This window comes from Xanthomonas sp. WHRI 7065, assembly GCF_040203115.2.
In the GTDB taxonomy this organism is placed as follows: Bacteria; Pseudomonadota; Gammaproteobacteria; order Xanthomonadales; family Xanthomonadaceae; genus Xanthomonas; species Xanthomonas arboricola.
In genome coordinates, this window is the sequence record NZ_CP168194.1 from 2,972,795 (window position 1) to 3,203,480 (window position 230,686).

The 230,686-nt window shown below is 64.5% G+C and carries 180 protein-coding genes, 6 tRNA genes and 3 pseudogenes (2 of these 189 cut by a window edge); 41 read left to right on the forward strand and 148 right to left on the reverse strand.

What is annotated here, in order from left to right:
• From ABQY64_RS12500 to ABQY64_RS12510, 3 genes are all read left to right on the forward strand, one after another.
• Positions 1–117, forward strand: partial view of a response regulator gene (locus ABQY64_RS12500; RefSeq protein WP_349779317.1) — the 3' end only. 3,978 nt of this gene lie to the left of the window's left edge; the window shows 117 of its 4,095 coding nt (coding positions 3,979–4,095); the start codon falls outside the window, past its left edge; its stop codon occupies positions 115–117.
• A 31-nt stretch (positions 118–148) separates the two neighbouring features.
• Complete coding sequence (locus ABQY64_RS12505) at positions 149–1,141, forward strand: HD domain-containing phosphohydrolase (protein WP_349779316.1); 993 nt, start codon at positions 149–151, stop codon at positions 1,139–1,141.
• A gap of 285 nt (positions 1,142–1,426) precedes the next feature.
• Complete coding sequence (locus ABQY64_RS12510; protein WP_349779315.1) at positions 1,427–2,863, forward strand: DHA2 family efflux MFS transporter permease subunit; 1,437 nt, start codon at positions 1,427–1,429, stop codon at positions 2,861–2,863.
• A gap of 183 nt (positions 2,864–3,046) precedes the next feature.
• Here ABQY64_RS12510 and ABQY64_RS12515 read toward each other — a convergent pair whose 3' ends face one another.
• The 4 genes from ABQY64_RS12515 to ABQY64_RS12530 all read right to left on the reverse strand — a co-directional run bounded on the left by ABQY64_RS12515 (position 3,047) and on the right by ABQY64_RS12530 (position 5,567).
• Positions 3,047–3,469: a hypothetical protein gene (locus tag ABQY64_RS12515; RefSeq protein WP_349779314.1), complete on the reverse strand. Its 423-nt coding sequence runs from the start codon at positions 3,467–3,469 to the stop codon at positions 3,047–3,049.
• Positions 3,466–3,816 carry an alcohol dehydrogenase catalytic domain-containing protein gene (locus tag ABQY64_RS12520; protein ID WP_349779313.1) on the reverse strand — a complete coding sequence of 117 codons (351 nt, stop codon included), beginning with the start codon at positions 3,814–3,816 and terminating at the stop codon, positions 3,466–3,468. Before ABQY64_RS12520 ends, ABQY64_RS12515 begins: the two co-directional genes overlap by 4 nt.
• Positions 3,817–3,996: 180 nt before the next feature.
• On the reverse strand, positions 3,997–4,851 hold the full coding sequence (locus ABQY64_RS12525) for an oxidoreductase (protein WP_349779312.1): 855 nt from the start codon (positions 4,849–4,851) through the stop codon (positions 3,997–3,999).
• A gap of 140 nt (positions 4,852–4,991) precedes the next feature.
• On the reverse strand, positions 4,992–5,567 hold the full coding sequence (locus tag ABQY64_RS12530; RefSeq protein WP_016904436.1) for a TetR/AcrR family transcriptional regulator: 576 nt from the start codon (positions 5,565–5,567) through the stop codon (positions 4,992–4,994).
• Positions 5,568–5,698: 131 nt separating this feature from the next.
• Here ABQY64_RS12530 and ABQY64_RS12535 point away from each other — a divergent pair, with 131 nt between their 5' ends.
• The 3 genes from ABQY64_RS12535 (at position 5,699) to ABQY64_RS12545 (ending at position 8,845) form a co-directional block, all read left to right on the forward strand.
• Positions 5,699–6,781, forward strand: coding sequence for an alkene reductase (locus ABQY64_RS12535; RefSeq protein ID WP_065050180.1), 1,083 nt, complete (start codon positions 5,699–5,701; stop codon positions 6,779–6,781).
• Positions 6,782–6,829: 48 nt separating this feature from the next.
• On the forward strand, positions 6,830–7,618 hold the full coding sequence (locus tag ABQY64_RS12540) for an SDR family oxidoreductase (protein WP_039522015.1): 789 nt from the start codon (positions 6,830–6,832) through the stop codon (positions 7,616–7,618).
• A 114-nt stretch (positions 7,619–7,732) separates the two neighbouring features.
• Positions 7,733–8,845 (forward strand): NADP-dependent oxidoreductase, encoded by a 1,113-nt coding sequence (locus ABQY64_RS12545; RefSeq protein ID WP_349779311.1) that lies wholly within the window; start codon positions 7,733–7,735, stop codon positions 8,843–8,845.
• A 267-nt stretch (positions 8,846–9,112) separates the two neighbouring features.
• Here ABQY64_RS12545 and ABQY64_RS12550 read toward each other — a convergent pair whose 3' ends face one another.
• Positions 9,113–14,122, reverse strand: a complete 5,010-nt coding sequence (locus tag ABQY64_RS12550; protein ID WP_349779310.1) for an NAD-glutamate dehydrogenase domain-containing protein — start codon at positions 14,120–14,122, stop codon at positions 9,113–9,115.
• Positions 14,123–14,411: 289 nt separating this feature from the next.
• Between ABQY64_RS12550 and ABQY64_RS12555 the strand changes: the two genes are divergently transcribed.
• The 3 genes from ABQY64_RS12555 to ABQY64_RS12565 are packed head-to-tail and all read left to right on the forward strand — an operon-like array spanning position 14,412 to position 19,576.
• The gene (locus ABQY64_RS12555; protein ID WP_053051101.1) at positions 14,412–15,071 is read left to right on the forward strand and encodes a TetR/AcrR family transcriptional regulator; all 660 of its coding nucleotides are present in this window, start codon (positions 14,412–14,414) and stop codon (positions 15,069–15,071) included.
• Between the two features lie 14 nt (positions 15,072–15,085).
• Positions 15,086–16,393 (forward strand): efflux RND transporter periplasmic adaptor subunit, encoded by a 1,308-nt coding sequence (locus tag ABQY64_RS12560; RefSeq protein WP_039522021.1) that lies wholly within the window; start codon positions 15,086–15,088, stop codon positions 16,391–16,393.
• Between the two features lie 12 nt (positions 16,394–16,405).
• On the forward strand, positions 16,406–19,576 hold the full coding sequence (locus tag ABQY64_RS12565; protein WP_016904419.1) for a multidrug efflux RND transporter permease subunit: 3,171 nt from the start codon (positions 16,406–16,408) through the stop codon (positions 19,574–19,576).
• 292 nt (positions 19,577–19,868) lie between these two features.
• Here ABQY64_RS12565 and ABQY64_RS12570 read toward each other — a convergent pair whose 3' ends face one another.
• Positions 19,869–20,858 carry a LacI family DNA-binding transcriptional regulator gene (locus tag ABQY64_RS12570; protein WP_349779309.1) on the reverse strand — a complete coding sequence of 330 codons (990 nt, stop codon included), beginning with the start codon at positions 20,856–20,858 and terminating at the stop codon, positions 19,869–19,871.
• A 160-nt stretch (positions 20,859–21,018) separates the two neighbouring features.
• Between ABQY64_RS12570 and ptsP the strand changes: the two genes are divergently transcribed.
• The 4 genes from ptsP to ABQY64_RS12590 all read left to right on the forward strand — a co-directional run bounded on the left by ptsP (position 21,019) and on the right by ABQY64_RS12590 (position 27,805).
• Positions 21,019–23,538, forward strand: a complete 2,520-nt coding sequence (ptsP, locus tag ABQY64_RS12575) for a phosphoenolpyruvate--protein phosphotransferase (protein WP_349779308.1) — start codon at positions 21,019–21,021, stop codon at positions 23,536–23,538.
• Positions 23,535–24,491 carry a 1-phosphofructokinase gene (gene pfkB, locus ABQY64_RS12580; protein ID WP_349779307.1) on the forward strand — a complete coding sequence of 319 codons (957 nt, stop codon included), beginning with the start codon at positions 23,535–23,537 and terminating at the stop codon, positions 24,489–24,491. The genes ptsP and pfkB overlap by 4 nt, the downstream gene beginning before the upstream one ends.
• A gap of 113 nt (positions 24,492–24,604) precedes the next feature.
• Positions 24,605–26,341, forward strand: a complete 1,737-nt coding sequence (locus ABQY64_RS12585) for a PTS fructose transporter subunit IIC (protein WP_115042307.1) — start codon at positions 24,605–24,607, stop codon at positions 26,339–26,341.
• 186 nt (positions 26,342–26,527) lie between these two features.
• Entirely contained in the window at positions 26,528–27,805 is a 1,278-nt protein-coding gene (locus tag ABQY64_RS12590) for a carbohydrate porin (RefSeq protein ID WP_164738898.1), read from the forward strand.
• 471 nt (positions 27,806–28,276) lie between these two features.
• Here the strand turns inward: ABQY64_RS12590 and secF are convergent, their stop codons facing one another.
• From secF to ABQY64_RS12620, 6 genes are all read right to left on the reverse strand, one after another.
• Positions 28,277–29,245, reverse strand: coding sequence for a protein translocase subunit SecF (gene secF, locus ABQY64_RS12595; protein ID WP_046343154.1), 969 nt, complete (start codon positions 29,243–29,245; stop codon positions 28,277–28,279).
• Positions 29,246–29,357: 112 nt separating this feature from the next.
• Positions 29,358–31,202 (reverse strand): protein translocase subunit SecD, encoded by a 1,845-nt coding sequence (gene secD, locus ABQY64_RS12600; RefSeq protein ID WP_179465659.1) that lies wholly within the window; start codon positions 31,200–31,202, stop codon positions 29,358–29,360.
• Positions 31,203–31,370: 168 nt separating this feature from the next.
• The gene (gene yajC, locus ABQY64_RS12605) at positions 31,371–31,724 is read right to left on the reverse strand and encodes a preprotein translocase subunit YajC (protein ID WP_016903294.1); all 354 of its coding nucleotides are present in this window, start codon (positions 31,722–31,724) and stop codon (positions 31,371–31,373) included.
• A 131-nt stretch (positions 31,725–31,855) separates the two neighbouring features.
• A complete protein-coding gene (gene tgt, locus ABQY64_RS12610; protein WP_016903293.1) occupies positions 31,856–33,001 on the reverse strand; it encodes a tRNA guanosine(34) transglycosylase Tgt in 1,146 nt (381 codons plus the stop codon).
• 81 nt (positions 33,002–33,082) lie between these two features.
• Positions 33,083–34,153 (reverse strand): tRNA preQ1(34) S-adenosylmethionine ribosyltransferase-isomerase QueA, encoded by a 1,071-nt coding sequence (gene queA, locus ABQY64_RS12615; protein WP_349779306.1) that lies wholly within the window; start codon positions 34,151–34,153, stop codon positions 33,083–33,085.
• A 172-nt stretch (positions 34,154–34,325) separates the two neighbouring features.
• The gene (locus ABQY64_RS12620) at positions 34,326–34,757 is read right to left on the reverse strand and encodes an Lrp/AsnC family transcriptional regulator (RefSeq protein ID WP_016903291.1); all 432 of its coding nucleotides are present in this window, start codon (positions 34,755–34,757) and stop codon (positions 34,326–34,328) included.
• A 121-nt stretch (positions 34,758–34,878) separates the two neighbouring features.
• On the opposite strand from ABQY64_RS12620, the gene ABQY64_RS12625 reads away from it, so the two are divergent.
• Complete coding sequence (locus tag ABQY64_RS12625) at positions 34,879–36,375, forward strand: aminotransferase class III-fold pyridoxal phosphate-dependent enzyme (protein WP_349779305.1); 1,497 nt, start codon at positions 34,879–34,881, stop codon at positions 36,373–36,375.
• A gap of 253 nt (positions 36,376–36,628) precedes the next feature.
• Here ABQY64_RS12625 and ABQY64_RS12630 read toward each other — a convergent pair whose 3' ends face one another.
• The 4 genes from ABQY64_RS12630 to ABQY64_RS12645 all read right to left on the reverse strand — a co-directional run bounded on the left by ABQY64_RS12630 (position 36,629) and on the right by ABQY64_RS12645 (position 42,642).
• Positions 36,629–37,336: a glycosyltransferase family 32 protein gene (locus tag ABQY64_RS12630; RefSeq protein WP_047125170.1), complete on the reverse strand. Its 708-nt coding sequence runs from the start codon at positions 37,334–37,336 to the stop codon at positions 36,629–36,631.
• Between the two features lie 235 nt (positions 37,337–37,571).
• Positions 37,572–38,951 carry a metallophosphoesterase family protein gene (locus ABQY64_RS12635; protein ID WP_349779304.1) on the reverse strand — a complete coding sequence of 460 codons (1,380 nt, stop codon included), beginning with the start codon at positions 38,949–38,951 and terminating at the stop codon, positions 37,572–37,574.
• A complete protein-coding gene (locus ABQY64_RS12640) occupies positions 38,948–40,084 on the reverse strand; it encodes a phytase (RefSeq protein ID WP_349779303.1) in 1,137 nt (378 codons plus the stop codon). The genes ABQY64_RS12635 and ABQY64_RS12640 overlap by 4 nt, the downstream gene beginning before the upstream one ends.
• Positions 40,081–42,642 carry a TonB-dependent receptor gene (locus tag ABQY64_RS12645; RefSeq protein ID WP_349779302.1) on the reverse strand — a complete coding sequence of 854 codons (2,562 nt, stop codon included), beginning with the start codon at positions 42,640–42,642 and terminating at the stop codon, positions 40,081–40,083. Before ABQY64_RS12645 ends, ABQY64_RS12640 begins: the two co-directional genes overlap by 4 nt.
• 151 nt (positions 42,643–42,793) lie before the next feature.
• Between ABQY64_RS12645 and upp the strand changes: the two genes are divergently transcribed.
• Positions 42,794–43,426: a uracil phosphoribosyltransferase gene (gene upp, locus ABQY64_RS12650; RefSeq protein WP_024940024.1), complete on the forward strand. Its 633-nt coding sequence runs from the start codon at positions 42,794–42,796 to the stop codon at positions 43,424–43,426.
• 305 nt (positions 43,427–43,731) lie between these two features.
• On the opposite strand, the gene ABQY64_RS12655 is transcribed toward upp, so the two are convergent.
• From ABQY64_RS12655 to rsmD, 6 genes are all read right to left on the reverse strand, one after another.
• Positions 43,732–45,489 (reverse strand): glycoside hydrolase family 9 protein, encoded by a 1,758-nt coding sequence (locus tag ABQY64_RS12655; RefSeq protein ID WP_349779301.1) that lies wholly within the window; start codon positions 45,487–45,489, stop codon positions 43,732–43,734.
• Between the two features lie 248 nt (positions 45,490–45,737).
• Complete coding sequence (ggt, locus tag ABQY64_RS12660) at positions 45,738–47,516, reverse strand: gamma-glutamyltransferase (RefSeq protein WP_349779300.1); 1,779 nt, start codon at positions 47,514–47,516, stop codon at positions 45,738–45,740.
• On the reverse strand, positions 47,513–47,797 hold the full coding sequence (locus ABQY64_RS12665; RefSeq protein ID WP_003489796.1) for a YfhL family 4Fe-4S dicluster ferredoxin: 285 nt from the start codon (positions 47,795–47,797) through the stop codon (positions 47,513–47,515). Before ABQY64_RS12665 ends, ggt begins: the two co-directional genes overlap by 4 nt.
• A 231-nt stretch (positions 47,798–48,028) precedes the next feature.
• Entirely contained in the window at positions 48,029–48,526 is a 498-nt protein-coding gene (locus ABQY64_RS12670) for a hypothetical protein (protein WP_039516474.1), read from the reverse strand.
• 47 nt (positions 48,527–48,573) lie between these two features.
• Positions 48,574–49,080 carry a pantetheine-phosphate adenylyltransferase gene (gene coaD, locus ABQY64_RS12675; protein WP_016903280.1) on the reverse strand — a complete coding sequence of 169 codons (507 nt, stop codon included), beginning with the start codon at positions 49,078–49,080 and terminating at the stop codon, positions 48,574–48,576.
• On the reverse strand, positions 49,077–49,766 hold the full coding sequence (rsmD, locus tag ABQY64_RS12680; protein ID WP_349779299.1) for a 16S rRNA (guanine(966)-N(2))-methyltransferase RsmD: 690 nt from the start codon (positions 49,764–49,766) through the stop codon (positions 49,077–49,079). The genes coaD and rsmD overlap by 4 nt, the downstream gene beginning before the upstream one ends.
• A gap of 171 nt (positions 49,767–49,937) precedes the next feature.
• On the opposite strand from rsmD, the gene htpG reads away from it, so the two are divergent.
• The 4 genes and pseudogenes from htpG (at position 49,938) to ABQY64_RS12700 (ending at position 58,148) form a co-directional block, all read left to right on the forward strand.
• Positions 49,938–51,842 carry a molecular chaperone HtpG gene (gene htpG, locus ABQY64_RS12685; protein ID WP_349779298.1) on the forward strand — a complete coding sequence of 635 codons (1,905 nt, stop codon included), beginning with the start codon at positions 49,938–49,940 and terminating at the stop codon, positions 51,840–51,842.
• A 201-nt stretch (positions 51,843–52,043) separates the two neighbouring features.
• Positions 52,044–56,612, forward strand: coding sequence for an RHS repeat-associated core domain-containing protein (locus ABQY64_RS12690; protein WP_349779408.1), 4,569 nt, complete (start codon positions 52,044–52,046; stop codon positions 56,610–56,612).
• A 4-nt stretch (positions 56,613–56,616) separates the two neighbouring features.
• Positions 56,617–56,985 (forward strand): DUF6869 domain-containing protein, encoded by a 369-nt coding sequence (locus ABQY64_RS12695; protein WP_349779297.1) that lies wholly within the window; start codon positions 56,617–56,619, stop codon positions 56,983–56,985.
• Positions 56,986–57,853: 868 nt separating this feature from the next.
• Positions 57,854–58,148 (forward strand): annotated as a pseudogene (locus ABQY64_RS12700) (SymE family type I addiction module toxin).
• 209 nt (positions 58,149–58,357) lie between these two features.
• Here ABQY64_RS12700 and ABQY64_RS12705 read toward each other — a convergent pair.
• The 4 genes from ABQY64_RS12705 to ABQY64_RS12720 form a co-directional block, all read right to left on the reverse strand.
• Complete coding sequence (locus ABQY64_RS12705; RefSeq protein ID WP_349779296.1) at positions 58,358–60,733, reverse strand: beta-L-arabinofuranosidase domain-containing protein; 2,376 nt, start codon at positions 60,731–60,733, stop codon at positions 58,358–58,360.
• A 148-nt stretch (positions 60,734–60,881) separates the two neighbouring features.
• Positions 60,882–63,779, reverse strand: a complete 2,898-nt coding sequence (locus ABQY64_RS12710; protein WP_349779295.1) for a TonB-dependent receptor — start codon at positions 63,777–63,779, stop codon at positions 60,882–60,884.
• Between the two features lie 574 nt (positions 63,780–64,353).
• On the reverse strand, positions 64,354–66,723 hold the full coding sequence (locus tag ABQY64_RS12715; RefSeq protein ID WP_349779294.1) for a DPP IV N-terminal domain-containing protein: 2,370 nt from the start codon (positions 66,721–66,723) through the stop codon (positions 64,354–64,356).
• A gap of 59 nt (positions 66,724–66,782) precedes the next feature.
• On the reverse strand, positions 66,783–69,140 hold the full coding sequence (locus ABQY64_RS12720; protein WP_349779293.1) for a Tat pathway signal protein: 2,358 nt from the start codon (positions 69,138–69,140) through the stop codon (positions 66,783–66,785).
• Between the two features lie 278 nt (positions 69,141–69,418).
• On the opposite strand from ABQY64_RS12720, the gene ABQY64_RS12725 reads away from it, so the two are divergent.
• A complete protein-coding gene (locus tag ABQY64_RS12725) occupies positions 69,419–70,585 on the forward strand; it encodes a DUF5694 domain-containing protein (protein ID WP_349779292.1) in 1,167 nt (388 codons plus the stop codon).
• 636 nt (positions 70,586–71,221) lie between these two features.
• Here the strand turns inward: ABQY64_RS12725 and ABQY64_RS12730 are convergent.
• The 13 genes from ABQY64_RS12730 to ABQY64_RS12790 form a co-directional block, all read right to left on the reverse strand.
• Complete coding sequence (locus ABQY64_RS12730) at positions 71,222–71,518, reverse strand: hypothetical protein (protein ID WP_349779291.1); 297 nt, start codon at positions 71,516–71,518, stop codon at positions 71,222–71,224.
• A 229-nt stretch (positions 71,519–71,747) separates the two neighbouring features.
• Positions 71,748–73,388 (reverse strand): DUF5597 domain-containing protein, encoded by a 1,641-nt coding sequence (locus ABQY64_RS12735; RefSeq protein ID WP_349779290.1) that lies wholly within the window; start codon positions 73,386–73,388, stop codon positions 71,748–71,750.
• On the reverse strand, positions 73,385–75,733 hold the full coding sequence (locus tag ABQY64_RS12740) for a DPP IV N-terminal domain-containing protein (RefSeq protein ID WP_349779289.1): 2,349 nt from the start codon (positions 75,731–75,733) through the stop codon (positions 73,385–73,387). Before ABQY64_RS12740 ends, ABQY64_RS12735 begins: the two co-directional genes overlap by 4 nt.
• Entirely contained in the window at positions 75,723–77,309 is a 1,587-nt protein-coding gene (locus ABQY64_RS12745) for an APC family permease (protein ID WP_349779288.1), read from the reverse strand. Before ABQY64_RS12745 ends, ABQY64_RS12740 begins: the two co-directional genes overlap by 11 nt.
• Positions 77,310–77,375: 66 nt before the next feature.
• Positions 77,376–79,247 (reverse strand): DUF885 family protein, encoded by a 1,872-nt coding sequence (locus ABQY64_RS12750; RefSeq protein ID WP_349779287.1) that lies wholly within the window; start codon positions 79,245–79,247, stop codon positions 77,376–77,378.
• Entirely contained in the window at positions 79,244–81,061 is a 1,818-nt protein-coding gene (locus ABQY64_RS12755; RefSeq protein WP_349779286.1) for a DUF885 family protein, read from the reverse strand. The genes ABQY64_RS12750 and ABQY64_RS12755 overlap by 4 nt, the downstream gene beginning before the upstream one ends.
• Before the next feature lie 115 nt (positions 81,062–81,176).
• A complete protein-coding gene (locus ABQY64_RS12760) occupies positions 81,177–82,376 on the reverse strand; it encodes a Xaa-Pro peptidase family protein (protein ID WP_349779285.1) in 1,200 nt (399 codons plus the stop codon).
• Positions 82,373–83,989 carry an aldehyde dehydrogenase family protein gene (locus tag ABQY64_RS12765; protein ID WP_349779284.1) on the reverse strand — a complete coding sequence of 539 codons (1,617 nt, stop codon included), beginning with the start codon at positions 83,987–83,989 and terminating at the stop codon, positions 82,373–82,375. The genes ABQY64_RS12760 and ABQY64_RS12765 overlap by 4 nt, the downstream gene beginning before the upstream one ends.
• A gap of 186 nt (positions 83,990–84,175) precedes the next feature.
• Positions 84,176–85,084 carry a dihydrodipicolinate synthase family protein gene (locus ABQY64_RS12770; protein WP_349779283.1) on the reverse strand — a complete coding sequence of 303 codons (909 nt, stop codon included), beginning with the start codon at positions 85,082–85,084 and terminating at the stop codon, positions 84,176–84,178.
• Positions 85,081–86,394 carry an FAD/NAD(P)-binding oxidoreductase gene (locus ABQY64_RS12775; protein WP_349779282.1) on the reverse strand — a complete coding sequence of 438 codons (1,314 nt, stop codon included), beginning with the start codon at positions 86,392–86,394 and terminating at the stop codon, positions 85,081–85,083. Before ABQY64_RS12775 ends, ABQY64_RS12770 begins: the two co-directional genes overlap by 4 nt.
• On the reverse strand, positions 86,387–86,632 hold the full coding sequence (locus ABQY64_RS12780; protein ID WP_016902001.1) for a 2Fe-2S iron-sulfur cluster-binding protein: 246 nt from the start codon (positions 86,630–86,632) through the stop codon (positions 86,387–86,389). The genes ABQY64_RS12775 and ABQY64_RS12780 overlap by 8 nt, the downstream gene beginning before the upstream one ends.
• Positions 86,629–87,819, reverse strand: coding sequence for an FAD-dependent oxidoreductase (locus tag ABQY64_RS12785; RefSeq protein WP_349779281.1), 1,191 nt, complete (start codon positions 87,817–87,819; stop codon positions 86,629–86,631). Before ABQY64_RS12785 ends, ABQY64_RS12780 begins: the two co-directional genes overlap by 4 nt.
• Positions 87,819–88,757, reverse strand: a complete 939-nt coding sequence (locus tag ABQY64_RS12790; protein WP_349779280.1) for a proline racemase family protein — start codon at positions 88,755–88,757, stop codon at positions 87,819–87,821. The genes ABQY64_RS12785 and ABQY64_RS12790 overlap by 1 nt, the downstream gene beginning before the upstream one ends.
• Positions 88,758–88,917: 160 nt before the next feature.
• Between ABQY64_RS12790 and ABQY64_RS12795 the strand changes: the two genes are divergently transcribed.
• The 4 genes from ABQY64_RS12795 to ABQY64_RS12810 all read left to right on the forward strand — a co-directional run bounded on the left by ABQY64_RS12795 (position 88,918) and on the right by ABQY64_RS12810 (position 93,190).
• Entirely contained in the window at positions 88,918–89,634 is a 717-nt protein-coding gene (locus ABQY64_RS12795) for an AraC family transcriptional regulator (protein WP_024937898.1), read from the forward strand.
• A 205-nt stretch (positions 89,635–89,839) separates the two neighbouring features.
• The gene (gene ftsY / locus ABQY64_RS12800) at positions 89,840–91,477 is read left to right on the forward strand and encodes a signal recognition particle-docking protein FtsY (protein WP_349779279.1); all 1,638 of its coding nucleotides are present in this window, start codon (positions 89,840–89,842) and stop codon (positions 91,475–91,477) included.
• Positions 91,478–91,815: 338 nt separating this feature from the next.
• Positions 91,816–92,889 carry an A/G-specific adenine glycosylase gene (gene mutY, locus ABQY64_RS12805; RefSeq protein ID WP_349779278.1) on the forward strand — a complete coding sequence of 358 codons (1,074 nt, stop codon included), beginning with the start codon at positions 91,816–91,818 and terminating at the stop codon, positions 92,887–92,889.
• Between the two features lie 22 nt (positions 92,890–92,911).
• Positions 92,912–93,190, forward strand: a complete 279-nt coding sequence (locus ABQY64_RS12810) for an oxidative damage protection protein (protein WP_016902008.1) — start codon at positions 92,912–92,914, stop codon at positions 93,188–93,190.
• A gap of 262 nt (positions 93,191–93,452) precedes the next feature.
• On the opposite strand, the gene ABQY64_RS12815 is transcribed toward ABQY64_RS12810, so the two are convergent.
• Both ABQY64_RS12815 and ABQY64_RS12820 read right to left on the reverse strand, forming a co-directional pair.
• Positions 93,453–95,078 (reverse strand): hybrid sensor histidine kinase/response regulator, encoded by a 1,626-nt coding sequence (locus ABQY64_RS12815; protein WP_054592577.1) that lies wholly within the window; start codon positions 95,076–95,078, stop codon positions 93,453–93,455.
• A gap of 134 nt (positions 95,079–95,212) precedes the next feature.
• Positions 95,213–95,545, reverse strand: coding sequence for an SMR family transporter (locus ABQY64_RS12820; RefSeq protein ID WP_039523025.1), 333 nt, complete (start codon positions 95,543–95,545; stop codon positions 95,213–95,215).
• Positions 95,546–95,815: 270 nt separating this feature from the next.
• On the opposite strand from ABQY64_RS12820, the gene ABQY64_RS12825 reads away from it, so the two are divergent.
• A complete protein-coding gene (locus ABQY64_RS12825; protein WP_016902011.1) occupies positions 95,816–96,490 on the forward strand; it encodes a methyltransferase in 675 nt (224 codons plus the stop codon).
• Positions 96,491–96,503: 13 nt separating this feature from the next.
• Here the strand turns inward: ABQY64_RS12825 and ABQY64_RS12830 are convergent, their stop codons facing one another.
• From ABQY64_RS12830 to ABQY64_RS12840, 3 genes are all read right to left on the reverse strand, one after another.
• Positions 96,504–97,076, reverse strand: coding sequence for a hypothetical protein (locus tag ABQY64_RS12830; protein ID WP_024937905.1), 573 nt, complete (start codon positions 97,074–97,076; stop codon positions 96,504–96,506).
• Positions 97,077–97,644: 568 nt separating this feature from the next.
• Positions 97,645–97,902 carry a hypothetical protein gene (locus ABQY64_RS12835; RefSeq protein WP_024937906.1) on the reverse strand — a complete coding sequence of 86 codons (258 nt, stop codon included), beginning with the start codon at positions 97,900–97,902 and terminating at the stop codon, positions 97,645–97,647.
• Positions 97,903–98,303: 401 nt separating this feature from the next.
• Positions 98,304–98,379: transfer RNA gene (locus tag ABQY64_RS12840), tRNA-Phe, on the reverse strand.
• 179 nt (positions 98,380–98,558) lie between these two features.
• Between ABQY64_RS12840 and ABQY64_RS12845 the strand changes: the two genes are divergently transcribed.
• The 5 genes from ABQY64_RS12845 to dxs all read left to right on the forward strand — a co-directional run bounded on the left by ABQY64_RS12845 (position 98,559) and on the right by dxs (position 104,949).
• Complete coding sequence (locus ABQY64_RS12845; RefSeq protein WP_349779277.1) at positions 98,559–99,095, forward strand: lipocalin family protein; 537 nt, start codon at positions 98,559–98,561, stop codon at positions 99,093–99,095.
• A gap of 138 nt (positions 99,096–99,233) precedes the next feature.
• The gene (locus ABQY64_RS12850; protein ID WP_039522095.1) at positions 99,234–99,710 is read left to right on the forward strand and encodes an LEA type 2 family protein; all 477 of its coding nucleotides are present in this window, start codon (positions 99,234–99,236) and stop codon (positions 99,708–99,710) included.
• Between the two features lie 37 nt (positions 99,711–99,747).
• Positions 99,748–101,541, forward strand: coding sequence for an acyl-CoA dehydrogenase C-terminal domain-containing protein (locus ABQY64_RS12855; protein WP_349779276.1), 1,794 nt, complete (start codon positions 99,748–99,750; stop codon positions 101,539–101,541).
• Between the two features lie 464 nt (positions 101,542–102,005).
• Positions 102,006–102,662 carry an HNH endonuclease gene (locus ABQY64_RS12860; protein ID WP_349779275.1) on the forward strand — a complete coding sequence of 219 codons (657 nt, stop codon included), beginning with the start codon at positions 102,006–102,008 and terminating at the stop codon, positions 102,660–102,662.
• A 370-nt stretch (positions 102,663–103,032) separates the two neighbouring features.
• Positions 103,033–104,949 carry a 1-deoxy-D-xylulose-5-phosphate synthase gene (dxs, locus tag ABQY64_RS12865; RefSeq protein WP_054592600.1) on the forward strand — a complete coding sequence of 639 codons (1,917 nt, stop codon included), beginning with the start codon at positions 103,033–103,035 and terminating at the stop codon, positions 104,947–104,949.
• Between the two features lie 136 nt (positions 104,950–105,085).
• Here the strand turns inward: dxs and ABQY64_RS12870 are convergent, their stop codons facing one another.
• The 29 genes from ABQY64_RS12870 to thrS all read right to left on the reverse strand — a co-directional run bounded on the left by ABQY64_RS12870 (position 105,086) and on the right by thrS (position 135,047).
• On the reverse strand, positions 105,086–106,342 hold the full coding sequence (locus ABQY64_RS12870) for a glycosyltransferase (protein WP_349779274.1): 1,257 nt from the start codon (positions 106,340–106,342) through the stop codon (positions 105,086–105,088).
• Complete coding sequence (locus ABQY64_RS12875) at positions 106,332–106,943, reverse strand: hypothetical protein (RefSeq protein ID WP_349779273.1); 612 nt, start codon at positions 106,941–106,943, stop codon at positions 106,332–106,334. The genes ABQY64_RS12870 and ABQY64_RS12875 overlap by 11 nt, the downstream gene beginning before the upstream one ends.
• Complete coding sequence (locus tag ABQY64_RS12880) at positions 106,921–108,075, reverse strand: glycosyltransferase (protein WP_349779272.1); 1,155 nt, start codon at positions 108,073–108,075, stop codon at positions 106,921–106,923. The genes ABQY64_RS12875 and ABQY64_RS12880 overlap by 23 nt, the downstream gene beginning before the upstream one ends.
• Positions 108,066–109,025, reverse strand: coding sequence for an NAD(P)-dependent oxidoreductase (locus tag ABQY64_RS12885; protein ID WP_349779271.1), 960 nt, complete (start codon positions 109,023–109,025; stop codon positions 108,066–108,068). Before ABQY64_RS12885 ends, ABQY64_RS12880 begins: the two co-directional genes overlap by 10 nt.
• Positions 109,022–109,870 (reverse strand): MBL fold metallo-hydrolase, encoded by an 849-nt coding sequence (locus tag ABQY64_RS12890; protein ID WP_349779407.1) that lies wholly within the window; start codon positions 109,868–109,870, stop codon positions 109,022–109,024. Before ABQY64_RS12890 ends, ABQY64_RS12885 begins: the two co-directional genes overlap by 4 nt.
• A gap of 35 nt (positions 109,871–109,905) precedes the next feature.
• Positions 109,906–110,937, reverse strand: coding sequence for a 3-oxoacyl-[acyl-carrier-protein] synthase III C-terminal domain-containing protein (locus ABQY64_RS12895; protein WP_349779270.1), 1,032 nt, complete (start codon positions 110,935–110,937; stop codon positions 109,906–109,908).
• A gap of 135 nt (positions 110,938–111,072) precedes the next feature.
• Positions 111,073–112,092, reverse strand: coding sequence for a TraB/GumN family protein (locus ABQY64_RS12900; protein ID WP_104552660.1), 1,020 nt, complete (start codon positions 112,090–112,092; stop codon positions 111,073–111,075).
• A 92-nt stretch (positions 112,093–112,184) separates the two neighbouring features.
• Entirely contained in the window at positions 112,185–112,646 is a 462-nt protein-coding gene (locus tag ABQY64_RS12905; protein WP_349779269.1) for a cupin domain-containing protein, read from the reverse strand.
• Between the two features lie 35 nt (positions 112,647–112,681).
• Positions 112,682–113,476 (reverse strand): WecB/TagA/CpsF family glycosyltransferase, encoded by a 795-nt coding sequence (locus ABQY64_RS12910; RefSeq protein ID WP_349779268.1) that lies wholly within the window; start codon positions 113,474–113,476, stop codon positions 112,682–112,684.
• A 4-nt stretch (positions 113,477–113,480) separates the two neighbouring features.
• Entirely contained in the window at positions 113,481–114,275 is a 795-nt protein-coding gene (locus ABQY64_RS12915; protein ID WP_039522111.1) for a polysaccharide pyruvyl transferase family protein, read from the reverse strand.
• Between the two features lie 36 nt (positions 114,276–114,311).
• On the reverse strand, positions 114,312–115,511 hold the full coding sequence (locus ABQY64_RS12920; protein WP_047128907.1) for a glycosyltransferase: 1,200 nt from the start codon (positions 115,509–115,511) through the stop codon (positions 114,312–114,314).
• Between the two features lie 64 nt (positions 115,512–115,575).
• Positions 115,576–117,060 carry a lipopolysaccharide biosynthesis protein gene (locus tag ABQY64_RS12925; protein WP_104598111.1) on the reverse strand — a complete coding sequence of 495 codons (1,485 nt, stop codon included), beginning with the start codon at positions 117,058–117,060 and terminating at the stop codon, positions 115,576–115,578.
• A 17-nt stretch (positions 117,061–117,077) separates the two neighbouring features.
• Complete coding sequence (locus ABQY64_RS12930) at positions 117,078–118,127, reverse strand: glycosyltransferase (protein WP_053054116.1); 1,050 nt, start codon at positions 118,125–118,127, stop codon at positions 117,078–117,080.
• Complete coding sequence (locus ABQY64_RS12935; RefSeq protein ID WP_349779267.1) at positions 118,124–119,266, reverse strand: glycosyltransferase family 4 protein; 1,143 nt, start codon at positions 119,264–119,266, stop codon at positions 118,124–118,126. The genes ABQY64_RS12930 and ABQY64_RS12935 overlap by 4 nt, the downstream gene beginning before the upstream one ends.
• A 67-nt stretch (positions 119,267–119,333) precedes the next feature.
• Entirely contained in the window at positions 119,334–120,422 is a 1,089-nt protein-coding gene (locus ABQY64_RS12940) for an acyltransferase family protein (RefSeq protein WP_374151298.1), read from the reverse strand.
• 13 nt (positions 120,423–120,435) lie between these two features.
• Positions 120,436–121,527 (reverse strand): acyltransferase family protein, encoded by a 1,092-nt coding sequence (locus ABQY64_RS12945; RefSeq protein ID WP_039522122.1) that lies wholly within the window; start codon positions 121,525–121,527, stop codon positions 120,436–120,438.
• The gene (locus tag ABQY64_RS12950) at positions 121,524–122,810 is read right to left on the reverse strand and encodes a polysaccharide biosynthesis protein GumE (protein WP_161961477.1); all 1,287 of its coding nucleotides are present in this window, start codon (positions 122,808–122,810) and stop codon (positions 121,524–121,526) included. The genes ABQY64_RS12945 and ABQY64_RS12950 overlap by 4 nt, the downstream gene beginning before the upstream one ends.
• Positions 122,811–122,904: 94 nt before the next feature.
• Positions 122,905–124,359 carry an undecaprenyl-phosphate glucose phosphotransferase gene (locus ABQY64_RS12955; RefSeq protein ID WP_039522126.1) on the reverse strand — a complete coding sequence of 485 codons (1,455 nt, stop codon included), beginning with the start codon at positions 124,357–124,359 and terminating at the stop codon, positions 122,905–122,907.
• 243 nt (positions 124,360–124,602) lie between these two features.
• Positions 124,603–126,042, reverse strand: coding sequence for a GumC family protein (locus ABQY64_RS12960; RefSeq protein WP_026064516.1), 1,440 nt, complete (start codon positions 126,040–126,042; stop codon positions 124,603–124,605).
• On the reverse strand, positions 126,024–126,722 hold the full coding sequence (locus ABQY64_RS12965) for a polysaccharide biosynthesis/export family protein (protein WP_016903310.1): 699 nt from the start codon (positions 126,720–126,722) through the stop codon (positions 126,024–126,026). The genes ABQY64_RS12960 and ABQY64_RS12965 overlap by 19 nt, the downstream gene beginning before the upstream one ends.
• Before the next feature lie 473 nt (positions 126,723–127,195).
• Positions 127,196–127,272, reverse strand: a tRNA-Pro gene (locus ABQY64_RS12970).
• A 60-nt stretch (positions 127,273–127,332) separates the two neighbouring features.
• Positions 127,333–127,689 (reverse strand): MerR family transcriptional regulator, encoded by a 357-nt coding sequence (locus ABQY64_RS12975; protein WP_005995911.1) that lies wholly within the window; start codon positions 127,687–127,689, stop codon positions 127,333–127,335.
• Positions 127,670–127,969, reverse strand: coding sequence for an integration host factor subunit alpha (locus ABQY64_RS12980; protein WP_002811076.1), 300 nt, complete (start codon positions 127,967–127,969; stop codon positions 127,670–127,672). Before ABQY64_RS12980 ends, ABQY64_RS12975 begins: the two co-directional genes overlap by 20 nt.
• A 21-nt stretch (positions 127,970–127,990) precedes the next feature.
• A complete protein-coding gene (gene pheT, locus ABQY64_RS12985; protein ID WP_349779265.1) occupies positions 127,991–130,369 on the reverse strand; it encodes a phenylalanine--tRNA ligase subunit beta in 2,379 nt (792 codons plus the stop codon).
• Positions 130,370–130,484: 115 nt separating this feature from the next.
• Complete coding sequence (gene pheS / locus ABQY64_RS12990) at positions 130,485–131,480, reverse strand: phenylalanine--tRNA ligase subunit alpha (RefSeq protein ID WP_016903312.1); 996 nt, start codon at positions 131,478–131,480, stop codon at positions 130,485–130,487.
• Between the two features lie 263 nt (positions 131,481–131,743).
• Complete coding sequence (gene rplT, locus ABQY64_RS12995) at positions 131,744–132,103, reverse strand: 50S ribosomal protein L20 (RefSeq protein WP_016903313.1); 360 nt, start codon at positions 132,101–132,103, stop codon at positions 131,744–131,746.
• 10 nt (positions 132,104–132,113) lie between these two features.
• Positions 132,114–132,311 (reverse strand): 50S ribosomal protein L35, encoded by a 198-nt coding sequence (gene rpmI / locus ABQY64_RS13000; RefSeq protein WP_002811096.1) that lies wholly within the window; start codon positions 132,309–132,311, stop codon positions 132,114–132,116.
• Positions 132,312–132,551: 240 nt separating this feature from the next.
• Complete coding sequence (gene infC / locus ABQY64_RS13005) at positions 132,552–133,094, reverse strand: translation initiation factor IF-3 (RefSeq protein WP_080639730.1); 543 nt, start codon at positions 133,092–133,094, stop codon at positions 132,552–132,554.
• A gap of 48 nt (positions 133,095–133,142) precedes the next feature.
• Positions 133,143–135,047, reverse strand: coding sequence for a threonine--tRNA ligase (gene thrS, locus ABQY64_RS13010; protein WP_349779264.1), 1,905 nt, complete (start codon positions 135,045–135,047; stop codon positions 133,143–133,145).
• A 325-nt stretch (positions 135,048–135,372) separates the two neighbouring features.
• Here thrS and ABQY64_RS13015 point away from each other — a divergent pair, with 325 nt between their 5' ends.
• On the forward strand, positions 135,373–136,494 hold the full coding sequence (locus ABQY64_RS13015; RefSeq protein ID WP_161961054.1) for a LacI family DNA-binding transcriptional regulator: 1,122 nt from the start codon (positions 135,373–135,375) through the stop codon (positions 136,492–136,494).
• Positions 136,495–136,645: 151 nt separating this feature from the next.
• Here the strand turns inward: ABQY64_RS13015 and ABQY64_RS13020 are convergent, their stop codons facing one another.
• From ABQY64_RS13020 to ABQY64_RS13030, 3 genes are read right to left on the reverse strand one after another with little or no spacing between them, the layout of a single operon-like run.
• The gene (locus ABQY64_RS13020; protein ID WP_374151366.1) at positions 136,646–138,307 is read right to left on the reverse strand and encodes an alpha-amylase family glycosyl hydrolase; all 1,662 of its coding nucleotides are present in this window, start codon (positions 138,305–138,307) and stop codon (positions 136,646–136,648) included.
• Between the two features lie 11 nt (positions 138,308–138,318).
• On the reverse strand, positions 138,319–139,797 hold the full coding sequence (locus ABQY64_RS13025) for an MFS transporter (protein ID WP_349780123.1): 1,479 nt from the start codon (positions 139,795–139,797) through the stop codon (positions 138,319–138,321).
• Positions 139,794–141,980 carry a Six-hairpin glycosidase-like protein gene (locus tag ABQY64_RS13030; RefSeq protein ID WP_349780122.1) on the reverse strand — a complete coding sequence of 729 codons (2,187 nt, stop codon included), beginning with the start codon at positions 141,978–141,980 and terminating at the stop codon, positions 139,794–139,796. Before ABQY64_RS13030 ends, ABQY64_RS13025 begins: the two co-directional genes overlap by 4 nt.
• A 242-nt stretch (positions 141,981–142,222) precedes the next feature.
• Here ABQY64_RS13030 and ABQY64_RS13035 point away from each other — a divergent pair, with 242 nt between their 5' ends.
• Both ABQY64_RS13035 and ABQY64_RS13040 read left to right on the forward strand, forming a co-directional pair.
• Positions 142,223–144,301 carry a glycoside hydrolase family 97 protein gene (locus ABQY64_RS13035; protein WP_349780121.1) on the forward strand — a complete coding sequence of 693 codons (2,079 nt, stop codon included), beginning with the start codon at positions 142,223–142,225 and terminating at the stop codon, positions 144,299–144,301.
• Between the two features lie 311 nt (positions 144,302–144,612).
• The gene (locus ABQY64_RS13040) at positions 144,613–147,372 is read left to right on the forward strand and encodes a TonB-dependent receptor (protein WP_039522141.1); all 2,760 of its coding nucleotides are present in this window, start codon (positions 144,613–144,615) and stop codon (positions 147,370–147,372) included.
• Positions 147,373–148,304: 932 nt separating this feature from the next.
• Here ABQY64_RS13040 and ABQY64_RS13045 read toward each other — a convergent pair.
• From ABQY64_RS13045 to ABQY64_RS13125, 17 genes and pseudogenes are all read right to left on the reverse strand, one after another.
• A complete protein-coding gene (locus ABQY64_RS13045; protein WP_349780120.1) occupies positions 148,305–149,921 on the reverse strand; it encodes an alpha-glucosidase family protein in 1,617 nt (538 codons plus the stop codon).
• 274 nt (positions 149,922–150,195) lie between these two features.
• A pseudogene (locus tag ABQY64_RS13050) lies at positions 150,196–150,548 on the reverse strand (hypothetical protein); the annotation flags it as partial.
• Positions 150,549–150,587: 39 nt separating this feature from the next.
• Positions 150,588–151,262: pseudogene (locus ABQY64_RS13055) on the reverse strand (XVIPCD domain-containing protein); the annotation flags it as partial.
• 1,268 nt (positions 151,263–152,530) lie between these two features.
• Positions 152,531–153,013, reverse strand: coding sequence for a DUF4189 domain-containing protein (locus tag ABQY64_RS13060; protein ID WP_104594360.1), 483 nt, complete (start codon positions 153,011–153,013; stop codon positions 152,531–152,533).
• A 23-nt stretch (positions 153,014–153,036) separates the two neighbouring features.
• On the reverse strand, positions 153,037–154,098 hold the full coding sequence (locus ABQY64_RS13065; protein WP_104594361.1) for a type IV secretion system protein: 1,062 nt from the start codon (positions 154,096–154,098) through the stop codon (positions 153,037–153,039).
• Positions 154,099–154,198: 100 nt separating this feature from the next.
• Entirely contained in the window at positions 154,199–154,957 is a 759-nt protein-coding gene (locus tag ABQY64_RS13070) for a hypothetical protein (protein ID WP_349780119.1), read from the reverse strand.
• A 64-nt stretch (positions 154,958–155,021) separates the two neighbouring features.
• Entirely contained in the window at positions 155,022–157,475 is a 2,454-nt protein-coding gene (locus ABQY64_RS13075) for a VirB4 family type IV secretion/conjugal transfer ATPase (RefSeq protein ID WP_349780118.1), read from the reverse strand.
• A gap of 101 nt (positions 157,476–157,576) precedes the next feature.
• A complete protein-coding gene (locus ABQY64_RS13080) occupies positions 157,577–157,888 on the reverse strand; it encodes a type IV secretion system protein VirB3 (protein WP_047130693.1) in 312 nt (103 codons plus the stop codon).
• Positions 157,881–158,288, reverse strand: coding sequence for a TrbC/VirB2 family protein (locus ABQY64_RS13085; RefSeq protein WP_102584847.1), 408 nt, complete (start codon positions 158,286–158,288; stop codon positions 157,881–157,883). Before ABQY64_RS13085 ends, ABQY64_RS13080 begins: the two co-directional genes overlap by 8 nt.
• Before the next feature lie 59 nt (positions 158,289–158,347).
• Positions 158,348–159,175, reverse strand: a complete 828-nt coding sequence (locus ABQY64_RS13090; protein ID WP_181142609.1) for a lytic transglycosylase domain-containing protein — start codon at positions 159,173–159,175, stop codon at positions 158,348–158,350.
• 62 nt (positions 159,176–159,237) lie between these two features.
• The gene (gene virB11, locus ABQY64_RS13095) at positions 159,238–160,278 is read right to left on the reverse strand and encodes a P-type DNA transfer ATPase VirB11 (protein WP_016901071.1); all 1,041 of its coding nucleotides are present in this window, start codon (positions 160,276–160,278) and stop codon (positions 159,238–159,240) included.
• Positions 160,279–160,292: 14 nt separating this feature from the next.
• The gene (locus ABQY64_RS13100; protein WP_047125105.1) at positions 160,293–161,462 is read right to left on the reverse strand and encodes a TrbI/VirB10 family protein; all 1,170 of its coding nucleotides are present in this window, start codon (positions 161,460–161,462) and stop codon (positions 160,293–160,295) included.
• Entirely contained in the window at positions 161,459–162,226 is a 768-nt protein-coding gene (locus tag ABQY64_RS13105; RefSeq protein WP_104559472.1) for a TrbG/VirB9 family P-type conjugative transfer protein, read from the reverse strand. The genes ABQY64_RS13100 and ABQY64_RS13105 overlap by 4 nt, the downstream gene beginning before the upstream one ends.
• A complete protein-coding gene (locus tag ABQY64_RS13110) occupies positions 162,223–163,242 on the reverse strand; it encodes a type IV secretion system protein (RefSeq protein WP_349780117.1) in 1,020 nt (339 codons plus the stop codon). Before ABQY64_RS13110 ends, ABQY64_RS13105 begins: the two co-directional genes overlap by 4 nt.
• 127 nt (positions 163,243–163,369) lie before the next feature.
• The gene (locus ABQY64_RS13115) at positions 163,370–163,780 is read right to left on the reverse strand and encodes a TcpQ domain-containing protein (protein ID WP_016901077.1); all 411 of its coding nucleotides are present in this window, start codon (positions 163,778–163,780) and stop codon (positions 163,370–163,372) included.
• A gap of 349 nt (positions 163,781–164,129) precedes the next feature.
• On the reverse strand, positions 164,130–165,803 hold the full coding sequence (locus tag ABQY64_RS13120) for a type IV secretory system conjugative DNA transfer family protein (protein ID WP_104600351.1): 1,674 nt from the start codon (positions 165,801–165,803) through the stop codon (positions 164,130–164,132).
• Positions 165,804–165,838: 35 nt separating this feature from the next.
• Positions 165,839–166,081, reverse strand: a complete 243-nt coding sequence (locus ABQY64_RS13125; protein WP_104622871.1) for a hypothetical protein — start codon at positions 166,079–166,081, stop codon at positions 165,839–165,841.
• A gap of 261 nt (positions 166,082–166,342) precedes the next feature.
• Here ABQY64_RS13125 and ABQY64_RS13130 point away from each other — a divergent pair, with 261 nt between their 5' ends.
• A complete protein-coding gene (locus ABQY64_RS13130; protein ID WP_349780116.1) occupies positions 166,343–166,642 on the forward strand; it encodes a hypothetical protein in 300 nt (99 codons plus the stop codon).
• Here the strand turns inward: ABQY64_RS13130 and ABQY64_RS13135 are convergent.
• A tRNA-Val gene (locus tag ABQY64_RS13135) sits at positions 166,613–166,687 on the reverse strand. The genes ABQY64_RS13130 and ABQY64_RS13135 overlap by 30 nt on opposite strands.
• 104 nt (positions 166,688–166,791) lie before the next feature.
• A complete protein-coding gene (gene uvrB, locus ABQY64_RS13140; RefSeq protein ID WP_039522165.1) occupies positions 166,792–168,813 on the reverse strand; it encodes an excinuclease ABC subunit UvrB in 2,022 nt (673 codons plus the stop codon).
• A gap of 191 nt (positions 168,814–169,004) precedes the next feature.
• Here uvrB and ABQY64_RS13145 point away from each other — a divergent pair, with 191 nt between their 5' ends.
• Complete coding sequence (locus tag ABQY64_RS13145) at positions 169,005–169,496, forward strand: Tfp pilus assembly protein FimT/FimU (protein ID WP_349780115.1); 492 nt, start codon at positions 169,005–169,007, stop codon at positions 169,494–169,496.
• Between the two features lie 51 nt (positions 169,497–169,547).
• Here the strand turns inward: ABQY64_RS13145 and ABQY64_RS13150 are convergent.
• The 12 genes from ABQY64_RS13150 to grxD form a co-directional block, all read right to left on the reverse strand.
• Positions 169,548–169,624 (reverse strand) — tRNA-Asn (locus ABQY64_RS13150).
• A gap of 66 nt (positions 169,625–169,690) precedes the next feature.
• On the reverse strand, positions 169,691–170,050 hold the full coding sequence (locus ABQY64_RS13155) for a type IV pilin protein (protein ID WP_047129687.1): 360 nt from the start codon (positions 170,048–170,050) through the stop codon (positions 169,691–169,693).
• A gap of 83 nt (positions 170,051–170,133) precedes the next feature.
• The gene (locus ABQY64_RS13160; RefSeq protein WP_349780113.1) at positions 170,134–173,877 is read right to left on the reverse strand and encodes a PilC/PilY family type IV pilus protein; all 3,744 of its coding nucleotides are present in this window, start codon (positions 173,875–173,877) and stop codon (positions 170,134–170,136) included.
• 10 nt (positions 173,878–173,887) lie between these two features.
• On the reverse strand, positions 173,888–174,412 hold the full coding sequence (locus ABQY64_RS13165; RefSeq protein WP_104559467.1) for a PilX N-terminal domain-containing pilus assembly protein: 525 nt from the start codon (positions 174,410–174,412) through the stop codon (positions 173,888–173,890).
• A gap of 2 nt (positions 174,413–174,414) precedes the next feature.
• A complete protein-coding gene (locus tag ABQY64_RS13170) occupies positions 174,415–175,575 on the reverse strand; it encodes a PilW family protein (RefSeq protein ID WP_349780112.1) in 1,161 nt (386 codons plus the stop codon).
• Positions 175,576–175,579: 4 nt separating this feature from the next.
• Positions 175,580–176,059, reverse strand: coding sequence for a type IV pilus modification protein PilV (gene pilV, locus ABQY64_RS13175; protein ID WP_104600345.1), 480 nt, complete (start codon positions 176,057–176,059; stop codon positions 175,580–175,582).
• Positions 176,056–176,574, reverse strand: coding sequence for a Tfp pilus assembly protein FimT/FimU (locus ABQY64_RS13180; RefSeq protein ID WP_349780111.1), 519 nt, complete (start codon positions 176,572–176,574; stop codon positions 176,056–176,058). The genes pilV and ABQY64_RS13180 overlap by 4 nt, the downstream gene beginning before the upstream one ends.
• A gap of 130 nt (positions 176,575–176,704) precedes the next feature.
• Complete coding sequence (gene ppnN / locus ABQY64_RS13185) at positions 176,705–178,090, reverse strand: nucleotide 5'-monophosphate nucleosidase PpnN (RefSeq protein WP_016901083.1); 1,386 nt, start codon at positions 178,088–178,090, stop codon at positions 176,705–176,707.
• A 105-nt stretch (positions 178,091–178,195) separates the two neighbouring features.
• The gene (locus ABQY64_RS13190; RefSeq protein ID WP_065031754.1) at positions 178,196–181,390 is read right to left on the reverse strand and encodes a TonB-dependent receptor; all 3,195 of its coding nucleotides are present in this window, start codon (positions 181,388–181,390) and stop codon (positions 178,196–178,198) included.
• A gap of 451 nt (positions 181,391–181,841) precedes the next feature.
• Positions 181,842–182,441 (reverse strand): YhgN family NAAT transporter, encoded by a 600-nt coding sequence (locus ABQY64_RS13195; protein ID WP_006450537.1) that lies wholly within the window; start codon positions 182,439–182,441, stop codon positions 181,842–181,844.
• Positions 182,438–183,181, reverse strand: coding sequence for an SDR family NAD(P)-dependent oxidoreductase (locus ABQY64_RS13200; RefSeq protein WP_349780110.1), 744 nt, complete (start codon positions 183,179–183,181; stop codon positions 182,438–182,440). Before ABQY64_RS13200 ends, ABQY64_RS13195 begins: the two co-directional genes overlap by 4 nt.
• Positions 183,178–183,498, reverse strand: coding sequence for a Grx4 family monothiol glutaredoxin (gene grxD, locus ABQY64_RS13205; protein WP_006450539.1), 321 nt, complete (start codon positions 183,496–183,498; stop codon positions 183,178–183,180). The genes ABQY64_RS13200 and grxD overlap by 4 nt, the downstream gene beginning before the upstream one ends.
• Positions 183,499–183,619: 121 nt before the next feature.
• Between grxD and ABQY64_RS13210 the strand changes: the two genes are divergently transcribed.
• Positions 183,620–184,198, forward strand: coding sequence for a Fe-Mn family superoxide dismutase (locus ABQY64_RS13210; protein ID WP_349780109.1), 579 nt, complete (start codon positions 183,620–183,622; stop codon positions 184,196–184,198).
• Between the two features lie 136 nt (positions 184,199–184,334).
• Here ABQY64_RS13210 and ABQY64_RS13215 read toward each other — a convergent pair whose 3' ends face one another.
• Both ABQY64_RS13215 and purE read right to left on the reverse strand, forming a co-directional pair.
• Positions 184,335–185,480 carry a 5-(carboxyamino)imidazole ribonucleotide synthase gene (locus ABQY64_RS13215; RefSeq protein ID WP_349780108.1) on the reverse strand — a complete coding sequence of 382 codons (1,146 nt, stop codon included), beginning with the start codon at positions 185,478–185,480 and terminating at the stop codon, positions 184,335–184,337.
• The gene (gene purE, locus ABQY64_RS13220) at positions 185,477–185,980 is read right to left on the reverse strand and encodes a 5-(carboxyamino)imidazole ribonucleotide mutase (RefSeq protein ID WP_039510673.1); all 504 of its coding nucleotides are present in this window, start codon (positions 185,978–185,980) and stop codon (positions 185,477–185,479) included. Before purE ends, ABQY64_RS13215 begins: the two co-directional genes overlap by 4 nt.
• Positions 185,981–186,038: 58 nt before the next feature.
• Between purE and ABQY64_RS13225 the strand changes: the two genes are divergently transcribed.
• From ABQY64_RS13225 to ABQY64_RS13235, 3 genes are all read left to right on the forward strand, one after another.
• Positions 186,039–186,308 carry a Trm112 family protein gene (locus ABQY64_RS13225; protein ID WP_349780107.1) on the forward strand — a complete coding sequence of 90 codons (270 nt, stop codon included), beginning with the start codon at positions 186,039–186,041 and terminating at the stop codon, positions 186,306–186,308.
• Positions 186,305–187,189, forward strand: coding sequence for a carboxylating nicotinate-nucleotide diphosphorylase (gene nadC, locus ABQY64_RS13230; RefSeq protein WP_349780106.1), 885 nt, complete (start codon positions 186,305–186,307; stop codon positions 187,187–187,189). Before ABQY64_RS13225 ends, nadC begins: the two co-directional genes overlap by 4 nt.
• A 62-nt stretch (positions 187,190–187,251) precedes the next feature.
• Positions 187,252–188,298, forward strand: coding sequence for a DUF2272 domain-containing protein (locus ABQY64_RS13235; RefSeq protein ID WP_104569831.1), 1,047 nt, complete (start codon positions 187,252–187,254; stop codon positions 188,296–188,298).
• 224 nt (positions 188,299–188,522) lie between these two features.
• On the opposite strand, the gene pnp is transcribed toward ABQY64_RS13235, so the two are convergent.
• The 25 genes from pnp to tpiA form a co-directional block, all read right to left on the reverse strand.
• Positions 188,523–190,637: a polyribonucleotide nucleotidyltransferase gene (gene pnp, locus ABQY64_RS13240; protein WP_039526507.1), complete on the reverse strand. Its 2,115-nt coding sequence runs from the start codon at positions 190,635–190,637 to the stop codon at positions 188,523–188,525.
• A gap of 169 nt (positions 190,638–190,806) precedes the next feature.
• Complete coding sequence (rpsO, locus tag ABQY64_RS13245) at positions 190,807–191,067, reverse strand: 30S ribosomal protein S15 (RefSeq protein ID WP_003485583.1); 261 nt, start codon at positions 191,065–191,067, stop codon at positions 190,807–190,809.
• 157 nt (positions 191,068–191,224) lie between these two features.
• Positions 191,225–192,151 carry a tRNA pseudouridine(55) synthase TruB gene (gene truB / locus ABQY64_RS13250; protein WP_104601303.1) on the reverse strand — a complete coding sequence of 309 codons (927 nt, stop codon included), beginning with the start codon at positions 192,149–192,151 and terminating at the stop codon, positions 191,225–191,227.
• An 80-nt stretch (positions 192,152–192,231) separates the two neighbouring features.
• Positions 192,232–192,624 carry a 30S ribosome-binding factor RbfA gene (rbfA, locus tag ABQY64_RS13255; protein WP_181105585.1) on the reverse strand — a complete coding sequence of 131 codons (393 nt, stop codon included), beginning with the start codon at positions 192,622–192,624 and terminating at the stop codon, positions 192,232–192,234.
• 141 nt (positions 192,625–192,765) lie between these two features.
• The gene (infB, locus tag ABQY64_RS13260) at positions 192,766–195,474 is read right to left on the reverse strand and encodes a translation initiation factor IF-2 (RefSeq protein ID WP_039522179.1); all 2,709 of its coding nucleotides are present in this window, start codon (positions 195,472–195,474) and stop codon (positions 192,766–192,768) included.
• Positions 195,475–195,569: 95 nt separating this feature from the next.
• On the reverse strand, positions 195,570–197,081 hold the full coding sequence (gene nusA / locus ABQY64_RS13265; protein WP_016903006.1) for a transcription termination factor NusA: 1,512 nt from the start codon (positions 197,079–197,081) through the stop codon (positions 195,570–195,572).
• A 4-nt stretch (positions 197,082–197,085) separates the two neighbouring features.
• Positions 197,086–197,676: a ribosome maturation factor RimP gene (rimP, locus tag ABQY64_RS13270; protein ID WP_046343329.1), complete on the reverse strand. Its 591-nt coding sequence runs from the start codon at positions 197,674–197,676 to the stop codon at positions 197,086–197,088.
• A 210-nt stretch (positions 197,677–197,886) separates the two neighbouring features.
• Positions 197,887–197,963: transfer RNA gene (locus ABQY64_RS13275), tRNA-Met, on the reverse strand.
• 202 nt (positions 197,964–198,165) lie between these two features.
• A complete protein-coding gene (nuoN, locus tag ABQY64_RS13280; protein ID WP_039523046.1) occupies positions 198,166–199,626 on the reverse strand; it encodes an NADH-quinone oxidoreductase subunit NuoN in 1,461 nt (486 codons plus the stop codon).
• A 36-nt stretch (positions 199,627–199,662) separates the two neighbouring features.
• On the reverse strand, positions 199,663–201,165 hold the full coding sequence (locus tag ABQY64_RS13285; protein WP_039522180.1) for an NADH-quinone oxidoreductase subunit M: 1,503 nt from the start codon (positions 201,163–201,165) through the stop codon (positions 199,663–199,665).
• Positions 201,166–201,185: 20 nt separating this feature from the next.
• Positions 201,186–203,345 (reverse strand): NADH-quinone oxidoreductase subunit L, encoded by a 2,160-nt coding sequence (gene nuoL / locus ABQY64_RS13290; protein ID WP_349780105.1) that lies wholly within the window; start codon positions 203,343–203,345, stop codon positions 201,186–201,188.
• Positions 203,346–203,352: 7 nt separating this feature from the next.
• A complete protein-coding gene (nuoK, locus tag ABQY64_RS13295) occupies positions 203,353–203,658 on the reverse strand; it encodes an NADH-quinone oxidoreductase subunit NuoK (protein ID WP_006450557.1) in 306 nt (101 codons plus the stop codon).
• The gene (locus ABQY64_RS13300) at positions 203,655–204,317 is read right to left on the reverse strand and encodes an NADH-quinone oxidoreductase subunit J (protein WP_172837831.1); all 663 of its coding nucleotides are present in this window, start codon (positions 204,315–204,317) and stop codon (positions 203,655–203,657) included. The genes nuoK and ABQY64_RS13300 overlap by 4 nt, the downstream gene beginning before the upstream one ends.
• Before the next feature lie 4 nt (positions 204,318–204,321).
• Positions 204,322–204,810 (reverse strand): NADH-quinone oxidoreductase subunit NuoI, encoded by a 489-nt coding sequence (nuoI, locus tag ABQY64_RS13305; protein WP_002810206.1) that lies wholly within the window; start codon positions 204,808–204,810, stop codon positions 204,322–204,324.
• 3 nt (positions 204,811–204,813) lie between these two features.
• Entirely contained in the window at positions 204,814–205,905 is a 1,092-nt protein-coding gene (gene nuoH / locus ABQY64_RS13310; protein ID WP_039522183.1) for an NADH-quinone oxidoreductase subunit NuoH, read from the reverse strand.
• On the reverse strand, positions 205,902–208,136 hold the full coding sequence (nuoG, locus tag ABQY64_RS13315; protein WP_349780104.1) for an NADH-quinone oxidoreductase subunit NuoG: 2,235 nt from the start codon (positions 208,134–208,136) through the stop codon (positions 205,902–205,904). Before nuoG ends, nuoH begins: the two co-directional genes overlap by 4 nt.
• Entirely contained in the window at positions 208,133–209,467 is a 1,335-nt protein-coding gene (nuoF, locus tag ABQY64_RS13320) for an NADH-quinone oxidoreductase subunit NuoF (protein ID WP_024937978.1), read from the reverse strand. The genes nuoG and nuoF overlap by 4 nt, the downstream gene beginning before the upstream one ends.
• Positions 209,468–209,470: 3 nt before the next feature.
• Positions 209,471–209,998: an NADH-quinone oxidoreductase subunit NuoE gene (gene nuoE / locus ABQY64_RS13325; RefSeq protein WP_016902996.1), complete on the reverse strand. Its 528-nt coding sequence runs from the start codon at positions 209,996–209,998 to the stop codon at positions 209,471–209,473.
• On the reverse strand, positions 209,995–211,302 hold the full coding sequence (locus ABQY64_RS13330) for an NADH-quinone oxidoreductase subunit D (protein WP_016902995.1): 1,308 nt from the start codon (positions 211,300–211,302) through the stop codon (positions 209,995–209,997). The genes nuoE and ABQY64_RS13330 overlap by 4 nt, the downstream gene beginning before the upstream one ends.
• Positions 211,299–212,051: an NADH-quinone oxidoreductase subunit C gene (locus ABQY64_RS13335; protein WP_024937980.1), complete on the reverse strand. Its 753-nt coding sequence runs from the start codon at positions 212,049–212,051 to the stop codon at positions 211,299–211,301. Before ABQY64_RS13335 ends, ABQY64_RS13330 begins: the two co-directional genes overlap by 4 nt.
• Positions 212,052–212,087: 36 nt before the next feature.
• Positions 212,088–212,642, reverse strand: coding sequence for an NADH-quinone oxidoreductase subunit B family protein (locus tag ABQY64_RS13340; RefSeq protein ID WP_016944318.1), 555 nt, complete (start codon positions 212,640–212,642; stop codon positions 212,088–212,090).
• Complete coding sequence (locus ABQY64_RS13345) at positions 212,633–212,989, reverse strand: NADH-quinone oxidoreductase subunit A (protein WP_003485539.1); 357 nt, start codon at positions 212,987–212,989, stop codon at positions 212,633–212,635. Before ABQY64_RS13345 ends, ABQY64_RS13340 begins: the two co-directional genes overlap by 10 nt.
• Positions 212,990–213,091: 102 nt before the next feature.
• Positions 213,092–213,176 (reverse strand) — tRNA-Leu (locus ABQY64_RS13350).
• Between the two features lie 49 nt (positions 213,177–213,225).
• Positions 213,226–213,699 (reverse strand): preprotein translocase subunit SecG, encoded by a 474-nt coding sequence (gene secG, locus ABQY64_RS13355; RefSeq protein WP_024937981.1) that lies wholly within the window; start codon positions 213,697–213,699, stop codon positions 213,226–213,228.
• Between the two features lie 33 nt (positions 213,700–213,732).
• On the reverse strand, positions 213,733–214,488 hold the full coding sequence (gene tpiA / locus ABQY64_RS13360; RefSeq protein WP_349780103.1) for a triose-phosphate isomerase: 756 nt from the start codon (positions 214,486–214,488) through the stop codon (positions 213,733–213,735).
• A 112-nt stretch (positions 214,489–214,600) separates the two neighbouring features.
• On the opposite strand from tpiA, the gene ABQY64_RS13365 reads away from it, so the two are divergent.
• Positions 214,601–215,401, forward strand: a complete 801-nt coding sequence (locus tag ABQY64_RS13365; protein WP_349780102.1) for an SDR family oxidoreductase — start codon at positions 214,601–214,603, stop codon at positions 215,399–215,401.
• 282 nt (positions 215,402–215,683) lie between these two features.
• Here the strand turns inward: ABQY64_RS13365 and ABQY64_RS13370 are convergent, their stop codons facing one another.
• From ABQY64_RS13370 to trpB, 10 genes are all read right to left on the reverse strand, one after another.
• Complete coding sequence (locus ABQY64_RS13370) at positions 215,684–216,112, reverse strand: group 1 truncated hemoglobin (RefSeq protein ID WP_104645204.1); 429 nt, start codon at positions 216,110–216,112, stop codon at positions 215,684–215,686.
• Entirely contained in the window at positions 216,112–216,984 is an 873-nt protein-coding gene (locus tag ABQY64_RS13375; RefSeq protein ID WP_349780101.1) for a DUF3034 family protein, read from the reverse strand. The genes ABQY64_RS13370 and ABQY64_RS13375 overlap by 1 nt, the downstream gene beginning before the upstream one ends.
• Complete coding sequence (locus tag ABQY64_RS13380) at positions 216,981–219,347, reverse strand: bifunctional diguanylate cyclase/phosphodiesterase (RefSeq protein WP_104594381.1); 2,367 nt, start codon at positions 219,345–219,347, stop codon at positions 216,981–216,983. The genes ABQY64_RS13375 and ABQY64_RS13380 overlap by 4 nt, the downstream gene beginning before the upstream one ends.
• Positions 219,344–220,036: a methylamine utilization protein gene (locus tag ABQY64_RS13385; RefSeq protein WP_349780100.1), complete on the reverse strand. Its 693-nt coding sequence runs from the start codon at positions 220,034–220,036 to the stop codon at positions 219,344–219,346. The genes ABQY64_RS13380 and ABQY64_RS13385 overlap by 4 nt, the downstream gene beginning before the upstream one ends.
• 200 nt (positions 220,037–220,236) lie before the next feature.
• Complete coding sequence (locus ABQY64_RS13390; protein ID WP_039816401.1) at positions 220,237–221,175, reverse strand: isopenicillin N synthase family oxygenase; 939 nt, start codon at positions 221,173–221,175, stop codon at positions 220,237–220,239.
• A gap of 124 nt (positions 221,176–221,299) precedes the next feature.
• Positions 221,300–222,649, reverse strand: coding sequence for a phosphoglucosamine mutase (glmM, locus tag ABQY64_RS13395; RefSeq protein ID WP_349780099.1), 1,350 nt, complete (start codon positions 222,647–222,649; stop codon positions 221,300–221,302).
• Between the two features lie 82 nt (positions 222,650–222,731).
• The gene (gene accD / locus ABQY64_RS13400) at positions 222,732–223,616 is read right to left on the reverse strand and encodes an acetyl-CoA carboxylase, carboxyltransferase subunit beta (protein WP_016902982.1); all 885 of its coding nucleotides are present in this window, start codon (positions 223,614–223,616) and stop codon (positions 222,732–222,734) included.
• Positions 223,617–223,822: 206 nt separating this feature from the next.
• Positions 223,823–224,629: a tryptophan synthase subunit alpha gene (gene trpA / locus ABQY64_RS13405; protein ID WP_039522200.1), complete on the reverse strand. Its 807-nt coding sequence runs from the start codon at positions 224,627–224,629 to the stop codon at positions 223,823–223,825.
• 40 nt (positions 224,630–224,669) lie between these two features.
• Entirely contained in the window at positions 224,670–224,876 is a 207-nt protein-coding gene (locus ABQY64_RS13410) for a hypothetical protein (protein ID WP_184229521.1), read from the reverse strand.
• Positions 224,876–226,093: a tryptophan synthase subunit beta gene (gene trpB, locus ABQY64_RS13415; protein ID WP_039522203.1), complete on the reverse strand. Its 1,218-nt coding sequence runs from the start codon at positions 226,091–226,093 to the stop codon at positions 224,876–224,878. Before trpB ends, ABQY64_RS13410 begins: the two co-directional genes overlap by 1 nt.
• Before the next feature lie 106 nt (positions 226,094–226,199).
• Here trpB and ABQY64_RS13420 point away from each other — a divergent pair, with 106 nt between their 5' ends.
• Positions 226,200–227,120 carry a LysR family transcriptional regulator gene (locus tag ABQY64_RS13420; RefSeq protein ID WP_349780098.1) on the forward strand — a complete coding sequence of 307 codons (921 nt, stop codon included), beginning with the start codon at positions 226,200–226,202 and terminating at the stop codon, positions 227,118–227,120.
• Positions 227,121–227,253: 133 nt separating this feature from the next.
• Here the strand turns inward: ABQY64_RS13420 and ABQY64_RS13425 are convergent, their stop codons facing one another.
• The 4 genes in view from ABQY64_RS13425 to ABQY64_RS13440 are tightly spaced (at most 38 nt apart) and all read right to left on the reverse strand, a layout consistent with a single transcriptional unit that may run on beyond the window.
• Positions 227,254–227,922, reverse strand: a complete 669-nt coding sequence (locus ABQY64_RS13425) for a phosphoribosylanthranilate isomerase (protein WP_016903693.1) — start codon at positions 227,920–227,922, stop codon at positions 227,254–227,256.
• Positions 227,919–228,692: a tRNA pseudouridine(38-40) synthase TruA gene (gene truA, locus ABQY64_RS13430; RefSeq protein WP_039511003.1), complete on the reverse strand. Its 774-nt coding sequence runs from the start codon at positions 228,690–228,692 to the stop codon at positions 227,919–227,921. Before truA ends, ABQY64_RS13425 begins: the two co-directional genes overlap by 4 nt.
• A 38-nt stretch (positions 228,693–228,730) precedes the next feature.
• Entirely contained in the window at positions 228,731–229,117 is a 387-nt protein-coding gene (locus ABQY64_RS13435) for a VOC family protein (protein WP_039816390.1), read from the reverse strand.
• Positions 229,114–230,686, reverse strand: the 3' portion of a protein-coding gene (locus ABQY64_RS13440; protein WP_349780097.1) for a FimV/HubP family polar landmark protein. The gene runs 407 nt beyond the window's last position; the window shows 1,573 of its 1,980 coding nt (coding positions 408–1,980); its start codon lies beyond the right edge, outside the window — the gene reads right to left on this strand; its stop codon occupies positions 229,114–229,116. Before ABQY64_RS13440 ends, ABQY64_RS13435 begins: the two co-directional genes overlap by 4 nt.

A 230,686-nucleotide genomic window follows, 5' to 3' on the forward strand; every position in this document is an offset into this window, starting at 1 on the left:
TGCGCGCCGCGTCTGCCGCGCATCCTGCAGGAAGCACTGCAGCGTGCAGTGGAAGATTTCGATTTCCGTCGCGCCGAGGCCACCTTGCACGACTGGCAAGCCACTCACCTGCGCTGACCGCTCACCACGCCGGTGGCAAGGAGCCTCCATGCCGCATCGTCCCCTGCTGTGTGTCGACGACGAATCCAGCAACCTGGCCACCCTGCGCCAGCTGCTGCGCGACGATTTTCCGCTGGTGTTCGCCAAGTCCGGCGGCGAAGCGCTGGAGGCGGTGCTCCGCCACACGCCGGCGTTGATCCTGCTGGATGTCGAGCTGCCCGACATGGACGGCTATGCAGTGGCGCGCACGCTCAAGCAGCAGCCCGCCAGCACGGCCATCCCGATCCTGTTCGTGACCTCGCGCAGCAGCGAGCACGACGAACGCATCGGTCTGGAAGCGGGCGCAGCCGATTACGTCAGCAAGCCCTACTCGCCCGCCCTGCTCAAGGCGCGCATCGCCACCCAGTTGAAGTTGGCCGAAAGCGCGCGCCTGGCGCAGCACTATCGCGATGCGATCCATTTGCTCGGTACCGCCGGGCAAGGCCAGGATGCCGACACCGGCGCGCATATCTGGCGCATGGCCGCCTATGCGCAGGTGCTGGCCGAGCAGGTCGGCTGGTCGGCGCAACGGGCGCAGCTGCTGCTGGATGCCGCGCCCCTGCACGACGCCGGCAAGATTGCGGTGCCCGGCAACATCCTGCACAAGCCCGATGCGCTGGACGAACACGAACGCTCGGTGGTGCGCCAGCACCCGCAGGTCGGCCACGACCTGCTGCGGCACGGGCGCGGGCCGGTGTTTCAGCTGGCTGCGGAAATCGCGCTGCATCACCACGAATGCTGGGACGGCAGCGGCTACCCCAACGGCCTGGCCGGCGAGGCCATTCCCGAATCGGCGCGCATCGTGGCGGTGGCCGACGTGTTCGACGCGCTGTGCGGGCGGCGCGCCTACAAGGCGCCGTGGACGGTGGACGATGCCATGCGCAAGCTCGACAGCATGGCAGGCAAGCAACTGGAACCGCGCCTGGTGCAGCAATTTCGCGAGGCGTTGCCGCAGGTCCTGCAGATCATGGATGCCTGGGATAGCGCGGCGCCGGGGCCCTGAGGAGCCGGGAATCGGGAATCGGGATTGGGGAATCGGGACGGGCTGATCAGTTTGCGCGCCGATCGGGCGAGCATTCGCGCCCGTCTTGTGGGCTGTACGGCTCTCCCAAGCGAGTTGGCAGTGTGTTCGGCTCTGTGATGCGTACGCAGTGTTGCCTGGCGCGTGCTTGAACACCGCTTCGCGCGGGCGGACAATAGCCATGTTGCGCCGCACAACACCGTGCGACGCGGGCCGGTCCGATCGCCATCTGTGCGCCACCGATGCGGCCCCGCAACCGAGAGTCCGATGTCCTCCAGCGTGTCCGAGGCCGGCGTCACGCCGCCGCGTTATCCCGATTACCGCATCATCTCGCTGATCCTGGCCTGCGCCATCTTCATGGAGCAGATGGATGCCACCGTGCTGGCAACCGCGCTGCCGACCCTGGCGCGCGATTTCGGCGTTGCCGCGCCGGCGATGAGCATCGCCATGACCAGCTACCTGCTGGCGCTGGCGGTGCTGATCCCGGCCAGCGGTGCGATCGCCGACCGCTTCGGCCTGCGCCGGGTGTTCGGCGCATCGATCTGGGTATTCGTCGGCGGCTCGATCCTGTGTTCGCTGGCCGACAGCCTGCCCACCATGGTCGCCGCGCGCGTGCTGCAAGGCGCCGGTGGCGCGATGATGGCCCCGCTTGGACGGCTGATCCTGCTGCGCACGGTCGAGCGTCGTCATCTGGTGTCGGCCATGGCCTGGACGCTGGTGCCTGCCTTCATCGGCCCGATGCTGGGCCCGCCGCTGGGTGGATTTTTCGTCTCGTACCTGGACTGGCGCTGGATCTTCTACATCAACGTGCCGATCGGCATTGCCGGCTTTCTGCTGGTACGCCGTTTCATCCCGGAAATTCCCACCGAAACCACACCGGCACGTTTCGACCTGCGCGGTTTCGTGCTGTGCGGCACCGCGTTGGGCTGCCTGCTGTTCGGCCTGGAAATGGTCAGCCAGCAGGACGGCATCGGCACCGCGAGCTGGCTGCTGGCCATCGGCGGTAGCGCTGCGCTGGGGTATCTGTGGCATGCACGCCACCACCCCGCTCCGCTGCTGGACCTGAGCCTGCTGCGGATCGATTCGTTCCGCTTGTCGGTGATCGGCGGTGCGCTGATGCGCATCACCCAGGGCGCGCATCCGTTCCTGCTGCCGCTGCTGTTCCAGATCGGCTTCGGCCTGAGCGCCGCGCACAGCGGGCGCCTGATCCTGGCCACCGCGCTCGGCGCACTGCTGATGCGCAGCATCACCCCGCAGTTGCTGCGCCGCTTCGGCTATCGCAACAGCCTGATCGGCAACGGTGTGCTCGCCAGCCTGGGCTACATGGTGTGTGCATTGTTCCGGCCCGACTGGCCGCCGGCGCTGATGTTCGGCCTGCTGCTGTGCTGCGGCGCGTTCATGTCGTTCCAGTTCGCCGCTTACAACACCATCGCCTACGAAAACGTGCCCGCATCGCGCATGAGCCGCGCCAGCAGCCTGTACACCACCTTGCAGCAACTGATGCTCTCGGTGGGCGTATGCGCCGGCGCGATGATCCTCAAGCTGGCGATGCTGGCCGGCGATCACACCCAACCGGCGCAACGCGATTTTTCGCTGGCGTTCTGCGTGGTCAGCCTGATTTCGCTCAGCGCCACCTGGTGGCATGTACGTTTCGACAAGGATGCCGGGCAGGAAATGAGCGGGCACCGGGCTTCGAGCGGCTGACGTAGCCGGCGCAGCTACACAGCCGTGACTGGAATCGGCGTGCACCGCCCCGGCAACTGCGTTTTCCATGCGACATCCACATCCAGTTGCCAACTGCTCGCAACGCTTGGTTGGCCAGTCTTGCAGCCTGTCATGTCCGCCAACTCGCATGACGGCACCCCACAGGCGCCGCCATGCTTACCATCATCGCGCCTTGTCGTTGTGCCGCGACGCGGCCTCGGCACGCGTCACCAGCAGGAACGCCAGCGGAAAGCCAATCTCGATCGCGACTGCCGCGAAGATGCCGGCGTTGACATGCCCGGCCCCCCACTCCGCCACGCCCAGCACTGCCAGCAACAGGCACGCGGTGACGAAGCCCGCAACCACGGCACGGCGCCCTGGCGACGGTGGCGCCGTTCGCACCAGCAGCAGCATGACGCCGATGGCCGCATACAGCGGTGCGGCGCGTCGACCGAGCACGCCCAGCGCGTCACTGTCGAAGGCCACGCCCCAATTGGCCAGCATGGCCGCAGGTGCCAGCAGCCAGGCAGCGCCCAACGCGAAGAACGACAACGCCGACAGCGTGGCCAGGTAGCGAAACGCGCGCGATGCAGTCGGCGCGCTCATGCGTTCACCTCCACGACGGTGCGCCCCTGCACCTTCCGCGCGTCGCCACCAGAGTGGGGCTGATGCAACCCCCGGCCACTGGTCAGCACCCGGTCTGCAACCGCAATTCCGGCATCGCGGGACGCTTGGACCACACCGGCAAGATCGATGCCAGGAATCAGCGGAAGATGGCGAATGATCGGGCCACCTCCGCTCATCGCCACCATCATCGCGTGGTGGTCGTTGCCGGTCGAATACTCGACAGCAACCCTCACCTCGCCCGGCATCAACGCGTCTTCGTTGAACTGGGCCAGCCTGGTAACCACCGGCTCGCTGGTCTGTACGCTAAGCACTGCATTGAAGGTCATTGCCTTCTCCTGTTGGGGTCAAGGCCGCGCGCTACCGCGTCACCACCGACGCATCGGTAACGGCATGCACACTGCAGTCGCTGCGGCTCGTTTGTGCAGCGGTGCAACCCGGCGTGGCGCAGCTGAAACCTGTTGCGCTCACCGCCAGGGCCGGCACTTGCAGTGGTTTGTCGGCCGGGCTTATCCGGCATGGGATGGCGTCGTCGTCTCGGGTGGCGTCTTCGCATCGAGCTGCAGGTTCTTGCGAATCAACGACTGGAACACGCCTGCCGGCGCAAACCGCCGCAAGAACTGCAGCTGTCCGGCGATCTTGCCCGCGGTGTAGCGCACCTTGGGCTGCTGGGCGCGCGCCGCCTTCACCACCACGTCGGCCACGACGGAGGGCTCGTCTGCGCTTGCCATTGCCTGCGCCACCACCTGGCCGACCTGGGTACGCACCTGACGGTAATTTTCCAGCGGCGCATCCGGGGCGAGAGTGTTCGCCTCGAACTGGGTTTTGGTGTAGGCCGGCTCGATTACCGTGACCCGGATTCCGTAGCTGCGCAGCTCGTGGTCCACCGCTTCGGAGTAACCCTCCACCGCGTGCTTGCTGGCCGCGTACAGCGCCGCATACGGCGTGGGCACCAGCCCGATGATCGAGCCGATGTTGATGATGCGGCCACTGCCCTGGCGGCGCATGTGCGGCACCACTGCGCGCGTCATGCGCACGACACCAAGGAAGTTGGTGTCGAGGATGGCCTTGGCCTGCTCGATCGAGCTTTCCTCCGCAGCGGCAGGAGACACACCGAAACCGGCGTTATTGACCAGCAGGTCGATGCGCCCTTCCCGTCGCAGCAGCTCCTGGATCGCGGCGTCGACCGATTCGTCGCTGGTCACATCCAGCGCCAGCAGCGTGAAGGCGCGCTGCCCGGACTGCGCGCCGCGACGGCTGGTGCCGTACACCGTATAACCGGCGGCAGCCAACGCGTTGGCAGTTGCTTCGCCGATGCCGGAGGAGGCGCCGGTCACCAGCGCAACAGAGGGTTTGCTTGTCATTGGAATTCCTTGAGTGCAGTGAGTGACAGGGCGGCAGTCGAGTGACGATCACGCCGCGACTGGGATGCGATGGCTTGGCTAAAAACGCAGTTCTACCGGTGAAACCTCGGCCACGTGTGTGGCGGATGCACGCCTGTCGGTTAGTTGGATGCCTGCAACGACGACAGGATCTGGTCGCGACACACCGCGATGATTTCGTCGGCCAGCGGCGAATCGTTCGGACACGACCGCGACAACACGATGGCGCCGATGGCGTGCGCCATCATGTCCAGGTTGCTGGCGCGCTCCGCTGCTGCCTCGGCAGTGCCGGGCGCAGCGCCGCTGCGGTCGAGCGAGGCCAACAGGTTTTCGACCCCGGCGGCGAACGCCTCGCGCACTTCCTCCGGCTGGCGCGCGGCATCGGCGCCCAGCGCAGCCATCGTGCAGCCGGTGGCAAGGCTGTCGCGATGTCCGCGCGACAGATAGAAGTTCACGAAATCCGCCTTGTCCACATGCTCGGTCTGCGCGGCGATGTTGGCCAGGCCGCAGGCCGCCGATTCGGCCATCAGATCCGCCTTGGAGCGGAACTGCTTGTAGAAGCCGCCGTGGGTGAACCCTGCGGCGGCCATCAGATCGGCGATGCCGATCCCTTCGTAACCACGCTCGCGAAACAGCACCGAGGCGGTCTCGACGACGTGCGCCCGGTTTGCCTGCGCCTGTGCCTTGGTCACTTTCATCGTTGGGACACTCCGTGCTTGTGCGGGACTGGTGAGAGCGGCAGCTTACTTTGATGTCATTCGTCATCAAAGTGTTGACACTTTAGATTTTGATCGTAATCTTTGTCAACCACTGATTCCGAGCACCGCCAATGACCCACCCTTCGCTGTTCGAACCCTATGCACTGGGCGCGCTGACCCTGGCCAACCGCATCGTGATGGCCCCGCTGACCCGCAACCGTGCGGGCGCCGGCCTGGTGCCGAGCGCTCTGGCGGCCACCTATTACGCCCAGCGCGCCTCGGCCGGCCTGCTGATCACCGAGGCCACCCAGATCTCGCCCCAGGCCCAGGGCTATCAGGACACCCCTGGCCTGTACACGCCCGAGCAGATCGCCGGCTGGCGTGCGGTCACCGACGCCGTGCATGCCAAGGGCGGGCGCATCTTCGTGCAGCTGTGGCATGTGGGCCGGGTGTCGCATGTCGACCTGCAACCGGGCGGCGCCGCACCGGTCGCGCCGTCGGCGATCCGCGCGGCGACCAAGGTGTTCGTCAACAACGGCTTTGCCGATGTCTCCGAACCACGCGCGCTTGAGCTGCACGAACTGCCGGGCATCGTCGACGACTTCCGCCAGGCAGCGGCCAATGCGATTGCCGCCGGCTTCGATGGCGTCGAAATCCACGGCGCCAACGGCTACCTGCTGGAGCAGTTCATCAAGGACGGCGCCAACCAGCGTACCGATGCCTACGGCGGCTCGATCGAAAACCGCGCGCGCCTGTTGCTGGAGGTGGTCGCGGCAGTGAGCAAGCAGATCGGCGCCGATCGCACCGGCGTGCGCATTTCGCCGGTGTCGCCGGCAAGCGGCATTTCCGGCAGCGATCCGCAGCCGCAATACGACTACATCGCCGAACAACTCGATGCGCTGGGCATCGTCTACCTGCACGTGGTCGAAGGTGCGACCGGCGGCCCGCGCGATGCGGCCCCGTTCGACTACGCCGCGCTGCGCAGCAAGTTCACCCGTACCTATCTGGCCAACAACGGCTACGACCTGGAACTGGCCAACGCCCAGTTGCGCGCAGGCAGCGTCGACCTGGTGGCCTTCGGCCGCCCGTTCATCAGCAACCCCGATCTTGTCGAACGTCTGCACACCGGCGCAGCGCTGGCGCCGTTGAATCCGGCCACGCTCTACGGCGGTGGCGCCGAAGGTTATATCGACTACCCGTCCCTCGCCGGCTGAGGCTGTCTCGCCTGGCGTCTTTCATCCACTGTCATCAAGGAATTCTGCATGTCCACACTTCCCGCTGTCCTCATCACTGGCGCCTCCACCGGTATCGGCGCCGTCTACGCCGAGCGCTTTGCGCAACGCGGCCACAACCTGGTGCTGGTGGCACGCGACAAGGCCCGCCTGGATGCGCTGGCGGCGCGTCTGCACGCTGCACATGGCGTCAGCGTCGACGTGCTGCAGGCCGACCTGACCCAGCCCGCCGACCTGACCGCAGTGGAAGCCCGCCTGCGCGACGACGCGCAGATCGGCATCCTGATCAACAACGCCGGCATGGCGCAGTCCGGCGGCATCCTGCAGCAGAACGCCGAGGCAATCGACCGCCTACTCGCGCTCAATGTCACCGCGTTGACGCGCCTGTCTGCCGCGGTTGCGCCGCGCTTTGCGCAGTCCGGCAGCGGCGCGATCGTCAACCTCGGCTCGGTGGTGGGCTTCGCTCCCGAATTCGGCATGAGCGTCTATGGCGCCACCAAGGCCTTTGTGCTGTTCCTGTCGCAGGGGCTGCACCTGGAGCTGGGGGCCAAGGGTGTGTATGTGCAGGCCGTGTTGCCGGCCGGTACGCGCACCGAGATCTGGGGGCGTGCCGGTATCGACGTCAACACGCTCAGCGATCTGATGGACGTGGGCGAGCTGGTCGATGCGGCACTGGTTGGTTTCGATCGCCGCGAACTGGTCACCATCCCGCCGCTACACGTAGCCGAACGTTGGGACGCACTGGATGGCGCGCGCCAGGGGCTGCTGTCTGACATCCGCCAGGCCACCGCCGCCGAGCGCTATCAGCCGGCGGCCTGACCGGCCCGGCGGCGCAACCGCCCGCAGCGCTTGCCACGGTGAGCGCTGCGGACCTGGGGTGATGCGTCGCGCATTCGGTCTGCTACACGGATGCATCGATTCAAAACCGCCCGCATGGCGATCAGGCTGCTGGCACGCAGTTGCCAGCGCAAAGGTGAAGGCGGCCGGGGATCGCATCGCGCCCGGCCACGCATCCAGACAACGACAGCAGTGGACCCGAACCAGATGAAAGCACTCACCTTCAAACGCTATGGCAAATCTCCCGATATCGGCTTCAGCGAGCGCGCCCGCCCGACGCTGCAGCCCGACGAACTCCTGGTCGAGGTGCACGCCGCTGGCGTAAACCCGATCGACAACATGATTCCCACCGGCATCTTCAAACCCGTGGTGAAGTTCGAGCTACCCGCCACGCTGGGCAGCGACGTGGCGGGGATCGTCATCGATGTCGGCAGCCGCGTCACCCGCTTCAAGCGGGGCGATGCGATTTTTGCCAGCGTGTTCGATCTTGGCCGCGGCACCATCGCCGAGTATGTCGCGGTACCGGAAAGCGCCGCAGCGCTGAAGCCGGCCAATCTGGATTTTGTGCAGGCGGCATCGCTGCCGATGGTCGCGCTCACGTCCTGGCAGGCCCTGACGGAACGTGCCGACCTGCAGCCCGGCCAGAAGGTATTCATTCCTGCCGGTTCCGGCGGTATCGGCACCATCGCAATCCAGTTGGCAAAACACCTCGGCGCCACCGTCGGCACCACCACCAGCACCGGCAATGTCGCGCTGGTGAACAGCCTTGGCGCAGACGAGGTAGTCGACTACAAGCAACAGGACTTCGAGACCGTGCTGCGCGGCTACGACATCACGCTTGGCACGATGCGGGGCGATACGATCGAAAAATCGCTCGCCATCCTCAAGCCCGGCGGCAGGATCGTGTCGCTGGTCGGGCCGCTGGATGCCGCCTTTGCCCGCGCACGCCGGTTGAATGTCGTGCTGCAATTCGTCTTCGCCATGATGAGCCGCAAGATCATCCGTCTAGCGAACAAGCACAACGTCGCCTACTCGTTCCTGTTCGTACGCCCCAATGGCACGCAGCTGGCCAAAATCGGCGAACTGCTCGAAGCCGAACGCATCCGCCCGGTCATCGACAAGGTGTTTGCGTTCGACCAGGCAAAGCAGGCGCTGGAGTATCTGGCGCAAGGCCGCGCCAAGGGCAAGGTGGTCGTCAAGATCAAGTAAGAAGCCGGATGCAGGGCAGCCAATCTGCGGCTTGTCTGCAGGGCCCTTGGCGGCATTGTTGCCGCCAAGGAGCCTGCACGGACAAATTCACGGCGTGTCCCACGTGCGGTGAGGGCACCGCACGCTCGACTCACCAGCAAGCGTCGTTTGAGGCGCACAGCATCGAGCCCAAAGGCCGCTCTTTGATGCAAGCCAACGACGTTGCCGTTTGACCGCCGCGAGGATGATGACGAAGCACACGCTCCGCCATCACCTCGCTGCATACGCTTACATCCCGTGCGCAGCCAGCTGACCAAGTCGCTGCACTGCGACCGACACGGTCGGGTAGTCCAGCGTCTTCTGCTCGGCCACATCGGCCAGCATGGCCAGGGTGAAGCGCAGGCTTGAATCGTCGCGTGCCAGCCAGTTGGCCACCTTGTCCTCGGCACTGCTGCCGGGCAGGGTCAGCACCTGCGCCACTAGCGCGCGCTGATGTGCGGCCAGCTCGTCGCGCAGCACGCCACGTGCCACTGCATGCCAGCGGCCGTTGACCTCCAGCGCGTCGATCTGCTCGAACAACCAAGGCAGGCGCAGCGCTTCGCCCAGGCGGAAATGCACCTTGGACACGTCCACCGGCTTGAGCTTGCGGGTGCGTGCGGTTTCGATGATGTCGAAGGCCGGTTCCAGATAGCGTAGCTCGGATAACTGCTGCGCCAGCTGCGGCGGTAGGCCCTTTTCCTGCCATTCCTGCACGCTGGCTTCGTACTGCGGGCGCTGCGTATCGGAGAGCACACCGGAGGCGACACGGATGTCGTTGAACGGGCCGTGGTAACGCTCCACCGCCGCGGTGATGCCCGGCATCTGGCCCGGACGTAGCAATAGCCAACGCACGAACGAACGCTGCAGCCGCCAGATCACTTCCAGCGCGTCGATCTGCACCGACTCGGGCACCTTGCCGTCCAATGCATCGATCTGCGTCCACAGCGCACGTGCATCCAGCGTTTCGCGGCTGATGGTGTAGGCCTTGGCGACCTCGGCGATGCTGCGGCCGGTGTCTTCCTGCATGCGCATCAGGAAGGTGGCGCCCATGCGGTTGATGGTGGTGTTGGTCACCGCGGTGGCGATGATCTCGCGCTTGAGGCGGTGACGCTCCATCGCATCGGCGTACTTTTTCTGCAGCGGCTGCGGGAAGTAGCGCTGCAATTCCTTGGACAGATACGGGTCTTCCGGAATATCCGATTCCAGCAGCTGCTGGAATGCCACCAGCTTGGAGTACGACAACAGCACCGACAGCTCCGGGCGCGACAAGCCCTGCCCGCGCGCCTTGCGTGCGGACAGTTCGGCATCGGAGGGCAGGAACTCGATCTGCCGATCGAGCAGGCCCTGCAATTCCAGCGTGCGGATGAAGTGCTGCTTGGAGCCGAGACGTTTGACGCTCATCCGCTCCATCAGGCTGATCGCCTGGTTCTGGCGGTAGTTGTCCCACAACACCAGGTCGGCCACTTCGTCGGTCATCGACGCGAGCAATGTGTTGCGCGCGTCGTAGGTGAGCTTCTTGGCCTGCACCATGTCGTTGAGCAGGATCTTGATGTTCACCTCGTGATCGGAGGTGTCCACGCCGGCCGAATTATCGATGAAGTCGGTATTGAGCAGCACCCCGGCCTGCGCGGCCTCGATGCGGCCGAGCTGGGTCAGGCCCAGGTTGCCGCCCTCGCCCACTACCTTGCAGCGCAACTCGCCGCCGTTGACGCGCAGGCCGTTGTTGGCGCGGTCGCCCACATCTGCATGCGATTCGCTGGACGCCTTGACGTAGGTGCCGATGCCGCCATTCCAGAACAGGTCCACCGGGGCCTTGAGGATGGCGTTCATCAGCTCGTTGGGCGAAAGCTGCTTGACGCTGGATTCCAGGCCCAGGACCTCGCGCACCGGCGCGCTGATGTCGATGGACTTGAGCGTGCGCGGATAGATGCCACCGCCGGCGCTGATCAGCTTGGCCTCGTAGTCGGCCCAGCTGGAACGCGGCAGCTTGAACAGGCGCTCGCGCTCGGCGAACGAGGCAGAGGCATCCGGATTGGGATCCAGGAAGATATGCCGGTGATCGAACGCGGCCAGCAGGCGGATATGCCGCGACAACAGCATGCCGTTGCCGAACACGTCGCCGGACATGTCACCGATGCCGACCACGCTGAAATCCTGGCTCTGGCAGTCACGCCCCATCGCACGGAAGTGGCGCTTGACCGACTCCCACGCACCGCGCGCGGTGATGCCCATGCCCTTGTGGTCGTAACCGACCGAACCGCCGGAAGCGAACGCATCGCCCAGCCAGAAGCCGTGGTCCAGCGCCAGCCCGTTGGCGATGTCGGAGAACGTGGCGGTGCCCTTGTCGGCCGCGACCACCAGGTACGGATCATCCTGGTCGTGACGCACCACCTGCGGCGGCGGCACGATCTTGCCGCCGACGATGTTGTCGGTGATGTCGAGCAGGCTCTGGATGAACAGCTTGTAGCAGGCGATGCCTTCGGCCTGGATCGCATCGCGGTCGCCGCCGACCGGCGAGCGCTTGACGTAGAAACCGCCCTTGGCACCGACCGGCACGATGACGGTGTTCTTGACCATCTGCGCCTTGACCAGGCCCAGCACCTCGGTGCGGAAATCCTCGCGCCGGTCCGACCAGCGCAGGCCGCCACGCGCCACTGCGCCAAAGCGCAGGTGCACGCCTTCCACCCGCGGGCTGTAGACGAAGATCTCGCGGTACGGGCGCGGCTTGGGCAGGTCCGGCACGATCGAAGAATCCAGCTTGAAGCTGATGCAGTGGCCGTGCTTGCCGCTCTTGTCGGTCTGGTAATAGTTGGTGCGCAGCGTCGCGTCGATCACGCCGATGAAGCTGCGCAGGATGCGGTCCTCGTCCAGGCTGGAGACGCGATCCATCAGCTTCAGCAGCGTGGCGCGCGTGGCTTCCTGCTGCGCATCGCGGTCGCTGCCGCGCGCCTGCAACACCGGCTCCAGGGCCTTGAGCGTGGCCTCGTCGTCACCGGCCAGCACCGACAGTTCCTCGCGCAGGCGTTCCTGCCCGGCAAAGATCTGCGCCTTGGTCTCGCTGCCGGTGGCCGGATCGAAGCGCGCTTCGAACAGTTCCACCAGCAGGCGCGCCAGCAGCGGGTAACGGGTGAACGTCGCCTCGACATAGGCCTGCGAGAACGGCACCGCGGTCTGCAGCAGATACTTGCAATAGCCGCGCAGCAGCGCGACCTGCCGCCAATGCAGGCCGGCGGCCAGGATCAGGCGGTTGAAGCCGTCGTTTTCGGCATCGCCGCTCCAGATCCGCTCGAAGGCTTCGCCGAAACCGGCGTCGGCATTGGCTGCGTTGATCCTGCCGGAAGTCGATTCGACCTCGAAATCCTGGATGTAGACCGGCGTCTCGCCGACCTGCAGCCGGTACGGCCGCTCGGAGATCACCCGCAGGCCCATGTTCTCCATCATCGGCATCGCGTCGGATAACGGGATGTCGTCGAGCTGGCGATACAGCTTCAGGCGCAGGCCTTCGCCGGCGTCCAGCCGCACGCCGTCGTCGCGACGGATCTCCTGCAGGCTTAGATGCAGATCATCCGGGCCGTCCAGTGCGGCCAGATGCTCGACGTCGGACACCGCCGATTCGATCGACGAGTCCTCGATATAGCCGGCCGGCAACGCACGCCCGAAGTTGGCGGCCATGCGCAAGCCATTGACCTCGCCATGCCGCGCCACCAGCGCCTCGCGCAGGGCATCGCGCCAGTTGCGCAGCAGATGCGCCAGCCGCGATTCGAGTTCGGTGGTGTTGAATTCCAGCGCCTCGCCACTCTTGGGCCGCACGATCAGGTGCAGCTGCGCCAGCGGCGACTCGCCCAGCACCACGCTGGAATCGATGTATTCGCCGTGCAGCGCATCCTTGAGCAGGGCTTCGATGCGCAGCCGCACATCGGTGTTGAAGCGCTCGCGCGGGATGTACACCAGCGCGGAGATGAAGCGGCTGTACTTGTCGCGGCGCAGGAACATGCGGCTGCGCACGCGCTCCTGCAGGCCGAGGATGCCGATCGCGGTGCGATACAGCTCTTCCTCGTTGGACTGGAACAGCTCCTCGCGCGGCAGCGTCTCGAGAATGTGCCGCAACGCCTTGCCGCTGTGGCTGCTCGGGGTCAGCCCGGACTTGCTCATCACGTATTCGTGGCGCTGGCGCACCAGCGGGATTTCCCACGGGCGGCGGTTGTAGGCGCTGGAGGTGAACAGGCCCAGGAAGCGCTGCTCGCCGACGATGCGGCCCTTGGCATCGAATTCCAGGATGCCGATGTAATCCATGTAGCCGACCCGATGCACGCGCGAGCGCGCATTGGTCTTGGTCAGGATCAACGCGTCCTTGAGCTTGGCCGAAGTGTTCAGGCCGTGCGCCGCCAGCGTGGTCACCGGGCGCGCCGGCGAGGTGTCGCGGCCGCGCATCAGGCCCAGGCCGGTTTCTTCCACCGGCGCCAGCACGTCCTGGCCGTCCTGCTTCTCCACGCGGTACTCGCGATAGCCGAAGAAGGTGAAGTGATCGGCCGCCGCCCAACGCAGGAACTCCTGCGCCTCGTGGCGGCTGATGTCGTCCATCGGCAGGCGGCGGGTGGCCAGGTCGTCGGCCAGCATCACCATCTTTTCGCGCATCGACGCCCAGTCGTGCACGATCGCGCGCACTTCGCCCAGCACCTTGCCCACCGCCGCTTCCACCTTGGGCATGTCCTCGGCGGGCTGGCGGTCGATCTCCAGCACCATCAGCGACTCGCTCTTGCCCTCGCCCACCGCGGTCAGCTTGCCAGCCTTGTCGCGCGCGATGCGCAGCACCGGGTGGCCGAGCACGTGCACGCCGATGCCCAGGTCCGACAGCGCCATGCTCACCGAGTCCACCAGGAACGGCATGTCGTCGTTGACGATCTGCAGCAGCGTGTGCGGCGACTCGTAGCCGTGGCTCTTCAGGGTCGGGTTGAACACCCGCACGTTGACCGTGCCGGCCTTGCGCGTGCGCGCAAATTCCAGCATGTCCGCCGCCAGGGCCGCCCACTGCTCGGGCGGGTGGTTGGGAAACTCGTCCTCCTCCATGCGCCGGTAGAAGTCGGCTGCAAACAGCTGCACCTCGGACTGGCGGGCAGCCGGGTAGCGTTTGCGCAACGCGGCGAACACCGGCTCCAGGGTGACCGCCTGCGGCGCGGTGGCAAGCACGGGGACGGCATGGTCGGCGACCGGTTTGACCGACGTCGTGGACGATTTCGAAGCAGCTTTCTTGGCTGTCATGAGAGCGCTGGGATGCTCGGTGGAAAACCTGAATTGTACCGGCGCCGGATGAAGACGCCTTGCTGCATAGCGCAAAATCCTGGTCGGGCGCTCGCCCTCGGTGCGGCGCAAAAGCACTACCCGACTGTAATTCCTGCAGCGGCGCCGGATTGGCACCTGCATGGCCAGCCGCCAGACCGCCACAACCGGCAAAGTCCGGCCGGGCGCTTGGGCCACAAGGCGTTGCGCAGACAGAACTGCGACCGTCAAGCCTGTTTAAAAACTAAACTGGACGGTATAGTCTACCGCCATGACCCCCCGTTCCCACCGTGCTGCCCGGCGCTCGGACTGCGATCGCCGCATCCATGCGGCTGTGCATACGCTGCTTGCCGAGCGCGGCATGCGGCTGAGCATGGATGCGGTGGCCGAGCGCGCCGGCTGCTCCAAGCAGACGCTCTATAGTTATTACGGTTGTAAAGAAAACCTGCTGCGCGATGTCCTTCAGGACCATGTGCATCTGGCCACGGTGCCGCTGGGCACCGCCTCGGGCGAGTTGCGCGAGGATCTGCTGGCCTTCGCCATGGCCCACCTTGACCGCCTGAACAGCCCGGATGTGTTACAGACCTGCCGGTTGGTGGAAGCCGAATCGCACCGGTTCCCCGATCAGTCGCAGCAGATCTTCCAGGACGGGGTCGTCGGCATGCAGCAGCGCCTGGCGCAGCGCTTCGAGCAGGCGATGCAGGCCGGCCAGCTGCGCCATGACGATCCGCACTGTATGGCCGAACTGCTGTTGAGCATGATCGTCGGTCTGGATTTCGACCGGCAACGCTTTCAGGTTCCCCACCGCGCCGGCCTTCCCGCCAGGCAGCAGTGGGCGCAATTCGCTGTCGACACCTTCCTGCGCGCATTTGCCGCGGTCGCTGCCACGCCTTCGCTGTCCCCGCTTTCCTTTCTCACTTCAAGACCCTAACGGAGTTCCTCCTGATGATCGCCCCGCTCCGCACATTCGGCCTGGCCTGTGCCATCACCCTGGCGCTGGCTGCCTGCAGCAAGCCCGAACAACAGCAGGCGCCGCCGCCGCCGGAAGTGTCGGTGCTGGAAATGAAGCCGCAGACCCTGCCGCTGGAACGCGACCTGGTCGGCCGGCTGTCGGCGTTCCGCTCGGCCGACGTGCGCGCGCGCGTGGACGGCGTGCTGCTCAAGCGCCTGTACACCGAAGGCACCGACGTCAAGGAAGGCCAGCCGCTGTTCGAGATCGACCCGGCGCCGCTGAAGGCCACGCTGCTGCAGGCCCAAGGCCAGCTGGCCGCCGCCGAGGCGACCTATGCCAATGCCCAGGTCGCCGCCAAGCGCGCGCGCAGCCTGGCCCCGCAGCAGTACGTGTCGCGTGCCGACATCGACAACGCCGAAGCCACCGAGCGCTCCTCCAGCGCCAACGTGCAGCAGGCACGCGGCCAGGTCCAGTCCGCCCGCATCCAGCTCGGCTTTGCCAGCGTCACCTCGCCGATCACCGGCCGCGCCGGCATCCAGCGCGTGACCGAGGGTGCGTTGGTGGGCTCGGGTGAGGCGACCCTGCTGACCACGGTCGACCAGATCGACCCGCTGTACGTGAACTTTGCGATGAGCAGCGAAGAGCTCGCCGCCCTGCGCCAGGCCCAGAGCAGCGGCAACGTGCAGCTCAGCGGCGACGGCAAGTCCACCATCAACGTGGAACTGGGCAACGGCACGCAGTACCCGCACCCGGGTACGCTCGACGTGTCGGCGGTGACGGTGGACCCGAGCACCGGTGCGGTGTCGCTGCGCGCGACCCTGCCCAATCCGGAGCAGGCGCTGCTGCCGGGCGCGTTCGTGACCTTCAAGGCCAGCCTGGGCCAGCGCAACAATGCCTACCTGCTGCCGCAGCAGGCCGTGCAGCGCGATGCCACCGGCGCCTATGCGCTGGTGCTGGGCAAGGACGGCAAGGTGGCACGCAAGAATCTCACCGTCGATGGCCAGCAGAAGGGCCAGTGGATCGTCACCGCGGGCATGACCCCGGGCGACCAGGTGATCGTCGATGGCGTGCAGAAGGCGAAGGAAGGCCAGCCGGCCAAGGGCGTGCCGTGGGATCCGAACAAGCCGGCGCAGGGCGGCCAGCCGGGCGCACCGGGCGCGGCTCCGGCCGCCGCCCAGGGTGGCGGCGCACAGGCCGCACCGGCAGCCGACAAGGCCGATGCAGCGGCACCGGCCGCGCAGGAACAGTCCAAGCCGGACGCTGCGGCGCAGCCGGCCGACTCCCAGTCCAAGCAGCAGTAACGGAACCCGGACATGCCTAAGTTTTTCATCGAACACCCGATCTTTGCCTGGGTGGTGGCGATCCTGATCTCGCTTGCGGGCGTGATCTCGATCCTGAATCTGGGTATCGAGTCGTACCCGACGATCGCCCCGCCGCAGGTCACCGTTACCGCCAACTTCCCCGGCGCCAGCGCCGATACCGCCGAAAAAGCGGTGACCCAGGTCATCGAGCAGCAGCTCACCGGTATCGATCACCTGCTGTACTTCAACTCGTCCTCGGCCGCCAATGGCCGCGTGACCATCACGCTGACCTTCGAAACCGGCACCGACGCGGATATCGCGCAGGTGCAGGTGCAGAACAAGGTGTCGCTGGCCACGCCGCGCCTGCCCTCGGAAGTGACCCAGCAGGGTGTGGTGGTGGCCAAGGCCAACGCCGGCTTCCTGATGGTGGCCGCGTTGCGCTCGGACAACCCGTCGATCAACCGCGACGCGCTCAACGACATCGTCGGCTCGCGCGTGCTCGAGCAGATCTCACGCGTGCCCGGCGTGGGCAGCACCAACCAGTTCGGCGCCGAGTACGCGATGAACATCTGGTTGAACCCGGAGAAGCTGCAGGGCTACAACCTGTCGGCCACCCAGGTGCTGACCGCGGTGCGCAACCAGAACGTGCAGTTCGCGGCCGGTTCGGTGGGCGCCGACCCGACCCCGGAAGGCATCAGCTTCACCGCCACGGTCTCGGCCGAGGGCCGCTTCAGCTCGCCGGACCAGTTCGAGAACATCATCCTGCGCACCGACAACAACGGCGCCACGGTGCGGTTGAAGGATGTCGCACGGGTCACCGTGGGGCCGAGCAACTACGGCTTCGACACCCAGTACAACGGCAAGCCGACCGGTGCCTTCGGTATCCAGCTGTTGCCGGGCGCCAACGCCCTGAACGTGTCCGAGGCGGTCGGTGCCAAGCTCGACGAGCTGCAGCCGACCTTCCCGCAGGGCGTGACCTGGTTTGCGCCGTACGAATCGACCACCTTCGTGCGCATCTCGATCGAGGAAGTGATCCACACGCTGGTGGAAGCCATCGTGCTGGTGTTCCTGGTGATGCTGCTGTTCCTGCAGAACTTCCGCGCCACCGTGATCCCCACGCTGGTGATTCCGGTCGCGCTGCTGGGCACGTTCTTCGGCATGTACATGATCGGCTTCACCATCAACCAGCTGACGCTGTTTGCGATGGTGCTGGCGATCGGCATCGTGGTCGACGACGCGATCGTGGTGATCGAGAACGTCGAACGCATCATGAGCGAGGAACACCTGGAGCCGAAGGCGGCCACCCAGAAGGCGATGACCCAGATCACCGGCGCGGTGGTGGCCATCACCGTGGTGCTGGCGGCGGTGTTCATCCCCTCCTCGCTGCAACCGGGCGCTTCGGGCGCGATCTACAAGCAGTTCGCACTGACCATCGCCATGTCGATGGGGTTCTCCGCGTTCCTGGCGTTGAGCTTCACCCCGGCGCTGTGCGGCGCGTTCCTCAAGTCGACCCATTCGACCAAGAAGAACTGGGTCTACCGCACCTTCGACAAGTACTACGACAAGCTGGCGCATCGCTATGTCGGCGTGGTCGGCCACACCCTCAAGCGCTCGCCGCCGTGGATGATCGTGTTCGTGGTGCTGGTGGTGCTGTGCGGCTTCCTGTTCACCCGCATGCCGGGCAGCTTCCTGCCGGAAGAGGACCAGGGCTTTGCGGTGGCCATCGTGCAGCTGCCGCCGGGCGCGACCAAGATCCGCACCAACGAGGCCTTCGCGCAGATGCGTGCGGTGCTGGAGAAGCAGCCGGCCGTGGAAGGCATGCTGCAGATCGCCGGCTTCAGCTTCCTGGGCTCGGGCGAAAACGTCGGCATGGGCTTCATCCGGCTCAAGCCGTGGGAAGAGCGTGACGTTACTGCCGAGCAGTTGATCCAGCAGCTCAACGGTGCCTTCTACGGCATCAAGGGCGCGCAGATCTTCGTGGTCAACCTGCCCACCGTGCAGGGCCTGGGCCAGTTCGGCGGCTTCGACATGTGGCTGCAGGACCGCTCCGGCGCAGGCCAGCAAGCTTTGACCCAGGCGCGCAACATCGTGCTGGGCAAGGCGGCGGAAAAGCAGGACACCATGGTGGGCGTGCGCCCGAACGGGCTGGAAGACGCGCCGCAGCTGCAACTGCACGTGGACCGTGTGCAGGCGCAGTCGATGGGCCTGGACGTCAGCGACATCTACAGCTCGATCCAGCTGATGCTGGCGCCTGTCTACGTCAACGACTACTTCTCCGAAGGCCGCATCAAGCGCGTCAACATCCGTGCCGACGACCAGTTCCGTACCGGCCCCGAGTCGCTGCGCAGCTTCTTCAGCCCCAGCGCCACGGCCACCGGTGCCGATGGTCAGCCGGGGATGATTCCGCTGAGCAATGTGGTCAAGGCCGACTGGACCTACGCCTCGCCGGCACTGAACCGCTACAACGGCTATTCGGCGGTGAACATCGTCGGCAACCCGGCCCCGGGCGGCAGCTCCGGCCAGGCGATGACCGCGATGGAGGAGATCGTCAACAACGACCTGCCGCCGGGCTTCGGCTTCGACTGGAGCGGCATGTCGTACCAGGAAATCATCGCCGGTAATGCAGCCACGCTGTTGCTGGCGTTGTCGGTGGTGGTGGTGTTCCTGTGCCTGGCCGCGCTCTACGAGAGCTGGTCGATTCCGGTGGCGGTGCTGATGGTGGTGCCGATCGGCGTGCTGGGTGCGATCACCTTCTCGATGCTGCGCGGCCTGCCGAACGATCTGTACTTCAAGATCGGCATGATCACGGTGATCGGTCTGGCGGCCAAGAACGCAATCCTGATCGTGGAGTTCGCGGTGGAGCAGCGTGCGGCAGGCAAGACGCTGCGCGAGGCGACGCTGGAAGCGGCGCATCTGCGCTTCCGCCCGATCCTGATGACCTCGTTCGCCTTCATCCTGGGCGTGCTGCCGCTGGCCATCTCCACCGGTGCCGGCGCCAACTCGCGTCACTCCATCGGTACCGGCGTGATCGGCGGCATGGTGTTCGCCACCGTACTCGGCGTGATCTTCATCCCGCTGTTCTTCGTGGTGGTGCGCCGCATGCTGGGCGACAAGCTGGACGAGCAGTCCAAGGAATACCTGCTCGCGCAGAACGACTCTGGCCCGCATCGTCCGGATCGCTGATCCCGGACATGGCGTAGAACGAAAAGCCCCGGCAGTGCCGGGGCTTTTTTTGGCTGCGCTGCAGTCATGTCCGTAGGAGCGCACCCGGGCGCGACGGGCTGTACCGGTAACGCCCGTCGCGCCCAGGTGCGCTCCTACGGGGTGGCAGGGATTGGTGACATGGCGTGCTTGGACAAGACCCGCATAGCGCGATTCGCGACAAACGCCCCGCCGTCGTAGGAGCGCACCCGGGCGCGATGGGCTGTACCGGTAACGCCGGTCGCGCCCGGGTGCGCTCCTACGACGGCGGCGGCTAGGTGCGCGGGCGGGCGCCGGTGGAGCCGCGCACCACGCAGCGGCCGGTCATCACCATGCGGCGGATCGGCAGCTGCGGATTGCTCAAACGCTCCAGCAGCAGCGACATCGCCGCGCGGCCCATGTCCTCGACCGGTTGCTCGACCACGGTGATCCCCGGCTCGACCAAGTCGGTCCAGCGCTCGTTGTCGAAGCCGGCCAGGGCCAGATCGTCGGGGATGCACAAACCGGCGGTGCGGGCGGCCTTGAGCGCGCCCATCAACAGCAGGCTGTTACTGGTCACGATGGCGTCGGGGCGGTCAGCGCCGGCCAGCCATTGGCCGACTTCGGCGATCGCCGCTTCGGCGGTGGGCGCCACTTCGCGGTAAGCCGGCGTCAGCCCCGGCACCGCCATTGCGGCCAGATAGCCGTTGCGGCGTTCGGTCGCGGTGGTACTGGTACCGAACAGCCCGCCGATGCGCCGATACCCCTGCGCCTGCAGATGCGCGACCAGCTCGCCCATGGCCGCGGCGTTGTCCAGCACCACGCTGTCGTAGCGGCTGCCGGGGCCGGCGCGATCCACCAGCACGGTCGGGTAGTCCAGCACCAGCTCGTGCATGCGCCCGACCGTGCTGCGGGTCGGCGCGAAGATTAGCCCGGTGATGCGTTCTTCCTGCATCAATTGCAGGTACAGCGCCTCGCGCTCGGGGTCTTCGTCGGTATTGCACAGGGTCACGCGCATGCCGGCGCGGTAGGCCACCTCTTCCACCGCGCGGATTAGCGCGGTGAAGTACGGGTTGCGGATGTCGGCGACGATCACCCCCAGGATGCCGGACTGCTGGGATCGCAGGCGCCGCGCCATCAGGTTGGGCCGGTAGCCGGTCTGGCGCACTGCCGCCTCGACCTTGGCCCGCACCTCCTCGCTGACCGGGCCGGTGCCCAGCGCGCGCGAGACCGTCGATTTGGAAACCCCGGCCACCCGGGCCACGTCATTGATGCTGATACTCACTGGGACCGTTCCCGCTCCATTTGCGCACCTGGGGCCAGGCGCCGTCTCTGATTTGATGCTAACCCGAAAGCACTACAACGTTTTGTGCAGCGCACATTGACCTGGAACGTGGGAACGTTCCCACTATACTGCCCAGCCCGTTCCTACCCCGGAGTCCGTCTTGTCCTCTCCGTCGTCAGCCGCCCCCGTCACTCCCGAACTCGTGCGCCTGCGGGCGCATGCCCGCGACAAGGACGACGCCATCGCGCAGGCCGCCCAGTTGCTGGTCGCCGCCGGCTGCGTGGCGCCGGGCTACGACGCCAGCATGCGGCGCCGCGAAGGCCTGGCGAACACCTTCCTCGGCCACGGCCTGGCGATCCCGCACGGCGTTGGCGAAGACCGCCACCTGGTGCGCCGCGACGGCATCGCGGTGCTGCAGTTGCCCGAGGGCGTGGAATGGAACCCGGGCCAGACCACCCGGCTGGTGGTCGGCATCGCCGCCCAGTCCGACACCCACATCACCTTGCTGCGCCGGCTGACCCGCCTGATCCAGGACCCGGCCCAGCTGGAAGCGCTGTTCACCACCGATGACCCCGGCGTGATCGTGGCGGCCTTGACCGGCGACCGCGCACCCGACAGCAGCGCCGCGCCGGCCACCGATCTGGCCGAATCCTTCGAATGGACCATCGTCTACCCCAGCGGCCTGCACGCCCGCCCGGCCACCCGTTGGGCCGAGACGGCGCGCGGTTTTTCGGCGCGCGCCCAGGTGCGCGCCGGCGACCAGGCCGCCGATGCCAAGAGCCTGGTCGGCCTGCTGCAGCTGGGCCTGCGTGCCGGCGACAGCATCACCGTCTCGGCTGAAGGCACTGATGCGGGTGCGCTGCTCAAGCGCCTGCGCGCAGTGATGGACAGCCTGACCGCGCAGGAAAAGGCCGATGCCGAGCGTGCCGCGCAACGCCGCGCCGCCCCGGTGGCCGGCTGGACGCCGCCGCAGGCGCAGCCGGCCATCGTCGGCATCGGCGCCAGCCCGGGCGTAGCGATCGGCATCGTGCACCGGCTGCGCGCGGCGCAGACCGAGGTGGCCGATCAACCGGTCGGCCTGGGCGATGGCGGCGCGTTGCTTCACGACGCGCTGACCCGCACCCGCCAGCAGCTGGCGGCGATCCAGGACGACACCCAGCGCCGGCTCGGCGCCTCGGACGCGGCGATCTTCAAGGCCCAGGCCGAACTGCTCAACGACACCGACCTGATCACCCGCACCTGCCAGCTGATGGTCGAAGGCCACGGCGTGGCGTGGTCGTGGCACCAGGCGGTGGAACAAATCGCCTCGGGCCTGGCCGCACTCGGCAACCCGGTGCTGGCCGGCCGCGCCGCCGACCTGCGCGACGTCGGCCGCCGCGTGCTGGCCCAGCTCGACCCGGCTGCCGCCGGCGCCGGCCTGACCGACCTGCCCGAGCAGCCCTGCATCCTGCTGGCCGGCGATCTGTCGCCGTCGGACACCGCCAACCTGGACACCGCACGCGTGCTCGGCCTGGCCACCGCGCAAGGCGGGCCGACCTCGCATACCGCGATCCTGTCACGCACGCTCGGCCTGCCGGCGCTGGTCGCGGCCGGCGGCCAACTCATGGATATCGAAGACGGCGTCACCGCCATCATCGACGGCAGCAGCGGGCGGCTGTACATCAACCCGTCAGAGCTGGACCTGGATGCGGCGCGCACGCATATCGCCGAGCAGCGGGCGATCCGCGAGCGCGAGGCCGCGCAGCGCGCATTGCCTGCCGAAACCAGCGACGGCCACCACATCGACATCGGCGCCAACGTCAACCTGCCCGACCAGGTCGCGATGGCGCTGACCCAGGGCGCCGAAGGCGTCGGCCTGATGCGGACCGAATTCCTGTTCCTGGAAAGCGGCAGCACGCCCAGCGAGGACGAGCAGCACGCAACCTACCTGGCGATGGCGCAGGCGCTGGATGGCCGCCCGCTGATCGTGCGCGCACTGGACATCGGCGGCGACAAGCAGGTGGCGCATCTGGAGCTGCCGCACGAGGAAAACCCGTTCCTGGGCGTCCGCGGCGCGCGCCTGCTGCTGCGTCGCCCCGACCTGCTGGAGCCGCAGCTGCGCGCGCTGTACCGCGCCGCCAAGGACGGGGCGCGGCTGTCGATCATGTTCCCGATGATCACCTCGGTGCCGGAGCTGATCACCCTGCGCGCCATCTGCGCGCGCATCCGCGCCGAACTCGACGCGCCCGAGGTTCCGATCGGCATCATGATCGAGGTGCCGGCCGCCGCCGCGCAGGCCGACGTGCTGGCGCGCCATGCGGACTTCTTCTCGATCGGCACCAACGACCTGACCCAGTACGTGCTGGCGATCGACCGCCAGAACCCGGAGCTGGCCGCCGAAGCCGACAGCCTGCACCCGGCAGTGCTGCGCATGATCCGCAGCACGATTGAAGGTGCGCGCAAACACGACCGCTGGGTCGGCGTATGCGGCGGCCTGGCCGGCGATCCGTTCGGCGCCAGCCTGCTGGCCGGCCTGGGCGTGCAGGAACTGTCGATGACGCCCAACGACATCCCGGCGGTCAAGGCACGCCTGCGCGGCACCGCGCTGAGCACGCTGCAGCAGCTCGCCGAGCAGGCGCTGAACTGCGAAACCGCAGAGCAGGTGCGCGCACTGGAAGCGCAGCGCGAGGGCCAGGCATGAACCTGCACGCCATCACGGTGACGCTGAACCCGGCGATCGACCAGACCATCCAGCTCGACAGCCTGCAGCCGGGCGCGGTGCATCGCGCCAGCAGCGTGCGCAACGATGCCGGCGGCAAGGGCATCAACGTGGCCGCCTGTCTGGCCGACTGGGGTAGCCAGGTCGCCGCGCTCGGCGTGCTCGGGGTCGGCAATGCCGGCGTGTTCGAGGCGCTGTTCCGCGAGCGCGGCATTGCCGATCACTGCCAGCGCGTGGCCGGCGAGACCCGCACCAACCTCAAGCTGGTCGAAGCGCGCAGCAACGACACCACCGACATCAACCTGCCCGGCCTGCGCCTGGGCCAGCCGCACCTGCAGGGCGTGGCCGATCACCTCGCCCCGCTGCTGCGCCCCGGCCTGCCGGTGGTGCTGTCGGGCAGCCTGCCGGCCGGCTTGCCGGACGACAGCTGGGCGCAGCTGCAGGCCCAGGCCAGCGCCGCCGGTGCGCGCGTGCTGCTGGACACCAGCGGCGCGCCGCTGGTGGCCGCGCTCGGTGCCGCGCGCCAGGCGCTGCCGTACGCGGTCAAGCCGAACCGCCACGAGCTGGAAGCCTGGACCGGCCGCCCGCTGAACGACCGTGCCGCCCTCAGCGCCGCCGCGCACGAACTGATCGCACGCGGCATCCAGCTGGTGGTCATTTCGATGGGTACCGAGGGCGCGCTGTTCGTGCAGCGCGACCAGCGCCTGATCGCGCGCCCGCCGCGGCTGGCGCAGGGCAGCAGCGTGGGCGCCGGTGACGCGATGGTGGCCGGCCTGGCCGCGGCGCTGCTCGGCGAGTCCACCGATCTGGAAAGTTGCGCACGGCTGGCGACCGCGTTCTCGCTCAGCCGGCTGGAAAGCGGCGATGCGCGCCGGCTGAACCCGCAGCAGGTGCGCAAGCTCGCCGGCGAGATCGTCATCGACCCGCTCTCGTAGCACCACCGCCGGCGAGAACGCTGGCAGTGCCAGCGCAACGCGCCGGTGTTTTGCGCAAGACACCACGTATCCCGCCGGCGTTTGCCGGCGACCGAACAACGCAGGAGATTTGCATGTCCTCTTCCATCGTGGTCATCGCCGCTGGCGACCGCAGCACCGAAGCCGTCCTGGCGGCCGAAGCGCTGCGCCGCGCGGCCACCGCCGCCGGGCGCAGCGTGACGATCGAAATCCGCAGCGACCAGGGCGTGCTCGGCGCATTGCCGGGTGAACTGGCCAGCGCCGCCAGCCAGGTGCTGGTGATCGGCGACGCCGATGCCGACACCGCCCGCTTCGGCGACGCGCAGCTGCTGCGCCTGAGCCTGGGCGCGGTACTGGACGACCCGGCCGCCGCAGTGAACCAGCTCGCCGCACCGGCTGCCGCCAATGCATCGGCTGCCGCAGCCAGCGCGGGCACCGGCAGCAAGCGCATCGTCGCGATCACCTCCTGCCCCACCGGCATCGCGCACACCTTCATGGCCGCCGAAGGCCTGCAGCAGGCCGCCAAGAAACTCGGCTACCAGATCCGCGTGGAAACCCAGGGGTCGGTCGGCGCGCAGGACGCCCTGACCGACGCGGAAATTCGCGACGCCGACCTGGTGCTGATCGCCGCCGATCGCGAAGTCGACCTGGCCCGTTTCGGCGGCAAGCGCCTGTTCAAGAGCGGCACCAAGCCGGCCATCAACGATGGCCCGGCCTTGATCCAGAAAGCGCTGGCCGAAGCCGGCGTGCACGGCGGCGCGGCGCCGGTCGCAGGCGCCGCCAAGGCCGAAAACACCGGCAACGGCCGCACCGGCGCCTACAAGCACCTGATGACCGGCGTGTCGTTCATGCTGCCCTTCGTCACCGCCGGCGGCCTGTTGATCGCGCTGGCATTCGCACTTGGCGGCATCTATGCCGGCGACGATGCCCACCAGGGCACGCTGGCTTGGTCGCTGTTCCAGATCGGCGCCAAGGCCGGCTTTACCCTGATGGTGCCCGCGCTGGCCGGCTATATCGCCTACTCCATCGCCGACCGCCCCGGCATCGCGCCCGGCATGATCGGCGGGCTGGTCGCGGCCAACCTCAATGCCGGCTTCCTCGGCGGGATCATCGCCGGCTTCATCGCCGGCTACGGCGTGGCCGCGCTCAACCGCTACATCCGCCTGCCGCGCAATCTGGAAGGGCTCAAGCCGGTGCTGATCCTGCCGGTGCTGGGCACCCTGCTGGTCGGGCTGGCGATGATGTACGTGTTCGGCCAGCCGGTGGCGGACCTGCTGGCCTGGCTCACCGCCTGGCTGCGCGGCATGCAGGGCAGCAGCGCGCTGCTGCTGGGCCTGTTGCTCGGCGGCATGATGGCCTTCGACATGGGCGGGCCGGTCAACAAGGCCGCCTATGCGTTCTCCACCGGCCTGATCGCCAGCCAGGTCTACACCCCGATGGCCGCCGCTATGGTGGCCGGCATGACCCCGCCGCTGGGCATCGCGCTGGCCACCTGGGTGTTCCGCAACCGCTTCACCGTGGAAGAGCGCGGCTCGGCCACGGCCGCCGGCGTGCTCGGGCTGGCCTTCGTCACCGAAGGCGCCATCCCGTATGCCGCGCGCGACCCGCTGCGCACCATCCCGGCGCTGGTGATCGGCTCGGCCGTGGCCGGCGCGATCTCGATGACCGCCGGTGCCGAGTTGAAGGCACCGCATGGCGGCATCTTCGTGCTGCTGATCCCCAACGCGGTGACCCACCTGCTCAATTACGTGCTGGCCCTGGTGGTCGGCGTGCTGGTCACCGCGGTGGCACTGCGCCTGCTCAAGAAGCCGGTGGCCGACGTGGTCGCCTGACCTTCGGCCACCCCGCCACTGGCGCTTGCCGCCCGCGCATGCGCCACGCCTGATCGCCGCCCCGCTCCCCCCCCTGACTGGTTTCACCGCTGCGCTGCGCACCCTCGTGCGCGGACAGCGGCTTGCCCATCCCCTAGCTGTCGCGTTCGCCACCCGGCCACGCCTTCCTTCGTTCGGAGTCCTGCCATGACCGTCCTCGCCCCCCGCCATGCCCGTCCCCGCCTGCTGTGCCTGTCGCTGGCACTGGCGCTGACCCCGCTCGCCCACGCGCAGGATGCCGCCGATGCCTTCAAGCTCAAGCTGGGTTACACCGGCGAAGCCGCCTCGATGATCGATGGCGGCCGCAAGAACGGCGACGCCTATGCCGGCCAGCTGATGGTCGGTACCGACGTCGACATGGACCGACTGTTCGGCTGGGGCGGCGCCACCGTCAAGCTGTACGTCACCAACCGCCACGGCACCAACCTGGCCAACAGCAGCATCGGCAACAGCACCTCGGTGCAGGAGATCTACGGCGGCCAGGGCACGCGGCTGGCCAACTTCACCCTGCTGCAGAAACTGTTCGACGACCGCCTGGAACTGGAGGCCGGCCGCAGCGTGGCCAACATCCATTTCCTCGGCTCGGACCTGTGCCAGTACTTCCAGGGCAACTCGGCCTGCGGCAACCCCACCTTCGTGTTCCGCACCAGCAACTTCACCTACTGGCCGGTGTCCAGCTGGGCCGCGCATGCCACCGCCTGGGTCACGCCCAAGGTCTACGTGCATGTGGGCGCCTACGAGGTGAACCCGGTGCAGGCCCAGGACGGCCAGCACGGCCTGAAGTGGAGCACCGACGACACCACCGGCGTGGTGGTGCCTTACGCGGTCGGCTACAAGAACAAGGGCGGCGACGGCAGCATGGCCGCGATGTACGAACTGGGCGGCTGGCAGGACAACTCCGACTACACCGACCCGCTGCGCGACCGCAACGGCAACCCGGCCGTGCTCAGTGGCCTGGGCTACGAGAACAAGCAGGGCCGCTCGGGCATGTTCGCCCGCTTCGAACAACAGGTCACCAACCCGGATCCGTCCGGTAGCCGCGGCCTGACCGTGTTCGGCGCCATCCTCAAGAGCACCGGTGGTCAGGCGATCGAGGACCACTTCGTGCAACTGGGCCTGGTGCAGAAAGGCACCTTCGCCAGCCGCCCACAGGACAACATCGCCTTTGTGATCACCCAGCAGAAGTACAGCGACGAGGCGATCGAAAACCTGCGCCTGGCCCGCGCCTCGGCCGGCGGCACCGGCACCCCGGCCGACAACCAGATCATGATGGAGCTGAGCTACGGCATCCAGGTCACCAAGCGCCTGCGCATCGCGCCGAACCTGCATTACGTGATCAACCCCGACCAGTTCAACGAACCGACCCGCACCAACGATCTGAAGAACGCGCTGATCGCCGGCATGCGGATCGATTGGAATCTGTAAGTCCGCGAGGATCGGTGCGTGCGTTGCAGGACGTTGCAGCGCACTACCTAGCTCGTAGGAGCGCGCCTGAGCGCGACGAGGCATTCCCGATAAAGCCCGATCGCGCGCAAGCGCGCTCCTACGACGCATTCCATTGCATGGCTGACCTGGGTTTGGCGAATTCGCCAGGGCGCTCGCCCGACCCGGAAGGAGCACACCCGGGCGCGATGAAGCATTCCCGATAAAGCCTCATCGCGCTCAGGCGCGCTCCTACGACGCATTGCACTGCATGGCTGACCTGGTTTCGGCGGGTTTAGCCAGCGCACTCGTCCGGCCCGGTAGGAGCGCACCTGGGCGCGATGAGGCGTTACCGATAAAGCCTCGTCGCGCTCAGGCGCGCTCCTACGATACGTTGCGTTGCCCTGCTCGATGCGCCAAAACGAAAAAACCGCGCAGTGCGCGGTTTTTTCGTGATCGAAGATCGATGACGAATCAGGGACGACGCGCCAGCGCCTCCACGTCCTTGGCCTTGGGCAGCAGATCCTGCTTGGTGACGGCAAACGGCCCGATGCTCAGCATCGGCACTGCGACGATCACCGAGGAGATCACCACGATCACCGCGCCGATCATGTGCGTCTCGGCCAGGCCTTCCATCGACTCGCCGCCGTAGATGTACAGAGCCAGTGCCGACAGGAAGAACATCACCGCGGTGATCACCGTGCGCGAGAGCGTCTGGTTGATCGAGCGGTTCAGCACTTCCAGCGGCTCCACCCGCAACGCGCGGAAGTTTTCGCGCACGCGGTCGAACACCACGATGATGTCGTTGATCGCAAAGCCCATCACCGACAGCAGGCCGGCCAGCACGGTCAGGTCGAACTCGCGGCCTGTCAGCGACACGAAGGCCACGGTGACCAGCAGGTCGAACAAGGCGGTCAGGCTGGCGACCACCGCGAACTTCCACTCGAAGCGGAAGGCGATGTAGATCAGAAAGCCCACCAGCATGAACACCGTGGCGTACACGCCGTTCAAGGCCAGGTCCTTGCCGACCTGCGGGCCGACGAATTCGCCCGGCTGCACGGTGGCGGGGTTCTGCGCGGTGCTGACCGCCTTGCGCACTTCTTCGGCGACGGTGGTTGCGGCATCGTCGCGGTTGTTGTGCTGCTCGCGCGCCTGCAGGCGGATCATCACTTCGTTGCCGCCGCGCGCGTTCTGCACCTGGGCGTTCTCGAAGCCGGCCTTGGCCAGCTGCTCGCGCACCTGGTCCACGTCCACGGTCTTCTGGAACGAGGTCTGCACCAGCGTGCCGCCGGTGAATTCCAGCGCGTAGTTGAAGCCCTTGCCGACGATGATGCCGACCGAGGCCACCGCGATCACCAGCATCAGGATCAGCACCGGCTTGCGCAGGCGCATGAAGTCGATCTTGGTGTCGTTGGGAATGAGATGGAGCGGGAACAATTTCATGGAAAAGATCTTCCGTTTAGACGTTGCGCACCGTCAGGATGCGCAACGCTTGCGAAGGGATTCATCCCCCGCCCCTTGCAGCGCGCTGCAGGGGCAAGGCCGGACTCGCATCTCAGATGGCGACGGTCTTCAGCTTCTTGCGGCGGCCGTAGATCAGCACCGCCAGCGCACGCGACACGGTGATCGCGGTGAACATCGAGGCGAAGATACCGATCATCATGGTCAGCGCGAAGCCCTTCAACGGACCGGTGCCGAACGCGTACAAGGCCACCGCCACGATCAAACCGGTGAGGTTGGCGTCCAGGATGGTGCCGCCGGCCTTTTCATAACCGGCGGCAATCGCCGATTTGGCCGGCACGCCCAGTCGCAGTTCCTCGCGGATACGCTCGTTGATCAGCACGTTGGCGTCCACCGACAGGCCCACCGACAACGCCAGGCCGGCAAACCCGGGCAGCGTCATGGTGGCGCCGAACAGCGACATCACCGCCACCACGATCAGAAGGTTGAACAGCAGCGCCACCGAGGTGATCGCGCCGAACACGCGGTAGTAGACGGTGAAGAACACCAGCGTGAACAGGAACGAGTAGACCACCGCGGTGACGCCGCGCTCCACGTTCTCCGCGCCCAGGCTCGGGCCGATCACGTATTCCTCGACGAAATCCATCGGTGCGGCCAGCGAACCGGATTTCAGCAGCTTGGCCAGGTTCTCCGCTTCGGTCTTTTCCAGACCGGTGGTCTGGAAGTTCTTGCCGAACACGCCGGCGATACGGGTCGGCGACAGCGCCTCTTCCTTGACCCGCACGCTGCGCACTTCCTTGCCGTCGACCATGCTGACGGTGGGAATGCGCTCGATATAGACCACCGACATCAGCTTGCCGACGTTGGCGCTGGTGTAGTCGAGCATGCGCTGGCCGGCGACGTTGTTGAGCGTCACCGCCACCGCCGGCATGCCGTTCTGGTCGGTGCTGACGCTGGCGCTGACCATCTGGTCGCCGGTCACCAGCGCGCGCTTGTTGAGCAGCACCGGCGCGCCGGTATCGCGCACGCGGTAGACCTTGGCTTCGGGCGGGATGCTGCCGCTGCGCACGGCGTCTTCGGCATTGCCTTCCACCACCGCGCGGAACTCCAGCGAGGCGGTGGCGCCGATCAGGCGCTTGGCCTCGGCGGTGTCCTGCAGGCCGGGCAGTTCGACCACGATGCGGTCCTCGCCCTGGCGCTGGATGGTCGGTTCGGACACGCCCAGCGCGTTGACGCGATTACGCAAGGTGGTGAGGTTCTGCTCGATCGCGCCGCTGGCGATCTGCTTGAGTTCGGCCTCCGGCACCTTGACCGAGATGTTCTGGCCGCTGACGTCGTAGGTCAGGGTCGGCTGCGACTTGGCCAGCGCGGTGCGCGCGGCGTCGACGCTGGCGCCCTCGCTCAGGCTGACCTGGATGCTGTTGTCGCCGCGGCGCTCGACCGAGCGATAGGCGATACGGCCGTCACGCAGCGTGGTGCGGATGTCTTCGGCAAAGCCGTCCAGACGCTTTTCCAGCGCGGCCTTCTGGTCCACCTGCATGGCGAAGTGCACGCCGCCGACCAGGTCCAGGCCCAGCACCATCGGCCGGCCGCCCAGCTTGGCCAGCCAGTCCGGCACGGTCGAGGCCAGATTCAGCGCCACCGTGTAGTTTTCGCCCAGTTGCTGGCGCAGCACGTCGTTGGCGCGGGTCTGTGCCTGCAGGTTGGGCAGGCGCACCATCAGGCTGTCGCCTTCCCGGGTGACGGCCTTCGGCGTGATGCCGGCGGCCTTGAGGTCGGCGTCGATGCGGCTGCGCAAGGCGTCGTCGAGCTGGGCACCGCGGCTGGCGGTGATCTGCACGGACGGGTCCTTCTGGTAGATGTTGGGCAACGCGTACAACGCGCTGACCGCCAGCACCAGCAGGATCAGGAAATACTTCCAGCGAGGAAATTCGAGCATTGCGACAGTCCCGCGCGACACCATCCCGGCGGCGCGCCTAGCAGTGAGAACGACTTCAGGCGGCCAATACAACGTCGCCAGCGGTCGTCAGGTGGATGCGGCGGTCAACGCCGGTTCGCGGCACCCACTGCGCCCACCTGACAGTGGGCGCAGCGGATTGGTTGCCGCTTAGTTGGCAGACTTCAGCGTGCCCTTGGGCAGCACGTGGCCCACGGCACTCTTCTGCACGCGGATGCGCACGTTGTCGGCCACTTCCACGGTGATGAAGTTGTCGCCGATATCGGTGATCACGCCCGCCACGCCGCCGGAGGTGATGACTTCGTCGCCACGCGCCAGCTTGTCCAGCAGCGACTTGTGCTCCTTCTGCCGCTTCATCTGCGGGCGGATCATCAGGAAGTACATGACCGCGATCAGGATGATCGGCAGCGCGAAGGTGGACAGGCCTCCCATCGGGCCGGGCGCCGGCGCGCCGCCAGTGGCCTGCGCCTGGGCGACGGGGATCAGGAAATCGAGCAGATTCATTCAGTGCATCCTAGTTTGGGTGCCAGCGCGCCAACCGGCCGCTCGCTATTCAGGTACCGCCGGAGCGGAACAGCCGGGAATTATGCCATGCAGGTTCCAAACCGTCCGCGCAAGAGCGCGGACGGCCGGTCTCAGCTGGTTTCCCCCGGCAACGGCGGCGTGATGGCGCCGCGTGCCGCATAGAAGGACCGCCGGAACTCGGCAAAGGTTCCCGAGGCGATCGCCGCGCGCAGGTCGGCCATCAACTTCTCGTAGTACCAGAGGTTGTGCAGGGTGCCCAGCATCGGCGCCAGCATCTCGTTGCAGCGGTCCAGATGGCGCAGGTAGGAACGTGTGTAGCCGCTGCTGCAGGCATGGCAGCCGCAGCCCGGCTCGATGGTGTCCAGGTCGCGCTCGTACTTGGCGTTGCGGATGCGCACGGTGCCGAAGGAGGTGAAGTAATGCCCGTTGCGCGCATTGCGGGTGGGCATCACGCAGTCGAACATGTCCACGCCACGTGCCACGCCTTCGACCAGGTCCTCCGGCCGGCCCACCCCCATCAGGTAACGTGGGCGGTCGGCCGGCAGGCGCGGATGCAGGTGTTCCAGCATCGCGTTGCGCTCATGCTCCGGCTCGCCCACCGCCAGCCCGCCGATGGCGTAGCCGTCGAACCCGATACCCTGCAGCCCGTCCAGCGAGCGGCTGCGCAGGTCCGGATGCACCCCGCCCTGCACGATGCCGAACAGCGCCGCGTCGTTGCCCAGCCCGTCATGCGCCTGCCGCGAGCGCTGCGCCCAGCGCAGGCTCAGCTCCATCGAGCGCCGCGCCACCTCTTCGGTGGCCGGGTACGGCGTGCATTCGTCGAAGATCATCACGATGTCCGAATCGAGCACCTTCTGGATCTGCATGCTCTCTTCCGGACCCAGGAACACCCGCGCACCATCGGTGGGCGAGGCGAAGGTCACGCCCTGCTCGGTGATCTTGCGGCGATGCGCCAGCGAAAACACCTGGAACCCGCCCGAATCGGTGAGGATCGGCCCGTCCCAGCGCGCAAACCCGTGCAAGCCGCCGTGATCGCCGATCACATCCAGGCCCGGGCGCAGATACAGGTGGAAGGTATTGCCCAGGATGATCTCCGCCCCCAGCGCGCGGATCTGCTCGGGAAGGATGCCCTTGACCGAGCCATAGGTGCCCACCGGCATGAACGCCGGCGTCTCGACGGTGCCACGCGGAAAAGTCAGACGCCCACGCCGGGCATGGCCGTCGGTGGCTTGGAGCTGGAACTGGAGTCGGGACATTGAGGGGCCGGGAATGGGGAATCGGGATTTGGGAATCGGAAGAGCGGTTGGCAGGTGACTGATCGTTCGGCGGGTACTGCCTTACGATTCTCCATTCCCGATTCCCGATTCCCTGCTCCACAGCAACATCGCATCGCCGTAGGAAAAGAAGCGATAGCGCTGTTCGATGGCGTGTTGATAGGCGGCGAAGATGCGCTCGCGGCCGGCGAAGGCCGAGACCATCATCAGCAGCGTGCTTTCGGGCAGATGGAAGTTGGTGACCATCGCATCGACGCTGCGGATGCGGTAGCCGGGCAGGATGAAGATCTGGGTTTCGCCGGCGAATGGCAGCAGTTCGCCCTCGGGTGCGGCATCGGTGGTGCGCCAGGCGCTTTCCAGCGAGCGCACCACCGTTGTTCCCACCGCAATCACCCGGCCACCGCGTGCCCGGGTGCGGCGCACCTGCTCGACCAGCGCGGCGCCGACGTTGAGCCACTCGGTGTGCATCACGTGCTGGTCGAGCGCATCCACGCGCACCGGCTGGAAGGTGCCGGCACCCACATGCAGGGTGACATGGCCGAACTCCACCCCGCGCTCGCGCAGGCGCGCCAGCAATGCCTCGTCGAAATGCAGGCCGGCGGTGGGGGCGGCCACCGCGCCGACTTCGCGCGCGAACACGGTCTGGTAGCGCTCGCGGTCTTCCACTCCCGGCTCGCGGCGGATGTACGGCGGCAGCGGCAGGCGCCCGGCTTCCAGCAGCCAGTGCTCCAGCGGTGTGGGGATCTCGAAGCGCAGCAGATAGAACTCGCCGTCGCGGCCCAGCACCTCGGCCTGGCCGCCGGCATCCAGCGCGATCCAACTGCCGGCCTTGGGCGACTTGCTGGCGCCGATCTGCACCCGCGCCTCGCGCTCGCCGAGCAGGCGCTCGATCAGGATTTCCACCCGCCCGCCACTGGCCTTCTGCCCGAACAGCCGCGCCGGAATCACCCGGGTATCGTTGAAGATCAGCAGATCGCCCGGCTGCAGCAGCTCGGGCAGATCCCGCACCTGCCGGTCGACCAGCGCCTGCGGCGACGGCGGCACCACCAGCAAGCGGCTGGCTGCCCGCTCGGCCAACGGCGCCTGGGCGATCAGCTCGTCGGGCAGCGAATAGTTGAAATCGGACTTCTTCAAGGCCGCAGGATCGGATGGCTGAGGAGCCGAATATTGTAACTGCGGCGGGGAATGGAGAACCGGGAATCGGGAATCGTAAAAGCGGGCCGCTTTGCGCAGTAAGGGCCCCGGTCACCGGATCAAGCTCTCCCGATTCCCGATTCCCGATTCCCTACTCCCGATTCCCCGCCTCTCACCGCTCAAATTTCGTTGACAAAATGATCGACGTCGTCGTGCGCTCGACGCCGTCGATCGCGCCGATGGCGTCGGTGAGTACGTCCATCTCGTTGACGCCGCCGACCACGCCCAGGGCGATCAGGTCGTAGGCGCCGCTGACCGAGTGCAGCAGGCGCACCTGCGGGATATCGCGCAGCGCCTTGACCACGGCCGGCATCTTCTTGGGCAGCACGGTGATCAGGATATGCGCGCGGATGCGGCCCTGTTCGTAGGCGTCGTGGGTGCGCACGGTGTAGCCGCTGATCACGCCGTCGCGTTCGAGTTTTTCGATCCGGCTCTGCACGGTGGTACGCGACAGCCCGAGCCGGCGCGCAATCTGCGCGGTGGAGGCGCGCGCGTCCTCGCGCAGCAGCGACAGCAGGCGTTCGTCGGAGGGAGTGATTTTCACTTTTGCCCAATTGCTTCGTCGATTCGACGAAAATACCCGACTTCCTGCCCGGATTCACGCTGCCAAACGCCGATCTTCTGCCGATAATAGGAAGGGAACGCCACCTTGCAGGAGATGCGCCATGTCCGTCCTCGCCCCGCTCGCCCCGCTGCGTGCCCACGCCGGCCGCCGCCTGACCGATGGCCTGGACGATGCCAGCATCGCGCGTCTGGCCGCCAACCACCCGGATCTGGCACGTGCCATCGACGCCGCCGCCGCCGAGTACGCGCAGGTGCGCGCGGAGGCCGCCGACCTGCTGGACCTGGACGAAGACGCCCAGATCAGTGCGGTGCAGGACGGCTTCATCAACTTCTATGCCGACGATGCGGTGACCCCGTACGTGGCACTGGCCGCGCGCGGGCCCTGGGTGATCACGCTCAAGGGCGCGGTGCTGTACGACGCCGGCGGCTACGGCATGCTTGGCTTCGGCCACACCCCCGCGCCGGTGCTCGAGGCGATGGCGCGTCCGCAGGTGATGGCCAACGTGATGACCCCCAGCTTGGCGCAGCGCCGGCTCGACCGCGCCCTGCGCGCCGAGATCGGCCATACCCGCGGCGGCTGTCCATTCGCACGCTTCATGTGTCTCAATTCGGGCTCCGAAGCGGTCGGCCTGGCCGCGCGCATCGTCGACACCAACGCCAAGCTGCACACCGACCCGGGCGCGCGTCACGCCGGTGCCAGCATCAAGCGCGTGGTGGTCAAGGGCAGCTTCCATGGCCGTACCGACCGCCCCGGCCTGTATTCCGATTCCAGCCGCAAGACCTACACCAAGTACCTGGCCAGTTACCGCGACGAAGACTCGGTGATCGCGATCGCGCCGTACGACGTGGCGGCGCTGCAGCGCGCCTTTGACGAGGCCGCGCGCAATCACTGGTTCATCGAGGCAGTGTTCCTGGAGCCGGTGATGGGCGAAGGCGACCCGGGCCGCGCGTTGCCGGCCGCGTTCTATGGCGCGGCGCGCGAACTGACCCGCCTGCATGGCAGCCTGCTGCTGGTGGATTCGATCCAGGCCGGTCTGCGCGCGCACGGCGTGCTGTCGGTGGTGGATTACCCCGGCTTCGAGCAGCTCGACCCGCCGGATCTGGAGACCTATTCCAAGGCGCTCAACGCCGCGCAGTACCCGCTGTCGGTGCTGGCGGTGACCGAACACGCCGCGCAGGTGTACCGCAAGGGCACCTACGGCAACACCATGACCACCAATCCGCGTGCGCTGGATGTCGCCTGCGCCACGCTGGCGTTGTTCACCCCGCAGGTGCGCGAAAACATCCGCACCCGCGGCGTGCAGGCGATCGCCAAGCTGCAGGCACTGCAGTCCGAGCTGGGCGGTTTGATCACCAAGGTGCAGGGCACCGGCTTGCTGTTCTCCTGCGAACTGGCGCCGCAATTCAAGTGCTATGGCGCCGGTTCCACCGAAGAGTGGCTGCGCCATCGCGGCGTCAACGTCATCCATGGCGGCGAGAATTCGCTGCGCTTCACCCCGCACTTTGCGATGGACGAAGACGAGCTCGATCTGCTGGTCGGGTTGATCGCGCGTGCACTGAAGGAAGGTCCGCGCCAGGCCCAGGCCGAGGCGGCCTGAGAGCCACCAACCGAACGTGGCGAGCCGTCCCCAGGTTGTAGCGGACGGCGCGTAGGAACTTCGGTATCCGAGCGGTGTACGCCGATTCCGAGTACCGGCTGCGCTCACTGATCGGTGAGCGCCGTGGTTTTGTGAGCCGCTTGAAGTCAAGGCGACGCAGGCATTACTTGCGCGCCTCGGACAGTCGCGCGGCCGCCCCGAAGCTTACCGCGCGTCCCTGCCGTCGCGCGCGGCGATGTGCAGCCCGGCCGGGTCAGATCGGCACGGCGCTCAGCTTGCGGCGCAGGTAATTGGTCACGGCCCGGCGTGGCGACTTGCCGCGCCAGGACGCCCAGCACAGGTGCGAGCCCACCGCGACGGTGCCGCCACGGTGGCCGAGCCCGAACCAAGTGCGATCCGGATGGAAGGCATCGCGCGCCGGGAACACGATGCCGGCAAACTCGCCGGCGTGCGCGTTGTAGAAACGCGTCAAGCCGCGCGGGCCGGAGATCATCGGAATCTGCCGGTGGTCTTCCAGCGTCTCGGGCGCATGCGTGGTGAAGATGTGCTCGATGAAGGCGCGCCAGAACGGATGCCCTGCCTCCGAGCCGAACACGGCATTGCCGATCTTGAACTGCTCGTTGCCGGGCGCGCCCTCTTCGATCGGCAGCACGCATTGCTGTGCCAGTACGTCCGCGCCAAGCGTGCGCAGCAGCTTGTAGTCGGTGTCGAAATAGAACCCGCCGTAGCTATGCATATAGGCGCAGCGGGCGATGTCGGCCTTCATCACACCGAAGCGTATCGCCTCGTAGCGATCGGCGAATTCCGGGAACGCGCGACGCATCAGTGCGGAGTTGTCGGCGTCGTCCCAGACATGGCAGGTCCAGCCCGGCAACAGCCGCTGCAGGCGGGCCCGGATCTTGCGCTCTTCCCAGAGCAGGTGCTTGGTCGGCGCAGTGAGATGGAACACGTGGGGAATCATGGGGGGCTCTCGGGGGCTGGGGGAACCAGACCTCCACCGAAGCACCGCACCGAAGCCGGCTACCCGGATGGAGCTCCGGTCAGCCGTAACAGTAGTCCCATTATTAGTGTGACGTAATTCACAATTTTAAATGGTTACGCCTACCGCCGATTTGCAGAATCAATCCAGAACCGAAGTTCGCTCACAGCCTCCTCATCCCGCACGGCTGGCCTCGCCACGCTGCTGTCATCTCACCTCACTCCCAGCACCGGTCCGCGCGTTCCTTCAGGGTTGCGCTGCGCGGGCAATCGCGCGGTGCGATGCGCCCGGCTTCCTGCTCCACCAGCCGCTTGCCGCCATCGCTGCCGCGCTCCAGCTCGAACGCATCGTAGAGACGTCCGGTGGCGGTGCGCGACTCGTAACGCAACTTCTGGTTGTCGATGCGAAGCACCTGATAGAGCTGGGTGTCTTCGCCGACCGGACGCATGGTCTTGCGCGCCATGTCCGAGAGACGGTATTGCTTGGGCCCGGCCACCGAGACCACGAACACCGGCGTCGCCTGCCCTGCGTCATCGCCGCGCCGGCCGTAGGTGTGGTCGTGGCCCTGTAGCACCAGATCGACCTTGTGGCGGCGGATCACCGGCAGCACCTGCTCGACCAGCTTCTGGTTCTCGCGATCGGCGCGCGGGGAAAAGAACGGCTGGTGGATCAGCACGATCGACCACGGGTGCGGGTTGTCGGCCAGCACCGTGTCCAGCCACTGCGCCTGTGCCGGGCCGGTGCCCAGATCCAGCACCGAGGTGCCGTCCAGCACGGCGATGCGCACGCCCTGATAGTCGAACCAGTAGCTGGTGCGCGCTGTGGCCGACGGCCCGTTGCGCGGCAGGGCGAAGGTCACCGGCCAGTGGTTGCCGAGCGTGCGCGTGGCCTGCGGGGTATCTTCGCCCTCCTCGTGATATTCGTGATTGCCCGGCGCCGGCGCCACTGCGGTGCCTTCCAGCAACCAGCGCCCGGCTTCGAACCACTCGGCCCACTCGTTGTCATCCTGGCCGTCCTTGCCGCTGACCAGATCGCCGGCGAACAGCGCCAGCCTGGCGTCCGGTGCCGAGCGCCAGGCCTGGCGGATCACCCGCGAGACCAGGCTGAGGTTCTTGTTCTGGGTGTCGCCGAAGTACAGCAGCGTCAGCGGCGTGTCCGGGCTGGCGGCGGTGCGGAAATGATTCCACGCGCCCCAGGTGCGGTGGCCCTGCACGCGGTAGGCGTACAACGTGTCCGGCTTCAGCCCGTCGATATCGACGCGGTGGTGGTGCGAGCTGCCGTTTTCGCTGGCCAGCGTGGCGGTGCTGGCGCGGATACGGCGCGGCGTACCCACGTCGGGCGAGTCGCCGGCAACCACCAGTTCCAGCCACGGCTGATCGACGCTGGCATCGGTACGCCAGGCCACCGCGAAACCGGTCGCCGCCGCCTGCGCAGGCGTGGCGACGATGCGGTCCGGGAAGCCATCGGCAACATAGTGGGTGGAGCCCGCCGGCACCTGCGTATTCGGTTCGGCGGCGCGCTCGGCGGCGAACGATCGCGTGCCCGCCATCGCCACCAGCAACAGCGCTGCAGACAGCGCCGCACGTGCAGCGCTCATGGCGCGCACTCTTTCAGGCGCAGCGTGCGTGCGATATCGCGCCAGTCGAATGCCGCCACCGCCTGGTCGTCATGCAGTGCGTAGAACACCCCGCCCGGAAAGCGCGCATCGCCGCGTTGATCCAGCCACACGCCGTCGGTATTGGCGGTCACCCGGCCAGCGAAGGCACCGACATGCGCCAGGCTCTGGCGATCGAATACCTGGAACACGCTGCGGTCCTTGAACTGATCGGTGGCGATCCAGTAGCCGCTGCCGTCCTTGCATGCGAACAGCGTCATGCCTTCGGCCTGTGCCTTGAACAGGCCGCTGCCGACATTGCGGCCGCGGTAGCGTCCGTCCATGCCGTATTCGCGCAACTGCGTACCCACGGCGACATCTTCTTCGGCAATCATCAGGCGCGCATGCGCTTCATCGCCGAACACCGACTCGGCGATCCGGATCGCGCCCGCGTCGCTGGTATCGCCGAAGCTTTGCGTCAGCCGCGATTGCCAGCCCTGCCCCGCAGCGCTCAATTGATAGCGACGAAAGCGTTGACCGAGTTCGGCCACCGGCGGCGGCACATCCTTGTTGGCCGGCGACATGTAGTTGTCGCTGACCACCACCTCGTAGCCGTCGTCGTGCTTGCGCACCCACAGGCCGTAGGGCTCGCGCAATTCGTCCTGGCCGAAGCTGGTCAGCGGCTTGAAGTCGGGCAGCGCAAACACCTGCACGCGGCGATTGTCGCGCTCGACCACGAACACCAGATCGTCGACCACCGAAATCCCGTTGGGGCGATCCAGCTTGCCCAGCGCCTTGCCCTTGCCGCCGACCACGCGCAGGCGCTTGCCGCTATCGCCATCGAACACCACCAGCGCATGCGTGGCCTTGGCGGTGGCGATCAACCAGCGGCGGCCATCGGGCGCACTCCAGCTGGCCGGCGAATCCAGATTGTCGGCCGGGGTCAACGCGGTGATGAAGGCTTCCGGCACTACTTCATGTGCCACCTTGGCCTCGCTGAGCAAGGGGTCTTTCAGCAATGCCTCGTCGGCTTCGCGGTCGACCGGTGCGCTGGCGCAGGCGGTCAGCGCCAGCGCGCTGGCGAGCAGCGTGGTGTGGAGTAACGTTGTTTGGAGCAGCGCGCGTGTTGCAATCACAGTGCCACCTTCAGGCCGAGCGCATAGGTGCGGCCGTATTCTTCGTTCTGCAGCGTGCGCGAGGGCACGCCTTGGTACAGCTCCAGCGGTTCGTCCAGCAGATTCTGCGCTTCCAGATACAGGCTGACGTGGCTGTTGAATTGGTAATTCATGCTGAAATCCAGCTGGGTATGCGGGGCGACATAGATATCGTACGCGCGGCTTTCGCCGATGGTGTCCAGGTACTCGCTGCGGTACACCGCCGCAACCCGCGCACTGAAGCCGTATTTTTCGTAGCCCAGGTGGCCGCTGTAGATGCGCTTGGACGAGCGCGGCAAGGTGAAGTCCTCGCCGGCGCGATCGCTCAGGCCGGGATCGAAGTCGCTGTCCAGCACGGTGGCGCTGGCGCCGACCAGCAGGCCGTTCCAGCCTTCGGGCAGGAAGTCCAGCGCTTGCTGCCAGTTGAATTCGGCGCCACGCACCTTGGCAGTGTCGCCGTTGATCGAGCGCGTGACCTGCAGGTCGGGGAACTCGGCATCGTTGGTGCTGATGGTCTGCACGATGTAGTCGTCGATCGACTTGTTGAACACGCCCAGCGAGATCAGGCCGGTGCTGCCGATGTACTTTTCGAACGACAGGTCCAGGTTGGTAGAGCGATACGGATCGAGATCGGGGCTGCCGACGTTCACCTCGTTGTCGCCGCGATTGATGCTCACGCGCGGGGAGACATCGCCGAATGCAGGCCGCGACAAGGTCTTGTTGGCGGCAAACCGCAGCACCCAGTCGTTGCCGGTGTCGTAGCGCAGATGCAGGCCAGGCAGCACATTGGTGTATCTGCTGGAGGCTTCGCGTGGCGTCACCGTGGCGGTGCGGCCGTTCTCGGCCACGTCGACCTGATTGCCGGTGGCGTCAAACTGGGTGTTTTCCACGCGCACACCGGCAATCGCGCGCAGCGCGCCGATGTCCCAGGTGCCCATCACATAGGTGGCGAACACATCTTCGGTGGCCTTGTAATCGTCCTGCAGCGAGGTCTGCAGATTGCCGCCGACATCCTGCGGGCGCGCACTGTACAGATTGCCGGAGGTGTTCCAGTAACGGCGCATGCCGTCCGAGCCGATGCTTTCGCCCAGGGTACCGCCGCGGTGTTCCGGCGCGGCGGTGGTCCAGTCGCTCAGATCGATCGCCGGCCCGCGACGCAGCTCGCTTTCGTCCACATTGACATCGCGCTCGCGCCAGCGGCCGAGCACACCCATCTTCAGGCTGGAATGCTCGCCGTCGAAGCGCACGTTGATCTGCGCGCTGCGCTCGCTGTCGTCCACCCGCTTGGGCGCAAGCACGAAGCGGTCGAACACGAAATCGTCGTTGCTCTGCCAGCCGTTATCGGAAAAGCCCAGGCGCGGAATGCCGCTGTTCTGGTCGACCGTCGCCGACAGATCGTCGCCGTCATAGTTGAAGCGCGCTTCCATCTCGTCGTTCACGCGCTCGGTGGTCTTGGTGTAGCCCAGCTTGTAATCCACCGTGGCCGCGCTCAGACGGTTTTCACCGCCCACGCTCAAGGCCATGGTGTCCTCCTTCTTGGTGCGGTAGCGCACGCGCTTGGAGATGGAATCGGCCGGCAGATCGGCCACCTCGTAGGTGCCATCGCCATTGGCGCTGACCTGCCCATCGGCCAGGCCGAAGATGGTGCGCTGGCGGGTTTCGGCATCGTCGAAGCGGCTGTACAGCGTGCGCAGGTAATAGCGGTTGTCCGCGTCCGGGCGCCAGTCCAGATTGAGGTTGGCGCCCATGCGGGTGCGCTCGATGAAGTACTTGCGGCGCTGCACCTCGCCGGCGAACAGATCGTCGGCCGCACCGCCGTCGAAGCTGTCGTAGGCCACCTCGGTATTGTCGGATTCGAATTCGCGGTCCTGGTAGTTCACACCCACTGCGACGCCGAAGGTGCCGTCGAAGATATCGCTGTAATTGAACGCGCCCTTGGGGCTGGTCTTGCCCGACAGCGACTGGTGGCTGCCTTCGACCGAGCCGCGCAGCGTGCGGCCATCGCGATCGAACGCGGAGGTGGACTCGACCTGGATCGCACCGCCGATGGAATCGCCCGGCATGTCCGGGGTCGGCGACTTGACCACCTTCAGGCGTTCGGTCGAGTCGGACGGAATCACGTCCAGCGGTGCCGAGCGCGTGCCGTCTTCCGGCGTGCCCATGGTCATGCCGTCGATGGTGACGCTGTTGAGCGCCGAATCCAGGCCGCGGATCACCACGAAGCGGCCTTCGCCCTGATCGCGGGTGACGCTGACGCCGGGCAGGCGCTGCAAGGATTCTGCAACATTCTTGTCGGGGTAACGGCCCATCGCATCGGAGGCCACCGCATCCTGGATCGCATCGGAGCCACGCTTGAGATCGACTGCGCGCACCTGCGATTCCACCTGCGGGCGCACTTCCAGGCGCTCCAGATCGATGGCCGCCGCGCCGGACGCACCGGTGGCAGCTGCCGCACCCTCGGCCGCCTGCGCAAGCGGGCTCCACGCGGCCGCCGCCAACGTCAGCGTGATCGCCAGGCACAGCGGAGTCTTGTTCAACACGGGTGCTTCCCCAATCGGTTAAGAATGGGTGGGCACACTATGTCTACGACGTTTCACTGACATGACATATGCAAGCACGATCACGCGCAATGTGTGGCGACGCTGCCGCTGGCTGCGGCACACTGTGGGTCTCTCCCGCCTGTCGCTGCCCATGAAAATCGTCGAAGTGCGTCACCCCCTCGTCCAGCACAAGATCGGTCTGCTGCGCGATGCCGCCTTGAGCACCAAGGGCTTCCGCGAACTGGTCACCGAGCTGGGCACCCTGCTGGCCTACGAGGCCACCGCCAATCTGGACACCGAATCGCACGTGCAACCCGGCTGGGCCGGCCCGGTGACCGTGCAGCGGATTGCCGGCGCGAAAATCACCCTGGTGCCGATCCTGCGCGCAGGGTTGGGCATGCTGCCCGGCGTACTGGCGCTGATCCCGGCCGCTCGCGTGAGCGTGGTCGGCCTGCAGCGCGACGAAGAAACCCTGCAGCCGGTGCCCTACTTCGAACGCCTCACCGGCCGCCTGGAAGAGCGCGATGCACTGATCCTGGACCCGATGCTGGCCACCGGCGGCACGCTGATCGCCACCATCGACATGCTCAAGCGCGCCGGCGCGCGGCGGATCAAGGGCATCTTCCTGGTCGCCGCACCGGAAGGCCTCAAGGCACTGGAAGCCGTGCATCCGGATGTGGAGGTCTACACCGCAGCGATCGACGACCACCTCAACGACAAGGGCTACATCCTGCCCGGCCTGGGCGATGCAGGCGACCGGATCTTCGGAACGCGGGTGGAGTGAGCTGCGGTGTCTTCTCGCCCCTCTGCCTGCGGGGCGAGAAGACACCGCTTGCGCGCCATTGGCGCGCGTGTCTTGAAGCGCCCGCGCCGCAAGCGCGGGCCGTGGCGCGCAGTGGGGGTTGGGGTGAAGGTCCGTCGAGCGAAGCAGTCGGGGAGTCACTTCTGACGGAACGTGGCGACGCGTTTGTCATTGCCGGCATTGGTAGCTCCCCGGAGGCGCACCCTCATCCGGCGCTACGCGCCATCTTCTCCCGATGGGAGAAGGAACGGCGGCGGCATCGGGCATTGCGTTGAAAAACGCCCACCTCAGCGCGTCGACGCCTCGATCGCCGCACTCACATACACCAGCGGCGCGTTCCAGTTGATGGCCACCTCGTTGCTGGCGTAACTGCAGGTGTTGTCCAGATACGACAGCGCCGGCAATTTGGAGGGGTACGCCACCTTGCAGTCCTTGGCGTCCTGCTGGCCCGGTTGCGGACCACCGGCCAGCCAGCCCGGCACCGGGGCGTCGATGCCGTCGGCCTCGGAGGGGCGATGGTGGATATGCATCGGGCTGCGCAGCCCGACGCCGGTGACGAACGACAGGCCCAACGGATTGCGCCCCAGGATGTAATCCAGCTGCGACTGCGCGGCATCCAGATACGGCCGCTGCCGGGTCAGCCGATAGCCCTGCATCAGCATCATCGCGCGGTTGAGCACCACCGCATTGCTGCCCCACACGAAGTCGGTGTCGGTCATCGCCAGACGCCATGGCGAGGCCTGCCACTCATCGGCAAGACGCTGTGCCAGGCCGGTGATCTCACGCGTAATGCGTGCGCGATCGGCATGCGGGGTGAGCGTGTCGCGATGTTCGGCCAGCGACATCCAGGCCAGGCCGCCGACGTTGCTCCAGCCCGGCACGCTCGCCGGTACGTTGCGCGCAATCATTGCGTCGTAGAAGCCGTCCTCGCGCGTGCTCACGTACAGCTCGGCCGCGGCCCAGGCGAATTCGTCGTCCACCTGTGCGTCGTCGTAGCCGCCGGTGCGCACGTCGTCGGGCTGGCGATAGATCACATCCGGGTGCTGCTGCGCCCACGCCCAGGCACTGCGCGCGGCGTTCAACATGCGCGCCGATGCGCCCGGATACTGCTTGTCGAACGGCGCATAGACGCGGCTGGCTGCCGCCATCACTGCGGCGAAATCCAGCGTGGCGGCGGTGGCCTTCATCACCACGTAGCGTTGCTGTTTAGCCTGGTCCGGCATCACCAATCCGTCGAACTGCTTGTCGGTGAGCTTGTGGTACACGCCGCCATCGGCCGGGTCCTGCATGGCCAGCATCCATTCCAGATTCCACCAGGTCTCCTGCAGGATGCCGGGCACGCTGGGCGCGTCGTCGGGGATGGTCAGGGCCTGCGCCTTGAACAGCGCCGGGTACTGCTCATAGGCGGCCAGCAAGGTGTAGGTGCTGATGCCGGAATTGACTATGTACTTGTTGTAGTCACCGGCGTCGTACCAGCCCTTGGGCGCACTGATCACGCTGTCGGCCGGGCGCGTGGCCGAGGCCGCCGACGGATGGATGCGCACCTGCGTATCCGGATGCCCGGCCGCACGCGCATAGCGCCCGGCGAACTGCGCCGGCAACGCGGTGCTGGCGCGATTGAAATAGAACGCCTTGAGCGATGCGTCGAGTACGGGCCGATACGCGCTGGCCGCGATCGGGAACGGATCGGACGCCGGCTGCCCGTCGATCTTCAACCGGTAGGTGCCCGGCGCGCGCAGGCTGGAAAAATCCGCCACCCGCGCCTGCTGCCCGGCCGGCGTCCACAGCGCGGCGGCCTGCAGCCTGCCCTCCAGTACCTGGCGGCCCTGCGCATCCTCGACCGTGAAACGGTCCGCGGTGGGCGCCGCGCCTTGCGGCAATCCGAGCACCGCAAGCTTGGCAGAGCCGGGCAGATAGCCGAGCTGATTGACGTGGATGGCAGCGCCCGTTGCCGCTACGGTCTGGTCGCCGGTGGTATCGGCCGCGCAGGCGGCGATGGGCGATGCGATCACCATGCCGGTGAGCAGAGTCTGGAAAATGTTCATGCCGCGATGGTCGCCGCATTGGCACAGGGCGACAAGTCCAATCCAGGCATAGCCAACCGCGTGGAAATGCATCGCTGCAGCCGCGTGCCTGCATCGATGGTGGCGAGCACCTGCGGACAACCGCGTCATCGCACAGGCCATGCCCCGGCACGGCGCGGCAAATGCAACAGGCAACACCCGCTGCCTTGCGGCCATGCCTGCCCTCGCCTACGAGGACAGGCATATCTCGATCAATCAGCGATCAGCGATCAGCGCGCCGCCGCATCCAGCTGCACCTGCGCCTTGCCCACCGGGTTGCGCGGGTCGCTTCCGCCGGTGAGCACGTTGCTGCGCTTGTCCCATTGCACCGTCTGCAGGTTGCCCCAGACGTGGCTGGAACCGCGGCCGCCCTCGGCGGTGTCGCCCGGCAGCTTGAGCGCGTGGCCCATCGCCTGCAGCGCCTTGGCGGTCTGTGGCGAGAACGCGTTGCTCTCGGCCTCGATCACGTCCGGCAGCCACTGGTGGTGATAGCGCGGCAAGGCGCTGACCTGCTGCGCGTCCAGGCCGGCGTCGTAGCCCAGGATGCCGAGCAACACCATGGTGATGATGCGGCTGCCACCCGGGGTGCCGATCACCGCGACCTTGTCGGCCGATTCCATGAAGGTCGGCGTCATCGAGCTGAGCATGCGCTTGCCCGGCTTGGGCGCGTTGGCCGCGTAGCCCATCACGCCGAAGGCATTGGGCGTGCCCGGCTTGAGCGCGAAGTCGTCCATCTCGTCGTTGAGCAGGACGCCGGTGCCCTTGGGGATCAGGCCCGAGCCGTACAGCAGGTTGACGGTCTGGGTGGCGCCGACGCGGTTGCCCTCGCCGTCGATGATGGAAAAGTGCGTGGTCTCGTCGTCTTCCAGCGGGGTCGGGTTGCCCGACAACAGATCGCTGGGGGTGGCCTTGTCCGGGTTGATCGTGGCGCGCAGGCCTTGCGCGTAATCCTTGCTGGTCAGCACGCGCTGCGGCACGGCGACAAAGTCCGGGTCGCCCAGGAAGAAGGTGCGGTCGCGGTAGGCGCGGCGCATCGCTTCCACCACTAGATGGGTACGGTGCGCATCGTCGAGCGTGTCCAGCTCCCAGCCTTCCAGGATCTGCAGCATGGCGGCGAGTGCGATCCCGCCGGAGGACGGCGGCGGCGCGGTGGTGATCTTCCAGCCGCGGTAATCGAACTGGATCGGCGCGCGCTGCTTGACCCGGTACCCGGACAGCTCGGCGGCCTTCCACTGCCCGCCGGCCTGCTTGACGCCGGCCAGCAGTTTCTTGGCGGTTTCGCCCTTGTAGAAGCCATCGAAGCCCTTCTCGCCGAGCAGCTGCAGGGTATGCGCCAGCTCGGGCTGCTTGAAGATGTCGCCTTCGGCAATCGGCTTGCCGCCGCGCAGATACACCTCGCGTGTGCCGGGATAACGTTCCATCACCTCGCGCCGCGAAGCATAGCCCTTGGCCATGCGCGCATACACCGGGAAGCCTTCGCTGGCGATGCGGATCGACGGCGCCAGCGACTGCTTCAGCGGCAGCCGGCCGTGCTTGGTGGCCAGCTCCACCAGCGCTGCAGGCAGCCCGGGAATACCGGCCGACCAGGGGCCATTGACCGAGCGGTCGCGGTCCAGCGCGCCCTGCTTGTCGAGGAACTGCGCCTCGCTGGCCGACTCGGGCGCGGTCTCGCGCGCGTCCAGCATCACGTCCTTGCCGGTCTTGGCATCGTGCAGCAGGAAGAAGCCTCCGCCACCCAGCCCCGAGCTGATCGGCTCGACCACCGCCAGCGTGGACGACACCGCGATCGCCGCATCGAACGCATTGCCGCCCTCGCGCAGGATCTGCAGGCCGGCATCGGTGGCCAGCGCATGACCGCTGGCAATCGCCGCACCGGGCGGGTGCCCCGCCACCGGCGAGGTCGTGGCTGCTGCAGGCTTGGCGCCATCGGCAGCCCAGGCCGGCGGTGCCAGCACCAGGGCCAGCAGCAACAGGCCGCGCGAAGAGAAACGTCGGGAAAAGATGCTCACGGGGCGGGAGGCTCCTGTTCGTACAGTTCGGGGTGGTCGCGCTGCAGCTGCATGAGCTTGGCGAGCAGTTGATCGTGGGTTTCCGGTATCGCCGGATCCGGGTCGATGCATTCGACCGGGCACACCACCACGCATTGCGCTTCGTCGAAATGGCCCACGCACTCGGTGCAACGTGCCGGGTCGATCACGTAGATGGTTTCACCCATCGAGATGGCCTGGTTCGGGCACGCCGGCTCGCAGACATCGCAGTTAACACAGAGCTCGTTGATCTTCAGCGACATATCGGCACCACCATGCGATGTGGCGCGGCGCGATGCAACGCCAGGCGCTGGAACGCAACGTACTGCCGGAAGCGGACGCACGGGGCGTAGCGCGGTGCACGGACAACGCCATGCGCGTGGCCGGCAACCGGTCCGAGCGGACCGGCGCCGACTGCGTGCGGGATCAGCAGCATGCTGCGATCCCGCACGGCGGCCGGACGCGCCCTCCCGCGCCTCCGGCCTGGTACGGCATTACTTGGCTTCAACGAAGGTGTATTCCACGCCCTTGGGCTGGACGATGCCCTGCACCCGCGCATTCTCGGCCGCATTGCCGATGAACAGCACGCGCACGCCCTTCATCGAATCGGCCGGCACGTCCTTGAACGCGGCGTCGATCAGGTCGGCCATCTTGGTCGAGGCGGACGAACCGAAGGCCAGCATGTTGCCCGGCTGCACGCCACGCGCGAGTGCGGTCTTGACGCTTTCCAGCTGACGCTCGTAGCTGCCGGCGAACTCGGCATCGGACTCCGGCGGCAAGTAATACAGGAACGGGCTGTTGGTGGTGGTGCCCAGGTTCTGGCCGACCACTTCCTGCAGGTACTTCTTCCAGCCGGCGTTGTCGTCCTTGGCCGGCGCGGTCAGCGCAGCCGGAGCGGCGGCGGCGGTCGGTGCCGGCTCTTCCTTCTTGCAGGCGGTGACGGCCAGAGCAGCGACCGAAGCGAGCACCAGCGCGCGCATTGTGTGTTTCATGAAACTCCTCCCTTTGAAAAGCATGTGGTGATGTGACTGCTAGAGAATCAGGCCTGCGCGCGGGACTCGCGCACCTGCCGCAAGGCTTCGACGACCGAAGCCGGAACGAAACCGGACACGTCCCCGCCCAGCCGCGCGATTTCGCGCACCAGCGAGGACGAGATGAAGCTGTACTGCTCGGCCGGGGTAAGGAACAGCGTCTCCACCTCCGGGATCAGATGGCGGTTCATGCTGGCCATCTGGAATTCGTATTCGAAGTCGGATACCGCGCGCAGGCCGCGCAACAGCACCCCGGCGCCCATGTCGCGCACGAAGTGGGCCAGCAGCGTGTCGAAGCCGCGCACTTCCACATTGGCGTGCGCGGCCAGTGCTTCCTGGGCCAGCTCCACGCGGCGCTCCAGCGGCAGGGCCGGGCCCTTGGACGGGCTGTAGGCCACGCCGACCACCACGCGCTCGAACAACGGCGCGGCGCGGTTCACCAGATCGATATGCCCGTTGGTGATCGGGTCGAAGGTACCGGGATAGACGGCGGTGCGGCTATTGGCCACGCTCATACGGAAACTACCGGGGTCGGATCGCCGTTCAGTGTAGCAGCGGCCCGGCGGTACAGCGCATAGCGCACCTGCTGGGTGACGCCTTCGCGGTGCAGATGCCAGCCGGCCGGCACCTGCGGCGGGACCTCGGCCGGGCCTTCCAGGTACAGCCAGGCGTCGGCGCTCAGGTGCGCGGGCAGGCGTTCCAGCACGCTGGGCCACAGCCCGGCGGCAAACGGCGGGTCGACGAACGCGATGCTGGCCTGCGCCACCGGCGCACGCTCCAGCCAGCGCAGCGCATCCTCCTGCAGCACCTGCACCTGATCGGCCGCATCCAGCCTGGTCACGTGCTGGCGCAAGCGCTGCACCAGGCCAGGGTCGCGCTCGATCAGGGTCGCGTGCGCGGCGCCGCGCGACACCGCCTCCAGGCCCAGCGCACCCGACCCGGCAAACAGGTCCAGCACGCGCGCGCCGGGCAGGCGCGGCATCAGCCAGTTGAACACCGTCTCGCGGACGCGGTCACTGCTCGGGCGCAGGCCGGGCAGGTCCGGCACCGCCAGCTTGGTATTGCGCCAGCGCCCGCCGACGATGCGCACCTGCCCTTCCGCGGCGCGTGGCGCCGGCCGTGCGGGGCGGCTCATCGCCACGCGCCGGGTGCGAACGAACGGGTGCAGGACGGCGGCAGCGCAAATGGCGACATGGCTCAAGGCAGGACGGTTGGCCGGCCATGATACCGCCGCGATCGCCGCAACCGCCCTCCTCGATCGCCATGGACGCAGGCCATCTGGCGCACGCCCGCCTTGAAAAATCCCCACACGGCCTCATCCCCCAGGCCATCGGCCGCGTTGCGGCCTGGGCCACCATGGAGCACGACCCCAATGACCGTTGATACCGACAAGCAGACGCTTGGCTTCCAGACCGAGGTCAAGCAGCTGCTGCAGCTGATGATCCACTCGTTGTACTCGAACAAGGAAATCTTCCTGCGCGAGCTGGTCTCCAATGCCGCCGACGCCGCCGACAAGCTGCGTTTCGAGGCACTGGTGAAGCCGGAGCTGCTGGAAGGCGGCGGCGAGCTGCGCATCCGCGTGGACTACGACAAGGACGCGCGCACCGTCACTATCGACGACAACGGCATCGGCATGAGCCGCGAGGATGCGGTCTCGCATCTGGGTACCATCGCCAAGTCCGGCACCGCCGACTTCCTCAAGCACCTCAGCGGCGACCAGAAGAAGGACGCCAACCTGATCGGCCAGTTCGGCGTGGGCTTCTACAGTGCCTTCATCGTCGCCGACCAGGTGGACGTGTACTCGCGCCGCGCCGGCCTGCCTGCCAACGAGGGCGTGCACTGGTCTTCGCGTGGCGAAGGCGAGTTCGAGGTCGCCAGCGTCGACAAGCCCGAGCGCGGCACCCGCATCGTGCTGCACCTGAAGGACGGCGAAGACAGCTTTGCCGACGGCTGGACGCTGCGCGGCATCCTCAAGAAATACTCCGACCACATCGGCCTGCCGATCGAGATGCGCAAGGAGCACCATGGCGAACAGGCCGACGCGCCTACCGAGCCGGAGTGGGAAGCGGTCAACCGCGCCAGCGCGCTGTGGACGCGGCCCAAGTCCGAGATCAAGGACGAGGAATATCAGGAGTTCTACAAGCACGTCGCGCACGATGCCGGCAACCCGCTGTCGTGGAGCCACAACAAGGTCGAAGGCAAGCTGGAGTACACCTCGCTGCTGTTCGTGCCCGGCCGCGCCCCGTTCGACCTGTATCACCGCGATTCGGCCAAGGGCCTGAAGCTGTACGTGCAGCGCGTTTTCATCATGGACCAGGCCGAGCAGTTCCTGCCGCTGTACCTGCGTTTCATCAAGGGCGTGGTGGATTCGTCCGACCTGTCGCTCAATGTGTCGCGCGAGATCCTGCAGTCCGGCCCGGTGGTCGACTCGATGAAGTCGGCGCTGACCAAGCGCTCGCTGGACATGCTGGAGAAGCTGGCCAAGGACAAGCCGGACGACTATGCAACGTTCTGGCGCAACTTCGGCCAGGCGTTGAAGGAAGGCCCGGCCGAGGATTATGCAAACCGCGAAAAGATCGCCGGCCTGCTGCGCTTCTCCTCCACGCATGACACCACCGGCGCGCAGAGCGTGGGCCTGGCCGATTACGTGGGTCGTCTGGCCGAGGGCCAGGACAAGCTGTACTACCTCACCGGCGAGAGCTACGCGCAGATCAAGGACAGCCCGCACCTGGAAGTCTTCCGCAAGAAGGGCATCGAAGTACTGCTGCTCACCGACCGCATCGACGAGTGGCTGATGAGCTACCTCACCGAGTTCGACGGCAAGTCGTTTGTGGACGTGGCACGCGGCGACCTGGACCTGGGCAAGCTGGATTCGGAAGAAGACAAGAAGGCGCAGGAAGAAGTGGCCAAATCCAAGGAAGGCCTGGCCTCGCGCATCAAGGCCGCCCTGGGCGACGACGTGGCCGAAGTACGCGTCTCGCACCGCCTGACCGATTCCCCGGCAATCCTGGCCATCGGCCAGGGCGACCTGGGCCTGCAGATGCGTCAGCTACTGGAAGCCAGCGGCCAGGCCGTGCCTGAGTCCAAGCCGGTGTTCGAATTCAACCCCGCCCACCCGCTGATCGAAAAGCTGGATGCGGAAGCCGACATGGACCGCTTCGGCGATCTGAGCCGGGTGCTGTTTGACCAGGCGGCGCTGGCGGCGGGCGACAGCCTCAAGGATCCGGCCGGGTATGTGAAGCGGTTGAACAAGTTGTTGTTGGAGTTGTCGGCGTAAGCGCTGCAATGATGAGGTAATGAGCAAAGACCGGCGATTACGCCGGTCTTTGCGTTTGGGCTCAGCTACCGCGCCAGTTGGGGAGGGCGCGCTTACATCCAGGGTGCTTGGCGAACGGATACAGCAGCCCGTATGCTTCGCTCACGCAAGTTTCACTATAGCGGCGCACATAAAAATCAAACTACAAGGAAAGTAAATGCGATGAAGGAACTTGCGCAGCGAGCGGCCAGAAAAAATCTCGGCGGCACTTGGTTTGGATTGCTGCTCGTCATCGCTGTGACGTTTTTTTCTGTCATTTCCACAATGCCAAAGGCCTATGCTGGAGACTCGGCTTTGTGCAATGCGGGCACCAGCCTATGTGATCAAGGACAGGCATATCTCAATGCTTTGAGGGAAGGCAACGAAGCGACCTGCATCTCTGGAGGGATAAATATCCACAGTGGAAAAGTAAACGATCGAACATTTGATCAGCGTTACGAAGCAGTCGTCGAATGCTATCGCGCGTTTGATAACTACACCTGGATTTCGACCTTAGACAGCAGCTTCTACGCCTCAACCTGCACCGCTCGCCCATCCATCTCCCCCGCAGCCGGCAGCACCGGCAAAGTCTGCCAACAAGGCTGCGAGTACACCGTCGGCAGCAACGGCAGCCGGCCAGTCGCCACGCCCAACGGCGCAGTCTGCGCATCTCCTCCTCCGATCGATCCCGGCAAGAACAACGGCTGTTGCGACGCCACCACCGGGCCGACCACGGCCGGCAACCCCGCGAACGTGTTCACCGGGGCCAAACTCGAAACCGCAGTCGATTACCGCGCCCCGGTTGGACATCTGGAGTTCGTACGCTATTACAGCAGCGCAGCTGGCTTGCAGCCCGTTACCGCGCTCGGTTCCACATGGCGGCATAGCTACGCACGTGCGTTGACGGTGGCCGATGCAGCAACCGTGGTCCTGACCCGTCCCAGCGGCAATTTCTACACCTTCAAGAAGTCTGCCAACGGGACCTGGACGCCCGACTGGGACGTGCGCGAAGTGCTGACCGCACTCCTCGACAACGGTGTGCGGACCGGCTGGCAAGTCACCACTGCAGACGATACGCAAGAAACCTTCGGCCCCGACGGCAAACTGACCGGCATGGCCTATCCGGATGGCGAGCGACTGACGTTGACCTATGCCGGCACGCAATTGCAGTCGGTGCGAGACCTGCGCGGCCGGCAGATCGTGTTTGCCTACCAAGCCGGCAGGGTCGCCCAGGTTACGCTACCCGATGGTGCAACCCTCGGTTATGGCTATGACACCCAAGGGCGCTTGAGCTCGGTGGCCTTGCAGGCGGCAGGAGCATCGGCCTCCTCGACGGTGGCCAGTTATGGATATGCCGATTCACGCTTTCCGGATGCGCTGACGACACATCGCGATGCACAAGGCCAGGTCTATGCGTCATGGAGCTACGATGCGCAAAAACGTGTGACCCGCAGCGTGTATGGCAATCCGGCAGGAGCGATCGACCAATTCACGATCGCCTATGCAGGCGCCGCCTCTACCGTCACCACGCCATCAGGAAACACCATCACGCGTACTGGCCTGTCCAAGCTCGGCCAGGCCAAGGTGGTCGCAGTCCAGGGGCTGTGCCCGGAATGCACGAGCGCATCGTTCCAGTCCCGCAGCTATGACGGGAATGGCTATCCCGATCTGGAAGTCGATTTTGCCGGCGTCTCCACCGACTGGACTTACAACTATCGCGGTCTCCTGACCAGCAAGATTGATGCCGCCAACGATACGGCCGGCCGCAAGCGCACGGTACAAACCGATTGGCACGCCAGCTTGCGTCAACCTGTAGACCGCCGCAGCTATGACGCCGCCAGTGCGCTGGTGGCCAGGACAACCTGGACCTACAACGCCAGAGGCCAGGCACTGACCATCTCGCAACTCGACCCAGCTGGAAGTCCATCCCGGGTCGTTACGCAACGTTATTGCGAAGAAGCCGATATCGCCACCGGCGCCTGTCCGCTGGCGGGTGTACTGCTCTCCAGCGATGGTCCGCGCAGCGATATCGCCGACAGCACGCGCTACAGCTACTACCTCAGCGATGATGCGAGCTGCGCTGCAATACCAACGACCTGTGCGCATCGCAAAGGCGACCTATGGAAAGTCACCAACGCCCTCGGCCAGGTCAACGAATACCTCGCCTACGACGGCGCCGGCCGCCCGCTGTCCATCAAGGACACCAACGGCATCGTCACCGACTACACCTATCACCCGCGCGGTTGGCTGACCGCCAGCAAGGTGCGCGGAAGCGATGCGTCCAGCGAGGCCGATGACCGCATCACCCGCATCGACTACTGGCCCACCGGTCTGGTCAAGCAGGTCACCCAGCCCGATGGCGCGCTCACAGCCTTCACCTACGATGCGGCGCATCGGCTGACCGATATCACCAATAACGCGGGCAACACCGTCCACTACACGTTGGACAATGCCGGCAATCGCGTCAAGGAAGACACCCAGGACGCGGCCGGTACGTTGAAGCGCACGCTCTCGCGCGTCTATAACCAGCTTGGCCAACTCAAGACGCAGGCCACTGCGGGCAGCGACCCCACCGATTTCGAGTACGACGCCAACGGCAACGCCACCAAGGTGACCGATGCGCTGGCAACCGCGACGCAGAGCGAGTACGACCCGCTCAATCGCCTGTCGCGCACGCTGCAGGATGTGGCCGGCATCAAGGCCAACACCACCTTCGACTACGACGCGCTGGACAACCTCACCAAGGTCACCGACCCCAAGGGCCTGGATACCAAATACGAGTACAACGGCTTTGGCGATCTGGTGAAGCTCACCAGCCCGGACACCGGCGTCACCAGCTACACCTACGACAGCGCCGGCAACCGTGCCACCCAGACAGATGCGCGCGGCAACACCACCGGCTACGGCTACGACGCGCTCAATCGCTTGACCAAGGTCACCTACCCAACCACCAGCCTCAACGTGACGTACACCTACGACGTGACGCAGACGGTCTGCACGAGCGGGGAGACCTTCTCTATCGGCCGCCTGACCAAGATGCAGGACGGCGGCGCCATCACCCAGTACTGCTACAACCGCTTCGGCGATCTGGTGCGCAAGGTGCAGACCAGCAACGGCAAGGCGCTGGTGCTGCGCTACGACTACACCGTCGGCGGCCAGTTGCGCCGCATGACCTATCCCGACGGTGCAGTGGTCGATTACGTGCGCAACGCGCAGGGCCAGACCACCGAGGTCGGCGTAGCCCCGGCCGGCGGCAGCCGGCAAGTGCTGCTGGGCAATGCCAGCTACTACCCGTTCGGCCCAGCCGCTGGCTGGACCTACGGCAATGGCCGCACCCTCGCCCGCCAGTACGATCTGGACTACCGCCCGCAGGCGATCCAGGACATCCGCCCGGGCGGGCTGGAAGTGGGCTTCGGCTTCGACCCGGTTGGCAATCTCACCGCACTGACCCCCGCTGGTAATTCCACGCCGGAGATCGGACTTGGTTACGACACCCTGGGCCGTCTGACCGGCCTCAAGGACGGCCGTACCGGCACCCTGATCGATGGCTACAGCTACGACGCTACCGGCAACCGCCTCAGCGCCAAGGTCGGCACGGCCACGCAGGCCTACACCTACCCGACCGACAGCCATCGCCTCAGCGCCGTGGCTGGCGTGGCCCGCAATTACGACGCCACCGGCAACACCACCGCCATCGGCGGCACCGCGCGCCAGTACACCTACGACACCACCGGCCGCATGACCCAGGCCCGCCGCGCCGGCGCGGTGACCATGAACTACCGCTACAACGGCCGTGGCGAGCAGGCGCGCCGCTTCTTAGGCACCACCAACACCTACACGCTCTACGATGAAGCCGGCCATTGGCTGGGCGACTACGACAACAACGGCGCGCCCAAGCAGCAGGCAATCTGGCTGGACGATCTACCGGTCGGCCTGCTGGCCAGCGCCAACACGCTGCATTACATCGAACCGGACCACCTGGGCAGCCCGCGCGTGGTGATCGACCCCACCCGCGATGTGGCGGTGTGGACGTGGAGCTTGAAGGGCGAAGCCTTCGGCAACACCGCGCCGAATCAGGATCCGGATGGCGATGGTGCGGCGCTGGTGTTGGATATGCGGTTCCCGGGGCAGCGGTTTGATGCGGCGAGTGGATTGAATCAGAACTACTTCCGGGACTATGACCCCACGACCGGGCGGTATGGGCAAAGTGATCCGATTGGCCTAGAAGGTGGATTGAGTTCCTACGCCTATGTCAGCTCTAGACCTCTAAGCAGCGTAGATCATAACGGGCTGCAAGCTATTCCTCTTCCTATGCCGCTTCCCATCGGACCTCCAGGATTCGGAGAAGGAGAAAATGGCATGGATGACTTTGGCGGCCCGCGTCTACCGGAGCCGACCGCAGCAGGAATGCTTGGCGGACTTTATCAAATTTCCAAGACAACACCTGGTTTTTCCTTGCTTGATCAGTCGCTCACAATAGCCAACGCACTATGCCCTGAGAACAATGACGAGCTCTGCGAAAAAGCAAAGACAGATGCACGAAACGCCTATTTTAAACTGATCACAAAAAGAATCCCTCAATTTCAAACCGGTGGGACTAGGGGTCGCGACCCTGGCCACTTACAGGCAATAATTCAATTGCAAGCGCGCCTGCGCGACGCCCTAAGAAGGGTGCGAATGTACTGCAAGCCATTACCAGCCGAGTATGGCGAATGGGAACGCGTCGCCAACTTAAACGCACCAGGCTTTTAAAGTCATGAAACCCAATGAAATTCAACGCTGGGCTCAGACTTACATTGAGGCACAGAAGCGCCAGATCACCAATACCGAAGATCCACTTTGGTGGGCTGTAGACCTATTTTTCGAACTAATGGAATCGAAGCCAGAAGCCTGCTGGGAAGTTCTTGTGGAAATAAGCCGATGCAATCCACCGGAAGGCGTCATCAGTATTGCGGGCGCTGGCCCGCTTGAAGATTTAATTGACTCCCATGGCAATCGCTTTATCGATCAAATAGAAGTTGAAGCTGAGCGAAATTCGGTTTTCAGGAAAATGCTTGATGCAGTTTGGGAAAGTAGCGACAACGCAACCTGGTCAAGAATCATGGAGATCAGATCCCAGAAGTGACAATTGATATAAATCCATTGAATTTATTCAGCAATAATTGCCAGATCAATCACCACTTCAACCTAGATTAACAATAGCAAGAAGATTAACGAATGCAATCATTACCCAGCAGCATCCGCGTTGGCACCGGTGCAATGACGTCGACTTTAGGCATGAGCGCAAGATAAATGATTTAAAAAACAATCTCGGGAACACTAGAAAATGATTTATTTACGTTTTTCCTAAATAATGGTCGCAACTTGCTTTATTTGTACTGAAGGACTTATGTAATGGATTGAATCTCTTGCGGCGGGCAACAAGAGAACATTCAGACCAGCCTAAAATAACCTGGGCGTTATCATTCAATCTCTGAGCAAAATTAATGTTAGTTTGCCTTCTTACTTCCGACTTTTCCATTCCCAGGCATGACTGACACGGCTATCTGAATGACCCAGAGCAGGCGACATTCCACAAGACCAGTAGCAACATCTGCCTCAAGGAGCGTAGAAACTCCGTGCATAGCGGTACCCACCTCCGTCAAACCGGTGGGTTTTTTGTGCCTGCCTGCTGGTACAAACCGACGCGATGCCTACGTCGGGAGGGCGCTAATACAACACTCCTTCGGGAGGAATACGCCCGCCGACTACTAGCGGTTTCTAACCTCCCGACATCCCGTCGCCGGCCGGCGACGGTGCCTGTTCTTCGTAGGACGCGTTGTCATGGCAAATGTGTCGATAGTGCAGATGGGTGAGTATCGTCGCTACATGGTGCTGGCGAAGGTGAGACGATGAGCCGGACGCAGTCTCCAACCGCCAAGCGGTCCAAACCGAACGCCAAACGCACCGGTCCCGCCAAGCGGGCAGCTACGCCGGTAAAGGACGCGCAACCCATGCCGCTGGTGCCCTGCCCACGTTCGATGTGGACACCCCCAACTTCTACCGCCGCCCCAAGCGCCGCGTGGACGATCTGCCGCCGCGGCCACCGCGCAAGGCACGCACGCCCACACGCTGCACTATGCGTTCTACGATGCAGAACCCGGCCGGCCGCATAGCCAGCGCATCCCCAGTGTGCGCTTGCGCGGGCTGTGGCTGGAGCAGTTAGGGTTTGCGGTTGGACGCAAGCTGCAGATCACTGCGCGTAATGGCGAACTGGTGGTGACGGTGGCGGAAGATTCCATACGGTGACGCTGAAAGGCGAGTCTCCGTGCGATTGGACGCCACTAGGCTTCGCTCCGTACCCTCACCCTCTCCCCTCTCTCGAGGGGAGAGGGACTTTGTTTTTGCGCGCCGGAAAGTTTGTGCTGAATTGGTGTGCGCTTGCGCCGTCTGGTCGTAGGACTTCCCCCTCTACAAGACACGCTGCAGCAAGATCGACAGCGCGCAGACTTCGGCGCTCACGCCGACTCCAGCACCCAGCACCCGAACGCTGGTCCGGCCGAATAGCCGGTCTCCGGCTCGATGCGGATTTGCAAGGTGGCGCGGTCTGCCACTGCTGCAGGCAAGGCGTAATCCACGTCGACGAAATCCAGGCCGCGGTTGCCGTCCAGGCGTTCGTTGGCGATGAGTTCGCCGTCGGCGAGGATGCGGAAGCGGCGGCGGGTTTCGTCGCCCCAGTAGCGCAGGCGCAGGATCCTGGCCTGGGTGGTGTTGCGCAGGGTGAAGGCGATGAAACCGCCGGTGCGGGCGTCGCGGCCGGCACGGCGGCGGTAGCTCAGTGCGTAGGAGCTTTCGCTGTGCAGGCCATGAGCCTTTTCGGATGCTTCATCGCCCAGGGCAATGCGGTCCAGTGCGCGCGTGTCGAGCGCGTGTTGTTTCGCGTCTGCTGCGGCCTGCTCGGCTTGATGCTGCTGCCATGCAGCGGCGTCGCGATGCTCCAGGTAGGGCGCGCTGCGGCGATCGAACTGCGCGTAGAACGGCGAGAAGCGCCACAGCTGGTCGCCGTGGCGGTAGTCGAAAGCGGTCTGGCCCGCCACCGGCTGCAGGCGCCGCAAGACCTCATCGCCGCCGATCAACGCCAGGGTCTTGCCCGACCAGGGTTTTGCCGCATCGCCTAGGTCGGCCGCCAGCACCAGCGGCCCGCGCAGCACCGAGACCCAGGCCGGGTCGTCCGGCGTGGCTTCCAGGCGCAGCGGCATCTCGAACGACAGCGTGAGCGTGTCGCCCGCGCGCCAGACGCGGGTGAGGCGCAGGTAGCCTTCATTGACGGTAGCATCGACCAACTGGCCATTGAGCTGCAGCCTCGGCGACTGCGCCCAGCCAGGCACGCGCAGTGCGACCATGCGTTGCTCGGCCGGCGCGGCGTCGATGCGTAGCGAGGCGCTGCCCTGCTCCGGCATCGTGCTGCGCAGGGTCATGTCCAGCCCGGCGGCATCGCGCACGCTGGAGGGCACATACAGATTGACGTAAACGCCCTGCCCGTCCTGCCAGTAGATCGAATCGCCGAACTGGGCATGCGCCTCCATGCCGCTGCCGACGCAGCACCAGAAATCGTCGAACGGCGACGACCAGGCGCGCGCTTCGCCGGCCAGCATCGGTGTCATGTAGGTGAACATGCCGGTGCGCGGATGCTGCTGCGCCATCACGTGGTTGAGCAGCGTGCGCTCGTAGTAATCGAAGAACTCGGCCTGCGGGCCCCACCGGTACAGATGCCGGGTGAGCTTGAGCATGTTGTAGCTGGCGCAGTGCTCGCAGGTCTGCTCGGTGACAAACTTCGAAATGCTGTCCGGCTGCTGGAAATACTCGCGGTCGCCATTGCCGCCGATCACGTAGGTATGGTGGGCGGTGACGGTGTGCCAGAAGAAACGCGCTGCCGCGCCCGAGGCGGCATCGCCGGTGACTTCGTACTCGCGTGCCAGGCCGATCAGCTTGGGAATATTGGTATTGGAATGCTGGTGCACCAGCTCGTCGCGTTGGGCGATAAGCGGATCTAGCACGGCGTGATGGTGCAGGCGCTGCGCCAGTGCAAGCCATTGCACATCGCCGGTCCGCACATGCAGCTCGACGAAGGATTCGTTGAGACCACCGAATTCGCACGACAGCACCTTCTGCAGCTGCGCGTCGTCGAGTGCGGCGAAGATGCCTTGCAGATAGCCGGCCAGGCCCACCGCCACCTGCAACGCCTGCGCGTTGTCGCAATGCGCGTGCACGTCGAGCAGGCCGGCAAACAACTTGTGCCAGGTGTACAGCGGTGCCCAGCTACCGTTGAGGTAGAACGGCGCCGGGTCGATCTTGCCGCGCCTGAGCTCATCGAACACCGCGCGGCCGCTTTCGATCTTCCCTGCTGCATTCTTTCGGGTGAAGCCAGCCACATAACCATCGCCTGCATGCACCTGGCAGCGTGCTAGCTCTGCGACCAGATACCCGGCGCGCGTGCGGCATTGCGCATCGCCGGTCTGTGCATGCATCAGTGCCAGTGCGCTGAGATAGTGACCGAGCGTATGCCCGGCAATGGTGTCCGCCTCCCAGCCGCCGTATGCAGGCGCCTTGGGATCGAGGCCGGCGTACAGCACGAAGTTGTGCAACAGCCGGTCCGGCTCCAGCCGCATCAGGTAACGACGGTTGGTGTGCAGCGCATCCAGGAACAACGACGGTGTGAGCCGCACCTGTGCCAGCGGCACCGCACGCACGCTGCCGGGTTGTGCGGCACTGGCCTGGGCCGGAAAGCGCAGCAAACCTGCGGCAACCGCCAGGCTGCTCCAGGCCAGAAAGCGCCGCCGCGACAGGCTCGGCGCGTGGTCGTTGGGCAATTCGCTCGGATACGTCTCGGTCATGGGCTCAGCTTAGCTCCTGTCGGCGCGCACAGACCGCGCACGCCATTGCAACAACCGCCTATGCAATCGCGACAACACACGCGTGCATACGCATGACGCCCGCGACCGATGGCATCTGGCCGCAGGCCACCGCGATACACCGGCCCGATCAGAACTTCACCGTGGCACGCGCCCAGTAGAAGCGACCGAGCAGATCGTAGGTGGCCACATCGGTATTGGCGTTGCCGACGTTGTTGGAGTAATACAACGGCGGCTGCTTGTTGGCGATATTGTCCACGCCCACTTCGAAGCGCGTATGCCACGGCTCGACGTTGTAGCCGAGCTGCAGGTTGTTGTAGACGTAGGCGCCGATCTTGCGCACCACCATCGGCTCGCTGGAATCGGCCGACAGGCTCTGGTCCGGATCCGAATTGCCGATGGCGGTGTGCCCCACATAACGGATGCGCCAGGTGGCGCTCCAGTCATCCAACGCCCAGTTCACCGTGCCCAGCGCACGCCAGCGCGGGAAGTTGCCGTAGGCCTGGGTGTAGCGGCCGACGTTGTGGATGGTGACCGAGCTGGGGTCGGTGGTATCGGGCAGCACGTCGTAACGGGTGAGATAGGTGCCGTTGAGCCCGGCGCTGAGATTGCCCCACGCGGTGGGCGGTGCGCGGTAGGTCAGGTTGAAGTCCATGCCCTTGGCCCACAGCTTGCCAAGGTTGACGGTGGGTTCGGCGATGTAATTGATGGTGCCGTTGCCGTTGCGATGGATCAGCGCGCAGAAGGAGCTGGCCGGGTTGGCGAAGCATTGATTGAGCACGGTCTGCGCCGACACCGTGGTGATGGTGTCTTCCAGATCGATGCGCCACCAGTCCGCGCTCAGTGACAGCCCATCGATCCACTGCGGGTCGTACACCAGTCCCACGTCGTAGGACTTGCCGGTTTCCGGCTTGAGCTGGTACCCGGCCACTGCTGCGCCGGACACCTTGCCCGACACCTGTCCATCGGATTGCTGGTAGCTGCCATCGGTGGGCACACTGGCGCAGGCCACGCTATTGCCACCGGTGTAGCCATTGCACGGGTCGTTGACGGTGGCCGCATCGCCGGCCACGCCGGCGTACAGCTCGTTGATGTTGGGCGCGCGGAACACCTCCGACACCGTGCCGCGGATCAGCAGGTTCTCGATCGGGCGATATTCCAGCGACACCTTGCTGTTGGTCTTGCTGCCGACCGAGCTGAAGTCGGAAAAGCGCGTGCCCAGCGTGACGTTCAAGGCGTTGATGCCGGGCAGGTCCTTCAGCAGCGGAAACAGCGCTTCGGCATAGGCCTCCTTGACGTCGAAACTGCCGGCCAGGGTGGACGAACAGAATTCGATCACCCCGCACAGGCCGTCTTCATCGCCGGTCCATAGCGGGTCGGAGGCAGTGGTAGAACGCTCCTTGCGATAGGAGACGCCGGTCGCCAGGCTGACCGTGCCGGCCGGCAGTTCAAACAGCGAGCCGTTGGCATTGGCCTCGAATTGCTTGACCGTGTAGACGCTGGTCACGATGGGGTTGACCACCATGCCCTGCAGCGCGGACAGGTTGGCGCTGTCATTGAGGTTGAAGAAGTTCAGCGGTGTGCAGCCGGCGATCGCCGCGCCCGCGCTGCCGCACTTGACCACGCCATCGCCGTCCAGGAACGAGGGGCCAATGGCCTGATTGAACGCGGCATAGTCCAGAAAGCCGTTGTTGATCGACTTCTGTTTGACCTTGCCGTAGTTGAAGGTGGCATCCCACTGCCAGGAACTGTCGCCGAAGCGGCCGCGCAAACCGGGGCTGATCTGGAAGTTGTAGGTGTTGTATTGATAGCTGCGATTGCCCAACACGGTGGCGCGCGTGTTGAGGTCGTTGTAGGAGGTGCCAGTGCTGCGATCGGTGCCGAAGTTCACGCCGAACGGGTTGTAGTAACTCTGCGACGACACCAGGATGTTGTCGCCGTTGGAGAAGATCGGGATCGGCGCAATGATCGAGGCGGATTCGGTTTTACTGAACCAGGTGTTGACGTAGCCCTCGACGTTGTCGGTGAAACGATAGGTGCCCAGCAAAAACGCATTGGTGCGCTTTTGCGGGGTCTGCAACAGGTTGAACGGCTGGTAGTTGTAGGAGTCGGCACTGGCGTTGTAACAGTGGAAATCGCCCGGGTCGGCGCGACCGCTCACGCCGCTGTTGAGGGTGACACGCCCGCAGCCGTTGGCCTGCGCAAGCTGCGTGGACTGATCCGAGCCATCGTTGAAATTCACGGTGCCGGTGGGCGTTGCGGACGAGCCCTGCTTCACCGGTTGCCCGTTGGTCAACGCAAGCGCGTCTTTGGAATAGTCGCGCGCCGCTGCCGAGACTGGATCGATGTTGTGGTACGACAGGCCGCCGATCAGGCTGCCACGCTCCCAGGTCTTGCCGGTGGTCAGGGTGAAGTTGCGCCGGTTGCCGTCGCCTTCGCTGCTGGTGCCGAAGTCGCTGCTGAACTGCACACCATCAAACTGGCTGCGCAGGATGAAATTGACCACGCCGCCGATGGCGTCGGAGCCGTACACCGCAGAGGCGCCGTCGCTGAGCACTTCGATGCGCTCGATCATGCTGGACGGAATCGCGTTGACGTCGTTGTAGGCCAGTCGAATACCGTTGACCAGCACCAAGGTGCGCTTGTCGCCGAGACCGCGCAGCGAAATGGCCGACGCACCGGTGCCGCCTCCGTTGTTGGTGTACGGATTGGTGGCGTTGCCGGCGATCGACGGCAGCTCCTGCAGCAGATCGCCGACCGTAGCCTTGCCGGTCGCAGCAATCTGTTCCTGGCTGACCGTGACCACCGGGTTGGCGGTTTCGGTATCCACGCGGCGCAGACGCGAGCCGGTGACGACCACGCTGTCCAGCGTTTGCGGCGCATCACTACTGCCGCCGGCCTGCTGCGCAGACACCGGTGCGCTGACACCTGCAGACAGCGCCAGCAGCAATGCGGCGCTGAGCATGCTCGGCACCGGGCGCGTGGGCGTGCCGGAGGTCCGGGAGAAAGGCAACAGCGGCATCGGCATGCAAGGCTCCTGATTCGTATGGCAGACAAACGATGGGCAACACACACCCGTGCCGGCGGACACCAGCGCAGGGCAAGAGGGATGGCAGACGCGCACGCGACGAAGCTTCTCGCCAGCGCTGTGCTGCAGACATGCAAACAACCTGCGACGCGCACGACCACGCAGCAGCGCGTGTTGTCAAAAGGGTGTTGGTTCCGCACCGGAGGCGCCCATGCGCTCCAGTTTCATCAGCTGGTCACAATGTGCCTGTGCGCACGCGCTACGTCTTGTCGCATTTGACGACAGCGCATGCGGAAAACTGCATGGTTCGCAAATGAACCAGCCTGCCTTGACGTTGCACTCTGCAGCAACGTCTGCAGCTGGACATCATGCGCAAGACGATGGGCGAGACGCCCGAGGCGATGTATCGCTTGCAAGCATGTGCGATGGCAGTCGATCTAGAAATCGAGCACTGCGCATGCATGCAGCAGCGCGATCACGGCAATCAGCGTGCACTGCCCTGCCCGCCCTGTTTCAGCGGCCGTGGTCTAGGCACTGCAGTCGAACGGTCGGCCGGCAGACCCGGCCACACGGATCATGGCACCTGCGTCGTCGCGGCCTGGTCGTGGTTCCAGTCCGGTGTTGGCGCTTGCTGCATCCAGCGCAGGAAGAAATCCAGCAGGCGGCGCTTGCCATAATCGCCACCGGCGCCATGATCGCCGCCGGGCACCACCAGCAGATCGAAATCCTTGCCTGCCTTGATCAGCCGATCGGCCACCTGGAAGGTGCTGGCCGGATCGACATTCATGTCCATGTCGCCGGTGACCAGCAGCAGATGCCCTTGCAGGCGCGCGGCGTTTTCCACGTTCGACGATTCGGCGTACCACGGCCCGACCGGCCAGCCCATCCATTGCTCGTTCCACCAGATCTTGTCCATGCGGTTGTCGTGGCAACCGGAATTTGCCACGCCCGCCACATAGAATTCCGGATGGAACAGCAGCGCACCCAATGCGTTCTGGCCACCGGCCGAGGTGCCGTATACACCGACGCCGCCGTCGATGGCATACCACGGGTACTGTGCGGCAGCGGCCTTGTGCCAGGCGATGCGATCCGGCAGGCCCGCATCCTTGAGGTTGCGCCAGGCCACATCGTGGAACGCGCGCGAGCGATTGTTGGTGCCCATGCCATCGATCTGCGCGACCGCAAATCCCAGTGCGGTCAGCGCTGACATGCGGGTGGTGAACGTCTTGGGCACGAAGGACCCCTGCGGGCCGGCGTAGATGTATTCGATCACGCGATAACGCTGCTGTGGTCGCATCTGCGTGGGGCGCTGGATCACGCCCCAGATCTCGGTCTTGCCATCGCGGCCGGTGGTGTGGAACGGCAACGGTGGCTGCCAGCCGGCAGCCTGCAGACGGCTCAGATCGGTGCGCTCCACCGTGCGTGCCAGGCTGCCATCGTCGCTGCGCCGCAGCTCCAGCACCGGGCCCAGGTCCACGCGCGAGTACAGGTCCAGATACCATTTGCCATCCGGCGAATAACTCACCTGGTGATCGGCGGCGGCCGGCGTCAATGCAGTGAGCCCGGTGCCGTCCAGACCGATGCGATAGGCATGGCGGTAATACGGGTCCTCGCCGGGCTGCATGCCGGAGGCGGTGAAATACAGCTGGCCTGCGCCCTCGTCGAGGTAGTCGAGCTTGCGCACCACCCAGTCGCCCTGCGTGACCTGGCGGATCACCGTACCGCTGTGGCCGTCATACAGATACACGTGCTCCCAGCCATCGCGCTCGGAGGCCCACAGGATCTGCGCGCCGTCGGCCAGATCGCGCCGCGCATGCTTGCCGCCGTCCTCGTGGGTTCCGCTGAGTTCGGAGTATTCGATGAAAGTGGGCGAAGTCTCTTCGATCAGGGTGCGCGCGTCAGCCGTGCGTGCGTCAACTTCAATCACCCGATACAGCTGGTGCCCGCGCGCGTTGTATTCGAAGGTGAGCGCGCGGCTGTCCTTCCACCAGACCATCTCGCTCAGGCTGAAGGCATTGGGCAGCAACGTCATCGCCACCGGATGCGCGGTGCGCGTGGCGATGTCGAACAACACCGGCTGCATCACCGGCAAGGCATCGCCGGGCTTGGGATAGACCTGCTGGTGCAACTTCGGCTGCAGCTGATCGGCCGGCGCCGACTCGATGTAATAGACCATGCGTGGCGGCGGCGCCTTGACCCGATACGCAGCCAGATGCTGCGAGTCCGGCGACCACACCACGCTGTCGAGTGCGTAGTAATCATCGGCACTGCCATCGCGGCTAAGCACGCTGCGCTCGCCACCACCGACCGGCGCGATCACCAGATTGGCCTGCTCCACCCAGGCGCGCCAGCGGCCATCCGGCGATAGCTTGGCCTGCCGCTTGCCCTGCTTGAGCGGCAGGCGCATGTCCATCGACTCGGCCTGCACGTCGCGTTCGGGCACATGCGCGCATTGATAGCGGGCCAGATCGCACTGCCAGCCCAGCTTCGCCAGCTGGAAGCCCAGGCGCTGCCGATCCAGGGTGGGTTCCTCCAGCTGCAGTTGCGTGGCGTCGATGGCTTGCGCACCGGCCTGGGTCAGGGCCGCCGCCAGCCGCGCATGATCGAAGGCCGGCGTGTTGCGGCCGCTGGCCGCATCCACCAGGCGGTATTCGATGGCCGGCGCCTGATCGGCACGTGCCACGCCACGCCGATACAGGAAATGCCCCGCATCGATCCATACCGGCGCCGTCGGTTGCCTGTCGACCAGCGACGCATAGTGATCGGCCAGACCGATCGCCTGCACATACTGAGCCGGTGTGGGCGTGGGCACAGGCGTGGTTGCTACGGGTGCAACGGATGCAGCCGCCGCGCTTGCCGAGAGCGTCCAGAGTGCGATGCTCAGGCACCATGCTGCGACGCTACGCCGCCTGGAGGTCTGGGTGTGATGCAGCAGTGGCTTCATGCGTTTATCCGCGGAGATGGTGTGGTCATGGCTGGCACGGTCATTGCGCCAATGGGCCATCACCCGTACCAGGCCTGCACCTTCACCGCCGCTGTGCTGGCGGGCAATGCCACACGATCGGCATGCGGGCCTTGTGGACGCGCCGGCTTGCCGTCGAGGAGCACGCGGGTGAGCTTCTTACCCTTGGGCGCACGCAGGCTCAGCCAGGTGTGCCTGGGTGACCGTTCCGGCAGTTGCACCTCGGCATCGATGCGGCCTGCCGCCACATCGGTGCGCAGTGTCAGCGTGAGCTTGCCCCAGCGTGTGGGCGCTGCGGTGATGCCGATCGCAGCGCCACTGGCCAGCCATGCGCGCGGCAGCGCACGCGCAAGGAACAACTGCTCGCCTGCGCTGTCGTCGCTGACCAGCATCCAGCGCAGCAGCAACGGGATGGTCATCTGCGCGGGGATGCAGAACAGCGGCATGCCACCGGTGATGCCGCTGACCTCGCCGGCGGTCCAGCTGCCGCGGGTATGCACCTGGTAGCGGTGCGCATAGACGAACAACAGATACTCTTCGATGCGATCCAGCCGCAGCAGCTGTTGCGCATAGCCGTAAGAGATGAAGCCGAGCAGATCGCGGCTGCCCGGCTCCGGCGGCGCGATGTTGGCCACCACGCCGATGCTGGTGCCGCCATGGCCGCGCAGGCAATCGATCACCAGGTTGGCCAGGTCATCGGGCAGCACATCGGCCTGCAGCAATTCCGCATACGCGCGGTGCGGCCATTGCTGCTCGCTGGGCTTTTCCTGCAGCAGCGACTGGCGAAACGTGAGTTTGGTGCCCGGCAGCGGGCCGATATACGGCGGCGACAGATCGCGGCGCACGTTGGCACGCAGGCTGGCCTCCAGCCGCGCGCGCAACTGCCTGGCGCGATGCTGCCATCGCGTGGCCAGACCGGCATCGCCACCGAGCGTGCTCCAGACCTGGGCGATGTCTTCCCAGCCGCGTATCGTCAGCGCGCTGTTGGCGTAATACGGTTTCCACCACAGCGACGGGTCGGGGAACAGGCAGGCATCGGATTCGTTCCATCCATGCAGCAGGCCATGGCCATGCGCGTTGCGCGGTAATGCCAGCGCCTGGTCGTGCAGCTCGCACAGCAGCTGCGCGGTGGCGGCGATCTTGGGCAGCAGGCGGCACAGCCGCGCCGCATCGCCGGTATAGCGCAGATAGCGCGCCAGCAGCGACAGGGTCAGCCCGAACTGCCCGACCTCCGGTCCGCGCATGTTCGGCAGGCCATCGTCCTGCACGAAGTCGTCGAAGTAGTTGTCCAGTACCGCGGCGGCCTGCGCAAAGCGGCCCCACTCCAGGTTGGCGTAGAACGAGCTGGTAAAGGTGTCCTGGAAACCGTCGTACTCGTTGCCGTAGTAGTCGCGCTCCACCGCGCCGTACTTCGGATAATCGCCACCGGGGCGCACCACCAGCTCGCGTGCGAAGGCGAACTGCGCCATGTCGTTCCAGCTGGCATCGGGCAGCTGCGCCTGCACCGTGCCATCCAGGGCCTGCTGCCAGTACGCGGCGAAATCGATCAACCCCGCGTAGAACTGCTCAGCGGTGGCCGGCTTGCGCGACGGTGCAAACGCGGGATAGCTGTGGGTGTAATGCACGCCGACGATCTCGCCGCCGCGTACGTGCATCGTGCGATGCCAGGTCTGCACCACGAAGCGATCACTGGCACGCACATCGGCGAACACCAGCACGTCGTACCAGCTATCGGCCTCGCCCTCGCGCCGCATCACCTTGCGTACCGCCGGCATCCAGCCACCCAGCAGGCCTTCCTCGCGCCGTTTGATCAACGCCTCTTCGCCCAACTCGGCGAAGGCGTGTTCCGGCCGCGAGGTGCGACTGCGGCCGTTGGGCAGGATCGGCATGGTATCCAGGCTTTCGCGCGTGCCGACGAAGGTGGTCCACGGCCAGCGCCCGCCATTGTCCTTGGGGTCGAGCAGCGAGGCCGGCGGCGGCGCGACATCGCGCACCTGCGCCTCGTCCGGGTCGCCATCGCGCAGCAGGCGGTCGGCGAGCAGATCTGCCTCGGCCATCGCCACCTCGGCCAGCGACATCCCGAAGTACGGCTTGCCCTCGGCCGGATAGGCCGGCTCGGTGCGTTTGTCCAGGCGCAGCATGCCGCTGTCGGTCCATAGCGTCAGCTGGCCCTGCGGGTTGTCGAGATGCTCGTAGACGGTCCACTGCTGCTGCAGGTGTTCAAAACTGCACAGCTTGCTGCCCACATGCGCGGCCGACGGCAGCGCCTCAAGACGCGGCAGCGCCGGTGGCGGCAACGTCGCCGGGGTGTGCGACGTGCCCGGCAGCGCGAGCGCGGCACCCGCGCCCACCGCCGCGGTTGCCGCCATGCCCTGACGCAAAAAGCTTCTGCGGTCCATCGTCGCGCCCTCGGTTGATCTCATCCACATCCTGCGCGACGGCGCGGCCTGCGTCTTGTGGCAGCTGTCTGGCACGTATGCGGAAATCCGCACACAAGCAGCTGTTGCTGCGCTGCCATCGCAGCAACGGCGCAGCGCCCAGCCGCCGCCCCCTGCCATTTAGCCACGTGACTTTCTGGCCACGCCGGCAGCTGCGGTGGCAGCCACACTGGCTGCACAGACGCAGGCGGCACCGTCGCCAGACACAACGCAACCCAAGCCCACCCACAAGGACCGTCATGCAGCCATCCCTACCGCGCATCGCGCACAGTGCCCGCGCCGCAGCGCGATTTTTCGATGCCGGCAGCGCGTCCGTCAGGCGGTTGAAACGTCCGGCGCATTGCTGGCTGTGGCTGGCCTTGATCGCGCCCTGCATCGCGCAGGCGCAGGTGGACCTGTCGCAGCTGGATGCCGAGATGGCCGCGCCACGCACCCAGGTGCTGGTGCTTGGCAGCGTGCATCTGTCGCAGTTGCCCAAGGGCAGCGATATCGGTACAGCACGGCTGCAACCGCTGATGGACCGGCTGGCCGCGTACGCGCCGACCATCATCACCACAGAGGACCTGTCGGGCGAAACCTGCGACCTGATGCGGCGCCATCCGGCGGTGTATCTGCCCGAGGACACCACGACCTATTGCCCCGACACCAGCGAGGCGGCGCGTACCACCGGGCTGGACGTTCCCACCGCTCTCAGCCAGGTCCGTGCAGCGCTCCGCAGCTTGCCCAGTACGCCCACACCGGCACAGCGTCGGCACCTGGCTGCGCTGTTTCTGGCCTCGGGCGAGCCACCATCTGCGCTGGTGCAATGGCTGCAGCTTGCGCCGGCAGAACAGCGCAGCGGCGACGGCCTGGATGCGGCGCTGGTCGCGCGACTGCGCAGCATGGAACAGCGCCCCAACGAGAGTTACCAGATCGCCGCACGGTTGGCGGCACGCCTTGGCCTGCAGCGCGTCCATCCGGCCGACGATCACACCGGCGACAACGTGGACCTGGCCGACCCGGCGGCGTACGGCAAGGCGATCCAGGCCGCCTGGGACAAGGCCGCGCCGCGGGCGCGCGCCATGCGTGAGCGCGAGGACCAGCTGGCAAGTCAAGGCAAGTTGCTGGAGCTCTATCGCGCGATCAACCTGCCGGCCAGCCAGCAGCTGGCCATCGCGGTGGATTTTCGCGCCGCACTGAGCGAGGGTTCGCCGCAGCGCTACGGCTATCGCTACGTATCCGGCTGGGAGATCCGCAACCTGCGCATGGTGTCCAATGTACGCGCCAGCTTTGCCGAACAACCTGGTGCGAAGGTGCTGGCAGTGGTCGGTGCCATGCACAAGCCCTGGTTCGACAACTGGTTGGGACAGCTGCAAGGGGTGGATATCGTGGATGCGGCGCAGCTGTTGGGCAGTGACGGGCCGTGAGTACAACGCCGTCAGCATGACGCTCCAGGCCAAACGCGAGTCAGTCGAAGGCGCGGTGCCCTCGCCGCTCGCCGGACACGCCCGTGGACCCGCCCGTGGGGGCTCGGTGGCGGCCTTGATGCCGCCATACGGTCCCGCAACCGGCGAGGACACCGCATCAGAGAGTTGGTCGGTGATTTGGCAAAAACCTGCTTGTTGCTCGGGGTGCATTGGAAGGCTGATCGGAGGCGACGCTATCCGAACAACACACGTCATGGTTTGCTCGCGACCTTGCACACCGACCATCTCGACTGGTCCTTGCCCGCCTACCGTCGCGGGACCTTACGCGGCATGGATGCCGCGTAAGAGCCTACACGGACGTACTTGCGGCGTGTCCCGCGATGGTGGGCGGGCAAGGGCCCTGCAGCCAGGTAACAGATCAGCCGCTCTACGCTTGCGGGCTGCCCGCACGGTCCCAACACCCGCAGACAAAACCTGCAGTTATCGATACCAGCATAAGCAGCAGCCATCAATTCGCTGACTCCACAAAATGCAGAACGTAAATCCGGTTTCAGGTGCAGCCAGATGCGGCATCAAAGCGAAGGCCGCGCACCTAATGCACTAGATCGACAACCGGCCTTCGTCCAATCCGGGCTCTCAGGTCAGCACATCCAGCAAGCTACCCAGCATTTCGTCGGAGCGACGTAGCGCAGTGGCGTTGGCCTTGAAATCGTTGCGTGCCGAGAGGCCTTCGACCAGATCGCTGGCCGGTGCCGATGGATCGGCGTTGGCGTCGACCACGCTGGCTGCCACGCCACCATTGAGCTGCGTGCTGGCTGCAACGGCCTGACGTGGACTGCCGTCCACCGGCTGACGCGCCACATTGCTGGCGGCCACCTGCTGGCGCAGTGCGGCGACCTGCATTCCGGAACTGGCGATACTGCTGATGCTCATGGTGGCTCCGGTGCAGAACTGAGAAATAACCAATGACGTTTGTTTACCAACCAATCAACACAATCGTTGCCGGCAATCGCGCCGCGCTGCTGTCGTTCCTACGCCCACCGAGGCGCGTGGCAAGCGTGCCTCACGAGGTGGAACCAGCTAACAGGAACCGCAATGACGTGTCCCACCCACCGATTCTGATCACGCCCACCTCACGGCTGCGCAGCCGCCTCACGCAGGCTCAATAGGTGCCTACCCGCACACGCAACACCACCGGCACTTCACCCGCCGCATCCACCCGTCCGAAGTTGAGCCCGTAGTCGGTCTGGTCGCCGTTGAGCTGTCTTTCGACCTGCCAGCGCCCGTCCACGTACCGCCCCTGCTCCACCCGCAACAGTTGTCCATGACGGGTATCGGCCGCCTCGCGGAAAAATTCAATGCGCGCGGCCATGCCGGTGACCAGAAATTCCTCCGGCCCCAGCTGCGCCACCAGCAGCCGCCCGCCGTGGTCGTCGTTGCCCGGCAGGATCGCCGGCGCATCGCCCCACATCGGCGCGCCAAACGACACCTTGGCCTGCCAGTCGCCAAAGCGCAGCGTGCGTTGCGGCGCGCCGGGCTGTTCGGCCACCGCCTGCAGCCGGCCGTCGAAGGCGGCCTGGGCGATCACGCGCTGCAGCGGCGCCAGCAGCTTGAAGTTGGCGGCGTGCGCAGCGATCGCGTCGCGGTTGGCCTGGCTGTCCTGGTTGCCATCCATGCCGAACACCGAAAAGCCGATCCCGCCCTGCCCCAGCACATGGAACAGATACGGCGCGGTGGCCGCTTCGAAGCCGGTTTCCGAAACCCAGGCCGGGTTGTCCGGCCGCGCGTACTGGCCGATGACCTTGGTGTACTCGTTGTAGTCGTTGGTATAGATATCGGTGCCGATGAAGTCGACCGACGGCGTGGCCGCGCGCCACAGCGCGAACACATTCACCGTCGCACCGCCGGACGGATAATCCATGCCCGGGTAACGCTTGCCCTTGTAGCGCAGCCAGGTGTTGACGTAGAGCGGCAGCGGATAGGCGCGCTTGCCGGCCGCGGCCACCTGTTCGATATACGCCGCCGTCGCATGCGCGTTGAAGGCTTCGGCCGCTTCGGCACCGAACAGCTGCTGCCAGCTACCTTGCGGTTTGCCCAGTTTTTGCGCGATCGCGGCGGGCACCGGTTGCGCGAACGCCGCCTCGCCGGCCGGGCCATGGTCGCGCACCGTGCCGATCGCGCCGGGCTCGTTTTCCACCTGTACCAGGATCACCGTATGGCGGTCGCCATCGACCTTGCGCAGGTGCTGCATCAATGCGGTGAACGCACGCACATCGGCCTGCACGTTGGCGGCCACATGCGGCGACAGCACATCTACCGGTTCGCCATTGGCATCGCGCATGCGTGGGTAAGTGGCGTCGTCGCGCTTGATCCACTCCGGCACGTAATGCATCTGGCCGTTCTTCCAACTGCCGAACCACAGCAAGGCCACGCGCAGGCCACGCTTGCGCGCGCCGGCAATCAAGGCATCCACGTTGGTGGTATCGAAGCGCCCGGGCGCCGGCTCGAACTGCTCCCAGTACACCGGCGCTTCCACCGTATTGGCGTGCAGCGCGACCACCTCGTCCAGCGCCTTGGGCAGCACCGCCGGCCAGGCGCTGGAGTTGTGCAGCTGTGCGGCCAGCACGGTGTATGGCGCGCCATCGACGAACAGCGCATGGCGGCCATTTTGGGTAACGAAGCGCGGCAGTTCTTCCGCGCTGGCCAGCAATGGCACGCAACCGGCCAACATCGCCAGTGACCACAGCAGGGCTGCGATGCGGCCGCGCGGCCGCGGCATCTTCAGGGCAAGCAAACGCATCATCGCGCCTCCGACGGCAGTGAATTCCAATGTGGCGTGGGTTCGTCGCGCAGATGGCGCACGAAGAAGTCGTACTGGCGACGCTGCACATAATCGATCGGCCCGCTGGAGCGGCCTACCGAATGCTCGCCACCAGGCACGTTGAGCAGCTCGAAGTCCTTGCCAGCCTTGATCAGCGCATCGACCACCTGCGCGGTGGAGGCCGGGTCCACATTGCTGTCCTGCTCGCCAACGATCAGCAGCAGGTCGCCCTGCAACTTGGCCGCATTGACCACACCCGAGGCCTGCGCATAACCGGCATCCACCGGCCAGCCCATCCACTGCTCGTTCCAGCTGATCTTGTCCATGCGGTTGTCGTAGCAACCGGCGAACGCCACGCCCACCTTGTAGAAGTCCGGATGGCGTTCGAGCGCGCCCAGCGTGCTCTGCCCGCCGGCCGAGGCGCCATAGATGCCGACCCGGCCGATGTCGTAGGAAGGGTCCCTGGCCGCCAACGCACGGTGCCAGGCAATGCGATCGGCAAAGCCGGAATCGCCCAGGTTCTTCCACGCCACATCATGGAAGGCCTTGGAGCGGTTGGCGGTGCCCATGCCGTCGATCATCACCACGATAAAGCCCAGATCCGCCTGCGCCTGCATGCCGATCTGCTTGTCGCCACCGGAGTGATAGCCGAACGGCCAGAACGTCTTCGGCACAAAGGAGTCGTGCGGACCGGCGTAGATGTTCTCGATTACCGGATACTTCTTGTGCGGGTCGTAATCACGCGGGCGCACCACCATGCCCCAGATGTCGGTGCGGCCATCGCGGCCCTTGACCACGAAGGTCTCCGGCGCGCGCCAGCCGGCGGCCAGCAATCTGTCGATCTTGCCCTGTTCCACCTGCTGCAGCAGCCGGCCATCGATTGCGTGCAGCTCCATCACCGGCGGCAGGTCCGGGCGCGAATAGACATCGACGTAATGCCGACCATCGTCTGCGATCGCCACATCATGATCGGCATCGCTGTGGGTCAGCCGGGTCAACCGGCGGCCGTCGAAATCCACGCTGTACAGCTGCCGGTAGTACGGGTCCTTGCCCGCATCCATGCCGCTGGCGGTGAACCAGATGCGCCGCTGCGCGTCGTCCACGCGCAGCACATCGCGCACGATCCACGGCCCGCGCGTGAGCTGCCGCTTGAACCTGCCGCTGCGGCCATCGACCAGGTAAAGGTGCCGCCAGCCGTCGCGTTCGGAGATCCACAGCAACGCGTCGCCGCGCCCATCCACGTCATGCCGGAAGCTGCGGTCGGCGTAGACGAAGGTGCGCGCATCTTCGCCGACCGCCACGTGCGCGCGACCGCTCTGCGCATCCACCGCGATCACCCGCATGCGCTGAAAGCCGCGCTGCACGTAGTCGAAGCTCACGCTGCGGCCATCGCTGCGCCACTGCAGCGGCGACAGCGCATACGGATTGGCGAACAAGGCGGTGTCCACCTCGCGGCGTGTTCCGTCCACGGCGAACAGCACCGGCCGCTCCACATCCACCGCATCGCCGGGCTTGGGGTACAGCTGGGTGCGCACGCGCGGCTGGCCGCCGCCTGCAGGCGCTGCTTCCACGCGGGTGACGCGGCGGGCCAACCCAGGACGCACGCGATACACCGCCAGCCGCTGCGAGTCCGGCGACCAGGCGATGCTCTCCGGGTCGAAGTAATCGTCTGCGCGGCCATCGTCGCTGAGCCGGGTCAGCTGCCCATCGGCGACGCGACGCAGCAGCAGGTTCCAGCCATCGGCGAGCGCTTCCCAGCGGCCATCGGGCGAACGGCGCGGCGTGGTGTCGGCTGGCACCGCAGGGTCGCGCACCACACCGAAGCCGCGTGGACGCTGCTTTGCAGCGGCGTCATCGCGGGCGCAGCGGTCGTCCGTCAGGCTGCAACGCCAGGGCGCTTCGCCAAGCACGAAGCGGATCGCCCCGTCGCTGCGCTCGCCGTCCGGCGCATAGGCAAAGCGCTCGAACGGCAACTGCAACGCGGTGTAGGGTGTGCCGGTCGCTGCACTCAATGCCTGCGCCACGCGCAGCTGATCGAACGCCGGCGTTTTCTGCAGCGTGGCGACATCCATACGGACGAAGGCGAATCCGCCCGGCACCGTCTTGCGGTAATAGAACGTGCCGTTGTCCTGCCATTGCGCCGGCCAGGCCACGTTCTCGGTCAGCGTGCTCCAGTGCGCGCGCAAGCCCAGCGCGCGTTGGTAGTCGGCCACACTGGGCGCGGCCTGTGCCGCCGTCGACAGCAACACGATGCACGCAGCCACCCCGTTCAAGCAGCCACGCAACCAGCGCGATGCACCCGCGCTGCGGCGCAGCTCACTCGCCATCGTCCTCCTCCAACGCCAGCTCATCGCTGCGCAAGCCGCTGCGCGCGCCCCAGTGATAGATGAAGAATGCAATCACCGCCACGCTCAAGGTGTCGAACGGATGCGCGATCCAGCCGTGACCGCCGAACGTGCCGGCCCAGGACACCGCCATCACCAGCACGAAGAACACGATCAACCACAGCGATGCGCGCACCTGGCGCAGCAGGCGTGCCCTGCCCTGGCGCGATGGCAGGCGATACAGCACATACAGCACGAACGCGACCACCTGCAGGCCGAGCAACCACGACAAGGTGGGCCAGGTCGACCAGTAGACGATCAAGGCGGCGACGATGAACGACAGCGGCCCCAGCACGGCAAGGCCACGGACGCGGAACGGCCGCGGCAAGTCCGGCGCGCTGCGGCGCAATGCGGCTACGGTGACCGGCGCCACCGCATAGCTAAGCACCAGGGCCGCCGACACCACGCCAATCAGGGTCTCCCACGAGGGGAACGGCAGCGTCCAGAAGATCGACAAGCCCAGGCTCAACCACAATGCTGGACGCGGGATGCCCGATTGCGGATCCACCCGCGTCAGCACCGGCAAGAACCCGCCGCTGCGCGCCCAGCCGTACACCACGCGCGGGGTGGCATTCATGTAGATGTTGCCGGTACCGCTGGGCGAGACCATCGCATCGCAGATCACCAGCGCAGCCAGCCACGCCATCCCCAACGCCAGCGCGATGTCGTGGTACGGCAGCGCAAACACTTTGTCGATGCCGCTCCAGCCAGGCGCCAGTTGCGCGGCCGGAATGCTGCCAAGGAATGCCAGCTGCAGCAGCACGTAGATCACCGTGGACAAGGCCACCGACAGGATCAGGGCGATCGGAATATTGCGCTGCGGGTCGCGCACCTCGCTGGCCACCGACACGATCGGGGTCAGGCCCAGGTAGGCAAAGATGATGCCGCCGGCGGAGATCGCCGCCTCCACCCCGGCCATGCCCGAGGGCGCAAACCCGTGCACGCTCAGGTTGCCCGGGTTGAAGTGCTTCATCAGCAGCACGATCACCAGGATCGGCACCAGGAACTTGAAGATGCTGACGATGTTGTTGGCCAGCGCGAAGGTCTTGACGCTGAAATAGTTGAGCAGGAAGAACAGCACCAGCAGGGCCAGTTGCACCAGCCAGCCCCACACGCTGGGATGGCTGCCGCCGGGTTGGTTGAGTAGCGGGAACCATGCCGCCGCATACTGGCGCGCCGCTTCCACCTCGATCGCGATCAGGCTGGAAAACGCGATCAGGGTGATGAAGCCGGTCAACGAGCCGAGCAAGGCGCCATGCGAATACTCCGGGTAGCGCACCACGCCACCGGCGCGCGGCAGCGCGGCACCGAGTTCGCAATACACCAGGCCGAGCAGCAACACCGCGATGCCGCCGAGGATCCACGACAGGATGCCGGCCGGTCCGGCGATGGCAGAGACATGGCTGGCCGAGAACAACCAGCCCGAGCCGAAGATCGAACCCAGCCCGATAAAGGTCAGGTCGGTCAGGCTGAGTCGCTTGTGGAACTTGCCTTGCGTGGTCGTACCGTGTGTGGTCATTGGTCGCCCCGAAGCGTGGATAGCGCGATTGGTGTTGCGAAGAACGTCGGCTGGTGATGTCCTGGATCAGTCGCTGGCAGCGGCCTTGGCCTCTGCTGCCGCCGACCCGGCAGCATCTTCGGCGGCATACGGCGAGACACCACCGTCGGCGATGAAGCGGTCGATGCGCGCCTCCAGCACCGGCAATGGCACCGAGCCGGTCTGCAGCACCGCATCGTGGAAATGGCGCAGGTCGAATTTTTCGCCCAGGGCGGCTTCGGCCTTGCGCCGCAGCTCCAGGATCTTCAGCTCGCCCAGGTAATACGACAACGCCTGCCCCGGCCAGGCGATGTAGCGGTCCACCTCGGTGGTGACCTCGTGCTCGCTCAAGGCGGTGTTGTCGCGCAGATAGGCCTGCGCCTGCGCGCGCGTCCAGCCCTTGTGGTGGATGCCGGTATCGATCACCAGGCGGCAGGCGCGCCACATCTGGTAGGTGAGATAGCCGAAGCGGTCATAGGGCGTGTCGTACATGCCCATTTCCTGGCCCAGGTACTCCGAATACAGGGCCCAGCCTTCGCCATAGGCAGAAATGTAGGCGTAGCGGCGAAACTCCGGCAGCCCCTGTGCCTCTGCCGCCAGCGGCATCTGCAGCGCGTGGCCAGGCGAGGACTCGTGCAGCGTCAGTGCGGTCAGGTTGTACAGCGGCCGCGACGGCAGGTTGTAGGTGTTGACCAGATAGATGCCCGGGCCACCGCGCCCGCCGGTGTAGAACGGCGCCAGTTCCGGCGGTACCGGCTCGATCGCGAAGCGTCGGCGTGGCAGCCGGCCGATGTAATCGCCCACCTTGGCGTCCACGCGCTTGGCGATCCAGGCGGCCTGCTTAAGCAACTGTTCCGGCGTCTTGGCATAGAACTGCGGGTCGCTGCGCAGGAACTGCAGGAAGGCAGGAAACACCGCCTGCCCGGCCGGTGCCTTGAAGCCGCTGTCGGCGATGGTCTGATCCATCTGCGTGCGCAGCCTGGCCACTTCCTGCAGACCGATCTGGTGGATCTGCTCCGGGCTCAACTCCAGCGTGGTGAACTCGCGGATCTGGGCGCGGTAATACGCCTGCCCGTCCGGCAAGGCTTCGCCGGCCAGCGTGGTGCGTGCGCGCGGCTGGTACTCGTTGCGGATGAAGTCCAGCAAGCTCGCGTAGGCCGGCAGCACCTGCGTATCGATGGTGTTGACTGCCTGCAGGCGCAATTGCGCCTGCACATCGGCAGGCAGCGTGGCCGGCATCTGCTTGAACGGTGCGTAGAACGGATTGGCCTCGCCCTTGGCTTGCACCACGTCGGCGATGGACTGGTCGCGCCCGGTCAGGGTCACCCGGGGCTGGCTGAAACCGCGCGCCAGGCCGGCACGCATATTGTCGGTGTGCTCGGCGAAATAGCGCGGGATATCGGCCAGCATCTTGAGATAGCGCTGGTAGTCCTCGCGCGTACGCAGCTTGGCCTCGGCGCTGAAACCCAGATCGCTCCAAAATGCCGAGTCGCTGTTGAACGGCATTTCCCAGGCGCGGAAGTGCTGCTGATCCAGCAGCACCAGCAGCTGCTGCCGGTACACCTGGTAGCTCACCTGGTCTTCGGCCGGCAACTGCGCTGCCGGAATCGCATCCAGCTCCTTCAACGTCTGTTGCCAGTACGCGGTGCGCAGGTTTTGCGTGGCCACATCGACCTTGGGCAGATGGTCGGACTGCCTGTCCTGGGTGGCCTGGTTGTCTTCATCCACCGCGCCAGACAGCTGCGCCTGGCGCCAGCGCCATTCGCGCATGTACAGCGCCTTGAAGCGTGCCGCTGCACTGTCTTGCGTGCTTGCTGCGGGTGCAGGTGCTGCGGCCTGTGCTTGCGACACCGTACCGCCCAGGCTGGCAGCAATCAGTACGCTCAGTGCGCTCGCGCGCCAGACGCTGTGGGTGCTCATCCGCGTGCCTCCGGCGCCGCCTTGGCCTGCGCGATCCACTGGCGCACGCGCTGCTGCAGCATCGCCAGCGGCATTGCGCCGCCGCCGAGTACCGCATCGTGGAAGGCGCGCACATCGAAGCGATCGCCGAGTTCTTTTTCCGCCTCCGCACGCAGCGCAAGAATCTGCAGCTGCCCCAATTTGTAACCCAACGCCTGGCCCGGCCAGACGATGTAGCGATCGGTTTCGGACTGGATGCTGGGCTCGTCATCGGACGGATGCGCGTGGAAGAAATCCACCATCTGCTGACGGTTCCAGCGCTTGTAATGCACGCCGGTGTCGAGCACCAGGCGATTGGCGCGCAACAGCTCGCCGGACAGCCGGCCGTAATCGTTGTACGGGTCCTTGAAGAAGCCGATCTCCTTGCCCAGGCGCTCGGCGTACAGCGCCCAGCCTTCGATGTAGGCGTTGTAGCCGGCCTGCTGACGGAACGGCGGCAATGGCAGTGTCTGGGCGAGCGAGATCTGCAGGTGATGGCCCGGCACACCCTCGTGATAGGCGGTGGTTTCGATATTGACCAGCGTGCGGCTGGCGAAGTCACTGGTGTTGACCTTGACGATGGCCGGCTTGGTGCCTTCCGGATTGCTCTGCCAGTATTCGGCGCCGGGCGCGCTGCGCCGGAATGCCGGCATCGCCTGCACTTCCAACGGCGTCTTCGGCAAATGGCCGAACAGCTTGGGCAACTCGGGTTCCATCGCGGCGATGTAATCGCGGTACTGCTGCAGGATCTGCTCGCCGGAGCTGGCGAAGTGGCGCTTGTCGGTGTCCACCGCCTTGCGGAAGCTGGCCAGGTCGGCAAAGCCCTGCGCCTTGGCGATCACCGTCATCTCGCCTTCGATGCGCGCCACTTCCTTCAGGCCGATCTGATGGATCTCCTCCGGCGCCATGTCGGTGGTGGTCTGGGTATGGATGGCATAGCGATAGCGGCGTTCGCCATCGGGCAACGACCACAGGCCTTCCTGCGCGCGCCCTTGCGCGGCGTATTCGTCGCGCACGAACGCGGCCAATTTGGCGTAGGCCGGGCGCACCTGTTGCTCGATTGCGGCCAGCAACTGCGCGCGCAGCGCAGCGCGCTGGTCGGCCGGCACCGCGGCATCGAGTTTTTTCAGCGGCGAGGCGAACGGGCTCTGCTCGCCGGTCAGCGCGGCGATCTTGTCGATCTGCTCGGGCAGGCGCTCCAGCAGATAACGCGGCTGCACCAGCCCCTCCTTGGCGCCCTGCCGCGACACCGCAATCACCTGGTCGATCACCGTCGGAATGGTCTGCAGGCGCTTGATGTAGTCCCGATAATCCTTGGCGTTCTCGAACGGAAACGCATCGCCGTAACCGGCCAGCCCCAGCTGGATGCCACCGATCGGCTCCAGCGGCATCGCATAGGTCTTCAGGTCGATGCCTTCCAGCTTGTCGCGCAACTGGCCGAGCATCATCTGCAGGCTGAGCTGGCGCTGTTCGTCCAGCGTCTTGCTGTCGATCGCTTCGAATTGCTTGAGCAGCTCGGCAGTGGCAGTGCGCTCGGCCTGCACGGCCTGAAGCGAATAGTCGCTCCAACGATCGTTGTAACGCTTGTCGCCGATGATGCTGGCGAACTCCGGGTTGTGCTGCAATTGGTACTGCCATTGCTTGTCCAGCAGCGCATCGAAGGCCTTGGCGGCTTGCTCGCCGGTTGGCGCAGCGGTGGCTGCAGCAGCCGTTTCCGCTGCCGGCGGCGCCGGCTTGCAAGCTGTGAACAAGGCGGCGGCCAGCAGGCCGATGGCGACGGGACGCAGGTGGTTCATGCAGTTACTCCAAGATGCAATGGCGGCTGTAGGAGCGCGCTTGCGCGCGACGGCTTTATCGGGACTGCCCATCGCGCCCGGGTGCGCTCCTACGCGTGCGTGAGCCTGTAACGGCTCATGCAAACGGTTGATCGATCGCCGGCGACGGCGGCGTAAACCACTGCGCGCCGGTGTCGGTGACGTAAAAGTGGTCTTCCAGGCGCACCCCGAACGCACCGGGCACCACGATCATCGGCTCGTTGCTGGCGCACATGCCCGGCTGCAGCGGCTGCGCATTGCCGCGCACCAGATACGGCGCTTCGTGGATCGCCAGGCCGCAGCCATGGCCGGTGCGGTGCGGCAATCCCGGCAAGCGGTAGTCCGGGCCCAGCCCAGCGGCCTCCAGCACGCTGCGTGCGGCCCGGTCCACCGCTTCGCAGGCGAGCCCGGGGCGGATCGCCGCAAACGCGGCTGCCTGCGCTGCCTGTTCCAGGTCCCAGATGCGCCGTTGCGCGTCGTCGGGCGTGCCGTAGATCCAGGTGCGGGTGATATCGGAGTGATAGCCCTGAACGGTGCAGCCGGTGTCGATCAGCACCAGCTCGCCTGCGCGCAGGTGCTGCACGCCGGGAATGCCGTGCGGAAAGGCGGTGGCATGGCCGAACTGCACGATGCAGAAGGTCGAGCCGTTGTCCGCACCCAGCGCGCGGTGCGCCTCGTCGATGAAGCGCACCAACTGGTCGGTGCCGATGCCCTCCTGCGCGATGCCGGCAGCCAGCCGCTGCACCAGCAAGGTCATGTCGCAGGCCTGCTGCATCAGCGCCAGCTCGGCCGGTGACTTGCACATGCGGCAGCTGTCGATGATGGCCGCGGCATCGCGGATTGCCGTGCCCAGGTGCGCGCGCAGGCCGGTGTGCACGGCAAAGGCGATGCCCGGATCCAGCGCCAGTGCATGCGCGTGGCGGTCGTCCATCACCTGCACCACCAGCGCGTACGGGTCCTCGTGTTCTTCCCACAGATGTTTGGCGACCGCAATCTTCAGCACCGCATCCAGCGAGCCTTCTTCGAAGGCGGGGCAGATCAGCACCGGGTCGCCGTCCAGCGTGAGCAGCAGCGCGACCAGGCGCTCGCTCGCGCCCCAGGGCACGCCGGTGAAATAGCGCAGCGACGTACCGGCGCCGATCAACAACGCATCCACGCCGTGCGCGCGCATCAGGCGGCGTGCGCGTTCGATGCGCTGTGCGTATTCCTGCGCGGCGATCGGCGAGGCGCGCTGCGTCCACGGCGTCAATTGCGCGCGCGCCTGTTCCAGCGACAGCCCGCCGATCTGGCTGCTCATGCGACGGCTCCAAGGTCGGCGGTGCTCCATTGCCCATCGACCAGGCGCGCCACGCCACCCGGATTGCGCTGGCGCAAGTCGGCCGGCAGCAAGGCGTCCGGCACCGCGTCGTAGCTGTGCAAGGCGGCGAAGCGGCGGATCGAACCGGGCATGCCCACCGCGGTGAAGCCCGGGTGCCCGGTGCTGGGGAACGGCCCGCCATGATTCTGCGCCGCGCTCACCGCCACGCCGGTCGGCATCTTGCTGTTGATCAAGCGCCCCACCCGCGCCCGCAGCACCGGGGCGATGGCCTGCCAGGCCGCATCGTCGCTGCCATCGGCCGCGCGGTACAAGGTGCCGGTGAGGTTGCCTTCGAATGCAGCTGCGATCTGCGTCATCTGCGCCACGTCGCGTGCACGCACCAGCAGGCTCACCGGGCCGAAGGCCTCGGTCTGCAGCGCATGCGGGCTGGTGAGGAACGCCTGCCCATCCACGCTCAACAAGGTCGGCGCGTAGCGATAGCCGTCTTCGCCGGTATGCCCGCCGGCAAGCAGCGCGGCGCCGGCAGCGCGCAGCGCTGCCACACCGTGTTGCACGCCTTCCACGCCTGCGCCCGAAAACAGCACCATCGGCATGGCGGCCTCGAAATGCGCCGTGGTCGCGGCCACGAACGCATCGCCGGCCTCGCCCTGCGGCACCACCACCACCCCGGGATTGGTGCAGAACTGGCCGCTGCCCAGCGTGCACGAGGAGAAGAATTCCTGCGCCAGCGCCGCGCCGCGTTCGGCCAGTGCGCCCGGCAGCAGGAACACCGGGTTGACGCTGGACAGCTCGGCATAGAACGGCACGCCAGCCGCATCGGCGGCGGCCTTCAGCGCCAGCCCGCCCGCACGGCTGCCGGTGAAGCCGATCGCCCCCAGCCGCGCATCGCCGGCCAGTCGCAGGCCGGTGGCGTTGTCGAAGTGATACAGCAACTGCACCGCCGCAGCCGGCAGGCCCGCCGCAAGCAAGGCTGTGTGCGCAAGCTGCGCCATGCGCTGGCTGGTGGCCGGATGCAGCGGATGCGCCTTGGCGATCACCGGGTTGCGCGCGGCAATGGCCGAGGCGAAATCGCTGCCGGCAATCGCATTGAAGGCGAACGGGAAATTGTTCGGGCCAAACACCACCACCGGCTTGCCGAGTGGCGCCAGATGCGAACGCAGATCGGCAGCGGTATCGATGATGGGTTGGGTCCAGCTATAGCTGCGCACCGCCTGGGCGGCCTGACGCAACTGCCCGCTGGTGCGTGGCAGCTCGTTGCCACGCAAGCGTGTGGGCGCCGGCAGTGCGGTTTCTGCGTGGGCAAGCGCCACCAGGGTGTCGGCATCGGCGTCCAGTGCGTCGGCGTAGGCGTCCAGAAACGCCGCAATCTTCTCGACCGGTGCTGCCGCAAGTTCCGCTGCGACCGCTTGCGCTGCCGCAATCGCGGTTTCGACATCCTCCGCACCGCTGACCGGAAACTGCGGCCCGATCGCCTCACCCGTGCTCGGGTCGGCGGCACGGAAGCTGGCGCTCGCCGCGCGGCTGGGTTGCCACCGGCCGGCCAGCAATACCTCGGCCTGCTGTGTGGGCGGGGATTGGAGCGTCTCGTTCATTGCGGCACCTTCGGTTGCATGAGGACAGACCCTGCGCACTGTGCGGCAGCGGCCGACCAGAAAACGACGAGGATGCCGCGCTGATGCGACATCCTCATCGACCCACCTCGCGCTACGCCGGCCACCGCGTCCGCGCGTGCATCCGTGCGCGGCGCTCATCCGGTGGCGTGCGGCGCGAACTCATCGTCAGGACAGTTTGGGCGCAGTGGCGATGGCGTGGTCGATGACCTTGAGCGCGGCCTCGCGCTCGGCACCGTCGACCACCAGGCGCGGCGCGCGCACGCGCTCGCTGCCCAGGCCGACCTTTTCCTGCACCAGTTTGATCAACTGCACGAACTTGGGCACGGTATCCAGGCGCAACAGCGGCAGGAACCAGTCGTAGAGTTCCTTCGCCGCCGGATAGCCACCGTCGCGCGCGAGTTCGAACAGGCGCACCGATTCCTTCGGGTAGGCGTTGACCAGGCCGGCGATCCAGCCCTTGGCACCCATGCTCAGGCCTTCGACGATGGCATCGTCCATGCCCACCAGCAGCGCCAGACGATCGCCCAGCAGCTCCTGCAGCGCGGCGAAGCGGCGCACGTCGCCCGAGGATTCCTTCACTGCCTGCAGGTTGGGGAATTCGGCGGCCAGCTCGGCGATCTGCGCCGGGCCGAAATCGGTCTTGTAGGCCACAGGGTTGTTGTACAGGATCACCGGCAGGTCGGTGGCGGCGATCACCGCGCGCACATGCGCGCCCATCTCGCGCCAGTCGGTGGAGTAGACGTAGGGCGGCAACACCATCAGCCCGCCGCAACCGAGGTCCTTGGCCGCCTTGGCCAGCACCACCGCCTCACCGGTCGCCAGGCTGGCGATGCCCGGCACCACCGGCACGCGGCCGTTCAATGCGCTAACCAGCGTCTTGAGCACGGCCAGCTTGTCGTCCACGCTCAGGGTGGCTGCTTCGCCCAGCGAGCCCAGCGGCACGATCGCGGTGCAGCCGGCGTCGGCCAGTTGATTGGCGTGCTTGGCGAGGAAGTCGTGATCGATCTCGCCGGAGGCGGTGAACGGGGTGGTGATGGCCGGCAGCACGCCATGCCAGAACGCAGCAATACTCATGGATGATTCCCTTGCGAGTCGGAAGTGAACGGGTCGGCCAGCGCCGCGAGGCGGACCGGGAACAACGGCGGCCGGCGGCCGGCGTCGGTGGAAAGCGCGGGCGGGCAGCGCCCAAGCTCGGCGAGCGCGGTGCCGCAGATGCGGCCCTGACAGGCGCCCATGCCGCAGCGCGAAGCGAGCTTGGCATCGCGTGCATCGTTGAAGTTGTCCAGCGCGCCCAGCGGCACGTCTTCGCAGCGGCACACCAGCGTGTCGGGCTGTGCCAGCGCGCGGATGCGTGGATCAAGAGCGAACTGCTGTTGCAGCACCTCGGCGAACGCACGCGCGGCACGTCGCCGCGGCTGCAGGCGCAGCGCAGCGTCCGGCGCGTCGGCAGCCATGTGCCCGGCCATCGCGCCTTCGATCAGCGCGCAATCGCGTCCACCGATGCCGCAGGCCTCGCCCGCTGCAAAGACCTGCCGCACGCTGGTGCGCAGCAGTGCGTCCACATGCACCTGTTGATGCGCGCCGTACGCGTCCAGCCGGCAACCGAGCAGCTGTGCGAGCTCGGTGTTCGGCACCAGGCCATAGCCAACCGCCAGCTGGTCGCAGGCAACACGCGTGCGGCCGGCCCGCCCTTCGATCTCGATTTCGCGCAGTTGCGTGTCGCCGTGTGCGGCAACGACAAAGCTGCCGGCGCGATACGCCACCGCACGCAATTGCAGGCGCAGCGCCACCGCCTGCGCGGCCTTGCCCGGCCAGCGCCACAACTGCAATGCGAACTGCCGCAACGCAGCTTGAGAGGTCTGTTCGTGGATGCCGAGCACCTGCGCGCCATGCCGTTGCAAGGTGGCCGCACTGGCCAGCAGCAGCGGGCCGCTGCCGGCGACCACCACACGCTTGCCGGCCAGCGGCCAGCCCTGTTTGGCCAGCGCCTGCGCCGCGCCGGCGCCGGTGACGCCGGGCAAGGTCCAGCCCGGAAACGGCAGCAGCAATTCGCGCGCGCCGGTGGCCAGCACCAGGGCGGCGTAATGCAGTTGCAGGGAACCGTGCGGGCCATCGGCCAGCAGCCAGCCCGGCTGCGCCAGCAGGATCTGCGTTTGCGTCAGCAGCGTGATCGACGCCGCGCCCTGCACCTGCCGCAACAGCGCGCGCGCATCGGCCGGCGCGCCGTGCCGCACATCGTTGCGCCACACCTGCCCGCCGGCACGCGGCTGCAGGTCGACTACGCCCACCCGCACGCCATGACTGGCCGCTGCCTGCGCCGCCGCCAGGCCGGCCGGACCGGCGCCGATCACCAGCACATCGAAATGCTGCACGCGCTCAGCCATCGGTGCGTACCTGCATGCCGTCGCGCGCATCCACCAGGCAGGCGCGTTGCTGGCCGACGCCGTCGATGCGCACCCGGCATTCGAAACACACGCCCATGCCGCACAACGGCGCGCGCGGCTGGCCGCTGCACGACTGCCGGAACTGCAGCGTCGCCTGCGCCACCGCAGCGGCCACGCTGGCGCCGGCCGGCACCTCGACCGCTTGCGCATCCACGTGCAGGCGTACCGTCGCGCTCATGCGGCTGCACCATGCACGGCGCGCGCCGGAGCATATGGGCCGGGGTCGATGGCCGGGGTGCGCCCGAGCAGGCTGTCCACGATCACCCGGGCGCTCCCCAGCGCCGTGGTGACGCCCAGCCCTTCGTGACCGGCGGCCACCCACACATCGCGCCGGCCGGGCACCGCCCCGAGATACGGGCGCCCGTCCGGTGTCGCCGGGCGCAGCCCGGTCCACACCCGGATCGCCTGCAACTCGCGCAGCACCGGCAGATAGGCGAATGCGCGCTGCAGCATCTGCTGCAACACCGGCAGCGACAGCGCGCGGTCGTGCTCGCCGAACTGGCGCGAGGAGCCGATCAATATCTGCCCGGTCGGCCGCGGCTGCACATTGAAGGCCACGCTGGTGGCGTCGGCGCCATGCGCCGAATCGGCATAGCCCAGTTCCAGTAGCTGATGCCGGATCAAGCCAGGATGCCGGTCGGTGATGACCAGATGGCCCTTGCGCGGGCGCAGCGCCAGCTCCGGCAACAACTGCGGCAAGGCCACGCCGCTGGCCACCAGCACCGGGCCGGCCAGCAGCTGTCCATCGTCCAGACGCACCCCATGCGCCTGCAACTGCTCCACCTTGCGGCCGGCAAACAGCTGCGCGCCCGCCTTGCAGGCCAGGCTCACCAGATGCCGCGCCACCCGCGGCGGATACACCACGGCCTCATCGGGCACGCGCATGCCGCCGGCCAGGCCCGCCACCAGTTGCGGCTCCAGTGCATACAACTGGCCGGCATCGATGGCGTCGGCATGCAGGCCGGCTGCCGCCAGCCGCGCGATCTTGGCCGGCACCGCCGCCAGTTCGCGCGCATCGCGGGCCACCCACAGCGTGCCGCAGCGGCTGAATTCGGCCTCGCTCAGTTGTGCGAAGCGCTCCCACAGCCGCAGCGAATACGCCGACAACGCAAGCTCGGCCGGGTCGTCGTCCATCGCCACCAGGTGCCCCATCGCCGCCGCGGTGGAACCGCCGCCGATCGGCCCCGGCTCGACGATCGCCACGCGCAGCCCTTCGCACGCGGCCGCCTCGGCGCAGGCCGCGCCGACGATGCCCGCGCCCACCACGATCAGGTCGTAGCTGCGTCGCGTGGACGCTGCCGACGGCGCCGCATCGGCGGCCGGCGCGCTGCCAACTCCCTCCGATGCGGGCCGCACTTCGTCCATCAGGCCACGATGCCCCAGGCGAACGGGTCGGCCGGGTCGATCAGCAGCTGCGCGCGTGCGGTGATGTAGGCGTGCCCGCTGATGCGTGGCGCAATGCCGCGCCCGCTGAGGCGATAGCTGCCTTCGAAGGCGCTGCCCAGAATGCCCTGCTGTATCCAGCGCTCGCCTTCGGCCAGCTTGCCGTCGGCGGCCAGGCAGGCCAGCTTGGCGCTGGTGCCGGTGCCGCACGGCGAACGGTCGTAGGCCAGCCCCGGGCACAGCACGAAGTTGCGCGCCACGCCGCTGCCGTCGGGTGCGCTGCCATTGATTTCGATATGGTCGATCTCGCCACCGGCCTCGCCGGTGATGCCGGCCGCTTCCAGCGCCAGCCGGATCGCCTCGGTATAGGCGGTCAGCTCGCGCTGATGCGCCAGGTCCAGCGCACACGGCGCCTGCCCGGTGATGAAGAACCAGTTGCCGCCCCAGGCCACATCGCCACGCACCGGCCCGTAACCGGGCACGTCCACGTCGACGTCGGTCGCGACGCGATAGCTGTCGACATTGTCGACCGACACTGTGCCGTCTTCGGCCAGTTCCACGCCGACCGTGCCGACCGGCGTCTCGATGCGGTGCTGGCCCGGTGCGATGCGCCCCAGCTCGGCCAGCGTGCGCACCACGCCGATGGTGCCGTGCCCACACATGCCCAGGTAGCCGACGTTGTTGAAGAAGATCACCCCGGTGCAGGCGCTGGGGTCGCGGGCCGGCAGCAGCAAGGCGCCGACCATGGTGTCCGAGCCGCGCGGTTCGCAGGCGATCGCGCTGCGCCACTGGTCGAAATCGCGGCCAAACCGCTCGCGGCATTGCGCCAGATCGCCATCGCCCAGATCGGGGAAGCCGGAGAGGACCACGCGGGTAGGTTCGCCGGCCGTATGGGAGTCGATGACGTCGATGGTGTGCATGGCTCATGCTCCCACTGCCGGCTGGCGGACGACTAGCGTCCAATGCGAGTTGCAAATGCGGAAATCCGCACAATCGACAACCCGGTTCACAGCCCCGCGTTTGCGCTAGGATCAATACAGGGCCGCGCCTTTCGTGCAGCCGTCAATCGTGACCGCCACCATGACGCCGATGGACCTCAACCTTCCCGCGCTGGAGATGCAGACGCTGTTCGATGCGCTGCCGGACGTGGTGTTCTTCATCAAGGACAGTGAGGGCCGCTACACCCATTGCAACCTGACGCTGGTGCGCCGGCTCGGACGCAAATTGCGCAGCGAAATCATCGGCCGCTCGCCACTGGAAGTGTTCCCGCTGCCGCTGGGCGGCAGCTACATGATGCAGGACCGCCGCGTGCTGTGTGGCGAGCTCATCGACAACCAGCTGGAGGTGCATCTGTATCCCAACCGCCTGCCCGGCTGGTGCCTGACCTTCAAGCGCCCGCTGTGCGAGGCCAATGAAGTGATTGGCGTGGTCGGCATTTCGCGCGATCTGGGCCAGCCCGACAGCCGGCATTCGGCGTACGAGCGCCTGAGCCAGGTGATGGATCACATGCAGGCCAACTTCGGCGACAACCTGCGCGTGCAGAGCCTGGCCGACCTGGCCGGCCTGTCGGTGGCGCAGCTGGAACGGCACTTCCGCCGCGTGTTCCAGGTGACCCCGCAGCAACTGCTGACCAAGCTGCGGATCGAATCGGCGATGCGCTTGCTGTACGGCGACGACAGCATCGCCAGCATCGGGCAACGCTGCGGCTTTGCCGACCAGAGCGCATTCGCGCGCCAGTTCAAGGCAACCGTCGGCATGACCCCGCGCGATTACCGAGCGCTCAAGGGGCAGTTGTAGGCGCGCAAACACACGCTGACACACCGCTGGCAAAAATGCCGAATTCGGCAGCATTGGCGATGCCGGGGCGATGCGGTTTGCGCGGGTCGTTGCACCGCTATTGCGGTGCGCAGGAGGTGGCCCGGACAGGGCCGCGCTGAAGGTCGCGTCAAGGCGACCCTGGGCCCGGATGGTAGAATTTCTGGTTTCCCCTACCGCGTTGCCAATGGCCAGCTTTTTCCGCCGTAACAAGCCCACCACGCCCGACAGCGCGCGTACCTCGCGCTATAGCCTGGAAGAACTGGCAGCCGCATTCCCCACCGCGCCGTCTGCCGCCACCCCGGCATCGCCGGTCGAGGCAATGCCGACTGCCGAACCTGGCACATCGGCCACACCAGCATCACCCGCGCGCAGCGATGCGGTAACGCCGACGCCCGCCGCAACGCCGCCTGCCGCGGCACCGGCCGACCAGCTTGCCCAGGACATCGCCACGCGCACTGGCCAGGCGCAGAGCATTGCCGCAGTCCCCAATGCACCCACGCCGTCGGCCACGCCGGCGCCTGAGGCCTTGCAGGCGCTGCCCGATCCCATTCCGTCTGCCGCGCCGCACGCTCCCACGGTAGTGGTACCGCCGCCGGTGATCGTGCAGCCGCACAGCGCACCCGCGCAGCCGGCAGGCACGCCGGCACCGACGCCTGCGCAAGGCGCCGCGCCCGCAGTCGTACCGTCGACCGCAACGCCTGCTGCCACGCCTACCGTCGTGACACCCGCTGTCGTGACACCTGCCGCCGCAACAGCTGCGCCCGCAGTGACACCGGCCGTCGCCCCGTTGCCCACCGCCGCGCCCAGCGTCGTCGCCCCGGCCGTGATCAGCGCCCCAGTGCCGGCCAGTTCCGACAACGACAGCATCAACGGCCAGCGCGATGCGCTACCGGCCGCCCCGGCCGGCAAGCCGGGCTGGCGCGACCGTCTGCGCAACAGCAGCTTCGCGCGCAGCTTCGGCGGTCTGTTCTCGCGCAACCCCAAGCTCGACGACGATTTGCTCGACGAGATCGAAACCGCGCTGATCACCGCCGACGTCGGCATCGGCGCGACCACCGCCCTGGTCGAAGGGCTGCGCAAGCGCATGAAGTCGCGCGAGTTCGCCGATGCACAGGCGATGTTCAAGGCCTTACGCGCCGATCTGATCGCGCTGCTGCAGCCGGTTTCCAAACCGCTGGTCATCGACCGCTCGGCCAAGCCCTTCGTGGTGCTCACCGTCGGCGTCAACGGCGTTGGCAAGACCACCACCATCGGCAAGCTCGCCAAGCGCTTCAAGGACGACGGCAACAGCCTGATGCTGGCCGCCGGCGACACCTTCCGCGCCGCGGCGGTGGCGCAGCTGCAGGCCTGGGGCGATCGCAACGGCGTGGCCGTGATCGCGCAGGGGCAGAATGCCGATGCCGCCTCGGTGGCATTCGACGCGCTGCAGGCCGCCAAGGCGCGCGGCACCGAGGTGTTGATCGCCGACACCGCCGGCCGCCTGCATACCCAGACCGGGCTGATGAACGAACTGGGCAAGATCCGCCGCGTGCTCGGCAAGATCGATGCCGCCGCACCGCACGAGGTGCTGATGGTCATCGACGGCACCACCGGCCAGAACGCCATCTCGCAGCTGCGCCAGTTCCATGCCGCGGTCGGCGTCACCGGCCTGGTCGTGACCAAGCTCGATGGCACCGCCAAGGGCGGCGTGGTGTTCGCACTGGCGCGCGAGTTCAATATCCCGATCCGCTTCGCCGGCATCGGCGAACGCCCGGAAGACCTGCGCGTGTTCGACCCGGTCGCCTTCGTCGATGCCCTGCTGCCGGAAGCCTTGGGCAGCTGAGTGGCAGAGGCCTGCCCGCATCTGCAAGCGCTGTGCGCGCAGGCGCTGCAGGCAGGCTGCACGGTGCGGGGAGTGTCCGGCGACTGGTCGCGCGCCAGGCGTGTCCTGGAGTTCGCCCAGCCATTGCCGGCGGCGTTGCGCAAGCAGGCGCGGCGCAACGCGGAGCTGGTTCATTACCATGCACCGGCCGCACCGCACTGGCCTGGCGATGAAGGCTTCTTCTGCGACCAATGCCGGGTTGGACTTGCGTTTCCGCTGCACTGATCGGCCTATCGCCATACGCGCACAGCCGGGCGTCATCCGCCCGCCGTCATCGCCCTCCTTCGCCAGCAGACCCCATGCCAGCCGATCACGCCACTGCCACCGCTGACGCCTTCGTCGACCGCCTGCTGCACTGGTTCGACGGCCACGGCCGCCACGACCTGCCCTGGCAACATCCGCGCGCGCCCTACCGGGTGTGGTTGTCGGAAATCATGCTGCAGCAGACCCAGGTTGCGGTGGTCATTCCGTATTTCCACAAGTTCGTCGCCAGCTTCCCGACCCTGGCCGACCTGGCCGCGGCCGACAACGACACCGTGATGGCGCATTGGGCCGGGCTGGGCTACTACGCACGCGCACGCAACCTGCATGCCGCTGCCCGGCAATGCGTCGCCCGGCACGATGGCGAGCTGCCACGCGATTTCGATGCGTTGCTGGCGTTGCCCGGCATCGGCCGCAGCACCGCCGGCGCGATCCTCAGCCAGGCCTGGAACGACCGCTTCGCGATCATGGACGGCAACGTCAAACGTGTGCTGACGCGCTTCCATGGCATTGCCGGCTATCCCGGCCTGCCGGCGATCGAAAAGCAGCTGTGGCAACTGGCGACAACGCATGTGGCACAGGTGCCGGCCGGCCGCCTGGCCGACTACACCCAGGCACAGATGGATTTCGGCGCCACGCTATGCACGCGTGCCAAACCGGCCTGCGTGCTGTGCCCGCTGCAGGACGATTGCGTGGCGCGCCGCGATGGCCTGGTGGACGCGCTGCCCACGCCCAAGCCCGGCAAGGCGTTGCCCGAGCGCGAAGCCACCGCGCTGCTGCTGGAAAACGCAGACAGGCAGATCCTGCTGCAGCGCCGCCCGCCGACCGGCATCTGGGCCTCGCTGTGGACGCTGCCGCAGGCCGAGACCGACAGCGGCATGCGCGCATGGTTCGACAAACACATCGATGGCAACTACGACCGCGCCGACGAACTGCCGCTGATCGTGCACACCTTCAGCCACTACCGACTGCATCTGCAGCCCTTGCGCCTCGGCAAGGTCGCACTGCGCCCGGCGGTACGCGACAATGACGACCTGCGCTGGGTCGCCCGCGCCGATCTCGCATCGCTGGGCTTGCCGGCGCCGATCCGCAAACTGCTCGACGCCCTCTAGGCGCGCACTCAAAGGAATCCGCATGTCCCGCACCGTGTTCTGCCAGTACCAGCAATGCGACACCGAAGGCCTGGATTTTGTGCCGTATCCCGGCGAGCTCGGCCAGCGCGTGTTCGCGCAGATCGGCAAGAGCGCATGGCAGGCCTGGCTGGCGCATCAGACCATGCTGATCAACGAAAACCGGCTGTCGCCGCGCGACCCCAAGCACCGCGCCTTTCTCGAAGCCGAGTTGCAGAAGTTCCTGTTCGAACGCAATGCCGACAAGCCGGATGGCTATGTCGCGCCGATGAGCGAAGAGTAAGCACGTCGGGATTCAGCGCGGCCAACAGACCACTGCGCTCACTGCCGGGCGGGCGCGGCCGGTAACCGGGATCGGCGTGCATCACGCATGCCCTCCAGATCCTGCGCAACATCTCCTTCGGGCCGGGCACTGCTGGCCGCGGCTTTAGACAGGACAAAAAGAGCGCAGCGCAGGATAGACCTGCAGCGCAGCCCCCGCTACACGATCGCGGCGCCCATCTGCAGGTGACATCCAGGCATCGCACTGCCCGGATGCGTGCGCCTCAACCGACGCCGGTCGGCCCGTCCAGCAGCATGCGGATCCGCTTGAGCAGCTCCTTTTGCGTATACGGTTTGTTGACCACGTCGAACTCCGCGCCGCCCACGTCGGTGCGCTGAATGCTGGCATCGGCATAGCCGGTGGTCAGCAGGACCTTGATCCTGGGCAGCATGCGCCGCGCCTCGCGGGCCAGCACCACGCCATTCATGCCGCCGGGCATGATCAGATCGGTGAACAGCGCATCCACTTCCGCATGCTGCTCGAGTAACTCGATCGCCTCGCGCCCGCTGGCTGCAGAGAGAATGCGGTAACCGGCGTTTTCCAGGAACATCCTGGCCACCACCGCCACGTCCTGCTTGTCTTCCACCACCAGGATGGTTTCGCTGCCGCCCTTGTCGATGGCACGGCTCTTGACGGCCTGCAGGTCGTTCTCGAACTCGTTGGATGCGGGGAAATACAACCGCACCGTGGTGCCTTCGCCCACTTCGCTGTAGATGCGCACGGTGCCGCCGGACTGCTTGACGAAGCCGTACACCATCGACAGACCCAGGCCTGTGCCCTGCCCCTCGTCCTTGGTGGTAAAGAACGGCTCCATGACGCGGCTGGCCACCTCCGGCGGCATGCCCAAGCCCGTGTCGCTGACGGCAATGCTCACATAGCGACCCGGCGCCAACTGGTGGTGCATGGCCAGATCGTGGCTGGTGATTTCCACGTTCTGGGTCTGCACGGTCACTTCCTTGCGCTCGGACTGCGCCATCGCATCGCGCGCATTGATCAGCACGTTCAACAGCGCCACTTCGGCCTGGGTGGTGTCGATCTGGCAGTTCCACAGCCCCTCTTCCAGCGACTGCCGCAGGCTGATGCCGCCCCCCAGCGTGCGCTCGGCCATGTTGTTCATGCCCGACACCAGGCCATTGAGATTGACTACCCGCCCCCGCAATTTCTGCTTGCGCGAAAACGCCAGCAATTGCTGGGTCAGGGTGGCCGCCTTGGCCGCGGCCGTTGCGGCATGTTCGGCGCTGAAGGCGATGCGTTCGGCGTTCCTGGCGGCATCGCCGGAGACCATCATCTGGATCACTTCCAGATGCCCGGACATCACCTGCAGCAGATTGTTGAAATCGTGCGCGATGCCGCCGGTCAACTGCCCCAGCGCTTCCATCTTCTGCGCCTGGCGCAAGGCGTCCTCGGCATCGCGGCGACGACTCACGTCCAGCTGCGAACCGAAGAAGTAGACCAGGTTGCCTTGCTCGTCGAACACCGGCGAGACGAACAGCGCGTTCCAGAACGAGGAACCATCCTTGCGGTAATTCAGCACCTCGGTGGCGAATTCGCGGCGTTGCTCGATGGACTCGCGCACGTCCTGCACGCTGGCCGGATCGGTTTCCGGGCCCTGCAGGAAACGGCAGTTGTTGCCGATGATCTCCTCGGACGAATACCCGGTCATTTCCAGGAACGCCCGGTTGGCGAACACGATCGGATTGTCGGGCAGGTGCGGGTCGGTGACCGTCATCGGCATCCGCGTGGTTTCCACCGCGGCAAAAAAGATATCCGAGCGATGCTTCTCCACAGGCAGGCTGCGAGATTCGCTGATATGAGGCGCCCGCAGCTCTCCGTTACCAGGATCGTTCAAGTGCATGTTCTCCGCGGGGCCATTCCCGTGGCGATAGTCTAGTTGGGGCCGGTGAGTTGATCCCTCACATCCATGAGCCTTTCCCGTACGGCCGCGCGCGCCGATGCAACCCGGCGCGCGGGAGGCAGCACGCGCTAATGCGGCGCCACCTTGGAAAACACGTTGATGACCACCGCACCGGCCACGATCAGCCCCATGCCCAGCAGCGCCGGCGCATCCAGCCGCTGTCCGTGCACGGCCCAGGCCACCAGCGAAATCAACACGATGCCCGCGCCCGACCACATGGCGTAGGCGATGCCGACCGGGATCACGCGCAGCGTCAGCGCCAGGAAATAGAACGAAATGCCGTAGCCCAGCACGGTGAGCAGCGATGGCCACATGCGCGTGAAGCCTTCGCTCGATTTGAGCGCCGCCGTGGCGGTGACTTCTGCGCAGATCGCGATTGCCAGGAATATCCAGTTCTTCATCGCCGCACCTTGCCCATGGAATGCGGCGACCATAGCCGCAGGCACCGGCTTGCATGCAAGCGCGCCGCTGTGCGCCATTGCCTGCGCCGTCGCTTGCTGAAAGCAGGCTAATGAAGGCACGGCGGGCCGGCACTGGCAGGCAGGTACATCAGTCGTTTTGCCGTAGCATGCGCGGGCAGCAAGCAGCTCTTGCGCTTCATTCGGCCGTTCTGGCGCCGTTGCGCGCGTCTTTCCAGCCAGCGCAGGCTCTGGCAATCATGCGATGCCACCATGCCGGGCTACCAGACCCAGATTCACGAGTTGACCTTCGGGCAACTGACCTACGTCATCCGCGCACTTGCCGATAAACAGCAATACGCCGATCCGGACGAGAGTGCGGCCGATGCCGGCATCTCCTCGGCGCAGTGGAGCCTGTTCGGGCAGGTCTGGCCTGCCGGCCAGCTACTGGCCGAAGCCATGGCCACGCGCCCGATCGAAGGCCGGCGCATTCTCGAACTCGGCTGCGGCCTGGGGCTGGCCAGCCTGGTGTTGCGCCGGCGCGGCGCCGACGTGGTCGCCAGCGATCATCACCCGCTGGCAGAGGTGTTCCTGGCGTACAACGCCGCGCTCAACTCGCTGGACTCGGTGCCGTATCGCCGGCTCGACTGGGACGCCGGCGCGCTGAACATGGGCCAGTTCGACATGATCATCGCCAGCGACGTGCTGTACGAAACCCGCCACGCCACCATGTTGGCCAGCCTCATTCCCGCGCTGGCCAGGCCCTCGTGCGAGATCGTCATCAGCGACCCGGGCCGCGGCAACGCCAATGCGCTCTCGCGCATGTTGGCGGACATCGGGTTTTCGTTGGTCGCTGGCGACCGCCAGGCCGCAGCCCAGGTGGCCAAGGCACCGCGCCTGTTCGTCTACCGGCGCAACATGGACAACTGGTGGCCGGCAGGCGGCTGATCGCCCTGCCGCGTCACTCGGGTGCAGGCGTATAGGCAGACAGTGCAATCGGCTTGCGCGGATCGGCCTTGATCTCCTTGTGCTCGCTCATGCGCATTGCATCGGCATCGGGCGCGTTGTCGGTATTCATCTCCCAGCTTTCCAGCACGCGCTTGTGGAACAAGAACTCGCCGCGCGCACGGTCGTAGCGGAAGGTGATGTAGTCGGTCCAGTGCTGGCCGCAGGCCACGCCATTTTGCACGGTGAAGTAGGCGCCCTTCGCCACCAGGCCTTGTTCGCCGTCCAGGAATGGATCGCACTGCCCGCCTTCGTCGGCCTTGAAGATCACCCGCGTATTGCGCCCGGCAATCGTAAAGCCGCCGTCGGCGGTCGCCACCAACACCAGCAGAGTCCGCGCCGGCGCCGGGTCGCTGCTTGTCTTGCGCGCATCTTCTGCCTTGGCGCGCAGGGCCACCACATAATCCGGCCGCCCATCGGCGGTCAGATCCGCCTCGGCAAGGCCGATGACCGTCTGCCCGGCAGGCAGCAGCCTGGACGCAGCGGCCGGCAGCGTCGCTGCTGCGGCGCACGGTGCAACTGCGGCCATTGTCAGTGTCAGTGCCAGGGCCAGGGCCAGGGCCAAGTGCCAGCATCGCGTCGTCATCGCCGTTCCTTCATCTGCATGGGACGCCAGCATACGCGGCTATCCAGGTCGGCCGGTTAGTGGGGCACCATGCGAGCATCGCACCTGCGTAGTCGACGCTGCGCGTTGCATCAGTTGGGCCGTAGATCGCTTGGCCGCGGGTTCGAGAATGCGAGCGTGTCTGCCAGTGCAATGGCACACATAAGCACAGCAGCTCATCATCAGCGGCATTATCAGCGGCGGCACGGTTTAAGCGCGCCCGCGCTGCCAAGCCGACAGGGCGCTGATTACCAGCGCCACCGGTGTCATGGCATACAGAATAAGAAGCGCAGCTCCTCACCAGCGGCACGTTGTAAGCGCGCCCGCGCTGCCAGGCCTGCGGGGCGCTGATCGCCAGCAGCGCCGGTGTCCGCTCGCGGCAATCGCTGCTTCTTTCGTTTCCAGCGATGCACCAGTGCACGACGCGGTGGCGCGTTTTAACAGCACAGAAACGGTCCAGCAAAGCCTGACGCCACAGTGCCGACGCCAGGCCTCAGGGCCGGTATTCCTTCGGATCCAGAAACTCGGCAAGACAGGAGCCCACACGCAGCGCCTGCTCGCGCGCATCGCCGCGGTATTCGCCCTGCCCTGCGCCTTCGATCGTGGCGATCGGCGAAGGATGGTCGCGGTGATACACGAACGCCGTCGACGACCACTGCGTCTGTCCAGGGGCCTGACTTTCCATCGTTTCCACGCGGAACTCACCGCAGTAGCCATGGATCAACGTGCGTCGAAGTGTCTTGTGCGTCATGTGCGGAAGTATCGCCACGCGCAGTTGAAGACCACGTGGAAAAACCACCGCGATCCGGCAGCGCGCGATCCGGCTCCAACCCCTTGGGTCACCGGACGCAATCTGCCAAGCCCATTCAAGGGCGGGCCGTACCCGCATCCGCCCGCCGGGCACCTTCTCCCGATGGGAGGAGAATTAGGCGCTGCACATCAGCTGGGGTTTGCGCAGCACACGCACCGCCCAGGGGGTGGCGCCACAGCACGGAGCAACACAGCAGTTCGCCCAGCCGCAGGCGACAGGTCTGCCGGCAAACGCAAGCAAGCCACCCGCAGCAATCGCTGCAACGTGGCGTCAACAAAACAGGGAAGAGAGTTTGCACATCCGGCGATTGCCGGGAAGCCTTGCGAACGAAGGCTTGGAAATGGTGGCCGAGGACGGAATCGAACCGCCGACACGGGGATTTTCAATCCCCTGCTCTACCAACTGAGCTACTCGGCCACTATCGCAACATGCTGCCTGCGTTGCGAGGAGGCGCATCATAGCGAGCAGGCGCAGTTTGAGCAAGCATTGTGATGAACTTTGTTGCGGGCCGGCGCGGCGACCGTGCTTTCCTGCACCGGTTCACGGCGCGCGGCGTGCGACATGGCCTAGCCTGCGCAGGTCCCGAGGAGATTGTCATGCACCTGCCCCGCCTGCTGTTGTCGTTCGCCATGCTGCTGCCGTTGATGGCCGCGGCCCAACAGCCAGTACGCGCAGTGCCGCAACTGGACATCTCCCGCTACGCCGGGCAGTGGCACGAGATCGCGCATCTTCCAGTGTCGTTCCAGACGAAGTGCCGTAGCGACATCACTGCCAGCTACACCTTGCGCGACGACGGCTTGATCGGCGTGCGCAACGGCTGCCGCAGCGCCGATGGCGAGCTGACCCAGGCCGAGGGAGTGGCACGGCCGGTCGAGGGCCGGCCCGGGCAGCTGCAGGTGCGCTTTGCGCCGGAGTGGCTGAGCTGGTTGCCGCTGGTGTGGGCCGACTACTGGGTGATCGCACTCGATCCGGACTACCAATGGGCGGTGGTCGGCGAACCGGATCGCAAATATCTGTGGATCCTGTCGCGCTCGCCACAGATGCAGCGCGCGCAGTTCGAGCAACTCAAGGAGCAGGCCACGCAGATGGGCTACGACCTGTCGCCGCTGATCGTGGCTGCGCCCTTGCGTTGACGCCAGCGGCCTGAACGCAGGCCGTGCTGCGTCGTGTGCCGCAACGCCTGCGCACGGACACGCCGCAAGGCAGCAAGGCAGCGTCCGTACTGCGTAGTATTCTTGGCGCCGCCTTACACCCGCCAAGGACCTCAGTACATGCGTCGTGCCTACCGTCTCCTGATCGTGTCGCTGGCCTGCGGCCTGCTGCTGAGCGCCTGCGGCGGTGCGGTCCGCCGCGTGTCCGAGCCGGCCGCCAGCATCCAGCAATTGACCGTGCGTGCCGATGGCTCCTGGTCGGTCGATCTGCGGCTGCAGAACTACAGCAGCATCCCGATGCAGTTCGAGCGCGTGGCGCTGGAGATTTCCGCCGGCGATCAGCTGGCCGGCAAGCTCGACCAGAGCGTCGGTATCTCGATCGGCCCGGAAACCGCCGACGTGGTGACCGTCAGCGTGCAGCCGACCTCGCTGGGCCGCCTCACCGTGGCCGATGTGCTCGCCGGCGGCCGCTCGCTGCCTTACTCGCTCAAGGGCACGGTGTGGGCGACCCCGCAGGACAAGAAGCAGCGCGATTTCAGCGTCGAGTCGCGCAACACGCTCAGCCCGGCCCCCGGCCTCAACGGCGTGCTGCGCTGACGCGCACGCCTTCCCGCACTCGCTTGAAGGATCCCGCATGAGCAGCTACACCGCCCCGCTGACCGATTTCCGCTTTGCCCTGCACGACGTGCTCGGCGCGCAGGCCTTGTTCGCCCGGCTCGGCTATGCCGACGCCAGCACCGACATCATCGACGCCGTGCTCGAAGAAGCCGGCCGCTTCACCGCGCAGGTGCTGGCGCCGCTCAACAGCGTGGGCGATGAGATCGGCTGTGCCTTCGACAAGAGCACCCATGCGGTGACCACCCCACCCGGCTTCCGTGCGGCCTACGACCAGTTCGTGGAAGGCGGCTGGAACGGGCTCACCGCCGAGACGCAGTTCGGTGGCCAGGGCATGCCGCACACGCTGGGCGTGCCATTGAGCGAAATGATCAACGCCGCCAACCTGGCCTGGGGCAACTTCCCGCTGCTCTCGCACGGCGCGATGGAAGCGCTGCGCCAGCACGGCGAAACCTGGCAGCAGGATGTCTTCCTCAAGCCACTGATCGACGGCCGCTGGACCGGCACCATGTGCCTGACCGAGCCGCATTGCGGCACCGACCTGGGCCTGCTCAAGACCCGCGCTGAGCCCAACGCCGACGGCAGCTATGCCATCACCGGCACCAAGATCTTCATCACCGCCGGCGAGCACGACCTCACCGACAACATCGTGCATCTGGTGCTGGTCAAGTTGCCGGACGCACCGGCCGGCGCCAAGGGCATCTCGCTGTTCGTCACCCCCAAGTTCAAGGTGGACCGCGACGGCAACATGGGCGAACGCAACGCGCTGCACTGCGGCTCGATCGAGCACAAGATGGGCATCAAGGGCTCGGTGACCTGCGTGATGAACTTCGAAGGCGCGCAAGGCTATCTGGTCGGCCAGCCGCACAAGGGCCTGCAGGCGATGTTTACGATGATGAATACCGCGCGTCTGAGCGTGGGTCTGCAGGGCATCGGCCTGTCCGAGCGCGCGTATCAGAACGCGCTGCGCTACACCCGCGAGCGCCTGCAATCGCGCGCGCTCAGCGGTGCCAAATTCCCCGACAAGCCGGCCGACCCGATCATCGTGCACCCGGACGTGCGCCGCATGCTGCTGACCATCAAGTCGCTGACCGAAGGCAGCCGCCTGCTCGCGCTGCACGCGGCCAGCCTGGTCGATGTGGCCCACCGCGGCGCCACCGAGCAGGAACGCGCCGACGCCGAGACCCTGGTGAGCTTCCTCACCCCGATCTCCAAGGCCTGCCAGACCGAGTGGTCGATCGAGAACACCTACCACGCGCTGCAGTGCTTCGGCGGCCACGGCTACATCCGCGAATACGGCATGGAACAGCTGGCCCGCGACGCACGCATCACCACCATTTACGAAGGCACCACCGGCATCCAGGCGCTGGATCTGATCGGCCGCAAGACCGCTGCCAGCCAGGCGGCGGGACTGAAGCTGTTCCTAGCCGATGTGGAAACCTTCGCCAATGCGCAGGAAGGCAATGCCGCACTGGCCGAGTTCATCAAGCCACTGCGCGACAAGTGCAGCGAGTGGGCGATGCTGACCCGCGACGTGCTCGATCGCGCCGCCCGCAACCCGGACGAACTCGGTGCCGCCAGCTACGACTATCTGTTCTATTCCGGCTATGTGGTGCTGGCGTACTGGTGGGCACGCAGCGTGGCCGCTGCCGATGCCTCCGCGCACAGCGAGGAGTTCAAGCGCGCCAAGCGCGAAACCGCCCGCTTCTACTTCGCACGCGTGTTGCCGCGGACGCTGACCCATGCCGCCACCATCCGCAGCGGCGCAGCGCCGTTGATGACGCTGGAAGCGGAGTTGTTCGGCGAAGCCTGAGCAAGCGCATCATCGCGGCGGGCTGCCGTTGTCGTAGGAGCGGACCTGGCCGCGACGAGGCAGTACCGATCGGCAAGACGTCGCGCCCAGGTGCGCTCCTACAGCAACATCCCAGGATTGCGCCGCTGTCGTAGGAGCGGACCTGGCCGCGATGAGGCGGTACCGATCGGCAAGACGTCGCGCCCAGGTGCGCTCCTACAGCAACATCCCAGGATTGCGCCGCTGTCGTAGGAGCGGACCTGGCCGCGATGAAGGCGGTATCGATCGGCGAGACGTCGCGCCCGGGTGAGCTCCTACGGCTAAACGAGGCCTGCAACGCGTCCGAAGATTGATGGCGCAGCGCGGCGGCATCGCGGCCGGGGAGGCTGGGCGGGGACGTGCCGACCGACGATTGCAAGGCGCGCGCCAAAGCCGTTCGCTGCGATACACAAACTGTCAACGATCGGGTATAAGCTGTTTTCCCGATGGAGACAGACACGCACGCAGGTGATGTGATCTTCCCCGGAGGCTCTTCTGCTCCGGTCGCGGGCAGCGCTGTCGCTGCGATCCAGCAACTTCCCACCTTGCGCCTGCTGTCGCTCGATGCGCATGGTCGCGTACTGGACTGGATCAACTGGCAGGACGCCGCCTGTCTGTACGCACGCGATGCGGTGTCCTGGACGCTGGGCGAGCCCTGCATGCAGATCCATGGCGGCATCTCGCGCCTGACCGGCGAGCGCAGCGTGCTGGAATTGCATCCCATCATCGCAGCGCGCGGGCACGCGCGTTCGCGTGCGCTGGACCCGACGCCGACGCTCAGCAACACCGCCCTGTTCGCGCGCGACTCGCAGCTGTGCATGTATTGCGGCCAGCACTTCAGTCGCCCGCATCTGACCCGCGATCACGTCATGCCGGTCTCCAAGGGCGGCCGCGACAGCTGGGAGAACGTGGTCACCGCCTGCTTCCAGTGCAACTCGCGCAAGGCCAACCGGACGCCACAGCAGGCGCATATGCCGTTGCTGGCCGTGCCGTACCGGCCGAGCTGGATCGAACATCTGATCCTGTCCAACCGCAACATCCTCTCCGACCAGATGGCGTTCCTGCGCGCGCAGTTGCCCAAGCGCTCGAAACTGTCGCTGTAGTCCGCCATGCCGGCTCGGCGCGATGCTCCGAGCGCCAAATACGACCGTTGGCAATGGCCGATCGAGAGAAAGGCATCGTCGACGGTGTCGAGCGTATCGGCTCACGACGGCGCATTGCCTCGTATGGCCTCCTACCCGTTCTCCCCTGTGCGCCGGCTCCACCCGCAAGCCATACGACGGCCAGGCACCCCTGACCTATCCCCCAGGCCGCTGACCCAGGTGCGGCAGATTGCCGCAGCCCTGGGAACCCGGCACGCCCGCCTGCGCTGCCAGCAGGCTCGGCCATCACTTCCCGCTGACAGCTGAACCGGTTTGCTTGCCGGGCCTTCGCATGGGGAGGACAATACGGCTTCAGAACATTGACACGATGATGATCGACTCCACCCGCTATCCGCGCCTGTCCCGCATCCAGACCCCCGACGATCTGCGCACTTTCGACGAGGCCGATCTGACCGCGATCGCCGAAGAGCTGCGCGCCTACCTCATCGAATCGGTGGGCAAGAGCGGCGGGCATTTTGCGGCCGGCCTGGGCGTGATCGAACTCACCGTCGCCCTGCACTACCTGTATCAGACCCCGGTCGATCAGCTGGTGTGGGATGTGGGCCATCAGACCTACCCGCACAAGATCCTTACCGGCCGCCGCGACCAGATCCACACGGTCAAGCAGAAGGACGGCGTGGCGCCGTTCCCCAAGCGCGAAGAGAGCGTCTACGACACCTTCGGTGTCGGGCACTCCTCGACTTCGATCTCGGCCGCGCTGGGCATGGCGATCGCCGCGCAGCGCAGTGGCGACGAGCGCAAGGTGGTGGCGGTGATCGGCGACGGCGCGATGACCGCCGGCATGGTCTACGAGGCGCTCAACCATGCCGGCGGCATGGACCCGGAGCCGAACTTGCTGGTGATCCTCAACGACAACCGCATGTCGATTTCCGAAGCGGTCGGCGGGCTGACCAAGATGCTCGGGCGTGCCAGCGGCAGCCGCACCCTCAACGCCATCCGCGAGGGCGGCAAGAAGATCCTCGGCGACAAGAAGAACAATCCCACCGCGCGCTTCGTGCGGCGTTGGGAAGAACACTGGAAGGGCATGTTCGTGCCGTCCACGCTGTTCGAGGAAATGGGCTTCCACTACACCGGCCCGATCGACGGCCACGACCTGCCCGGCCTGGTCGGCGCACTGAAGACCCTGAAGACGCTCAAGGGCCCCCAGCTGCTGCACGTGATCACCACCAAGGGCAAGGGGTACGAACTGGCCGAGGGCGACCAGATCGGTTACCACGCCGTGGGCCCGTTCGATCCGAGCAAGGGCCTGGTCGCCAAGGCCGGCGCCAAGAAGCCGACCTATACCGATGTCTTCAGCGACTGGGTCTGCGACATGGCCGCGGCCGAACCCAAGCTGCTGGTGATCACCCCGGCGATGCGCGAGGGTTCGGGCCTGGTGCGTTTCAGCAAGGAATATCCGCAGCGCTATTTCGACGTGGCGATCGCCGAGCAACACGCGGTGACGCTGGCTGCCGGCATGGCGACCCAGGGCGCCAAACCAGTGGTGGCGATCTACTCCACCTTCCTGCAGCGCGGCTACGACCAGCTGGTGCACGACGTGGCGGTGCAGAAGCTCGACGTGCTGTTCGCGATCGACCGCGGCGGCGTGGTCGGCCCGGATGGCGCCACTCATGCCGGCAACCTGGACCTGAGCTTCCTGCGCTGCGTCCCGCACATGGTGGTGATGGCGCCGGCCGACGAGGCCGAATGCCGTCAGATGCTCACCACCGGCGTGCGTTACGAAGGCCCGGCGGCAGTGCGTTACCCGCGCGGCACCGGCCCGGGCAGCGCACTCGATGCATCGCTCACCAGCCTGCCGATCGGCAAGGCGCAGCTGCGTCACAGCGGCACACGCATCGCCCTGCTGGGTTTCGGCGCCAGCGTGGATGCCGCAGAAGCGGTCGGCCGCGAGCTTGGCCTGACCGTGGTCAACATGCGCTTCGTCAAACCGCTCGATAAAGCCATGCTGCTGGAACTGGCCAAGAGCCACGAAGGCTTCGTCACCATCGAAGACAACGTCGTTGCCGGCGGCGCCGGCTCCGGCGTGGCCGAGTTGCTCAACGCCGAAGCGGTCACCATGCCGATGCTGCACCTGGGCCTGCCGGACAGCTTCCAGCACCACGCCAGCCGCGAAGACCTGCTGGCCGAGGCCGGCATCGACCAGGCCGGCATCCGCGCTGCGGTGCTCAAGCGCTGGCCGCAGCTGATGGCAGGCAAGCCGCCCGCGTTGAATGCCGCTGCAGGCTGAAGCCTGCGCGGGTCACACGCGGCGGCAGTTGCGGCAGGCGGTTGCAGAATCGCCTGCCTGTGCCGGTAATGCCGTATGCCGCGTACTGACGCTGATGCGTTGACCCGCAACACGACCGATCCCGCGCGATAACGCATCAGACCTGCGGCACCGCCCCAGTGCGTGCAAACGCCTCCACCAGCCGCAGGATGCGCGCCTGCGAATCGATGTCATGCAGCTCTGTCTGCAATCTGCGCACGCCCGCCGGCAGCTCGCTGGCAGCCAGTGCCTCGCGCAACAGCGCAGGCAGACCGTCCAGCTCGCGCAGCCACCACGACGCACCTGCGCGCTGCAGGCGCGCGGCATGGTCGAACTGATCGTAATCCAGCGGGTAGACGATCGACGGCAGCCCCGCCGCCAGGCAGGCATACAGGATGCCGGCACCGCCATGGTGGATGACCAGGTCGTAGCGATGCAGCTGCTGCGCGTAATCCACGTACGGCAGGCGCTGATAGTTGCCGTGCGTCTGCGCTGGCGGCGCGGCGCTATCGCCATCGCTGAAGTGGAAGATCACCTGCGGAAACTGCACTGCGACGGCACGCAGCACCTGGTCCATCCGCTGCTTGACCCATTGCAGATGCGTGCCCAGCGTCACCAGCACATGCCGACGACCGGGAACGAACTGCGGCGGCGCAACCGCCGCGGGCGGCGTACACAGCTGCGGCCCGACGAAGCGCACCGCCGCCGGCCAGCGCCGTGCCAACTCGAACGACGGCAGACCCAGCGCCAGGATGCAGTGCGGCGAATACACCGCCTCGCTGCGATCGCTGCGATAGATCGCCGGCAATCCGGATGCGCGCATCTGACGGCGGTAACACAGGTGCAGGCTCCATTTGAAACCACGCGTCAGCCGCCGCGCCATCGCCTGCCAGATCCGCTGCGCTGCCGTGGATGGCGGAAGCAGGCCGCCGAAATACGCCGGAGGCCCGTCGCCGGTTTCGATCACGCATGGCGACGGCATGCTCGTCCACCAGGCGATGCCCATCGCCTGCGCTGCCAGCCCCGCGCTGGGCAGGGTGAAATCGGCGATCACCAGGTCCGGCCTCCGCTCGCGCCAGCGCTGCCGTACCGCATCGCCCACGCGCGCCATCAGGCCAAGCGCGCTGTGCAACTGTCGGCGCAGCCGCAAGGGATTGTGGCCTACCGCATGCGGTGGATTGGCGATATCGAGCAACTGCCGGTCGGCTTGCGCATCCAGCATGCCGACCGCGCTCAGTCCGTATGCACGGATGCGCGCCAGCGCCGCCGGCGTGCTGATGACCTGGACATCATGATGTGGTGCCAGTTGCCGGGCGATCGCCAGGACCGGATGCAGATGCCCGCTATACGGCGGCGCGATCAGATCAATGCGCATGTTCCCTCCCCTGCACTGCCTGCTCGACCTGGGCGATGAAGGCCTGGCACTCGGCCAGCACTGCCGCATCGCATAGATAATGCAGATGCCCGCAGGCAGGCGTCAGATCTGGCGCACCGGCGAACAGCGCGCGCGAGATCCAGTCGCCGCTGCCCTGGACCACGCGCAACTGCCCGAACGCGGCAGGCGTATTGCACACCGGGCCATAGGCGAACACCGCAAGACGCGTGCGCAGCACCTGCGGCAGCCGTAAGGCCGTCAGCAGCTGCAGGCCACAACTGCCGGCCAGCAGCACCGTCGTCGGCGCCTGCTCCAGCAGCGCCACCACGCGCATACGATCCGCATCGGCAACGCGTGCGGCGCGCGCGGCCAGATACTGGCGCGCGTTGGACACGCTGGCACGCCACAGCGGCATGTGCCGGTAAGTTGGACTAGCGGAGCGATACGGATAATTGCAGTCGATCAGCCGCCGGCCCGGGCCTTGCAGCTGCTGCAGAAAATGCTGTTGCTGCATGCTCAATGCGCAACTCTCCGGATCGCTTTGCCCGGTGAGGAAGGCGATCTGCAGGCTGGCGCCGTCAGTCCGCACGGAAACGCCCATCCGGCAACACGCGATAACGCCGGGTGCGCCAGCGGATCGTGCGCACCAGCGCGGCATGCAGCAGATGCAGCGGCTGCAGGCACTCCGCGACAACCGACAGCAGCGGACGGTGGCGAACCGCACCGCTCACCCGCCATTGCACCAGGCACAGCAGCAGCGCACGCAGCAGCACGGTGCCCAGCACCCAGGCCAGCGCCGGCCAGCTCGCCTGCACGCAGGCACAGGCCAGCAAGGCCAGCAGCAGCAACGGCGGCAGCCCCTGCAGCACGCCGATCGCCGAACGCACGCCCACGCTCTGCCGACGCAGCAGGATCGACGCGAACAGCATCCATCGATGCATCTGGCGTGCGTAGCTGGCCAGATCCGGCATCGCGGTGCGCATCGCCACCGGCGCGACGGATTGGCGGAGTCGCCCGCCGCGCTCACGCACCAAGGTGGCAATGGCCAGATCGTCGGTGAGCTGTTGCAGTAACGCGGCAAAGCCGCCCCAGGCACGCAGTTGCTCGGTACGCGCGGCATAGCACATGCCGTTGATGGTCAGCGGCGCGGCGAATGGCAACCAGCCCAGATAGGTCAGTGCCGCATTGTTATTGACGAACTGCGACAGCAGCCGGCCTGGCAGCGTGGCGCTGTCCTGGTAGTACGGCAGCGCGGTGACCATATCGGCGTCGGTCAGATCCTGCAGCAGGCGCGCGAGCGCGCTGGCGCTCAGCTGTGCATCGTCGTCGAGGACCAGGCTGATCGGCGCGCGCACATGCGCCAGCGCGTGCTCGAGCTTCCAGGCCTTGGGATTGATCCCGGCTGGCGCGGCCGGCACCCGCATGCGCTGGATGCGTGCCTGCGGATGCAGCGCGACCAAGGCGTCGGCCACGCTATTTCCCGGGATATCGTCTGCATCCAGCAGCCAGACAAACTGCGCGTCCGGCAGCGCTTGCAGGTTGGCCGCAAGCACCTGCTGCAAATGCGCATCGCCCCCCAGCACCGGCTGCAGGATCGCCACCTCGGCCTGGGTTGCGGTGGCGCCCCCCGCTGGCAGTGCGCGTGCACCACGCAGCACCCACAGCACTGCAGCCGTCTTGACCATCAGCACCGCCAGGTAGGCAATTGCCATTATCGGAACGACTACGCCCACTGCGCCGCCTGCCAACGCACGAATGCCTCGATGCCTTGCTCCAGACTGACGCTGGGCGGCCCGAGATCGGCGAGCGTGCGTCGTGGATCGAAGGTCTTGGAATAGGCGAACGCGCCCACGCCGAAGCGCGTGATCGGCGGTTCGCCGCGCAGGCGCAGCACGCGATACGCCGCCTCCACCACGCTGGCCATGCGCAGTGCGGTGGCGATGCGCACTTCGCGTTGCGGCAGCGGCAGCTGCAGGCGCGCGAGCAGGTCCAACAGCAACTGCTGCAGATCCACCGGCTGCGCATTGGTGAGGTTGTAGGCCGGCTGCAACTGCGGCGCGGTCGCCGCGCGATAGAGGTAATCGCACAGCGTATCGATGTAGATCAGGTCGCCGATCACCGGCTGCGTCTGGCCGACGAAGCGCGGCAGCGCACCCTTGCGCGCAGCGGCAATCACCCGCGGGAACAGCACCGTGTCTCCCGGCCCGAACACCGCACGCGGGCGCAGCACGGATTTGTCGCCCGGATACTGCTGCAGCAGCGTTTCGCCAAGGTATTTGGTCTGCGCGTAGGTGTTGACGAACGTCGGCCCGATCGGGCTGTCCTCGCTGAGCTCGTATTGATGCTCCTCGCGATAGAACACCGAACTGGACGACACATACAGCAGGCGCGGGCAGCCATGGCGCTTGCAGAAATCGATGACGTTGGCGGTGGCCTGGACGTTGTGCAACTGGAACTGCGCGCGCGTGCCCCACGGCGAGGCCAATGCCGCAGCGTGGATCACCACATCCGGCTGCCACTGCAACGAGAACGGCTGGCTCAGATCGATGCGATGGTAGTTGGGCAGCTCGCTGGCGCGGCGCCCGATGCCGTGGATCTCCACACCCGGCTGCCCCTGGAAACGTCGCAGGAAGGAACCACCGACAAAGCCGGATGCACCGGTCACGAGAATACGCAGGCTCATCGCCACTCCGGTTGATAACGGTCAAGACTGGGTTGGCAATGCGACGGCAGGATGGCCAACTCCGGGTGTGCATGCGACAGCGCGTGCAGCTGCTGCACGGTGCGCCGGAACGCGTGCCAGTCGTGCATCAACAAACGTGTGGGCCAGGCAGGCCACTGCAGCGCAGACCAGGTCGCCGATGACCACACCGCGTCGGCGCACAGCAACACCTCGCGGTCGTGTTGATCGCGCAACCACAGGCCCATCTGCCCGGGCACGTGTCCGGGCAACGGCACGGCCAGCACGCTGCCGTCTGCGAACAGATCGTAGGCCGCGCCCAGACCTTGCCAGGCGCCGGTCAGCGCACGCAACGGCGCCTGCTCGGCAAACTGCAGGCGTCGATCGAAATCCTCGGGGAGCAGCTGCGGCAACAACGCACGCCGCAGGCCGCCGATGCGCGAACAACTGCGCAACTGTTGATAGTCGGCGCGCAGGCACAGGAAGCGCGCGTTGGGCAGATCGCGCAGGCCACCGACATGGTCGGCATGGAAGTGCGAAATCAGGCACCAGGCAATCTCCTCCAGCTGCACGCCACGGCGTGCCAGCTGTGCGCCCAGCGTTTCGTGCGCGGGCAGGTGCACCGGCGTGGTCCAGCGATACAGGCGCTCGGGCCAGGGATCGGTCGCGCGGAAAAAATGCTCGGCATACCCGGTGTCGTACAACAGCGCGCCGCGCTGCGGATGCCGAATCAGCACGCTCAACGCGGGGAATTCCACGGCATGCCAGTGACCGTCTGCACGCACCATGCGCTCGCAGTGGCGGCAATGGCCGATGCGCAGCAACTCGAGCGACACGCGCGGCGGCATCAGGGCGCGACCTGGTGGGAACATGCGCACACGCCCTAGTACCGCAACACCATGCCGCCGATCGCCAGCCCGGCACCGGTGCCGAGCAGCGCAACCAGATCACCACGCTGCATGCGCTGTTCGATCCGGGCGTGATGCAAGGCATGCGGCAGCGAGGCGGCGACCTGGTTGCCGGTGGCCTGCAGGATGCGAATCACCTGATCGGGGCGCAGCCCCAGCGCCTGCACCACATGATCCAGGCCGCCCCCGGAGGCCTGGTGCGGGACCAGGCAGCGCAACGCTGCCGTGGTGGTGCCGGCCTCGCCCAGCAGTCGTTCCCAGAATGCAGGCAAATGGCGCGCGGCGAACCGGTAGGCACCGCGCCCATCCATGCTGAAGCTGCGCAAGGCATCAGGCGACTGTTCTTCGCCGCGCGGATAGCGGGTGCCGCCGCCGCGAATGCGGCACAGCTCCGCGCCATCGCCGTAGCTGGACAGGCGGCTGGACAGCAGTGCCGAGCAGTCATCGGCGGCGCTGCGCCCCACGACCACCGCGGCCGCGCCATCGCCAAACAAGCCGGCGGTGGCCGGCGTCGATGCATCCAGCCCGCCCGATGCCACCTCGCTGGAAACGATCAACACGCACCGGTAGCGCCCGAGCGCCAACGCATTCGCGGCCATGTCCAGCGCCACCAGAAAGCTCAGGCAGGTCGCATTGACGTCGAAGGCCGGAATGCCCGAATCGCCCAGCCCGAGCGCGCGCTGGATCAGCACCGCCTGGCAGGGAATTGGCTGCTCCATGACGCTGCAGGCCGAGATCAGGCAATCGACCTGACCGGGGTCGATGCCCGCGCTTGCCAGCGCCTGGGCCGCCGCCGCCGCACCCATCGACGAAGCCGTCTCGCCCTCGCCCACGTAATGGCGCGTGGCCACTCCCGAGCGCGCGAAGGTAGTGCCTGCCGGCAGCTGCCAGCGTTGATCCAGCTGTTGCGAGGTCACCTCCGTGGCGGGGACATGGCGCCCGGTGCCCAGAATGCGCAGCGGCAATGCGTTCAACACGGAGGTCTCGTTGGACAAGGCGCGCAGCATACCGTGGCTGGCGTGGGCCGAGCCGATCGATCGCCGGAGCGCGCAATGCGCATCGCCTGCCTGCGAGGACGGCGATCGGTCAGTCGATCGACATCTCGTTCCAGACCACAACCGCCGGGCAGTCGTGCCGACGTGTCAAGGCGCTTCCACCGCGTATCCTAGCGCCTGCAAGCGCGCCAGATAGCCATCGGCTGCGGTCAGCCGGCTGATCGGCAGCACAGCGAAGGTGCTGCGATTGCGTTGCAGCGCGGTGGTGGCGATGCTCAACCAGTGCTCGCGCATGCGCCTTTCCAGATCGTCGATGCCGCGCTTCCTGGCGGCGCCGGAACTGGCCATGGCGCTCATGCAGGCGGCCTGCGGATCTTCGCGTGGCAACTGGCGCAGTGCCTCGATGTCGCCCACCGACCAGGCGTTGGCGCGCTCGACCATCGTGGGCAAGTCGCGCTCGACGGTGACCAGGATGCTGCGGAAGCACGCGGTATCGTCCATGCCACCGGCGCGGAACTCCTTGATGGCCTGGCGCGGGTCGGCGATCTTGTAATCCAGCGCGGTGGGGGTCGGCTTGATCCCGGCGCGCTTGGCGGCACGCTCCACCACCGACCAGATCACCGGCGAGCGCGCCAGGCCGGAGCGCTTGATCGCTGCCTGATACAACTCGCCGGCGGCAAGCATCGGGCGCTTGCGCTCCACCCCACGGTCGCTGCCGAGATAGCGTGCCTTGGCAACCGACCAGCGCGCATACAGATCAGCCGGCAGCAGCTCGCGCAGTTCGCGGCCGTCCTCGTTCTTCATCGCCTTCATCGCCGACGGCAGCAGGGTCAATTTGCCGAAGAACCCCATGTCCGCATCGATCTGGACGGTCGGGGCCATCAGCACCTGCTGCGACTGGCCGATGATCGTTTCCACCTCGGCCGACTGCCACTGCAGCCGCTTCGGCAGCGGCGACACGGTGCCCAGGATCCACAGCACATGATCGCCCTTGCTGACCTTCCACAGGCCCGGGCCGGGCTGCACGCCGCGCACCACCATCGCTTCCAGATCGACCACGGCCGGCGGCGATGGCGCGGCTGGCTGCGGCGTCGTGCCATCGCTGGCCGACGCCAGCAACGACACCAGCATCATTCCCACGCCCCACCCCGCCCGCTGGCCTCGCATCACGTCTCGCCCCCTGTGTGAGAACGCGGACACTACGCCAAGCCGGCCATGGCCGCGTTAGGGAAATGTTCGCCGCCGCAGCCGTCGATGGCTCAGCGTGGATCCAGGCTGGCCAGGTGCGCAGCCAGCGGCGAGCCGCCGTCGAGCAGCGCGAATCCTTCCCAGACGAATCCCGGCGAGACCGTGCAGCCCACCAGGGTGAAATCGCCAAGCGACCGCGCCGCCTGCCAGCACCCTGCCGGCACCACGTGCATCGGCTCACCGCGCTCGGCAGCATCCAGGATCAGGCGTTGCAGCTGCCCGCTGGCCTCGTCGTAGATCGACAGTTCCAACGCATCGCCCTGCTGCCAATGCCAGCTTTCTTCCGCATCGACGCGATGCCAGGCGCTGGATTCGCCGGCAGCGAGCAGGAAGCGGATGGCGGTCAGCGCCGGGCGCGGCTGACCGCCCTCTGTCACCTGGCGAGCCGACGCATACACGCGACGGAAATGCCCGCCCTCGGAATGCGGGGCGAGTTCGAGCGAACGGATCAGGTTGGCGGCGGTCGGATGCATGCCTACATGCTAAGCCAGCCGACCCCGCGCATGCATCACGGCAGGTGCTTGCCCGCACGCAGGCAGGTACGGAAGAACACCAGCAGATCCCAGCTATAGCGCTTGAGCAGGCGACGCGGCTCGTTGAGCAGCCGGTACATCCATTCCATATGCAGGCGCCGTACCCAATCCGGCGCGCGCTTGGCGGTGCCGGACAGGAAATCCAGCAACGCGCCGACACCGAACACCAGGGGCACGTTCAGGGCATGGCTGTGATCCAGGATCCAGCGCTCCTGCAGCGGGTTGCCGAAGGCCACCAGCAGCACATCGGCGCCCGAGCGATTGATGCGCTCGGCCAGGCCCTCGCCGGCGGCGGCAAATTCGCCGTAGCCGTCGCACATGCCGACCACCTGCTGACCCAGGGTTCCAGTCAAGGTCGCGGCAGCGGTCTTGCCCACGCCCGGACGACCGCCGAGCAGGAAGAACTTGAGCGGCTGCGCGGCCTCGCGACACAGATACGGAATCAGGTCGGTGCCATTGAGGTTGCCGGCAAAGCGGCGGCCATGGATCAGGCGCGCTGCCAGATCCATGCCGATGCCGTCATTGACGATGCGCACGCTGGGCTCGCGCATCCGCAGCCACAGTGCCTGGCATTGCACGATGAAATTGGTGTTGGCAAAAAACACCCGGCGTGGTTGCCGGGCGGCCAATGCGTGAAACAACTCCAGTGCAAACGCTTCCTGCGTGGTGGAGAGCACCGGAAATCCGCCGAGCGGAATCACCACGCCCTGCGGCATCGCCGCGTTGGCGGTTGCTGTCGTCTCCGTATCCACGTGCCGGCCCTGCATCATCGAATCACCAAAGGTCGTAAGGAAACGCGGCCAGCAGTCCGGCCTGTAGTTTTTCCAGGTCGAAATCGCCGTTACCGCCAAGCTTCAGGCACTCTTCCACGCTGTTGCCCGAGTGCCACTGCATGCGTCCGGTGCCGTTGTAGTAGTCGTCGTACTTGAAGCGATCCTCGCCGTTGCCCCAGTCCAGGTACACCGCCGGAATCCCGTACGCTTCGGCAAGAATCAGCCCGTGCAGCGAACTGCTGATCACCAGCTCGGCGCCCAGCAACGCACTCATGAAGGTTGCAGGCTTGACGTTGGGAAATACCAGATGATCTGCGTACGCGCTGTACTTCTCGACCGGCTCGTTGAAATGCGGAACGATGGCGAAGGGACGCTTGTTCGCCGTTCCCAGCGCATCAGCCGGAAAAAACATCGGTGTCAGCAGACCGGGGTCGCCATAGACCTCCGGCACCGCGATCCCCCGATCGAGCAGGAATTGACGCGTCTTCGGACCACGCACTGCACGCACATCGAGCGTGCTGAAGGTATTGCGCTCCGCAGGAATCTTGCCGTTGATGCCGCTGCCCCAGACGGTGTCACCGTCCTTGGCAAAATGCAGCACCGACCCGATGGCGATCAGCTTCTTGCTGAGATCACGCTTCTCGATCAGGGTCTTGTCCTGCAAGGAGAGCACACAGGACACAATCACCTTGGACAGATGATCGCCCATGTTGACGCCAGCGTTCTTCGGCTGCCACCAGAACAAGGCACGGCGTTCCGCATGTTCGATCCATTTCTGCAGCAAAGCATTGGCCATAACGAGCAGTCTCCTTCTAAAGTTGGGTGCGCCGCATCAGTGCGAGAGCGCGGCCTCCGAAGAAGCACGCACAGCTGCGCCATCTTGCTGCGGGTACAAACGGGTTTCTGGATACGCACCTGGATTCAGTACGCGGTCGGTGGTGTCGGACCAATTCAGGCATTGGCGGTAACGCACGCGCGGTGCTTCCAGCGCGCGACTGATGGCCGCAATGACCGACTCACCGTTGCCGGGAGTGTAGCCGAAACGCGATTGATACGGCCCCACGACGGCATTCGGACACACCGCAGGCAAGCCAAAGAAATCGTATTGCAGCAACTTCATCGAACTATCGGCCAGATACACCGGCACCTGCTCGGATGCATAAGGTGCGATCCCGAAACGGGCGTGCTTGATGTAGCCGATGGTCTCGGCGTGCTTCATCTCGCCGTATACGACCACGTTGTCGCCATAGCCGGGATGCCGCCCCATACCCGACCCGATCACATGGAACGTGACCTGCGGGAACGCCTTGCTGGCAACCACGAAGAAGTCCGGATCGAACAACATCGAGCCCACCGCAACCGCATGGATGCCCTCGCCATACGGCGACGGGTCGCCCAGCTGATCCAGGTTGTGATCCACACCGTGGCCGACGTGATAGACGTTGTCGCGGCTTGCCACTTCTTCCGCCATTGCCGGCGACACCAATGCGATCACATCCAGCGTCGGTGCAACCCGATCGAACTCGCGCTCGATATAGGACGCGACATTGATCGTGCTCAGACCATCCGAGGCGCGATAGACCAGCTTCGCCGCCGGATTGACGCGCTTGGCCAGCTCGATGAAGGCCACCGCGATACCGCTTTCGAACACGATCACGTCCGCCTCGCGCATCCAGTCCAGCAACTGGCGTGGCGGGTGCGCGGCATACCAGCGGAACATCGCATCTTCGACAGAACGCAGCCAGGCGCGGCGCGTGTTGAACGGATGCACCGTCGTGCGCCACAGGTAGCACTCCACGCCCTTGTGCGACACCACGGTGTTTGCGGTGTCGTCCAGCGGCAGCCGCATGTCGCCTTTCATGCGCGACAGCCGGCTATAGCGCAGCGAGAAAAACCGCGTGGTGCCGCGCAGCGCGAGTTGATCGGTGATGAAGTGGATATTGGCGCGCCGTGGCGTGCGGTAGTCGTGGGCGGACAAGACCAGATAGCAAGGCCGGCGAATGCCGGAAGCGGCGGCGGGTGTATCGCTCATGGGCCGTGTCCTATGAATGAGTGGGAGAAAGCATGCAAGAACGCAGGCGAAGACGATGTCGATCTCATTGGCGTGCCTTGGCCTGCTTCAGCAACTTGCGGATGTTGAGAATGGCAATGACGTCGCGACGGAACGCCGGCCAGATCGCCAACGCCAGCAGACAGACCGCCGCCATCGTGGCCGCACCAACGGCCAGCTGCTGCCACAGCGGGCCACCGACGGTGATGGATGCGTAATACGCGCACACGCCCGCCACGCCGTACGCGGTCATCGCGCGCACCGCATTGGTGAACAGTGCAACCACCGGTGCGTCGGAGATCTTGCCGACCCAGACCAGCGACAACGGCCAGGTCACCAGCAGGCCGAACGAGTAGCCGATCGCCACGCCCATCGCGCCCCAGCGCGAGCCGACGAAGATGCAGCCGATCAGCACGATGCGGCTGACCAGCGAGAACAGCAACTGCGCGCGCATCAGGCCCCTGGCAAGGAACACCCAGTAGGTTGCATAGGATGCGGTCTGGAAAATACCGCCCAGCGTCAGCACCTGAAACAGCGGCACCGCCTCGCGCCACTGCTCGCCGAGCACCAGCACGATCAGCGGCATGGCCAGCGCGCAGGCGAAGGCGAACAGCGCGACGATCAGATGCACCATCACCGTCTGCCCGCGCAGCAGGAAGGCGCTGAAGCGTTCGCGGTCGTCCTGCAGCTGCGACAACACCGGCAACGCCACGCTGGTGGCCGGCGCGTTGATCTGATTCAACGGCATCATCAACAACTGAAACGCACGGTTGTACAGGCCCAATGCGTCCGGGCCGGTGCGCCAACCGATGATGACCTGGCCGACGTTGCGGCTGGCATAGCCCAGCAGCTGTGCGGCCATCAGGTTCCAGCCGAAGCTCATGAAGTCGCGCATCGGCGCCGAGCGTTGGTACCCGCCCGGCAACCAGCGTGCACAGCTCGCCGCGATGATGAAATTGACTACCGCCTGCACCACCTGCTGCACCACCAGCGCCCAATAGCCCCAGCCCAGCAAGGCGGCAGCGACGGCCGCGCCCAGGCCCAGCACCTGCGATCCCACATCGCTGAGCGCAACCTGGCCAAACCGCAGCCCGCGGCTCAGATGCGCGCGGTACTGCGTGGTCATGCCGTTGATCAGGAAGGTCACCGCCAGCGCCTGGGAGATTGTCACCAGCGCCGGTTCTTTATAGAAATTGGCGATCACATGGGCAGAGGCGTACACCACCACCGACAGCGACAAGCCGATCCCGCTGTTGATCCAGAACAGGTTGTCGCGTTGCTCGCGGCTGACATGCTTGGCCTGCACGGCAGCGGCAGACAGGCCGAAATCGCGCAGGATCTCGGCCGCACCGACAATCGCGGTGACCATCGCCATCAGGCCGTAGTCGTAAGGCGTCAGCAAGCGCGCCAGCAGGATGATGCCGCCGAACTGCACGACCATCTTGGCCGACTGGCCGATCATGGTCACCGCTGCGCCACCGGCGGCGCGCGAACCGAGGCTGCGCTGTGGCGGCGGCGTGGGGGAATTCATCGTTGGGATCTCTGCGGTCACAGCGCGGCGTCTCCATCCTTGCCGAGCGCTTCCAGGTAGGTGCGGTAATGCAGCTGTCCGATCCGTGGCCAGTCACGTTGCGAGAGATCCGGCGCCGGGCCGCGCGGCGCGGCACGCACCTGGTCCAGCATGCCGGTCAGCAGCGCCGCATCGAATTCGCCTTCATAGAGAAACACCCAGCCCGGCCCCACTTCTTCGGCAATCGCCGCATTGGATTCGCTCCACGGTGCCAGCACCGGGCGCGCCAGCGACAACGCCAGCAACAAGGTGCCGGAGTTGTGCATCTGCCGGTACGGCAGCACCACCAGTTCGGCCTCGCTGACTTCGCGTGCGAGCACCGGTTCCTCGACATAGGCCAGCAAGGCGCTCACACGCGGATCCTGCGCGCAGGCTTCCTCCACCAGGCTGCGCATCTGCGGCGTGGCCGGGTTGCCGACGATACGCAGCTTCAGGCGCGGATCGTCGACCTGACGCATCACCTCCAGCAGCGTTTCCACGCCCTTGTATGGGCGGATCAGGCCGAAATGCAGTAGCCGCCCCGGAACCGGCGTGCCTTGCGGCATCTTTGCAAACCACTCGCGATAATGGCCGTGCAGAATGGTGTCGGTGAATGGCGGTCGCGGCGGCGTGGTCGCGTTGATGCGGATCCAGCGACGCGTCAGCCGGTCGATCCAGCGCAACAGGCCGCGCTCGCGCCAGCCGCGATCCTCGTGCGGTGCCAGGTTGTGCAAGGTGCGCACCACCGGCGTGCCGGTCAGCTGCAGCTTGAGCAGCAACAGCGCTGCACACATCTGCTTGGCCAAAGTGCCGACAGCACTGGGATGGCGCAGCAGATATTCCGGCCAATGCAGATGCAGCACGTCGTAGCGCGACAACAGCGCATCGCGCATCGAAAAGAAGCGCGGCTGCACTGCAGCGGGCAGCGAAGCGTAAAGCTGGGTCAGATACGGATTGGTGCTGGCATTGGGCTTCTCGGTGGAGAACAGCACGGTGACCTGCGGCTGCGCGGACGCACGCGCACTCGCTGCCGATGCAGGCGCGCTCATCGCACTGCCTCCCGGGTACGGCGGGTGCCCAACGCGGTGTGGTACTCGTCGACGTAGCGCCCGACCACATGCTTCCAGTCGTAGCGGCTCACGTACGCCATCGACGCTGCACGACGCATATCGAAATCGGCATCCGCTTGCAGCGCCAGCGCCTGCACCTGATCTGCGGCCGCGTCGATCCGGTCGCGGTTGACGATCACGCCCTGCCCCGATTCGCTGGCAAGACGCACGAACGGCGGGATGTCGCTGAGGATCGGAATCAGGCCGGCACTCATCGCCTCGACCGCAGCGATGCCGAAGCCTTCATGGCGCGACAGGCAGACGAAGAACTGCGCCTGCTGCATCAGGCTGCGCAGCTGCTCCTGCGACGGCGACATGCTGAGCTGCACCTTGTCCTGCAAACCCCGCTCGGCGATCGCCTTGCGCAGGTCGGCCTCGTTCAAATCATATTCGCGCCCCGCGATGATCAAGCGCCACTGCGGGTCGCGCTGCAGCACCGCTTGCAGCAGCTCCAGGGTTTCGATCAGGCCCTTGTTCACCGACCAGCGGCCGAAATACATCATGGTCCGTCCCGGCGTGGCTGCGCCCTGCCCTGCGTATTTCTCGACATCCACGCCGTTTTCGATCACCCGCAAACGTGCCGGCGACACCACCTTGGCGAACAGCTCGCCGTCGTTCTCGCTGGTGGCGATCACCCGCGCATACGCCAGCGCCGAGGTGCGGGTGAGCGTCTGAAACCATAGCTGCTTCATCCGCGAGGCATACGCGGTGTGGAAGAAGCCGCCGTGCGTGGACACCACCATCGGCTTGCCATGCAGCGGCCTGGTCAGCGCCAGATAGTCGTAGAAAAAATCGATGCCATGCAGATGCACCAGATCGGCCGAGCGGATCGCGCTCAGCACGGACGGCGCCAACGGATAACGCGACGAGCCGCGATAACCGATGCGTCGGATCGGCAAGCCCTGATACGTCTCCTGCTGCGCAAGTTGCGCGCTCGGATCGGTAAACACCCGATCCAGGGTCACGACCTCCACCGTATCGGCACTGGTGGCCTGGTGTTGACGGGCCACATTGAGAACGACTTCCTCCATGCCTCCGATCGAAGGATGGAATTGGCGGACGACATGCACCACTTTCATTACGCCAATCTCCTGTGCCAGAGACGCAGACACATCTGCATGCTCGGCTGATCATTCTGGAAGCTCGTCATTTACGTTTCAATCCCAACATCCACGGCGCAACGCGCACCAGCACTGCGCGCATCGGCACGCTGACAGCGACCGCAAACGCGCTCAGGCCCATCGCCCAGGCCGGTGTACCAATCAGGCTGCGAGCGATCACACCCGTTCGTGCCACCACACTGGTGAGCACCAGGAACACCAATGTGTGCGTGCACAGGATCAGCAAGGTATTGCCACCGATCCACTGCAGCCAACGCCACTGTCGAACGAAATACGCCACGCACAAGGTCATTGCGGTGCCCAGCAGGCTGACCAGCAGGAACACCGCAGCGGAATGCCCGAACTGCAGATTGTTCACATCCACTTGCCCGTTCCATCCGGCCAGCCACCACCACGCTGCCGCCAGCACCGGCAGTGCCAACGCCCACGCCGAGGCGCCAAGCGCGCGCAGTGCATCGGCATAACGCGACAGCCATCCGCCCACGGCGATGAAGAACAGCGCCACAGGCAATACATCCAGCGCCAACGGAAGCCGCAGGTGCAACGACGGAAACCAGCCCGCCCATGCCAAAGCGAGCAAGAGACTGACCGCCGCCAGGGCCGCCGTCGTCAGGCGCGTGCGCAAGGCGATGTAGGCCAGCGTGGTGACGAACAAGGCAGGCAGGAACCACAACGCCGGAAGCACGTACAGACGCGTGCCGTTGGCCCAGAACAGGCCGATAAACGGATCCCACCACGGCGGCACATGCGATGGATGCGCCGCGCGGCTGGTCAGTCCCATCAGCAACCAGCAGGCGTAAGCCACCAGGAAAAACGCGACATAGGGAACCAGCAACGTGCGCGCCAACTTCGCAATCGTCGCCACCGTCATTGCGCGGTGGCCGAAGCGCTCGCCGACCCAGCCGGACAGCACGAAAAATAGCGGCACATGAAAACTGTAGGCAAACAACTTGTAGGCGGCCGGCATGCCGTTGGCATGCCCCAACACCACCAGGACAATGGCCAGCGCCTTTGCTGCATCGATCTGCCAATCGCGGGTCAATGCAGGCGCCGGCGCAGCCTTGGCACCCAGGCCGCCGTGCCGGGCCGCGTTGGAATACGGTGCGGGGGTCATGGCGCAGCGCCGCTCATGCCGCCACCGGGCGGGCACCCAGGGTCCACGGCGCAAAACGCATCAGCAACCAGCGCAGCGGCACGCACGCCAGCAGCGCAAACACCGTCACGAACACTGCCCAGCCCAGGCCCGGACGCGAGGCAGCGAATCCGCCGGCCAGCGCCGCCACACCGGAGAGCACGAAGAACACCAGCATATGGGTGCACAGGATCAGCAAGGTATTGCGGCCGATCCACTGTATCCAGGCCCAGCCCTGCACCAACCGTGCGGCACAGATCACCATCAGTGAGCCGAGTACTGCGCTGACCACAAACCCGGCGTGGTTGCGGCCGAACTCCAGCATGTTGACGTCGATGCGGCCGTTACGATCGGCCAGCCAGGCCACCGGCAACGCCAGCAGCACCGTCGCCAGCGCGCTGACTGGCAAGGAGCTCGGCAGACGTGCGGAAACGTGGATCAGCAAGGCGCCCAGTGCGTAGAAGCATAGCGACACCGGTAGAACGTCCAGGCCGAAAAAAAGTCGTACCTGCTGGCCCGGAAACCAGCGCATCCAGCACCAGGCCAGGATCAACGACGCCACCGCGATCACCACCGGCGACAGCCAGCGGCGCAGTACTACATAGCTCAGCACCGTCACCAGCATCACCGGCAGGAACCACAGCGGGGGCTGCACATACAGATCGGGGCCGATGCCGGTGAACATCGCCACGATCGGCTCCCACCACGGATGGCTGCCCCAGCGCGCCGCCTTCTCGCCGATATTGCGCGTCAGCAACCAGTACGCGTAACCGAGCAGATAAAACGTCACATACGGCAGCAACAGGCTGCGTGCCTGCTTGCTGATGGTCTGCGGCAAGCCGGTGGTCCGCGACGCATAGCCCGCCGCCAGCCAGCCGGACACCATGAAAAACAGCGGCACATGAAAGCTGTAGGCAAACAACGTCATCGCATGCGGCACGCCCTTGGCGTGGCAGAACACCACCAACAGAATCGCCAGGGCCTTGGTGGCATCGATACGCGGGTCGCGGCTGCGCCCGCCGGTGGCAACGTACGCGCCGACCACCGGTGCGACCGGCTGCGGTGCTTGCGTTGCCGCCACACTCATCGCGTGCCTCCCGCGGGCAGTGGCAATCGCGCATCCTCGTCGGCCGGATCCTGTCTGGGCAGCTGCGTAGCACTGGCAGCAGACCAGGTCGGCCGCATGTGCCACAGGCAGCCGCACACGAACCACCACAACGCCGACGTCTTGATCGAGAAGTAGCCGTTGGACACCAGCAAGCTCAGCGCGAATGCAAAGATCGCTAGGTTCTTGAACAACTGCCCTTCCTTGCTTGGCATCAACAACAGGAACGAATACGACAGCAGGAAGGCGAGCACGCCGACGATCGACTGCGATGCGATGAAGTAGGCAATGCCGCTGTCGAAGTAGCGGTATGCCTGCGCAAAATCCAGGCCCATCCACGAGTTGAAGGACAGGTTGTTCATCGAATTGACGGTGAAGAAGATCCGGCCCATCGTGTTGTCCTGATAGGCCGTGATCCCGGTGATCCACACCAGCAACCACGCCGTCATGATCACGAGCAGAAAGACCAGGAACGCCAGCCGTTGATCCAGGCGTTTCAATAGCGGCGACAGCAGCACCATCAGCACGCAGGTACCCGCCGCAAGTCGGCCGTCGGAGGCAACGACCATGAAACCGATCAAACCGACTGACAGGATCAGCATCGAGGGTCGCATCCAGCGCCAGAACACCAGCACGATCGCGGTAAAGAAGCAGATGTAGTTACCCATCGTCACCGGCTCGATGAACATCGAGGAGGCGCGGGGAAGATTGGAGCCCGGCAGGAAGTTACGCTCGCCCGGTCGCGTGGCGCTGACGAACAGGTTGCTGTCTTCGTTCCAGAACCCTTCCGCGCTCATGCCGCGCGCGTTGACGAAGAAGCTCTTCGGGTTGACCAGGTCGCCATACGCGCTGGGCATCGCCAGTTCGAACGCCGCAACCAACGACACGATGATGGTCATGCGCACGAACAGCTTGGGCACCGACCCGGTATAAGCCGAACCAAGCACCACGAATGCAAACACCACCAGCGCGTCGCGGAAGAACTTCGGATCGATCTGCCAGTTCACCAGGAAGCGCACGAACATCAAGGTGACGATCAGCCCCAGGCCGCTGATGATCAATGCAATGCGCTTGCGGCTCATCGAGCCCAGGCCGAGCAGGAAACATGCGGCATAGACCATGAACTCGACTGCATAGGTGATCACCGGACGTACGGTGAACACGTTCGCGTTGATCAGCGCCAGCACCAGGTTGTAACCGACGCCGACCAGCAGCGTCAGCTCGATCAGCAGGTTGTGCCAGCGAACGCGGGCCTCGTCGCTCATTCGGATCAGCATGCAGACGCCTGCTTGAGAGGGGCGGCTGCGATGCAGCCGCCCGCGGCGCTCGGCGCGCCAGGTCGCACACTCCCCGCCATCATCAGTACGCGGTCTTCTGTCCGAGCACACGCACTGCGGTCAGCACGATGATGCGGATATCCAGCCACAGCGACCAGCGACGGATGTAGTCCAGGTCGTACTGGATGCGCTTCTTCATCGTGCGCAGTTCCGGGGTTTCGCCACGGAATCCATTGACCTGCGCCCAACCGGTGATGCCCGGCTTGACGTAATGGCGCTGCATGTAGTGATTGATCAGCTTTTCATAATGGGTGTTGTGCTGCGCAGCGTGCGGGCGCGGACCCACTATCGACATGCTGCCACCGAGCACGTTGAAGATCTGCGGCAACTCGTCCAGGCTGCTGCGGCGCAGGAACGCACCGAAACGGGTAATACGGGTGTCGTTCTTGGTCGCCTGCTGGATGGTGGTGCCATGGTCGTCATGCACACGCATCGAGCGGAACTTGAACATGTAGAACTCGCGCCCACCCAGGCCATGGCGACGCTGGCGGAAGAACACCGGACCCGGCGAGCTCATCTTCACACCGACCGCAATCGCAGCCATCAGCGGCCACAGGCCCATCAGCGCAATCACTGCCAGGATCTTGTCCTGCAGCGCCTTGGCGACCACGAAGTAGTTGTCGCGGTCCACACCACCCTGGCGCAGGTTGATCACCGGCACGTTGCCGATCTGCTCGCCTGACTGGTTCAACAGACCGAAGTCGAACAGGTCCGGCACCAGCTTCACGTTGATCGGATAGCGATCCAGACGCTGCAGCAACTGCTTGATATGGTCACGTTCGCCCAGCGGCAGCGAGATCCACACCTGCTCGACCTGGTTGTCCTTCAGGTACTCGATCAGCGCGTCCGGATCGCCCAGGCACGGCAGCGACTGACGCTGCTCGGTCACGGCAATGTCGTACGGCGTGCGGAAGTAGCCGACCAGGTTCATGCCGACCCAGGGATTGCGGCTGAGGTAGTGATTGATCTTCATCACCGGGTGACGCAGACCCACCACCACCACCCGCTGCACATCCACACCCTGGGTGCGCAGGTGATTCAGGAAGCCGCGCAGCACCGTGCGGGCCGCCACCAGCGAGGCCAGGCCACCGACGAACCACAGGCCGATCCAGCCGCGCGAGACCTGCTCGCCAACCTGCACGATCAACGCGTGCACCGCGAACAGCGCAAACACGCCGCCGAATGCACCGCCCAGCACCATCAGCTCGCTCAACAGCCCGCGACCGCGCCAGCTGCGATACAGCGGAAACAGCGCAAAGCAGATCACCGAGTACAACAGCGTGGTGGCAATGGCCACCCGGTACGGTGCCGCAGGCACCCAGGAGCCGAAGACGATGCGATAGGCGATCAGCCCGGAGACCACGACCATGGTGAGGTCGAAGACGCGCAGGACCAGATCGGCTGCAGCCGAATACTTGGACAACAATCGCGGCGAGGATGTGGTGTAAGTCGCGCTACTCAAGTCTGCCAAAAGCATGGGGATGTCCTCCAAACTCGATACGGCGCATGCGGGGGAACATACGAAACGCACGCGAGCTTTCAATCATCTCCGTCGAACGATCACCGCGGTAATACCTACCGACCCCAGATCGCACGACAGCCCTTTGTTTCAACAGAGACAAACTTTCAAACGAAGGAGCCCGAAACATACGGGATCCAACCTTTTCCACGCTGAATCAGTTGTCACTTCAATTAACCATCGTTGTGCAACACGACGATGTCAGTCCAACCGCGTCTGCGCTGCCGTGCCACGTAGGAAGTAGCGCACCAGTGCCACAGCCACGCCCAGGAATACGCCAAAGATGAAGCCCAAAGCGAGGTTCAATTTGAGTTTCGGCGAAGTCTTAGACGTAGGCACGTCTGCGGTATCGATGATGGTCACGTTGTTGGCGCCGACGTTGCTCGCCACACCGATCTCCTTGTAGCGCTGCAGGAGCGCATCGTAGAGCTGGCGGTTGGTATCGACGTCGCGCTTGAGCATGTTGTAGCGGATGCTGCGGCTCTGCAGATCGAGCTCATCATTACGCAATCCGGCGATGCGCTGGTTGAGCAACTGCTCCTGATGCACCGACGCGTCGTAGGTCGCCTTGAGCGACTGGCGGATATTGAGGACCTCGCCATTGATCTGGCGACGCGACTCTTCTATCTGCGCCTTCAGGCGCTGCATTTCCGGATAGTCCGGCTTGAAGGTCGACAGCTTCTGCTGATATTCGGTGTTTAAGCGGATCTGCTCGCCGCGCAGGCTCTGGATCAGCGGGTTGCTCAGCACCTGCGGCAGCGACATTGCGTCACCACTGCTGACCTGACGCCAGGCTGCCTCGGCCTTGATGCGGGTGTCCTGTGCCGATGCCAGCATCGCATTGAGGTCGCTGAGGTTCTGCGCCGGAAGCGATGGCTTGTCGTCGCCCACCGACACGATCTGCTCGTCGGTGGAATAGGAGACCAGATTCTTCTCCGAGTCCTCCACCTTGTCGCGCAATTGCTCCAGGCGCTCGGCCAGGAACTTGGTCGCGAACGAGGACGCCTTGATGCGGCGTTCCTGCGTACTGACGATGAAGACCTTGGTGTAGGTGTTGGCGATCTTGGCAGCCAGCACCGGGTCCGGCGAATCGTAGTTGACGTAGACCAGGCGCGAATTGAGGATCGGCTCGACCACCAGCCCGGCCAGCAGTGTATCGGTCAGGCTGCGCTCGATGATGGCCTGGCGCGAGTCGACCGACTTGCCGGCTTCCGGATTCTTGGCAGCAGCCTTTTCCAGTGCTTCGTCGACCTGCTGCTTGAACGCCGGCTCCTGATCGAGCTTGGCTTCGCGGATCACCGCACGGGCCAGCGAGCGGCTCTGCAGCAGCTGGTACTGGGTCTGGTAGAAATCGCGATCCTGCGGCGATTCCACCGGCATCAGGTTGTCGACATTCACCACGTTGAGCGAGTCGCGCTCGATCTGCAGCGTGCTGGTGGCGCGGTACTTTTCCGGCATCAGCAGGGTGACGCCAAACGCCAGTGCCACTGCCGCGACGGTGATCAGAATGATCAACCAACGCTGCGACACCAGTGCGCGCCAGTAGTCGAGCAAGCCAACGTCGGCCAGCTCGAGATGCCCATGACGATGAGACGGGGAAGAACGATTGTCTGAATTCATACTCATCGGTAAGCGCGCCACACCATCACAAGGGGGGTCAGTTCCAGCATGGTGCGCAGCCAGACGCGTGCGTCCGAGCGGTACACCACAACGATGTCGCCGCCGTAGATCTCAGGGTCCGGGTTGGCCCCCTTCTCGATCTGGGTCAGATCGAATCTGGCGATCATCTTTTGACCATTGACGGTGCGAAACACGATGACGTTGCCGCGGCTGGCCACCGTGCTGACGCCCTTGGCCTGCGCGATGGCCTGCTGCAGGGTCAGGTTGGCGCCGATCACCGGATAAATGCCCGGCTCGTCGACCGCACCGGTCACCGTGACCCGGCGACCATTGGATTCCTGCACGAACACCGACACCTGCGGCTGCTGCAGATAACCGGCGGCGTAGCGTTCTGCCACCAGCTTTTCCAGCTCGCCGACACCCAGGCCGGCTGCCTTGACGTCGCCGATCAACGGCAGCGAGATGTGGCCGTTCTGATCGATGCGGACCTGCCGCTCCAGATCGTCAACCTGGAACACCTTGAACAACAGCAAGTCGCCTGGGGCGAGTCGATACTCCGGTTGCACTGCTGACATCGCGAGCGGATCCGGAAGCGGCAGGGAATCCGCCATCTTCGGACCGGTGCTGCATGCGCCCAGTGCCATCGAGCAGATCAACGCCAGGCTGAGGCCTTGGCAAAATCGTCCGATCAGTTTTTTCATGCGTGTGGCTGGCTGCCTCGGTTGGGTGGGACAGGACCTCGCGCAGCATTCAACCGGCCAACACGCCAGCAAGAACGTACGACAGAGAAATTCATCCCAAGACGCTTGGGATCACGACAGGTGTGACGTGTTGCAGTGCACTATGGCATAGAACCAACGCATCGCAAGACGCTGCTCGCCATTTTTTTGACGGCGTTGGACTATTGATTCAAGTTCGTCGTTGCGGCGTTAACAAAACGTGATCCAGTTACTAATCCAGCGCTAATGATCTGGAGCATTTTCGGATACTTAGCAGCGTTCCGTGACCCAGGTCCACAGCGAGCGGAACCGCAAACAACCGGGCTCTGCCGGTGGTTTCATGCTGCTCTGCAATATGCCGATGGACATATCGTGTCACCCGCATGACAGGCCAGGAATTGCATGTTGCGGCGCAACAAAAAAGCCCATGTCCGTGAAGACATGGGCTCCGTGTTTGGTCGGGGTAGCCGGATTCGAACCGACGACCACTAGTCCCCCAGACTAGTGCGCTACCAGGCTGCGCTATACCCCGAAGATGTTGCATCCGCCATAAGGGCGGCCTGCGATTATAGCGGCTTTGTGAAGCGTTTTCCTAGCGGCGCAGCAGTTGCAGGACCTCTTCCAGTTCCATGCGCACCTGTTTGATGATCTGGTTGCTCAGCGCCGACTCGCTCTTGGCGCCATCGCCCTCCAGGCGCAGGCGTGCGCCGCCGATGGTATAGCCCTGCTCGTACAGCAGGCCACGGATCTGGCGCACCATCAGCACGTCGTGGCGCTGGTAGTAGCGCCGGTTGCCGCGCCGCTTGACCGGTTCCAGGCTCGGAAACTCGGTTTCCCAATAGCGCAGCACATGCGGCTTGACGTCGCACAGCTCGCTGACTTCGCCGATGGTGAAGTAGCGCTTGGCCGGGATTGGCGGTAGTTCGCGATTACTGCCCGGATCCAGCATAAGCCTCCACCCGCTCCTTGAGCTTCTGGCCCGGACGGAAGGTCACCACCGTGCGCGCCGAGATCGGAATTTCCTCACCGGTCTTGGGATTGCGACCGGGCCGTTGATTCTTGCGCCGCAGATCGAAGTTGCCGAAACCGGACAGCTTCACCTGACGGCCCTGCTCCAGCGCATCGCGCAGCACATCGAAGAACGCGTCGACAAATTCCTTTGCCTCGCGCTTGTTCAGACCGACCTCGTCGAACAGACGTTCGGCCATCTCCGCTTTCGTCAATGCCATGCCAATCCCCTGGTTACCGCCTCAACTCCGGATCCGGGCGCGGTGCTCGCGCTCGATCACGGCCACCACATCGGCAACGACTGCGTCGACGTCCCGGTCGGTGAGAGTGCGCGAGTTATCCTGCAAAATCAAGCCCATAGCCAGACTCTTGAAACCTGGCTCGACCCCCTGCCCGACATAGCGGTCGAACAGCTGCACCTCGCGCAACAAGGGCCCGACGGTGGTGCGCACGCTGCTCGACAGCGCCGCCCAGCTCACCTCTTCCGGCACCAGGAAGGCCAGATCGCGACGCACCGAGGGGAACCGCGACAGCTCGCCGGCACGCGGCAGCGCACGCTTGACCAATGCCGTCAGTTGCAATTCGAACGCGATCACGTCCACGTCGATGTCCAACGCCTTGGCCAGGCGCGGATGCACCTGCCCGATCCAGCCGATGCACACGCCATCGCGATGGATGTCGGCCGAGCGCCCCGGATGCCCGAAGGGCTGGGCAGAGGGCTGGAATTCCAGCACCGCGCCACTGGCCGCGGCCAGCGCCATCAGGTCGCCCTTCAGATCGTGGAAGTCCACCTTGCGCGCGGGCTCGCCCCATTGCAGCGCCAGGGCATCGCCACACACGGCCGCGGCAACATGCTGCGACTCCTGCGGGGCAGCGCCGGCGTCGGACGCAGCCGCGAACACCTTGCCCAGCTCGAACAGGCGCACGCGCCCGGCCTGGCGCGCGGCATTGCGGCCCAGCGTCGCCACCAGGCCCGGCAACAGGCGCGGACGCATGATCGCCAGCTCGGCGCTGAGCGGATTGGCCAAGGGCACCAGGCCGTCGGTCAGCTGCCAGCGCTCCAGCAAGGTGGCGTCGACGAAAGCGTAATTGATGGTTTCCTGCAGCTCGCGCGCCACCAACTGGCGCCGCACGCTGAGCTCATCGAGCTGGGTTTCGCTCGGCATCGCAATCCGGCTTGCGCCGCCCGGCAGCGTGGTCGGCACGCGGTCGTACCCGTGGATACGCGCCAGTTCCTCGATCAGATCCTCTTCGATGGCGATATCGAAGCGACGGCTCGGCGCCATCACCTGCCAGCCTTCGGCAACCACCTCGAGCTGCATGCCAAGCGCACCCAAAATGCGCACGACCTCAGCATCGTCAATCTGGATACCGAGCACGCGCGCAATCCGCGCACGCCGCAGCAGGATGCGCGCCGGCTGCGGCAGATGCTCCGGCAATTGCGCATGCACCACCGGGCCCGGCGTACCACCGGCCAGTTCCAGCACCAGCCGCGTCGCCACTTCGATCGCCTGTGGCGGCAATGCCGGATCCACACCACGCTCGAAGCGATGACCGGCATCGGTATGCAGACCGAACTTGCGGCCACGCCCCATGATTGCGGCCGGATCGAAGTACGCCGACTCCAGGAACACGTTGCGCGTGGTTTCGGTGACGCGGGTATCCAGGCCGCCCATCAGGCCGGCCAATGCGACCGGGCGGTCGGCATCGGTAATGGTCAGGAAGCTGTCGTCCAGCGTGACCTGACGCCCGTCCAGCAATACCAGCTGCTCGCCGCTACGCGAATGGCGCACGCCGATCGGGCCTTGCAGGGTGTCCAGATCGAACGCATGCATCGGCTGGCCAAGTTCCAGCATCACGTACTGGGTGATATCCACCAGCAGCGAGACCGGACGCACGCCGCTGCGGCGCAGCCGCTCGGCCAGCCATACCGGTGTTTTTGCGGCCGGGTCGATGCCTTCGATTACCCGTCCGCAATAGCGCGGTGCGGCGTTGCCGGCATGCAATTCCACCGCCAGCGTGCGCGTGGACACCGGCGCCACCACATCGGCGTCGAAGGCCACTACTGCGCTGGCGCATGCGGCCGCCACATCGAAGGCGATACCGCGCACGCTGAAGCAGTCGGCGCGATTGGGCGTCAGCTTGATCTCGATGCTGGCATCGGGCAGGCCCAGGTACTCGGCCAGCGCCTGACCCACCGGCGCATCGTCGGGCAGCTCGAACAGGCCGGATGCATCGCTGTCCAGCCCCAGTTCCTTGGCCGAGCACAGCATGCCGTTGGACGCCACCCCGCGCAGCTTGGCCGCAGTGATGGTCAGCGCGCCGATCTGCGCGCCGACCAGCGCCAGCGGTGCCACCAGACCGGCACGCGCGTTGGGCGCGCCACACACGATCTGCAGCAACTCGCTCTGCCCTGCGTCGACACTGCAGACCTGCAGACGATCGGCTTCCGGATGACGCACCGCTTCGACGATACGCGCGACCACCACCTGCCCCAGCGCCTCGCCCAGTGGCGTGACCTCTTCGACCTCCAGACCGATCGCCGTCAGCGTCGCGGCAAGCTCGTCGCGGCTCGCCTGGATGGGAACGTGGCTGCGCAGCCAATTTTCAGAGAATTTCATGAGGAGCCGGGATTGGGGATTCGGGATTGGGGATTAGCTAAAACGCGTCGACGGGGTCTGGGGCGGACCGGGGCGCCGTTGCGAATCCCCAATCCCGAATCCCCAATCCCCGCCGTCAGGCGAACTGCCTGAGAAAACGTACGTCGTTTTCGAAGAATGCGCGCAGGTCGTTGACGCCGTAGCGCAGCATCGCAAAGCGCTCCACGCCCAGGCCGAACGCGAAGCCGGTGTAGCGCTCCGGGTCGATGCCGACGCTGCGCAGCACGTTGGGGTGCACCATGCCGCAGCCGAGCACTTCCAGCCAGCGCGTGCTGCCGTCCGGCTGCTGCCAGGCGATGTCCACTTCCGCGCCCGGTTCCACGAACGGGAAATAGCTGGGGCGGAAGCGCATCTCGAAATCGCGCTCGAAGAACGCCCGTACGAACTCGGACAAGGTGCCCTTGAGATCGGCGAAGTTGGAGTGCTCGTCGACCAGCAGGCCTTCGACCTGATGGAACATCGGCGAATGGGTCTGGTCCGAATCGGAGCGGTACACCTTGCCGGCCGCGATCATGCGCAGCGGCGGTTTGTGCGCATCCATGTAGCGCACCTGCACGCCGGAGGTGTGGGTGCGCAACAGGCGGCCATCGCCGAAATAGAACGTGTCGTGCATCGCGCGCGCCGGATGGTGCGGCGGAAAGTTCAGGGCTTCGAAGTTGTGCCAGTCGTCCTCGATCTCCGGACCATCGGACAACTCATAGCCCAGGCGCGCAAAGATCTCGACGATGCGCTCGAGCGTGCGCGTGACCGGGTGCAATCCACCGCGTTCGCTGCGACGGCCCGGCAAGGTGACATCGATCCGCTCCCCGGCCAGCCGTGCGTCCAGCGCGGCGTTTTCCAGCGTGTGCTTGCGCTCGGACAACGCCGCGGTCAGCGCATCGCGCGACAGGTTGATCGCTTCGCCAGCGGCCTTTCGCTGATCGGCCGGCAGCGTGCCGAGCTGCTTGAGCTGGGCGGTGATGCTGCCGCTCTTGCCCAGCAATGCGACGCGCAAGGCTTCCAGTTGGTCCGGCGTCTGCGCGGCGGCGACATCGGCCAGCGCACGCTCGGTCAGGGATTGAATCTCACTCATTGCACTCGCGCCTCAACTGCGTCAACCGAACGGTGTTTCCGGATGCACCGGAACGCATTGCCACTCAAATCTGGTCTAGCCCGGCATCCAGTCAGCAATGCCGGCCATCTAAAAACGCAAAAGGGGAAGGACTCGCGCCCTTCCCCCTGCATATCTGCTTGCCCTCGCCGGAAGCCCGTACACGAATGTGCAAGCTCCCTCGAGAAACTACCCCTCCAAAAGTCCGCACGTGGATGCGCAAACTCTTGCGAAGGGACCTGCATTTACGCCGCCAGCGCGCCCTTGGCCTTCTCAGCCAGCGCGGCAAAGCCGGCGGCATCGTGCACGGCGATATCGGCCAGCACCTTACGGTCCAGGGTGATACCCGCCTTCAGCAGACCGTTCATGAAACGGCTGTAGCTCAGGCCATTGATGCGGGCAGCCGCATTGATGCGGGTGATCCACAACGAACGGAAGACGCGCTTCTTCTGCTTGCGGCCGATGTAGGCGTACTGCTGCGCCTTGATGACCGCCTGCTTGGCGACGCGGAAAACCTTGCGACGGGCATTGTAGTAGCCCTTCGCCAGGGTCAGAATTTTCTTGTGGCGGCGGCGCGCCTGCACACCACGCTTTACTCGTGCCATGGTTCAGTCCTCAGAGATAGGGAAGCATACGATCGAGACGGCCTGCATCCTCGGCGCGGACGTGGTTCGTCTGCCGCAGGTTGCGCTTCCGCTTGGTCGCTTTCTTCGTGAGGATATGGCTACGGTTTGCGTGGCCGCACTTGTACTTGCCGGAGGCGGTCTTGCGGAAACGCTTGGCCGCCGCCCGGTTGGTCTTGATCTTGGGCATTGCAATGTCCTTGATGGTGTTTTGTCACTGACCCGGGCGGCAGTCTTGCGACCACGCTTTCCATCCATGCCCTTGCCTGCTTGTAAGTCCTTGATCGAACACGATCCGGACAGGTCCTGTACCGCTTGCGCGGCGCCCCGGCAAAACCGGGCCGCGCAGTATGCCCGTTACCGGGAATTCTTGCAAATGAATGCTGTCGCCGGCCGGACGGACCCCGGCGGGGCCCGTCTCAGCGCGGGATCAGATCTTCTTCTTCGGCGCGATCATCATGACCATCTGGCGCCCTTCCAGGCGCGGGCGCGACTCGATGACGATGTCTTCGCCCAAGTCGGCCTCGATCCGGGACGCCATTTCGCGCCCCAGCTCCTGGTGGCTCATTTCACGGCCACGGAAGCGGATGTTGACCTTGACCTTGTCGCCCTCTTCCAGGAAGCGGCGCATGTTGCGCAGCTTGATCTGGTAGTCGCCCTCGTCGGTGACCGGACGGAACTTGAGTTCCTTGATCTCGACCTGCTTGGTCTTCTTCTTGGCCTCGTTGGCCTTTTTCTGCTGCTCGAACTTGAACTTGCCGAAATCCATGATCTTGCAGACCGGCGGATCGGCCTGCGGCTGGATTTCGACCAGATCCAGGCCTTCTTCCTCGGCCTTGGCGAGCGCTTCGTCGCGCGACAACACGCCGACCATCTCACCGTCACTGCCGATCACGCGGACGCGCGGCACACGGATTTCTTGGTTCTTGCGGTTCTGTTTGTTGTCAGGGGTACTGATATTGCAATCTCCCAGGGGAATCGAACCGGCGCATCCGGATCATCCAGACCGGCCGGGGTTGGCTCACGCTGCCTGCTCTGCCTGCAGACGTTCGATGAAGGCCGAGACCGTCATGGTCCCGAGGTCCTCTCCCGAACGTGTCCGCACGGCGACGGCGCCGTTTTCCTTCTCGCGGTCACCGACGACGAGGAGATAAGGCACGCGTTGCAGCGTATGCTCGCGAATCTTATATCCGATCTTCTCGTTACGCAAATCGGCGTTCACACGGAAGCCTTGATTTGCAAGGGTTTTCCGAACCGAGTCGACGTAGTCTGCCTGGGCATCGGTGATATTTGCGACAACGACCTGGACCGGGGCGAGCCAAGCGGGGAAGGCGCCGGCGTGGTGTTCGATCAAAATGCCGATGAAACGCTCCATCGAGCCGACGATCGCCCGGTGCAGCATGACCGGATGCTTCTTCTGGCTGTGCTCGTCCACGTACTCGGCGCCGAGGCGGCCCGGCATCATGAAATCGACCTGCATGGTGCCCAGCTGCCAGGTGCGGCCGATCGCGTCCTTGAGGTGGTACTCGATCTTGGGGCCGTAAAAGGCGCCCTCGCCCGGCAGCTCCTGCCACTCCACCCCACACACGCCCAGCGCGCTGCGCAGCGCGGCTTCGGCCTTGTCCCAGGTGACGTCGTCGCCCAGGCGCTTTTCCGGACGCAGCGCGATCTTGATCTCGATGTCGTCGAAGCCGAACGCGGTGTAGACCGCCAGTGCCTGCTGATGGAAGGCGGTGACTTCGGCTTCGATCTGCGATTCCAGGCAGAACACGTGGCCGTCGTCCTGGGTGAAGCCGCGCACGCGCAGGATGCCGTGCAGCGCGCCCGAGGGCTCGTTGCGGTGGCAGGCGCCGAACTCGCCGTAGCGGATCGGCAGGTCGCGGTAGCTGTGCAGGCCCTGATTGAACACCTGCACGTGGCCCGGGCAGTTCATCGGCTTGACCGCATAGGTGCGCTTCTCCGACTCGGTGAAGAACATCGCGTCCTGGTAGTTGTCCCAGTGGCCGGATTTCTGCCACAGCGACACGTCCAGGATCTGCGGGCAGCGCACTTCGCCGTAGCCGCTGTCGCGATAGACCTTGCGCATGTACTGCTCGACCACCTGCCACAGCGACCAGCCCTTGGGATGCCAAAACACCAGGCCGGGCGCCTCTTCCTGCAGATGGAACAGGTCCTGCTGCTTGCCGATACGGCGATGGTCGCGCTTGTCGGCTTCTTCCATGCGCAGGATGTAGGCGTCCAGCTGCTTCTTGTCGGCCCAGGCGGTGCCGTAGATGCGCTGCAGCTGCTCGTTCTTGGCGTCGCCGCGCCAGTAGGCGCCGGAAATACGGGTCAGTTTGAAGGCCTTGAGGAAGCGCGTGTTGGGCACGTGCGGGCCGCGGCACATGTCCACGTATTCCTGGTGGTAGTACAGGCCCATCGCGGTGATGTCGTCAGACATGTCCTCGATCAGGCGCAGCTTGTACTCCTCGCCGCGCTGGGCGAACACCTCGATCACCTCGGCGCGCGGGGTGACCTTCTTGATCACGTCGTAGTCCTGCGCGATCAATTCCTGCATGCGCTGCTCGATCGCGGCCATGTCGTCCGGCGTGAACGGGCGTTCGCTGTAGATGTCGTAGTAGAAGCCTTCGGCGATGACCGGGCCGATCACCATCTTGACCTCCGGGTAAAGCTGCTTGACCGCATGCCCGACCAGATGCGCACAGGAGTGGCGGATGATCTCCACGCCTTCGGCGTCCTTGGCGGTGATGATGCGCAGGCTGGCATGGTGGTCGATGACGTCGCTGGCATCGACCAGCTGGCCGTCGACCTGGCCGGCGATGGTGGCCTTGGCCAGGCCGGCGCCGATCGACTGGGCGACCTGCATCACCGAGACGGGGGATTCGAATTCGCGGCGGCTGCCGTCGGGGAGCGTGATGTTGATCATGGGCAAGAATGAGGTCTGTGCTGGCTGCAGCGCGGCGGCTGCAAGGGAGATCTGCCCGTTGCGGGACAGGCTCGGATAAGGGTATGGCGAGAGGTGGGGCAGAACGAACGCCGTGCGGGCGCCCTGCGGACTGGCGCGGCCGGAATCAGCGGTGGGCGGTGGTAGTGCTCATGTCGCACGCTGGGCCGGCGCGGGGCGCGGGCCACCTTCTCGCAAGGGGTCTTGGAAGCGAATGGTAAACCAATCAGCCCGGTGTTGCGCATGCCGGCACGGGGCCGGCGGGCGCGTGGCATGATGCCGGCCACCTGTGCTGCCAGTGCCGACCATGACCATCAAGGGTAAAGCCACCTCGCTGGATATCGCCTACCTGGCCGGCGTGTCGCAGCCGACCGTGTCGCGCGCACTGCGCGGCAGCCCGATGGTCAACGAGGAAACCCGCAAGCGCATCCTGCGCATCGCCAAGGAATTGAACTACAAGGTCGACAAGAACGCCTCGTCGCTGCGGCTGCGCAATGCCGGCACGCTGGCCCTGCTGTTCTTCGAAGACCCCACCGCCGACGATTCGCTGATCAACCCGTTCTTCCATTCGATGCTGGGCTCGATCACCCGCGCCTGCGCGCTGCAGGGTTACGACCTGCTGGTGTCGTTCCAGCAGCTGTCCAAGGACTGGCAGGCCGATTACGAAGACAGCAACAAGGCCGACGGCATCATCCTGCTCGGCTACGGCGATTATCAGCAGTCGCGCCAGCGGCTGCAGTTGCTGGTCGAACAAGGTACCCACTTCGTGCGCTGGGGCGCGGCGCTGCCGGGGCAGCCGGGCATTTCGATCGGCAGCGACAATTACCAGGGCGGGCTGGATATCACCGAGCATCTGCTGGCGCAGGGCTGTCGCCGCATCGCCTTTCTCGGCCACGCATCCAACCACTATCCCGAGTTCGAAGAGCGCTACCGCGGCTACGTGGCTGCGCTGAAACAGCAGGGTTTGGTGGCCGATCGCGCGCTGCAGTTCGACGCGATCACCACCGAGTCGTCCGGCCATGCCGCGTGCCTGGCGCTGCTCGACAGCGGCAAGGCATTCGATGCGGTGTGTGCGGCCAGCGACCTGATTGCGATCGGCGCCATGCGCGCCTTGCGCGAGCGCGGCCTGCGGGTGCCGCAGGATGTGGCGGTGAGCGGCTTCGACGATATCGCATTGGCGGCGTCGGTGGCGCCGGCGCTGTCGACGGTGCAGCAGGACACCAAGCAGGCCGGCACGCTCCTGGTGGAAAGCCTGGTGGCGCTGATCCGCGGCGAAGCGGCGCAGAGCCGCACGATTCCGGTGAGGCTGGCGCTACGTGATTCCTCGCGCAGCAGTGGGCTGCAGCCACCGCTGGGCTGGAGACCGTCCGGCGCGGAGACCGGCGAGGCGGTGCTTGGCCGGGCCGCTGATGGGGCTGTCAGGCGTTGAGTTGGGAATCGGGAATCGGGAATCGGGAATCGGGAATCGTTGGAGCATGCGCGACAGGCTGCGAATCGGCTGCGGCCATTGATGCCTCGTAGGAGCGCACCCGGGCGCGACGGGGCGTTCCCGGTAATGCCCGTCGCGCCCGGGTGCGCTCCTACTTGTTGCGGGCGTCGCGCGCGGCTTGCTCGGCCATCTGCGCGTCGAGCTGCCTGCGCAAGGCCGGGTCGGTGATCGGCGCGTCCGACAGCAGCACCCGCACCCCATGCGCGGGCACCGGCGCCAGCAGCCGACGCTGCACCGGCACCCGCTCGCCACTCATCGCGTCGCGCCAGGTGCCGGGCTGCAGAAAACGCGTCACCTCGATGTTCGCCGCCGCATCGCCCTTGTTGAGCAGCACCAACGCCGTCTGGCTGGTGCCCGCATGCTGATAGACCCGCAAAAACGCCGCGTGATCCCCGCGTAGCAGCACATCCACCTGCACGCCGCGCTGCAATGCCGGGGTATCGCGACGCAGCCGCGCGATCTGCTGCAATGGGCCGAAGATCGGGCTGTGCGGTGCAGCGCGGATGCGCTCGGCACCGAAGTAATTGCGGTTGCCTGCATGTTCGGCACGCCCGCGCATGAAGCCGGTCTCCGAGCCGTAATAGATCACCGGGATGCCGCGCGCGGTAAACAGCCAGTTGTGCGCGTCGATGAAGCCGGTGTCGCTGGCATCCAGGCGCGCCATGTCGTGGTTATCGTAGAAGCTCATCAGCTCGTACGGGTTGGCATACGGCCCCTGACGTAGAAACAGCGGCGCGGCAAGCTTCTCGAACCCGGCCTGCTCATGCCCGAAGACAGCGGACAGCTGCTGCTTCAACGGGAAATCCAGCACGCTGACGCCGGCATTGCGCGCCCAGGTATGCCCGGCAATCTTGTTGGCGTCGTAATCGAAGGCTTCGCCGAACATGAAGAACCCCGGACGTTTTTCGCGGATGCGCGCAACGAAGGCATGCCAGAAGCGGTCGGGCATCCAGCCGATGGTGTCGATACGGAATGCGTCGGCGCCCTGCTCCATCCACTGCAGATACGCGCCGGCCAGATAATCGAGCACTGCAGGATTGTTTTCGTTGAGATCGGACAGCTCGGCCAGGCCGCCGCCGGTGTTGTAGAACGCGTGCAGCGGAATGCGCTGCGGATCCAGCTGCGCCGGTGGCAGATTCTGGTGATCGGCGACCAGGCGGCCATCGGCGTCGTACAGCTTGCCGAAGCCCGGCTGCGCCACCGGCATGCTATAGGCCGGCGAGCCGTGATTGCCCACGATATCCAGCACCACCTTCAAGCGGTTGGCATGCATGGCGCGGGTGAAGCCGGCAAAGTCCAGGCCCGGGCTGGGCAGATGCTCGTCGAGCTTGTAGAAGTTCACGCCCCAGTAGCCGTGATAGCCGGTCTTGCCGTGGTCGCTGAGCGTGCTGCCGCAGCTGATCGGCTTGCCGCCGGTGAAGGCCTCATCCGGATTGTCGACGATCGGCGTGATCCATACCGCGCCAAAGCCCATGTCGCGGATGTAGTCGGCATGTTCGACGATGCCCTTGAAGTCGCCCCCCAGGTAACCGATGTTGTCGCCGACTCCATCTGCGCAAGGCGTCGGCACATCGAACGTGCGATGCGCACCGCCCTGGTCGCGCTGGTCGTTGCCGGGGTCGCCATTGACGAAACGGTCGGTCACCACGAAATACACCGCGTCGGCAGCGAACGGCTCCAGCGTGCCGTAGTAATGGCCGGGTGCAGCCGCCGCGCTCGCCGCTCCTGCAGATACGATCAATCCAGCCATCATCACCTGCCGCATCACTGCCCTCCCGAGGCCATTGGAACCCGCACCACGCACACACCGGCAATGAGCAAACTGGCGCCACCGATGGCCAGCGCATGGATCGGCTGACCGCCCAGCCAGACGCGCAGCACGAAGCCCAGGGCGCTGGCCGCGACCAGCTGCGGAATCACGATGAAAAAATTGAAGATGCCCATGTACACGCCCATCTTGGCGGCGGGCACGCTGTCGGATAGCAAGGCATAGGGCAGCGACAGGATCGAGGCCCAGGCAAAGCCGACACCCAGCATCGACAGCAGCAGCCACTGCGGGTCGCGGATCACCAGCATCGACAACAGCCCGGCCGCACCCAGCCACAGGTTGCACAGATGACTCCAACGCAGGCCGATCGCACGCACCAGCAATGGAATGACCAATGCCGCCAACGCCGCAAACCCGTTGTAGGCGCCGAACAACACGCCCACCCAGTTCGCGCCTTCGTTGTAGGCTGCCGATGCGGTGTCCTTGGCACCGAAGTGCACCTGGGTAACCGCCGCGGTGGTGTAGATCCACATCGCAAACAGCGCGAACCAGGAGAAGAACTGCACCCAGGCCAGGCGTCGCATCGTCAGCGGCGTGCTGCGCACGTCCTGCACGATCGCCACCAGCATGCCGGTCGATGGCAGCACGCGCGCCAACGCAAGCAGCGCACCGTAGGCGATGCATAAGCCGGCCAGCACGTAGAGCATGCGGTCGCCGTGCTGCCAGGCGATCGCAGCGGCGAGCAGCACACCGATGCCGCACCAGAGCACGCTCGCACGCTGCGGTGGCAAGGTGCCGGCGACCGCTGCAGCCGCTACAGGCGGATGCGCATCGTCGAAACTGGCCAGCTGCTGCGGGCTGTATTCGCGCGTGCGCAGCACCGTCCAGCTGATCGACAGGAACAGCACCGCGGCACCGAGGTAGAAGGCATAGCGCACGCTGTCAGGCAACTGTCCTGGCGGCGCGGTATTGGCCACACCCCAATGCGTGAGCAACCACGGCAGGAAACTCGCCACAATCGCGCCGACCCCGATGAAGAAGCTCTGCATCGCATAGCCGGTGGGCCGCTGCGCCGGTGGCAGTTGATCGCCGACCAGGGCGCGGAATGGCTCCATCGAGATGTTGATCGATGCATCCAGCACCCACAACGTGCCTGCGGCAATCCACAGCATCGGCGCGTTGGGCATCACCAGCAAGGCCAGTGTGGTGAACACCGCGCCGACCATGAAATACGGGCGCCGGCGCCCCCATGGCGTCCAGGTGCGGTCGGACAGGTAGCCGATGATGGGCTGCACGATCAGACCGGTGAGCGGTGCGGCAATCCACAGACCGGGCACATCGTCGACCTGCGCCCCCAGGGTCTGGAAGATGCGGCTGGCGTTGGCGTTCTGCAACGCGAAGCCGAACTGGATACCGAGAAAGCCGAAACACATGTTCCAGATCTGCCAGAAACTCAGGCGTGGCTTGGCGGTCATTGCGCAGCCTCCGTGCTCGCTGCGGGGCCGACCAGCAGCGCGCTCACCTGCGCGGTGTTGACCACGCCATCGCGACCGCCGCGGCCGCCGTTGTACTGCGCAAAATGCGCGAGCGCGCTCATGTTGAAGCCGTTTTCCAGCCGGAACCTGCACTGCTGCCCGGCCACCGCAGTGAAGCTGACCTGCGTGGACAGCTGCTCGCCCACGCTATGCGGCATCACCACGACCTGCGACTGCGTGGCCTGCCCCGGGCATTCCAGCAGCAGCCGCTTGACCGCCGCAGTGACGCCGGTATTGATCGGCCCGTTGGGATTGCGATAACGCAGCGATACGCGGTGCTGGCCCGCGCGCGTGGCAGTCCAAACCCAGGCCTCGCTACCCGGCACTTCCTGCAACGGGCCGAGCGTCAACGCGGGGCTGTGCAGCGACTCCAGGCCATCGGCGCGACGGGTCAGGCTGAGCACGTGCAGCAGGCCGTCCTCGCGCAGGTCCCAGTGCTGCGTGGCGTCCAACGCATGCCCATCCATGTACAGCGTCGCCCCAGCCGGAATCACGATGCGATAGCCGTCGCCCTGCCGTTGCGCGACGGGGGCCTCCGGCGTGCTCGGTGAGAACACCTGGCCTGGCTGCGGCGGGGCGGTGGTATCGGCCTTACGGCCGATCAGATGCACCAACGTGGTCTGGCCTTGTTGCTCGACCTTCCCCGCCACCAGCAACTCACCTCCACTCGCCGTCGGCCGCTGCAGCACATAGCGTCGGCCGTCCTGTTCAAGCACGATCTGCTGGCGATCGCCAAACAACAACGGCACCAACGTACGCGGCAGTTTCGGCGTCACACTGCCATCGGCGCCAATGCCGAACACGCCTTCCAGCACCGCGGAGAGATAGCCGGCAACCGACCACAACTGGCGCGGCGAATTCACCACCGGGCCACTGCGGGGCCCCTCCTCCACATGCACCGCCAGGCTCTGCATCTCGTAGTTTTCCATGTTGGAGCCAGCCAGCGCGCTGCCGCGCATCAACGCCTGCAGCTCCAGCGCAATGCGCGGCGCGTCGTCCAGCTGGCGTGCGGCGCGTAGCGCGTACGCACTGACGAAGGGCCAGACGGCGCGATTGTGATAGATCGGCTGTTCGGCGTCCTGCGGCCACACCACCGGGCTGCCGCCGGCAACCAGCGGATACCCGCGCAGCGCGGCACGCGCACGGTCCTTCGGAAACACCTCGGCCAGCACGCCAAGCGACACGCCGAGCAGATCGACCTTGGCATAGCGCACCGGATGCGCCGCATTGCCCAGATAGCTCACATACTGATTGCTTGGCGCATCCCAGAAGCGCGTGGCGATGGCCTGACGCAGCGCATCGGCCCACTGGGCGTACCTGGACGCACGCGCATCGCCATGCTGGCGCGCCAGCTGCTCGGCCAGGCGCAGGGCCTGGTAGTGCAACACGTTGGTAGACAGGGCGAAGGACTCGGCAATGAAGCGCACATCCTGGCGCGTCCACTCTGGGTAGGTCTGCTCGCGCCAATCCAGAAACGAGGTTTCGCCGCGGTAGAGGCCGATCTGCGCATCGAAGACCGCGTCACGATCCTGCGCGAGGGTGGCCTGCAACGCCTCCCACACTTCTTCAGCGAACGCCTTGTCATCCAGCAGGCCGCGCGCGGCAAGAAACCACACCACGCGGTCGCTGCTGATCGGCCAGCTGCCACCGGAGCCGGTGTCCTGCGCGACGAACACCCCCGCCGTCTGCCCGTCGCGCGCCGCCGACAGCTTGAAGCGCAGCGCATTGCGCGTGCGCTCAGGCTCCAGCCGCGTCAACGCCAGATCGGCGGCGAAGCTGACATCGCGCGTCCACACGTAAGGCCAGCGCTCACCGGTTTCGAAACACGCGCACGGCACCGGCTTGCCGTCGTTGAAGGCCGGATCGCGGATCGCCTCGACACGGTCGTCGGCCATTTCCTGCTGCGCCATGGCGAACAGGGCGTCGAACAACGGACTGGCGGTGTGGGTGCGCATCGGCTGCGGCCCGATGCGGCGCTCGCCCTGCGGCCAGCGCAACACAAAACCGCCGTCTTCTAGCGCCTGCGCTTGCGCACGGCGGCCCTGGAATTCCAGCTCATCGGCCACCACCGGCGAGCTTGCCGCAACGCCGAGCGTTGCAGCCATGCAGATCATCTTCAGCATCGAAGCGGCCAGACGGCTTGCACCGTCGGCCTCCCTCCCTCGTTGCACGCGTTGTAGTGCGCGGCACTGGCGTGCCACGGGCGCGGACCCTCCCAGGTGCCGTGACGCCATGGTAGACGCGCGCTCCGCGGTTCCGCATCAATGCATACGTATTCATGGCAATGGCCGCAGTGCAGCATGGCCCATCCACGCCACAGCGCTGCATAGTCGCCGCTGACGCAACGGCCGCCTTGGGAGGGGATATGCCGCTGGTTTCACATCGCGTGCGTTCGAGATCGCGCGCCGCATGCAGTGCGCGACTGCTTGTCCTGTTGCTTGGCAGTCTTGCGGGCATCGCGCAGGCCGAGCACATCGCCATCAGTGCCGATTCGCCCGGCAACATCTTGCAGGTCACACTGGAAGTGGACGGCGGCACGCCCTACTACCGCGTGCAACGCCTGGGCCAGCCGGTGCTGGAACGCTCGCGCCTGGGTTTCCAGTTGCGCGACGGCCGGCTGGACCGCGGCCTGGTCGTCCTCTCGCAAGCACGCCAAGCCCATGACGATACCTGGGAACAACCCTGGGGCGAGACGCGCCTGGTGCGCAACCACTACAACGAACTAAGCGTCAGCCTGGGCGAACGCAGCGGCGCGCAACGCCGCTTCGATGTGATCTTGCGCGTGTACGACGATGGCATCGGCCTGCGCTATCACTTCCCTGAGCAAGCGGGATTGCGCGAAGCCATCATCGACGAGGAAGTCACCGAATTCGCCATCGCGCAACCGTCAGAGGCATGGTGGATTCCGGCAGGCGAGCCGATCCACTACGAATACCTGTATCAGCGCACGCCGTTGAACCAGCTCGCGCTGGCACATACGCCGCTCACCTTGCGCACCGACAGCGGGCTGCATGTCGCGCTGCATGAGGCGGCGCTGGTCGACTACGCCGGCATGTGGCTGCGCCGTACCGAAGGCCAGCGCCTGCGCGCGCAGCTGTCGCCCGCCGCCGAGGGCTGGAAGGTGCGGCGCAAGCTGCCATTCGATACGCCGTGGCGCACGCTGCAGATCGCCGACCAGGCCACCGGGCTGGTGGAATCCAACCTGGTCCTCAACCTCAACGCGCCCAACGCCTTGGGCGATGTGAGCTGGGTCAAGCCGTCCAAATACGTCGGGGTGTGGTGGTCCATGCATCTCAACCAGCAAACCTGGTCGACCGGGCCGACACACGGCGCCACCACTGCCAACACCAAGCGCCTTATCGATTTTGCCGCGGCACACGGCTTTCGTGGCGTGCTGGTGGAAGGCTGGAATCCTGGCTGGGACGGCGAATGGTTCGGCAACGGCGGCAGTTTCGATTTCACCCGGCCGACACCGGATTTCGATTTGCCCGCGCTGAGCAAATACGCCGCCGGCAAGGGCGTGCATCTGATCGGCCATCATGAAACGGGGTGCGCAGTGGATCATTACGAAGACCAGATCGCCGAGGCGATGGACCTGTACGCCCGGTTCGGCGTGGACTCGGTCAAGACCGGCTATGTCTGCGACGACGGCCAGGTGGAACGTCGTAACCCGGCAGGCGGCACACCGCTGCGCGAATGGCACGACGGCCAATGGATGGCACGCCATCATCTGCGCGTGGTGCAGGAAGCTGCCGCGCGCCACCTGGCGGTCAATGCGCACGAACCGATCAAGGACACTGGCCTGCGCCGCACCTATCCCAACTGGATCTCGCGCGAAGGCGCGCGCGGCATGGAATACAACGCCTGGGGCCAGCCACCGAATCCGCCCGAGCACGAGGTCAACCTGGTGTTCACCCGCCTGCTCGCCGGGCCGATGGATTACACGCCCGGCATCGTCAGCCTGAAAGGCCGCAACGGCCAGGCGATTCCCAGCACGCTTGCGCGCCAGCTGGCGCTGTACGTGACGCTTTACAGCCCGATCCAGATGGCCGCCGATCTGCCCGAGCATTATCTGCACCACCGCGACGCCTTCCGCTTCATCGAAGACGTGGCGGTAGATTGGGATCAGACCCGTGCCTTGAATGGCGAAGTCGGCGACTACGTCACCATCGCGCGCAAAGACCGGCATAGCCGCGACTGGTTCCTGGGCAGCATCACCGACGAGCATGGCCGGCTGCTGCAGGTGCCGCTGGGATTCCTTGAGCCCGGCGTGCGCTACACCGCGCAGATCTATCGCGACGGCGACGGTGCGGACTATGTCAGCAACCCGTTCGCCTTTGTCAGCGAACAACGCCAGGTCAGCAGCGCCGACACGCTGGAACTGCGTCTTGCGCCAGGTGGTGGGCAGGCGATTCGCTTCGTGCCGATGGATGGCAGGCGCTGACCTGGTCACAACGGGCTGAAGAGATCTTCAACGCGATCGAGTGCATCGTGCAGCGGCACGGCAGCCGCTGCGTGATGCGGTGCTGCCGTCTCACTACAAGCCAGATGGCTTAGCGCGCCGCAGCAAAGCCGGCGTGGAATCGATTCCAGCGCCATCAGCCGGGTTGAATACGTATGCATTGCCCGTTTGCACCCAGATGCCGTGTCTACCATACGTCGCAGTCGTGATGTCCGTCGTGGCGCGCGATGCAATGCATCCAGGCGTCTGCCGGATCGAAAATTCAAAGAACAACATGTACCTGGGAGGGGAAAATGTTGAAACACAAGCGCTCTGCGCTGAGTATCGCCCTGGCCGTCGCCATGGCACCGACGTTGGCCGCCGCGCAATCGGCAACGCCGGCATCAACAACCGACACCGAACAAGCCGCCGGCGCAGTGACCGACTTGGACAAGGTCCAGGTCACCGGCCTGCGCCGCGCGATCGAAGGTGCCATCTCGGTCAAGCGGGATTCGACCTCGATCGTGGAAGCCATTTCGGCCGAAGATATCGGCCGGCTGCCGGACGTCAGCATCGCCGAGTCGCTCGCTCGCCTGCCTGGCCTGGCAGCGCAACGTGTGGCCGGTCGCGCACAGGTCATCAGCGTGCGCGGGCTGTCGCCGGACTTCTCCACCACCCTGCTCAACGGCCGCGAAGTGGTCAGCACCGGCGATAACCGCAGCGTGGAATTCGACCAGTACCCGTCCGAACTGGTCAGCGGCGTCACCGTCTACAAGACGCCCGACGCCGGCCTGGTCGGCCAGGGCCTGTCCGGCACCGTCGACATGCAGACCGCACGCCCGCTCAGCTACAACGAGCGCGTGATCGCCATCGGCGGCCGTTACCAGCGCAATTCGCTGGGCAAGGCCGCCAATGTCGATCCGTACGGCAACCGCTTCAATGTCAGCTACATCGACCAGTTCGCCGACCGCACCATCGGCCTGACCATCGGCTACGCACACACCGACATGCCGATCCAGGAAAATCAAGTCGGCCTGTACGAACCATGGCAGCCGGTCAACGCACAGCGCCCGCGCCCCGGCGTGGCCGACGGCGTGTATTTCTCCGACGGTATCAAGGCATTGCGCCGCACCGGCAACCAGAAGCGCGACGGCGTCATGGCCACCTTGCAATACCGCCCGTCCAATGCCTGGACCAGCACGCTCGACGCCTTCCACACCAAGGCCGAGCAGATCGACACCGCTAACCAGTTCGAGCTCAACCTGAGCAACTACAACGGTGGCTACACGCCGGGCCTGAACATCAGCAACGTGCGCGTCAACGACAGCAACAGCTTCACCGGCGGCGACGCCAGTGGCGTCTACCCGCTGGTGCGCGGCATGTACAACAAGCGCGAAGACACCATCGATGCGTTCGGCTGGAACAACGAGATCACTGCCGGTGCGGTCAAGATCACTGCCGATCTCAATTACTCCAAGGCCACGCGCGACGAACTGAACCTGGAGAACAATCTTCAACGTGCGCCGATGCCGCAGCTGGATACCGTCGGCGTATCGGTTGTCGGCAACGGCTTCTCTCAGCTAGCGCCGGGAATGGATTACTCCAATCCCGATCAGCTGTTTCTGACCAACACCATCTACGGCTCCGGCTACGGCAAGGTGCCGAGCGTGGAAGATGTGCTCAAGGGCGCACGCCTGCAGGCCAGCTTCCCGATGCCCGAAGCGCTGAGCTGGTTCTCGGACCTGGATGTCGGCGTCAACTACGCCAATCGCGAAAAACAGAAAACCCAGCCGGAAGGCAACATCACCCTCGGCGCGCAGGGCGAATCCACCATCGCACCGGACCTGCAATATGCGCCGGTCAACCTGGGCTTTGCCGGCATCGGTGCCCTGCCCGCCTGGAACGTCCCGGCGGTGGTCTCGCGTTACATGCTGTTCAATCCCAGCGACGATGCCTCGTTCCTGGTGTCCAAGGCCTGGACCGTCGAAGAGAAGATCACCACCGCCTGGCTGCGCGCCAATCTCGATACCGAATGGGGCGATGTGGGCGTGCGCGGCAATATCGGCGTGCAGCTGCAGAGCGCCGACCAATCCTCGCGCGCAAATTATTGGGACGCGTCGCAGCCGGCAGGCAGTGAAGTGCGCCCGATCGACGACGGCAAGACCTATCGCGACTGGCTGCCCAGCCTGAATCTGGCCTTCCAGTTCCCGTACGAGCAGACACTGCGCTTTGCGATGGCAAAGCAGGTCGCACGCCCGCGCGTGGATCAGCTGCGCGCCTCGCTGGAATTCGGTGTCGACACCTCCACCGGCCGCCCCGGTGCCAGCGGCGGTAACCCGATGCTCGACCCCTGGCGCGCGAACGCCATCGACCTTTCCTACGAAAAGTATTTCGCCGAGCGCGCCTACGTGGCAGCCGCGTTCTTCTACAAGGACCTGAAGAGCTACATCTACACCCAGAGCCGCGACAACTACGATTTCTCCGCGTTGGTGGCCGGCTATGTGCCACCACCGGGCTCGGCGCCGGTACTGACCACCGGCACCTTCAGCGCCCCGTTCAACGGCAAGGGCGGCACGCTGCGCGGCGTCGAACTCACTGCTTCGCTGCCGCTGGATCTGGTCTTCGCTCCCTTGGAAGGTTTCGGCATCCAGGCCAGCGCCACCTTCAACGACAGCGACGTCAAGATCCGCGACCCGGAAAGTGCTTCCAGCGTCGGTGACGGCGAAATCAGCCTGCCCGGCCTGTCCGAACGCGTCTACAACCTCACCGCCTACTACGAGCACAAGGGCTTCGAGGCACGCGTCAGCCAGCGCCGTCGATCGGACTTCATCGGCGAGATCGGCAACTTCAACGGCAACCGCACGCTGCGCTACGTGGTCGGCGAAAACATCACCGATGCGCAAATCAGCTACAGCTTCAACGACAACAGCGATCTTGCCGGCCTGACCTTACTGCTGCAGGCCAGCAACCTCAGCAACTCGCCCTACCGCACCTATGCCGAAACCAAGGACCGTCCGCTGGAATACATCGAATGGGGCCGCACCTTCGTGCTGGGCGTCAACTACAAGTTCTGATGAGCTGTGAACTGCAAACGATGCGCTGATTGGCTACATCTTTGTCTGTGGCCACGACGTTACCTTTGGCCACATCGCTAACTGTGGCCACATCGCTAACTGTGGCTACATCGTTACCTGTGGCTACATCGTTACCTGTGGCCACATCGTTACCTGTGGCCACATCGCTAACTGTGGCTACGCTACCTACGTGACAATCGGCGCATCATCAGGTTGGCCGGCCCTGGCGCCAGACCTCTCCATCAGGACAACGAAGCCCCTCTCCCACCGGGAGAGGGGTTGGGGTGAGGGTACGGCACAAGCACGGCGTGCATCCACCAAGCACAATCCCCCCGCTCTTCTACTGCATGCGCCGTCACCTTGGATACGACTCAGCTGCCCGTAAAGCATCGAACATTTCTCTGATCAGGGGCAGCAGCAACATCGAACAAAGAAAACCCGCCGACGTCATGCCGGCGGGTTTTCTTTGATCCAGAATTTTCAAAATCCAAGCTTGCATCGCCCTCTGCAAAGCGCACAGGGTCGGCCGCCAATCACGCAACCTTGCGCATCAGCACTCCCCTACTCATAGCAGTCGCTTGTAACACTAAAACGGAACCAATCCAGGCACCATCAGGGCCTGCCTGCACCAACACGAGTCCAGGCCACTGCTACAAAAAGCCGCCGGTAACGCTGACGTCCTCACAGTCAATCGCAATCCCTGTGCGGCCTTCTGGTCAAAACACCCGACTGGCGTGGAGAACAGCACACCCTGCCTCATCCACAGAGCAAGGACATGATCGACAGGGAATAGCCGCACAGCTGGCGTAACGCTATAAATGCTTGGCAAACCAAGCAATCGTCAACTACAAAAGAGCGAGGCATTCCACAAAGGAATGCCTCGCTGCGTTCCAGACAATCACGCACCAACAGTTAGCAGGCGCGACACACCGTCAACCACCCTCGATCGCGCAAACCACCGCATGCCCGGTCAGGCGTAGGTGGCCATGTTCGATGGCTCCGCGCTCTACGCCGGGCACATCGACCTGCTTCCACGCGCCAGCCGGCAGCCGAAGCTCGGCTGCATCGGCCGAAAGATTGAATGCCAGCAACATCACCTGGCCGTCGTGCTCGCGCCGGAACATCAGCACAGGTTCGGCGGTGTCGTAGAACGTGATCGTACCCTCGCGCAACGCAGGCTCGCCCGTGCGCCAAGCCAGGAACTGTCGCACCGCACTGAGCACGGACAACGGATCGTCCTGCTGCATGCTCACCGCAGCCGCACGATGCTCCTCAGCCAGCGGCAACCACGGCTTGCCGCTGCTGAAGCCTGCCGACGGCGCATCCGTCCATGGCATCGGCGTGCGGCAGCCATCGCGACCCTTGAAGGTTGGCCAGAAGGTGATGCCATAGGGATCGCGCAGATCCTCGAACGCCACCTCCGCCTCGCCCAGGCCCAGCTCCTCGCCCTGGTACAGGCAGATCGAGCCACGCAGCGAGCACAGCATCGCCACCACCATCCGCGCGAACGCCGGCGATGCATCGGCCCCGCCCCAGCGTGTCACCGCGCGCACCACGTCGTGGTTGGAAATGGCCCAACATGGCCAACCTTCCAACATCGTGGCTTCGAGCCGGCTCACCGTCTCGCGGATATAAGCAGCACTGTAGTCCTGCACCAGCAGCTCGAAGCTGTAGCCCATATGCAGGCGGCCATGAGCGGTGTACTCGGCAGTGGTCGCCAGCGAGTCCTCCGACGAGATCTCGCCAAGGCTCACTGCATTCGGATAAAGATCTAGCAGTCCGCGCAAGCGCTCCAGGAAAGCTAGATTTTCCGGCTGCGTGTTGTTGAAGTAGTGGTACTGATACGCGTAAGGGTTGTCGGCACTGAACCCGCGCCCCACCCGCTTGTCGGCCGGCTTGGCCGGATTGTCACGCAGCTGCGCATCGTGGAAGCAGAAGTTGATCGCATCCAGGCGGAACCCATCCACCCCACGATCCAGCCAGAAGCGCACGTTATCCAGCGTCGCCTGCTGCACCTCGGCGTTGTGAAAATTGAGGTCCGGCTGATCCACCAGGAAGTTGTGCAGATAATACTGCTCCCGCCGCGGCTCCCATTGCCACGCCACTCCACCGAACAGCGACAACCAGTTGTTGGGTGGCGTCCCGTCCTCGCGCGGATCGGCCCACACGTACCAATCCGCCTTCGCGTTGGTCCGGTCCTGCCGGCTCTCCTGGAACCATGCATGCGCGATCGAGGTGTGGCTCAACACCTGGTCGATCATCACCTTCAAGCCAAGGCCATGCGCCTTGTCGAGCAGCCGATCGAAGTCGTCCAACGTCCCGAACAGCGGATCCACCGCACGATAGTCCGCGATGTCGTAGCCGAAATCGGCCATCGGCGACTTGAAGAACGGCGAGATCCAGATCGCATCCACGCCCAACCCGGCGATGTAGTCGAGCTTGGCGATGACCCCGGGCAGATCGCCCACCCCATCGCCATTGGAATCCAGAAAACTACGCGGATAAATCTGATAGATGACGGCCCCGCGCCACCATGGTGTCTGCGACATGTACGCCCCTCCCGGGCCAATGTGGGCGCAGAGATGAGCACCCAGCCAAGAGCGTTAGCGTAGCGGCGTAATAGACTCAGAGTGTGCCCGTGCATACGTATTCATGAGCAGCCACCTGTGTAACGACTCAGCGGCTTTTTGCTCAGGTCACACAGTTAATGAAGCGTCGTATGCGGCATGAGAGCATCGTCTGCGTGCCTGAAAATAGACATGTTCTGCACGCTGAACGATATACACGGGCAACCAAGTAATGGTTCACCAACCACAATAAACGGATCGCCTCATAAGGACTCTCAGAGTCACCGTCACCGTCTGCGTGATCACCGAGCTGATCCAGTTGGTCAGCGTCCAGTACAACTGCGGAGAGCCTTTGGCCATGCTAGTGGCCAATCCGATGATCAGCGCCGCCCGCAGTGCCGTCACCACCAACCCCATCGCCGCCTCGCACGACTGGTCGTTCACGATGCGGTAGCCACGGATGAAGATTCGAAGCGTCAGCACGTCAATGACACCGTACCGACCCAGGCGGTCGTGCGCTGCAACAACTTCCCATTGAAAGATGGAAATTTCGTTGCGCAGGTCGCAGGAAATAGAGCCAAGGCGGACACTCCTGACTGCCTTGGCGATTTACCAGATCGCTGAAACGCAACGACCAACACGCCCGATTTACATGGACATCGAACGTGAAGCAGTTTCCTGTGCCTGCACCTGAGTGGCCTGACGTTGGCTTTCCTCGGCTGCTTGCCGGCTACTGTTTTCCAACGATTGATTCTGCGCTTGGTTGCGATCCACAAAAACCCGCTGCATTGCCGGGTCGGTCATCTCGCCCTGTACTGCGAAGAAGCCGTCGCCGTTCTTGTTGGGCACTACATGGTCGATGCGTTGGAGACCGCTGACCTTGGACTCGAACACGATTTGCCCGGCTGCCTGCTCGAGTTCTTTGCGATTGGCAAAGCCGCCACGTTCACCCAGCGCTTCGAGCTTGCTCACTGCGCCGTTGTACATCGCGTTGTCGGGATGGCGAGGGTCAGACAACAAGGGGCTGGAGGATGCCTGTGCCGGCGCAGCAGGCGCGGCCGTATGCTCAGGTTGCTTGGATGTCCCCTGGGTCAACGCCTTAGCCAAAGCGGCCTGGGTCTGCTGACCTGCGACGCCGTCTATCTGCAACCCGTGCTCGCGCTGAAATTACTCAACCGCGTGCTTGGTGTTGCCGCCAAAGTCGCCATCAGGCTTCAAGGGTTTGCCATCGCGGCCAACGGCGCCGAGTTGCGCAAGTTGGCCTTGCAAATGCTTCACTTGTTCGCCGCGCTCGCCTTGCTCTAATTTGCCGTACTGTGCGGCATCGCGTTTGTGCTGTTGGGTTTGTGCAAGCTGCTGGGGAGGCTGAGAATTGATTTGCTTCCATGCCTGCTCAGGCGTTACGCCGCTTTCGATTGCCTGACGATATGACTGCCGCATCGCGTTCAGAGCATTCTCTGTCTCTGCACTGGTAATCGATGCATGATTTGAGCCACCTGGCTTGTCGTAATAGCTTTTCCCAGTATCTGGGTCAGCAATGCTTGCCCATTCCTGTGCGAGCGCATTTTGCGCACCATTCAACGATGAGCCGGGGGCATCAGTAATATAATTGCGAACTGCGGACTTCTTGTGAGTAATCAGATAGTCTGAAAACACTTGATCCTGGAGGTCTGGCGTAAACGCCGCAGACCGTTCCAGACCCATTTTATTTACAGCATCATTCATCGTGAAAGGTATGACCTGGTAGCGCCCTACTGCAAAAAGTCGCTCTTGGTCGCCCCTAGGCAACGCTTGCGCATCCATGACATCACCCACAGTCATAGAAAAAAATCTACCGGCCCTGTACTCCCACGGATGTGTTCACGCCCATCCGCCCGATGTAAGTACCCCGGTTATAGGCATTATAATTAGTACGCCTGGATTCACCGCACTGAATCAAATCTGCCAAGGGACTACTCATATCTAGCACCTCCTGTGAAATTAACAACAATCCAATCAGTCAGCTTTCGTCGACACATCCCACCAAGAAACGAAAAGCCTCGATTTATCGCCCTCTACCAGCCCGTCTTGAATTTTGCCGTACGTGGAAACCTTCAACACTTGACTACCGTCAACGCTGGAAAATTCCGTTATACAATGCCCGTCGCCGCTACAGACATTCAACTCTGGCAACTCATCGCAAATAGCACATCGCTTTGGATCTTTGGAGCACACACCTTCAAAGTCATCGCCAACAACGTTTTTCTTACACTCGGCACTTACCGAGGGCTTCCAATTTCGGCGATGACTTTTTTACGAAGATCGCCGTAAGGCATACCTTCCTTAAATTCGCCAGACAGCTTAGTAATACCAACGGATTCCACCGATAAACTTTTGTCACTAATAGCGATTTCAGGCGAACCTTTAGCGGCGACAATATTTTTCCGCGCATCTGCTGACTGACTAACAGCAGATCTTTCCTGCGGGGCTTTTCCTTGGCTGCAAGCACCCAAAAAAAAACAGCCAAGGAGCGATTAAAATCAAAACCGTAAAGCTAGAATATTTTGCCGCCAAAAATCCAATTAAAATTTAAAATGGAATCTCGATGATTTCTAGTATTTTCGGAACACAGGCTTCGTGCATTCAGAATATATAACCTTGCATGAACTGGCACCAGTTTTCTCACAGTTTTCTTTAGCCAACTCAACCGCACGAGATTCGGTAGGGGATGCTTGAAAGAAACTCTGCGAATCTGACGCAATCAAGGCAGAGCACTGATTTTTATAAACGAGCTTAACTTTACAGTCACTAGCTCCTTCAATAGCGCATTGCCTAAGAGCAGCTTGCTCGGCCTCCTCTTGAGAAAATTTACCTACCGCGCTGCCAGCCTCTCCATTACTCGAATTAGCGATTGCCCCCCAAGTTTTAATCCACTCACCGGTTGGTTGAGGAGGGGTAGGCGCAGCTCTGGATGTGCCAGAGTCGGGACCACACTGGGGACTTCCAGGAGCAGCGCCAACTGGGCAAGCAGTTTGACCAAACGCAGCGTTAACTGAGAGCGCATAGAGAAAAACAAATAGAAATTTACGAATCATTGGAAATCACTCATGATTAACCATTATTTTTGTGCAAGACCTCGATTCCCAGAGATAGGCTCCTGAGTTACAGAAGGCTCCCTGTGCATTTTGGTGGCTGCTACGCTAGTGTCCCGGTTAGAAGTGTCACCAGAGCTCGTGGCAGGCGGCGCCGGCTGATAAGGCCGCCCCGCACCCGGCTCCTGATTGGCCCGGTCCAACTGCCCCAGCGCCGAATAGGCCGTGAACTGACCCAATGTGCCCTGGAAGAAGGCGGCGGCCATCGGCGGTGCGGTGACGATCAAGGTTGTCATGACCAAACCTAGTCCTCCTTGTTGCAATGCCATGCTGCTGATGCCCTCGCCACTGTTTCCTGGGAATGCGTACTTGGCAAGGAATGCGACAGCCACTGCGCCGATCACCTTCGTTGCCAGGCTCACCGTAAAGCTCAGCACCGACAACGAAAACACCATACCTAACCCATATAGCAGCCACTTGCTGAACAACGACTTCGTCGCCTGGAACAACAGGCACATGATGAACAAGGGACCGAAGCCCACAAACAGCGCCATACCGATCTTGTTCAACAGCAGCAGTGAGCCCCCCACCACGCCCGGACCGGCCATCCCCACCCCGGTGAACCAGCGCGCACGCGTCTTCTCGTCGTCTCGCTGTTGGTTGCCTGCAGTCTGGATCTGATCGATGCTCATCATCGCAATCTGCATCAAGCCCAAATTCTTGTCGATCGCATCGTAGGGACTTTCCGAGTCCCCGGTCACCACTTGGGTGATGGACTGGCTAACACCGTCAGTCAGCGTCCAGTACAGTTTCGACGAACCTTCGGCCATGCTCGTCGCCAGACCGATGATCAGCGAGGCGCGCAACGCAGTCACTACCAACCCCATGGCCGCCTCGCGGGACTGGCCGGTCACGATGCGGTACCCCTGGAACATGACCCACAGCGTCAATACCGTTAGGGACACAATGCCAATCAAGGCCGAAGTGCGCTGCAGTAGCGTCCACTGAAAAATATCGATCTCGTCGCGCAGGAAATCGTTGATCAGCGAGAAGAACGCGTAATTACCAAGACTGCTCAGAAAATCCATATGTCACCACATTCCACTGGACGGCCAGGCCGTGGAGCACTCGCTGCTCCGGGTTCGATTACACCTGCGACGGCACGCGCATCCTGCGCGTGCCGAGATCTCACTTGCCCAAATCTAATGGCTCCATATCACGAGGTCTGTCGGATCTGACTGAATCCAACGCCGCCTTCATGGCGACCCCGGCGACCACCGACTTGCCGAAATCCCCCAAGGTGTTGCCCAGACTCTCGAAGAAGCTACCGATGCCTCCTTGGCTAGAGGGATCCCCGGAGGGCGCCTTCTTGCCCCGCATCGCCGCCCATGCCTGCGCATCCTGTTGCTTGGTCAAGAAGCCCAGCCGCGTTTGATACGCAAACATCGCCGACTCCATTTGCTGGCGATCAATGTCCATCAGTGTCTTCAGTGCGATCAGCTTGTTGGTATTGTCCTCCAACTTACCGAGTTCAGTGTCTTTGATCTCCGCGCGCTCTTGTTCGATCTTGCGCAAGCGCTCAAGACGCTTCTTGGTGATGTCGTACATCGCCACCATATAGTTGTACTGCGAATTGCGCGTGCGCTGAATCAGCTCGCACCCTTCTTTCTGCTGGGTCGCCACCGGCGTCCCCGCCGTGGTGCTTGAACAATCGGCAATCCCGTAGTCATCCGGCACCACCTTGATCTCTTCCTTGGGTTTGTCGACTTCTGTCCCGCTGTCCTTGTCTTTGGGCTTTTTGCCGAGCTTCAGTGAATTCTGGATCTCTTTTACTTTGGTGTTGAGGTCTTTGTCGACGACTTCCCACTGCGCACTGGCGGCTCCGGCCATGCAGAGCAGCACCAGTCCCGTGAACACGCGAGAAAAATGTCTGAACTTGGTTGCCATGGTGTTTTTGCCTCCTGACACAGATGAAGTTGATGCGTGAAAAGTGTGCTGCCGATGATGGGGACTACGCATCTTCGGCTTCCTTGTCTTTGACGGCTTTGCGCTTCCCTGAGCCCTTGCGGTTGGCATAGAAGTCCTCCAGCCACTGCTCCGGGGTCAGTTGGTCAACGCTCACGCCTAACTTGTCGGCCTTGCGCGACAGAATCTGGTGCATGATCTCGATGTTATCGGTCGAGGACGAAATGACCGACAGTGCGTCGTCCATACCACGCAGATTGAGCTGGCATACCGCAGAGGCGTGGCCTTGCTTGACCAGGAAGCAGCGCGAGCGCTCGTCGAGCGAGACCACCACCTGGTACTCGGCATCGGTCAGCTTGAGGCCTTCGATGTAATCGTCGCGACTGGCGTTGGGGTTGGGCAGCAGCACCATCGTGGCGGTCTGCTCGATCAGCGCCGCGGCGATGTCGCTGGCTAGGGCGTCTTCCGGGCTCTGCGTGGCAAAGATGCCCAGGCCGTTTTGCTTACGGATGGTCTTCTGCTTATTCTTGGCGAACTCCTTCAGGCCGCCCTTGCCGTCCAGGATCTTCCAGAATTCGTCCATCACGTAGATCAGCGGACGCCCATCGATCAGCGCCTCCAGGCGGTGCAGCAGATAGTTGATCACCGGCACGCGCACTTCGGCGTTGTCGATCACGTCGGTGTAGTCGAAGCCGATGATCGATGCGCGCGTCAGGTCGATGGTGTCCACCGGGTTATCGAACACCCAGCCCAGCGAATTGTCGGCGGTCCAACGGCGCAGGCGTGCATACAGTCCGTCGTCGCCCATGTTGGGCAGGCTCTTGCGGAAGTTGCTCATGCTGCGCAGATGCATCGGCGTGTCCAGCATGCCTTCCACCGCGCGGTAGATGTCTTCCTCCTCGCGTGCGCTGTATTCGGGCTTGCCACCGAGCACCTTAATCAGCTCAGCAAGGAATTGAGTATTGGCCTCATTGCGCTCGCACTGGAACGGGTTAAAGCCGGTCGGGGAGCCATTCTCCAGCGCCAGGTAGTTCCCGCCACAGGCACGTACGAAGATCTCCGCGCCGCGATCCTTGTCGAAGAAGAAGATCGTCGGGATCGGATCGAACTTCTGCACCTGACTCAACAGGAAGTTGATCAGCGCCGTCTTGCCGGTACCGGACTTGCCGATGACCATCGTATTGCCGATCGCCTTCTCACCCAGGGAATTCTCGGCCGGATGCGTGGCGTGGAAATTGAAATAATACGGCTGGCCGTTAGTGGTCTGCAGGGTGGTGACACAGTCGCCCCAAGGGTTGTTGTGCTGTTTGCCCTGGGCAAAGTTATGCAACGGCGACAAACCGAGGAAGTTGAGCGAACTCAAGTTGGCGATACGCGTGCGGAAGCGCCAGTTACCCGGCAGCTGCGCGTAGAACGACGAGGCGATCGCCAGATCTTCCTTGGCCGAGACGAAACCGGCATTGGAGAGCTCTGCGCGCGTCGTCGCGATCTGCCTTGCCAACTTCTCCTGGCTGTTAGCATACACCGCCAGGGTGAAGTGGTACTCGCCCAACACAAAATTGCCGGAGGCCACGTCATCCATCGCCAGGTCCAGGTCGCGGATCTGGCTGGAGGATTTGTCGCCCGACGAAATCATCATGCCCTTGGTGCGTTCCAGCACCTTCAGTGCATCGTGGCGACCGACCGGGCTGAAGGAATGCGTCATGACATACTCGAAGTCGAGATACTTCAGACCGTTGAGAATGCCCGGATAGGTTCCGTCGGCGTACTCCTTGATATTGAGGATGGCGCCGAAGTGATTGATGCCATCCGGGGTGCGAATGACAAAATCGCCGGTCTTGTTGGCAAACATGTGCTTGCTGACAGGCAGGTAGGCGGGCACGGGCGCCTGCAGTACAGGAACTGGCTCATCAATGCGATTGAGCAGATAGCCGAGAAACTCCAGTGTCTCCGAAAACACGACACCATTCTTGGCTTCATACATGCCAAGACGGTAAGGTGAATAATCCTTCAGCACCGCCTCAACGTTGGTGGCCAACTCGACGATCTTGGAGATGGCCTGCTCTTCCTCAGCCCCGATCTTGTCTGGATTGACAGACTTTTCGACCAGACGTCGCCCGGTAACGACAGGACGATAGATCATGCTCAAGTACAACTCGTTCTGCATGATTTTTTGCGAGGATAGCGCCGCGTAATACTCGTCGGACAGCGTCTGATTGAACGATTGCTTGAAGCGCCCGCCGGTACCGATCTTGCGACGACGGCGAACGTCATGAACCCAGAACGCGATATTGGCGAAATCCGGTGCACGCAAGGTTTGCAATAACCGATTGAACGTATTGTGCCGCTGCTCAAGTTCAAATTCGTCCCGCCCAACGAAGGGCAAGCCAGCCAGATGCCAGATCAACAGATAGTCGCCACCTGTCGTCTTGACGACGGACGGAGCGACATGTGTCGAGATGGAAACAAATTCACCGATCGGACTGTCTGGACTGAACATGGGTATTACCAGGTAAGAGGAAAAGCATCACACCAAGAACTAGCTAAAACACCAACCCCATGCGGATTGAGCGCATGGGGCTGGCTTACCTTTTCACGTGCTCATCGCGGCTTGCCCGGGGGCCCCTTGCGGTACTCGTTGGGAGTGAATACCCACATCCCGGAATAGCGCTGAAGGTTTCGGACGCGCATTCGGAAAAGCCAGCGCAATCCAAGCAACCTGAAGATCATTTCGTCCCTCTTTGCCATTTGCTGCATGCCAAAGATGATGACGGGGATGGTGAACAGGTACCAAAGATTGATATACATCCCCAGCAGCAAGCCACCGCCCGCACCGATGAAGAAAGGGATATACGGCACCCCCAGAAACATCGCCGGACGGGTGCAGCCGCGGAAGAGTACGTCTTTATGCATAGTACTGAGCGATCTGCAGCAGCGAAGTGGTGAGCGTCGAGCACTCCTGAGCGCCTCCCTCCTTATTCTGAAGGATCATATTCGCAATCTGCCCAGCCGCACCGATCAGTACGCCACCAATGAGGATCGGGGAAACTTCAGAAATGCGCTTGTGCGCAAATGCGATCTGGTAGCCGGCCACGATGACGGCGATGGTGACGACAGCGATCGAGCCCATGTTCAGCAGCTTGGTCACATTGTTCAGGAATCCGCAGACGCGGGTATCCGTGCCGCCGAGTTCATTGGTCGCACCAGCGCCGCCCGCCACCAACAACAACGAGGTGAACAGCAGCGCCTTCACTGCCTGCGTGCCGACCATCTTGGCATCCGCAACTGTCTTCTTGTCGATTTCAAACTTCATGTCTAACTCCTTGGGAACAGAGGGGGTCCAGCAGCCATAATCCTTGGCAATCTTCCATCCTAAAAAACAAATGCACTATCTGTTTGCGGAGCCGCCTGTGGTGCACGCGGCACGGAGACGGGGTTTGCGGGTTGTTCGGTCTGCGTCGAGGCTTGCGGTGCGACAGCGGGCAACGCTACCCCATGCCCTTGGCCCGTCGGCTTTACCACATACAACTCGTTCTCCGCTGCTGGAGCCACGGGGGTGGCCCGACTCGGCAGAGAGTAAGGTGGTGAAGGTGCCGATAGCATAGGCCCCGAGGGTGAAGCCACCGTGTTGCCCGTTCCGGCTAGATCCTGAATACGACGCGCCACTATCGCATCTGCCAATTCAGCGGCCGCTTGCCGCAACGGGTTGGCAGGCCGCAACTGCACCTGGCGCGTCGGCACGACCGCAATGGGCTCGGCTCCAGAGGAGGATGCTACCGACTGACGAATGGATGCATAGATCTTTTGGACATAACCGTGCTTGAAGCCGGTCTCGAAGTTGCCGGAATAGTAACAGCTGAACGACTTGCCCCAATTGGCGCCGGAGCGCGAATGGCACTCCGCCAGAATCCTCGAAGCAGCGACCAGATTGGGGCATTTATCGAATGCCATCTCATAACTGGTGAGCCCGTATTTTTGCAGGTTGTACCGATTGACCTGGCCAAGTCCCAGGGAAAAGTTGTAGCCCTTTTGTTCCAGCATCTTGGCGGTGGCCACTGCTTCAGCCAACCCCCGTGGCTCACGCACCAACCGCCCGCCAACCACGCCGATGGCATACGGATTGCGCGACGACTCGACACGGACAACGTGCTGCATCACCTCGCCAGGAACAGCAAGTCCAGTGCACCCCATCAGTTCCATGCCAGGCAACATGTCATTACTCCTTGCAAAACCGAACCAGCCCCAACCAAAGGATTTACCTTTCAACCACCGCGCAAGGTTCTCAAGGGATCGAAGTCGATGCCAGTGATGAACCGGCGCCCCGCGTGTGCCTTGATATGAACCACGATATCGATGGTCATTCTCAGCAAACGCTTGATCACCTCGAATTCCAGACCGGAGCCTTCGCTCGATGCCTTCACCATCAACGCCAACTGGTCCCACGTTTGCTCGACACTTCCGGCGTGGCAGCTGGTGATGGAACCCGGATGCCCGGATGCGCAGTTACGGATGAAGTAGAACGACTCATCACCACGCAACTCGGCCAGGATAATGCGATCCGGCTTCATGCGCAGACAGGCTTCCATGCAGCTTTTAGCCGTTACGTTGCTGGTACTCTGCCCGCCCTTCGAGTACAGCAGGTGCACGGAATTGGGCTGACTGATGAACAACTCACGTGCGTCCTCGATCGTCACCAGGCGCTCTTCGCTTGGAATGTGATTGACGAGCGCCTTCATGAAGGTGGTCTTGCCGCTACCGGTCGCTCCGGCAACGACGACGTTCTTCTTGTACAGCACGCACTTTTTGAAGAATTCTGCGTAATCGCGCTTGCGGCGCAACTCCAGCAATTCTTGGTCGTGATCGCTGACATCGGCCGATTGCTCGAGCACCTCGTCGAAGAACCCGTCGTGCTTGTATTGCTCGAGCGATTTGGTGTGCTTGGAAGGGAGCCGGATGGTGATGGACACCTTGCCTGCATCGCACGCGGGCGGCATGACAAACTGCGCACGCTGCCCTGTAGGAAACGTCAGCGAGACCACGGGATCTGCATCGGTAATACGCTGCCCGGTGTTGCTTTCGTTCACCACCGCCGTGCAGAACTGGCGGGCACGGTCATATGTCAAGGATGGCACGTCGACCCGCTGCCACCCATGGATCGTTTCAAGATACAGCTCGCCAGGCCGATTGATGCAGATTTCAGTCACGTCAGGCGAATTCAGGTAGTCCAGGATGCCCAGCACAGAGTACTGGTAATCCAGGAAATCATTCGAAATGCGCGCCGTCGGGGAATCATCGATCGTCATGGCAGGCTTTTCATTCACTTCGGCAGGACTGCCGAGAAATCGACGTCCTTGGCAACATAAACGTTCAACACGGTGCCCTGATTGATCGTCAAGGTTGCCGGACGACGCCCAGACTTTTCCACAGCCTGCTCGGCGAGCTGCTGCATGCTGCGAGCAGTATTACTCTCGAAGGGCTGCTGAGTGACGATTCCGCTGCCAACACCGATTGTGGTCGTTTCTGGGCCATATTCAGCAGCTGCATACTTGAATGCATCGCTCAACAAGCTGATGAACAGCGCCGATGCAATCTTGTTACCCCAATGCGCGCTGTAATCACCCGGATGGCCGGCGCTGCCGAGCGTGTCGATACCAGGGCCGACCAGCGTGACATCCAGCCCGGTCGGCGTGGTGACGCGATCCCACACGACCTGCAGGCGCCTGGTCGTCGGCTCTCCGGCGCCGTACTGGCCGAGCATCTTCGAACCCTTTGGCAATAGCAGGTTGTGACCATTGATCGAATACACCGGCTCGGTAACGATGCACGAGGTGTAGCCACCGAAGTCGGAAATGATCCGGGTCTCCAGGATGCAACGGATGTAGGTGCCACGTACCAACAAGCCATCCGGGTTGCTGATCGGCTTAGCCAGCGTAACAGGACTTTCTTCTTGGCCAGGTGCGGGCTGAGCGGCCGTTTGCCCAGGCATGCCGGCGCCGTTTGCGGCAGATTCGGCAAGGATACGGCGCTCCAGCAAGGTCGGGCCGCGCTGACGCTCCGGCGCTGAGCTGCCCTCTTCGCTGTCATCAGTCGGCATTGGCGGCAGGGGCGGCAAGCTAGGTTGCTGGGCGAGTGGAACTGGCGCCTCCTCCACCGGCGCAGTCATGTTCTGCGGCAACGCTGGCGCAACCACCGTCTCCGTACGCTGTTTGGGCGGGGGAGAATCCTCTCCACTTTGTGTCGCCAGCCAGAAGATGACGAGAATCAACAACGCGGCAATGGCAGCCAGAAACACCAGCGCCTTGCGATTCAGACGCTTGATGTCGCTGGAACGCAACACTGGTTCATTGGCGTCAAGGTCCGGTTCGGCACCTGCCTGCTGACGCGCAAAGTAAGGATTGTTGCGCTCGTTGTACTCACCGTTGCGCAGCTCTTCCCCGCCATTGTTCGGGGAGCGCTCATCAGGGCTGTTTGGAATATTCGAGTTCACTTTTGCTTGTTCCTTCGCAGACCGACGACGTTATCGCCATGGCGAACCACCAGGAAAGGGTAAGTCCCGTGCACGATCAGGGTGTTGCCCTCCACCGTGGTATTGACGAGAAAATCCTCCGCGTGTTCCTTTTCGCGGGCAAAAACTGCCGGGAAATTCCCGGTCGGAAACCGCGTCAAATCCATATTGATATAGGTGAACTTGCCATCGTCATAGACGCGGCTTGGAATAAGCCAGGACTTCTTGGCACGTGTCGCATAGTCGTAGTCGTAGTAATAACGCCGATCTTTCAAAATCTTGGCATTCAACAACGGGCCTTTCTTCGACGTATCCGCGTCTTCGACATTGTTGAAGCTTGTGTCCTTCGGATAGGTGAACACGACCTTATATTGAACGCCAGCCTGCTTCGCCTGCTCGAGGCGCTGCCAGTCCGTTGCAACCACCTTGAGCTCAAGAATGTAGGAATGCGTTGCCGTACGAATCATCATGTTCGTATCGACGTCAACATTCTTGGGCTTGAGATAAAAAACATTCTCGCGCCGCGTCAGTTCCCAACCACCAGTAAAGCCTGTGCTGTAATCCAGGATCTTTTCGTTCGGGCTTAGCTCGACCTGAGTGGTAATGCCAAGACCGGTGCGCACCTGGTAGATGCGGTCCGGAGCATACTCATACTCCTGAACCACTTGAGCGGCAACCGAGAAAGCGCATATTGCAAGTGGCAGTGCTGAAAATAACGCAGCGCTGTACCGATTAAAAAGTTTCATCGACCACTCGCTCCATTGACATTGTTCTGCATCCCCTGGGGTTGAATCGCGGGCTGCGCCGCAGGCTGAGCTGCTGGCTGCATTTGATCGGGAAAGGCGGGCTGCATCTGCTGTTGAGGCATGCCACCCTGCGGAAGTGCTCCCTGCTGCAACGGGACGCCCCCCTGCTGAACTGCACCAGAGGCGTTTGCCGCGCCAGGATCGATCATGCCAGTACCAACCTGCTGTGCCGCTGACTGAGGCTGCGGGTTGATCAAGGCCCCACCGGCAGGAGCAGCTGGCAACGAGGAGTAGTCGTTGTCTACCCGGTAATCAGTTACTCGGAAGCCTAGAGGATTTTCGACTCGCAGGCTGTCACTCATCTCCAGATTATCTTGGTAGACAAAGCCCATTGTCGCGATCTTGTTGTCAAGCAGCGTAGAGACCGTCGAATTCTTGTCGTACACAGTCCGTTGAAAACGTACGGTCGCCCCTTTGTAGGGCTGTCCTTTTCCGCCAATCAACGTAATACTCAGAATGTTGATGCGAATGGCACGCAGCTTTCCGTACGTATTCAAGGGCCGCAACGGATTGTTCGCGGAGTGCAGCGCCCGATATTCATTCACAACATTCGTGGCACCCATTGCCGATACAGTATTCCAGTCGCGCTGACCGATGATTGAGAGATCGAATGATTCACGGGCAATAATGAACCGGGCAATATTGCTACGCGCTAGCGCCTCGCTCGTACTAACTGCACGTCCACCAAAATTCGCCTCGAGTTTTGCGATCGTGCTGGTTCCCGAGTAGGCGTCCGCCATCACCAGGTACGGCACCTTCTCTTTCAGCGGCAGCATGTAGTAATAGCCGCCGGCCGTCATAACGGTAATGATCATGGAAACGGTCGCTACCATCCATGCACGCTTTTCGCTGCGGCGTGCGAGATCGGCGATGCTGACCTCGTAGTTCACCGCTTTCTGGACGGCCGCACCCACTTGGGCAGATCCGTCCTTTTCACTGACCTTCTTACGCAACATGTCTAGATCCGTCACCGTAGGGCCTTGTCAGCCCTGAAACTATTGCCGCGACGTGCGCGGACACATGGGAGGCTTGAGCTGGCTCACCGACCCGAATGCTGGGAGCATCGGATCAGCAGTTCAGCTCTTAGAGCTTGGCTCCAGACGACACCGGCACCGGCTGTACCAGCAACTTGTTGGCGGAGACCGATACCGACACGCCCTGCGCCGCGTAAACCGCGCTCAGCTCGGTGGCGGCTTGCTGCACGCTGGTGGTGCTGATATTGGAAACCGGGGCGATCAGGGTGTAGTCCGAAGGCAGGTTGTAGGACAGCTGCATGTTGGAATCCGTGGCCCACCGTTCCAGCATCGTCTTCAACGTGCCGTCCATCGGCGTGGCCTGATACGTATAAGAGGTGTAGAGCGGAATTTCGGTAGGTGCTTCGTCAAAGTGATTGACGTGCTTCCAACGTCCACCAAAATCGGGAGCAGGCTTGGTCGCGCAGGCACCGACCAACGCAGCGACCACCAAGACCAGCGACAGCTTGGACACAGACATCGGATTCACTCTGACTTCTCCAACTCATGAGATTTCGGGCTTAAGACGGACAGCACAACAGCTCCGCTCACCTTCGGGTGACGGAGGGGATCTGCCTTTGATGACTCGATCGAGTGTGCGTGGCCGCCCGAACCAGCCCGAACAGGCCAGTCAGCGCGATGCATTCGCACATCCGGTAAAAATGAATACGCCGAAGAACCATCCATAGCCTTACTCCTGTACGACCCCGTCCGGCGCCGCCCCTCTTAACAAAAAATCAACACTGCGCGAATTCTGGGTAACTTTGCCCTTAACGAACACGTGAGTCAAGAATTACCGGCGCCCCTTCGCAGCCGTTGTGCGACAACCGTCACAACCTGATGGAAAGCGTTTTCACGTCTGTCTTGGGCAGCAAGCGCGCGGTGAAATAGCGGTCTTCGTAGTAGCGGATCTTGTCGCATTTCACCGGATGCGGGATGCCTTCGTACAGGAAGACCTCCTTCTCGTTGCCCATCGCCTTCAGCTCCTGCGGCAACATGAGCGCACGCCGCTCCTCGGAAATACTCCGGGTGGTTTCCCTGCCTCGGGTGACGTTCTTCTTCTTGATGGTGGTGTAGCCCAACATCTCGGAGTAGTCGTTCGCATCCTGCTGCTCGCGCGGCGCGTACAGGATCTGCAGCGCATGGTTGGTGATGATGGTGCGCGACAGATCCTTGCCGTAGGTGGCGTCCAGCTGCGCCATGCTCTGAATGATCGGCAGCAGGCGAAGGTTGTAACCCGCCATATAGGCTACCGCGGTGGCGATGATGTCCACTTTGCCGATCGAGGTGAATTCGTCCATCAACAGCAGGCATTGGTACTTGAGCTCCGGATTGGACTTCGGAAGCTCGCGGGTATTGAGGTTGATGATCTGGCTGAAGAGCAAGTTGATGATGAGCCGGCTTTCGGCCAGCTTGTTGGGCTGGATGCCGATATAGATCGTCATCTTCTTCTTGCGCAAGTCGGTGAGCAGGAAGTCGTCCGCGCTGGTTGCCGCATCCAGGACCGGATTGATCCATGCGTTGAGCGGCTCTTTCAGGGTGCCCATGATGGACGCAAAAGTCTCATCGGCCTGTGACAGCATGTTGGCAAATGCCGAGCGCGCATTGCTGCTGAGGAACCTACGCTCGGACAGCGACTTGAGGTACTTCTTGAGGTCTGTGCCATCCCCGGACGAGAGGCGATAGATGCCGCCAAGCGTGGGAGCCCCTGCCCCGCCCGGGAAGCCGAGCGACAACTCTTCGTCCTGGTTTTCGAACAGATACAGGGCGAACGCCATGAAGGCATTACGCGCCTGGCTGACCCAGAACTTCTGGTCATCCGACCCGTCCGGATACAGCATCGCGGCAATGCTCATCAGATCCGACACGCGGAAGGCGGGGTCACTGGACACGTAGGTCAGCGGATTCCAGCGATGCGTACGACGGTCTTCGGCGAAGGGATTGAAGAGGAACACCTCATGCCCCTGACTGGCGCGCCAGCCACTGGTGAGGTCGAAGTTCTCCTGCTTGATGTCCAGGACCACTACCGATTCCTGGTACTCCAGCAGGTTGGGAATGACCACGCCGACGCCCTTGCCGGAGCGCGTTGGCGCGGCGAGGATCACGAACTGTTGCCCGCTCAGCCGTACAAGCTTGCCGTTGAACTTGCCCACCACGATGCCGTTGCCGCTCGGCTTGAACAAACCGTGCTTGGAAAGGTCTGCCGCTCCGGCAAAGCGCGCGTCGCCATGCAGCGCCCGCGCCTTCGGCTTGACCAGGAGCACGACCGTGATGGCCCAGATGATCCCGGGCAGGCCAAAGCCGAGAATGCCGGACATCTTGATCTTGGTTGCGTAAGGCGCCACTTCCGGCAGGCCCAGCGCCTTGACGTAGCGGTAGTAGGTATCCCACGCGTACAGCCCGGTATCGAGCCGCAACAACAGAAGCGTCAGATATCCGGACAGGAAATATCCAACAAGCAATGTCACCACGGTGGCGATTGCAATTATTTTGGCTTTGGACACGCGCCCCTACTCCTTGGCTTACTTCTCAACGGCACTCAGCGACGGACGACGGGTTTGTGATCGACCAGATCCGACTTGCGTCCACCACTCTCGCTCTCGACGAGCGAATCGATCCAGACTCTGGCCTGATCCAGGGAAAGATCCGGCGTGATCCGGGTTCCGGCATCCGTCACCACGGCATAGGCCACCACGGCGTCGGGCGCGTAGGTGTCTTCGCGGGTGATTGCCACGATACGGTACCCGCCCCTGGTCAGCACCGTGTGCTGATACTCGTCCATCGCCAGCCTTCCTTTTCGTCAGCGCGGAGGCGATGCTAAAGCAAGACGTGTGATGGAGAAAGCGGTTTCGGCCAAGCCGGCACAACCGCGCGCGCATTCGACGCGAGGCGACGATCGGGATGCGTCACCGCCGGTGGAATTCAGTGAGCGCTTGAAGTGCTTTCAGAGTCACGCACGTGCCTTGCGTTAAAAAGAACTACCTGCCGCTTCGTGGAGGATGGGTGACCAGCGCTGCGACGAAATGACACGCGGAGCGGAAGCTTGGCCTGGCGCCAGGACCTATTACTCAGGAGCGAAAGAGCGCCCGGCTTGCTAGGCCACCGCTCCGCCGCCGGCAATGCCCGGCCGCTGCACAAAATTCGTCCAACACGCCAGGGCGATGCACAGAAGGAAGTGAAAGCGAGTGTCGAAGACGAAATACAGAACACGCGGAAGCTGCAGGAGCTGCTGCGTAAATCGCTTTGGGATCTGCGGCAGCAGTCGCTGCCGATGTTGAAACCACTCAAGTCGCCGTGCCGTCTGGACTTGGAGTGGTGGGCGGTACAGGGTTCGAACCTGTGACCCCTACCATGTCAAGGTAGTGCTCTACCGCTGAGCTAACCGCCCGTTTCCTGCATCAGCATTGCGCTGTGCAGGGCGCGCATTCTAGCGCAGGGTTTGGATCACCACAAGCCCTCCCTGCGCTCGAACCTTCGGGCTGTCGCCCTGCCCTACGCCAGGCTGGCAGCTTTCAGTTTTTGGATCTGGTCGCGAATCTGCGCGGCCGCCTCGAACTCCAGGTCCTTGGCGTGCTGGTACATCTGCTGCTCCAGGCTCTTGAGCTTGCCGGCGATCTGGGCAGGCCCCATCGCGCGGTAATCGGGCATTTCCTCCGCCACCTGACGCGACTTCGAGCGCCCCTTGCCTGCCTTCTTCTCGGCGGCATCCTCGCGCGCACCTTCCATGATGTCGGAGATCGGACGCGCCACCGATTTGGGCGTGATGCCATGCTCTAGGTTGTACTCGACCTGCTTCTCGCGGCGGCGGTCAGTCTCGTCGATCGCGGCCTGCATCGAACGCGTGATCTTGTCGGCATACAGAATGGCCTTGCCGCGCAGATTACGCGCTGCGCGGCCGATGGTCTGAATCAGCGAGCCGGTCGAACGCAGGAAGCCTTCCTTGTCCGCATCCAGGATCGCCACCAGCGACACTTCCGGCATATCCAGGCCTTCGCGCAACAGATTGATGCCGACCAGCACGTCGAACTTTCCCAGACGCAGGTCGCGAATGATCTCCACGCGCTCCACCGTGTCGATATCCGAATGCAGATAGCGCACGCGGATACCGTGCTCGCCGAGGTACTCGGTGAGGTTCTCGGACATGCGCTTGGTCAGCGTCGTCACCAACACGCGGTCACCGAGCTTGATGCGCTCGTGGATTTCGGACATCAGGTCGTCCACCTGCGTTCCGACCGGACGAATCTCGACCACCGGATCGATCAGGCCGGTCGGGCGCACCACCAGCTCGGTGATCTCGCCGGCGGACTCGCGCAGCTCATAAGGGCCTGGGGTGGCCGACACATAGATGCTGCGCGGCGAACGCGCCTCCCATTCCTCGAAACGCAGCGGCCGGTTGTCCAGTGCCGACGGCAGACGGAAACCGAACTCCACCAGCGTCTCCTTGCGCGAGCGGTCGCCCTTGTACATCGCGCCGATCTGCGGAATGGTCACATGCGACTCATCAATGACCAGCAGGGCGTCCGGCGGCAGGTAGTCGAACAGCGTCGGCGGCGGCTCGCCGGGCGCCTTGCCGGTGAGATGCCGCGAGTAGTTTTCGATACCGTTGCAGAAGCCGACCTCGGCCATCATTTCCAGATCGAACTGGGTGCGCTGCGCCAGGCGCTGCGCTTCGACCAGCTTGTTCTGCGAATACAGCTGCTCCAACCGTTCCTTCAGTTCGTCCTTGATCGTGTCCACCGCGCTCAACGTACGCTCGCGCGTGGTCGCGTAATGCGTCTTGGGGTACACGGTGTAGCGCTGAAGCTTGCGCAGCGTTTCACCGGTCAACGGATCAAACAGCGTCAGCCGCTCGATGTCGCCATCGAACAACTCGATCCGCAACGCCTCGGTGTCGGATTCGGCCGGGAAGACGTCCAGCACTTCGCCGCGCACACGGAACGCGCCGCGGGTCAGCTCGAATTCGTTGCGGGTGTACTGCAGATCGGTGAGATGGCGGATCAACTGACGTTGATCGATGTGCTCGCCCACCGACAGGATCAAGCGCAGTGACAGATAGTCTTCCGGCGCGCCCAGGCCGTAGATCGCCGACACCGTGGCCACCACCAGCGAATCACGACGCGACAGCAAGGTCTTGGTCGCCGACAAACGCATCTGCTCGATGTGTTCGTTGATCGAACTGTCCTTCTCGATGAAGGTGTCCGACGACGGCACATAGGCCTCGGGCTGGTAGTAGTCGTAGTAGCTGACGAAGTACTCCACCGCGTTGTGCGGAAAGAACGACTTGAACTCACCGTACAGCTGCGCCGCCAGCGTCTTGTTCGGCGCCATCACCAGGGTCGGCTTCTGCACCTGCTGGATCACATTGGCGATGGTGTAGGTCTTGCCGGAGCCGGTCACGCCCAACAAGGTCTGTTTGGCCAGACCGGCCTCGAAGCTGGCCACCAACTTGTCGATGGCGGCGGGCTGATCGCCGGCGGGGGAGTAAGGAGATACGAGCTGGAAACGGTCGGTCATGGAGCGGGTCTCGGGGGAGGACTGCACGAATGGCGGAGGCCACTTTCGGTAAAAGTCTGACACTCCATCCCGTGAGAGCCGACCTTACCTGAGCATTGGACGCCGTAGAGACTGCTTGCTCCGAGCCGAGGAGCAGGACGGTGAGAGCAGTGACTCGTTCGTGCACAAAAGGGTACACGGCAGTACAGCTGATGATCGTGATGGCGATCATCGGGATCATGGCGGCCATCGGCCTGCCCAGCTTCAAAGGTCTGATCGAGTGGCAGCGCGCACAGGCACGGGTTCATCTGCTCACCGCGCATTTGGCGATGGCCAGGAGCCTGGCCGTCACGCATCGCCTACCGGTTAGCGTCTGTCCATCCGTCGACGGCGCCACCTGCCGACGTGACAGCGACTGGGGCCAGGGGTGGATTCTTTTCAAAGACCCAACGCGTAATGGGCAGCCTTCGGACGCCGGTTCGATCCTGCGGGTCGAGCAGTATGCTGCGAGCGAAGGCATCAGCGTTACTGGAACGATCGGCCGATCGCTTGTGCGATTTCTTCCGAACGGCCGCAACAGCGGCACCAACATCACGATCAGCCTCTGCACGCGTGCGCACCGCCTGGCAGATGTCATCGTCAACAACTCAGGGCGAACGCGGTCTGTCCGCTACAGGCAACCAACCGCCTGCCCTGCAGGATGAGCTACAGCAAAAACAAAGAGGCCGCGACTAGTCGCGGCCTCTTCAACAACTTGGCGCCCGAAGTTGGACTCGAACCAACGACCCCCTGATTAACAGTCAAGTGCTCTAACCGGCTGAGCTATTCGGGCGGGGTCGGCATTGTAGCAAGATTTTGGGGCATTGCAACAGTCATCAACGTCCCCGAACTCACGCTCTCACCAGCAGTCCGACAAGGCCCCCTTGGAGTTGGTCTTGCGACTAGCCTGGTCAATACTCAAAGTTCCGCACTTGTCGGCTGACTGGACATTGGTCGGGGTCGCAGTAATCACAAAGGTCGACTGAGTCACCTGTGGAGACGGCAGGTTGTAGGCGACTGTCCCGCCCTCCCGAGGCGAAAAAGCCTTGGGTAGCGTGAAGCCCACGTACGTATTCTGCACAGTGTGATAGCGCTCGGCCAGCTGCGCATACTCGACAAGATCTGCCTTGGCCTGCGCACGGCGAGACTTACGCACGTACTCCGAGTAGTTCGGGTAGGCAATCGCAGCAAGAATCGCCACAACCGCGACGACAATCATCAGCTCGATCAGCGTGAAACCGTGGGAAATCAACAGTGATGCGCCCCTGCCACGGGCGCCGGTTTCTCTGGCCCAAGAAGATCTCATTGCACCTGCCTCCAGGACTGACGTCCGCATGGATAGGGAACATACATCGGGTCGGCACCTGCAACGCTTATCACCATCCAGCAGGAGCTCCCCCCAGGCGGGGGCGCTCCGCCAGACTCTGCTGGAGTCAACCGCGGAATAGCTGATATGCCGACGTCCTTCACCGGAGTAGTTCCTTGCGTTGTCAACGAAGTCGCGGCAGTTCCCGAAGCAAACGATGCACCTGTAGGCGAATTACGGCGCGCCACATCCAGTGCGGCCCCACCCGTCCTAGTATTCAACCCAAATAGCCAATTGCTACCCTGGGCAGCACATCCCACGCTGTTTGGATTGGGGACATAGGTCGGAATAAAAACAATACCCGATGCGACGCTTGGATTTCCCACCATACGCTCGCCGGCTGGCAGATCGACATACCAGCCACGCCCACCTGCCGGGCTTGCTCCCAACACCAGACTCCGCGTACCACCAGAACTGGAGATCGTATTGGCCTGCAGGTTGGTGCGCGTCAACGCACTCGTGATTGCTCCAGCGGAAACGTCATTGATCCCATACAACGACTGGATAGCAGTATCGAATGGATCATTTACGAATGAGAAGCTTCCGGTTCCGAAGAAAAGCATGACACCGCCGTTATCGCCAGCAGTAGCAGCGAGTCCGCCGGTAATCGGCTGACGATAGGTAGAGCCGTTCTCGGTTGAAGTACGGCTTGTAAAGAGCGGCACGGAAACAGATGTCACGGTGCTACGAAGGTCAAACTTCCAAAGGGCTCCTTTTTGATCGGCTGCGTAAACAGTGTCCGCATATCCATCACGAACCCGATCAGCTTGGCTGGCACCGCCCCAGCGATCAACAACAACGATGTTGCCGAGACCGTTGCTTCCGGCGACACCTCCTCCACTCTCTGCGGCTTCGATCATGGTAATCGTGGGTGCGCCCGCCTTGATATCAACGACAAAAAGAACGGCTTTTCCACTGGCGCTGTTATAGCCATTGCCAAAAATCGCTTTCCATGTCACAGCGCCGGATGCGTTAGCAACTGGAACGATAACCGGCTTACCAAGCACATAGCCTATGTTGTTACGGACTGCCGCAGGCAACGTGCTATCAAGATCGCTGATTTCCCAAAGACGATTGCCTGCCGAAATACTTGTCGGCGTCGTGACGTCCATTGCAAAAATGCTACGTCCGCCCGCACCTGCGGTCCCTACAAGAGCTGTCTTCCAGGATCCACCATAGTAAGCATCCGATACGGTCAACGGCCCATCCACGTAGTAGCGATGGTCAAAGTCTTGGTCACTTTGATCGGTTGGATCGTAAGGAAGTAGCAAATTACCCATGTGACCGAGCGCAGTTGATGGAATATAAGCGAATCGCTCTACACCGCCATTCGAATTCATTACCCCATTTGCGCTCATGCCGCCATCGAAGCCATGCAACATGCCGTCGTTGGCACCAACATAGACCATATAATTTCTGTTTGCCTTCTTGGAATCCAAGTAAGCGCCATAAGTACTTCCAGGCGTGCCCGCCAAACCACGATAGCCATAGTCATCCAATGGAGAACTGATGACAGGCGTCGAATTGACGATATCGCCAAGCACAGTGGTTCTATCACGTAAGCGACCACCGCTGCGGACTTCCCCAGACGCATCCCCACGCAAGTACGCGGTAGCGGTAGCTGCGGTCGCTCCCAGTGCGGAAAGGTCCGACTCAGTGCACAGTGACATCCCGGGATACAGCGACGTCGATTTGTTACAAAGATCTGCAAGAGAAACATTAGTCGCATTGAAGGCGCTAACTGATCCTGCCTTGCTGACCAAGACATTGCGTGCCGCGGCAGAGGGCATTCGTGAACTTGCCTCCCACGCTGCCGTGGTCACTGCGACCCGAGTCGCTGGATTGATAGAAACGGTATAGCCGGTAAGACGGCCAAACCAATCGGTGCCCTCATTGGCAATTTCGTAGTTGGGCACCACTGAGAACGAGCCAGCACCGATACGCGCACCGCTCTGCGCGAGCGTTCCCGAGGGAGACGAACCGGATGTCACCGAAGAGAGAACTCTCCGCATCGCAGCTGTAATTTCCGCCGGAGTCTTCGCGTTTATGTATTGACCGCGAGTATTGGTTGCCGCGTGCCAGATGTCATCAACGGTGCTTCTTTCATCATTTTCACGCGGCGGCCAATTTTGGTAAATCGCCGGAGTGGTGTAAGCATCCTGCACCACATCGGGATTGAACAAATTCCCTCGCGCACCCAGCGTAATACCGTAAAAATTTACGTGCAGATTCTTCTGGCAATCCAACCTTACATTGGCGTTTGCAGTGCTGCAGGAGCTTGGCACAGGCACAAGACCGGAGGCCAGGTCCGGCCGAATAGGGGATCCGCCGTTAACATTATTATAGTACTTTGCAGCGATATCCCCCATAGTATTATCGTAACCGTCAGCGAATGGAACTCCCATTCCACCATCGCCTTGCGCATTACTGACCTGCGGCCCATCCTGGTTACTGTAGCCATCAGTAAAAAGCATTACGGCATTTTTCTGGCAAGCCAATTGGACTGGAGCAGCGCTATCTGTGCGCTGGAATTGAACCCCTGCGGCGTTTACCGCTTGGCGATTTGGTGTACCCCCGCTCGCAGGCAATGCGAGGATCGAATTGTAAAGCGCCGCCTTTTCACTTGCCGTTGCCATATTTCGCATTGGCAGCCTGTCCGTAATGGCATCATAGCTAGTGTGCTGATTAATGCGAAAGAATCCCACCCGCATATTATTGACGTCAGCCAGCGACCTAGTCATGCCCGCAATAATTGCCCTATTGCGATTACCATAGAAAGAAAACCAATTTGCAAAGTTTTGCAAGGCAACGGTATTGGTTGTGCCGATCGTGTATTTCCACATGTCGCAGCCCGTTCCGCACACATCTCGTACACGCTCGCGCGGCACTGAGTCATACGCTGAGGCAGAGCCAGGAAGGACTGGCCGAGCATCATTATTACTCGTATAAGGAACAAAAAAGGTTGCAGGCCAAAACCTTATCAGCAGTGTCTGCGAACCACCATTCCAAGTGACATCAGTTGTCGTCGTTGTCTCAGCTCCGAAATAGAGATTATTGTTATTATCCCTAAAGCGCTGCCTGTAACTTGTACCTCGGGGCAGAACCATCCTGTTCTGAATTCGAAAGCTACTACTGAAATCCTCACCCATGTAGTTCGATGCCAACGCGACGGTCGCGGATTGCAGCGGATTAATACGGGTATTCAGCGGGTCAGCCTGAGGAAAGGGAGTGCCATCGTTATTGATCCACGGCTCGTATTTGACTGTCGGATCATAATATGTTGGATTGTAGGCAGCCGAACGCGCGAAACCAAGACTATCCAACGGAGGAACACCCAATCGGTTTTCATCGATACGGACGCCAGGAAGCACGTGGTTGTAACCACATCCAACGCTTCTCGTATCTTCCGTATTAAGCACTCCGGGGCTTGAGAAAAACGTATATTGCGCTGTACTCCAGCAGCCCTGGCCGTCCTGCCCTGGAAATTGGGTTTGAAACGTCATCGACCCGGAATCGTCGACAGCCATGATGAATGCAGGCGGCGTCTGCACCTGATTATTCATTGGCGCCTGAGCAAGGACGCCTTGACCTTGCGCAGCGATTAGCGCGTAGACGAAGCACGCCAGGCCAACCGCGGCGGCGGCAGAAGCAAAAATTACTTTCTTTTTATGCAAGGTCATGTGCTTCTCTTCAAAGCTTGAAGATAGTGTCTACGGCCGCCTCGGAACTCGCGTTATTCTGATCGTCAGCGGCAACGCCGGTGATCTGAAAAACAGGAGATGCAGGATCGACAGGTTGTCCCATTCCGATGTTTGCTTCCCCCTGAATGCATTGATCTATCTGGCGAACATTGACCGCGCGAGCCGAGGTCTGCGCCTGCGCCCACTGCATAGGGTCAAAGCCATCGTCACAGACTCGATTGATGTCTCCAGAAGCAACTGAACTCGTGGTACCGGTTGGCGCCGTCGTTCGATTGGAAATATTTTCGACGGAGTTTTCAGCGTTTCTGACCACACCTTCAGCCTCCTCGAAAGCACGATTCACCGCCCTATAATTGGCCGCCATTTTTTCTTGCATTCCAGAGACCTGAATGCCTGCAATGCCAATCAATGCAAGCAACACCAGCATGATCAACGCCACATACAAGACTGCACCGCGCTGAGTTGCCGCGGAGTAATTACGTGCTCGATCTCGCGTGAGATGTCTGGTCTGCATTTTCAGTTACCGAAAAGGCGATTGCGGAGGGCGATGGATAGCTCGTAACTAGCGCGATAGCGTCCGTCGTTGGTCGTCGGCGGAATGACCGTGACACCCAGCACGCCCAATCGACTGGCCTCGACTTGAGTACTTGCAGCCGCTACCGTCGGACTACGAGCGAGGATACCGACCTGCACTTGCCCAACGCGACGCCACTGGTTGGCGGCCGCCGCATCGGCTCCCGTGGCCACTCCACTCGCCACACGTTGCTCGGTGATATTACCAACAGGCGGCGTCTGGGTCGCAATCGACGGCGTCGTATCCAATCCATATAGAAATTGCAAACTTTCTATTCCTTCAACCAATTCCTCGCTGACATAGATGCCATTGCTCCCCGCGCGAGCACGCCTTAGCGCGGGTTCGCCGGTATCGGGACTATTGGCAACGTAATACACCAGGGACTCGGCGCGGTACACCATTGTCTGACCAGTGGGCTGTACCACATATCGCCCTGAAAGATTGACGCCACTGGCCGTTACGGATCCCGCAGTCGTGGTGCCAGCAAATACATCCGCATGTGCGCAGTCCGCTATTCCAAACAAGGTGGGGGCAGCTACCCCATCGTCGGTCAGGCGTGCCCAACGTGTCGCATCCATAGTCAAGGTGCTGTTGGAACCAGCTGCTGTGATACCTGTCGCAGGCACGCCCTCGGCAGAAAGATAACGCAATACGATGATGTCGCTGCCTGGTCTCGGCGCGGGGCTCAAATTCTGAATGGAGGCCGGCAAACCTACTATCGAATTCGCACTGGCACCGATCGTTATTTGCCCCCCTGGAGCTGTTCCTGGTGCTTCGTAACCTTGAACCGATACCGAGAAATCTAAAGGACTCCCGCTTCCTGTTGTCGCAGAAAGATTGACCCTGGGATCCCCCTCCCCCTTAACGAATTGCGCTTGATCGTTGACGCACCCAAAGTGGCCCGCCATGCGAATGTCTCGAGCCAGATAATCAAGCGCAAAACGTCCATTCTCTTGTGCTCGCGAAGCACCTTCAGATAGTTGGGCGGCCGTGCGCGACGCTGAAAATATTTGGATTACGCCTAATAAAAGAACCAACCCGATCACTAACGCGATCATCAGTTCGATCAATGAAAGGCCGGACATTCGCGAACGCAAGTTCATTCCCCTAGATCTCCGTTCGCAACGCAAAACTCGTCACTGCCTCGGGGTTTTCCTTGTCCCAGCGCTGATCGCCCCAACTTATTGCCACAGTGGCGACGCCGTTGACATAGGTAACTGTAGCAGCAGCCTTATCTCCAAGCGCCTTGGCAACCTGACATTGCCATCTTGTTATATTCTGGCTTACCGATACGGTCTGGCCTGTTGGATATACGCAGGCGCCAGTCGCCGTCACGGCCCCGGCAGCGAATGTGGCGGCAGTATATTGACCAACCTGATAACGATTGGATCGCATCTGATCAATTAGGTCGTATGCCAGATTGGTCGCTTGCGTCCGGTAATTGGCGCTTTGAACAAACCGCACATTCATGGTCTGCAGCAGCGCAAACCCTAGCAACCCAAATGCGAGTATGAGAATGGCAATCAGCACTTCGATCAGGGTGAAGCCCGCTGCAGAACGTCTATGAGAGAGATGATTCTGGCTCATGTGCAGGTCTCTTTTTTGCTTCGAATTTGCCCGGACGCATTGATTGTTAATGAGCGTTTTAACGGTTGCCCGCCACATTGATCAGGTTGCAATGTAACCTGTTGATCGGCAGCAGCACGGCGGCGCCCCCGCGCATCGAACGCAATGACCGTCCCCGTCGTTGGCCCCTGGACGACCAGCCTTGGATTTCCCAACGAATAACGGAGCACGGTTTCACCTGAGTCATAACTCCCGTTTCCATTTGTGTCGCTCCAGGCCATCACCCCTGCACTCCAGCTCCCATTGCAGGCTGTCCCGTTCGCACTGCCACAGATGCCGCTGCCTTGGCCGTTCCGGATGGCTTCGCTTCTGGACAGCGTGAGCAATGCCATCATTTCGTTATTTGACGCAGCCACCCGATTTGAGCGCACGACGCCTTGGAAACTCGGGTATGCGATCGCTGCGGTGATGGCTAGCACCGCGACGGTTACCATGAGCTCGATCAATGTGAATCCGCGCGTTCGGACAACTAACATCAAGACGCTCCCCAGCGTTATTGCTGGAGAGCATGAACTCTGACGGGCTGTGGGACAAGCACGAGACCGACAGGCGGACGGCCTGGACCGACAGGCGTCAAACCGCCCCGGCCGCTTACCGTCTAGGCGCTTAAGTCACCACCCGATAACAAGGCCGGTAATCCCCCGAAATCTTCATCCGTCGCTGTTCGACGAAGCCGCGCAAGAGTTCGTCCAGGGCCTGCATGATGTCCGGGTCGCCGTGGATTTCGAAGGGGCCGAATTCCTCGATGCGGCGCATGCCGTCTTCCTTAACATTGCCGGCGACGATGCCGGAGAAGGCACGCCGCAGGTCGGCGGCCAGCGCGGGCGCTGGGCGGCCGTGGTGCAGGTCGAGGGCGGCCATGGCCTCGTGGCTGGGTTCGAACGGCTGCTGGTACTCGAGCGGGATGTGGACGGACCAGTTGAAGTAGTACGAATCCTTCTGTTCCTTGCGGTGCGCGCGCACGTCGTGGATGCCTTCGGCCATGCGACGCGCCACGGCAACCGGGTCGCCGACAATGATCTCGTAGCGGGAAGCGACAGCTTCGCCCAGGGTGAGCCGGATGAAGCGGTCGATCTGCTCGAAATACGGCGCGGCAATGGTCGGGCCGGTCAGGATCAGCGGGAACGGCAGGTCGGCGTTCTCTTCGCGCAGCAGGATGCCGAGCAGGTAGAGGATTTCCTCCGCCGTGCCGACGCCGCCCGGAAACACCAGGATGCCGTGGCCGATGCGGACGAAGGCTTCCAGGCGCTTCTCGATGTCCGGCATGATCACCAGGTGGTTGACGATCGGGTTCGGCGACTCGGCGGCGATGATGCCCGGCTCGGTCACGCCGATGTAGCGCGTGTGATGCTTGCGCTGCTTGGCGTGCGCGATGGTGGCGCCCTTCATCGGGCCCTTCATGGCGCCCGGGCCGCAGCCGGTACAGATGTCCAGGCCACGCAGGCCCAGCTCGTAGCCCACCTGTTTGGTGTAGAGGTACTCGTCGCGCGAAATGGAATGACCACCCCAGCACACGACCAGGTTCGGGTCCGACGGCTGCAGGATCCGCGCATTGCGCAGCTGCCCGAACACCGCGTTGGTGATGCCTTCGCTGGTATCCAGATCCCCGCGCTGGGCTTCCAGCTCGATCGCCATGTAGGCCAGGTCGCGCACCACGGCGAACAGCAGCTCGGCCACACCCCGGATGATCTCGCCATCGACAAAGGCCATCGCCGGTGCGTTACTCAGATCGATGCGGATGCCACGGTCTTGCTGGTTCACCTGGATATCGAAATCCGGATACAGGTCGCGCGCGGCGCGCGGGTCGTCCGACGCACTGCCGCTGGTCAGCACGGCCAACGCGCAGCGGCGCAACAGCTCATGCATGCCACCGCTGGAGGCATCGCGCAGACGCGCAACTTCCGCCTTGGACAACACGTCCAGGCCACCACGCGGGTAGATCCGCGCATCCACCACCGGCAGCGCCCGTGCTGCCGTACTGCTGAGTTCCATAGCTTGCTCCTGTCGTATCTCAGAACTTTAGCGTACTCACCCGCACAAAAGAAAACGGCCGGGAGAACCCGGCCGTTTTTGCAAACTTCGACACGCTAGCCAGCTTTAGAACTGGTAGCGGAAGCCCAGCTGCAGTGCCCAGCGGGAGATGCCCTTGTCGTCGTAGACGGTGGACAAGTCCGGCTCATTGAAGCGGTACACGTACTTGCCGGTTGCAGCATCGATACCGCCGTACTCCACAACACCCTTGAAGCCAGGGAACCCGTACTCATCCACGCGGCCCCACTTCTTATTAAGCAGGTTACCGACATTCATGATGTCGACCCATATCTGCGCCTTGTTGCCGTCGAAGAAGCCCGGCAGTTCCTGCTCGATATGCAGATCGAACTGATTTACCCAGGAATTGCGAACGGCGTTGCGGCCAGCCAACTGCCCTTGGTGCGAAGACAGATACTGATTGTTGCTCACGTAGTTCCAGAAAGCATTCTCTTCAGCTGCACTTCCGAACAACACATCGCCACGGCCGTTCGGAATGTAAAGCAGGTCATTGGCACGACCGTCACCATTGGCATCGTTATCGAACGTATAGCTATACGGACGACCGCTGCGGCCCTGATAAATCAGGCCAAGTTTGGTTGCGTAGTCGCCGAAGAAGTTGTGCTTCCACTGCAGAGTGCCGAGGATGCTGTCCTTGATCTCATAAGCGGACGTGGCGTTGACTTCTTCATTAGCCTGGAAGGTCGCTACATTCAACAGCTGAGAGCCCGAGGTAGAGCTGGTCAGACCGCTGACCTCCTTCGCGTTTGAGTAGGTGTAAGCGAGGCTCCACGACCAGTCGCTGTCGTTGAAAGGTTTATTCAAACCGACGGTGAAGCTCTGCGTACCGCCCTGGTCGGTTGGACGCGCAATAATTGCGTCGTTGAAGCCCTGATTACTGTTGGCGCGTGTCAGTGCGTTGCCGGTGAAGCGACCAAGGTTATCCCAGCTCGCCCGGTTACGACCAACCGCGTTCCAGTAGATCTGACGACCATCCTGCCCAACCGCAGTCGGCGTGCCAAGATTGAGTTGCTGGTAGTAGATCGCCTCGTTGACCTTGGTGACCACACCTTCCAACGAGCCGATGATGCCGTACCACGGCAACTCGGTGTCGAATGCCAAGTTAGCTTTCCAGACCGACGGCTGTCCGAGATCCTTGTCGACAAAGTCGACCGATTGAGTCGCTCCGCCGGTACCAGTTGGCTGGTTGTTGATATCGGGAGTGAAACGAATACCGCCAGCGGCGATCTCGTTTGCGTTGCGGAAATTGTAATCCGTGTAAGCCAGGCCGGTATTGGAGAACGGATTGGACAGCCACACCGACGCCGCCGCACCCTGGAACAGGCCCACGCCACCGCGCAACTGGGTCGGCCGCTCGGCATCAAACGTGTAATTGAAGCCAAAGCGCGGCTGCCAGAGGTCGTTACCATCGAGCGTCGCGTCGTTACGCACGCCGAAGGCATTGAATGCAGCCTGATTGAACTGCGGGCTGTCCGGAACCATCTGCTTGTCGTAGCGCAAGCCAAAGGTCAACGTCAGGTTGTTGTTGACAGCCCAGCTGTCCTGAACGAACAGGCCTAGGTTGCGCAGCCCCCACTTCGCTGCGATGTCATCGATACTGCCGGTGTTCGAGGACGAATAGCGATAAGACACTGGCCGATTGGCGCGGTAAGCAGCAATCGAATCAAAGTTGTAAGAACCGAAAACGCGTGGACCAAACAAGTTGAAAATATCGTTGTCTTCGTAGTCGAAGCCGAATTTGACTGTGTGGTCGTTAAGGAACAGGTTACCAGCAAAGAATGCATTCCATGTTTCGGTACGCAACTCGTTCGCCTGCGTATTTGCCTCGGTTCCCAGATTGACTGAGTTTGCGCCCACACGGACATTGATGGCCGGCAGCTGAGACGCTGCGGTACGTACTGCCGCGTAATCGCGATAAGACACCTTGGCCTCAGTGGAGAAGGTATCGGTCCAGTCGCTGAAAAGCTGTGCCGTGTAGGTTTCCAGCTCGAAGTCACGCACGTAGTGGTACGAATTCAGCGCCAACGAACTTGTGCTGAAACCATTGAGATTGGCAGTGCTCTGCTCGGACTTACCGTAACGGAATGAACCGCGATGCTTATCGCTGATATTCCAATCCAGCTTGAAGCCCTTTTCTTCAGAGTCGGAATCCAATGCCGGCAACGTCAACGTGCCCGGATCAAAACCGTACACATTGCGCGAGATGTCGGCGATCTCGTCGACCTGCGCCTGCGTGATGTTGACCGTGTTGCTCGCACCAGAGCCTGTCGGACCAAAACCGCTGTTACCGGTGAAAACGCCTTTGCCTTTGTACTTTTCGTAATTCGCAAAAAAGAACAACTTGTCTTTGACCACTGGACCACCCAGCGTCAGGCCGTAAGTCGATTCGCGATCGAACAACTGGGGCCGAATATCGTTCTCGTTCTTGCCCGACCAGTCGTTCTCGCGATAGGTTCCGTAGACCGAGCCATGGAACTCGTTGGTGCCCGACTTGGTTACAGCGTTGATCACGCCACCGGTGCCGCCACTGATCGTGACGTCGTAATTGGCCACGTCCACCGAGATCTCATCGATGACGTCCATCGAGAACGGCTGGCGCGGAGTCGGAAGGCTGTTGGATTCCAGGCCGAAAGCGTCGTTAGTGCTGATGCCGTCGACGCGGATCGCGTTGTAGCGCGGGTTCTGGCCGGCGATGGAGATTTCGTTGCGCGCCTTGTCGGTCTGCGCGACGCGCGGATCCAGACGCACGTAGTCCTGCAGGTTGCGGTTGATCGACGGCAGCGACTCGATTTCTTCGCGGGTCACGTTGGTGCCGGTGCCCATCTTGTTGGCGCTGAAGATCGCCGAGCCGTAGTTGCCTGCGATCGCCTGCACGGTACCGAGCGTGGCCAGATCGCCGCCCAGGGCTGCATCAACCTGATTGACCTTATCCAGGTTCAAGTACACGCCTTCACGCGTGGTGTTGCCCGCGCCGGAAGCAGTAATGGTGATCGTGTACGGCCCACCCACACGCAGGCCGCGCGCGTTGTAGCGTCCGCTGGCATCGGTGGTGGCGCGGCTGACCGTGCCGGATTCGACGTGGGTGATCGTCACCTCGGCATTTGGCACCGGTTGACCGGCGCTGCTGGTCACCAGGCCAGCGACGCCGGCAGAGGTGCTCTGGGCGAACACGGGGGCGGCGGCGAGTGCGGCAACAAGGCCAAGCGTCAGCTTGGACATGCGGAGACAGCGGGGGTGGGTCATTTCGGTAGCCTCGATACAGGTTGGGCAGTGACAAAAAGGCGCAGTCAGCCCAACCGTTCCCGGGGGTGGGCTGCCGATGATCTGGGGTCCCTTGCCGCGCGGCTGGTTGCTGCCGCAACGGTTAACAACAGATTAACACGCTAAGGCCTGATTGTGACGGCGACGTGACAAAGTTCGCGCAGTGCAACATGAACTTCGCATGTGAAGGCGTAAACGCCAGCTTGCGCAAAGTCGCGCGGCATTTGAGACCGGCTTCGCGCTATTGAGCTGGCTTGTCGCAAACCGGCAACGTTGGGCCTGAAAACGCAGCGCTGGCTATCGGACGCCATCCAGTTGTGGTCGCCTGACACTGCCACCCGCTCACGCCACGGGTCAGCAACGCGGCTTCAAGTTCCCGCCGAGCATTCATAGGTCGTCCCCACGCACCCTGCCCGTCTATCACCGACTGGACTCAGATCGATACCGGCAATTTGAAGTAAGTCCCCAACCCGTCCAGGAACATCTGCACCGAAATGGCCACCAGCAACATGCCCATCAGCCGCTCGATCGCGGTCAGTGCGCGATGACCGAGCAGTTTGTACAACAGCGGTGCCGAGGCCAAGATGGTGGATGCACCGATCCAGGCAATCATCAGCGCAAGGCTCCAATCCCATAGCCGGGTGGGTTCGTTGCTGCCCATCAGCATCACTGCGGCCATGCCGGACGGGCCGGCCACCAGCGGGATCGCCAGCGGCACGATGAAGGGCTCACCGTCGGGAATTTCGCCCATCAGGCCTTCCGGGCGCGGGAAGATCATGCGGATGCCGATCAGGAACAGCACGATGCCACCGGCGATCGCCACCGACTCCTGGCGTAGATGCATCAGCTCCAGCGCGTACTTGCCGCCCCACAGGAACGCCATCAGCACGAACAGGGCGATCAGCAACTCGCGCGCGAGCACGAAGCGCTGGCGCTTGGGCGGCAGCGGCTTGAGCACGCTGAGAAACACCGGAATGTTGCCCAGCGGGTCGAGGATCAGAAACAGCAGCAGTGCCGCCGAAAGAATGGTCATGCGGAAGGACTCCAGATCGCGCCGCGGTAAGCGCCACCGGCCGTGGACAACAAGGTGACGCAGGCGGCGGCATAGCGCGTGGGGTCCAGCGCTTCGCTGTCTTCCTGATGGGTGAAGGCGCGGGCGCGCAAGGCGGTGCGCATCGGGCCGGGCTGCAGTCCGCTGATGCGCACTGGGCCGGCGGCGGTTTCATGATGCAGGCTGGCGAGCAGGCCACGCTGTGCATGCTGGGCAGCGCCATAGGCACCCCAATATGCCTGGCCAACGCGCGCGGGGTCATCGACGACGAAGACCACCGCCGCATCTGCTTGCTGCCGCAACAGCGGCAGGCAGGCCTGGGTCAACCAGGCGCGCGCGGTGAGGTTGATATGGAGGTTGCGTGCGAAGTCGGCAGGCGCCGCGAGTTCGGCCGGGGTCAAGCCGGCGAAATCGGCGGCGCAGTGCAGTAGGCCGTGCAGGCCACCGAGCTCGGACTGCAGCCGCTGCGCCAGTGCGGCGTAGTCGTCCGGCGTGGCGCCGGCCAGATCCAGCGGATACAGCAACGGCTCCGGACCCAGCTTGGCAACCGCGTCGTAGACGCGCTCCAGCGGGCGCAGCTTGCGGCCAAGCAACACCACGGTCGCACCGGCGGATGCACACGCCTGCGCCGCAGCGCTCCCCAGCCCGCCGGCTGCACCGGGGATCAGCACCACGCGGCCGGCAAGTGCCGCCGCGTCGGGCCGGGCCTGCGCCAGACTCACGGCTGGTAAGCCTCGCTGACGATGCGCTTGAGCTCGCCGGCTTCGAACAGTTCCAGCGTGATGTCGCAACCGCCGATCAGCTCGCCGTGGATGAACAGTTGCGGGAAGGTGGGCCAGTTGGAATAGCGCGGCAGATTGGCGCGCACTTCGGGCTCTTCCAGCACGTTGACCGTGCGCAACTGATCGGCGCCGGCAGCCACCAGGGCCTGCACGGCGCGGCTGGAAAAACCGCACATCGGGAATTGCGGGGTGCCTTTCATGAACAGCACGATCGGGTGTTGTTCGACTTCGGCCTGGATCCGTTCCATCACCGGCATTGGACTCTCCTGACTGGGAGCGGCAGGCCCGACCGCCGGGTCGGATAGACTTCCGCAAAGGCGCGCATTGTAAGCCTTCAGCGCGACCTGTCGCCGCACTCCCTTCGCTGCCCTTGCCATCATGCCGATCGAACACCTTGCACTGCCCTACTCCCGCGTCGCCCTGGAGCCGTATCTGTCCGCCGCCACATTGGAGGCGCACCACGGCGTCTGTCACCGCAGCGAGGTCGATCGGCTCAATGCGCGCATCGAAGGCAGCGAGTTCGCCGAGCTGACGCTGGAAGACATCATCGCGCAGGCGCAAGGCACGCTGTTCCATCTGGCTGCGCAGGTGTGGAACCACAATTTCTATTGGCAGTGCCTGCGCCCGCGCGGCGGCGGTGAGCCGCTGGGCCGGCTGGCCGACCGCATCGCCAAATCGTTCGGCGACTTCGTGCATTTCAAGCAGGAATTCAACCGCGTCGCCCTGGGCAGCTTCGGCTCGGGCTGGGTGTGGCTGGTGCAGCGCCCGGATGGCGCACTGGCGATCGTCGCCACGCCAAATGCGTCCACGCCGCTCACCGGGCCGGACACCCCGCTGCTCGCCTGCGACCTCTGGGAGCACGCCTATTACCTGGATTACCAGCAGGACCGCGCGCAGTACCTGGACGCGTTCTGGAAGCTGATCAACTGGGAGTTCGTGACCAGCCGGTTGGGTTAGCCGCTTGCGCCGTTGCAACAGGTCAACGATCAGATGACCTGTTGCAACAGCGTCCGGCGGCATCGCGCATTGCGTGCATCTTCGCCACAGACCTGCGCATCGGCGAGGCCAGCAGTGCCAGCGATGGCTCTGCGAATCACCCTTCGCTCAAACGCGCGAGCACCGGTCCGACCTGCGCATCACGCTGCAGCGCGGTGCCTGCTGCGCTCAATGCCTGCGCAAGCGCCTGCGGCGTCTCTGCGCGCAGTGTGGCGTGGCCAACCTTGCGGCCCTCGCGCGATTGCTTGCCGTAATCGTGCCAATGCCCACCGGGCACCGCCAGAAATGCAGCCGCGTCCGGCATCGCGCCCAGCCAGTTGAGCATGCAGGCATGCCCGCGCATCGCGGTACTACCGAGCGGCAGACCGAGCACGGCGCGCACATGATTTTCGAACTGTGAGGTCTCGGCACCTTCGATGGTCCAATGCCCGGAGTTGTGCACGCGCGGCGCCATCTCGTTGGCGAGCAACTGGCCATCGCGTACGAACAGTTCCAGCGCGAACACGCCCACGTAGTCCAGCCGCTCGGCGACCGCACGCGCATGCGCCTCTGCCGCAGCCTGCAAGCCGGCATCCACACGCGCCGGCGCAAGACTGGCCGAGAGCACGCCGTCCACATGCCAGTTCTCGGTCAGCGGCCAGGCGCGGAATTCGCCATCGCGCCCGCGCACCGCAACCACGCTGACCTCGCGCTCGAACGGCACGAAGGCCTCCACGATTAGTCCGACCTTCGCCGCCTGCGCGCCGAGCGCGTCCCACGCGGCATCGGCATCGGCCAGCATCTTGATGCGGAACTGGCCCTTGCCGTCGTAGCCGAAGCGACGTGTCTTGAGCACGCACGGCGTGCCGATACGGGCCAATGCGGCGTCCAGTCCTGTACGGTCATCGATGGCGGCGAACTCGGGCACCGGAATGCCGAGCTCGCGGAACAGGGTTTTTTCGCTGAGCCGGTCCTGCGCCACCGCCAACGCGGCAGCGCTGGGAAACACCCGCACCTGCGCAGCCAACTGCTGCGCGCCGGCGGCCGGCACGTTTTCGAAATCGAAGGTGATCACATCCACGTGCGCGGCGAATGCGGCAAGCGCGGCGGTGTCGTCAAAGGCGCCTGCCTGCAGCGGCGCCACCTGCCCTGCGCAGGCATCGGTGGCCGGGTCGAATACCGCAAACCGCAAGCCCAACGGCGCACCGGCCAACACCAGCATGCGGGCCAACTGGCCGCCACCCAGAATGCCGACCGTGGTCATTGGCGCGGGTCGTCGCTGGCCATGACATCGTCGGTCTGCCTGGCGCGGAACTGCGCCAGTGCCTGACCGATCTGCGCCTGCTCCGGCGCCAGCATCGCAGCGGCGAACAAGGCCGCATTGGCCGCGCCGGCATTGCCGATCGCAAACGTCGCCACAGGAATACCGGCCGGCATCTGCACGATCGACAGCAGCGAATCCATGCCGTTGAGCGCCTTGGACTGTACCGGCACACCCAGCACCGGCACCGCCGTCTTGGCCGCCAGCATGCCCGGCAGATGCGCCGCACCACCGGCACCGGCAATGATCGCGCGCAGACCGCGTGCGCCAGCCTGCTCGGCATAGCTGAACAACACGTCCGGTGTGCGGTGCGCCGAGACCACCTTGACTTCGTAAGGCACGCCCAGCGCATCGAGCTTCTGAGCTGCGTGTTGCATGGTTTCCCAATCGGAACGGGAACCCATCACGATGCCGACCAGCGGCGCGGAGTGGTTGGAGGTCATGGCCCTGCCCTGCGGTAAAGACGTATTCTAGCCATCTTCCACGCAAGACAAGACTTCGATGGATCGCAAACTGCTCGACCTGCTGTGCTCGCCCGACACCCGCCAGCCGCTCTCGCTGCTCGACGGCAAGGGCCTGGAGGCACTCAACACCGCCATCGCCGGCGGAGCCCTGCAGCGTGCCGACGGCACCGCGCAGACACAGTCACTGCGCGAGGCGCTGATCACGCGCGACCGCAAGCAGATCTTCCGCGTCGATGACGGCATTCCGGTGCTGCTGGCCGAAGAAGCCATCGGCACTGCGCAGATCGCCGACTTCCCCGAAAAGTGAATCCTTCCGTACGCACCACCGTGCCGGAGGCACCACCGGCCGCGCTGGTGGACGCCGATGTGGCGCGCGCGCTGGCCGAAGACATCGGCAGCGGCGATGTGACCGCGGCACTGTTGCCCGATCAGCCAGACAGCGCGTACCTGCTGTGCAAGCAGGACGCCGTGATCGCCGGGCGGCCGTGGTTCGACGCCACGCACCGCGCACTCGATCCGCAGGTGCGGATCGACTGGCAGGTGCACGAAGGCCAGCACGTCACCGCCGGCACGGTGTTGGCGCTGCTGCATGGCCGCAGCCGCAGCCTGGTCAGCGCCGAGCGCACCTCGCTCAACTTCATGCAGACGCTGTCGGCCACCGCGACCGCCACCGCTGCATACGTGGCTGCCGTGGCCGGCACCGGCACGCGCATCCTGGACACGCGCAAGACGCTGCCGGGCCTGCGCGCCGCGCAGAAATACGCGGTGCGCTGCGGCGGTGGCGCCAACCACCGCATCGGCCTGTTCGACACGGTGATGCTCAAGGAAAACCATATCCGCGCCGCCGGCTCGCTGAGCGCCGCCGTGCATGCCGCTCGTGCGCAGCAACCGCAGTTGCCGCTGGTGGTCGAAGTGGAAACGCTGGAGCAGTTGCGCGAGGCCTTGCAGGTCGGCTGCACGCGCATCCTGATCGACGATTTCGACCCGGCGATGCGTCGCGACGCGGTGCGCATCGTTGCCGCGCTGCCGCGCGAACAACGCATCCCTCTGGAAGTCTCCGGCAGCGTGGATCTGGCCGGCATTGCCGCCATTGCGGCCGATGGCGTGGATTGCATCTCCATCGGCGGGCTCACCAAGCACGTGCACGCGGTCGATCTGTCGCTCAAACTCGGCCCACCGCCGCGCTGATTTCACGCGTGCCCGCAGCCGGCTCTGTCAGCCTGCTGCGATTGTTCTGTGCAGGATCTGCGATGACTGTAAAACCTTGGCCGTGGCTCTGTCTGGTGTTGGCCGCATGGGGCGGCACCGCGGCCGCCGCGGAAGTCTGCGATGTACCGCCACGCTTCGGCACCAGCCCTGCAGCAATCGCCATCGTGCGCAGTGCCTGCAACGAGCATCGCCTGTGGCAGCACCCGTTTATCGATGCCAAGGGCCGTCTGGCCAGCCTGGGCGTGACCGAGGCCGAATCGGGCTATCTGGCCGACCACGGCGTGGTCGCCTGGCAACGCGTGGCCGGCTACTGGCGCGACAGCGGCACGCTGGCATCGATGGGCGGCCGCCCCGGCGCATCGAGTTGCGCGGCACTGGATGGCACGCGCTACACCGCCAGCGATTGCCGCGCGTTCCTGATCGACAACCCGTGGTCGGCCGCCTTCATCTCGTGGGTGATGACGCAGGCCGGACTGAGCGGTTTCCATCGCTCTGCACGCCATCTGGATTACATCCGCAGCGCCTACAACGATGGCGCCAGCGGCCCGTACCAGTTCACCGACCCGGCGGTGGAAAAGCCCGCCCCCGGCGATCTGCTGTGCCTGCTGCGCGGGCGTAGCGCCGCGCTCGGCTACGCCGGCCTCAAGGCCGGGCTTGGCGGCAGCGCGCCGATGCCGTGGCAATCGCATTGCGACGTGGTGATTGCCGCCAACGTCGGTGGCGATCGCACCCTGTATTTGATCGGCGGCAATGTGTTCAACACGGTGATGATGCGCAAGATGCCGCTGGACCGCGCCGGCCGCGTGGTGTTGCCGACGCCGCAATCCGACGGCAGCCAGGACCAGAGCGAAGACGGTCTGGGCATCGCCAGCGAATGCACGCCGGCACACGAAGAACTCTGCGATTTCAATCGACGCGACTGGGCGGCCCTGTTGAAGCTGCGCCCGGATGCGGTGATGACGGCGCCACCACCGGTCGAACCGCTGCCTTCGCCAACCACCTTACCCACCACGATGCCGCCGGGTTTCCCGCGCGTGGTGCCGCCACGCCCGGAAACACAGCCCGCGCCGACACAGCAGCCGGGGTAAGCAAGGATCAAAGCCCCTCTTCCGTCGGGAGAGGGGTTGGGGTGAGGGTGCGGCGGCGAAGCCCTGGCCATCGTTCAACCACACGAGGCTTCGCCCGTTCTCTCATCCGCCCCTGCGGAAAACCTTCTCCCGCAGAAGAAGGATCAAGTCGGGCGCCCTTGTCGAACACCCAACAAAAAAGCGGGCCGAGGCCCGCTTTTTCGTGACGCATCAACCAGCGGCGATTACTCGGCCGACGGCGGAACGCCCTCGCCTTCTTCCACTGCCTTGATCGACAGACGGATACGGCCCTGCTTGTCCACTTCCAGCACCTTGACGCGGACCAGATCGCCTTCCTTCAGCTTGTCGCCGACCTTTTCCACGCGCTCGCTGGAGATCTGCGATACGTGCACCAGGCCGTCCTTGCCCGGCAGGATGGTGACGAACGCACCGAAGTCCATGATCTTGGCGACCTTGCCTTCGTAGATGCGGCCCGGCTCCACGTCCGAGGTGATCTGCTCGATGCGCGACTTCGCAGCTTGCGCAGCAATGGCGTTGACCGAAGCGATGATGATCGTGCCGTCGTCCTGGATGTCGATCTGCGTACCGGTTTCCTTGGTGATGGCCTGGATGGTCGAGCCACCCTTGCCGATCACTTCACGGATCTTGTCCGGGTGGATCTTGATGGTCAGCAAGCGCGGCGCGTAATCGCTCAGTTCCTGACGCGGGGTGGTCAGCGCATGCGCCATCTCGCCGAGGATGTGCAGACGGCCGGCCTTGGCCTGCTGCAACGCCTGCTTCATGATCTCTTCGGTGATGCCTTCGATCTTGATGTCCATCTGCAACGCGGACACGCCTTCGGCAGTGCCGGCCACCTTGAAGTCCATGTCGCCGAGGTGATCTTCGTCACCCAGGATGTCCGACAGCACGACGAAGTCGTTGCCTTCCTTGACCAGACCCATCGCGATACCCGCGACCGGCGCCTTGATCGGCACACCGGCGTCCATCAGCGCCAGCGAGCTGCCGCAGACCGATGCCATCGAGGACGAACCGTTGGACTCGGTGATTTCCGAGACCACACGGATGGTGTACGGGAATTCTTCCAGGCTCGGCATCACTGCCAGCACGCCGCGCTTGGCCAGACGGCCGTGGCCGATCTCGCGACGCTTCGGCGCGCCGAAACGACCGCACTCGCCCACCGAGTAAGGAGGGAAGTTGTAATGGAACAGGAAGTTCTCTTTGTACTCGCCCGAGACGGCGTCGATGACCTGACCGTCGCGTGCAGTGCCGAGCGTGGTGATCACGATCGCCTGGGTCTCGCCGCGGGTGAACAGCGCCGAGCCATGGGTACGCGGCAGCACGCCAGCCTTGGCGCTGATCGGACGCACGGTATCCAGTGCACGGCCGTCGATGCGCACCTTGGTGCTCAGCACCGAGCCGCGCATGGTCTGGTATTCCAGCTCGCCGAATTCCTTGGACAGGTCACCGGCAGCCCAGCCTTCAATCGTGGCGCGCGGTGCCAGCGCACCCAGCACGTCCTTCTTGATCGCCGAAATTGCGTCGCGGCGCTGCAGCTTGTCACGCACCTGGAAGGCCGACGCGAGCTGCTCGCCCACCGCTTCCTTCAGCGCAGCGATCATGCCGTCATTCTTGGCCGGGGCCACCCAGTCGGACGGCTTGGTGCCGGCTTCGACGGTCAGCTCGTTGATGATGTTGATGACCTTCTGCATCTCGCGATGGCCGAACGTCACCGCGCCCAGCATCACTTCTTCCGACAGCAGCTCGGCTTCGGACTCGACCATCAGCACCGCATTGGCGGTACCGGCCACGACCAGCTCCAGCTGCGAATCCTTCAGCTCGGTCACGGTCGGGTTGAGGATGTATTCGCCATTCTTGTAACCGACCTTCGCCGCAGCGATCGGGCCGTTGAACGGGGTGCCGGCCAGCGACAGCGCGGCCGATGCGCCGATCAGCGCGGCGATATCGCCGTCGATGTCCGGGTTCATCGACATCACGGTGGCGATGATCTGCACTTCGTTCTTGTAGTCCTCCGGGAACAGCGGACGGATCGGACGATCGATCAGGCGCGAGATCAACGTTTCCTTCTCGGTCGCACGTCCTTCGCGCTTGAAGAAGCCGCCCGGGATGCGGCCGCCGGCGTAGAACTTCTCCTGATAATCAACCGTCAGAGGAAAGAAGTCCTGCCCTTCGCGCGCGCTCTTGGCGGCGACGGCGGTGACCAGCAGTACGGTGTCGTCGAACTTGACGATGACGGCGCCGCCTGCCTGGCGAGCGATTTCGCCCGTCTCCAGGGTGACGGTGTGCTTGCCGTACTGGAAGGTTTTGGTGATTTTTGCCACGGAGGTTTTTTCCCTTAGGTGTTGCTGTCTTCGTTGGACCGTCGTCGACCCATGCCGAGAACGGGCGGCCGGGAGGCTCCGGCCCATGAACTACATGCTGCAGATAACGTGATGCGAATGACCAAAACAAAGCCGCGGCGCATCGCTGCGCCGCGGCGGTGTGACTCGATTAGCGGCGCAGGCCGAGCTTCTCGATCAAGGACTTGTAACGCTCGTTGTCCTTCTTCTTCAGGTAGTCGAGCAGGCTGCGGCGACGGTTGACCATCTGAAGCAGGCCACGACGGCTGTGGTGATCCTTCTTGTGAGTCTTGAAGTGACCGGTCAGCAGCTCGATGCGCGCGGTCAGCAGGGCGACCTGCACCTCCGGCGAACCGGTGTCCTGGGCGCTGCGCTTGTTGTCTTCAATAACTTTCTGGGTGTCGACGGACATGATGTTTACTCGATAGATGCGTGGTCGACAGGAACGTGCATAACGCACCGCCGGACTCGCCGTTTGCTTGGGATGAGCGCGCTTGGCGCTGAAGGTGCCCCGATCGGGGCCGCAAAATTGTAACGTCGTGCGGGCCCGGGAACAAGTTGACTAAACCTTAACAAGCCCCTGCTTCGTTCAGTCCATTGAACAATCGCTGCGGCGACAAACGCCCCTCCGCGTCCACCAGGCCTAGCCCTGAGGGGATTCCGTCGGGTCCGAACACGGCCACCTGGCCGGTCGGAAATGCGGGATCACGCAGGCGCTGGCCCATACGAAAACGCGCCGCATGCGCCGCATCGAGCACAATCCGCGCAAAATCGGCCAGTCCGGCCTCGATCGGCAGCAACAGCTCTTGCGCGTCGGTGCCCGCTTCCAGGGTTGCCGACAGCGCTTCCAGCGTGATCATCTGCGGCGCGCGAAATGGCTCCACCCAGAGCCGGCGCAACGAGGCGATATGCGCACCGCAGCCAAGCACCTCGCCCAGATCGCGCGCCAGGCTGCGGATGTAGGTGCCCGAGCCGCAGGTCACGCGCAACTGCAGCCGCGGCGCGGCGTAGCCGAGCACATCGATCGCATGCACGTCGACCTCGCGCACCGGTGCCTCGATCACTTCGCCACGGCGTGCCTTGGCGTACAGCGGCTCGCCGCCCTGCTTGAGCGCGGAATAGATCGGGGCCTGTTGGCGGATGCGCCCGATGAAGGGCGTCAGCGCTGCACGCAGCGCGTCTTCGCCCAGTGCCGGCACCGCACGCTCGCGCAACACCTGACCATCGGCATCGTCGGTATCGGTGGTGACACCCAGCACGATCTCGGCGTCGTAGGCCTTGGCCGAACCGAGCAGCAGGCCGGCAATCTTGGTGGCCTCGCCCAGACACAGCGGCAGCAAGCCGGTGGCCAGCGGATCCAGGCTGCCGGTGTGGCCGCCCTTTTCGGCACGCAACAAGCGGCGCGCGGACTGCAATGCCGTGTTGGAGCTGACTCCAGCCGGCTTGTCGAGCAACAGGATGCCGTGCAACGGGCGATAGACGATACGGGGTTTCAACAGATCGGTGCTCGAATCGGGCACTGTGCGCGCCCGTTGAAATCAGGGCCGCTGATCGACAGGCGGCCAGCCGGCAGCGCTCAGCGCTGCTCGGCGTCCTTGTCGCTGGACGCGGCCTCGGGGCCGACATCGTCCAGGTCACGCAGCAGGTTGTCGATGCGCTCGCCGCGGTCGACCGAATCGTCATAATGGAAATGCAGTTCGGGCACGTGGCGCAGCTTCATCGCGCGCGCCAGCTGCGTACGCAACTGACCGGCGATTTCCTTGAGCCCCTTGACCGCTTCGGCCGAACGCTCCTGCTGCAGCGCGGTCACGAACACCTTGGCATGTGCCAGGTCGCGACTGATTTCGACGTCGGAAACGCTGACCGACGGCAGGCCGTGGTCACGCACGGCCGCGTGCACGATCGTGCCGAGGTCGCGACGCACCTGCGCCGAAACGCGGTCGGTGCGATGGAATGATTTGGTTGGCATGGTCATGGACCTGGTTGATTCGGAGGGCCAGTTGGCACCGAAGCCAAAAACGGACGCGGGCGGCCATGCCGCCCTCGCCTTGCAGAACTCGCGTTGCAACTCCGCCTGGCGGAGTCCGGGGCCCGCAGGCCCCGGCAGCCGTTATAGCGTACGGGCGACTTCGATACGCTCGAAGCACTCGATCTGATCGCCGGCCTTGACGTCGTTGTAGGCCTTCACGCCGATACCGCACTCGGTACCGTTGCGCACTTCCTCGACGTTTTCCTTGAAGCGACGCAGCGATTCCAGCTCGCCCTCGAACACCACGACGCTGTCGCGGAGCACGCGGATCGGCTTGCTGCGCTTCACCACGCCTTCGATGATCATGCAGCCTGCAACCGCGCCGAACTTGGAGCTGCGGAACACGTCGCGGACCTGCGCGATACCGATGATCTCTTCGCGGATTTCCACACCGAGCAGACCGGAGGCCACCTGCTTCACCTGGTCGATCACGTCATAGATGATCGAGAAGTAACGCAGATCGATGCCGTTGGACTCGACGATCTTACGGGCCGAGGCGTCGGCACGCACGTTGAAGCCGATCACCGTGGCCTTGGAGGCCGCTGCCGAATTCGCATCGGATTCGGTGATACCGCCCACGCCGGAGTGGATCACGTTGATGCGGATGTCGTCGTTGGACAACGCCACCAGCGACTGCTTGAGCGCTTCCACCGAGCCCTGCACGTCGGCCTTGATCACCAGGTTCAGCACCTGCTGGCCTTCACCCTTGCCCATCTGGGCCAGGATGTCTTCCATGCGGTTGCTGGCCGAGGCCACCAGACGCGACTCGCGACGCTTGGTTTCGCGCTGCTGCGCCACGTCCTTGGCCAGACGCTCGTCGTCGACGACCACGAAGTCGTCGCCGGCTTCCGGCACGCCGGACAGGCCGAGCACCTGCACCGGAATCGACGGACCGGCCGAGGCCGGCTGGTGGCCGGTCTCGTCGAACAGCGCACGCACGCGGCCGTACTGGATGCCGCACACCAGGTAATCGCCACGCTTCAGCGCGCCCTGCTGCACCAGCACCGTGGCCACCGGGCCGCGGCCCTTGTCCAGCGAGGATTCGATCACGGTGCCGCTGGCGCGGCCTTCGGCCACTGCCTTGAGTTCCAGCACTTCGGCCTGCAGCGAAATCGCGTCCAGCAGCGTGTCCACACCGGTACCGACCTTGGCCGACACTTCGATGAACTGGGTATCGCCACCGAACTCTTCGGCCACCACGTTTTCGGCCAGCAATTCGTTCTTGACCCGCAGCGGATCGGCGCCGGCCTTGTCGATCTTGTTCACCGCCACGATCAACGGAACGCCTGCCGCCTTGGCATGCGCCACCGCTTCCTTGGTCTGCGGCATCACGCCGTCATCGGCCGCAACCACCAGCACCACGATGTCGGTGATCTTGGCACCACGGGCACGCATCGAGGTAAACGCGGCATGGCCGGGCGTATCCAGGAAGCTGATGACGCCACGGCCGGTTTCGACGTGGTACGCACCGATGTGCTGGGTGATGCCACCGGCTTCGCCGGAGGCGATCTTGGTGCGACGGATGTAATCCAGCAGCGAGGTCTTGCCGTGATCGACGTGACCCATGATGGTCACCACCGGCGGACGCGGCGTGGCATCGCCCTGCGCATCCTCGGCATGTGCCAGCAGCGCATCCTCGAAGTCGGCATTGTCGGCACGCACGGCCTTGTGGCCGAGTTCTTCGGTCACCAGCGCGGCGGTGTCATGGTCGATGCTCTGGGTGATGGTCGCCATGACGCCCATCTTGAACAACGCCTTGACCACGTCGCCGCCCTTGAGCGCGAGCTTCTGCGCCAGGTCGGCCACGGTGATGGTCTCGCCGATCGCCACTTCGCGCACCACTGGTGCAGTCGGACGCTCGAACCCGTGCGGACCGCTATTGCCCTGGTTGCCGCCACGGCCGTTGTCGTTGCCACGACGCGAGGACGACGAACCCGGACGACCGGTCGGCTTGCCGCGCACGTTGGAACGGCGCGCACGATCGGCCGCGGACAGATGCAACTGCCCGGCAAAACGCTTGGTCGCATCGTCGTCTTCGACACCGGCCACCATGACGTGCGAACCGCGCGTCTTGTGCTTGGCCGCATTGGAGCGGTCGTCCGGACGCGCCGGCGTGGCCGGACGCGATGCCGGCGATGCGCCAGCCGGACGGGCCGGACGCGGCGCAGACGGAGACGACGGCGCGCGTGCGGCAGGTGCTGCAGGCGGTGCGGGTGCGGCAGCCACCGGCGCCGGCGCACTGGCAGCCGCAGCGGCTTCCTCGGCAGCCTTGCGCTCGGCTTCGGCGCGGTCGCGCGCAGCCTGTTCCTCTTCGCGCTTGCGCTGGATCGCTTCGTCGCGCACGCGATCGCTTTCAGCCAACGCCTGCTGTTCGTCGAGATTGCGCTGACGCGAGGCGGCGAGCTTGGCCAGGATGTCGGCGCGCTCTTCGTCCGGGGTCATCGGCGCAGGACGGCCGCCGCCTTCGTTTTCGGACTTCACGTAGGTGCGCTTCTGCCGCACTTCCACGTTGACCGTGGTCTTGGTGCGACCGGCGCTGACCGTGACTTCCTGCAGCTTGCGCCGGTTGAGGGTGATCTTCTTGGCTGCTTCGCTCGCCGCTTCGGCAGGCGTCTCGGCCTTGCCATGCGTGCGACGCAGGAAGCCAAGCAGTTTCATCTTCTCGGTGCTGGTCACGACCTGGTCGGGACCGCTGAACTTCATTCCGGCCTCGGCCAGTTGAACCAGCAGTTTATCGACCGGCGTATTGACCAGTTCGGCAAGCTTGCGGATGGTGGTTTGCTGCGACATTCGGATCCTATGATCTGGTTGGCGCCCCCTCGCCCAGAGCAAGGGAAACGCTGATTCTAAGCCCTGATGGGGTCAGGGCGCGGTTCATTGCCGGCTCATTCGCCGCGCTCCAAACGGGCGATCTCCTCGGCGCGGGCCGCCAGGATCAGCGCCGCGGCGCGCTCCTGGGTCAGACCCTCGATGCCGAAGTCGACGATCTCGTCCGCTGCCAGGTCGGACAAGTCCTCGCTGGTGCGCACGCCGTGCTCGGCCAGAGCAAAGGCCGTTTCCTCGTCCATCCCCTCCAGCGCCAGCAGGTCCTCGGTGGGCTGAGTTCCTTCCAGGCCTTCTTCTTCTGCCAGCGCGGCGTTGAGCAACGCATCGCGGGCACGGGCGCGCAACTCTTCGACGATGTCTTCGTCGAAGCCTTCCACCGCCAGCAACTCGCCGACCGGCACGTAGGCGATTTCTTCGACCGTATTGAAACCTTCGGTCACCAGGATCGCTGCGATTTCTTCGTCCACTTCCAGGCGATCCATGAACAACTGGCGCGCGGAGGTCTGCTCGGCTTCGGACTTGGCGGCCACCTGGTCGGCGGTCATCACGTTGAGCTGCCAACCGGTCAGGCGGCTGGCCAGACGCACGTTCTGGCCGCCCTTGCCGATCGCCTGAGCCAGGCGGTCTTCCGCCACGGCCAGATCCATCGAGTGCTTGTCTTCATCGACGATGATCGACTGCACTTCGGCCGGCGCCATCGCATTGATGACGAAGTTGGCCGGGTTCTCGTTCCACAGCACGATGTCCACGCGCTCGCCATTGAGCTCGTTGGACACCGCCTGCACGCGCGAACCACGCATACCGATGCACGCGCCGATCGGATCGGTGCGGGTGTCGTGCGCGATCACCGCGATCTTGGCGCGGTCGCCCGGATCGCGTGCGCAGGCCTTGATCTCGACCAGGCCCTGGCCCACTTCCGGCACTTCGAGCTTGAACAGCTCGATCATGAACTCCGGCGCGGCGCGGCTGATGAACAGCTGCGGGCCACGTGGCTCCGAACGCACTTCGGCCAGATAGCCGCGCACGCGGTCGCCCGGGCGCAGCACGTCGCGCGGAATGCCCTTGTCCTTGGGAATGAAGGCTTCGGCATTGCCGCCCAGATCGACAAAGATGTTGCCGCGCTCGGCGCGCTTGACCACACCGGTGATCAACTCGCCAACGCGGTCCTTCCAGGCATCGACCACCTGCTGACGCTCGGCCTCGCGCACACGCTGCACGATCACCTGCTTGGCAGCCTGCGCCGCGATACGGCCGAAGTCCGGGTTTTCGATCTGTTCTTCGATGTAGTCGCCCACATCCACGCCGTCGGCTTCGTCGACGGCATCCATCAGACGCACCTGGCGATCCGGGGATTCCATCACAACATCGTCGGCAACCACTTCCCAACGACGATAGGTTTCGTAGTTACCGTCCTTGTGGTCGATGGTCACGCGCGTCAGCACGTCCTGGTCGGGATAGCGCTTCTTCGCTGCGGAAGCCAACGCGGCCTCGATCGCATCGAAGATCACTTCGCGCGGCACGCCCTTTTCGTTGGCCACCGCATCCACTACCAGCAAAAGTTCCTTGCTCATTTCGTCACTCCGCGCGCGGCTTGCCAGCCGCCGACTCGTTGGATGGTTTCTTCTTGTCGTGCCCGGGTTTTTTCGGGCCGGGCTTGTTCGGTTTTTGCGGGGCCAGGCCCAGGGCGACCCAATCCGGCAGGATGCGCGCCTTGTCGATGTTGTCGAAGCCGATCTGCACATCCTTGCCGTCGACGGCGAACACCACCGCGTCCGTCTCGGAGTCGATCCGCACGATCTGGCCCTGGAAGCGGCGCCGGCCATCCTGCGCCAGCTTCAGCACGATCTTGGCGGACTCGCCAACGTGACGGCCGAACTGCTCCAGCGTGAACAAAGGACGGTCCACACCCGGCGAGGACACCTCGAGCGTGTAGTTGCCGGTGATGGGGTCTTCGACGTCGAGCTGGGCCGAGACTTCGCGGCTCACGCGCTCGCAGTCGTCGACGTTGATGACACGCTCGGGCTGTTCGGCCAGCGGCACATCGATGTACAGGCGCAATGTGGCGCCACCTGGAGCGGGAAGATATTCCACACCCAGCAGTTCCAAGCCCAAGGACTCAACCGTTGGACTCAGCAGATTCGCGATTTCGGTCGCTTTTTCGCTCACAGACTGCCCTGATCAGATGATTGCCAGTAGAACCCCGGCAACCGGCAGCAAACTTTCCGGTTCCGGAAAAAACAAGGGGCCCGATGGGCCCCTTGCGTGAAAAAAGCCCGACCTCTCAGGGTCGGCGCAAAGACGGGAACATGCGTCTTTGCGATCCAAGAAGCTGAAGTACTGCCCTAAGGCATTGCATTAAAGCAGTACTTCAAAACTTGGTAGCGGGGGCAGGATTTGAACCTGCGACCTTCGGGTTATGAGCCCGACGAGCTGCCAGACTGCTCCACCCCGCAGCAGAAGCGGAATTATGAAGAACTTGAGCGGCAATTGCAAGCCCTAGTTTTTCATCGATTGAAAACCCTGGGGGTCTTCAACGTCGCGGCAAATGATAACCGCATTGCAACAAAAACGAAACAGCAATCACGACTTTATTTCAGTCCTCCCTCGAAGACGCGCGTAGCACACGCGCCGCGAGGTCATGCAAGGACGCGTGACTCAGGCAAGGCCTGCAAATGCACGCTGGCACCACACCATGATCGGGCTCCAGGCCAGGCCCAGCGCAAGCAACGCAAGCGCGTTGACGCCAAGCACGGTCCCCAGCACACGATCGTTGTTGGCCGGCAGCGGCTCGCCCACCGGCTCATCGAAGTACATGACCTTGATGACACGCAGATAGTAGAACGCGCCGATCACCGCGCAGAGCACACCGACCAGGGCCAGCCACAACATGTCGCCCTTCACCGCTGCGCCGAGCACTGCCAGCTTGGTCCAGAAACCCAGGAACGGCGGGATACCCGCAAGCGAGGCCATGATGCACAGCACCAGGCCGGCCATCCACGGATTACGTGCGTTGAGTCCCTTGAAGTCGTCGATGTTCTCGGCTTCGAAGCCGTTGCGCGACAACGCGATGATCGCGCCGAACGCGGCGGTCGACATGATGGTGTAGCTCACCGCGTAGAACATCGCCGCGGCATAGCCTTCCTCGCCGCCGCCGGCCACGCCCATCAACAGAAAGCCGATGTGCGAGACGGTCGAGTACGCCAGCATGCGCTTGAGGTTGCTCTGCGCAATTGCCATCAGGTTGCCGATCACCAGCGACACTGCAGACAGGCCACCAATCAACAGATGCCACTGCGGCGACAGCGGACCCATGCCGACCTCGAGCAGGCGATACGCCATACCGAAGGCAGCGAGCTTAGGCGCAGAGCTGATGAACAAGGCGATCGGCGCCGGCGCGCCCTGGTACACGTCAGGCAACCACATGTGGAACGGCGCGGCACCCAGCTTGAAGGCCACGCCGGCGATCATGAAGATGGTGCCGGTCAGCAGCAGCGTGCGCTCGTTGGAGCCTTCGATCGCGTCATGGATGCCGCTCAGGCTCAGCGTACCGGTGGCGCCGTAGACCAGCGACATGCCGTAAAGCAGCAAACCCGAGGCCAGCGAACCGAGCACGAAGTACTTCATCGCCGCTTCGGTGGCCAGGCCGTTGTCGCGATTGGAGGCAACCAGCGCATACGAGCACAGCGCGAGCAGTTCCAGGCCCAGGTACACCATCAACAGGCTGCCCGCCGAGGTCAGCAGCATCATGCCGGCGGTGGCGAACAACACCAGCACCGGGATCTCGCCCTGATAGAGATTGCGTTCGCGCAGGTAGGTCCAGCCGTAGACCAGGCTCAGCCCGCTGACCAGCACGATCACCGTCTTCATCACGTCGGCCGCAGTGTCGCGCACGAACATGCCGTGGAAGATCTCGCCCTGCCCGCCCGTACCGGTCGCCAACAGCGCGAACACCACCGCGAGCACGGCGACGGAGAACAGGTGGGTCCAGACCTTGTTCCGCTGGCTCACGAACAGGTCGAGCATCAGCAGTGCAAAGGCGCCGCCGATCAGCACCAGCTCCGGAACAAGCGGAGCCAGGTCAGCGGTGGTCAACGGCGCGAGCGTTGGCGTGGTCATCATCAAATCCTGGAAATCAAAACGTACGGCAAGCTGTTACAGCTTGGACGCGGCAATCTGGGTAGCCAGCTTGGCGATCGATGGTTCCATCAGATCGGTCAGCGGCTTCGGATACAGGCCCAGGGCCAGCACGCCAACGGCGAACACCCCCAGCACGAACGCCTCACGGCCATTGATGTCCTTCAGCTCGGCCACATGGGCATTGGCCACTTCGCCGAAGAACACGCGCTTGTACAGCCACAGCGTATAAGCGGCGGTGATCACCAGCGTGGTGGCGGCGGCGAAGGCAACCAGCGGATGCTTCTGGAAGCTGGCCAGGATCACCATGAACTCGCCGACGAAGCCACTGGTACCCGGCAGGCCAGCATTGGCCATGAAGAACAGCATGGAGAACGTCGCAAACCACGGCATCACGTTGACCACGCCGCCGTAATCGGCGATGCGGCGGGTATGCATGCGGTCGTACAGCACGCCGATGCAGGAGAACATCGCACCGGACACGAAGCCGTGCGAAATCATCTGCACCATCGCACCCTGCAGGCCCAGACGGGCGGCGTCGGTGCTGCCGTACTCACGCACCAGGGTGAAGGCGATGAAGGTGCCGAGGGTGACAAAGCCCATGTGCGCGATGGACGAATACGCCACCAGCTTCTTCATGTCGTCCTGCACCAGAGCCACCAGACCGACGTAGATCACCGCGATCAGCGACAGCGTGATGACCAGCCAGGCGAACTCGTGGCTTGCATCCGGCACGATCGGCAGGTTGAAGCGCAGGAAGCCGTAGCCACCGATCTTCAACGCGATCGCAGCCAGGATCACCGAACCGGCGGTCGGCGCCTCGACGTGCGCATCCGGCAGCCAGGTGTGCACCGGGAACATCGGCACCTTGACCGCAAACGCGATCAGGAAGGCGAAGAAGATCCAGGTCTGCTCCTTGGCGGTCAGCTGCAGCGCGTACAGGTCGGCCAGCTGGAAGCTACCGCCCTTCAGATACAGGTAGACCAGGCCCACCAGCATCAGCACCGAGCCGAGGAAGGTGTACAGGAAGAACTTCATCGCCGCGTAGATGCGCCGCGGGCCGCCCCAGACGCCGATGATCAGGAACATCGGGATCAGCATGGCTTCGAAGAAGACATAGAACAGCATCGCGTCGGTCGCGGCAAAGATGCCGACCGTGACGCCCTCCAGAATCAGGAAGGCGGCGACGTACTGATTGACGCGCTTGTCGATCGAGCGCCAGGCACCGATCAGCGCCAGCACCGTCACCAGCGTGGTCAGCACGATCAACGCGACCGCGATGCCGTCCACGCCCAGGTTGTAGCCGATGTTGTAGGCCGGGATCCAGGCATGCAGTTCGATGAACTGCATGGCGTCATTGGCGGTGTCGTAGCCCAGCAGCGGCAGACTCAGCACAAAGGTGGCCACCGCCACCGCCAACGATGCCCAGCGGGCAGTCTCGGCGTTGCGCAACGCAAGGATCAAGGCGCCACCGATAATCGGCAGCCAGATCAAGATAGACAGTAAAGGCCAGTTCGACACGTTTTCTTATTCCGTACAGGTCAACGCCAGAAATGCATCAGTACCGCCAACAAGGCGATCAAACCGATGATCATTGCGAAGGCGTAGTGATAGAGGAAACCGGATTGCGTGCGACGCAGCAGATTTGCAGCCAGGTCGATCAGTCGGGCAGAACCATTGACGACGACACCGTCGACCACATGGGTATCGATGGCACGTGACGCCTTGCCAAGGACCACGCCGCCACCGGCGAAGCCATTGATCCAGAGCTTGTCGAAGCCGTATTTGTTTTCCAGCAGCCACACCACCGGCGCGAACGCCTTGCGCGACTTGGTGGCCAGTTCCGGCTTCCACAGATAGAACAGCGCAGCCAACAGCAGGCCAGCGACCGTCAGGAAGAATGGTGCCGCCATCATGCCATGCAGCGCGAAAGCGACCGGGCCATGGAACTCTTCGGCCAGTGCGCCGACGGTGTCACGCGCCGGATCGTAGAAATCGACGATGCCGGTGAAGAACGACACTGCCTGCCCCTTGAGCGCATGCGCGGCGTGGTGGCCCTGCCAGTCGGTGCCGAACAGCATCGGACCGATGGTGAAGAAACCGATCGCCACCGACGGGATCGCCAGCAGGATCAACGGCAGCGTCACCACCCACTTGGATTCGTGCGGCTCGTGGGCACCATGGTGGCCATGACCGTGGTCGTCGTGGCCATGCGTATCGTGTGCATATGCGTCGTGCGCGTGGACCTGCGCCTCGGCATCGGTGTGCGCGCTGTCGTGATGTGCATGCGCATCGTGCGCATGGGCATCGCGGAAGCGTTCCTTGCCGTGGAAGGTCAAGAACAGCAGGCGGAAGCTGTAGAAGCTGGTCACCAGTACGCCGCCGAGCACTGCCCAGTAGCCGTAGGTCGCGATCCAGCTATGCGACTCGTGCGCATGGTGCGCGGCTGCCTCGATGATGGTGTCCTTGGAGTAGAAGCCGGAGAAGAACGGCGTGCCGACCAGTGCCAAGGTACCGATCACGCTGGTCCAGTAGGTCACCTTCATGTACTTGCGCAGGCCGCCCATCTTGCGCATGTCCTGCTCGTGGTGCATGCCGATGATGACCGAACCGGCCGCCAGGAACAGCAGCGCCTTGAAAAAGGCATGCGTCATCAGGTGGAACACGGCGGCCGAATACGCCGACACGCCCAGCGCCACGGTCATGTAGCCCAGCTGCGACAGCGTGGAATACGCAACCACGCGCTTGATGTCGTTCTGCACGATGCCAATCAGGCCGGTGAAGAAGGCCGTGGTCGCACCGATGAACAGGATGAAGTTCAACGCGGTTTCCGACAGCTCGAACAGCGGCGACATGCGCGCGACCATGAAGATGCCGGCGGTCACCATCGTGGCAGCATGGATCAGTGCCGAAATCGGCGTCGGGCCTTCCATCGAGTCCGGCAGCCACACGTGCAGCGGCACCTGCGCCGACTTGCCCATCGCGCCGATGAACAGGCAGATGCAGATCAGCGTCATCACGCTCCATTCGTGGCCCGCGAACAGCTGCACCTTGGCACCGGCCATGGTAGTCGCGTTGGCGAACACGGTGGAGTAGTCCAGCGAGCCGAACCACAGCAGCACACCGGCGATGCCGAGAATGAAGCCGAAGTCGCCGACGCGATTGACCAGGAACGCCTTCATGTTGGCGAACACGGCGGTCGGGCGCTTGAACCAGAAACCGATCAACAGGTAGGACACCAGACCCACCGCTTCCCAGCCGAAGAACAGCTGCAGGAAGTTGTTGCTCATCACCAGCGTGAGCATGGAGAAGGTGAACAACGAGATGTAGCTGAAGAAACGCTGGTAGCCCGGGTCTTCTTCCATGTAGCCGATGGTGTAGATGTGCACCAGCAGCGACACGAAGGTCACCACCACCATCATCATCGCGGTCAGGCGATCGACCATGAAGCCGACATGCGCCGAGTAGTTACCGACATCGAAGAAGGTGTACAGGTTCTGGTTGAACGGGCTGGCGCCCTGCTCCACCAATTGATACAGCGTCAGGCACGACAGCACGCAGCTGACCGCCACGCCCAGGATGGTGACGTATTGCGCGCCCTTGCGCCCTACCTGGCGACCGAACAGGCCGGCGATGATGCTGCCGACCAGCGGTGCAAGCACCACCGCGATCAACAGACTCTTGGAGAGAGTGATTTCCATCTACAGGTCAGCCCTTCAACGTATCGACTTCGGCCACATTGATCGTGCGGCGCGTGCGGAACAGAGTCACCAGGATCGCAAGGCCGATTGCAGCCTCCGCGGCGGCAACGGTCAGGATGAAGAACACGAACAGCTGACCGGCGGGGTCGCCAAGCTCGCGCGAGAACGCAATGAAGTTGACGTTGACCGACAGCAGCATCAGCTCGATCGACATCAGCAGCACGATGACGTTCTTGCGGTTGAGGAAGATGCCGGCCAGGGAGATGCAGAACAGCACCGCGCCCAGTCCCAGCAAGTGGCCCAAGGTAATCAAGACTTCGCCTCCTGTCCGTCGGCCGCATCCAGCTTCGGCGCGACCTGTACCGGCTTTTCAACCGCCATTTTGACCATGCGCAGACGATCGCCCGCCTTCACCCGCGACTGCTCGCCCGCATTCTGGTGCTTGATGCCGGTGCGCTTGCGCAGGGTCAGCATCACCGCGGCCACCACGGCCACGGTCAGGATCACCGCGGCGAACTCGAACGGCAGCAGGAACTGGGTGTAGAGGGTCTTGGCCAGCCAGGTCAGGTTCGACACGTCGGCGGCCTGCGCGGCGGCGTTATCGGCCGGGAACGGTGCGGCACTGCGCGCCTTGACCCCGATCAGGGTGACCATCTGCGCCAGCATAGCAACCGCCACGATGACACCGACCGGCATGTACTTGACCCACCCTTCGCGCAGGCGGCTGGTGTCGATGTCCAGCATCATCACCACGAACAGGAACAGCACCATCACCGCGCCGACGTAGACCAGCACCAGCGTCACGCCGAGGAACTCGGCGCCGACCAGCAACCAGATGCATGCCATCGAGAAGAAGGTGAGGATCAGGCACAACACGGCGTACACCGGGTTGCGCACGCTGATCACCGCACCGGCGGACACGACCGCGACGGCGGAGAAGGCGTAGAAAGCAATAGTGACCCAGTCCATCATGACCTCAACGGAAGGCGGCATCGGCAGCGCGACGCTCGGCGATCTCGGTTTCAAACCGGTCTCCGATCGCCAGCAGCTGCGGCTTGTTGACAATGTTCTCGCCACGCTTCTCGAAGTGGTACTCGAGGATGTGCGTCTCGACGATCGAGTCCACCGGGCAGCTTTCTTCGCAGAAGCCGCAGAAGATGCACTTGAACAGATCGATGTCGTAGCGCGTGGTGCGGCGCGAGCCGTCCTCGCGTTTGGCCGAGTCGATGGTGATCGCCAGCGCCGGGCACACCGCTTCGCACAGCTTGCAGGCGATGCAGCGCTCTTCGCCGTTGGGATAGCGACGCAATGCATGCAAGCCACGGAAACGCGGCGACTGCGGGAACTTCTCCATCGGATACAGCACGGTGTACTTGGGCTTGAACGTGTATTTCAACGTCAGCCATAGGCCGCCTAGCAGTTCGAGCAGGAGCAGGCTTTTGAAGTAATGGGTGATCTTGTTCATCAGTTACACGCCCTTCTGGATCACGCCGTAAAACACCATCAACGCCGTCACTGCGATCCACACGATCGTGAGCGGAATGAACACCTTCCAGCCCAGACGCATGATCTGGTCATAGCGGTAGCGCGGGAAGCTGGCACGGAACCAGATGTAGGCGCTGGCGAAGAAGAACACCTTCATCAGCAGCCACGGCCAACCGCCCTTCCACAACCAGTCGATCCACGGCGAGATATCCGCGTTGACCCAACCCTGGATCGGGCTCAACCAGCCGCCGAGGAAGAAGATCGAGATCAGGAAGCTGACCAGGATCATGTTGGCGTATTCGGCCAGGAAGAACAGCGCGAACGCACCGCCCGAGTACTCCACCATGTGACCGGCGACGATTTCCGATTCGCCTTCCACCACGTCGAACGGCGCGCGGTTGGTTTCGGCGACGCCCGACACCCAGTACACGATGAACAACGGGAACAGCGGAATCAGGAACCAGTCGAAGAAGCCGGAGCTGCCCGCCTGCGCGAACACGATCTGGCTCAGGTTGACGCTGCCGGAGGCGATCATCACGCCGACCAGCGCAAAGCCCATCGCAATTTCGTAGCTGACCACCTGCGCGGCCGAGCGCATCGCACCCAGGAACGCGTACTTGGAGTTGGACGCCCAGCCGGCCAGGATGATGCCGTACACGCCCAGCGAGGTCATCGCCAGCAGATACAGCAAACCGACGTTGGCGTTGGACAGCACCAGCTGCGCGTCGAACGGCACCACCGACCAGGCCGCGAAGGCCGGTGCCAGGGTCAGCAAAGGCGCGATGATGAACATCGCCTTGTGCGAGCTGCTCGGTTGCACGATCTCCTTGAACAGGAGTTTGAACACGTCGGCGAAGGCCTGGAAGATGCCCATGCCCACGTACATCGGCCCGTGACGCACGTGCATCCAGCCGATCAGCTTGCGCTCCCAGACCACGTAGAAGGCCACCGACACGATCACCGGCACGGTGATCAGCAGGATCTTCAGCACGGTCCACAGCACCACGCCGCCATCGCCCAGACCGACAAACCACTGGTGCAAGGGATCGACCAGGTTCAACAGCAATTCGTTCATGCAGCCACCACCGTTACACGACCGGCACCGAGCGGCGCGGTTGCGCCATGGCCGGATTCGATCCACACCGTGCCCGGTGCGACGCGCTTGTCCAGCACTACCGGCAACGTCGCCTTACCGGCGTCGGTACCGACCTTGACCATCTGACCAGCGCCGACCTGCAACTGCGCAGCCTGCTCCGGATGCATCGCCACACACGGCGCGATGTTGAGCGGATGCGATTGCAGCGCGGCGGCGCGACGCACCACCGCATCGGTGCGATAGATCGCAGCGGTGGCGGCAACTTCCAGCCCGTCGCTGCTCGCAGCCGGCTGTGCCGAGGCGACAGGGCTGACGGAACGGTTCTGCATGCCGGCACGCAGGCCGACCAGATCGATGAATTCGAAACCGGCCAGACCCAGTTCGCCACCAAGTGCACGCAGTACGCGCCAACCTTCGCGGGCTTCGACCGGCAGGCGACCGGCGGCACGTGCGGTCTGCACGCGGCCATCCAGATTGGTCAGCGATGCGTCGATTTCCGGCAGCGCACCGATCGGCAGGATCACATCGGCCACGTCGCGCGTCGAGGCACAGGCAAACTGGCTGAACGCGACCACCTTGGCACCCGCCAAGGCGCTGCGTGCAGCGGCGGCATCGGCGAAATCCAGACCCGGCTCGATGCCATACAGCACGTAGGCCTGGCGCGGCTGCGCCAGCATGCCGGCGACATCGCGTGCGGTCGGCAGCACACCCTGCGACACCAGACCGACCGCGTTCGCACCCTGCGGGATGCGGCACAGCGAGGCGCCGGTTGCAGCGGCAAAGTCGCGTGCAGCGGCACGCAATGCGGCAGCCTGCGGGTGGTTTTCAGCCAGTGCGCCGACCACGATCACGGCGCGCGTGGCGCCCTTGACCGCATCGCGCAACGCCGCATCGTCCAGGGCACCGGCCAGCTGCGACGGCGCAACGACCGTGCGGCTTGCCTGGGTGAAGGCAAAATCGAAATCGACCGGGTTGACCGAGTGGATCTTCGTCCCGTTCTGGATGCTGGCCTTACGCAGGCGGGCATGCAGCAACGGCAGCTCGTGACGTACGTTGGTGCCGAACAGCACCACCACATCGGCGCGCTCGATCTCGGCCAGCGGCGTGGCAAACGCTTGGGCCACCGCGGCATCGGAGAAATCACGGTTGAGCAGGCGGTGATCCAGATTGCCGCTGTTCAGGCCTTCGGCCAGACGTGCGAGCAAGGCGCCCTCTTCGTTGGAGGTGGACGGATGCACCAGCACACCGAGCTGATCGCCGGCGTTGTCACGCAGGATCTGCGTCGCGGCGGCCAGACCTTCGGCCCAGCTTACCTCGGTCCACTGCCCGTTGAACTTCTTCAGCGGCTTGACCGCACGGTCTTCGGCATACAGGCCCTGATGCGAATAACGATCGCGATCGGACAGCCAGCACTCGTTGACCGCCTCGTTCTCGCGCGGCACGGTGCGCAGCACTTCGCCGCGACGCACGTGCAGGAACAGATTCGAGCCCATCGCATCGTGGTAGCCGAGCGACTCGCGCGCCATCAGCTCCCACGGACGCGCACGGAACTGGAACACCTTGTTGGTCAGCGCGCCGACCGGGCAGACGTCGATGACGTTGCCGGAGATTTCGGTGGTCAGCGGCTTGCCGTCGTAGGTGCCGATCTGCAGGTTCTCGCCGCGATACATGCCGCCCAGCTCGTAGGTGCCGGCAATGTCTGCAGTGAAACGCACGCAACGGGTGCACTGGATGCAACGGGTCATTTCGGTGGCAACCAGCGGACCGATGTCCTCGTCCGGCACCACGCGCTTGCGCTCGTTGAAGCGGCTGACCGAACGGCCGTAACCCAGCGACACGTCCTGCAGTTCGCACTCGCCGCCCTGATCGCAGATCGGGCAGTCGAGCGGATGGTTGATCAGCAGGAATTCCATCACGCTGCGCTGGTACTTCAGCGCCTTTTCGCTACGCGTGGTGACCTTCATGCCGTCCATCACCGGCGTGGCGCAGGCAGGCGACGGCTTCGGGGATTTCTCGACGTCCACAAGGCACATGCGGCAGTTCGCCGCGATCGGCAGCTTCTCGTGGTAGCAGAAGCGCGGGATCGGGATGCCGGCCTTGTCGGCCGCCTGGATGATCATCGAACCCTTCGGCACCACCAGGGACTGGCCGTCGATCTCGACGGTGACATGATCCGGTGGCACGTTCGGGTTCACTGGTTGGGCGCTCATGCGGCCACTCCGACGTGCGTGTCGACGATCGAACGACCGTTGACGATGTAGTACTCGAACTCGTCCCAGAACTGGCGCAGGAAGCCTTGGATCGGCCACGCCGCCGCTTCGCCGAAGGCGCAGATGGTGTGTCCTTCGATCTGGCCGGCAACGGTGCGCAGCTGATGCAGGTCTTCCATCGTCGCCTTGCCGGCGACGATGCGCTCCAGCACGCGGTGCATCCAGCCGGTGCCTTCGCGGCACGGGGTGCACTGGCCGCAGGATTCCTTGTGGAAGAACTGCGAGATGCGGCAGGCGAAGCGCACGCAGCACACGCTGTCATCCAGCACCACGATCGCACCCGACCCCAGGCCGGTGCCGAGCGCACGCAAGGTGTCGTAGTCCATCTGCAGCCCGGCGACCTGGTCGGCCTTCAGCACCGGCATCGACACGCCGCCAGGCACCACGCCCTTGAGCTTGCGGCCCGGACGCAGGCCACCGGCCATTTCCAGCAGTTCGTCGAAGGTGGTGCCGAGCGGCACTTCGAAATTGCCGCCCTTCTGCACGCAGCCGGACACCGAGAAAATCTTCGGGCCGCCGTTCTTGGTCTTGCTCAACCCCAGGAACCATTCCGGGCCGTTGCGAATGATCGCCGGCACCGACGCGTAGGTCTCGGTGTTGTTGATGGTGGTCGGCTTGCCGTACAGGCCGAAGTTGGCCGGGAACGGCGGCTTGTAACGCGGCTGGCCCTTCTTGCCTTCCAGCGATTCCATCAGCGCGGTTTCTTCGCCGCAGATGTAGGCGCCGGCACCCAGCGCACCGTAGATATCGATATCCACGCCGCTGCCGAGGATGTTCTTGCCCAGCCAGCCGTTGGCATAGGCATCGGCCAGCGCCAGCTCGAAGTTCTCGAACGGCTCGTGGTGGAACTCGCCACGCAGATAGTTGTAGCCCACGGTCGAGCCGGTGGCGTAGCAGGCGATCGCCATGCCCTCCACCACCGAGTGCGGGTTGTAACGCAGGATGTCGCGGTCCTTGCAGGTTCCCGGCTCGGATTCGTCCGAGTTGCACAGGATGTACTTCTGCATCGTGCCCTTGGGCATGAACGACCACTTCAGGCCGGTCGGGAAGCCCGCGCCGCCACGGCCGCGCAGGTTGGACGCCTTGACCATCTCGATGACGTCGGCCGGCGCGATCTTCTCTTCAAGGATCTTGCGCAGCGCGGCGTAGCCACCAGTTTTCAGATAGCTCTCGTACGACCACGGGGTGTCGTAGTGCAGCGTCGTGTAGACGACCTGATGCGGCAACGGCGCCGGACCGACCGGGCCTGAGGGTGCGTGATGATGTGCCATGTCTTACTCCAGCCCGTCCAGCAGCGCGTCGACCTTCTCTTTCGTCAGGTGCTCGTGGTAATGGCCGTTGATGACCATCATCGGCGCTGCAGAGCAGGCCGCCAGGCACTCTTCTTCGCGCTTGAGGTAGACGCGGCCATCGGCCGTCGACTGCCCCAGCTTGCAACCCAGTTTCTTCTCCGCGTGCGCCAACAGATCTTCGGCGCCGTTGAGCCAGCAGCTGATGTTGGTGCAGAACGCCACGTTGTGGCGGCCGACCTTCTCGGTCTCGAACATCGAGTAGAAGCTGGCGACCTCGTAGGCCCACACCGGCGGCAGGTCCAGATACTTGGCCACGCCGACAATCAGCTCGTCGGTCAGCCAGCCCTGGTTCTGCTCCTGCGCAGCGTGCAAGCCCTGCAGCACGGCCGAACGCTTGCGATCAGGCGGAAACTTGCTCAACCAGTGATCGATGTGCGCGCGCGTCTTGTCGCTCAGCACCACCTGCGGATCGACGTCGCGCGCCGCCTCGAAATTACCCGTCGCCTTCATCGGTCAACCTCACCGAAAACCAAATCGTAAGTACCGATCATCGCCACGACGTCGGCCAGCAGATAGCCACGCACCACCGCGTCCATCGACGACAGATGCGCAAAGCCCGGCGCGCGCAGATGCACGCGGAACGGCTTGTTGGCGCCATCGGACATCAGGTAGCAGCCGAACTCGCCCTTGGGCGCTTCGACCGCGCAATAGGTTTCGCCGGCCGGCACGCAGTAGCCTTCACTGAACAGCTTGAAGTGATGGATCAGCGCTTCCATGTCGTCCTTCATGCCTTCGCGGCTTGGCGGAGCGACCTTGAAATTGGTGACCATGACCGGGCCGGGGTTGGCCTTCAGCCACTTCACGCATTGCTTGATGATGCGGTTGGACTCGCGCATCTCGGCCACGCGTACCAGATAGCGGTCGTAGCAATCGCCATTGGTGCCGACCGGCACGTCGAACTCCACCGCGTCGTACTTGGCGTACGGCTGCTTCTTGCGCAGGTCCCATTCGATGCCCGAGCCACGCAGCATCGGGCCGGTCATGCCCCAGGCACGCGCCAGATCCGGGCTGATGATGCCGACGTCGACGGTACGCTGCTTCCAGATACGGTTATCGGTCAGCAGCGTCTCGTACTCGTCCACACGCGACGGGAACGTATTGGTGAAATCCTCGAGGAAGTCCAGCATCGAGCCTTCGCGCGCTGCATTGAGCTTCTTCAGTGCCCCGCCCTTGTGCCAGCGGGATTCCTTGTACTTGGGCATGCGATCGGGCAGATCGCGATACACGCCGCCGGGACGGTAGTAGGCAGCGTGCATGCGCGCACCACTGACCGCCTCGTAGACGTCCATCAATTCTTCGCGCTCGCGGAACGCGTACAGCATCACCGCCATCGCGCCCAGGTCGAGCGCGTTGGAACCGACCCACATCAGGTGGTTCTTGATGCGGGTGATCTCATCGAACATGGTGCGGATGTAGTGCGCACGCTCGGGCACTTCGATGCCCATCAGGGACTCGATCGCGCGCACGTAGGCGTGCTCGTTGCACATCATCGACACGTAATCCAGGCGGTCCATGTACGGAACCGACTGGTTGAACGGCTTGGATTCGGCCAGCTTCTCGGTGCCACGGTGCAGCAGGCCGATATGCGGATCGGCACGCACCACGGTCTCGCCGTCCATTTCCAGGATCAGGCGCAGCACGCCGTGCGCCGCAGGATGCTGCGGGCCGAAGTTCATCGTGTAATTGCGGATTTCCTGCTTGCTTTCGACAGGATTGCTCGCGAAGGCATCGGTTGCCTGGCGGAACTCACTCACTTGGCGGTCTCCGACTTGCCCACTTCACCAGCGGCAGTCTCATAACGGGCATCGTCGCGGATCACGCGCGGCACACCGACGCGCGGCTCGACCGAGGTCACCGGCTCGTACACGACACGCTTGCGCTCATCGTCGTAACGCACTTCGACGTTGCCGATCAGCGGGAAATCCTTGCGGAACGGATGGCCGACAAATCCGTAGTCGGTCAGGATGCGGCGCAGGTCCGGATGGCCATCGAAGACGATGCCGAACAGGTCGAAGGCTTCGCGTTCGAACCAGTTCACGCCGGGCCAGATATCGGTCAACGACGCCACCACCGGCACCTGCTCGTCCGGTGCGTAGCAACGCACGCGCAGACGCTGGTTGTGCTGGTAGGAGATCAGCTGCGCGACCACCGCAAAACGCTGCTTGGGCATGTGCTGCGGATGGGCGCCGTCGGAACTTTCCTGGCTGGGAAATTCGCCCCAGGCGAAACGACCGACGGCCTTGCCCTCGACGCCGCGGCTGAAGCCCTGCGACGACACGTCGGCGGTATCCCACTCGTCGCTGCCGTAGCCCAGGTAATCGACGCCGCACAGGTCGCTGAGTTGCTCGAAACCGAGCTCGTCACGCAGGGCCAGACAGGTGGCGTGCCAATCGGCCGCAGCGACTTCCAGCGTCACTTCGCCGCGCGGCAATGCCACGGCGATCTGCGCACCGGCGAAACGTGCCGCAAGTCGGTCAGTGAAGGAAGATGCTTGCTCTGCCATGGGGGCTTGGCTGCTCTCAGTAGAAGAAGACGGGTGTCAGCGCGCGATGGTCTGGGTACGCCAGATCTTCTTCTGCAGCTGCAGGATGCCGTATACCAGCGCCTCGGCGGTCGGCGGGCAACCGGGGACGTAGATGTCCACCGGCACGATGCGATCGCAACCGCGCACCACCGAATACGAATAGTGATAGTAGCCGCCGCCATTGGCGCAGCTACCCATCGAGATGACCCACTTCGGGTCCGGCATCTGGTCGTAGACCTTGCGCAGCGCCGGGGCCATCTTGTTGACCAGCGTGCCGGCCACGATCATCACGTCGGACTGGCGCGGCGACGGGCGGAACACCACGCCGTAGCGGTCCAGATCCAGACGCGCGGCGCCGGCATGCATCATCTCGACCGCGCAGCAGGCCAGGCCGAAGGTCATCGGCCACATCGAGCCGGTGCGCGCCCAGTTCAGCAGCGCATCGACGCTGGTGGTCACGTAGCCCTTCTCGAGCAGCGGGTTTTCGCCTTCCGGGCGCAGGATGTCTTCCACCCGGCCTTCCGGCATCGGGTTGGTCATCAGACGATCCAGGGTCTGAATCACTCCCATTCCAGCGCTCCCTTCTTCCACACGTAGATAAAGCCGAGGAACAACATGCCAACGAACAGACCCATGGTGACCAGCGAACGTGCGCCGATCTCCATGAACACCTGTGTCCACGGCACGATGAAGATGATTTCCAGATCGAACACGATGAACTGGATCGCGATCAGGTAGTAGCGCACGTCGAACTTCATGCGCGCGTCTTCGAAGGCTTCGAAGCCACACTCGTAAGGCGAGAGCTTGCGCGGGTCCGGACTACGCGGACCGAGGAATCGACCGACCAGCATCAGCACGATGCCGATACCGGTGGCGACGATCAGAAACAGCAGACTCGGCAAATATTCGGCCAGCACAGCGATTCTCTCTTGCCTCTGCCCGCACGCGCCGCGTGCCGGCATGGGGTATAGGCAGACCCCGCGCGCGACCAGCGATGCGCAGGAACTGCAGCCAAACAATGGTGCCCAAGAGGGGACTCGAACCCCTACGACCTAAGTCGCTACCACCTCAAGGTAGTGCGTCTACCAATTCCGCCACCTGGGCATACGTTGCGCCGCTGGACATCCCAGTGCGCAGCGTATTGTAACCGGCTTCAGCGTTTTTGTGCTGGTTCTGAAGCGTTTTCTTCGCGTGCCGCGGGCACCTGCTGTGCCGGTGCGGACTGCGCCGGCGTTGCAGCCGGAGTTGCGGCAGGCACTGGCTGCGAAGGAGCGGTCGGCACTGCGCCGGCGGCCGGCGCCTGCGGCAATGGCTGAGTCAGCTCGCCCGCAGCGGCGGGCGCCGGGGTGGCCGACTGCGACATCACGCCCAGGTTCTGGTCGGTCGGACGTGCGCCGTGGGTGGCATACCACGCCATGAACAGGCTGATGCTGAAGAACACCACCGCCAGCCACTTAGTCGATTTGGACAGGAAGTTCGACGCACCCTGCGAGCCGAACACGGTGCCCGACGCGCCGGCGCCGAAGCCAGAACCGGCTGCCGCACCCGCACCACGCTGCATCAGGATCAGCGCAATCATCGCCAGCGCGACCAGCACGTAGACCACATTGAGGATCAACATCAGCATTTCGAAATCCGTCCCCGGACAAAACTTAATGGGTTAACAAGCGGCCGCCGCACGCGCGATGGCCAGGAAATCCTCGGCGACCAGCGAGGCGCCTCCGACCAGCCCGCCATCGACGTCGGGCTGCGCAAACAGCTCGCTGGCGTTATCGGGCTTGACACTGCCCCCGTACAGGATGGGCAGAGAATCGGCGATTCTAGCATCCGCCTTCGCGACTTCGCCACGCAGGAACGCGTGCACCGCCTGCGCCTGCTCCGGGCTGGCGGTGCGGCCGGTGCCAATGGCCCAGATCGGCTCGTAAGCGAGTACGGCGCGGGCAAAGCCCGCGCTGCCCACCAGCGCCAGCACCGGCTCGAGCTGGGCGCGCAGCACCGCCTCGGTCTGGTCGGCCTCGCGCTGCTCCAGCGACTCGCCCACACACAGCATCGGGACCAGGCCGGCATGCATGGCGGCGGCGAATTTATGCGCCACCAGCTCGCTGCTCTCACGATGGTACTGGCGCCGTTCGGAGTGGCCGACCAGCCCGTACTCGGCGCCGACATCGACCAGCATCGTGGCCGAGACTTCCCCGGTGTAGGCGCCCTTCTCGTTACTGCTGACGTCCTGGGCACCGAAACACAGATGGTGCTCCTCGAAATCCTCGATCAGGTCGCCCAGGTAAGGCAGTGGCGGCAGGATGACGACATCGACACCCTCCAGGGGCATGTGTGCGGCGATCTGGGCCACCAGTTCGGTGGCGAAGGCGCGGCTGCCATGCAGCTTCCAATTTCCGGCAACGATCTTTCGACGCATCAGGCGCAGGTTCCTGAGTGGAAGACAGGCGACAGAATAGCCCATGCCCTGTCGGCAGCCGGCACACTTCTGTCCGTTGCCTGTCCTCCCCCTCCTCCAGCAGGAACCTGCCATGTCCGTTTTGCCTGTCTTCGCGCTGGTCACCGGCGCCTCCAGCGGCATCGGCCGCGAGATTGCGCGTGCCTACGCGAGGCGTGGCGTGCCGCTGATCCTGACCGCGCGCCGGGTCGACCGGCTGCAGGCGCTGGCCGAGGAGTTGCGGCCCTTGGTGCGGGTGGAAGTGGTGCCGGCCGATCTGGGCGATCCCGCCGCGGTCGAAGCATTGGTTGCGCAGATCCAGCGCAATGGCTGGACGGTGGGCACCCTGGTCAACAACGCCGGCTACGGCGTGCCGGGCCGCTATCTGCACAACGACTGGGCCACGCATGCACGCTTTCTGCAGGTGATGGTGGGCGCGGTGTGCGAACTGACCTGGCGGCTCTTACCGATGATTCGTGCCAGCGGCCAGGGCCGCATCCTCAATGTGGCCTCGTTCGCCGCACTGACGCCGAGTGCCGACGGGCAGACGCTGTACGCAGCCAGCAAGAGCTTCCTGCTGCGCTTCAGCGAATCGCTGGCACTGGAGAACGCCGACTGCGCGGTCAAGGTCTGCGCGCTGTGTCCCGGCTTTGCCTGGTCGGAGTTTCACGATGTCACCGGCACCCGCGCGGCGATGTCCACCCTGCCCCGCTGGGCGTGGCTGCAGGCCGACGACGTGGCCAAGTACGGCATTGCCGCGCTGGAACGCGGCCAGGTACTGGCCGTGCCGGGATGGCGCTATCGCCTGATCAATACGGTCTTGCGCGTGGTGCCGCATGCGCTCGCACTGCGCCTGATGGCGCGCGGATCGCAGCGGGTGCGTCCGTTGCAGTAAGGCGGCGGCGCATCGGCTGCCTGCAGCGTCTTGCCTGCGCAGCCACACACCCGTGACCGCGCGCCGCTTGCAACTGCCAGCTTGTCCGTTGCCATGGTCACCACCGATACCGGCCGCGGCCTCCCTCCTGTCTGCGGCGCAGGGCGACTGGCAATACGTCGCGAGCGGACGTCGGATGCTGTGAACGGCCCTGCCCAGGGCCGCAGTCCGTGGCTAGAAACATGTTGTCACGAGCAGCGACCAGGCGCGCCCATCGCTGCGCGTAGCAGCGGTGCGACAGCCTCAGTGATTGACGATTTCGCCGTGCATGGCCGCCAGCCGCGCCAGCAGACGGTTCTGCGTGCGGCGCGGAATCTTGCGCTGATCCATCGCCCAGTTCAGATCCTCCACCAGCGCATTGAAGTCGCCTTCGCGAATGGCCAGGTGCGCGTGCGCCTGCTGCATCGACTTGGCGGTATCCGGGCACGGGCCGTCGGCGACATGGCAGAACTTCTGCACCAGGCGCTCGTTGAGCATCTCGATGTTGACGCGCGCGAACTTGTCGACGATGCGTTGGTCGTCGGCGATGCGCGACAACATGGTTTCCACCAGCGCTTCGATCCCGGCCTGCCCGCCGAGTTCATCGTAGAGCGTGGGGCGCGGTTGCGTGGTGGTGCAGGCACTCATCAGCGCCAGCATGCACAGCAAGGGCCAGCGCAGCCGTCGATTCATCAGAACGCCACCTGCAGGGAAAGATAGGGACCGCGTTGGTCGGTGAGCGTGGCGATGTCGCCTAGCTCGGCCCAGGCCGCAGTCAGGGACACATGCTTGCTGGGAAACCAGGCCACGAATGCATCCGCCCAGGCCTGCTCGCGGGCGAAGCCGAGGTTGTCAGGCTTGTCGCGATATTCCACGCCGATCACCCACGCCGGCGACAGCACGACGGCGGCGCTGGCTTCGCCAACCAGCCGATAGGCGTTGCGGCGATCGCCGCCGAAACCGAGCAAGCCGGTCTGATTGGCGCGGGTCGCACGCAAGGTGCCGTTGAGCAGCAGTTGATAGCCGCCCGCGGCCTGCAGAAATAACCGGCTGGCACTGACATAGACGTCGGTGCCGTGATCGTCGCGCGCGCCGATCGCCAGCGGCAGCGTGCCATTGCGCAGGCGTTTGTACTGCACGCCCACGCTGACCTGCGGCGCATGTCCGTAGACCAGATCGCCGTAGACCCGCAGCTTGGCGCCGAACACGTCCTGGCCAAGCGCATTCCATGGCAGGCCCAGCCGGTCCTGCAGGGTGCCCAGATCCAGCCGTTGCCGCGCCAGCGAAAGTTCCAGCCGGTTGCCGACCGTCAGCGCGGCACCCTGCACGTCGAGCCGGTAATCGCCGCTGTCCACATGCGTGGCGAACAGCACGCTGCCCAGTTCGTCGCGGGTGCCGTAGCCCGACAGCGTGGCCCACGGCACGATGCCGCCACCGCTGCTGCCTTCGATCATCGACACGCCACCGGTGGCGAGCAGGCGCCCGTCGCCGGCGATCGCCGACGCGGGCGCGCTGGCCAGCCCGGCCAGTGCCGCAGACAGCAGCGCGCCCCGCCATTTGCTCATCGATGCACTCCTGCCTGCGCCGCCGGCGCCAGATCGAGTTGCCGCATGCACCAGGCGACCAGCGGCACTTCTTCCAGTGGCGGCGAATACAGATAGCCCTGCACCATGTCGCAGCCATAACCGCGCAGCAGCCCCAGCGCGGTGGCGTTCTCCACGCCTTCGGCGATCACGCTCAAGCCCAGGTTGTGCCCCAGATCGATGGTGCTGCGCACGATGAACGCATCGTCGGTGCCCTCGGCCAGCTGCATGACAAAACTCTTGTCGATCTTCAATTCGTTCACCGGCATGCGCTTGAGTTGCGCCAACGAGGAATAACCGGTGCCAAAGTCGTCGATGGACAGGCGCACGCCGACGCTGCGCAGCTGATGCAGCATGTGCAGCGCGGATTCGACATCGCGCATCAGCGCGCTTTCGGTCAGTTCCAGCGTCACCGACTGCGCCGGCACCGCGTGATGTTCCAGACGGCCACGTACGTAATCGGGCAGGCCGGGGTCGGACAGATCCAGTGCGGAGAGATTGATCGCCATGCCCAGTTCCAGCCCCTGCCTGCGCCATTGCGCCTGGCAGCGCAGCGCCTCGTCCAGCACGAAGCGGGTCAAGGGATGGATCACGCCGGAATGCTCGGCCAGCGGAATGAATTCGTCCGGGCCGATCGCCCCGAGCACCGGATGCTGCCAGCGCACCAGCACCTCGACCTGTTCGACGCGATCGTTGCGCAGGCAGATCTTGGGCTGGAAGCGCAGGGTCAGCTCGTTGCCGCCGATGGCCTGGCGCAGATCACCGGTCAGGCGCAGCCGGCGCAGATGCTGCTCATCCTGGCCCAGGCGGTACACGCTGGCGCCGACGGTGGTGACGTTGCCGCCCTGGCGACGCGCGATGTCCGCGCGCCGCAACAAGGTGTCCGGATCGGCGCCGTGTTCGGGAATCAGGGCGATGCCGATGCTGGCTTCCAGCTGGATGCGCGCCTGCGGCAGCGCCAGCGGGCGGCGCAACTGCAGCAGCAAGCGCTGTGCATCCTGCTGCACGGTGGTGACATCGGTCTGCGCCACCACCACCATGAATTCGTCGCTGCCCAGCCGCCCGACGAGATTGGGTTCCTGGACCACGTCGGCAAGGCGGCGGCCTGCTTCGACCAGGACCTGGTCAGCGAAATCGTGGCCCAGGCTGTCGTTGAGTTCCTTGAAGCGTTCCAGATCCAGGATCAGCACTGCGGCCGTGCCGCCGGAGGCCACGGTCTGCTCCACCACGTCCTTCAACCGCTCCAGCAACCAGATGCGATTGGGCAGACCGGTCAGGGCATCGTGGCGCGCCTGATGCAGGATGTGCTGCTCGCGGCTGGCGATCTGCTGCTGCATGCGCCCGAAGCTGTCGGCCAACTCGGCCAGTTCGCGCCCCGAGGGCACCTCGACCGCGGTGTGGTAGTCGCCGCGCTGGATGCGCCGCGCTGCCTGCACCAGCTGCGCGACCGGCCTGCTGACGCTGCGCGCCAGGAAGATCGCCACACCCAGCGCCGCAGCCGTGGCCAGGCCCGCCAGCAGCAGGATGCGCAACTTGAGCACACGATAAGGCGCCACCGCGCGATCCAGCGAGGCCTGCAGCGCGACCCGCACATGGCTGTCGCCCTGGATCGACTGCAATTTGACCAGGTAACGCGACTCGGCCAGCGTCAACGCAACCGCGGCGCCCTGCGCGCGTTCGGCGGTCGGCAACTGCTGCGCGAACTCGGCGCGCGCGGCCGGCTCCAGCGTGGACGCCAGCACCCGCACCGGCGGACCATCGGTGAAGAAGGTCGCATCCAGCCCGGTAGTGGAACGGAAATCCTGCGCGAGACCGTCGCCGGATTCGTTGCCGATCGCGATCCAGCCCACCCGGCTCGGTGCCAGCACCTGCACCACCGCCAGCCGCACGATGCGTTGGTCCAGCGCGACCACGCCAACCGCACGCCCATCGCGCTGCGCCTGCCGCAGCAGGGTCTGCACTGCGCGCAGCTGTTCGGCTTGCGGCAGATCGGCAAGCCCGGTCAAAAATTCGCCATCCGGCGCCAGCAGCAGCGCGGTCTGCGCCGACATGCGCGCGGCGTGGTTGCGCAATGCCGATTGCATGGTCGGCACATCGCCGCTGGCCACGGCCGCGCGGAAACCGAAATCGTCGGCCAGCACCGAGGCCGACTGCAGCAGTTGTTCGTCGCGGCGCAGATTGATGCGTTGCCAGACGCGCTCGCCGATCTGCAGCTCTTCGCCGAGCTGCGCCTTGACGCTGCGCTCGGTGGCGACCTGCACCGCGATGAAGGTCAACGCCTGCGTGGCGAGCACGACCAGCACCAGAAACGCCGCGATGCGGGTATGCAGGCGCATGGCCTTCATGGCTTGGGCTTCTGCGGGTCGGCGCGGCGGAACTTGTCCTGCAGCGCGCGCACCCGCGCATCCGGAGGTGCCACCGCCGGTGCGGGGCCGCTGGTCTGCAAGGTCACGCGCCGTTGCACGGCCTCGCGCGCAAGCGCCACCGGCGCGGCGAGTGCGGCGCCCTTGATGCGCGGATGCCAGACCCGCAAGGTGTAGTTGCCTGCCGGCGCGTCCAGCTGCACGCGACCGTCGCTGCCGGTCTTGCCGAAATACGGTGTGTCCACCACCACGATATAGCCCAGCATCCAGTCGTGGATATTGCAGCCCACCGTCACCAGCCCAGCCTGGTCAAAGCGCACCGGCGCGGCAGTGCTGCCCTGGAACAGCGGCAACTCGAACCGCTTTGCGGCAGAGAACGAATAGACCTGATGGCGAATCTGGTCGTTGTTGGGAAACCGCACCAGGGTGCCGGTGCGCACCGCCAGCACCGCAGGCACGAACTGCGAATTGACCTGGTCCATCTCGACGGTTCTGGGCGCCCCGCCGGCGACCACCGGACGTGCCGGCTCCAGACTCACCACCGCATCGACCAACATGCCGTGGGCATCGACAACGGTGACGCTGAGCGGCGTCGCCGACGCATAGCTTGCGGCGCTGTACGCCAGCAACCCCGCAACCGGGCCGATCCGTTTGAACCACTGCGTCCGCATGCGCCCCCCAAGCCTAGTGCAATCGGCAGCGCACGCCAGGCGAGTCCGACGTCGCGCTAGCGATCAGACTGGGTTATCGGCTGAGGTGAATGCAAGCTTTAACCAGCCGCCAGCAGAATTTTATGAATCAAACTGTGGCGGAGGTCATTGCCGATGCTGCGAGCGCAGCCGTTGGCTGCGCTGTCGCGGCTGCGAACGGATTACTTCAGCTTGATTTCGCGCAGACGTTCTTCCAGAAAACCGTGCGCGGTAATCGGCTCGGGATAACGGCTCGGATTGTCGGCGGTGATGCACGAAGGCAGCACGTCGATCAGGAAATCCGGATTGGGGTGCAGGAAGAACGGCACCGAATAGCGCGGCTTGCGCGCCTGTTCGCCCGGCGGATTGACCACGCGGTGGATGGTGGACGGATACACGTGGTTGGTCAGGCGCTGCAACATGTCGCCGATGTTGACCACGATGGTGTCGGCGTCGGCAGTGAACGGCACCCACTCGCCATCGTTGGAGCGCACTTCCAGCCCGGCCGCGCTGGCGCCGACCAGCAAGGTGATGAAATTGATGTCGCCGTGCGCACCGGCGCGCACGTTGGGGATGTCGTCGCTGGTGATCGGCGGGTAGTGGATCGGCCGCAGGATCGAGTTGCCGTTGTTGGTCTTGTCGACAAAGTAGTCCTGCGGCAGGCCGATATGCAGCGCCAGTGCCGACAGCACGCGCGAGCCCAGGTGATCCAGCTGCTGGTACAGGCGATAGCCGCGCTCACGGAAGCCGGGGACTTCTTCGGGCCACAGGTTCGGTGCCATCACCGCGCGGTACGGCGAATCGTCCGCGATCTCGCGACCGATATGCCAGAACTCCTTCAGATCGAAATGCTTGGAATCCTTGGCGGTCTCCACGCCGAACGCGGTGTAGCCGCGCGCACCGCCGCTGCCTTCCACGTGATAGCGACGCTTGACCTCCTCGGGCAGTGCGAAGAACGCCTTGAACACGTCATACGCCGCGTCGATGTCGGCCTGCGCGATGCCGTGGTTGCGGATGCCGGCAAAGCCCCACTGCCGATAGGCCGCGCCGAGCTCGGCGACGAAGGCGTCGCGATCGCTGTCGAAACGGGTGATGTCCAGGGTCGGGATGCGGGCGCTCATACGGATATCTGCAGTTGAAGTCGGGAAGTCGAAAGGAAGGCCTGCCGCTCAGGACAGCAGGCGATACAACAGGTAGAACGTCGCGGCCTTGGCAAAGACCACGCACACACCAATGATCAGCGACTCACGCCGCGTCACGCACGGCTCCGGAAAGACGGTCGAGCGTGTCCTGCATCAGGCCGGCGTCGTCGGCTTCCACGGTCACGCGCACCACCGGCTCGGTACCGGACGGACGCAGGAACGCGCGCCCACGGCCCTGCACGGCGGCCTGCGCCTGCTGCAGCGCCTGCTGCACGCCGGCCGCCTCCACGATTGCCTTGGCCGCCCCGCCTCCCAGCCGCACATTGACGGTCTTCTGCGGCACCTTGCTCAGGCTGCTCAGGGCCTCGCGCAGGCTCTGCCCGTCGCGCCCCAGCGCCTCGAGCACCTGCAGCGCGCTGACGATGCCATCGCCGGTGGTGGCGCGATCCAGGCACAGCAGGTGGCCGGAGGTTTCGCCGCCCAACGTGCCGCCGCCCTCGACCAGGGCCTGGTGCACGTAGCGGTCGCCGACCTTGGCGCGCTGGAACGGGATGTTCAACCCGGCCAGCGCCTGTTCCAGACCGTAGTTGGTCATCAGCGTGCCGACCACGGTGCCGGTGAGCCGGCCGCTGGCCTGCCAGGAGCGGGCAAGCACATACAGCAGATCGTCGCCATCGACCGGGTTGCCCTGGTCGTCGGCCATCAGCACGCGATCACCATCGCCATCGAAGGCGATGCCGAGCTGCGCACCGCTCTCGCGCACCTTGGCGGCGAGGTTGTCGATATGGGTGGAGCCGACACCGGCATTGATATTGAGCCCGTCCGGTGCGGCACCGATGACGACCACGTCCGCACCCAGCTCGCGGAACAGCATCGGCGCGATGTGATAGGTCGCGCCATGCGCGCAATCCAGCACCATCTTCAGGCCGTGCAGGGTGAACCCGCGCGCCACGCTGGCCTTGCAGAATTCGATGTAACGGCCGATCGCATCACGGGTGCGGATCGCCTTGCCCAGGCGCTCCGATTCCACGGTGTGGAACGGCTCGTCCAGCGCGGCCTCGATCGCCGCTTCAGTGGCGTCGTCGAGCTTCTCGCCTTCGGCAGAAAAGAACTTGATGCCGTTGTCGTAATGCGGGTTGTGCGAAGCGCTGATTACCACGCCGGCGTCGGCACGCAGGGTGTTGGTCAGGAAGGCAATGGCCGGGGTCGGCATCGGGCCGATCAGCTGCACGTCGGCGCCGGCGGCGACCAGGCCGGCTTCCAACGCGGCTTCGAACATGTAGCCGGAGATCCGGGTGTCCTTGCCGATCAGCACCAGCGGGCGCTTGCTGCGGCCCTGGGTGAGTACCCGACCGAGCGCATTGCCCAGCCGCAGCACGAAATCGGCCGAGATCACGCCCTGCCCGACCCGACCGCGGATGCCGTCGGTTCCAAAATACTTGCGACTGCTCATGCGTTGCGGTGTTCCTGCCTACGGGTGGACGCACGCGCAGCGGCGCGTGCGACGGTGTCGCGCATGCGCGCAACCACTGGCCTCATGCGGCCGCGTCCTGCGGATGCGGCTGGCGCATCATCATCGCGGTCAGATCGGCGATGCGGTCGCGCAGGTCGCGGCGGTCGCAGATCTGGTCGATGGCACCGTGGTCGAGCAGGAACTCCGAACGCTGGAAGCCTTCCGGCAGGGTCTCGCGCACGGTCTGCTCGATCACGCGCGGGCCGGCGAAGCCGATCAGGGCATGCGGCTCGGCGATATTGATATCGCCCAGCATCGCGAACGAGGCCGACACGCCACCGGTGGTGGGATGGGTCAGCACCGAGATGTACGGCAGGCCGGCTTCGCGCAGGCGACCGAGCGCGGCGGAGGTCTTGGCCATCTGCATCAGCGAGAACAGGCCCTCCTGCATGCGCGCCCCGCCGCTGGCGGAAAAGCACACGAACGGGCAGCCGACTTCCAGCGCCACTTCGGCCGCGCGTGCGAAGCGCTCGCCGACCACTGAGCCCATCGAGCCGCCCATGAAGGCGAAGTCGAAGGCCGCGGCGACCAGTGGATTGCCCTTGAGCGTGCCGCGCATGGCGATCAGTGCGTCGTACTCGCCGCTGCTCTTCTGGCTGGCCTTGATGCGCTCGCCGTAGCGCTTCTGGTCCTTGAACTTCAGCACGTCGACCGGGCCCAGCTGAGCAGCGATCTCAGTGGTCGCGGTGTCGGGATCGAACAGCGAGTTCAGGCGCGCGCGCGCGCGGATCGCCATATGGTGATCGCACTTGGGACACACCTCGAGGTTCTCCTCGAGCTCGGGGCCGTACAGCGCGCTGCCGCAGTTGCTGCACTTCTCCCACAGGCCCTCGGGGACGCTGCGCTTCTTGGCCGGGGTGTTCTCGGTGCGGATGCCGGAAGGCATCAATTTGCTGAGCCAGCTCATGCGTGTATGACAATCCATGCAGGGCGGCCATGCGGGCCGCAGAGGGGCGACAGTCTAACGCGCCGGGAGAAAGCCGAGGTAGCGCGGAGGCTAAATGCAGGGCCGGCGGGCCCGGCCCGTGCCTGCCGCGCGGGCGCTTAAAGGCCTGCGCACCAGTGGCGCGCAGGCCGCGCCGTCTCCCCCTGCAGGAGAACGCGGCGTTGGTTTCAGGCCTGGTCGAGCGCCTGGCGCAGTGGGGCCAGGAAGGCTTCGGCGCGTTCGCGGGCGCTGCGGACGTCGGTGGCTTCGGCCAGCGCGGCGACCAGGGCGCTACCAACCACCACACCTTCGGCGTCGACGGCCATCGCGGCGGCGCTGGCGGCGTCCTTGATGCCGAAGCCGGCCACCACCGGAGCGCCGGCACGCCGACGCAGCTGGCGCAGGCGGTCGCTGGCGGCATGGGTGTCGAGCAGATTCGAGGCGCCGGTGACGCCGGCGAAGCTGACGTAGTACAGATAGCCCTGGGCGCTGCTGCACAACATGTCCAGGCGCTGCTCGCTGGTGGTCGGCGAGGCCAGCGCGATCAGGGCCAGGCCGACCTCGGTGAAGATGGTGCGGGTCTCGGCCGCCTCTTCGGGCGGCAGATCGACCAGGAGCAGGCCATCCACACCGGCAGCGACGGCGGCTTCGGCGAAGCGCCGGGTGCCGTGGATCTCGATCGGGTTGAGGTAACCCATCAACACAACCGGTGTGGTGGCGTCTTCGCGGCGGAATTCCTGCACCGCCTCCAGAACATAGGCCAGGCCGGCACCACGGCCCAGCGCGCGCTCGGAGCTGCGCTGGATGGTGGGGCCGTCGGCCATCGGGTCGGAAAACGGCACGCCCAGCTCGATGACGTCGGCACCGGCACGTACCAGCGCGTGCATGACCGGCACGGTGGCTTCCAGCGACGGGTCGCCGGCGGTGATGAAGGGGATGAGCGCCTTGCGGCCATCGGCGCGCAGGCGCTGGAATGTTTCGTCGATACGACGCATTGAAAGACCTTGCAAGAAAGTTAGAGGCGGTGCGACCGCTTCAATGGATGTCCTGGTACATGGCAGGCGGCAGTTCGGCCAATGCCTGGGCCTCGACCTCGAGGTCGAAACTGTCCAGGCAGCAGCCGCAGCCGCTGTTCTCCGAGCAGCGGATCTGCGGCGCCCAGCGATCGAGCCAGGCGAACAGCAGCTCCTGCTCGCCCGGTTGGTCGGCCAGCGCGGTCACGGTGACGCGCCGCAGTGGCATCAGACCTGCACGCCTTCGCGCGCAGCGATGGTGTGTACGTCCTTGTCGCCGCGGCCGGACAGGTTGCACAGGATCAAGGCGTCCTTGGGCATCTCGCGCGCGAGCTTGATCGACTGCGCCACCGCGTGGCTGGATTCGAGCGCGGCCAGGATGCCTTCGGTATGCGCCAGCAGATGGAAGGCGGCCATCGCTTCGTCGTCAGTGATGCCCTGGTAGACCGCGCGGCCGCTGTCGGACAGGAACGAATGCTCCGGGCCCACGCCCGGGTAATCCAGGCCGGCGGAGATCGAATGGGTTTCGGTGATCTGGCCATCGTCGTCGCAGATCACATAGGTGCGGTTGCCATGCAGCACGCCGGGGCGCCCGGCCGCGATCGACGCCGCATGACGGCCGCTGGCGATGCCGTCGCCGGCCGCTTCGGCACCATAGATCTTGACGCCCGGGTCGTTGAGGAAGGCATGGAACAGGCCGATCGCATTGCTGCCGCCGCCGACGCAGGCGCTGATCGCGTCCGGCAGGCGGCCGAAGTCTTCCAGCATCTGCACGCGCGCTTCGCGGCCGACAATCGCATTGAAGTCACGCACCATGCGCGGATACGGATCCGGGCCGGCCACGGTGCCGATGATGTAGAAGGTGTCCTGCACGTTGGTGACCCAGTCGCGCATCGCCTCGTTGAGCGCGTCCTTGAGCGTGGCCGAGCCGGAGGTCACCGGGATCACCGTCGCGCCCAGCAACTTCATGCGGTAGACGTTGATCTTCTGCCGCTCGATGTCGGTGGCACCCATGTAGACCACGCACTCCAGGCCCAGCCGCGCGGCGACCGTGGCGCTGGCCACGCCATGCTGGCCGGCGCCGGTCTCGGCGATGATGCGGGTCTTGCCCATGCGGCTGGCCAGCAGGGCCTGGCCGATGGTGTTGTTGATCTTGTGCGCGCCGGTGTGGTTCAGGTCCTCGCGCTTGAGCAGGATCTGCGCACCGCCTACTTCGCGGCTCAGGCGCTCGGCGTGGTAAATCGGGCTGGGCCGGCCGACGTAATGCTTGAGGTCCTTGTCGTACTCGGCAATGAAGGCCGGATCCTGGCGCGCCTGGTCGTAGGCGGCAGCCAGTTCCTGCAACGGGCCGATCAAGGTCTCGGCGACGAACCGGCCACCGAACTTGCCGAAGTGGCCGGCAGCGTCCGGATAGGCGTGAAAGTCACTGATGGGCTGGGCCGACATGGGAATCCTCTGCAGCGATGCGGTCATACGAGAGGCATTACTGTAGCGCAGCCACGGCGCGCGATAAATCGATAAGATTGTCGCAACCTGTGACCTGGACTCACATATGAGCACCCTGCTTCCCCCGCTGGCAGCGCTGCGCGCGTTCGAATCCGCCGCGCGTCTGCAAAGCGTCAGCCGGGCCGCGCAGGAGTTGCACGTGACCCACGGCGCCATCAGCCGGCATGTGCGCTCGCTGGAACAGGCCCTGGGCGCGGCGCTGTTCACCCGCCAGGGCCGCGGCCTGGTGCTGACGCCCGCCGGCGCCCGGCTGCGTGATGCGACCGGCGAGGGCTTTGCGCTGATCGGCGACACCTGGGCGGCATTGCGTCGCCCCAGCAGCGAGGCGCCGCTGGTGCTGGGTTGCTCGGGCAGCCTGCTGGCGCGCTGGGTCATCCCGCGGCTGGGCCGGCTGCAGCGGGATCTGCCGCAGGTGCGCCTGCACCTGTCGGCCAACGAGCAGGCGCCCGGCCCGGATCTGGACGGCCTGGATGCGGCCCTGTTGCTGGACACCCCGCCCTGGCCAGGCGACTGGCAGGTGCACGAGCTGGGGGTGGAGTGGATCGGTCCGGTGATGAGTCCGCAGTTGGCATCTGCAACGCAGCTCGCTGGCAGAGCGCCTGCCGCCCTGCTCGATCACGCCTTGCTGCATACCCGCTCGCGCCCGCAGGCCTGGCCGGAATGGGCGCAAAGCCACGGCGTGGCAGCCGAAGCACTGCGCTTCGGCACCGAATTCGAACATCTGGTCTACCTGCTGGAAGCCGCCGCCGCCGGCCTGGGCGTGGCGATCGCACCGCAACCGCTGGTTGCCGCGGACCTGGCCGCCGGACGCCTGCTGGCGCCCTGGGGCTTCACGCCAACCCGCGGCCGCTGGGTGCTGTGCGCCGCAAGGCGCAACCCGGATCCACGCATCGAACAGCTCGCCGGCTGGTTGCGTAGCGCACTTTCAGAAGATCAGCAGCGCACCACGGATGCCGCAAGCGTCTAATTTGAAAGCTCAGTGGTCTGCGAAACAGCGACCGAACAATCGATCATCAGAGAAGCGAAAGATCTAGGGCAATCAAAAAAACGAAGCAGACTGCCTACTCCGATTCCCCAATCCCGATTCCCGACTCCCCAACTCACCCCATCTCGTGACAATCGGCCCGGCGCACTTCTTCGACGAACTTGCGCATCATGTGGCCGTCCTTGATGCCGGGCGCCAGCTCCACGCCGCTGGACACGTCCACGCCCCATGGCAGCGTTGCCACGATCGCATCGAACACATTGTCGGCGGTGATGCCGCCGGCCAGCAGAAACGGGCGATGCAGGCCGGTCGGCAGGCGCGACCAATCGAAGGTCTTGCCGGTACCGCCGCCTGCGCCGGGCGCATGGCTGTCGAACAGGAAACCGGCAGTATTGGGAAAGGCGAGCTGCAAGGTTCGCGCGTTGGCGTCCTCGCCGTTCATCCCGCCGCTGCCCATCGGCACCGCCTTCAGATACGGCAGGTTGAAGCTGCGGCAGAACGCGTCGTCTTCCTCGCCATGGAACTGCAGCAAGGTCGGACGTACGGTGCGCACCACCTCGCGCACTTCTTCCTTGGAGTTGTTGCGGAACAGCGCCACCACATCGACCATCGGCGCAGTGGCCTGGCGCATCGCGCGGGCTTCGGCCGGCGCCACGCGGCGCGGGCTGCCATGCGCAAAGATGAAACCTACCGCGTCCACACCCAGCTCGCCGGCCAGTCGAATATCACCGGCGCGGGTCATGCCACAGAACTTGATACGGGTGCGGTACAGCGATCGATTCATTGGGTTACCTCAGCGGGCAGATGCCACTCTGCGGGATACAGCGGCCCGATGAAGACCAGGCCTTGTGGCGGCGCTGTCGGCCCGGCCACCGTGCGGTCGCGGCCGGCCAGCAACGTCGCGATCCAGTCGCCCGGTTGTTCTCCGGTTCCGATCAGGATCAGCGAGCCAACAATATTCCGCACCATGTGATGAAGGAATGCATTGGCCTGGACCTGCACCTCCACCACCTCGCCGATGCGTTGCACGCTGATGGCCTGCAGGTTGCGGCGTGCATGCAGGGCCTGGCATTGCACGCTGCGAAATGCGCTGAAGTCGTTCTCGCCCAGCAAGGCCTGCGCGGCTGCGTGCATGGCATCGGCATCCAGCGGGCGCCGCTCCCAGCTCAAGGTCTGGCGATACAGCGCCGGGCGTATCTGCCGATTCAGCAGGCGATACCGGTAGCGGCGTGCGCGTGCGGAAAACCGCGCATGGAAGTCGGCGGCCGCCGGCACGCACCAGCGCACCGCGATCGAGGGCGGCAGGCGCGCGGTGGTGCCCAGCATCCAGCCACGCGGCGCGCGGCGCGCATCGCTGTCGAAATGCACCACTTGGCATTCGCCATGCACGCCGGCATCGGTGCGACCTGCGCACACCACCTGCACCGGAGCATCGGCCACCGAGGACAGCGCCGCCTGCAGGCTGGCCTGTACGCTTGGCCCGCCATGTTCCCCCAACTGCTGCCAGCCCTGAAACTCGCTGCCGTCGTACTCCACGCCCAGCGCGTAACGCATCGGAACCTGCCTGTTATCGAATCGATGGAGCGCGCGGACTAGCCGACCGCGCGCTCGGACCACACCGCCAGCGTGTTACCGCCCGGCTCGCGGAAATGAAAGCGGCTGCCGCCGGGAAAGCCGAACACCGGCTTGACGATCTCGCCACCGGCGGCAAGGATCTGCTCGGCCATGGGCTCCAGCGCGTCGGCATACAACACGACCAATGGGCCAGCGTCTGCCGGCGCTGCCGCAGTGGCGCGATAGAAACCGCCGTCCAGACGACCGTCGTTGAAGGCCAGGTAATCCGGGCCATAGGCCTGAAACTGCCAGCCGAACACGGCTTCGAAAAAGGCGCGACTGGCCTCCAGATCGAGCGAGGCGAATTCCACGTAATCGATGCGGCGCTCGCGCGCGGCGGCCATGCTGTCCAGCGCCGGACTCATGCCAGGCGTTCCAGCAGTTCGGCGGCCTCGGCGCGGCTGGCCTCGTCGCCGGTTGCCGCGACCTCTAGCAGCAGGCCGCGTGCAGTGTCCCTGTCGCCAAGGTCCATGTAGGCCACGGCCAGCTCCAGACGATCGCGCCCTGCCGAGACGAATTCCCTGCTGTTCACCGCGCTGGGCGCAGCAGCCGGCGCGATGGGGGCCGGATCGACATCCAGGCGGTCCTGCGTGGCGACCGACGCGGACGGCATGCCCAGCGCCAGATCATTGCTGGCATGCGCAACGTCACCGTACGGCAGTTGGCCGTCTTCCGGTTGCGCGTGCGCGGACCTCGGCGGCTCCGGCATCGCGTCCTCAGGCGCGACGAACGCCGGCTGCTCTACCGAAGGCGCTGGCGGCGCTGGCGGCGTTGCGCGCAGCGAGCGCCAGTCCTCGCTGGTGACCACCGGCGGCGCGGCGGCAGGCTCGGACAACAGCGGCTCGCGGCGCAGCACATCGGACAGCGGTTGCTGCGTCTGGTAGGCGCGTTCTTCTTCGCGTAGATCGGCCTGCTCGAATTCGGGGTCGTGCAGCACATCGTGTTCGCTGGGCACGGTGGCCTGCGCATCGTCCTGCGGTTCGGCGGCGTCTGCCGCGGCACCGACCGGCACGAAATCGAACTGACGCCGCGGCAACGGCGGCAGCGGCGAGGGTTTGCGCCGACGCGCCGCCAGCCAGGCGACGACTGCCGCGACGATCAACACCAGGCCACCGATCAGCCACAGCGGAAACCCGCTGCCCTGCTGTGCCGCAGCCGGCGTCTCCGACAGCCGCTTCTGCGCGGCCGCCAGGTCGGTGTCCTTCATGGCGATCAAGGCTTGCTGTTGCTGCTTGAGCTTTTCCAGATCGGCCACGCGGGTGCGCAGATCCTGCAATTCCGCATCGCGGGTGGCGATGTCTTCCCTGGCCTGTTGCAACTGTTGGTTGGCCGCCATGTCGCCCTCGCCTTCGGCACTGGTGCCGGACGTGGCGCCGGCGGTGTTGGTCTGACTCGCCACTGCAGGGGCGATCTCGAGCCGCGCGCCGGCACCTGCCGGGGCCGCCGCTGCGGCAGGCGCGGGTGTTGCAGCGGCAGCGCCGGCCTCAGCCGGCTGCGGAACCGCCGAGCGCGCCTGACGCCACTGCGCGGCCTGCTCGCGCACCATCACCGCCGCTTCGGCGGCGCCGACCTGCGCCAGCGCATCCTCCTGCGGGGTGCGCAGCACTGCGCCCTGCTTCAATCGATTGATGTTGCCGCCGATGAAGGCGTCCGGGTTGGTACGCAGCAGCGCCAGCATGGTCTGGTCGAGCGAATGCCCGCTGGAACGGGCCACCGCGGCAGCGATCTCCGACAAAGTCTGGCCCGAGCGCACCGCCGGCAACGCATCGCCGGCCGGCACCGGCGCGGCAGCGCGCGTGCTGGAACGCGTGCCGGGCGCCGCCGCGTCGGCGGCCTGCCCGGCGCGTTCGACAGCGGCTGCGGGCGCGGCGGCCGGTGCGCGTGCGATGGCGTTGCTGGCCCCGGCGCGCGGCGCCTCGATGCCTGGCTCGGCG

Coding starts and splice junctions, on each gene's coding strand:
- ABQY64_RS12505 (WP_349779316.1), top strand. CDS start 149: ATGCCGCATCGTCCCCTGCTGTGTGTCGACGACGAATCCAGCAACCTG.
- ABQY64_RS12510 (WP_349779315.1), top strand. CDS start 1,427: ATGTCCTCCAGCGTGTCCGAGGCCGGCGTCACGCCGCCGCGTTATCCC.
- ABQY64_RS12515 (WP_349779314.1), bottom strand. CDS start 3,469: ATGAGCGCGCCGACTGCATCGCGCGCGTTTCGCTACCTGGCCACGCTG.
- ABQY64_RS12520 (WP_349779313.1), bottom strand. CDS start 3,816: ATGACCTTCAATGCAGTGCTTAGCGTACAGACCAGCGAGCCGGTGGTT.
- ABQY64_RS12525 (WP_349779312.1), bottom strand. CDS start 4,851: ATGACAAGCAAACCCTCTGTTGCGCTGGTGACCGGCGCCTCCTCCGGC.
- ABQY64_RS12530 (WP_016904436.1), bottom strand. CDS start 5,567: ATGAAAGTGACCAAGGCACAGGCGCAGGCAAACCGGGCGCACGTCGTC.
- ABQY64_RS12535 (WP_065050180.1), top strand. CDS start 5,699: ATGACCCACCCTTCGCTGTTCGAACCCTATGCACTGGGCGCGCTGACC.
- ABQY64_RS12540 (WP_039522015.1), top strand. CDS start 6,830: ATGTCCACACTTCCCGCTGTCCTCATCACTGGCGCCTCCACCGGTATC.
- ABQY64_RS12545 (WP_349779311.1), top strand. CDS start 7,733: ATGGCGATCAGGCTGCTGGCACGCAGTTGCCAGCGCAAAGGTGAAGGC.
- ABQY64_RS12550 (WP_349779310.1), bottom strand. CDS start 14,122: ATGACAGCCAAGAAAGCTGCTTCGAAATCGTCCACGACGTCGGTCAAA.
- ABQY64_RS12555 (WP_053051101.1), top strand. CDS start 14,412: ATGACCCCCCGTTCCCACCGTGCTGCCCGGCGCTCGGACTGCGATCGC.
- ABQY64_RS12560 (WP_039522021.1), top strand. CDS start 15,086: ATGATCGCCCCGCTCCGCACATTCGGCCTGGCCTGTGCCATCACCCTG.
- ABQY64_RS12565 (WP_016904419.1), top strand. CDS start 16,406: ATGCCTAAGTTTTTCATCGAACACCCGATCTTTGCCTGGGTGGTGGCG.
- pfkB (WP_349779307.1), top strand. CDS start 23,535: ATGAACCTGCACGCCATCACGGTGACGCTGAACCCGGCGATCGACCAG.
- ABQY64_RS12585 (WP_115042307.1), top strand. CDS start 24,605: ATGTCCTCTTCCATCGTGGTCATCGCCGCTGGCGACCGCAGCACCGAA.
- ABQY64_RS12590 (WP_164738898.1), top strand. CDS start 26,528: ATGACCGTCCTCGCCCCCCGCCATGCCCGTCCCCGCCTGCTGTGCCTG.
- secF (WP_046343154.1), bottom strand. CDS start 29,245: ATGAAATTGTTCCCGCTCCATCTCATTCCCAACGACACCAAGATCGAC.
- secD (WP_179465659.1), bottom strand. CDS start 31,202: ATGCTCGAATTTCCTCGCTGGAAGTATTTCCTGATCCTGCTGGTGCTG.
- yajC (WP_016903294.1), bottom strand. CDS start 31,724: ATGAATCTGCTCGATTTCCTGATCCCCGTCGCCCAGGCGCAGGCCACT.
- tgt (WP_016903293.1), bottom strand. CDS start 33,001: ATGTCCCGACTCCAGTTCCAGCTCCAAGCCACCGACGGCCATGCCCGG.
- ABQY64_RS12625 (WP_349779305.1), top strand. CDS start 34,879: ATGTCCGTCCTCGCCCCGCTCGCCCCGCTGCGTGCCCACGCCGGCCGC.
- ABQY64_RS12630 (WP_047125170.1), bottom strand. CDS start 37,336: ATGATTCCCCACGTGTTCCATCTCACTGCGCCGACCAAGCACCTGCTC.
- ABQY64_RS12635 (WP_349779304.1), bottom strand. CDS start 38,951: ATGAGCGCTGCACGTGCGGCGCTGTCTGCAGCGCTGTTGCTGGTGGCG.
- upp (WP_024940024.1), top strand. CDS start 42,794: ATGAAAATCGTCGAAGTGCGTCACCCCCTCGTCCAGCACAAGATCGGT.
- ABQY64_RS12655 (WP_349779301.1), bottom strand. CDS start 45,489: ATGAACATTTTCCAGACTCTGCTCACCGGCATGGTGATCGCATCGCCC.
- ABQY64_RS12665 (WP_003489796.1), bottom strand. CDS start 47,797: ATGTCGCTGAAGATCAACGAGCTCTGTGTTAACTGCGATGTCTGCGAG.
- ABQY64_RS12670 (WP_039516474.1), bottom strand. CDS start 48,526: ATGAAACACACAATGCGCGCGCTGGTGCTCGCTTCGGTCGCTGCTCTG.
- coaD (WP_016903280.1), bottom strand. CDS start 49,080: ATGAGCGTGGCCAATAGCCGCACCGCCGTCTATCCCGGTACCTTCGAC.
- htpG (WP_349779298.1), top strand. CDS start 49,938: ATGACCGTTGATACCGACAAGCAGACGCTTGGCTTCCAGACCGAGGTC.
- ABQY64_RS12690 (WP_349779408.1), top strand. CDS start 52,044: ATGAAGGAACTTGCGCAGCGAGCGGCCAGAAAAAATCTCGGCGGCACT.
- ABQY64_RS12695 (WP_349779297.1), top strand. CDS start 56,617: ATGAAACCCAATGAAATTCAACGCTGGGCTCAGACTTACATTGAGGCA.
- ABQY64_RS12705 (WP_349779296.1), bottom strand. CDS start 60,733: ATGACCGAGACGTATCCGAGCGAATTGCCCAACGACCACGCGCCGAGC.
- ABQY64_RS12710 (WP_349779295.1), bottom strand. CDS start 63,779: ATGCCGATGCCGCTGTTGCCTTTCTCCCGGACCTCCGGCACGCCCACG.
- ABQY64_RS12715 (WP_349779294.1), bottom strand. CDS start 66,723: ATGAAGCCACTGCTGCATCACACCCAGACCTCCAGGCGGCGTAGCGTC.
- ABQY64_RS12720 (WP_349779293.1), bottom strand. CDS start 69,140: ATGGACCGCAGAAGCTTTTTGCGTCAGGGCATGGCGGCAACCGCGGCG.
- ABQY64_RS12725 (WP_349779292.1), top strand. CDS start 69,419: ATGCAGCCATCCCTACCGCGCATCGCGCACAGTGCCCGCGCCGCAGCG.
- ABQY64_RS12730 (WP_349779291.1), bottom strand. CDS start 71,518: ATGAGCATCAGCAGTATCGCCAGTTCCGGAATGCAGGTCGCCGCACTG.
- ABQY64_RS12735 (WP_349779290.1), bottom strand. CDS start 73,388: ATGATGCGTTTGCTTGCCCTGAAGATGCCGCGGCCGCGCGGCCGCATC.
- ABQY64_RS12740 (WP_349779289.1), bottom strand. CDS start 75,733: ATGGCGAGTGAGCTGCGCCGCAGCGCGGGTGCATCGCGCTGGTTGCGT.
- ABQY64_RS12745 (WP_349779288.1), bottom strand. CDS start 77,309: ATGACCACACACGGTACGACCACGCAAGGCAAGTTCCACAAGCGACTC.
- ABQY64_RS12750 (WP_349779287.1), bottom strand. CDS start 79,247: ATGAGCACCCACAGCGTCTGGCGCGCGAGCGCACTGAGCGTACTGATT.
- ABQY64_RS12755 (WP_349779286.1), bottom strand. CDS start 81,061: ATGAACCACCTGCGTCCCGTCGCCATCGGCCTGCTGGCCGCCGCCTTG.
- ABQY64_RS12760 (WP_349779285.1), bottom strand. CDS start 82,376: ATGAGCAGCCAGATCGGCGGGCTGTCGCTGGAACAGGCGCGCGCGCAA.
- ABQY64_RS12765 (WP_349779284.1), bottom strand. CDS start 83,989: ATGAACGAGACGCTCCAATCCCCGCCCACACAGCAGGCCGAGGTATTG.
- ABQY64_RS12770 (WP_349779283.1), bottom strand. CDS start 85,084: ATGAGTATTGCTGCGTTCTGGCATGGCGTGCTGCCGGCCATCACCACC.
- ABQY64_RS12775 (WP_349779282.1), bottom strand. CDS start 86,394: ATGGCTGAGCGCGTGCAGCATTTCGATGTGCTGGTGATCGGCGCCGGT.
- ABQY64_RS12780 (WP_016902001.1), bottom strand. CDS start 86,632: ATGAGCGCGACGGTACGCCTGCACGTGGATGCGCAAGCGGTCGAGGTG.
- ABQY64_RS12785 (WP_349779281.1), bottom strand. CDS start 87,819: ATGGACGAAGTGCGGCCCGCATCGGAGGGAGTTGGCAGCGCGCCGGCC.
- ABQY64_RS12790 (WP_349779280.1), bottom strand. CDS start 88,757: ATGCACACCATCGACGTCATCGACTCCCATACGGCCGGCGAACCTACC.
- ABQY64_RS12795 (WP_024937898.1), top strand. CDS start 88,918: ATGACGCCGATGGACCTCAACCTTCCCGCGCTGGAGATGCAGACGCTG.
- ftsY (WP_349779279.1), top strand. CDS start 89,840: ATGGCCAGCTTTTTCCGCCGTAACAAGCCCACCACGCCCGACAGCGCG.
- mutY (WP_349779278.1), top strand. CDS start 91,816: ATGCCAGCCGATCACGCCACTGCCACCGCTGACGCCTTCGTCGACCGC.
- ABQY64_RS12810 (WP_016902008.1), top strand. CDS start 92,912: ATGTCCCGCACCGTGTTCTGCCAGTACCAGCAATGCGACACCGAAGGC.
- ABQY64_RS12820 (WP_039523025.1), bottom strand. CDS start 95,545: ATGAAGAACTGGATATTCCTGGCAATCGCGATCTGCGCAGAAGTCACC.
- ABQY64_RS12825 (WP_016902011.1), top strand. CDS start 95,816: ATGCCGGGCTACCAGACCCAGATTCACGAGTTGACCTTCGGGCAACTG.
- ABQY64_RS12830 (WP_024937905.1), bottom strand. CDS start 97,076: ATGGCCGCAGTTGCACCGTGCGCCGCAGCAGCGACGCTGCCGGCCGCT.
- ABQY64_RS12835 (WP_024937906.1), bottom strand. CDS start 97,902: ATGACGCACAAGACACTTCGACGCACGTTGATCCATGGCTACTGCGGT.
- ABQY64_RS12845 (WP_349779277.1), top strand. CDS start 98,559: ATGCACCTGCCCCGCCTGCTGTTGTCGTTCGCCATGCTGCTGCCGTTG.
- ABQY64_RS12850 (WP_039522095.1), top strand. CDS start 99,234: ATGCGTCGTGCCTACCGTCTCCTGATCGTGTCGCTGGCCTGCGGCCTG.
- ABQY64_RS12855 (WP_349779276.1), top strand. CDS start 99,748: ATGAGCAGCTACACCGCCCCGCTGACCGATTTCCGCTTTGCCCTGCAC.
- ABQY64_RS12860 (WP_349779275.1), top strand. CDS start 102,006: ATGGAGACAGACACGCACGCAGGTGATGTGATCTTCCCCGGAGGCTCT.
- dxs (WP_054592600.1), top strand. CDS start 103,033: ATGATCGACTCCACCCGCTATCCGCGCCTGTCCCGCATCCAGACCCCC.
- ABQY64_RS12870 (WP_349779274.1), bottom strand. CDS start 106,342: ATGCGCATTGATCTGATCGCGCCGCCGTATAGCGGGCATCTGCATCCG.
- ABQY64_RS12875 (WP_349779273.1), bottom strand. CDS start 106,943: ATGGGCGTTTCCGTGCGGACTGACGGCGCCAGCCTGCAGATCGCCTTC.
- ABQY64_RS12885 (WP_349779271.1), bottom strand. CDS start 109,025: ATGAGCCTGCGTATTCTCGTGACCGGTGCATCCGGCTTTGTCGGTGGT.
- ABQY64_RS12890 (WP_349779407.1), bottom strand. CDS start 109,870: ATGCCGCCGCGCGTGTCGCTCGAGTTGCTGCGCATCGGCCATTGCCGC.
- ABQY64_RS12895 (WP_349779270.1), bottom strand. CDS start 110,937: ATGCTGCGCGCCTTGTCCAACGAGACCTCCGTGTTGAACGCATTGCCG.
- ABQY64_RS12900 (WP_104552660.1), bottom strand. CDS start 112,092: ATGCGAGGCCAGCGGGCGGGGTGGGGCGTGGGAATGATGCTGGTGTCG.
- ABQY64_RS12905 (WP_349779269.1), bottom strand. CDS start 112,646: ATGCATCCGACCGCCGCCAACCTGATCCGTTCGCTCGAACTCGCCCCG.
- ABQY64_RS12910 (WP_349779268.1), bottom strand. CDS start 113,476: ATGATGCAGGGCCGGCACGTGGATACGGAGACGACAGCAACCGCCAAC.
- ABQY64_RS12915 (WP_039522111.1), bottom strand. CDS start 114,275: ATGGCCAATGCTTTGCTGCAGAAATGGATCGAACATGCGGAACGCCGT.
- ABQY64_RS12920 (WP_047128907.1), bottom strand. CDS start 115,511: ATGAGCGATACACCCGCCGCCGCTTCCGGCATTCGCCGGCCTTGCTAT.
- ABQY64_RS12925 (WP_104598111.1), bottom strand. CDS start 117,060: ATGAATTCCCCCACGCCGCCGCCACAGCGCAGCCTCGGTTCGCGCGCC.
- ABQY64_RS12930 (WP_053054116.1), bottom strand. CDS start 118,127: ATGAGCGCGCCTGCATCGGCAGCGAGTGCGCGTGCGTCCGCGCAGCCG.
- ABQY64_RS12935 (WP_349779267.1), bottom strand. CDS start 119,266: ATGAAAGTGGTGCATGTCGTCCGCCAATTCCATCCTTCGATCGGAGGC.
- ABQY64_RS12940 (WP_374151298.1), bottom strand. CDS start 120,422: ATGACCCCCGCACCGTATTCCAACGCGGCCCGGCACGGCGGCCTGGGT.
- ABQY64_RS12945 (WP_039522122.1), bottom strand. CDS start 121,527: ATGAGTGTGGCGGCAACGCAAGCACCGCAGCCGGTCGCACCGGTGGTC.
- ABQY64_RS12950 (WP_161961477.1), bottom strand. CDS start 122,810: ATGAGCGACGAGGCCCGCGTTCGCTGGCACAACCTGCTGATCGAGCTG.
- ABQY64_RS12955 (WP_039522126.1), bottom strand. CDS start 124,359: ATGCTTTTGGCAGACTTGAGTAGCGCGACTTACACCACATCCTCGCCG.
- ABQY64_RS12965 (WP_016903310.1), bottom strand. CDS start 126,722: ATGAAAAAACTGATCGGACGATTTTGCCAAGGCCTCAGCCTGGCGTTG.
- ABQY64_RS12975 (WP_005995911.1), bottom strand. CDS start 127,689: ATGCTGGATCCGGGCAGTAATCGCGAACTACCGCCAATCCCGGCCAAG.
- ABQY64_RS12980 (WP_002811076.1), bottom strand. CDS start 127,969: ATGGCATTGACGAAAGCGGAGATGGCCGAACGTCTGTTCGACGAGGTC.
- pheT (WP_349779265.1), bottom strand. CDS start 130,369: ATGAAATTCTCTGAAAATTGGCTGCGCAGCCACGTTCCCATCCAGGCG.
- pheS (WP_016903312.1), bottom strand. CDS start 131,480: ATGAGTGAGATTCAATCCCTGACCGAGCGTGCGCTGGCCGATGTCGCC.
- rplT (WP_016903313.1), bottom strand. CDS start 132,103: ATGGCACGAGTAAAGCGTGGTGTGCAGGCGCGCCGCCGCCACAAGAAA.
- rpmI (WP_002811096.1), bottom strand. CDS start 132,311: ATGCCCAAGATCAAGACCAACCGGGCGGCGGCCAAGCGTTTCCGCAAG.
- thrS (WP_349779264.1), bottom strand. CDS start 135,047: ATGATCAACATCACGCTCCCCGACGGCAGCCGCCGCGAATTCGAATCC.
- ABQY64_RS13015 (WP_161961054.1), top strand. CDS start 135,373: ATGACCATCAAGGGTAAAGCCACCTCGCTGGATATCGCCTACCTGGCC.
- ABQY64_RS13020 (WP_374151366.1), bottom strand. CDS start 138,307: ATGATGGCTGGATTGATCGTATCTGCAGGAGCGGCGAGCGCGGCGGCT.
- ABQY64_RS13025 (WP_349780123.1), bottom strand. CDS start 139,797: ATGACCGCCAAGCCACGCCTGAGTTTCTGGCAGATCTGGAACATGTGT.
- ABQY64_RS13030 (WP_349780122.1), bottom strand. CDS start 141,980: ATGCTGAAGATGATCTGCATGGCTGCAACGCTCGGCGTTGCGGCAAGC.
- ABQY64_RS13035 (WP_349780121.1), top strand. CDS start 142,223: ATGCCGCTGGTTTCACATCGCGTGCGTTCGAGATCGCGCGCCGCATGC.
- ABQY64_RS13040 (WP_039522141.1), top strand. CDS start 144,613: ATGTTGAAACACAAGCGCTCTGCGCTGAGTATCGCCCTGGCCGTCGCC.
- ABQY64_RS13045 (WP_349780120.1), bottom strand. CDS start 149,921: ATGTCGCAGACACCATGGTGGCGCGGGGCCGTCATCTATCAGATTTAT.
- ABQY64_RS13060 (WP_104594360.1), bottom strand. CDS start 153,013: ATGATTCGTAAATTTCTATTTGTTTTTCTCTATGCGCTCTCAGTTAAC.
- ABQY64_RS13065 (WP_104594361.1), bottom strand. CDS start 154,098: ATGGATTTTCTGAGCAGTCTTGGTAATTACGCGTTCTTCTCGCTGATC.
- ABQY64_RS13070 (WP_349780119.1), bottom strand. CDS start 154,957: ATGGCAACCAAGTTCAGACATTTTTCTCGCGTGTTCACGGGACTGGTG.
- ABQY64_RS13075 (WP_349780118.1), bottom strand. CDS start 157,475: ATGTTCAGTCCAGACAGTCCGATCGGTGAATTTGTTTCCATCTCGACA.
- ABQY64_RS13080 (WP_047130693.1), bottom strand. CDS start 157,888: ATGCATAAAGACGTACTCTTCCGCGGCTGCACCCGTCCGGCGATGTTT.
- ABQY64_RS13085 (WP_102584847.1), bottom strand. CDS start 158,288: ATGAAGTTTGAAATCGACAAGAAGACAGTTGCGGATGCCAAGATGGTC.
- ABQY64_RS13090 (WP_181142609.1), bottom strand. CDS start 159,175: ATGGAACTGATGGGGTGCACTGGACTTGCTGTTCCTGGCGAGGTGATG.
- virB11 (WP_016901071.1), bottom strand. CDS start 160,278: ATGACGATCGATGATTCCCCGACGGCGCGCATTTCGAATGATTTCCTG.
- ABQY64_RS13105 (WP_104559472.1), bottom strand. CDS start 162,226: ATGAAACTTTTTAATCGGTACAGCGCTGCGTTATTTTCAGCACTGCCA.
- ABQY64_RS13110 (WP_349780117.1), bottom strand. CDS start 163,242: ATGTTGCGTAAGAAGGTCAGTGAAAAGGACGGATCTGCCCAAGTGGGT.
- ABQY64_RS13115 (WP_016901077.1), bottom strand. CDS start 163,780: ATGTCTGTGTCCAAGCTGTCGCTGGTCTTGGTGGTCGCTGCGTTGGTC.
- ABQY64_RS13125 (WP_104622871.1), bottom strand. CDS start 166,081: ATGGACGAGTATCAGCACACGGTGCTGACCAGGGGCGGGTACCGTATC.
- uvrB (WP_039522165.1), bottom strand. CDS start 168,813: ATGACCGACCGTTTCCAGCTCGTATCTCCTTACTCCCCCGCCGGCGAT.
- ABQY64_RS13145 (WP_349780115.1), top strand. CDS start 169,005: ATGATCGTGATGGCGATCATCGGGATCATGGCGGCCATCGGCCTGCCC.
- ABQY64_RS13155 (WP_047129687.1), bottom strand. CDS start 170,050: ATGATTGTCGTCGCGGTTGTGGCGATTCTTGCTGCGATTGCCTACCCG.
- ABQY64_RS13160 (WP_349780113.1), bottom strand. CDS start 173,877: ATGACCTTGCATAAAAAGAAAGTAATTTTTGCTTCTGCCGCCGCCGCG.
- ABQY64_RS13165 (WP_104559467.1), bottom strand. CDS start 174,412: ATGCAGACCAGACATCTCACGCGAGATCGAGCACGTAATTACTCCGCG.
- ABQY64_RS13170 (WP_349780112.1), bottom strand. CDS start 175,575: ATGAACTTGCGTTCGCGAATGTCCGGCCTTTCATTGATCGAACTGATG.
- pilV (WP_104600345.1), bottom strand. CDS start 176,059: ATGAGCCAGAATCATCTCTCTCATAGACGTTCTGCAGCGGGCTTCACC.
- ABQY64_RS13180 (WP_349780111.1), bottom strand. CDS start 176,574: ATGTTAGTTGTCCGAACGCGCGGATTCACATTGATCGAGCTCATGGTA.
- ppnN (WP_016901083.1), bottom strand. CDS start 178,090: ATGGAACTCAGCAGTACGGCAGCACGGGCGCTGCCGGTGGTGGATGCG.
- ABQY64_RS13190 (WP_065031754.1), bottom strand. CDS start 181,390: ATGACCCACCCCCGCTGTCTCCGCATGTCCAAGCTGACGCTTGGCCTT.
- ABQY64_RS13195 (WP_006450537.1), bottom strand. CDS start 182,441: ATGACCATTCTTTCGGCGGCACTGCTGCTGTTTCTGATCCTCGACCCG.
- grxD (WP_006450539.1), bottom strand. CDS start 183,498: ATGCCGGTGATGGAACGGATCCAGGCCGAAGTCGAACAACACCCGATC.
- ABQY64_RS13210 (WP_349780109.1), top strand. CDS start 183,620: ATGCCGATCGAACACCTTGCACTGCCCTACTCCCGCGTCGCCCTGGAG.
- ABQY64_RS13215 (WP_349780108.1), bottom strand. CDS start 185,480: ATGACCACGGTCGGCATTCTGGGTGGCGGCCAGTTGGCCCGCATGCTG.
- purE (WP_039510673.1), bottom strand. CDS start 185,980: ATGACCTCCAACCACTCCGCGCCGCTGGTCGGCATCGTGATGGGTTCC.
- ABQY64_RS13225 (WP_349780107.1), top strand. CDS start 186,039: ATGGATCGCAAACTGCTCGACCTGCTGTGCTCGCCCGACACCCGCCAG.
- ABQY64_RS13235 (WP_104569831.1), top strand. CDS start 187,252: ATGACTGTAAAACCTTGGCCGTGGCTCTGTCTGGTGTTGGCCGCATGG.
- rpsO (WP_003485583.1), bottom strand. CDS start 191,067: ATGTCCGTCGACACCCAGAAAGTTATTGAAGACAACAAGCGCAGCGCC.
- rbfA (WP_181105585.1), bottom strand. CDS start 192,624: ATGCCAACCAAATCATTCCATCGCACCGACCGCGTTTCGGCGCAGGTG.
- infB (WP_039522179.1), bottom strand. CDS start 195,474: ATGTCGCAGCAAACCACCATCCGCAAGCTTGCCGAACTGGTCAATACG.
- nusA (WP_016903006.1), bottom strand. CDS start 197,081: ATGAGCAAGGAACTTTTGCTGGTAGTGGATGCGGTGGCCAACGAAAAG.
- nuoN (WP_039523046.1), bottom strand. CDS start 199,626: ATGACCACGCCAACGCTCGCGCCGTTGACCACCGCTGACCTGGCTCCG.
- nuoL (WP_349780105.1), bottom strand. CDS start 203,345: ATGGAAATCACTCTCTCCAAGAGTCTGTTGATCGCGGTGGTGCTTGCA.
- ABQY64_RS13300 (WP_172837831.1), bottom strand. CDS start 204,317: ATGATGGACTGGGTCACTATTGCTTTCTACGCCTTCTCCGCCGTCGCG.
- nuoI (WP_002810206.1), bottom strand. CDS start 204,810: ATGAACAAGATCACCCATTACTTCAAAAGCCTGCTCCTGCTCGAACTG.
- nuoH (WP_039522183.1), bottom strand. CDS start 205,905: ATGAACGAATTGCTGTTGAACCTGGTCGATCCCTTGCACCAGTGGTTT.
- nuoG (WP_349780104.1), bottom strand. CDS start 208,136: ATGAGCGCCCAACCAGTGAACCCGAACGTGCCACCGGATCATGTCACC.
- nuoF (WP_024937978.1), bottom strand. CDS start 209,467: ATGGCACATCATCACGCACCCTCAGGCCCGGTCGGTCCGGCGCCGTTG.
- nuoE (WP_016902996.1), bottom strand. CDS start 209,998: ATGAAGGCGACGGGTAATTTCGAGGCGGCGCGCGACGTCGATCCGCAG.
- ABQY64_RS13335 (WP_024937980.1), bottom strand. CDS start 212,051: ATGGCAGAGCAAGCATCTTCCTTCACTGACCGACTTGCGGCACGTTTC.
- ABQY64_RS13340 (WP_016944318.1), bottom strand. CDS start 212,642: ATGGGAGTGATTCAGACCCTGGATCGTCTGATGACCAACCCGATGCCG.
- secG (WP_024937981.1), bottom strand. CDS start 213,699: ATGCTGATGTTGATCCTCAATGTGGTCTACGTGCTGGTCGCGCTGGCG.
- tpiA (WP_349780103.1), bottom strand. CDS start 214,488: ATGCGTCGAAAGATCGTTGCCGGAAATTGGAAGCTGCATGGCAGCCGC.
- ABQY64_RS13365 (WP_349780102.1), top strand. CDS start 214,601: ATGTCCGTTTTGCCTGTCTTCGCGCTGGTCACCGGCGCCTCCAGCGGC.
- ABQY64_RS13370 (WP_104645204.1), bottom strand. CDS start 216,112: ATGAATCGACGGCTGCGCTGGCCCTTGCTGTGCATGCTGGCGCTGATG.
- ABQY64_RS13375 (WP_349780101.1), bottom strand. CDS start 216,984: ATGAGCAAATGGCGGGGCGCGCTGCTGTCTGCGGCACTGGCCGGGCTG.
- ABQY64_RS13380 (WP_104594381.1), bottom strand. CDS start 219,347: ATGAAGGCCATGCGCCTGCATACCCGCATCGCGGCGTTTCTGGTGCTG.
- ABQY64_RS13385 (WP_349780100.1), bottom strand. CDS start 220,036: ATGCGGACGCAGTGGTTCAAACGGATCGGCCCGGTTGCGGGGTTGCTG.
- ABQY64_RS13390 (WP_039816401.1), bottom strand. CDS start 221,175: ATGAGCGCCCGCATCCCGACCCTGGACATCACCCGTTTCGACAGCGAT.
- glmM (WP_349780099.1), bottom strand. CDS start 222,649: ATGAGCAGTCGCAAGTATTTTGGAACCGACGGCATCCGCGGTCGGGTC.
- accD (WP_016902982.1), bottom strand. CDS start 223,616: ATGAGCTGGCTCAGCAAATTGATGCCTTCCGGCATCCGCACCGAGAAC.
- trpA (WP_039522200.1), bottom strand. CDS start 224,629: ATGCGTCGTATCGACGAAACATTCCAGCGCCTGCGCGCCGATGGCCGC.
- ABQY64_RS13410 (WP_184229521.1), bottom strand. CDS start 224,876: ATGCCACTGCGGCGCGTCACCGTGACCGCGCTGGCCGACCAACCGGGC.
- trpB (WP_039522203.1), bottom strand. CDS start 226,093: ATGTCGGCCCAGCCCATCAGTGACTTTCACGCCTATCCGGACGCTGCC.
- ABQY64_RS13420 (WP_349780098.1), top strand. CDS start 226,200: ATGAGCACCCTGCTTCCCCCGCTGGCAGCGCTGCGCGCGTTCGAATCC.
- ABQY64_RS13425 (WP_016903693.1), bottom strand. CDS start 227,922: ATGAATCGATCGCTGTACCGCACCCGTATCAAGTTCTGTGGCATGACC.
- truA (WP_039511003.1), bottom strand. CDS start 228,692: ATGCGTTACGCGCTGGGCGTGGAGTACGACGGCAGCGAGTTTCAGGGC.
- ABQY64_RS13435 (WP_039816390.1), bottom strand. CDS start 229,117: ATGAGTCCGGCGCTGGACAGCATGGCCGCCGCGCGCGAGCGCCGCATC.